This is a genomic window from Bacillus rugosus (genome assembly GCF_023238245.1).
Classification (GTDB): Bacteria; Bacillota; Bacilli; order Bacillales; family Bacillaceae; genus Bacillus; species Bacillus rugosus.
This window is the reverse complement of the sequence record NZ_CP096590.1, coordinates 811,888-985,000: the sequence shown is the minus strand read 5'-3', so window position 1 is coordinate 985,000 and position 173,113 is coordinate 811,888. Positions and strand designations below refer to the sequence as shown.

General features: G+C 45.9%; 160 protein-coding genes, 1 rRNA gene and 6 pseudogenes (2 of these 167 running past the window's edge). 54 read left to right on the top strand and 113 right to left on the bottom strand.

What is annotated here, in order from left to right:
- Together M0696_RS04890 and M0696_RS04885 are read right to left on the bottom strand one after the other, a co-directional pair.
- Positions 1-1,123 (bottom strand): 16S ribosomal RNA (locus tag M0696_RS04890); it reaches 427 nt to the left of the window's first position.
- Positions 1,124-1,415: 292 nt separating this feature from the next.
- Positions 1,416-2,300, bottom strand: a complete 885-nt coding sequence (locus M0696_RS04885; protein WP_222143838.1) for a nucleotidyltransferase-like protein — start codon at positions 2,298-2,300, stop codon at positions 1,416-1,418.
- A 207-nt stretch (positions 2,301-2,507) separates the two neighbouring features.
- On the opposite strand from M0696_RS04885, the gene M0696_RS04880 reads away from it, so the two are divergent.
- Positions 2,508-2,861: a YgzB family protein gene (locus M0696_RS04880; RefSeq protein WP_019713698.1), complete on the top strand. Its 354-nt coding sequence runs from the start codon at positions 2,508-2,510 to the stop codon at positions 2,859-2,861.
- A 34-nt stretch (positions 2,862-2,895) separates the two neighbouring features.
- Here the strand turns inward: M0696_RS04880 and perR are convergent, their stop codons facing one another.
- Both perR and bcp read right to left on the bottom strand, forming a co-directional pair.
- Positions 2,896-3,333, bottom strand: coding sequence for a peroxide-responsive transcriptional repressor PerR (gene perR, locus M0696_RS04875; RefSeq protein ID WP_003223285.1), 438 nt, complete (start codon positions 3,331-3,333; stop codon positions 2,896-2,898).
- Positions 3,334-3,465: 132 nt separating this feature from the next.
- Entirely contained in the window at positions 3,466-3,939 is a 474-nt protein-coding gene (gene bcp, locus M0696_RS04870; RefSeq protein WP_222143837.1) for a thioredoxin-dependent thiol peroxidase, read from the bottom strand.
- Positions 3,940-4,092: 153 nt separating this feature from the next.
- Here bcp and M0696_RS04865 point away from each other — a divergent pair, with 153 nt between their 5' ends.
- Positions 4,093-5,382 (top strand): glutamate-1-semialdehyde 2,1-aminomutase, encoded by a 1,290-nt coding sequence (locus M0696_RS04865; RefSeq protein ID WP_019713696.1) that lies wholly within the window; start codon positions 4,093-4,095, stop codon positions 5,380-5,382.
- Between the two features lie 218 nt (positions 5,383-5,600).
- Positions 5,601-6,662 (top strand): aromatic acid exporter family protein, encoded by a 1,062-nt coding sequence (locus M0696_RS04860; protein ID WP_014113117.1) that lies wholly within the window; start codon positions 5,601-5,603, stop codon positions 6,660-6,662.
- A 74-nt stretch (positions 6,663-6,736) separates the two neighbouring features.
- Here the strand turns inward: M0696_RS04860 and M0696_RS04855 are convergent, their stop codons facing one another.
- The 5 genes from M0696_RS04855 to fabL form a co-directional block, all read right to left on the bottom strand.
- The gene (locus M0696_RS04855; RefSeq protein WP_019713695.1) at positions 6,737-8,479 is read right to left on the bottom strand and encodes an ABC transporter ATP-binding protein; all 1,743 of its coding nucleotides are present in this window, start codon (positions 8,477-8,479) and stop codon (positions 6,737-6,739) included.
- Positions 8,480-8,562: 83 nt separating this feature from the next.
- Positions 8,563-9,093 (bottom strand): nucleoside tri-diphosphate phosphatase, encoded by a 531-nt coding sequence (gene ntdP / locus M0696_RS04850; protein ID WP_003239685.1) that lies wholly within the window; start codon positions 9,091-9,093, stop codon positions 8,563-8,565.
- Between the two features lie 143 nt (positions 9,094-9,236).
- Positions 9,237-9,497, bottom strand: coding sequence for a YgaB family protein (locus tag M0696_RS04845; protein ID WP_222143836.1), 261 nt, complete (start codon positions 9,495-9,497; stop codon positions 9,237-9,239).
- 172 nt (positions 9,498-9,669) lie between these two features.
- A complete protein-coding gene (sspE, locus tag M0696_RS04840; RefSeq protein ID WP_019713693.1) occupies positions 9,670-9,927 on the bottom strand; it encodes a gamma type acid-soluble spore protein SspE in 258 nt (85 codons plus the stop codon).
- 68 nt (positions 9,928-9,995) lie between these two features.
- The gene (fabL, locus tag M0696_RS04835; protein ID WP_019713692.1) at positions 9,996-10,748 is read right to left on the bottom strand and encodes an enoyl-[acyl-carrier-protein] reductase FabL; all 753 of its coding nucleotides are present in this window, start codon (positions 10,746-10,748) and stop codon (positions 9,996-9,998) included.
- 82 nt (positions 10,749-10,830) lie between these two features.
- Here fabL and M0696_RS04830 point away from each other — a divergent pair, with 82 nt between their 5' ends.
- Positions 10,831-11,055, top strand: a complete 225-nt coding sequence (locus M0696_RS04830; protein ID WP_222143835.1) for a hypothetical protein — start codon at positions 10,831-10,833, stop codon at positions 11,053-11,055.
- Positions 11,056-11,061: 6 nt separating this feature from the next.
- Here the strand turns inward: M0696_RS04830 and mutY are convergent, their stop codons facing one another.
- Positions 11,062-12,171, bottom strand: coding sequence for an A/G-specific adenine glycosylase (mutY, locus tag M0696_RS04825; RefSeq protein ID WP_019713691.1), 1,110 nt, complete (start codon positions 12,169-12,171; stop codon positions 11,062-11,064).
- Positions 12,172-12,387: 216 nt separating this feature from the next.
- Between mutY and M0696_RS04820 the strand changes: the two genes are divergently transcribed.
- Positions 12,388-13,371: a metal-dependent hydrolase gene (locus tag M0696_RS04820; RefSeq protein ID WP_019713690.1), complete on the top strand. Its 984-nt coding sequence runs from the start codon at positions 12,388-12,390 to the stop codon at positions 13,369-13,371.
- Here the strand turns inward: M0696_RS04820 and M0696_RS04815 are convergent.
- From M0696_RS04815 to M0696_RS04790, 6 genes are all read right to left on the bottom strand, one after another.
- Positions 13,368-15,950, bottom strand: coding sequence for a YfhO family protein (locus M0696_RS04815; RefSeq protein ID WP_222143834.1), 2,583 nt, complete (start codon positions 15,948-15,950; stop codon positions 13,368-13,370). The two genes, M0696_RS04820 and M0696_RS04815, sit on opposite strands and share 4 nt — an antisense overlap.
- A gap of 70 nt (positions 15,951-16,020) precedes the next feature.
- Positions 16,021-17,010 carry a glycosyltransferase family 2 protein gene (locus M0696_RS04810; protein WP_019713688.1) on the bottom strand — a complete coding sequence of 330 codons (990 nt, stop codon included), beginning with the start codon at positions 17,008-17,010 and terminating at the stop codon, positions 16,021-16,023.
- 229 nt (positions 17,011-17,239) lie between these two features.
- Positions 17,240-18,100 (bottom strand): alpha/beta fold hydrolase, encoded by an 861-nt coding sequence (locus M0696_RS04805; protein WP_222143833.1) that lies wholly within the window; start codon positions 18,098-18,100, stop codon positions 17,240-17,242.
- The gene (locus tag M0696_RS04800; RefSeq protein WP_222143832.1) at positions 18,087-18,419 is read right to left on the bottom strand and encodes an SdpI family protein; all 333 of its coding nucleotides are present in this window, start codon (positions 18,417-18,419) and stop codon (positions 18,087-18,089) included. The genes M0696_RS04805 and M0696_RS04800 overlap by 14 nt, the downstream gene beginning before the upstream one ends.
- An 81-nt stretch (positions 18,420-18,500) precedes the next feature.
- Entirely contained in the window at positions 18,501-19,022 is a 522-nt protein-coding gene (locus M0696_RS04795) for an SH3 domain-containing protein (protein ID WP_166853855.1), read from the bottom strand.
- A 142-nt stretch (positions 19,023-19,164) separates the two neighbouring features.
- Entirely contained in the window at positions 19,165-19,434 is a 270-nt protein-coding gene (locus M0696_RS04790; RefSeq protein WP_019713684.1) for a YfhJ family protein, read from the bottom strand.
- Positions 19,435-19,558: 124 nt separating this feature from the next.
- Here M0696_RS04790 and M0696_RS04785 point away from each other — a divergent pair, with 124 nt between their 5' ends.
- A complete protein-coding gene (locus M0696_RS04785) occupies positions 19,559-19,711 on the top strand; it encodes a small, acid-soluble spore protein K (protein WP_010333452.1) in 153 nt (50 codons plus the stop codon).
- A 34-nt stretch (positions 19,712-19,745) separates the two neighbouring features.
- On the opposite strand, the gene M0696_RS04780 is transcribed toward M0696_RS04785, so the two are convergent.
- The 3 genes from M0696_RS04780 to recX form a co-directional block, all read right to left on the bottom strand.
- Complete coding sequence (locus M0696_RS04780; RefSeq protein ID WP_019713683.1) at positions 19,746-20,939, bottom strand: MFS transporter; 1,194 nt, start codon at positions 20,937-20,939, stop codon at positions 19,746-19,748.
- Positions 20,940-21,076: 137 nt separating this feature from the next.
- Positions 21,077-21,397, bottom strand: a complete 321-nt coding sequence (locus M0696_RS04775; RefSeq protein ID WP_019713682.1) for a YfhH family protein — start codon at positions 21,395-21,397, stop codon at positions 21,077-21,079.
- A gap of 8 nt (positions 21,398-21,405) precedes the next feature.
- On the bottom strand, positions 21,406-22,197 hold the full coding sequence (gene recX / locus M0696_RS04770; RefSeq protein ID WP_019713681.1) for a recombination regulator RecX: 792 nt from the start codon (positions 22,195-22,197) through the stop codon (positions 21,406-21,408).
- An 88-nt stretch (positions 22,198-22,285) separates the two neighbouring features.
- Between recX and M0696_RS04765 the strand changes: the two genes are divergently transcribed.
- The 3 genes from M0696_RS04765 (at position 22,286) to M0696_RS04755 (ending at position 23,621) form a co-directional block, all read left to right on the top strand.
- Positions 22,286-23,197 carry a TIGR01777 family oxidoreductase gene (locus M0696_RS04765; protein WP_222143831.1) on the top strand — a complete coding sequence of 304 codons (912 nt, stop codon included), beginning with the start codon at positions 22,286-22,288 and terminating at the stop codon, positions 23,195-23,197.
- Between the two features lie 55 nt (positions 23,198-23,252).
- Positions 23,253-23,363: a YfhE family protein gene (locus M0696_RS04760; RefSeq protein WP_003223230.1), complete on the top strand. Its 111-nt coding sequence runs from the start codon at positions 23,253-23,255 to the stop codon at positions 23,361-23,363.
- A 66-nt stretch (positions 23,364-23,429) separates the two neighbouring features.
- Positions 23,430-23,621, top strand: coding sequence for a YfhD family protein (locus tag M0696_RS04755; RefSeq protein ID WP_148963659.1), 192 nt, complete (start codon positions 23,430-23,432; stop codon positions 23,619-23,621).
- A gap of 38 nt (positions 23,622-23,659) precedes the next feature.
- Here M0696_RS04755 and M0696_RS04750 read toward each other — a convergent pair whose 3' ends face one another.
- From M0696_RS04750 to M0696_RS04735, 4 genes are all read right to left on the bottom strand, one after another.
- Complete coding sequence (locus M0696_RS04750; protein WP_166853859.1) at positions 23,660-24,244, bottom strand: nitroreductase family protein; 585 nt, start codon at positions 24,242-24,244, stop codon at positions 23,660-23,662.
- A gap of 86 nt (positions 24,245-24,330) precedes the next feature.
- Complete coding sequence (locus M0696_RS04745; RefSeq protein ID WP_019713677.1) at positions 24,331-25,212, bottom strand: PhzF family phenazine biosynthesis isomerase; 882 nt, start codon at positions 25,210-25,212, stop codon at positions 24,331-24,333.
- Between the two features lie 114 nt (positions 25,213-25,326).
- Entirely contained in the window at positions 25,327-26,358 is a 1,032-nt protein-coding gene (locus tag M0696_RS04740) for a FecCD family ABC transporter permease (RefSeq protein WP_222143830.1), read from the bottom strand.
- The gene (locus M0696_RS04735) at positions 26,355-27,356 is read right to left on the bottom strand and encodes a FecCD family ABC transporter permease (RefSeq protein WP_222143829.1); all 1,002 of its coding nucleotides are present in this window, start codon (positions 27,354-27,356) and stop codon (positions 26,355-26,357) included. The genes M0696_RS04740 and M0696_RS04735 overlap by 4 nt, the downstream gene beginning before the upstream one ends.
- Positions 27,357-27,486: 130 nt before the next feature.
- Between M0696_RS04735 and M0696_RS04730 the strand changes: the two genes are divergently transcribed.
- Positions 27,487-28,464, top strand: a complete 978-nt coding sequence (locus M0696_RS04730) for an ABC transporter substrate-binding protein (RefSeq protein ID WP_248602559.1) — start codon at positions 27,487-27,489, stop codon at positions 28,462-28,464.
- A gap of 17 nt (positions 28,465-28,481) precedes the next feature.
- On the opposite strand, the gene mprF is transcribed toward M0696_RS04730, so the two are convergent.
- Positions 28,482-31,052 (bottom strand): bifunctional lysylphosphatidylglycerol flippase/synthetase MprF, encoded by a 2,571-nt coding sequence (gene mprF, locus M0696_RS04725; RefSeq protein WP_222143827.1) that lies wholly within the window; start codon positions 31,050-31,052, stop codon positions 28,482-28,484.
- A 173-nt stretch (positions 31,053-31,225) separates the two neighbouring features.
- Here mprF and M0696_RS04720 point away from each other — a divergent pair, with 173 nt between their 5' ends.
- A complete protein-coding gene (locus M0696_RS04720; RefSeq protein ID WP_019713672.1) occupies positions 31,226-31,708 on the top strand; it encodes a MarR family transcriptional regulator in 483 nt (160 codons plus the stop codon).
- 111 nt (positions 31,709-31,819) lie between these two features.
- Positions 31,820-33,376: an MFS transporter gene (locus tag M0696_RS04715; RefSeq protein WP_222143826.1), complete on the top strand. Its 1,557-nt coding sequence runs from the start codon at positions 31,820-31,822 to the stop codon at positions 33,374-33,376.
- On the opposite strand, the gene bstA is transcribed toward M0696_RS04715, so the two are convergent.
- From bstA to estB, 3 genes are all read right to left on the bottom strand, one after another.
- Positions 33,373-33,909 (bottom strand): bacillithiol transferase BstA, encoded by a 537-nt coding sequence (gene bstA, locus M0696_RS04710; RefSeq protein WP_019713670.1) that lies wholly within the window; start codon positions 33,907-33,909, stop codon positions 33,373-33,375. The genes M0696_RS04715 and bstA overlap by 4 nt on opposite strands.
- Before the next feature lie 164 nt (positions 33,910-34,073).
- Positions 34,074-35,162 carry an acyltransferase family protein gene (locus M0696_RS04705; RefSeq protein WP_222143825.1) on the bottom strand — a complete coding sequence of 363 codons (1,089 nt, stop codon included), beginning with the start codon at positions 35,160-35,162 and terminating at the stop codon, positions 34,074-34,076.
- Positions 35,163-35,382: 220 nt separating this feature from the next.
- On the bottom strand, positions 35,383-36,015 hold the full coding sequence (gene estB, locus M0696_RS04700; RefSeq protein WP_166853865.1) for an esterase EstB: 633 nt from the start codon (positions 36,013-36,015) through the stop codon (positions 35,383-35,385).
- Between the two features lie 290 nt (positions 36,016-36,305).
- On the opposite strand from estB, the gene padR reads away from it, so the two are divergent.
- Together padR and M0696_RS04690 are read left to right on the top strand one after the other, a co-directional pair.
- The gene (padR, locus tag M0696_RS04695) at positions 36,306-36,854 is read left to right on the top strand and encodes a transcriptional regulator PadR (protein ID WP_248602558.1); all 549 of its coding nucleotides are present in this window, start codon (positions 36,306-36,308) and stop codon (positions 36,852-36,854) included.
- A gap of 49 nt (positions 36,855-36,903) precedes the next feature.
- Positions 36,904-37,503, top strand: a complete 600-nt coding sequence (locus M0696_RS04690; protein ID WP_248602557.1) for a GNAT family N-acetyltransferase — start codon at positions 36,904-36,906, stop codon at positions 37,501-37,503.
- Positions 37,504-37,538: 35 nt separating this feature from the next.
- On the opposite strand, the gene lnrN is transcribed toward M0696_RS04690, so the two are convergent.
- The 16 genes and pseudogenes from lnrN to glvA form a co-directional block, all read right to left on the bottom strand.
- Positions 37,539-38,696, bottom strand: a complete 1,158-nt coding sequence (lnrN, locus tag M0696_RS04685; RefSeq protein WP_248602556.1) for a linearmycin resistance permease LnrN — start codon at positions 38,694-38,696, stop codon at positions 37,539-37,541.
- 14 nt (positions 38,697-38,710) lie between these two features.
- Entirely contained in the window at positions 38,711-39,901 is a 1,191-nt protein-coding gene (gene lnrM / locus M0696_RS04680) for a linearmycin resistance permease LnrM (protein ID WP_222143821.1), read from the bottom strand.
- A gap of 13 nt (positions 39,902-39,914) precedes the next feature.
- On the bottom strand, positions 39,915-40,850 hold the full coding sequence (lnrL, locus tag M0696_RS04675) for a linearmycin resistance ATP-binding protein LnrL (RefSeq protein WP_222143820.1): 936 nt from the start codon (positions 40,848-40,850) through the stop codon (positions 39,915-39,917).
- Between the two features lie 143 nt (positions 40,851-40,993).
- On the bottom strand, positions 40,994-41,656 hold the full coding sequence (gene lnrK, locus M0696_RS04670) for a two-component system response regulator LnrK (protein ID WP_019713661.1): 663 nt from the start codon (positions 41,654-41,656) through the stop codon (positions 40,994-40,996).
- A pseudogene (locus M0696_RS04665) lies at positions 41,653-42,854 on the bottom strand (sensor histidine kinase). The gene lnrK and the pseudogene M0696_RS04665 overlap by 4 nt, the downstream one beginning before the upstream one ends.
- Before the next feature lie 123 nt (positions 42,855-42,977).
- Positions 42,978-44,159: a Gfo/Idh/MocA family protein gene (locus M0696_RS04660; RefSeq protein ID WP_222143818.1), complete on the bottom strand. Its 1,182-nt coding sequence runs from the start codon at positions 44,157-44,159 to the stop codon at positions 42,978-42,980.
- Between the two features lie 9 nt (positions 44,160-44,168).
- Entirely contained in the window at positions 44,169-45,110 is a 942-nt protein-coding gene (locus M0696_RS04655) for a sugar phosphate isomerase/epimerase family protein (protein ID WP_010330885.1), read from the bottom strand.
- A 27-nt stretch (positions 45,111-45,137) separates the two neighbouring features.
- The gene (locus M0696_RS04650) at positions 45,138-46,595 is read right to left on the bottom strand and encodes a sugar porter family MFS transporter (RefSeq protein WP_248602555.1); all 1,458 of its coding nucleotides are present in this window, start codon (positions 46,593-46,595) and stop codon (positions 45,138-45,140) included.
- A 174-nt stretch (positions 46,596-46,769) separates the two neighbouring features.
- Positions 46,770-47,714 (bottom strand): AraC family transcriptional regulator, encoded by a 945-nt coding sequence (locus M0696_RS04645; protein WP_019713657.1) that lies wholly within the window; start codon positions 47,712-47,714, stop codon positions 46,770-46,772.
- Positions 47,715-47,807: 93 nt separating this feature from the next.
- Positions 47,808-48,665, bottom strand: coding sequence for a catechol 2,3-dioxygenase (catE, locus tag M0696_RS04640; RefSeq protein WP_222143817.1), 858 nt, complete (start codon positions 48,663-48,665; stop codon positions 47,808-47,810).
- Positions 48,666-48,682: 17 nt separating this feature from the next.
- On the bottom strand, positions 48,683-49,087 hold the full coding sequence (gene catD / locus M0696_RS04635; RefSeq protein ID WP_222143816.1) for a DoxX family oxidoreductase CatD: 405 nt from the start codon (positions 49,085-49,087) through the stop codon (positions 48,683-48,685).
- A gap of 153 nt (positions 49,088-49,240) precedes the next feature.
- Positions 49,241-51,055, bottom strand: a complete 1,815-nt coding sequence (locus tag M0696_RS04630) for an ABC transporter ATP-binding protein (RefSeq protein WP_248602554.1) — start codon at positions 51,053-51,055, stop codon at positions 49,241-49,243.
- Positions 51,049-52,770, bottom strand: a complete 1,722-nt coding sequence (locus M0696_RS04625) for an ABC transporter ATP-binding protein (RefSeq protein WP_222143814.1) — start codon at positions 52,768-52,770, stop codon at positions 51,049-51,051. The genes M0696_RS04630 and M0696_RS04625 overlap by 7 nt, the downstream gene beginning before the upstream one ends.
- 105 nt (positions 52,771-52,875) lie before the next feature.
- Complete coding sequence (gene malP, locus M0696_RS04620) at positions 52,876-54,459, bottom strand: PTS maltose transporter subunit IIBC (protein WP_222143813.1); 1,584 nt, start codon at positions 54,457-54,459, stop codon at positions 52,876-52,878.
- 14 nt (positions 54,460-54,473) lie between these two features.
- Positions 54,474-55,238, bottom strand: a complete 765-nt coding sequence (gene glvR, locus M0696_RS04615; protein WP_222143812.1) for a MurR/RpiR family transcriptional regulator GlvR — start codon at positions 55,236-55,238, stop codon at positions 54,474-54,476.
- A gap of 64 nt (positions 55,239-55,302) precedes the next feature.
- On the bottom strand, positions 55,303-56,652 hold the full coding sequence (gene glvA, locus M0696_RS04610) for a maltose-6'-phosphate glucosidase (protein WP_248602553.1): 1,350 nt from the start codon (positions 56,650-56,652) through the stop codon (positions 55,303-55,305).
- Between the two features lie 335 nt (positions 56,653-56,987).
- Here glvA and M0696_RS04605 point away from each other — a divergent pair, with 335 nt between their 5' ends.
- The 5 genes from M0696_RS04605 to M0696_RS04585 are packed head-to-tail and all read left to right on the top strand — an operon-like array spanning position 56,988 to position 60,270.
- Complete coding sequence (locus M0696_RS04605) at positions 56,988-57,302, top strand: WXG100 family type VII secretion target (RefSeq protein WP_019713649.1); 315 nt, start codon at positions 56,988-56,990, stop codon at positions 57,300-57,302.
- 5 nt (positions 57,303-57,307) lie between these two features.
- The gene (locus M0696_RS04600; protein WP_222143810.1) at positions 57,308-58,531 is read left to right on the top strand and encodes a hypothetical protein; all 1,224 of its coding nucleotides are present in this window, start codon (positions 57,308-57,310) and stop codon (positions 58,529-58,531) included.
- An 11-nt stretch (positions 58,532-58,542) separates the two neighbouring features.
- Positions 58,543-59,310, top strand: coding sequence for a hypothetical protein (locus tag M0696_RS04595; RefSeq protein ID WP_248602552.1), 768 nt, complete (start codon positions 58,543-58,545; stop codon positions 59,308-59,310).
- Between the two features lie 23 nt (positions 59,311-59,333).
- Complete coding sequence (locus M0696_RS04590; protein ID WP_282707827.1) at positions 59,334-59,891, top strand: YfjD family protein; 558 nt, start codon at positions 59,334-59,336, stop codon at positions 59,889-59,891.
- A 49-nt stretch (positions 59,892-59,940) separates the two neighbouring features.
- Complete coding sequence (locus M0696_RS04585) at positions 59,941-60,270, top strand: YnfA family protein (RefSeq protein WP_222143807.1); 330 nt, start codon at positions 59,941-59,943, stop codon at positions 60,268-60,270.
- 35 nt (positions 60,271-60,305) lie between these two features.
- Here M0696_RS04585 and M0696_RS04580 read toward each other — a convergent pair whose 3' ends face one another.
- The 13 genes from M0696_RS04580 to rlmD form a co-directional block, all read right to left on the bottom strand.
- Positions 60,306-60,485 (bottom strand): small acid-soluble spore protein H, encoded by a 180-nt coding sequence (locus M0696_RS04580; RefSeq protein WP_003239795.1) that lies wholly within the window; start codon positions 60,483-60,485, stop codon positions 60,306-60,308.
- Positions 60,486-60,537: 52 nt separating this feature from the next.
- Positions 60,538-62,355, bottom strand: coding sequence for an acetoin dehydrogenase operon transcriptional activator AcoR (gene acoR / locus M0696_RS04575; protein ID WP_222143806.1), 1,818 nt, complete (start codon positions 62,353-62,355; stop codon positions 60,538-60,540).
- 117 nt (positions 62,356-62,472) lie between these two features.
- Positions 62,473-63,849: an acetoin dehydrogenase complex dihydrolipoyl dehydrogenase gene (gene acoL, locus M0696_RS04570; protein WP_166853883.1), complete on the bottom strand. Its 1,377-nt coding sequence runs from the start codon at positions 63,847-63,849 to the stop codon at positions 62,473-62,475.
- A gap of 19 nt (positions 63,850-63,868) precedes the next feature.
- Complete coding sequence (locus M0696_RS04565; protein ID WP_166853884.1) at positions 63,869-65,065, bottom strand: dihydrolipoamide acetyltransferase family protein; 1,197 nt, start codon at positions 65,063-65,065, stop codon at positions 63,869-63,871.
- Positions 65,066-65,078: 13 nt separating this feature from the next.
- Positions 65,079-66,107 (bottom strand): acetoin:2,6-dichlorophenolindophenol oxidoreductase subunit beta, encoded by a 1,029-nt coding sequence (acoB, locus tag M0696_RS04560; protein ID WP_166853885.1) that lies wholly within the window; start codon positions 66,105-66,107, stop codon positions 65,079-65,081.
- Position 66,108: 1 nt separating this feature from the next.
- Positions 66,109-67,110, bottom strand: a complete 1,002-nt coding sequence (acoA, locus tag M0696_RS04555) for an acetoin:2,6-dichlorophenolindophenol oxidoreductase subunit alpha (protein WP_166853886.1) — start codon at positions 67,108-67,110, stop codon at positions 66,109-66,111.
- Positions 67,111-67,337: 227 nt separating this feature from the next.
- Complete coding sequence (locus M0696_RS04550) at positions 67,338-68,027, bottom strand: YfjL-like protein (RefSeq protein WP_248602551.1); 690 nt, start codon at positions 68,025-68,027, stop codon at positions 67,338-67,340.
- A gap of 30 nt (positions 68,028-68,057) precedes the next feature.
- Complete coding sequence (locus M0696_RS04545) at positions 68,058-68,510, bottom strand: DUF6884 domain-containing protein (RefSeq protein WP_222143804.1); 453 nt, start codon at positions 68,508-68,510, stop codon at positions 68,058-68,060.
- A gap of 146 nt (positions 68,511-68,656) precedes the next feature.
- Entirely contained in the window at positions 68,657-69,229 is a 573-nt protein-coding gene (locus M0696_RS04540) for a GNAT family N-acetyltransferase (RefSeq protein ID WP_222143803.1), read from the bottom strand.
- Positions 69,230-69,486: 257 nt separating this feature from the next.
- A complete protein-coding gene (locus M0696_RS04535) occupies positions 69,487-70,470 on the bottom strand; it encodes a tRNA dihydrouridine synthase (protein WP_222143848.1) in 984 nt (327 codons plus the stop codon).
- Between the two features lie 858 nt (positions 70,471-71,328).
- Entirely contained in the window at positions 71,329-72,300 is a 972-nt protein-coding gene (locus M0696_RS04530; RefSeq protein ID WP_248602550.1) for a bacteriophage abortive infection AbiH family protein, read from the bottom strand.
- A 258-nt stretch (positions 72,301-72,558) separates the two neighbouring features.
- Complete coding sequence (locus M0696_RS04525; RefSeq protein WP_222143802.1) at positions 72,559-73,728, bottom strand: hypothetical protein; 1,170 nt, start codon at positions 73,726-73,728, stop codon at positions 72,559-72,561.
- Between the two features lie 214 nt (positions 73,729-73,942).
- The gene (gene rlmD / locus M0696_RS04520; protein WP_248602549.1) at positions 73,943-75,343 is read right to left on the bottom strand and encodes a 23S rRNA (uracil(1939)-C(5))-methyltransferase RlmD; all 1,401 of its coding nucleotides are present in this window, start codon (positions 75,341-75,343) and stop codon (positions 73,943-73,945) included.
- Between the two features lie 188 nt (positions 75,344-75,531).
- Here rlmD and M0696_RS04515 point away from each other — a divergent pair, with 188 nt between their 5' ends.
- Positions 75,532-76,530: a hypothetical protein gene (locus M0696_RS04515; protein WP_222143800.1), complete on the top strand. Its 999-nt coding sequence runs from the start codon at positions 75,532-75,534 to the stop codon at positions 76,528-76,530.
- A 32-nt stretch (positions 76,531-76,562) separates the two neighbouring features.
- Here M0696_RS04515 and M0696_RS04510 read toward each other — a convergent pair whose 3' ends face one another.
- The gene (locus M0696_RS04510; protein WP_222143799.1) at positions 76,563-77,426 is read right to left on the bottom strand and encodes a DNA-3-methyladenine glycosylase family protein; all 864 of its coding nucleotides are present in this window, start codon (positions 77,424-77,426) and stop codon (positions 76,563-76,565) included.
- Positions 77,427-77,543: 117 nt separating this feature from the next.
- Here M0696_RS04510 and corA point away from each other — a divergent pair, with 117 nt between their 5' ends.
- Complete coding sequence (corA, locus tag M0696_RS04505) at positions 77,544-78,503, top strand: magnesium/cobalt transporter CorA (RefSeq protein WP_166853895.1); 960 nt, start codon at positions 77,544-77,546, stop codon at positions 78,501-78,503.
- A 100-nt stretch (positions 78,504-78,603) separates the two neighbouring features.
- A complete protein-coding gene (locus M0696_RS04500) occupies positions 78,604-79,464 on the top strand; it encodes an NAD(P)-dependent oxidoreductase (protein ID WP_222143798.1) in 861 nt (286 codons plus the stop codon).
- 37 nt (positions 79,465-79,501) lie between these two features.
- Here the strand turns inward: M0696_RS04500 and pdaA are convergent, their stop codons facing one another.
- Together pdaA and M0696_RS04490 are read right to left on the bottom strand one after the other, a co-directional pair.
- Positions 79,502-80,293: a delta-lactam-biosynthetic de-N-acetylase gene (gene pdaA / locus M0696_RS04495; protein ID WP_222143797.1), complete on the bottom strand. Its 792-nt coding sequence runs from the start codon at positions 80,291-80,293 to the stop codon at positions 79,502-79,504.
- Between the two features lie 100 nt (positions 80,294-80,393).
- Positions 80,394-80,579: an SE1561 family protein gene (locus M0696_RS04490; RefSeq protein WP_003223132.1), complete on the bottom strand. Its 186-nt coding sequence runs from the start codon at positions 80,577-80,579 to the stop codon at positions 80,394-80,396.
- Between the two features lie 145 nt (positions 80,580-80,724).
- Between M0696_RS04490 and yfkAB the strand changes: the two genes are divergently transcribed.
- Together yfkAB and mscC are read left to right on the top strand one after the other, a co-directional pair.
- Positions 80,725-81,846, top strand: coding sequence for a radical SAM/CxCxxxxC motif protein YfkAB (gene yfkAB, locus M0696_RS04485; protein WP_222143796.1), 1,122 nt, complete (start codon positions 80,725-80,727; stop codon positions 81,844-81,846).
- Positions 81,847-82,689, top strand: coding sequence for a mechanosensitive ion channel protein MscC (gene mscC, locus M0696_RS04480; RefSeq protein ID WP_166853899.1), 843 nt, complete (start codon positions 81,847-81,849; stop codon positions 82,687-82,689).
- Positions 82,690-82,727: 38 nt separating this feature from the next.
- Here the strand turns inward: mscC and M0696_RS04475 are convergent, their stop codons facing one another.
- Both M0696_RS04475 and cax read right to left on the bottom strand, forming a co-directional pair.
- Positions 82,728-83,522, bottom strand: coding sequence for a YfkD famly protein (locus M0696_RS04475; protein ID WP_166854708.1), 795 nt, complete (start codon positions 83,520-83,522; stop codon positions 82,728-82,730).
- A gap of 70 nt (positions 83,523-83,592) precedes the next feature.
- Positions 83,593-84,648 carry a calcium/proton exchanger gene (cax, locus tag M0696_RS04470; RefSeq protein WP_166853900.1) on the bottom strand — a complete coding sequence of 352 codons (1,056 nt, stop codon included), beginning with the start codon at positions 84,646-84,648 and terminating at the stop codon, positions 83,593-83,595.
- Between the two features lie 167 nt (positions 84,649-84,815).
- On the opposite strand from cax, the gene M0696_RS04465 reads away from it, so the two are divergent.
- Entirely contained in the window at positions 84,816-85,991 is a 1,176-nt protein-coding gene (locus M0696_RS04465; RefSeq protein WP_166853901.1) for an MFS transporter, read from the top strand.
- A 201-nt stretch (positions 85,992-86,192) separates the two neighbouring features.
- Here M0696_RS04465 and M0696_RS04460 read toward each other — a convergent pair whose 3' ends face one another.
- Genes M0696_RS04460 through yfkJ form a run of 3 tightly spaced genes read right to left on the bottom strand, consistent with a single transcriptional unit; the run spans position 86,193 to position 87,851 of the window.
- A complete protein-coding gene (locus M0696_RS04460) occupies positions 86,193-87,020 on the bottom strand; it encodes a YihY family inner membrane protein (protein ID WP_166853902.1) in 828 nt (275 codons plus the stop codon).
- A gap of 22 nt (positions 87,021-87,042) precedes the next feature.
- A complete protein-coding gene (locus M0696_RS04455) occupies positions 87,043-87,363 on the bottom strand; it encodes a hypothetical protein (protein ID WP_166853903.1) in 321 nt (106 codons plus the stop codon).
- Positions 87,364-87,380: 17 nt separating this feature from the next.
- Positions 87,381-87,851, bottom strand: coding sequence for a protein-tyrosine-phosphatase (gene yfkJ, locus M0696_RS04450; protein WP_166853904.1), 471 nt, complete (start codon positions 87,849-87,851; stop codon positions 87,381-87,383).
- 201 nt (positions 87,852-88,052) lie between these two features.
- Here yfkJ and M0696_RS04445 point away from each other — a divergent pair, with 201 nt between their 5' ends.
- A complete protein-coding gene (locus M0696_RS04445) occupies positions 88,053-88,268 on the top strand; it encodes a DUF1128 domain-containing protein (RefSeq protein ID WP_003223104.1) in 216 nt (71 codons plus the stop codon).
- Between the two features lie 211 nt (positions 88,269-88,479).
- Complete coding sequence (locus M0696_RS04440; RefSeq protein ID WP_222143795.1) at positions 88,480-89,679, top strand: MFS transporter; 1,200 nt, start codon at positions 88,480-88,482, stop codon at positions 89,677-89,679.
- Between the two features lie 37 nt (positions 89,680-89,716).
- Here the strand turns inward: M0696_RS04440 and yfkM are convergent, their stop codons facing one another.
- The gene (yfkM, locus tag M0696_RS04435; RefSeq protein WP_222143846.1) at positions 89,717-90,235 is read right to left on the bottom strand and encodes a general stress protein 18; all 519 of its coding nucleotides are present in this window, start codon (positions 90,233-90,235) and stop codon (positions 89,717-89,719) included.
- A gap of 243 nt (positions 90,236-90,478) precedes the next feature.
- Between yfkM and M0696_RS04430 the strand changes: the two genes are divergently transcribed.
- Positions 90,479-94,873: a multifunctional 2',3'-cyclic-nucleotide 2'-phosphodiesterase/3'-nucleotidase/5'-nucleotidase gene (locus tag M0696_RS04430; protein WP_222143794.1), complete on the top strand. Its 4,395-nt coding sequence runs from the start codon at positions 90,479-90,481 to the stop codon at positions 94,871-94,873.
- Positions 94,874-94,908: 35 nt separating this feature from the next.
- Here the strand turns inward: M0696_RS04430 and M0696_RS04425 are convergent, their stop codons facing one another.
- The 4 genes from M0696_RS04425 to treP all read right to left on the bottom strand — a co-directional run bounded on the left by M0696_RS04425 (position 94,909) and on the right by treP (position 99,623).
- Positions 94,909-95,574 carry an NAD(P)H-dependent oxidoreductase gene (locus M0696_RS04425; protein ID WP_222143793.1) on the bottom strand — a complete coding sequence of 222 codons (666 nt, stop codon included), beginning with the start codon at positions 95,572-95,574 and terminating at the stop codon, positions 94,909-94,911.
- A 139-nt stretch (positions 95,575-95,713) separates the two neighbouring features.
- On the bottom strand, positions 95,714-96,430 hold the full coding sequence (treR, locus tag M0696_RS04420) for a trehalose operon repressor (RefSeq protein ID WP_166853908.1): 717 nt from the start codon (positions 96,428-96,430) through the stop codon (positions 95,714-95,716).
- Between the two features lie 20 nt (positions 96,431-96,450).
- Entirely contained in the window at positions 96,451-98,139 is a 1,689-nt protein-coding gene (treC, locus tag M0696_RS04415) for an alpha,alpha-phosphotrehalase (protein WP_166853909.1), read from the bottom strand.
- A gap of 71 nt (positions 98,140-98,210) precedes the next feature.
- On the bottom strand, positions 98,211-99,623 hold the full coding sequence (gene treP, locus M0696_RS04410) for a PTS system trehalose-specific EIIBC component (protein WP_222143791.1): 1,413 nt from the start codon (positions 99,621-99,623) through the stop codon (positions 98,211-98,213).
- 194 nt (positions 99,624-99,817) lie between these two features.
- Between treP and M0696_RS04405 the strand changes: the two genes are divergently transcribed.
- The 4 genes from M0696_RS04405 to M0696_RS04390 are packed head-to-tail and all read left to right on the top strand — an operon-like array spanning position 99,818 to position 103,810.
- Positions 99,818-101,359, top strand: coding sequence for a spore germination protein (locus M0696_RS04405; RefSeq protein ID WP_222143790.1), 1,542 nt, complete (start codon positions 99,818-99,820; stop codon positions 101,357-101,359).
- A complete protein-coding gene (locus tag M0696_RS04400) occupies positions 101,340-102,494 on the top strand; it encodes a Ger(x)C family spore germination protein (protein ID WP_222143789.1) in 1,155 nt (384 codons plus the stop codon). Before M0696_RS04405 ends, M0696_RS04400 begins: the two co-directional genes overlap by 20 nt.
- A 15-nt stretch (positions 102,495-102,509) precedes the next feature.
- Positions 102,510-102,710, top strand: coding sequence for a hypothetical protein (locus tag M0696_RS04395; protein ID WP_248602548.1), 201 nt, complete (start codon positions 102,510-102,512; stop codon positions 102,708-102,710).
- Positions 102,711-102,733: 23 nt separating this feature from the next.
- Positions 102,734-103,810, top strand: coding sequence for an endospore germination permease (locus M0696_RS04390; protein WP_222143788.1), 1,077 nt, complete (start codon positions 102,734-102,736; stop codon positions 103,808-103,810).
- Here the strand turns inward: M0696_RS04390 and M0696_RS04385 are convergent.
- The 3 genes from M0696_RS04385 to M0696_RS04375 form a co-directional block, all read right to left on the bottom strand.
- Entirely contained in the window at positions 103,807-105,222 is a 1,416-nt protein-coding gene (locus M0696_RS04385) for an alanine/glycine:cation symporter family protein (RefSeq protein WP_222143787.1), read from the bottom strand. The genes M0696_RS04390 and M0696_RS04385 overlap by 4 nt on opposite strands.
- A 127-nt stretch (positions 105,223-105,349) precedes the next feature.
- A complete protein-coding gene (locus tag M0696_RS04380; RefSeq protein ID WP_248602547.1) occupies positions 105,350-105,742 on the bottom strand; it encodes a DnaJ family domain-containing protein in 393 nt (130 codons plus the stop codon).
- 4 nt (positions 105,743-105,746) lie between these two features.
- The gene (locus tag M0696_RS04375) at positions 105,747-105,896 is read right to left on the bottom strand and encodes a hypothetical protein (protein WP_166853917.1); all 150 of its coding nucleotides are present in this window, start codon (positions 105,894-105,896) and stop codon (positions 105,747-105,749) included.
- Between the two features lie 104 nt (positions 105,897-106,000).
- On the opposite strand from M0696_RS04375, the gene ltaS reads away from it, so the two are divergent.
- Complete coding sequence (gene ltaS / locus M0696_RS04370; RefSeq protein ID WP_166853918.1) at positions 106,001-107,950, top strand: lipoteichoic acid synthase; 1,950 nt, start codon at positions 106,001-106,003, stop codon at positions 107,948-107,950.
- 32 nt (positions 107,951-107,982) lie between these two features.
- Here the strand turns inward: ltaS and nagE are convergent, their stop codons facing one another.
- Positions 107,983-109,341 carry an N-acetylglucosamine-specific PTS transporter subunit IIBC gene (gene nagE, locus M0696_RS04365; protein ID WP_166853919.1) on the bottom strand — a complete coding sequence of 453 codons (1,359 nt, stop codon included), beginning with the start codon at positions 109,339-109,341 and terminating at the stop codon, positions 107,983-107,985.
- Between the two features lie 170 nt (positions 109,342-109,511).
- Here nagE and map point away from each other — a divergent pair, with 170 nt between their 5' ends.
- From map to M0696_RS04345, 4 genes are all read left to right on the top strand, one after another.
- On the top strand, positions 109,512-110,261 hold the full coding sequence (map, locus tag M0696_RS04360; RefSeq protein ID WP_248602546.1) for a type I methionyl aminopeptidase: 750 nt from the start codon (positions 109,512-109,514) through the stop codon (positions 110,259-110,261).
- Positions 110,262-110,341: 80 nt separating this feature from the next.
- Entirely contained in the window at positions 110,342-110,656 is a 315-nt protein-coding gene (locus tag M0696_RS04355; RefSeq protein WP_222143784.1) for a DUF3243 domain-containing protein, read from the top strand.
- Positions 110,657-110,765: 109 nt separating this feature from the next.
- Positions 110,766-110,921, top strand: coding sequence for a hypothetical protein (locus M0696_RS04350; RefSeq protein WP_003239883.1), 156 nt, complete (start codon positions 110,766-110,768; stop codon positions 110,919-110,921).
- Positions 110,922-111,093: 172 nt separating this feature from the next.
- The gene (locus tag M0696_RS04345; protein WP_003223059.1) at positions 111,094-111,225 is read left to right on the top strand and encodes a YflJ family protein; all 132 of its coding nucleotides are present in this window, start codon (positions 111,094-111,096) and stop codon (positions 111,223-111,225) included.
- 45 nt (positions 111,226-111,270) lie between these two features.
- Here M0696_RS04345 and M0696_RS04340 read toward each other — a convergent pair whose 3' ends face one another.
- Positions 111,271-111,936 (bottom strand): MOSC domain-containing protein, encoded by a 666-nt coding sequence (locus tag M0696_RS04340; protein WP_248602545.1) that lies wholly within the window; start codon positions 111,934-111,936, stop codon positions 111,271-111,273.
- Between the two features lie 66 nt (positions 111,937-112,002).
- On the opposite strand from M0696_RS04340, the gene M0696_RS04335 reads away from it, so the two are divergent.
- The gene (locus M0696_RS04335) at positions 112,003-112,278 is read left to right on the top strand and encodes an acylphosphatase (protein WP_019713605.1); all 276 of its coding nucleotides are present in this window, start codon (positions 112,003-112,005) and stop codon (positions 112,276-112,278) included.
- On the opposite strand, the gene nosA is transcribed toward M0696_RS04335, so the two are convergent.
- The 9 genes from nosA to M0696_RS04290 form a co-directional block, all read right to left on the bottom strand.
- Positions 112,269-113,360 carry a nitric oxide synthase gene (gene nosA, locus M0696_RS04330; RefSeq protein WP_248602544.1) on the bottom strand — a complete coding sequence of 364 codons (1,092 nt, stop codon included), beginning with the start codon at positions 113,358-113,360 and terminating at the stop codon, positions 112,269-112,271. The genes M0696_RS04335 and nosA overlap by 10 nt on opposite strands.
- A 119-nt stretch (positions 113,361-113,479) precedes the next feature.
- Positions 113,480-114,274, bottom strand: a complete 795-nt coding sequence (locus M0696_RS04325; RefSeq protein WP_019713603.1) for an MBL fold metallo-hydrolase — start codon at positions 114,272-114,274, stop codon at positions 113,480-113,482.
- A 54-nt stretch (positions 114,275-114,328) separates the two neighbouring features.
- Positions 114,329-115,630, bottom strand: a complete 1,302-nt coding sequence (citM, locus tag M0696_RS04320; RefSeq protein WP_248602543.1) for an Mg(2+)/citrate complex secondary transporter CitM — start codon at positions 115,628-115,630, stop codon at positions 114,329-114,331.
- Positions 115,631-115,819: 189 nt separating this feature from the next.
- The gene (locus tag M0696_RS04315; protein ID WP_248602542.1) at positions 115,820-116,779 is read right to left on the bottom strand and encodes a tripartite tricarboxylate transporter substrate binding protein; all 960 of its coding nucleotides are present in this window, start codon (positions 116,777-116,779) and stop codon (positions 115,820-115,822) included.
- 2 nt (positions 116,780-116,781) lie between these two features.
- On the bottom strand, positions 116,782-117,462 hold the full coding sequence (gene citT, locus M0696_RS04310) for a two-component response regulator CitT (protein WP_248602541.1): 681 nt from the start codon (positions 117,460-117,462) through the stop codon (positions 116,782-116,784).
- 13 nt (positions 117,463-117,475) lie between these two features.
- Positions 117,476-119,062 (bottom strand): two-component sensor histidine kinase CitS, encoded by a 1,587-nt coding sequence (gene yflR / locus M0696_RS04305; protein ID WP_248602540.1) that lies wholly within the window; start codon positions 119,060-119,062, stop codon positions 117,476-117,478.
- Between the two features lie 182 nt (positions 119,063-119,244).
- Positions 119,245-120,681 carry an anion permease gene (locus M0696_RS04300; protein WP_014113016.1) on the bottom strand — a complete coding sequence of 479 codons (1,437 nt, stop codon included), beginning with the start codon at positions 120,679-120,681 and terminating at the stop codon, positions 119,245-119,247.
- A 127-nt stretch (positions 120,682-120,808) separates the two neighbouring features.
- Complete coding sequence (locus M0696_RS04295; RefSeq protein ID WP_222143779.1) at positions 120,809-122,071, bottom strand: pectate lyase; 1,263 nt, start codon at positions 122,069-122,071, stop codon at positions 120,809-120,811.
- Between the two features lie 193 nt (positions 122,072-122,264).
- Entirely contained in the window at positions 122,265-122,612 is a 348-nt protein-coding gene (locus tag M0696_RS04290) for a YflT domain-containing protein (RefSeq protein WP_003223026.1), read from the bottom strand.
- Between the two features lie 242 nt (positions 122,613-122,854).
- Between M0696_RS04290 and M0696_RS04285 the strand changes: the two genes are divergently transcribed.
- From M0696_RS04285 to M0696_RS04260, 6 genes are all read left to right on the top strand, one after another.
- On the top strand, positions 122,855-123,223 hold the full coding sequence (locus M0696_RS04285; protein ID WP_166853931.1) for a YfmB family protein: 369 nt from the start codon (positions 122,855-122,857) through the stop codon (positions 123,221-123,223).
- 109 nt (positions 123,224-123,332) lie between these two features.
- Complete coding sequence (yfmC, locus tag M0696_RS04280; RefSeq protein ID WP_166853932.1) at positions 123,333-124,280, top strand: Fe(3+)-citrate ABC transporter substrate-binding protein YfmC; 948 nt, start codon at positions 123,333-123,335, stop codon at positions 124,278-124,280.
- Positions 124,281-124,352: 72 nt separating this feature from the next.
- Positions 124,353-125,354 (top strand): Fe(3+) dicitrate ABC transporter permease FecD, encoded by a 1,002-nt coding sequence (gene fecD / locus M0696_RS04275; RefSeq protein WP_003223017.1) that lies wholly within the window; start codon positions 124,353-124,355, stop codon positions 125,352-125,354.
- A complete protein-coding gene (gene yfmE / locus M0696_RS04270) occupies positions 125,351-126,352 on the top strand; it encodes a Fe(3+)-citrate ABC transporter permease YfmE (RefSeq protein WP_222143778.1) in 1,002 nt (333 codons plus the stop codon). The genes fecD and yfmE overlap by 4 nt, the downstream gene beginning before the upstream one ends.
- A 12-nt stretch (positions 126,353-126,364) precedes the next feature.
- Positions 126,365-127,165 carry a Fe(3+)-citrate ABC transporter ATP-binding protein YfmF gene (gene yfmF / locus M0696_RS04265; protein ID WP_166853934.1) on the top strand — a complete coding sequence of 267 codons (801 nt, stop codon included), beginning with the start codon at positions 126,365-126,367 and terminating at the stop codon, positions 127,163-127,165.
- A 360-nt stretch (positions 127,166-127,525) separates the two neighbouring features.
- A complete protein-coding gene (locus tag M0696_RS04260) occupies positions 127,526-128,545 on the top strand; it encodes an NADP-dependent oxidoreductase (protein WP_222143777.1) in 1,020 nt (339 codons plus the stop codon).
- A 53-nt stretch (positions 128,546-128,598) separates the two neighbouring features.
- Here the strand turns inward: M0696_RS04260 and M0696_RS04255 are convergent, their stop codons facing one another.
- Together M0696_RS04255 and M0696_RS04250 are read right to left on the bottom strand one after the other, a co-directional pair.
- Positions 128,599-129,045, bottom strand: a complete 447-nt coding sequence (locus tag M0696_RS04255) for a GNAT family N-acetyltransferase (RefSeq protein ID WP_166853936.1) — start codon at positions 129,043-129,045, stop codon at positions 128,599-128,601.
- Positions 129,046-129,113: 68 nt separating this feature from the next.
- Complete coding sequence (locus tag M0696_RS04250) at positions 129,114-130,244, bottom strand: DEAD/DEAH box helicase (RefSeq protein ID WP_166853937.1); 1,131 nt, start codon at positions 130,242-130,244, stop codon at positions 129,114-129,116.
- Between the two features lie 174 nt (positions 130,245-130,418).
- Between M0696_RS04250 and M0696_RS04245 the strand changes: the two genes are divergently transcribed.
- Positions 130,419-131,975, top strand: a complete 1,557-nt coding sequence (locus M0696_RS04245) for an ABC-F family ATP-binding cassette domain-containing protein (protein ID WP_222143776.1) — start codon at positions 130,419-130,421, stop codon at positions 131,973-131,975.
- A gap of 303 nt (positions 131,976-132,278) precedes the next feature.
- Here M0696_RS04245 and M0696_RS04240 read toward each other — a convergent pair whose 3' ends face one another.
- The 6 genes and pseudogenes from M0696_RS04240 to yfmT all read right to left on the bottom strand — a co-directional run bounded on the left by M0696_RS04240 (position 132,279) and on the right by yfmT (position 139,011).
- Positions 132,279-133,475 (bottom strand): MFS transporter, encoded by a 1,197-nt coding sequence (locus M0696_RS04240; RefSeq protein ID WP_248602539.1) that lies wholly within the window; start codon positions 133,473-133,475, stop codon positions 132,279-132,281.
- 64 nt (positions 133,476-133,539) lie between these two features.
- Positions 133,540-133,962 (bottom strand): MerR family transcriptional regulator, encoded by a 423-nt coding sequence (locus M0696_RS04235; protein WP_166853941.1) that lies wholly within the window; start codon positions 133,960-133,962, stop codon positions 133,540-133,542.
- Between the two features lie 123 nt (positions 133,963-134,085).
- Positions 134,086-134,532: a YfmQ family protein gene (locus M0696_RS04230; protein WP_166853942.1), complete on the bottom strand. Its 447-nt coding sequence runs from the start codon at positions 134,530-134,532 to the stop codon at positions 134,086-134,088.
- A 123-nt stretch (positions 134,533-134,655) separates the two neighbouring features.
- The gene (locus M0696_RS04225; RefSeq protein WP_166853943.1) at positions 134,656-136,545 is read right to left on the bottom strand and encodes an ABC-F family ATP-binding cassette domain-containing protein; all 1,890 of its coding nucleotides are present in this window, start codon (positions 136,543-136,545) and stop codon (positions 134,656-134,658) included.
- A 133-nt stretch (positions 136,546-136,678) separates the two neighbouring features.
- Positions 136,679-137,044, bottom strand: a pseudogene (locus M0696_RS21110) (methyl-accepting chemotaxis protein); the annotation flags it as partial.
- 509 nt (positions 137,045-137,553) lie between these two features.
- On the bottom strand, positions 137,554-139,011 hold the full coding sequence (yfmT, locus tag M0696_RS04215; RefSeq protein ID WP_041906763.1) for a benzaldehyde dehydrogenase: 1,458 nt from the start codon (positions 139,009-139,011) through the stop codon (positions 137,554-137,556).
- 246 nt (positions 139,012-139,257) lie between these two features.
- Here yfmT and bcaP point away from each other — a divergent pair, with 246 nt between their 5' ends.
- From bcaP to M0696_RS04200, 3 genes are all read left to right on the top strand, one after another.
- The gene (gene bcaP / locus M0696_RS04210; RefSeq protein ID WP_166853946.1) at positions 139,258-140,643 is read left to right on the top strand and encodes a branched-chain amino acid transporter BcaP; all 1,386 of its coding nucleotides are present in this window, start codon (positions 139,258-139,260) and stop codon (positions 140,641-140,643) included.
- A gap of 106 nt (positions 140,644-140,749) precedes the next feature.
- Positions 140,750-141,457 carry a YjjG family noncanonical pyrimidine nucleotidase gene (locus M0696_RS04205; protein ID WP_222143774.1) on the top strand — a complete coding sequence of 236 codons (708 nt, stop codon included), beginning with the start codon at positions 140,750-140,752 and terminating at the stop codon, positions 141,455-141,457.
- Positions 141,458-141,568: 111 nt separating this feature from the next.
- Complete coding sequence (locus M0696_RS04200) at positions 141,569-142,798, top strand: MFS transporter (protein ID WP_248602538.1); 1,230 nt, start codon at positions 141,569-141,571, stop codon at positions 142,796-142,798.
- Positions 142,799-142,825: 27 nt separating this feature from the next.
- Here M0696_RS04200 and M0696_RS04195 read toward each other — a convergent pair whose 3' ends face one another.
- From M0696_RS04195 to M0696_RS04165, 7 genes and pseudogenes are all read right to left on the bottom strand, one after another.
- Positions 142,826-143,761 carry a putative nucleotide-diphospho-sugar transferase gene (locus M0696_RS04195; RefSeq protein WP_166854710.1) on the bottom strand — a complete coding sequence of 312 codons (936 nt, stop codon included), beginning with the start codon at positions 143,759-143,761 and terminating at the stop codon, positions 142,826-142,828.
- Positions 143,762-143,775: 14 nt separating this feature from the next.
- Positions 143,776-144,939, bottom strand: a complete 1,164-nt coding sequence (locus M0696_RS04190; RefSeq protein WP_166853949.1) for a glycosyltransferase family 2 protein — start codon at positions 144,937-144,939, stop codon at positions 143,776-143,778.
- 28 nt (positions 144,940-144,967) lie between these two features.
- Positions 144,968-145,879, bottom strand: coding sequence for a putative nucleotide-diphospho-sugar transferase (locus M0696_RS04185; protein WP_166854711.1), 912 nt, complete (start codon positions 145,877-145,879; stop codon positions 144,968-144,970).
- Between the two features lie 23 nt (positions 145,880-145,902).
- Positions 145,903-146,871, bottom strand: coding sequence for a GDP-mannose 4,6-dehydratase (locus M0696_RS04180; protein ID WP_166853950.1), 969 nt, complete (start codon positions 146,869-146,871; stop codon positions 145,903-145,905).
- 6 nt (positions 146,872-146,877) lie between these two features.
- Positions 146,878-147,642, bottom strand: a complete 765-nt coding sequence (locus tag M0696_RS04175) for a glucose-1-phosphate cytidylyltransferase (protein WP_248602537.1) — start codon at positions 147,640-147,642, stop codon at positions 146,878-146,880.
- Between the two features lie 237 nt (positions 147,643-147,879).
- The gene (ltaS1, locus tag M0696_RS04170; protein WP_166853952.1) at positions 147,880-149,799 is read right to left on the bottom strand and encodes a lipoteichoic acid synthase LtaS1; all 1,920 of its coding nucleotides are present in this window, start codon (positions 149,797-149,799) and stop codon (positions 147,880-147,882) included.
- A 434-nt stretch (positions 149,800-150,233) separates the two neighbouring features.
- A pseudogene (locus tag M0696_RS04165) lies at positions 150,234-152,534 on the bottom strand (bifunctional cytochrome P450/NADPH--P450 reductase); the annotation flags it as partial.
- A 3-nt stretch (positions 152,535-152,537) separates the two neighbouring features.
- Here M0696_RS04165 and M0696_RS21105 point away from each other — a divergent pair.
- Positions 152,538-152,738, top strand: a pseudogene (locus M0696_RS21105) (hypothetical protein); the annotation flags it as partial.
- Between the two features lie 39 nt (positions 152,739-152,777).
- Here M0696_RS21105 and M0696_RS04160 read toward each other — a convergent pair.
- Positions 152,778-153,175 (bottom strand): annotated as a pseudogene (locus M0696_RS04160) (cytochrome P450); the annotation flags it as partial.
- 149 nt (positions 153,176-153,324) lie between these two features.
- On the opposite strand from M0696_RS04160, the gene M0696_RS04155 reads away from it, so the two are divergent.
- Entirely contained in the window at positions 153,325-154,395 is a 1,071-nt protein-coding gene (locus M0696_RS04155) for a DUF3900 domain-containing protein (protein WP_019257733.1), read from the top strand.
- 34 nt (positions 154,396-154,429) lie between these two features.
- On the opposite strand, the gene M0696_RS04150 is transcribed toward M0696_RS04155, so the two are convergent.
- Complete coding sequence (locus tag M0696_RS04150; RefSeq protein WP_222143769.1) at positions 154,430-155,539, bottom strand: FAD-dependent oxidoreductase; 1,110 nt, start codon at positions 155,537-155,539, stop codon at positions 154,430-154,432.
- Positions 155,540-155,698: 159 nt separating this feature from the next.
- Here M0696_RS04150 and yetL point away from each other — a divergent pair, with 159 nt between their 5' ends.
- Positions 155,699-156,202, top strand: a complete 504-nt coding sequence (yetL, locus tag M0696_RS04145; protein ID WP_222143844.1) for a transcriptional regulator YetL — start codon at positions 155,699-155,701, stop codon at positions 156,200-156,202.
- 23 nt (positions 156,203-156,225) lie between these two features.
- Here the strand turns inward: yetL and M0696_RS04140 are convergent.
- From M0696_RS04140 to M0696_RS04125, 4 genes and pseudogenes are all read right to left on the bottom strand, one after another.
- Positions 156,226-157,217, bottom strand: a pseudogene (locus tag M0696_RS04140) (DMT family transporter).
- Positions 157,217-157,861, bottom strand: coding sequence for a Bax inhibitor-1/YccA family protein (locus M0696_RS04135; protein WP_166853956.1), 645 nt, complete (start codon positions 157,859-157,861; stop codon positions 157,217-157,219). Before M0696_RS04135 ends, M0696_RS04140 begins: the two are co-directional and overlap by 1 nt.
- Before the next feature lie 107 nt (positions 157,862-157,968).
- Positions 157,969-158,136, bottom strand: a complete 168-nt coding sequence (locus M0696_RS04130; protein WP_222143767.1) for a YezD family protein — start codon at positions 158,134-158,136, stop codon at positions 157,969-157,971.
- Between the two features lie 154 nt (positions 158,137-158,290).
- Positions 158,291-159,163, bottom strand: coding sequence for an STAS domain-containing protein (locus tag M0696_RS04125; protein ID WP_222143766.1), 873 nt, complete (start codon positions 159,161-159,163; stop codon positions 158,291-158,293).
- 196 nt (positions 159,164-159,359) lie between these two features.
- Here M0696_RS04125 and M0696_RS04120 point away from each other — a divergent pair, with 196 nt between their 5' ends.
- From M0696_RS04120 to hmoA, 3 genes are all read left to right on the top strand, one after another.
- Positions 159,360-159,869: a hypothetical protein gene (locus M0696_RS04120; RefSeq protein WP_248602536.1), complete on the top strand. Its 510-nt coding sequence runs from the start codon at positions 159,360-159,362 to the stop codon at positions 159,867-159,869.
- Positions 159,870-159,963: 94 nt separating this feature from the next.
- Positions 159,964-160,326 carry a VOC family protein gene (locus tag M0696_RS04115; RefSeq protein ID WP_166853960.1) on the top strand — a complete coding sequence of 121 codons (363 nt, stop codon included), beginning with the start codon at positions 159,964-159,966 and terminating at the stop codon, positions 160,324-160,326.
- Positions 160,327-160,426: 100 nt separating this feature from the next.
- A complete protein-coding gene (hmoA, locus tag M0696_RS04110; RefSeq protein ID WP_003239990.1) occupies positions 160,427-160,750 on the top strand; it encodes a heme-degrading oxygenase HmoA in 324 nt (107 codons plus the stop codon).
- Positions 160,751-160,789: 39 nt separating this feature from the next.
- Here hmoA and M0696_RS04105 read toward each other — a convergent pair whose 3' ends face one another.
- The 9 genes from M0696_RS04105 to rhgX form a co-directional block, all read right to left on the bottom strand.
- Complete coding sequence (locus tag M0696_RS04105) at positions 160,790-161,485, bottom strand: DUF421 domain-containing protein (RefSeq protein WP_222143764.1); 696 nt, start codon at positions 161,483-161,485, stop codon at positions 160,790-160,792.
- A 113-nt stretch (positions 161,486-161,598) separates the two neighbouring features.
- Positions 161,599-162,939, bottom strand: coding sequence for a family 4 glycosyl hydrolase (lplD, locus tag M0696_RS04100; protein WP_222143763.1), 1,341 nt, complete (start codon positions 162,937-162,939; stop codon positions 161,599-161,601).
- Positions 162,940-162,947: 8 nt separating this feature from the next.
- Positions 162,948-163,835 (bottom strand): carbohydrate ABC transporter permease, encoded by an 888-nt coding sequence (locus tag M0696_RS04095; RefSeq protein WP_166853963.1) that lies wholly within the window; start codon positions 163,833-163,835, stop codon positions 162,948-162,950.
- Positions 163,836-163,848: 13 nt separating this feature from the next.
- Entirely contained in the window at positions 163,849-164,805 is a 957-nt protein-coding gene (locus tag M0696_RS04090; RefSeq protein ID WP_248602535.1) for an ABC transporter permease, read from the bottom strand.
- 54 nt (positions 164,806-164,859) lie between these two features.
- Complete coding sequence (locus M0696_RS04085; RefSeq protein WP_248602534.1) at positions 164,860-166,368, bottom strand: extracellular solute-binding protein; 1,509 nt, start codon at positions 166,366-166,368, stop codon at positions 164,860-164,862.
- Positions 166,369-166,489: 121 nt separating this feature from the next.
- The gene (locus M0696_RS04080) at positions 166,490-169,063 is read right to left on the bottom strand and encodes an exo-rhamnogalacturonan lyase family protein (RefSeq protein ID WP_222143761.1); all 2,574 of its coding nucleotides are present in this window, start codon (positions 169,061-169,063) and stop codon (positions 166,490-166,492) included.
- Positions 169,064-169,107: 44 nt separating this feature from the next.
- A complete protein-coding gene (locus tag M0696_RS04075) occupies positions 169,108-171,102 on the bottom strand; it encodes a beta-galactosidase (protein WP_222143760.1) in 1,995 nt (664 codons plus the stop codon).
- Between the two features lie 5 nt (positions 171,103-171,107).
- Positions 171,108-171,761 (bottom strand): rhamnogalacturonan acetylesterase, encoded by a 654-nt coding sequence (locus M0696_RS04070; protein ID WP_014112969.1) that lies wholly within the window; start codon positions 171,759-171,761, stop codon positions 171,108-171,110.
- A gap of 153 nt (positions 171,762-171,914) precedes the next feature.
- Positions 171,915-173,113 carry the 3' portion of a rhamnogalacturonan exolyase gene (gene rhgX / locus M0696_RS04065; RefSeq protein WP_248602533.1) on the bottom strand. It continues 640 nt past the right edge of the window, so only the last 1,199 of its 1,839 coding nucleotides appear in the window; its start codon lies beyond the right edge, outside the window — the gene reads right to left on this strand; its stop codon occupies positions 171,915-171,917.

The following is a 173,113-nucleotide window of genomic DNA, read 5'->3' as shown; positions in this document are numbered from 1 at the left end:
AGGGTTGCGCTCGTTGCGGGACTTAACCCAACATCTCACGACACGAGCTGACGACAACCATGCACCACCTGTCACTCTGCCCCCGAAGGGGACGTCCTATCTCTAGGATTGTCAGAGGATGTCAAGACCTGGTAAGGTTCTTCGCGTTGCTTCGAATTAAACCACATGCTCCACCGCTTGTGCGGGCCCCCGTCAATTCCTTTGAGTTTCAGTCTTGCGACCGTACTCCCCAGGCGGAGTGCTTAATGCGTTAGCTGCAGCACTAAGGGGCGGAAACCCCCTAACACTTAGCACTCATCGTTTACGGCGTGGACTACCAGGGTATCTAATCCTGTTCGCTCCCCACGCTTTCGCTCCTCAGCGTCAGTTACAGACCAGAGAGTCGCCTTCGCCACTGGTGTTCCTCCACATCTCTACGCATTTCACCGCTACACGTGGAATTCCACTCTCCTCTTCTGCACTCAAGTTCCCCAGTTTCCAATGACCCTCCCCGGTTGAGCCGGGGGCTTTCACATCAGACTTAAGAAACCGCCTGCGAGCCCTTTACGCCCAATAATTCCGGACAACGCTTGCCACCTACGTATTACCGCGGCTGCTGGCACGTAGTTAGCCGTGGCTTTCTGGTTAGGTACCGTCAAGGTACCGCCCTATTCGAACGGTACTTGTTCTTCCCTAACAACAGAGCTTTACGATCCGAAAACCTTCATCACTCACGCGGCGTTGCTCCGTCAGACTTTCGTCCATTGCGGAAGATTCCCTACTGCTGCCTCCCGTAGGAGTCTGGGCCGTGTCTCAGTCCCAGTGTGGCCGATCACCCTCTCAGGTCGGCTACGCATCGTTGCCTTGGTGAGCCATTACCTCACCAACTAGCTAATGCGCCGCGGGTCCATCTGTAAGTGGTAGCCGAAGCCACCTTTTATGTTTGAACCATGCGGTTCAAACAAGCATCCGGTATTAGCCCCGGTTTCCCGGAGTTATCCCAGTCTTACAGGCAGGTTACCCACGTGTTACTCACCCGTCCGCCGCTAACATCAGGGAGCAAGCTCCCATCTGTCCGCTCGACTTGCATGTATTAGGCACGCCGCCAGCGTTCGTCCTGAGCCAGGATCAAACTCTCCGATAAATGGATCACAGGTTAAGTTCACCGCATCCTGCGGCGACACCTGTGCGACCTGCATCGTGCAGGCCCTAGTTTGACTGACTACGCACATCGCTGTGCGATTTTATAAAAATGAATTAACAGGTACGTTTTGTCTTGTTTAGTTTTCAAAGATCATTCTCACTTCTCGTCGAAGCGACTTTATTAATATAACATTTCGACTTTCTTTTGTCAAATGTTTTTTTATTTTATTTCTCCGCCGCTGTGAGCTTGTTTTTTCAGAAGCGCATCAGCGACGTTTAATAATATAACATGGTCAAGAATCAGAGTCAACATCTTTTTTAAAAGAATATCCTCGGTGATAAACAGCCTGTCCTTTCGTTTCTATCTTGCAGACGTTGATAAGCCCCTTGTCCGTCAGGTAATCAAGCATAACGCCAAGATCTTGGGTAAAGTGCTTTAACTCAGGATGCTGAAGAAGCTCACCGAATTGCCATATGTCTTTTTCTTTCATCACTTCAAAAAGATGAGCCGAACCGATCTCAGCTTTGGAATGGATGAGAAAATCATTTGCTAAGAATAATAATTCGAGTCTTTTTTCCAAACTCTCTTGACTGTCAATCAACTCAGAATATAATTTGTACACTTGAGGCTCCATCTGACGCACTTGGCTCCATACCGTGGTTTCCGGGTGGAATCCTCTGTCGATTACTTCAATACGCGCTAAATGGTGCAACGCATGAACAACCGCGTTGTAGGCATCTAAAAATTGATTGGCTTCAAAAAAAGCTTTGCCTTCAACATACCTTCTGATTAATTTGCCGTATTCGAGTCCGATCTTCAGTTTGCGTTCGGCAAACGGAAATGTATTCAGCCTGTCAATCAGCTCGACAATGTATTCGTTACGATCAAATAAGACTCTGCCATTTACAATCCAATCTATGATTCTCCTATTTGTCCCGAGCAAAATCCATTCTTGAATCTGAGAATCTGTTACCACATGCAAAGAAGCTGTTTTTTGATCAAATTCATAATGCTTTATAAAAACAGGCTCTTCAGCCTCCTTTACAATCACCAGCAAAGCGGCATCAAAGTTGTCTGTTAAGGAAGATGTTTTGTTTCTTCTCTCAATCATAATGACAGCCAATGTGTTGGGGTGACTTGCTCTTTCTTGGTAAATTGGACGGAGAAGATTATCCATCACTATTCCTCCAATGCAATTGTTCAAAATTTTTTATTCTCTATTTGATTCAATTCTATGGTTAAAACGAAATTCCTTTTTTCTAAACACATTGAACTATTATAAACAATTTCACAGTAAGTCTCCATATGTAAATTCCAGTTCAACCGAAAACATGAAGAAAATCCCATCAGGTTTGTGCTATAGTTAAACCAGAGGGGGATGGACATGGCGAAATACTCCAGCAAAATTAATAAAATCAGAACATTCGCGTTAAGTTTGGTTTTCGTTGGATTTATCATTATGTACATCGGGATCTTTTTCAAAGAGTCAGTTTTGCTATCTAGTTTGTTTATGATACTCGGGCTTTTATCCATCGGTCTCAGCACGGTTGTTTACTTTTGGATCGGAATGCTTTCAACCAAAGCAGTTCGTGTCATATGTCCGGCCTGTGAAAAAGAGACAAAGGTTTTGGGAAGAGTCGATATGTGCATGCATTGCAGAGAGCCGCTGACTTTAGATAAGGGATTAGAAGGAAAAGAATTTGATGAGTCTTATAATAAAAAGAAAATGCACAAATAAAATAAGCTGACCGTTTCGTGCGGTCAGCTTATTTTTAATGGTTTTCTTTTTTCGAACACTCTTGGCAAACGCCGTAAATTTCTAAACGGTGGTGGCTAACTTTAAACCCCGTGACATGGGCAGCGAGCTGCTCCACTTCGTCAAGGCCCGGGTAGTGGAAGTCCACAATTTTACCGCAGTTTTCACAAATCGCGTGATAGTGATCGGATGTGACAAAATCAAATCTGCTGGAAGCATCACCGTATGTGAGCTCTTTTACCAAACCGGATTCCCGGAACACACGCAAATTGTTATATACCGTCGCTACGCTCATGTTAGGAAATTTCCCTTCCAGAGCTTTATATATATCGTCCGCTGTTGGATGAGCCATAGAGTTAACGAGATATTCCAGAATCGCATGACGTTGAGGAGTAATGCGAACTCCGGTTTCCTTCAACGTTTCTAAGGCTTCTTTTAGTTCATGTGCAGCCATCCGTCATGCACCTCTCTTCTAAAAAAAATTCTTACATTGTAATGTTTATAATTAGTGTAACTCTTTTTACGATAATTTGTCAATTGATATCAGGGTAAAAGCAAGCATGCCATTTGAAGCTGATAGACGAAATTACTTTTCCGACATATCTTTGAGGGTTTGAAGCGCTTCGGCTACGTGGTCCTTCACTTTTACCTTTCTCCATTCTTTAACGAGCCGGCCTTCTTTGTCAATTAAAAAAGTGGAGCGCTCAATTCCCATATATTCTTTCCCGAAGTTTTTCTTCAGCTTCCATACGTCAAACGCTTCCGCCAGCTTATGTTCGTCATCAACAAGAAGCAGAAAAGGAAGGTTATGCTTCTCTTTAAATTTTCCGTGTTTTTCTTGACTGTCCGGGCTAACGCCGATAATAACGGCATCCAGTTCAGCGAAGCTTTCGTGGCTGTCCCGAAAATCGCATGCTTCAGTTGTGCATCCCGGTGTCATGTCTTTTGGATAGAAGTAAAGCACGATATACTTCCCTTTATAATCCGATAATTTTACTGTCTCCCCATGATCGCCTTTTAACTCAATATCAGGTGCTTTTTGTCCGATTTCTATCGTCATTGCGTTACCTCCGGATGTTTTTTTATTAAGCGTATCCAATTCTTGTCCAGATTACAACCGTCGTCCCTTGCATCTTAAGCCCGAATCCATTGTTCTTGTTCGGAAGCATGCTACAATAGAAAGGACGCATGGAGATATAGGAGGTTTTTATTCTTGCATACAAAATCAATTGAACTTCACAATGAGGCATTAGAGCACATTGTCGGCGGTGTAAACAGCCCGTCTAGATCATATAAAGCAGTCGGCGGCGGTTCTCCCGTTGCAATGGAAAAAGCAAACGGCGCTTATTTTTGGGATGTGGACGGCAACAAATACATCGATTATTTAGCGGCGTACGGTCCGATCATTACCGGACATGCCCACCCGCATATTACAGAAGCGATTAAAAAAGCGGCAGAGAATGGTGTATTGTATGGAACACCGACAAAACATGAGGTTACATTTGCAAAGATGCTCAAAGAAGCCATTCCTGCTATGGACAAAGTAAGATTCGTCAATTCGGGAACAGAAGCTGTTATGACGACTATCCGCGTGGCACGCGCATATACAGGCCGGACAAAAATCATTAAATTTGCAGGCTGTTATCACGGACATTCGGATCTTGTGCTTGTCGCTGCCGGTTCCGGTCCATCTACTCTCGGCACACCAGACTCAGCCGGCGTACCAAAAAGCATCGCAAACGAAGTGATCACAGTTCCATTTAATGATATCGAAAGCTATAAAGCGGCCCTTGATAAATGGGGAAGTGAAATCGCGGCGGTTCTTGTTGAGCCGATTGTCGGCAACTTCGGAATTGTTGAGCCGAAAGAGGGCTTCTTAGAAAAAGTAAATGAACTGACACACAATGCGGGCGCTCTCGTTATTTACGATGAAGTCATTACGGCTTTCCGCTTTATGTATGGCGGCGCGCAAGATCTATTACAGGTGAAACCGGATTTAACAGCGCTCGGTAAAATTATCGGCGGCGGACTTCCAATTGGCGCCTATGGCGGTAAAAAAGAGATCATGGAGCAGGTAGCTCCGCTTGGGCCGGCTTATCAGGCTGGAACAATGGCGGGTAATCCCGCTTCCATCCTATCAGGCATCGCTTGTCTGGAAGTGCTCAAAGAGGAAGGCGTGTATGAAAAGCTTGATCACCTTGGCGCTATGCTGGAGGAAGGCATTTTACAGCATGCAGAAACACACGGCATCACGATTACTGTCAACCGGTTAAAAGGCGCACTCACGGTTTATTTCTCTGATGAGAAAGTCGAAAATTACGAGCAGGCTGAACGCAGTGACGGAGAAACATTCGCTAAGTTTTTCAAGCTGATGCTGGAACGCGGAATTAATTTAGCACCTTCTAAATATGAAGCCTGGTTTATTACAACAGCACATACAGAGCAGGATATTAAAGACACGCTTGCAGCGGTCGAGGATGCTTTTAGTCACCTTAAAAACTAGAATCAGACAACTTGGACAGGAGCATTGAGCTCCTGTTTTTTTATGGATTCAAACAGTGTGTAAGATTTTGGTCTTTTTCTAGAAAAATAGCTTGAATATTTGTGTTGATCCCTGTATATTACTTAATTGTTTAGCAAATAAACTTACCGGGAATTTTAAGGATTAGCCATTTGCTATGTCACACAATTTACTATAGAAAGGAATGCACGCACAAACTAATGAAACTTGGTGCCCGCATTTTCAAAACCGGGATTGCGATTACACTTGCCCTTTATTTGGCTTCGTGGATCGGGCTACCCGCGCCGATTTTTGCTGGGATTGCAGCGATATTTGCGATCCAGCCGTCGATTTACCGCTCTTTTCTCATTATTATTGACCAGGTTCAGGCAAATATCATCGGGGCTGTGATCGCCACAGTGTTCGGCCTTATTTTCGGACCCAGCCCGATTATGATCGGGTTAACAGCAGTTATTGTCATTACAATCATGCTGAAACTTAAAATTGAACATACAATTTCGATTGCTCTAGTAACAGTTATTGCGATTTTAGAATCCGCCGGTGACGACTTTTTAATGTTCGCGCTGATCAGAACAAGCACAGTTATCTTAGGGGTTCTTTCTTCCTTTATCGTCAACCTTGTGTTTTTGCCTCCTAAGTACGAAACAAAGCTGATTCATAATACTGTCGAAAACACCGAAGAAATTATGAAGTGGATCAGGCTGTCCATGCGGCAGTCAACAGAGCATTCGATTTTGAAAGAGGATATTGAAAAACTGAAAGAAAAAATGATCAAGCTTGATCAGACATATCTTCTATATAAAGAAGAAAGAAGCTACTTTAAGAAAACGACTTATGTAAAATCAAGAAAGCTTGTCTTGTTCAGACAGGCCATTATTACTGCAAATCGGGCGCTTGATACATTGAAGAAACTGCATCGTTTGGAAAACGAGATCTATCATATGCCGGAAGAGTTTCAGGAAACACTGACTGAAGAGCTTGATTACCTGCTTTACTGGCATGAACTGATTTTGATGAGGTTTGTGGGCAAAATCAAGCCACATGATGACGCGGATGAAGAAGGCATTCGATATAAGCAGCTGTTAACAAAGTCATTTTTAAAAAATCAGCAAAACACGGATGATGAGCTTATTGATTACAACATGCTAAATATTATGGCAAGTGCCGTAGAATATCGCGAGCAGCTTGAACATTTAGAAACACTCATCACAAGTTTTCAAACGTATCATCCGAAAGACTGCGAAATAGAAACAGAAGAGTAACCCGGTTGAACAGCCGGGTTTTTTATATACAAAAAAATCTTATATCCTTCGTTAAAAGGATATAAGATTGATGTTCAGCTTAAATTTTGAATGGTAAATAAGTGCTTGTATTGACTATCATAGTCCATGAGTTCATCATGGGTGCCGATTTCGATGATCGTGCCGTTTTCCATGACAACAATCTTATCCGCATGTGTGATCGTCGATAAACGGTGGGCGACAACAAAAGTTGTTCTGTCCTTCGCCAGTTTGTCCATCGCTTCTTGAATGTAATGCTCACTTTCCAGATCAAGAGCTGATGTCGCTTCATCTAAAATGAGGAGCGGCGGATTTTTCAAAAATACCCGCGCGATTGATATCCGCTGCTTTTGTCCGCCTGACAGCTTAACGCCTCTTTCTCCCACCCGGGTCTCATACCCTTCTGGAAAACTCATAATAAATTCATGAGCATTGGCAGCTTTGGCGGCTTCAATAATCTCTTCAAGCGTGGCCTCAGGTTTGCCGATTGCGATATTTTCCCGAATCGTTTCACTGAATAAAAAGGTATCCTGAAGCACCATGCCAACCTGGTTGCGAAGGCTTCTCGCCTCATAATCGCGAATATCCGTCCCGTCAATCAGCAGTCTGCCGCTTGTCACATCATAAAATCTCGGGATCAGGCTGACGAGTGTTGATTTACCTCCTCCACTCATGCCGACAAGGGCTACGGTTTCTCCTCTATTTATTTTTAAAGAGACATCATGGAGAATATTTTCTTTTTCCTTTTCATATTGAAACGATACGTTTTGAAATTCCACTTCTCCGCGGATCTGGTCAGCCTTAATGGCATTTGGTTTGTCAGTGAGTTCATATGGCTCGTCAATAAATTCAAACACCCTGTCCATTGATGCGATTGACTGTGTCAATGTTGTGGAGGAATTAATCAGCCTTCTCACAGGATTGTACATTCTGTCAATATATCCGACAAACGCGACCATTGTTCCGACTGTCAGCGGTCCATTAATGACAAAATAGCCGGCGCACGCAATGACGATAAGCGGCGCCAAATCTGTAATGGTATTGACGACCGCAAAGGTTTTGGCATTCCAATTCGTGTGGCTGATGGCTTTATCTAAGAAATGGCTGTTTTTCTCATTAAAATTATCCTGTTCATGATCTTCTATCGCAAAGCTTCTGATGACCGGCATGCCTTGAATGCGCTCGTGCAAATGTCCCTGCACTTGAGCGAGCGCCTGCGAACGCTCCCTTGTCAGCTTTCTTAATCGGCCGTAAAAATACTTCACTGATATGCCGTATAATGGGAATAAAATGATAGAGATCAGCGTTAATTTTATGTCCAGTGTCAGCATGATAGAGATCACAATCAAAATCGTCAGCATATCAAGCCAAATATTCATCAGGCCTGTGATGACAAAATCCTTTGTTTGTTCCACATCATTAATCACTCGGGAAATGACTTCCCCTGTTCTTGTATTCGCATAAAAACGAAGGCTCAGTTTCTGTATATGGTCAAACAGCTTGGCTCTTATATCGTACAGCACCTTGCTGGCTGTCCACTGGGCAAAATATTGCCTATAGTATTCAACAGGCGGCCGCAAAATTAAAAACAAGGCGAACATGATCGCCATAATGGTGAACAGTGACGTTGTTTTGTCACTAGCCGTGCCGCCTCCTTGAATAATGTCGTCAACGACGTACTTCAGAAGCAATGGGAGAGCAAGCGGAATGGAGAATTTTACGATCCCGATTAACACCGTAACGAAAATTTGCTTCTTATAAGGTTTGACGAATTGCATGTAGCGTTTCATAACCCCCACGTTGATTCCCCCTCTCTTATCATGATGTGTGTGAGCCCATGTGAAAAACCTGTTGTACCCCGCAACAGGTTTTTACGTAACTATTATTTTGTATAGCGCAAATACCGTTCATACCACATATCGACAAACTCGGGCGCAAACGGTCCCTGGCGCTGGTGAATCCAATGGAGCAGCGTGTTTAAGTAGTCTCTTAAAATACTGTCGATTTCTTTTGGATAATTCATGGATTTCCGATGATCATCATATTCGTCTTCATCGAGAATATTGTAGGTCATGTCAGGAAAAACCTTAACATCTAGGTCATAATCAATATATTTAATTGCTTCGCCATCATAGGCAAACGGAGAACTGATGTTGCAATAGTAATGGACCCCGTCTTCCCTCAGCATCCCGATGACATTAAACCATTGTCTTGCGTGAAAATAACAGATTGCGGGCTCTCTGGTTATCCATGTCCGGCCGTCTGATTCGGTTACCATCGTCCGGTCATTGGCTCCGATGACACACATTTCTGTACTTTTTAAGATTGTTGTCTCATTCCAAATTCTGTGAATCAGCCCGTTATGCTTATAGCTGTGAATTTGAATGGTTTCTCCTTCCTTGGGATAGCCCATATTTCTCCCCTACTTTCTATAAAGCCCTACAGTTAGTATGTCCAAATTTGCTTACCGACAACGTCTTTTACCTATTATAACGTTACAAATTGAAAAATGAAAATAAAAGAGCCATTCCGGCCGGGGAATGGCACATTCCTGCTCTACACAAAGGAAGACGGCTTTTCTGAGCTGCGATAAGAACGAATCACTTGCTCTGTCTGCTTTTGAAACATATCCTTTATATCGGCTAGATGTTTCCGTTTTACCGCAATTTCATCCTGAATGCCGCGCAGCCTTGCATCCCTTTCCAAATGCCGGAGTTCTGCTTCAATTTGTTTGCAGCGGTCGAGCTCTGATTGGAGATCGAGAAGCTTATCCATCGTTTTCATTTGTTCGCTTACCAGCTTTTCAAATTCTGTCATCGGTTCCTCCTTCAGCCTGGTGAAAGTATAAACGTTTCCTCCTTTTATCATTTCGATCCCGTTAAAGCAAACCCTTTGACTCATTCTGTAGACCTTTCACAAGTTTTGTCGTATACAAACAGAAAAAAAGCACTTCCATCCGAAGATGAAGTGCTTTTTTCTGTTTCAGTGATTAGCTGTTTTGTTGTTTGTTTTGTTCAGCAGATTGGTTTTGCTGTCTTACCTGCTGTACGTTAGTTTCACTAGCGAATTCAGTGCCGAATTGACCTTGTTGGCCAGCAGCTGATTGCTGGTTTTGTTTTCTGACTTGCTGAGCGTTTGTTTCGCTAGCAAATTCAGTGCCGAATTGACCTTGACCAGCAGCTGATTGTTGGTTTTGTTTTCTAACTTGTTGTGCGTTTGTTTTGCTGAATTGATTTGAGTTAGCCATTGTTATCACCTCCACGGTCATTAGAATGTGCAGGTGATCGTATAGCTATTCCTCTTTTTTAAAAATTTTTAAACGAGCAGTGAGCGTCCGCCGTCAACGATAATTGTCTGTCCGCGGATCATGTCAGCCTTGGAAGATACTAGAAATTCGACAGTATCAACCATGTCTTTAATTTCAACCATGCGTCCCGCCGGCGTGTTTTGACGCGCATCCTCAAGCAAATCCTCTCTGTTCGGGAAATGTTTGAGCGCATCTGTGTCAATCGCTCCGCCTGATACGGCATTGACGATAATTTGTTTTGGCGAAAGCTCAACCGCAAGATAACGGGTTAAAGCTTCTAACGCCGCTTTTGATACGCCAACTGTCGTGTAGTTTTCAAGGTAGCGGATCGAACCTAATGAACTGATGCTGACGATATGCCCGCCCCCGTTCTTTTCCATTAGCTTGGCCGCTTCCTGAGCACAGAAAAGCAATGCTTTCGCATTAATGTTCATCGTCCAGTCCCAGTGTGTTTCTTCTAGTTCCATGACAGGTCTCAGAACGCCTGAAGCGGCATTATTGACAAAAACATCAAGTCTGCCGAATGTTTCATCAATTTGCTGAAACATTTCTTTGATTTTTGCCGGCTGTCCTACGTTTGCTTTTACGACAAGCACTTTGACGCCAAGTTTTTCGATTTCTTCCGCGGTTTCCAAAGCGGCTTTTTTGCTGCGTGCATAGTTAATGACAATGTTATAGCCTTTCTCAGCAAGTCTGAATGCGGCCGCTTTTCCGACACCGCGGCTGCTTCCTGTTACGAGAGCGCATTTATTTTGTTCCATTTTTCCTCATCTCCTTGTAGCGTATAGTTCTTTTATTTCCACAAACAATAATGGCAAGAACTTAAAAGGGGGTCTTCTGTTTATGTATGTCGGACGTGATATGAGCGAATTGAACATGGTTTCCAAAGAAGATTGGAAAAACAGCGAACTCGCCTATTTTCATCATGCCTTTCAGCAAATTATGCCTTATTTGAACGAGGAAGGCCAATCAAAATACCGGGAATTAGCGCAAGAAATTGAAGCGCGCGGCGGAATGAAGCGCAATGAAGCGGACTACAGCCACGGCACGCGCGTCTCCTACGATTAACAATGTTTACGGAGCAGCCGGGGATGCGGCTGCTTCCTCTGCCATCTTCCAGATTTTTTGATGTGACACCGGGAACGCAAATTGTTCGAGTTCTTCCTTCGTTACTTTTTTCAGCTCTGAGGTATCCGACACTTGTTTTACTTTACCGAAAAACACAGAAATATTCCATACCAGGTGGGTGAAAACGTGCTCGACTACACCCTGCAGGTCACTGATATCAGCTTGTATCCCACATTCGTTTTCTAAAAATGCAGTGAGCTGTTCACGCTCGGTTTTGATCCCTTTTTGTGTTTCAAGATTAGGGAATTCCCACAGGTTGGCGAGCAAACCTTTTGACGGCCGTTTGTGTATATACACTTGGCCGTCTTCATCAGTCAGTACGATCGCGGCCATTGTTTTAATCCCGGGCTTTTTCTTTTTGCTTTTTACCGGAAGCTCCCGTTCAGTTCCTTCTTCAAATGCTGAGCAATGCTTCTGAACCGGGCATAGCAGGCATGAAGGTGACTTTGGCGTACAGATCAAGGCTCCGAGCTCCATCAGGCCTTGATTGAATTCCGATGGTTTTTCTTTAGAAATAAATGCACGGATTGCGTCTTCAAAGATCGTTCTTGTTTTTGGTTTGGCGATATCATCCCAAATGGAAAGAATTCTGGACATGACACGCATCACATTTCCGTCAACCGCGGGAATCGGCTTATTATAGGCGATGCTGAGCACCGCTCCCTTTGTATAAGGGCCGACGCCTTTTAAGCCGCCAAAATCTTTCTCGTCTGGAGGAACAATCCCCCCGTACTCCTGTTTCACTTCTTTTACTGCGCTTTGCAGATTTCTGACTCGCGAATAATAGCCGAGCCCTTCCCATGCTTTCAGCACTTTTTCTTCATCAGCATCAGCGAGCGCTTCCACTGTCGGGAATTGTTCCACAAACCGGAGAAAGTAGGGAATGACTGTCTCTACTCTCGTTTGCTGCAGCATCACTTCAGATACCCACACTTTATATGGATCTTGATCCTCTCTCCACGGCAGAACGCGCTGCTCTCGTTCGAACCATGAAATTAAATCATCGCGAAATCGCTGTATGTCTTTTTGTTTTAATTTGTCTTCAAGTACGTTCATATGTGTTTCTCCCCAGTCTTTCGCGCCCCGCTTTTCTTTAGACTGTTTTTTGTTGTACACTAAGGGCACAGTACGATAATATGTTACATTAAATAGAAGTAAAGAAAAAGCGGAAACATATGAGAATGATTGAATCAGGTTAGAAATTGGGTATATGAAAATGGGGAATATCTTACAAAAGTGAATGTGCAGGACGATCCTGCAAGGAGGTCACCTATGGATACGGGCACACATGTCGTGATGGGCATCGCACTTGGCGGTATTGCGACGCTTGATCCTGTTGTCGGATCAGATCCGGCAATGGCTCATGCTGTTATGATTGCAACGCTTGCGGGCTCTCAGGCTCCGGATATTGATACTGTGTTAAAGCTTAAAAATAATGCTGTTTATATAAGAAATCACAGAGGATTCACCCATTCAATTCCCGCCGTTTTGTTTTGGTCTGTAATTATTCCGGCGATTCTGTATTTGTTTTATCCGCAGGCCGATTTTCTGCACCTGTGGCTGTGGACGCTGCTGGCAGTCGTTCTGCATGTCTTTGTTGATATTTTCAATGCGTACGGAACACAAGCGATACGTCCGTTTTCGAAAAAATGGGTTGCGCTGGGCCTGATTAATACGTTTGATCCGTTTATTTTTATCAGCCATCTGGCGGCTATCGCGATTTGGTATGCGGGCGGCAGTCCCGGCATTACATTTCTCAGCTTATATATCATATTGGCAGGCTATTATTTGGTGCGTCTGATCATGCAGCTGAGAATTAAACGGAAGCTTCATGAGATGATTCATGACGATATCGAAAGCATTATTATTTCTCCGACGATGAAATTCAGGCAATGGCGGATCGCAGTGACAACAGCCCATGCTTTCTATGTAGGAAGAAGCATGGAAGGGCATGTAGTGATTCTGGATACGTTTAATCGGGTGCCTGTTCCTGAAACCGAAGTAATGCATGCGGCAAAGCAGGATGATAACATTGCGGCGTTTCTGTCATTTTCTCCGGTTTACCGATGGGAAGTCGATACGTTTAAAGATCACTACGAGGTGAGGTTTATTGACCTGCGTTATCGGAGCAAAGGCCATTATCCGTTTGTGGCCATCGTTCATATCGGTCACGACCTCACGATTCGCTCATCTTATACAGGATGGATATTCAGCGAAGAAAAACTTCAGAAAAAATTAAAGCTCGGCTCTATTTAGAACCGGGCTTTTTTTCGTCTTATATATAAAACAGCAAGCAGCAGACTGACGAGAGATATAAGAACCGATATTTTAAAATATGGCGGATAGTAGGTCAGCTCAATGTGATTGTCTCCCTTTTGCGCCTTAAAGCCTATGAAAGCATAATCCACTTTATCAATCGTCTGTGGTTTCCCGTTGATCTTCAGCTCCCAGCCTTTTTCATAGGGGATCGGGAGCATGATGTACTTGTCTTTTGACAGATGATATGCAAACGTCAGCTTGTTTTTATCCCATTTCAGATTGTTTGCTTTATCTGTTTTGTTTTGCAGCACAGCGCTCTTCAGTGTTTGGTAATTTTCTTCATAGAGCGCTATATTTTTAAGCTCATACGTTCCTTTCGGTAGCTTGATTGAAATATGGCCTGATTTAGGCACTCTGACCGTGATATCATCTACTCCGGTTTTATAAATCGATTGGTTCGATTTCCTTGTTGTGACATAATCATTGACTCTTAATGTAAATCCTTTGTCTTTTGCTTTGCTTTTTAAATAAAAGCTGACATAGTAGTCTCCTGGAGCGGATGACGTCTGTTTCGGGGTGATGATCAGTTCTCCTCCGTTTTCTCCAGTCACAGTAAGCAGTCCATTTTGATACTGTGCATATTTTGCAGTGATGTCCGACTTAGGAATGAGATTCGCCAGTTTTGGTGTCTGCTCCGTTTTCCCTGCTGGATCTGCTACTACAATTCCTTTCAGCATTGCCTGTTCTTTCGCAAGAGCGGGCAATTTGTCCAGCTCGCTTTCGCTGTATATGGCATCGGCTGTTTTGACGAAAGGAAGCATGTATTGATTTTCATATACCGCATAATGCTCTGATTCCAAATGCTTTTTGAAGCCGTACGGGACGCTGGCTTCGTTTGTTTTTTCCGTCATATAATATTTGCCGTAAAGCAGGCTGTATAAATTGGTCCTGTCTCCCAATGACGCATAACGGCTGACGCTTTCCCTGCCCATATCAATGCTTAAATCATTCCAATAGAAGGTCAGCAGATGCTTGTTTAAAATGCTGGAGTAGGCGCTGAATCCATTAAACCCGTAAATAATTGGCGTATTATTGCGGACCCCGTTCATCCAATCGACTCTCATGAGCGGATCATCGTCTTCCTTCTGTAAACGCCCGATGAGCTCAGATGATTCTTGCCCTTTGTATTCCTCACCCGTGAGATATTCTTTTGTCACACTGTCCAGTCCGCCGCCTTCTGAGAGTGCATATTTTTGATAGGTGTTGGCGACAAACAGCGAAGAAAGAATGATCACACCGTACACAGCCATCTTTGCCCTTTTTTTCGCAAAAGCTGCAGCAAACAAGGCTGCTATTGTCAGGAATAAGAGCAATAGAATGCTTTCATTCGCAGGCTTCCATATATCCAGTTCATACCTTTGGATATGATACCAGTAAAGAAGCAGGACAACAGCTATAGCCGGGAGCAGTTCTTTCCATTTCAATTCAGACAGCTGTGACAGGCCCGCCGCAGCTGCTCCTGCAATGGTAAACGCCAGAACATATTCAAACCGGTTTTGCGGGGCGGAAAAGCCGTTAAATACGCTTGCCGCACACGGACTGAAATGAAAAAGAATAAACAGCAGGCTCAATCCGGCAAAGAGACGAAACACGCGTTTTTTGTAAAAAGAAACAAGAAATAAAAACAGCAGAAAGGCGGCCGGCACAATGATGATCCGGCTCGAAAATAAGATATTATCATCGAAATTAAGCCACTCTATTTTTTGGCTGTACGGGGGGCGCAGGTTGTTTAAATAACCGTATACTACCGGCACAAAAGCCGCCGCACTGATGCCAAAAGAAATGAGGCCTGAGACCAAAAACAGTCTGCATTGAATCCATCTTTTCTCTTCATGCTTTTCCAGTCGGATCAGCCATCTGAACAGCACGTAGATCCCAATGAATATAAGGTTTATGTATGCAAAGTAAAAATTGTTGATTAACGTCAGCGAGCAGGCAATGATAAACCATGCCGGGCGCCGCTCTCTCATGATTTTTTCTGCCCCGAGCACAAGCAGCGGAAGCCAAATCATTGTATCGGTAAAGAATTCCCAATACGCTTCGTGGCGGAAATAAATGATTGAGGCACCGTATAATACGGCCCCCGTAAACGACGCCGCTCTGTGTTTGAGAAGATAGTGAAAAACAGAAGCGGCTGAAAAAATGATTAGGCTCAGTTTGAAAATACTGACAAAAACTGCTGACTCCGCCCAAAAAAGCGTATCCGCTTCTCCGATCAGCTGGACGGCCTGAAGAAGCAAGACAGCGGCGGATACCGCAAGAAAAAGAAAGGAAGCAGAAAAATAATAGCCGAGCTGACTGAACGTACCGCCGCCGAGTCCGAATGAATAATTGTAGAAAAAATTCCCGTGTGTATATTGGTCAAATAATAATTTTTTAAATACGATCATTTGCGCAAGCCCGTCACCCGGACCTGTCATATATCTGCCGTCCGCCCATTCTTTCACAAAAAAAGCGTGTGCCAGAACGGAAACCAGCAGACTGGCCGCATAGATCATGACATATTTTCTTTTCATATGAATTCTCCAGTCTTGCTTTTAAGATAGTAGACACGCAAAAAAAGCACTGCCAACGGCGCTTGGATATTCAGTGCATTTTTGTCAGACGCCGCATGCTTTTCAATTCGTTCGTTTCAGGCAGGTCTTTGTTTGGGATATTCGCTTCTTTAATCAAATAATGCGGGCGTTTTTTTGTTTCATAATAGATACGGCCGATATATTCGCCTATGACTCCGAGACTTAACAGCTGTACCCCGCCAAGAAATAACACTGCTGAGATAATTGTGAAATACCCGGGTACAGAAATGCCGTTAGTCAGAATGTTAACGAATGTGGCAATGATATAAATGATGGAAAGAAGTAAGATGAAAATGCCGGTATAAAAGCATATTCTCAGCGGCTTATGGTTAAATGAAACAACGCCGTCCATTCCGTAATTAAACAGACTGCTGAACGACCATTTGGATGTACCGTTTTTTCGTTCGACATTTTCATAAAACACAATTTTCTGATCGAAGCCGATCCAGCAAAACAGACCTTTGGAGAAGCGGTTGCCTTCACTCAGCTTCAAAAGAGCGTTCACAGCTTGGCGGCTTAACAGCCGAAAGTCTCCGACACCGTCACGCAAATCAACTTCCACCGCTTTATTGATGAACTTGTAATAAAGAGATGACAGGAGTGAGCGCACAGGGCTGTCCCCTTTTCTGTTCCTTTGGGCAATGACTTGATCATAGCCTTCTTCATAGCCTTTGATAAATTCCTTCAGCAAATAGGCCGGATGCTGCAGATCAGCGTCCATTACAATAACCGCCTCGCCTTGAACATGCTCAAAGCCCGCCAGAATTGCGGCTTCTTTTCCGAAGTTCCGGGAAAAAGATATGTATTTTACCCTGCTGCATACGGCTGCCAAGTCTTTGATCTGCTGAAGCGTGTCATCAACACTTCCGTCGTTTATGAAGAAAATTTCATAGTCATAATGAATGGTTTTGAATTCCTTTTTCAAAGATTCATGAATGAGTTTGACATTATACCCTTCATTGTAAGACGGGATAATAATCGAGATTAATCCTTGCTTCATTAAGGCACCTTCTTTTTTATTCTATTTAAGTATTGCCTTAGGGGGAGTTGTAGACAAATCTTCAGTAAGGCTATTCCTTTTTTTAAAGTCGTTTAAACCTGTTTTTTGTTACATTTTATGGTGACATTCATCATTTTTTTAATGTTATTTTGTCATGTTTAAAACAGACTATGAAAAAAACGCACAGAAAAAGTCTGCCATTATGACAGACGGACGAGAGAAATTCGACTTATTGTTTTTTAAGATATTCCAGAATAAGCTGATTGACGATAGCTGGTTTTTCGTGGTTAATCCAATGGGAAGCATCATCAACAAAAATGAGATGTCCATTCGGGCAATGCCTTTCCGTTTCTTTCGCAAGCTTTCTGCTCAAAAAGCGGTCCTCCATTCCCCAGATCATCCGGTAAGGTGCTGTTTCGTAAGCGGTTTTCTCTGAAAGGCTTCCTTTTCTGAGGGCTCTGTACCAGTTCAGCATAGCTGTCAGCGCACCGGGCTGTTTCCACGCTTCTTTGTACTTGCTGACATCCTCTGACGTAAAAAGCTCAGGACGGGTCGATAATCCAATCGCTTTGTCTAATGTTTCGTAATCATTTTCCTTTAGTGATGCCTCCGGTATGTCGGGCAGCTGGAAGAAGGCGATATACGAGCTTTTCAGCCATTGCGGCGGATAAATCGGCGTTACGGTTTTCATGATGTGTGGGTGCGGGATATTGATGGCAATTAACTTTTCTAGATATTCCGGGCGCGTGGAAGCCAGATGCCATGCGACAGCTCCTCCCCAGTCATGCCCGATGACAATTGTTTTTTCATCTGTGAATTGGGAAATAAGCCCGATGATATCATCTCTTAATGTATCAATCCGATATGAATCAATTCCGTCCGGTTTGTCACTGAGATTGTAGCCCCGCTGATCGGGAGCAATGACCCGGTAACCCGCATCGGCGAGCGGTTTGATTTGATTTTTCCAGCCGTACCAAAACTCTGGAAATCCATGGAGCAGGACAATTAACTGGCCGTCCTCCGGCCCTGCGGCCGCAACGTGGAGTGTGATTCCGTTTGTTTTGACAAACTGGCATTTAACTCCGTCCACTTATATCTCCTCCTTGACTGTACGTCATGTTTTTCAGCCTTTTCTCCGTTAGCATAAACGTAATGACACAGGCGGCAAGCAGCAGGATAAGCTGAAGAATGATCAAGTTTGATCTCAGCAGCAACCCCATTCCCGCAATCACCAAGCCTGACAGGAGCATCAATGATGCACTGTAACGGTTCGCTTCATCCCATAATCTTTGACCTGACATTGAGCGTCTCGTTCTGTATCCGTACACACTGTTGATGGATTTGGGAGGAAATAGTTTGATCAGTATACCCGCAATGATCATAAGCCCTCCACCGACTAAACCAGCCATATCATCATCTCCTTTCTCATTGTTACGTGCAGAAAGAAGAAATGTTTCATACATAGGCAAAAAGACAAGCCTCAGCCTGCCTTATTTATCGTATTGTAAGTCCTTTGTCTGAATATAGCCCTTAACTCCGCCATAATCAACGAACGCCCATGTGAAGTCAAATCCGCCGTTTTCACTGAATCCCCATCCGAGTAATGTCACCTCTGTTCCGGATGAGAGCTGTTTTGCTTTCCCGTTTTCTGGTGTCGGTGCATAGAAGGCTGTCTGTTTCACTGTTTTCGCTTGGCTTGCGGTTTTCATTAAGAAGTGTGTTGATATATATGCTTTTTTTCCTTTGAATTGAATTTGAGCCCAATCGGCATTTGCGAAACCATTGACTGTGACTTTTTGCTCTGATGATATAGTGCCGAGAATTTTACCTTTATGATTTGGCTCAGTCCGGACATTCAGCTTTCCTGCTTTTATGATGTAAGAATCGGATGATGGCATGCTGACAGATATGTCGTGAAGGGGCGCAGCTTTTGCTGCGGGAGCGGAATAAAGTGCTGTCATACTCAGTCCTGCGGCAGCTGTTAAAGCGAGCATTACTTGTTTCTTTTTCATATAAAGTTCCTCCTCGCATTTGACAAGATATAAGTGGTATTCCCTGATTGACCAGCGGGTGAAACACGTTTTGTTTATTTTTTTGCCTGTTAAGGTAATTTTAAGAAATGAAAAAACCTGCCGGATGATAGGGCAGGTTTTTTTAATGCAAAAGGCCTCTGCTTTGGTTTAAGTGATCATTTACGTCGTCACGGGAACTTTGGAAAAGGTGGAGCTGGCCGCCATAGTTTTCGATCCATTGTGTGACGATTTTCTCTGTCATTTTTTCACCCTGATAGGCGTGTCCGGCTTTTGCATAGGTTGCTTCGAAATCGCTCCATAACAATTCCACCCATGTTTTTGCCTGTATATAGCTAATCATATCGTTCTTTTCCAGAAGCAGATTTGTCAGTTTCTCAATATACGTATCCATATGTGCAGTCCCCTTTCTTCAGGAAAAAAATGACGCTTTAAAACGTGCTGTTCTCCATATACTAACCTTACGTCTTCATCTGGAAAGACGCAACTTTTTGATCTCGAACCTAGGGGGAAATGACATGGTCCGGAATAAAGAAAAAGGATTTCCTTACGAAAACGAAAATAAATTTCAGGGTGAACCGAGAGCAAAGGACGACTATGCTTCAAAGCGTCCTGACGGATCAATCAATCAACATCCTCAAGAAAAAATGAGAGCCTCCGGCAAACGGTAAAGAAGAACAGCTGCATGCGCTGCAGCTGTTTTTTTTACCCTTTATTGACTTGATACTCATAGACGCTTTTCTTTTCTGACAAATGTGCGAAGGTAGAAAGCACGAGTCCGCATGCGGTCATAAGCGCTCCGCCTGCGAACAGCCAGGAATAAGAGCCTGTACCGCTTAAAATCATTCCGCCGATCCACGCACCGAGCGCATTAGCTAGGTTAAACGCCGACACACTGACAGCAGCGGCAATGGTTGTGCCGCTCTCAGATGAGGAAATGACCTTCGTTTGCAGTAAAGGCGGCGTGCCGAATGCGCATGCTCCAAATAAAAACGTTGCAACAATGGCTGCAGCCGGGTAAATGGAGATGTAAGGAAAGACGGCCAGCACACCGATCAAACTGATCATCACGCCAATCATCGTCCGAGTCAGCAAAGGAAGTGGCACTTTTCCCGCAAAGAAATTCCCTGCAACGCCTCCCAAACCATACGCAAAGAGAGCGCCAGTAATGCCGACCGTGCCGAATCCGGCTGAATGTCTCAAAATCGGTTCGATAAAGGTGTAGGCGATAAAGACTCCGGAATAGCCTAAAATCGTAATAGCAAAGGAATATAACACTTGTTTGTGTTTAAATACTCCCCACTCATTCATGAGCATTGGGATGACTTTTGGTTTTCTGTTCGGCACAGCAGCCATGAGACCTAAGAATCCGATAACTCCAAGTGCCGTAATGATGGAAAAAACGACTCTCCAATTTAGGACATCTCCGAGAAAGGAGCCGAACGGAACACCGAGCATTAGAGCCACTGTCAGCCCGCCGTTCATAGACGCAGCCGCAGCCGCTCGTTTCTCTGGCGGAACCATTTCACTGGCAAATACCATGGCGATCGCGAAGAAAGCGCCGTGAATGGATGCAGATAAAATTCTAGAGACAGCTAATACCGCAAAATTCGGTGCCAGCGCGCTCATCAGGTTAGAAAGGATAAAAATCGCCATCAACCCAAGCAGCACAGGCTTTCTCGGAAGCTTGACGGAAATGATGGTGACGATTGGTCCAGTTAAACAGACGCTTGCCGCATAGGCCGTGACAAGAAGCCCCGCAGATGAAACTTGTATATGAAAGTCATTGGCAATCGACGTCAAAATACCCATCACTGCGTATTCTGTATATCCGATTGAGAATGTACAAATCATAAGAACAAATATAATAAATTTTACAGAGGGGTTTTTGATACTCAACGTCATCGCCTCCTTTGATTTTAAAAAACAACGAGTTTCATCTTAAAAGATTTTTGAAGTGAATTCAATGATTTTTTCTTTAAGATTTCGTGTAAATGTGCTGCACATAAAAAAGAGGCTGATATTCAGCCTCCCTGTTACACTTGCTTCTTTTGTTGCAATACTGAGATTGGCAGCGCTTCCTCTTGTTGTGGGGACGAGGTTCTGTATCCCCATGCGAAAACGCCATTTAAATAGCTGATGGTAAACTCGTCTTCAGAGTCTTCCACGCGATACGTTTCTCCCGGTGAGAAATCTTCCGGGTTGAGCAAATATGCTTTTGCCATCGTAATTTTCCGTTCGAACACTGCCAGTTCGTTTATGATTCCATGCTGTTCGGCTTTTCTTGCTTTTTCTGAAAGTGATGCGATTTCGGTATTGAGTTCGTGCTGTGTCATTTGACTGTATCGTTTCTCCATTTTTTCAGCTACTCCTCTTCCTGCAGAAATTGCTCGATTAAATCGAGTGAGAATCCTTTACGGAATAAAAATTGTTTGACCTTCATGGCGCTTTCATATGAGCCGTCATAGCGATATTTTCTAAACGCTTTTTCAGCGTGAAGGCGCAGCGCTTCTTTCTCTGTGTCTTCATCATTTTCATACTCAATCTGCTCAAGCGCCGCGCTGATGACATCAAATGAGAAGCCCTTGCGCTGAAGCTGCATCTGGGCGCGCTGTTTGAGTTCTTTCGTCGAAAGTTTTTTATCTTTTTTGAGAAGCTTTTCAACATGCTTGACCGCTTCTCTCGTCTGATCTTCAAAGGAAAAGGAACTCAGCGCCTCCTTAATTGTATCGTCATCGATCCCCTTCGCTCTCAGCTCTCTGAACAAAACGTCAGGGCCTTTTCCGTTCGTTTTTTTATGGGTGCTGACATAGGCCGCGGCAAATTCCTGGTCGTTTAAGTACTTATAGTCATTGAGCTTATGGATGACTTCTGCAATGACGGGCGCCGATGTTTCTTTTTTCTTTAAGTGGTCCTCTACCTCTTTCGTTGACCTCATTCGGTAGGATAAAAAATCAAGCGCACGGTTGAAGCCTTTTTTCACTTCGTCCCCGTATTGAATCTCAATGATGTCAAGGTCATCAAGCTCTTTTCCCTTTTCAAGCTCAAATTTCACGAGCACGTCCGCGTCCACACTGAAGGCGTATTTTTCATCCAAAAAGATATTGAAGCGTTCCGTATTCTTTTTTTGCGTTGATATTTTTGTAATAAATGGCATCTTAATCTCCCTTCTCAGGCTAGAAACGCGTTTTCACTTATTAAAATGAGGTAAAGTATATTTATTAGAACAATGAGGAGAGATAATCATGAATATAGCAATGACGGGCGGAACCGGTTTTCTCGGCCAGCATCTGACGGGCGTTCTTACCAGTCAGGGACACCATGTTTATATTTTATCAAGAAACGCAAGGGAAACTGAACAAAAAAATATCACATATGTCCAATGGCTGACGGAAGGAGCCGAGCCGGAGCAGGAACTTCCTCATATTGATGTCTGGGTAAACCTTGCGGGAAAATCGATTTTTGGCCGCTGGACAGAAAAAACGAAGCAGCACATTCTCTCCAGCCGTATCAATGCGACGCGTGAAGTGCAGCGGCTTATTCGTAAACAGAAGGAAAAACCCAATACGCTAATCCAGGCCAGTGCCGTGGGCATTTACGGCACAAGTCTTGAAAAAACTTTCACAGAGGATTCTGCAACGTCAGATGAGGATTTTCTCAGCCATACTGCACATGTGTGGGAAAAGGAAGGACAGAAAATTGAGGCATTAGGCATCCGGACGGTTTATGCGAGATTTGGCGTGATGCTTGGCGAAAAAGGAGCTCTGCCCCTCATGGTTCTTCCCTATAAGCTTCTGGCCGGCGGAACGATCGGAACGGGCAGACAATGGCTGTCATGGATTCATGTCGAGGACGCGGCCCAACTGATCCGATATGCGATCGAAAACACCGGCATCTCAGGGCCCATGAATGTCACCGCGCCCAACCCTGTGGTAATGAAGCAATTCGGAAAAACGATTGCACGGGTGAAGCGCCGCCCACACTGGCTCCCCGTTCCAGAATTCTTGTTATCAAAAGTATTGGGTGAAATGAGTCTTCTGATTATGAAAGGCCAGCGTGCTCTGCCTAAAAAAGCGATGACCTCTGGATTTCGTTTTACATATTCGGATCTTGAATTTGCACTCTCACAGCTGATAACGGAACGAAAGGCTGTATAAAAACGGAAGGAAGCGTCAACCTTAAGAATAACATGGTTGAAGGAGGTCCTTTTTTATGGAAAAGAAGAGGGAGAAGCATCAGCAAGGCGCCAACCTGAAGAAAATGCAGGAAGTTCTTTATTCAGGCGAATTTAAAAAAGCGGAAAAAGCTGCTAAGCGGAAGTAGGAATACATAACCCCTTATTGCCAGATACTATGTTTGTTTGATATCACTTTTTAGGGGGAATTTGATATGGGCAGAAATCATATCCACAAAAACCGTGATAAAAACAAACAAAAACTTCCTCAAGTTCCCGACGCATTAAAAAGGGAAACTGACGGCGTTTACGAAGAATATTCAAGCGAGCTTGCTGATGCGGATGACCGCGAAGCGCAAGAGCGTGCGAAAGCAGCAGATAACAGAGCGAAAAAGAAAACTCGTTAATGAAAAAACCCTTGTCTCCGTTTGAGACAGGGGGTTTTTTACATGTCGGTGAACCGTTCACGGATCGGCGTGCGTTTTTTCACTTCCGGTGCTTCGTCAGGATAGCCCGTTTGTATGATGGCGGCGAATCGTTCATTATCCTGTAAACCAAAGGCCTGATGGACTTCTTTGTCGTAAAGGATTTTTCCGCTTTTCCAAACCATGCCGATTCCTTTTTCCCAGGCAAGAAGCTGAAGATTTTGAATCAATGAGCTCGTTGCCGCAAAATCATCGTCTCGCGCTCTTTCGTTTTCATCTTCTTGAAATACAACGAGCAGAAATCCCGGAACGCGTCCGAGTGTGTTTTTGAAATTTTGAAGCTTTTCCTCTGTCAGATCCGGCTTGGATCTCTTAGAGAATGCTGCAAATGTGTTGATCAGGTTTGCTTTTCCTGTCTCACTGGAAACGTAAATAAATCTCCATGGCTCTGTCACTCTGTGATTTGGCGCATATTTTGCCGTTTCAAGCATGTCAAGAATGACTGCTGAAGGCACTGGATCTTGTTTAAATTTTCGAATCGATCTTCTGCTGCGTATGATGTCCCGCAGTGCTGAATGTTGATGTATCTGTTCGGTTTGAGGCATACCGTCTCACCTTCCTAAGCAATTGAAAATGATTATCATTCATAATGATAACGGAAAGTGCATCTTTTTGTAAACCATCATCCGTATTAGATTTTCAGAATACGGGTTTCTGAGTATACAGCCGTTCCAGTCATGTTTACTTTCACATGATCACCATCTTCGTTTATTTCAATTTCTACTTTACCGTCTTTTCCTATTTCCTGCCCTTGTTCAATGATAAATTCACGCTGCTCGGTATTGCCGTACTGTTTCATATAAGCCCCCATCACACCAGATGCTGTGCCCGTTACAGGGTCTTCTATCGTTCCCGAATATGGTGATGAAAAGTGGCGTCCATGCAGGTCGCTGTCGGGATGAATGGTTTCATAGGTAAACGGGTGGACAGAAGCCTTTGGCAGATCAACTAACACCTCTGGAAATTGTTTGTTATCAGGCACCATTTTTTTGGAGGCCTCTAATGATGCAAGCGGAATGATGGCTGTCCATATGCCAGTGCTGCCAAACACAATCGGAAGGTCTTCATGAAAATCTTCTTCCGTGATTCCCAATGCGCCCGCAAGTTTTTTTCGATCGCCTGTAAATGGTTTGAATTGCGGAGAAGCCTGTTCAAGCGTGATATGAATGCGGCCATCTTTTTCAGAAATCTTCACAGGCAGGATACCGGCTTTTGTCTGGATGCTGTATGTTTTACCGCTCTTCAGCATTCCTTTTTCACATAATGCGTAAAGAGAAGCGACTGTTGCATGACCGCACAAATTCATTTCGTGTCCAGGGGTAAAGTAACGGAGTTCAAGATCAGCCGACTCGCTTTTCCGGATAAAGGAGGTTTCTGAATATCCGGCACGCTCAGCTATGGCCTGCATCTCTTCTTCAGTATAATCGTCCCCCTTCAATACGACGCCTGCGGGGTTTCCTTTACCGGGACTGCTTGTGAATGCTTCATATTTTAATACCTCTATTTCTTTCACTTGTCTGCCGCCCTTTCTTTATCAATGTCTCTGTCAGTATAGCAAAAATAGTTATGAATTTTCAGTCATTATCAGAAAAACCCATTTTCCTTTTTTAGAAAATGGGAGTAACGATCAAGAGTTTCTCGTTTTATAAAGCAAATAAATAAAATAAGGGGCGCCGATAGCCGCTGTAAAAACGCCGGCTGGCACTTCCACCGGAGCAAATAAGGTTCTGCCGACGATGTCAGCTGTTAAGACGAGCAATGCTCCGATGAGTGCCGACGCCGGAAGCAGCGCGCCGTAAGACGAGCCGACGAGGCGTCTTGCAATGTGAGGAGCCATCAGCCCGACAAAACCGATTGTGCCTGCAACCGAAACTGCACAGCCCGTAAGAGCCGTACTCAAAAGCAGCAAGAAAAAACGATTTCGCTGCACGGCACTTCCGGCACCGGCCGCAATATCCTCGCCCAGCACCTGTATATTCATATTTTTCAGCGCGATAAAACAAATAAATAAGAGAATGACAGATAAAATTATAGCTATCTTTACATGCTGCCAATTTGACCCATAAACTGACCCGGTAATATACACATTGGCTTGCGATGCTCGGTAAATTGGCCCTTTGATCATCAGCAGGGTAGTCATCGCTTGCGCCGACATTGAAAATCCGATTCCGATAAGCACCAGCCGAAATGTGGAGGCACCATTTTTGTATGCCAGTAAATAGACGATGAGTCCAACAGCTGAGGCACCGATAAATGCGGCCGCCGGAAGCCATGACAGACTGATCGTAAGTGAACTGCTGCGATCCGAGAAGAACATCATCAAAAGCACGACTGCTACTGCCGCTCCTCCTGTTATTCCGATAATATCCGGTGATGCGAGAGGGTTTCTGACGAGCCCCTGCAATATCGCGCCTGCCGCCGCCAGGCAGACGCCGGCGCATAAAGCGGTCAAAATTCTTGGCATGCGGAACGACATAATCATCAATTCATCCAGCTTTGAACCTGCACCAAAGAATGTTTTTGCTACATCCCAGGGAGGAATAAATCTTTGTCCAAGACCGGCGCTTATCACTAGTACAGCCGCTGTTAATCCCAGTAAAACAAAAAAGACAATCCATGCTTTCTTTTCAGCCCCGGTAACGCCAAAACGAAGTTTCATAGTTTAGCCCCCCTCCTTGCGATGTACACAAATACAGGCATACCGATGATGGCTGTCATGACCCCAACAGGAACTTCCTGAGGCATAATGATATATCGCGCCCCGATATCCGCGGCAACAAGCAAAAACGCACCCAAAACAGCGGAAAACGGCAGAATCCAGCGATAATCATTGCCGACGATAAATCGGGCAAAATGCGGAATAATGATGCCAATAAATGAAATCGGCCCGGCAATGGCGACAGCAGATCCGGCAAGCAAGACAACACAAAGCGCCATCACAAATTTCAGGAGGCCTGTTTTTTGGCCGAGTCCTTTTGCCACATCTTCCCCCATGACGAGGAGATTGATTTTTTGGCCAAGGAACAAGCTGATCACAAGCGCTGCTGCCGCATATGGGAGCATTGTCATCAACAGATCCAGACTCCTGCCCTGCACAGAGCCGGTCAGCCAAAAAAGCACTTGAGCAAGCTCGAGTTCATTGACAGAAAGCAAGCCTTGTGTCAGAGAAGAAAACATGGCCGCCATGGCGGCTCCCGCCAGCGTCAGTTTAATTGGCGTCAGCCCTTCCCTTCCAAGCGAGCCTGCGGCATAGACGATCGCGGCGGTAAATGTAGCCCCGAGAAACGAGCTCCATACTAGTGCCTGAGGTGATTGAATATGCAGAAAAAACGAGCCGGCAACAATAAAAAAGCCGGCACCGGCGTTAATTCCGAAAATCCCCGGTGACGCAAGCGGATTTTTTGTGAGCGCCTGCATGAGAGCGCCCGCAGCTGCAAGCGAGGCGCCGACGACTGTCGCAACCAAAGCGCGCGGAAGCCTGACATCTTTGATGATGACATGCTCATTTGTTCCGTTGAAGGAAGTAAACGCCTGATAGACCTGTCTCCATGACGTCCCTGTATAGCCGTAGACGACGCTTGCGCAGACAGTCGCCAGTAAAATGAAAATCAGACATACTAACACAATCCATTTTGAAGATGCCTTTTTGCAGATCATGATCTAATTCTCCTAGTTATTTACTATGTAATGTTTGTTTTTGAGAATAATCCTCAATTAGGGATTGACACTCTTAACACTGCTTATTATGATCTAAATGATAATGAATTTCAATATTGGGAGGAAAAAGATGAAAAAGCATATCAGCATGCTATTCGTAATTTTAATGGCCGTTATGGTACTTTCTGCCTGTAATGGTTCAGAAAGTTCAAGCAACAGCGAGGGGTCAAGCAGCAAAACAAGAACGGTCAAACATGCAATGGGGACATCAGACAACATTCCCGCCAATCCAAAACGGATTGTTGTTTTAACAAATGAAGGAACAGAGGCGCTCTTAGCGCTTGGCATTAAGCCGGTCGGAGCCGTAAAGTCATGGAAGGGCGACCCGTGGTATGACTATCTGAAAGATGACATGAAAGGTGTTAAAAACGTCGGTCTTGAAACGGAACCGAATGTGGAAGCCATCGCAGAATTAAAGCCTGATTTGATTATTGGAAACAAAGTGCGCCAGGAAAAAATTTATGATCAGTTAAATGCGATTGCGCCGACCGTTTTCGCTGAATCTTTGGCTGGGAACTGGAAGGATAACCTGACTCTATACGCCAACGCGGTGAATAAGGCGGATAAAGGCAAGGAAGTCATTGCCGATTTTGATAAACGTGTTTCTGATTTGAAAGACAAGCTTGCCGATCAGACAAATAAAACAGTTTCTGTCGTACGCTTTTTATCCGGCGAGTCAAGAATTTATTATACCGATTCATTCTCTGGGATTATTTTAGACCAGCTTGGATTCAAACGCCCTGAAAAACAGGTGGAGCTGTTCAAGAAACAGAAGGACCAATTTACGTTCTCAACAGACAGTAAAGAGTCCATTCCTGATATGGATGCCGATGTGCTTTTTTATTTCACATATAAAGCCGATAATGCAAAAGAAAATGAAAAATGGGCCAATCAGTGGACAAGCAGTTCACTATGGAAAAACCTGAAGGCCGTGAAGTCCGGTAACGCCCATGAAGTCGACGACGTCGTATGGACAACCGCAGGCGGAATTAAAGCCGCGAACTATCTGCTTGATGATATTGAAACCTATTTCTTAAAAACGAAATAAAAAAAGACTCCGTCTGGTTAGACGGAGTCTTTTTTGCTTTTACCGATCAGCCGCGTGACGAGGAACATAGTGACGGAAAGAGATCTGTTTTTCCGGTACGCCAAGTATTTGCCGCGCCATTCCGGTTTGTATTTTTCTTTAAAGGCCCTGAGACCGCTAAAGCTGTACATGTATCTGACATTATTAAAAATGACAGCGGCAAATCTTTCTGACCAGAAGGATGTAAAGGCGGTGCCGACATTGGCCAAGGGCGCCATTCCCATGTTAAACGACGAGCAGCCTTCCTCCTTCGCCCATAAAAACATACGGATGAATAATGCGTCCATAATGCCGTTCGGGGCGTCGTCACGGTAGCGCATCAGATCGACTGATATCTCTCCTTCCTGATACATCGGCATGACATTTGCAAATGCAACGATCTCTCCTTCTGCATTTTTCATGTAGGCAATCGGCGCTTTCTGTAAATAGGAGGGATCAAAAAATCCGAGCGAGAATCCCTTCTCCTTTTTCGAGCCGAGCCATTCATCTGAGATTTGTTTCAGCTCCTCCAAAAACACATCAGAAAATGGGGGATCATCCACATGGAAGGTATATTCCTCCCGCTCAAATCGGTTATTGATTGCCCGAAGGCCGGCTTTTTTCTTCCCTGTCAGGGTAAATGTGTTTAAGTCCACATAGGCTTCCTCGCCCAGCTTAAAGAAGTTATAGCCAAAATCGTGATACAGCGCCATGTCCTCTCGCTCAATTTGATAGAACAGAACACTGAATCCCTTCTGATGCGCTTCGTTCAGAAATTCTTCCAGTACAAGCGGGAACGATTCTCTTTGGCCTGACGGATCTCCGAGCACGACCAGTCTTCTGGCGATTTTTCCGAACAAAAGAAGTGCATTGCCATCACTTGAAAAATAAAACCGCTTATCTCCAAGATAGCCGAGATGGCTCAGCGCGTTGCCGCCTTTTTCATTGAGAAACGCAGCAAGACGCTCAGGGTCTGCTTTCTCTCCGATTGGTTTCGTTCTATTATGATACACCACTGTAAATATTAAGAAGAACAGCGGCACAATGATGATCGCCATGATGGTTGCATGGGTAATGTGCGAGGTGCTGTGGACGAAATATTCGTGATGCATCACCTTTTTCATCCGGTCCCAAATGAAGCCCGCGATCAGATTGTAGTTAAAGAGTGCCACGGTAAACAGCGCCACAGCGAATATCAATTGTCCCAGCGTATAGGATGCCTGTTCTCGGACAAATTGTTTTTTTAACAGCACAAGCAATACGATAATCATCGGCAGTACGAATATCGCACTGATGTTAAGTCCTTTTAAAAAGCTGAACACAAAGCCGCCGACAAGCGCTGTAATGGCCATCGTATAGGAGCGTTTTGTCCGTTTATAAAGCTCGATCGGCAAAATCAGCAGAATGAGCGCTGAGCTTAAGGACAGGCCATTGAACAGCAAAAGAGCCGGGCGCGGAATGTGCGGTATGACGGTCAGCCTGTCAATCGGCAAGGATACTGAAGCCAGAACTATCAGGCCTGCAACGAACACAATAAGCGAAAGTGAGCCTTGCAAAATTTTCACTAATATCGCCCGCTGTACGACAAGCAGAACATTTGTCGTCTCAATTGCCGGTGCGATCCGCGGGTTCGTTTCGAGCCGCTTCATTGTATTTTCGGTCAGGTCGCCGGCAGCAAAGAACAGTCCCAAAACGAATGGGATAAATGAATAGACGAGCCTGTACAAAACAATAGAAGTAACAATGGCCTCCTGATGATAGCCAAGCTGCTCCATCCCGAGCAAAAACAAAAGGTCAAACGAGCCGAAGCCGCCCGGCACGAGGCTGATCATTCCTCCAATCGCCGCAATGACGAACACTCCGAACACAAACCTGATATCAGCATGAATGCCCATAGCGAACAAAGACAAATAGATGACAATTCCCGCCATAAGCCATTCGGCAACGGAAGCGCCGACATAAGCGAAAATCGGATTTCTCACCTTGTCCGCATTTTCTTCGTCCCCGGCTTTGCGTCCTTTCATTTTGGACACCGTCAAGGATAGCGGCAAAATCAGCGCGAAACCGATAACGACTGCCCACAGCCAAGGCTTTTCATTCATCACTTCATCCACTGGCAGCACTCGTGCGGCGACGAAAATGCTGAAAACAGATAACCCAAGCAGCATAGATGATGTAAGCCAGGCGATTCCTTTGACGAGCGCCTTATGGTCTTTCGTATGCTCTTTATAAAACATCATTCTTAACCCGACTCCGGCTAATCCGCCGAATCCCAGGACGTTATTAAATGAATTGGCGATCCAGGAAACCCTGAATACCTTTCCGTTTGCGATCGATAGGCGCAGTGAGTATTTCAGGACGTAATCATACAGTGACATGGCTGCAACAGCCAGCAAGCCGACCAATACAAGGATGAATAAGTCCGTTCGCTCAAGCCCGTTGATGACCATGAGCGTGCGTTTGAATGACAGATTTGTCAGTTCTTTTTTCGATTGATAAATAACAAATAATAAAACAGCAATAGGAAAAACGATTTTTAAAATTGATAAAGCATTCTTTTTAATCAGCAATGGTCTCTCCAATCATAATCTAGTTCGAACTTCTTCCCCCCCAATAATCTCCAACTCATTATACACTACCGTTATTTTTCGGACAAAGTCCCGCATACATTTCTGCTTACTTTCTTTCAGGAGTGGAAATCGAGTAATATGGTAAGAGGAGTGAATGATGAGGAAGTGATGACATGGAATACAATCTACATGATACAACGGTATTAAACGAAGACATTCTTTCATCTGAGGAACGGGAAATATGGGTGCTCTATATGAAAGTACTAACCTCTGCAGGTCTTGGTGATGTGTCCGAGTGGATGAAGCTGGATATGAGCATGCCGCAAATGAAAGTGATGATGCTGTTAAACAACCATGGAACACTGAAGGTCAGCGACATTGCAGAAAAAATGGGAGCTTCCCTGTCCAATACAACAGGACTGCTTGACCGCCTTGAGAAATCAGGGTTTGTCAAACGCTCACATTCTGAAGAGGACCGCCGTTCAGTGGTTGTTCAGTTGACGGAGAATGCAAAAAATATTTTTCGGGGGCTTTATGAAAAGGGCCATCTGAAATTGAAGCGTTCATTGGAGCTGCTGTCCCCTGAAGAAAAGCAGGCTGTCTCTGAAGGGCTGTCTATCCTTTCAAGAGCATTAGAGAAAGCGAAAAAGGAATAAATCTGTAAGTCTGTCATCCGCAAACCGCGGGGCAGGCTTTTTTTATTTGACATTTAGTTCATTTAAAATGAATAATATATTTAAAGTGAACCAAAAAGGAGGTTGATGAATATGCCTGATGTATTGACAGAGCAGAAAAGCCAAAAGTGGGCAATCAGCCTGTTTACGATTGGTGTGTTTATGGCTGCACTGGATAACGGAATTATTTCTGCTGCTTTAACAACGATAAACGAGTCGTTTGCCGTTTCTCCTTCCTGGGGATCATGGGGCATTACTCTTTATACGCTTGGTCTTAGCGTCAGTGTGCCGATTGTCGGAAAGCTTTCTGACCGCTACGGCAGAAAGAAACTTTTCCTCATTGAGGTTTGCCTGTTCGGACTTGGTTCCTTGCTTGTTGCTTTGAGCCAAAGCTTCCCGCTCTTTCTGGTCTCACGGCTGATTCAGGCGCTTGGGGGCGGCGGGATTTTCATTATCGGAAGCTCTCACATTCTCGCTACCCTTCCAAAGGAAAAACAGGGAAAAGCACTTGGGCTGCTTGGCGCAATGAACGGGATGGCCGCTGTGCTCGGGCCGAATATCGGAAGCTTTCTGCTTGATTGGACTGGTTCTTGGCATTGGCTGTTTTTGATTAATTTGCCGATTGCGGTGCTATTGGTTGTTTTCGGTGCATGTTTTATTGCGGAAACAAAAGCGCCTGAGGCTAAGCGCCTCGATACGGCAGGAATCTTCCTTCTGTCCCTGTCGATTTTAGCTGTGATGTACGGCATGACGAATCTTGACGGGGCAAATCTCTTAAACAGCTTGGGAAATCCGGCGGTTTATGGGTGTATTGTTTTTGGCATTCTCTGTTTTGCAGCGCTTATCTCGTTTGAAAAGAGGGTTGAAATGCGCGGGGGCGATCCGATTTTGGCGTATTCTCTGCTGCGGAACCAAATGTTTCAGCGCACGCTTATCATCGGTTTGTTATCCGGGGGACTTTTGGCGGCGGTCATTTTTATCCCGTCATATGTTGAGCAGTATTTGGGTGTCCCTGCTGCAAAAGCAGGCTATTGGATGACACCGCTTGCGTTAGCTTCCGGCATCGGCGCTTGGCTTGGCGGAGCGCTCACCGACAAGAAAGGACCGGTAAAAACCGTTGTTCTTTCGGGAATCATTTCATGTGCGGGATTTGCTTTATTTCCGCTCTGGGTGACGGACAAATGGGAGTTTGTGATCGCAAGTGTGGCAGCTGGGATCGGTTTTGGCTTTCTGTTAGGCGCGCCGCTGAACGTCCTTGTATCAGAAGCGGCTAAAACCAATAAGGGAACAGCGCTTGGCACTCTTTCATTAGTAAGGCAAATTGGACTGACATTGGCGCCTACTCTTTATGCAGGTTTTATCACAGCCGGGTTTGATCAAATAGGTGATGAGATTAGCAGCCGCTTATCGGACAGCGGACGTTCGGAACAGGCGATGCAGATGATTCCGGAGATCGACAGTTCTAATGTTTCTTCCTTACAAGAACAAATCGAACGCATTCCCGTACCTGAAGTGAAAACCGCGATAAGCGATGCCATTCATGCGAGTGTCGCCAGCGGCTATGATCATTTATATGCAGCGGCTGCTGTGATTTCACTGCTGGTGATTGCCGCTATCACTCTTCCGGCTTTCCGCCGGCAAAAGCGTTAAGACCACCCCATCCGTTTGGAAAGCTCCGTAATATGAGCGATATGGTGATGTGAGTGCCAGACGTACAGTCCGAGCGCGTTCTCTAGGGTCATGATCTCCTTTGTATCGGGATGGTAAAATCCGCGCTGAAATTGCTGATCCGTCAGAGTGCGGAGAAGAGCCGTCCATCGCCCGTGAAGCTCCTGCAAAAGCGCGAGTGAACCGCTCGGCTCTGCTGTTTTGGAGTCCTTTAGCTCCGACCACGCTTTTTCATTATACGGACGGATGGCCGGTGTCTCTTCCGTCAAGCTCAATTTAAAGCGGATATAGCTGTTCATATGGCTGTCAGCCAGATGGTGAACAACTTGCCGAACGGTCCATCCCCCGTCTCGGTACGGTGTGTCAAGCTGGCTGTCTGTCATGCCTTCAATCGCTTGCTTCAGTTTGGCCGGCACTTCTTCAAGCGCTTGAATCCATTCTTCTTTTTGCTCCTTCGATATGGATTCCCTCGGCGTGTATTCTCCTATTGGGTAGCTTTGATTTGCTGTTGTCATGAATGTACTCCCTTCTGTTCAATCTTCTCCTATATTTTACAAGAAAAAGTGCATGTTGTATAATTTAAAACCCGCTGAAGTTAAAGGAATGGAGGATTGCAATCATTATTTAAACTGAATAAACATAAAACAAGCGGCAGGAGAGAAGCTCCTGCCGCTTGTTTTCATCCTGCGTGATCACGCACTCCTACTGTTACTTTCTTCTGTTTTGGCTGATAGATTTTCCCCACAAATAGATAACCGTATTTGAATTGATTTAATGCCCAAGAGGTCAAGATTGGGCCGGCTGTGCACACGGCAAACAACAGGAGAACAGCCGGTACGGCGGGAATTCCGGGCATGTTTGTCAGTAACACGTAGCCTATGATCATAAAATAGGCATGGAGCAGATAAATCGAAAATGAATAGTTGCTGATAAACATCATGATCTTCGGCACATGCTTTATTTTAGAAAACAAGTGAAAGCACAGGAAAATCATGCTTGTCGAATACAACATGATATCAGGCCGTTTCGAGCTGATCATGCCGATTTCACCGACATAAGAAACAGTGACAACCAGCGCAGCAGAAGCTAGCGCGGCGCCGTATATCACCCAGCGGTATTGGTCAAGCAGCGCTAAAAAACGCTTGTACTCTTTTCCGCAATAGTAGGCTAGACAAAAGTAGAAAAGCCAGCCTGTGAACGGAACCCAGAAGAATGGAAACGACCCGCCCTCTTCTGAAGCAGGAGCTGGGCTGACTGCTGAGAAATAGCTTAAATAAGCTGCTGTCACCACAAATGAGATGGACAGCACCCATTTCGGCGAAGCTTTTTTCAAATACTCATGAAAGATCATATGCAGAATGTAAAATTGAAAGATGACGAGAATGAAGTATCCGATAAAGTTTCCTAACAATACGTTCGCCAGGTATTTTTGCACAATCGCGAGAAAGGTTACCTCTCCCCCCATCGCACTGGTCATCAGCAGTGCATCGATGGCCGCGATAAATAAAAAAGGAACGAAAATCACTTTTCCCCGCTTCCTTAAAAAACCGTCCGGCACCCCATCAGGATAAGAACGGGCCAGCAGAAATTCAGAGATGAAAATGAAAGCAGGCGTACTGAACATCAGGAGTGTGCGAAAAGAATCTACGGTGTGAGAAATGTTTGCGAGAGCCTCTGCCTGAAGCATCAGGACCATTGAAATGATATGGAGCAGGACGACACTTAAGCACGAAATGCAGCGGATCATAAAAATTTCTTTAATTTGCATAACAGCGCTCCTTTTATTTCAAATTTTTAGAAATCGATGGTTGTACCTTAACATGCCTGCCTTATTTGAAAAAGTGCCTGATGTCATAAATTGGGGTATGTATTATAGACTAAGGTTATCAAAATCCCTGACTTTTTGGTGTATCTTTCTAATACGAGATTGCTAAGAGAATCTCAAAAAACCTGCTGTAACGGAGACGGCAGGTTTTTTTATAGAGATATTAATTTGTATTGAGGCCTCCGCCATTCAGCCCTTCTTTGATATAGCCGTTCACTTGGCTATTAGAAAGCAAGCCAATATGGCCGATGCCATAAAGCTGGATGTTTCTCGCCCCTTGTAACCGAGACAAGCTATTGATTACAATTTGATCATTTAGGCTGTAAATAGATGTATAGAGGATCTTTTGATTAGGGTCTGTACCTGGGAGCGCAACAGATGACACTAAACCATTAGCCCCTCCAAGTGTTACGACATTTTGAATCTTATTGCCCCCGCCTAAATATTTAATATAGTACAGCGTGTTAGCGCCTCCCATACTATGAGCCACAATATCTACTTTTTTGGCTCCCGTTTCTTTTAAAACGCGATCAACATATGAAGCGAGCTGCGGGCCGTTATTTAGGTTGTTCCCTGTTTTATCATAAAAATCAATAGCATACAGTTTGTTGCTTTGCCAGCCTTGAGAAATTAAGTAGTTTTTAATAGCGAAAAAGTTGTATGAGGCACCGCTTATTCCATGAACAAGAACTACAGGATTATGTACTGATTCAGCTTTTGCGCTTGACGGCGGAGCAGTTAGAACAGATAGAATCAGCGATAAACAGATAGCGGATGCAAAAAGTATTTTTTTCACGTTCATTCCCCCTTAAAATGTTTGTACCATCAATTTCCTATTATACATAAAAAATCAATGTTGTTAATATTTTTTTCAGAAAATTAAATTTAAATAAATCATTCTTATATGATGGATGAAGATGAATCCGATATCTCCTGAATCATTCCATCCCTTTTATCTTAATTTCACAAGTAGACCGGTTGTGTTCCCTTTCTCCCTTTTCTATAATAAGGGGAATAGGCAGTTAGAATCACAGATGAGCACTGGCTCATCTTTTTTGCGAAACAGCCATAGACACGGAGGATAGCATGAGAGTATTAAAATACGCCATATTAGGGCTTTTGCGAAAAGGCGAATTGAGCGGATATGATATTACAAGTTATTTTAAAGAGGAGCTCGGCCAATTTTGGAGCGCCAAGCACAGCCAGATTTATCCTGAGCTCAAAAAGCTGACGGATGAAGGGTTTATCACGTTCCGGACAACAATTCAAGGCACAAAGCTGGAGAAAAAGATGTACACCCTGACAAACAGCGGAAAGCAGGAGCTGCATGACTGGCTGATCCGCCACCAGCCGATACCGGAGACGGTGAAGGATGAATTTATGCTGAAGGCTTATTTCATTTCATCTCTATCGCGGCAGGAGGCTTCTGATTTGTTCACAGACCAGCTGCTGAAACGCAAGGCCAAACTGTCAGATCTGCAAGGAAGCTATGAAAAGCTTATGGCTTCAGCGGAGCCGATGTCGTTTTCTTCACCGGATTTCGGCCACTACCTCGTGCTGACAAAAGCGCTGGAGCGGGAAAAAACTTACGTTTCTTGGCTGGAATCGATTTTAGCGATGATAGATGAGGATTAGCTGGAGCGGCCTTCAGGCTGCTCCGATACTTGAAGCGGGAGGACAAAGGATGAATGTGACATTCAATGAATTAACAGGGAAACAGGTCCAAGTTGTGCCGATGGACAAAAGCCATATCCAAGGTTTATACGAAGCTGCAAATGATGAAAACATCTGGACCCATTTACCGAAAACCATTACAACGCTGCATGATATGGAGGCTTTTGTAGAGGAAGCGCTGCAAACGAAAGAGTCCGGAGCAGAATGTCCATTCGTGATTATTCATCGTGAAACTGGCAAAATCGTCGGCACGACGCGATTTCTGTATATGTCATCCGCTTCAAGGAGCCTTGAGATCGGCTGGACGTGGTTTCACCCTTCAGTGTGGGGAACCTCGTTCAACACAGAATGCAAATATGTGCTGTTACAGTATTGCTTTGAACAGCTGAACACGATTCGGGTGCAGTTCAAAACAGATGAGCGGAATATCAGATCGCAAAAGGCGATTGAACGGCTTGGAGCAGTTAGAGAAGGCACATTGCGAAACCAAATGATCAGAAAAGACGGAACATTCCGCAATTCGGTATTTTACAGCATCATCGACAGTGACTGGCCGAGCGTGAAACAGCATTTGGAACAGAGACTAAAGCTTACAGAAAAAACAAAATGATTGCGAAAAAACATCTGCCCGGGGGCAGATGTTTTTTAGGCGCGGAGCGCTTTCAGTCCCGCTGTGAAAGTAATTGCCGCAAAAGCAAGCAAAATGCCGCAGACCCCGAGTATATCTGTGACGTGGGCACCGTTAGCCATTATCTCAGTGAGCCCGCTCATCGCCCACTTTTGCGGAAGAAATTCAGCGATGGATTGCATAAATTTCGGTTCAATGTCGATCGGCCAATACATTCCGCTTACCATACACGTTGCGATGACGAACAAGTTGCCAAACGCAAGCTGCTGTTCCGGCGTTCTGACATTGGCCGCAATCACCAATCCGATGCCGACAACGGTAAGCAGAAAAAGCGACACTAACACAATAACCGCAGCCGGGTTCCCCCAGTTGATGCCAAACAGCCAATGGGTTGCAAGAAGCAAGATGCCAAATTGAATCCAGCCAATGACGAAGAAGGACAGCACATACCCCGCACCAATTTCCGCCCGGCTGACAGAGGCTGTAAGCAATCTGGACCAAACGCCGTTTTTTCTTGCCTCTAAAATGGTTCCTGCCGCCCCCATCATTGTCAACATGACAAAGAGAATGGAAAAGCCTGCTGCTCTGGAAGCTATATCACTTGCACCCGCGGCTTCCTTTTTATCGCTGAGGGACTTTTGTTTTACTGTTGGTACTGCATCTTCATGGTCTTTGGCAATAACTGTTTTATAAGCCGCCTTCCAGTTCTCCCCCGCTGCCTGAGCAGCCGTTTTCGCCGCGGCAACCTGAATATTAAGCTTTGCCAATGCGCTTTCTGCATACTGTTTGGCCATCGGTGCTTCCGACAGCTCCGGACCGTGCCGGAAGATCAGCCCCGGATTTTTTCCTTTTTCGAGCTGTGCCTGAAACGAGCGGGATATGACGATGACCCCGGCAATTTTCTTTTGCTTCAGCTTTTCCGACGCTCTGCTTTCAGACATGCTATCGAATGTATACATATCATCGTGTGTCTTCAGCTGTCGAATATAATGCTGCGAGAGAATCGTGTCATCCTGATCAACGATGGCAAGATGCAGCTTATCATCATTGCTGCCAAGCATCCCCCCAAATACAAAAGTCAGCAAAAGCGGGGCAGCGAACATCATCAAATAGTTCTGCCGCTTCTTGAAAATGAGAGATAGCTCAATGCCGCAAATGGCTATGATTTTTTTCACCTCGGTGTACCTCCTTATCTTGTATGAAGCCGTCTGATGCCAAGCACGAGTGAACAAAGGCCAATCACCGCAAAAAGAAGCACAAGCTTTTGAAGGTCAGCCCAGCCTCCGCCTTCCATTAGTGAAAGAAAGCCATCAAGCGCCCATCGATTCGGCACCGCTTTTGATACAGACTGCAAGAAGTCCGGAAATTGGTACAGCGGCAGCATGGACCCGCCGAGAACCGCAAGCAATTGAATGCCGAAGCCGCCTATCGCATCGGCTGATTTCATATCGCTGATGCACGACGCAAGCAGCATGGAAATGCCGGATACAGCTGCAGCGTATGAAAGCCCGAGCACACTCACAAACAGCAGATTGCCGCCCCAGTTCACACCAAATATATTGATCGTGACGCTCAGAAAAATAAAAAATTGTATGATGGCAAATAGATAGGTTCCCAGCCATTTTCCGAAGAGAATGGCGTATTTTTGTACAGGCGTCATCAACATTCTGGCAAGCGTTTCCGTCTCCTTTTCCTGTAAAAATGATTTCGCCCCAACTGTCATATGAAACAGCATAAACATGCAAAGCATTGCCGCCGAATAGTATTGAAAACTGGTAACTGCCTTGCTGCCGACTGATCTTTCCGTCACTGTTGGTTTGTCACCCGTTTCCTCTTCAAGCGCCTTTACCAGCTTTTCTACAAAACGTGAAGGGTCAAGTTTTCCTTGCTTGACAGCTGCCGTTTTGCTGATGTAGTCCATTGAGGCTGACGCGGCTTCTTTTACCGCTTTATATTGGTCTATGAAAGATGCGGCGGCTGTTTCGATAATGGAACTTTTTAATGTTTGATCAGGATCAGCATAAATAAAGGCTGACGTTTTGCCGGCTTCCCAATGGTTCGGGATAACGATACCGACATCGATTTTCTTTTCATCGAGCAGGTTCTTCATCTCGTCCTCGCTGCTGGCTTGTGTGACCTTTATCGAGTTCATTTTTTTGAGCACATCTGTTTTAAACATGTTCGCTGCTTCTGACTGGTCTGATTGAACATAGCCGACTTTGATGTCGTCAATCTGGCTGCCTCCGTCAACAACCGATCCGAGCGCGGCCCCTAAAATACAGGTCAGGATCAGCGGCATTAAGATAAGCATCATAAACCCTTTTTTGTCCGTGATTCTGATTTTGACATCCTTCCATGCGATCCATATGCTTTTTTTCATAGCCGTCCCCCCCTTAATCCCGCAAAGTGCGGCCGGTCAGATTCAGAAACAGACGCTCCAGGTTTGGTTCCTGCACCTGAAGAGACAGCAGGTTGATGTGATGGGCAGTTGCTTCCGCAAGCAGACTGGTAACTACCTTCTCATGATGAGCCGCAGAAATGTCAATTTTGAGCTCTGACTCGTGTACTGTCACATCATTCACATGAGCCAGGGAACGAATTGCAAAAAGAAACGCTTCATCGATTCCGCTGACAGTGAGCTGAATGATCGTATCGCCTCCAAGGCGGCTGCATAAATCAGTTTTTGTGCCGATCGCAATCATTTCTCCTTGATCAATAATGCCAATCCGATCACATAAATACTCGACCTCTTCCATGTAATGACTCGTATAGATCACCGTCATACCCGTTTCATTGAGCTGTTTCACCGTTTCTAAAATATGATTTCTCGATTGGGGATCAATACCAACAGTCGGTTCATCCATGATCAGCAGCTCAGGTTTGTGCATTAAGGCAGCACCGATGTTGATTCTCCGTTTCATTCCGCCTGAGAATGTTTCAATTTTATCTTTGGCCCGCTCAGTCAGGCCGACATATTCAAGGACCTCTGCCGACCTTTTTTTGGCTTCGCCGTGCGTTAGTCCGTACATTTTCCCCCAAAACATAAGATTCTCATCAGCCGTCAGCGTCGGATATAAAGCAATTTCCTGCGGGACAACGCCGATTTTTTGTTTCGCTTTTACCGTTTCTTTTCCGATGACATAGCCGCCCACTGTGATGTTTCCGCTGTCATGCGGCACGAGGCCGGAAATCATCGAGATGGTTGTGGACTTCCCCGCACCGTTTGGTCCAAGCAGCCCGAACGACTCCCCCTTTTGCAGAGAAAAAGAAATGCCTTTCACGATTGTTTTTTTCCCATATGCCTTTTTGATGTTTTCTGCTTGCAGCACGTCGTTTCACTCCTTTTTTAATCCCATTGTCATTGTAGATAAAAGAAAGGCGTGCGGCATGTAGCGGCAGATAGATCATAAGGCATGAAAAAAAGGCCTGTAAAAGGCCTTTTCAAAGAGACGCATGTGCTGAACGTCATATGTCAAAAGACAGATACACCATATCTGACGGAATAGATGGCGGCTTGGGTTCTGTCCCTGACAGCCAGCTTGCTGATGATGTTTGACACGTGATTTTTTACTGTGCCTTCTGTAATGTACAGCTTTTCGGCAATTTCTTTGTTATTCAGCCCGTACCCCAGCTCGGCCAGAACTTCCATTTCACGCTCGGTCAGGTCGAGCAGCTCCTTAGGTTTTTCTATCTCGTTTATTCCTTTCAGCTGTTTTTCATGCTTCCACTCATTCAGCATTTGGGCAGTCAGTTCTGGAGGAAGCACCATTCCGCCAGATTGAACAGTCATCACCGCTTTAACAATTGTATCGGCTGACATGTCCTTCAGCAGGTACCCGCTCGCTCCTTCTTCAAGTGCTTCTGCAATCAGCTCTGAATCTTTGAATGTTGTCAGCATTAACACCTTTACGCCAGGTAAAGAGCTTGTAATCATTTTTGTCCCTTCAACTCCGTTGGACACCGGCATTCGGATATCCATTAACACGATATCCGGCTCAAGTTCTTTCGCCTTTTCGAAGGCTTCCTGTCCGTTTCGCGCCGTGGCGACCACATCAAGCTCTTCTCTGAGCTGAAGCAGCGATGCCAGCCCTTCTCTGACGATATCCTGATCGTCGGTAATGATGATCTTAATCATGATAAACTCTCCTTTTGCTGCGCGGGCCCAAAGCTCCATTTTTTATTTGCCAGTGAAAATTCAGCGATTACAGCAAACCCTTGGTCCCGTTCGCTCTCAAAGCGGATCATACCCCCATGCTCCGCTGCCCGCTTTTTCATATTCAAGAGGCCAAAGCCAAGTGCCGCCTCGGGATTTCCTTTTCCGTCATCCTTAATGACAAGGCTGATACTTTCCACTGTGCAGGCAAGCTGGATCGAACAGGCTGTAGCGCCGCCGTGCCGTTTGGCATTGGTCAATGCCTCCTGCACCGTTCTGACCAAGGTCGGATGAAGTGACAGCGGGATTATCGCCGGATCGCCGCTGACCGCAAATTCGGTTGTCACTCCTGCATTTTTGTAAAAGTCTTCTGTCAGCTGTTTCAATGAATCGATTAACGAAGGGTCGTTATCCGTTTGCAGGGTGCGTACTGATAAGCGGACATCATCGAGCGCTTCACGGGCAAGCGTTTCACATACCCCAACGGTCTCCTCCGCTTTTTGGCTGTCTCTTTTTTGCCATTCACGCAGAAGCTGCAGCTGCACGAGGAGCGCCGTCATTTTGTGTCCTACTGTATCATGGATTTCCCTTGCCATTCTGTTCCGCTCATGAATGGCAGTCAGCTTTTCAACCTGCTTCGCATATAAATGGAGTTCCTGGTGCGCAGCAGACAGCGCAAAGTGAGACTCTGTCAGTTCCTGAAACTGCTGTTTTGCCGTTTCCTGCGTATCCAACAGCTTGCGGATTAATTTGCCGACGACTCCGCAAAAGACAACGAATGTCTGCTGATACAATGATCCATAACATATTCATCGCCGAACATACGATATGTACGAATAAGCACAATCAGCCACATGATAAAACAAAAACAAAGCACAGACCATACTGTTTTTCGGTCAAACCCTTTCAAAAAAAAGGTAACAGCAACCGGGCTGAGCAATGTGATATATAAACCTGTACCCGGAAACATGAAACCGAACGAAAAGCCAACTGCAATATCAATCAAACAAAAAATAACGGCATATTTCCCTACTCTTAATAAGAGATGATTTGCTAAGAACACACCCGCACCGCCAGCGATGAACAAATACTCAAACCAACGGTCATCTTTTACAAGAAAAAAGTAAACCGAACAACTTACCATTAAGGTGAAAATCCTAGTAAATATAAGAGCCTTCACGCTCATCACTCCCGATACCCAATTCCTTTCTTATCATACCTGCCTCAGGTCATTTTTGACAGGAGTTTCTGGAAAATAAAAACCGCATATGAACTTTATGTCATATGCGGCATCTTCCACTTATTATTCAAATTCAACCCATACGGACCCTTGGTCTGCTGAACGTACACAATTCTCAATCCAGCGGATGCCCTCGATCCCTGCGTCAATGTCAGGATAAACCAAGTTGTTCAGTGTTTCTTGATCTTCGCGTTTTTTTGCGTCAATTGCAATGGCAAACTTAAGATAAATGTTGGCCCACGCGTCTGACAGCCCTTCGCTGTGTAAAGCGCCCAGACGTTCATCGGCGCTGCACACACCGTCTAAATACGGCATGCCGCGAACGAGTGTCTGAATAGGCTCTCCCTGCACTTCATACATCAGTTCGTTCGGTTTGCTGTCCCACCATTCGAGGCTTGCTTTTGAGCCGACAATTCTGATTCTGTGGCCATCCATACACCCTGCATTGATTGATGATGTCCACATCGTCCCGACCGCCCCGTTTTCATAATGCATCAGCACATGGGCATTGTCCTCAAGCGGCGCACGGCTGCCGACGAAGCTCTGGCGGTCACACAGCAGTTCTTTGATTTTCATCTGCGGCATAATGAGCTGCGACATATAATACGTATGGGTAGATAAATCGCCCAGCACAAAGCTTGGCCCGGCGATCGCAGGGTCGACACGCCATTTCTGTGCAGCGCTTATGTTCTCGCCCTCATCTGCTGCACAAAAACCGTGTGTGTACTGCAAGTCAACCACACGAATATCGCCGATCTTGCCCTGCTCAATCATCGCACGCATTTGAAGGAGCATTTGATTGCCGGAAAAACCGTATGTCACGCCGACAATTTTTCTTTTTTTCTCCGCGAGCGCTTTGATTTCATAGCCCTCTTCTGAAGTGAAGAACAGCGGTTTTTCACAGATGACATGAAGATCTGCTTCAAGTGCTGCCTTACAGATCTCATAATGAGTGCCGTTTGGAGTGGCAATCGATACAACCTCTATGCCATCGACTCTTTTCGCTTCCTCCGCAAACATGGTTTGATAGTCGGCATAACAGCGCTCCGCATCTACTCCGAGGTTCACCCCGAAGTCTTTTCCTCTTTCGGCATCGATATCAAAGGCCCCTGCGGTTAATTGAAAGGCAGTATTATCTCTCAACGCTCCAATACGATGTTTATATCCAACCTGGCTGAGCCGTCCGCCGCCTACCATTGCCCAGCGCAGCGGCTTTGAAATGATTCTTTCTCCATTTAGCATCATGAAAACCTCCTATTGGCTGATGGTTTGTTTTAAAGCTTCTACAGAAGTGCGGACGCCCGCTTCAGGCGACATCGTCAGGTCCTCCATTTCTAAGGAAACCTCACCGTCATACCCCATCATTTTGACGACTGAAAAAAATTCCTTCCACCACTGTAAATCCTGTCCGCAGCCGACTGCTACGTAATTCCATGCCCGGTTCGCAGGATCTGTCACTTCTTTTGTTTCTAAAAACCCATTTACCGCGGCTAAATGTCTTTCAATTCTGACATCTTTCCCATGAACATGGTGAATGGCTTCTCCGAGCTTCCTTGCTGCGATGATCGGGTCTGCACCCATCCATAATAAGTGGCTCGGATCAAGATTCAAACCGACCATCGGGCCGACCGCGTTTCTGAGCCGAAAGAGAGTCTCAGGATTATAGACTAATTGAGAGCTGAAATTTTCAAGCGCAATTTTTTCCACTCCGCAGGCTTCCGCTTTTTTGACAAGTTCCTTCCAATACGGAATCGCAACGTCTTCCCATTGATAGTTGAGAATATCTTTTAAAACGGGAGGCCAGCTCACTGTGTATGTGATCCAGTTCGGCACTTTGTCGTCCGGGCCGCCGGCTGGCAGGCCGCTCATCATGATCACTTTCTTGACACCTAATAATCCAGCCAGCTCCATCGTTTTGTCCGTTACTTCTCTGTGCGATTTGCCCAGTTCGCCTGGATCTAAAGGATTCCCCGAGCAGTTTAAAGCGCAAAGTGTCATATTCCGCTTTTCCAGCGCGGCTGAAAGTTCTTCTCTTTTCTTGCTGCTTTGCAGCAATTCGTCAAGATTCAAGTGAGGTGCCGGCGACCAGCCTCCAGTTGTCATTTCAAGCGTATCAATGCCAAGTTCCGCGGCAAAATCGAGCATTTCTTCAAAAGGCAAATGTCCTAAGCTGTCTGTTACATAAGATAGTTTCATTGATAGATTCCTCCTAGTATCTGCAAGTTACGAAAAGTGAGTCGTTTGATTCGGCATTTCCTGATCAGCTTGGCGGCCATACTGGCGGAATGAATGCTCAAGCTGTTCAAGTGACCGCCCTTTTGTCTCAGGCACATATTTTTTCACAAATAGAATCGCTAGAATATTCATTGCGACAAAGATAAAAAATGTTGCCGACATTCCAATATGATTGAGCAAAATGGGAAAAGTGAATCCAATGAGAAAGTTAGCTGTCCACAAGCAGAAGGTGCTGATCCCCATGCCAAGTCCCCGCACATGCATCGGAAATATTTCCGAGAGCATGAGCCACGTCACCGTAGAAATGGCAGCCTGCTGAAACGCAAGAAACAAAACGGTCAAACTCAGCACAACATATGGCAGGGCTGCTGTTCCTTCAAGAACAATGGATAAAATTCCGATCAGCAGAAGGGCTGTCATCGTGCCAATCTGTCCGATGATCAGCATGGGCCGGCGGCGGACCTTGCCGAGAAGCCAGATCCCAAAAATGACCGCGATGACTGAAATAACTCCGTTTGCAATATTGCCGATCAATGCAGCTTCTGTTTGAAAGCCGGCTTCTCTCAGAATTTCTGTCCCATAGTACATGATCGAATTGACACCGGTAATTTGCTGGACGATGGCGATTCCGATCCCAATCAATAGAATGCGCCTAATCCACGGCTCTTGAAAATCATGAAAGCCGGTTTTTTTTGATGTACCCTCAATCGCGATCGCATGTTTGATTTCTTTGATTTCCTGCTGTGCCCGGCTGTCTTCACGGATTTGCTTAAGCACCCGCAGGGCGTCCCCCATTCTGCCTTTAGCCGCCAGCCAGCGCGGGCTTTCAGGCACGATGAGCATTCCGAACCATAACGCAACAGCCGGAAGTGTCGCGATGACCAGCATATACCGCCATACATTTGCGCTCTCCCCCATTGTGTTCCCGATAATGGCGTTAAAGGTGTAAGCCAGCAGCTGGCCAATCACAATCATCAGTTCATTTTGTGTCACGATTCGCCCCCTGCGTTCTGCCGGCGAAATCTCTGCTAAAAAAGTTGGAACCGTTACAGAAGCGCAGCCAACCGCTAGTCCGAGAAGAAAACGAAAGGCAATCATGACGGACGCATTTGGAGAAAAGGTACAGCCAAGTGTGGCCGCACTGAATAGTAAAGCTAAATAAAGGATCGTTTTTCGGCGGCCGTGCTTATCGGACAGACGTCCTCCAAACATCGCTCCGAAGGCTGCCCCGAGAAGCAGGGAACTCGCAACCAGTCCTTCTGTAACAGGTGTAAGATTCAGTTGGCCTGCAGTTGCCATAAAAGGAAGTGCCCCATTTATGACGCCCGTATCATAACCGAACAAAAGCCCGCCGAATGTAGATACCAATGTAATCGTTCGTAAAAGCCCTTTATGAGCTAAACTTTCTTTTCCTTTTACAGCCTCTTTCTTTTCCTTTGCACTCATGGTTTTCTTCCCCTTCTTTCAAGAATGGCAGAGCACCCGACACCAAGCATAAGCCAATACATCCCTCCTTCAGCAACACCTATTCTTGTAACCGCTTTCTTAGAAGATTATAAGACACCGAGATTTCTCGCGTCTTTATCATATAGAGACATTGTTTTGTCATTTCAGGACATCTTATTCATGCGGCTTGGCCTGTTCGATTTTTTGAAAAGATTTATTGATTTGAAATGCGGTCATTTTTGAGTCCTTATAAAGGGAACGGAAAAGCCCTGGAGAGCTGCCGATTTTGGCGGAAAACACGCGTGTGAAATAATGCACCGTAAATCCGATTTCTTCCGCAATTTCTTTGATTGATAGATTCGTTGATTTCAGCAGCTCGGCAGCTTTATTTATCTTTTCATTTTGGACAAATTCAGAGTAGCTGACGCCCAGTTCTGCTGCAAATAAACGTGACAAGTGCCTCCCTGAGATATGAAAGTGACTGGCGACATCCGTCAGCTTTAAGGGCTGTGACAAATTGTCTTTAATGTGCAGTTTCACCTCTGTCAGCAATGCAGAGGATGTTTGAATGGGCTGCTTTTGTTTCGGCCGATGGGCAGACGGGAGAAAGGTTTGGATTAATGAAAGGATCAAAGCCTGCGACAATTGTGATAGGATCTCTTTGTCAAAAGCATTGACTGGCTTCGCTGCTTGCAACATTAATGTTTTCCAAAGCAGGCCCGGCGGTTCGCCATCTTTCATTTGAACTGTGGTAAGAGGGCTTTGTTTCACATCTTCCATCACTTTGATCCATTCAGCGCTTGACTGGTCCTCGCTCAGCTCGAAAGCGACATAAAAAAGGAACAGCCCTGTTTCACTTTTGATTTGGTGCAAATGCTCCGGCTTTGACAAAAAAAACGTCTGTTCACGAAGCGGATATGTACGATCCCCTTCAAGGTAATATCCTTCACCTCTTACGACGTAACAAATTTCATAAAAGGAATGCTTATGAAGCAGTGTGTTATAGTGGTTCGTCATCGCTCCCCAATAGTGGACGTAAAATGAAACATCCTTTTGCTCTAAGCGATGTACATATTGATTTAAAGCTATTTTGCCTGTCACAAGGTGATTGAGTTCCATGTAAACGCCTCCTTACAAGTTGGTTCTCTCATCATAACAAGGCGAACAAAAATAAAAAATCCCTCTGCCGTTTTTTCGGCAAAGGGATTACAGTCAAATCACAAATAGAATATGGACCCCGGAAACAGGATCTTTCACCCGGAAGCTGCTTTCCTTTTCTTCGATCGAATATCCGGCATGTTTGACTCGGTCTGCCACTCGATCCAGTTCCTCTTGATGAGGCAGGACAACCGTGTAATAGTCTAGTCCGCTGGCATTTGTCGGTTTTGGCGGCGCGTTTCTTTCCGCCCAAATGTTTAAGCCGATATGATGGTGGTATCCCCCGGCTGATACGAAGAGAGCGGACATTCCCGCATAGTTTCCGACAATGTCAAAGCCCAGCACATCTGTATAAAACGCTTTTGCTTCGTGCAAATCACTGACATGGAGGTGAATGTGTCCGATGATGGTACCGTTCGGAAGCGCTGTTTTCCGCTCATCTCCGGCTTCTTCCATAAGACCCTCAATGTCAACAGCGGTTGTCGTCATGACATAGTTTCCTTCTTGATCACGCTGCCACGTGCTGCGGGGGCGGTCAGCGTACATTTCAATTCCGTTTCCATCAGGATCAGACAGGTAGAGTGCTTCGCTCACAGCATGATCCCCATGTCCGATTGCAATGCCGTATTCAATCAGGCGGGCGAGCGCGATACCAAGTTCCTTCCTGTTCGGAAGAAGAATCGCAAAGTGATATAGGCCCGTTACAGACCGTTCAGGCAAGACGACGGCACTTGGATTTTCTTCAAGAGTAAGCAGTACACGTTTCCCGTCAGCCGTTAATTGAGCTTGGCGATCCGTCTTTTGTAAGACTTGAAAGCCGATAACGTTACAGTAGAACTGAAGAGAACGCTCCAGACTGCGGATTGTGAGTTTGACATAGCCAATATTTGTATCCTCATGAATGCTGGTCATGCTGTATGCCTCTTTTCTTATGCTGATACGTTTTCGCTCTTCTTTGCTTTAAATACAAGTGGGTCTAGCGCCAGGAAACGACTTCCAGAAAGAGCCAGGTGGATAGATGTCAAAAGCAGAAGGTAATCAAATTCTGCATTGCCCATGAATGGCGCTTTCAGCTTGACTGTAATGATGGCACCAATCAGCGTGAGGGTAAACAGAACACCGACAATACGTGTAGCCAATCCGAAGAAGACAAGCACTCCGCCAACGAGTTCAATCGCTGCAATGACATACGCCATAAAGCTTGGAAGGCCTATGCTGCCGAAAAATTGGATGGTGCCTTCCATCCCCTGAAACTTAGATAAACCGTGAACAAAAAAGATAATACCTGTAATAACTCTTAAAAGTAATGTGCCAATTTCAAATGATTTATTCATTTTATCCTCCTTGATAAATGTTATCACTTACTTAATGTAAGCTAGTATATATACATAACTTGTTTACGTCAAGTAATTTTGTTACATTTTACGAAAATGAAATAAAAGTACTATAAAACTGTAACAAAAAAGACCTTTGTGCAGGACAAAGGTCTATTTCTCAAATTGGCTTTGATATAAGTCACTGTAAAATCCTTTTTGCCGGATCAGCTCGTCATGGCTGCCTTTTTCAATCATTTCGCCGTCTTTTAGCACCACAATCTGGTCCGCTCTTTGAATGGTGTTCAGCCTGTGGGCAATGATAACGCTTGTTCTTCCTTCCATTAAACGGGCGAGCGCTTCTTGAATGTTGACTTCTGTTACGGTATCAATGTTGCTTGTTGCTTCATCCAAGATCAGGAGAACCGGATCGGCAAGCACCGCCCGCGCTATAGAAATCAATTGTTTCTGTCCTTGGCTGATGCCTGATCCGTTTTGCGTCAGCACGGTATCATACCCTTTTGGCAGCCTTTCAATAAAACTGTGGGCGTTCGCTGTTTTTGCCGCGGCTTCGACTTCCTGATCAGATGCATCGAGCCTGCCGTAGCGAATATTTTCTCTGATCGTTCCGTGAAACAAGAACGAATCCTGAAGAACAAAGCCCATGTTTTTCCGCAGGCTTGCTCTAGTAAGGGTTTTAATATCTGTACCGTCGATTAAAATCCTGCCCTCATTAGGTTCGTAAAAACGGGCGAGAAGATTTGTGACAGTTGTTTTCCCCGCTCCCGTCGGTCCGACAAACGCGATGGACTGTCCGGCAGGCACTGTAAACTGTAAATGCTTCAAGGTCTGCTGCCCTTCATCGTAACCGAAGGACACATCACGGAATTCAATACTGCCTGTTTGAATCGGCTGATGCACGGCGTTCTTTTCATCCTCGCGCTCTTCTTTTTCATCAAGTACGTCAAACACCCGTTCAGCACCGGCAATCGCGGACAGCATTGTATTAAACTGGTTGGCCAAATCATTTAAAGGGCGTGTAAATTGTCTTGAATACTCGGCAAAGACGACGATGGAGCCGATCGAGATCCAGCCTTTCAGCGCAAACAGACCGCCGAATGCCGCAATCATCGTAAAGCTTAAGTTATTCAAAGAGTTCATGACTTTCGGGATAAAACCGGAAATCGTCTGTGCCCAGAAGCCCGAAGTCTTGAGCGCAGCGTTTTTTTCGAGAAATTCGGCAGTAATCTGCTTCTCACGCGAATAGGCTTTGATGACCTTTGCGCCGGAAACAGATTCCTCAATATATCCGTTCAGTTCACCAAGGTTTTTCTGCTGTTCTTTAAACAGCTTTCCCGTCCGGTTGGTAATCCATCTCAGGCTTACTGCCATCACCGGAATGATGGTCAGGGTAATCACTGTAAGGAGCGGGCTCATGTACAGCATGACCGCAACCGTTCCGACAAAGGTGATGACGCTTGATAAAATTTGAATGACCGACGTGTTTAAGGTCGAGCTGACATTTTCGATGTCATTCGTCACCCGGCTCATCAGCTCGCCGTGCCGCTGTTTATCAAAAAACGGAATCGGCAGCTCATGCAGATGAGTGAACAACTCGCTTCTCATCCTGAAAACAGTGCCTTGGGAAATCGTAATCATCCAATAGTTTTGAAACCAGAGTGAAAGGGACTGAATTACATAAATGACAAGCAGAAGAAGCAAAACGGGAACCAGTCCGCTTACCGTTCGCCCGACAATGAAATGGTCGATGGCCTTTCCGATCACAAAGGGGCCAAGGAGCCCGAATATCGCGCTGATGACAACCATCAGCATGACAAGGATGAGCAGTCCTTTTCGTTCAGCCAAGTAAGACCAGATTCGCTTCAGTGTGCCTTTTGCATCCTTTGCTTTCGCCCGCTTTTTCACGCCTTCTTTTTTGTCGATTGGCAGTTTGGGATATTGGAAAGGCTTGCGGATGTCCTTTAGCATGACTCGCTCCCCTCCCTTCCGAATTGCGACTCGTAAATGCGCTTGTATAACTGAGATTCGGAGAGCAGCTCACTGTGCGTGCCTCTTTCAATCAGTTCGCCATCCTCAAGCAGCAAAATCTTATCAGCTCTCATCGCCGTGGTCATTTTTTGCGTAATGATCAAAGTTGTGCACTCATATGTGCTGATCGCCTCAAGCAGCTTCGCCTCCGTTTGCAGGTCAAGCGCGCTTGTGCTGTCATCTAAAAGAAGGATGGCCGGCTTTCGGATCAGCGCCCGCGCAATGGAAATCCGCTGTTTCTGGCCGCCGGACAGGTTGACGCCTCTTTGCCCCAAAACAGTGTCATATCCATTTGGGAGCTTTATAATCGTTTCATGAATTTGCGCATGTTTGGCCGCTTCCATTATTTCATCTAGTGAAGCATTTTCTTTGCCCCAAGCGATATTTTCTTTGATTGTGCCGGAAAACAGAAGCACTTCCTGCGGTACATATCCCATTTGCTTGCGAAGCCTCTCTGCCGGGAAATCGCAAATCGGCTTTTCATCTATGTAAATGCTGCCTGAATCCGGCTGATAAAGCCGCGGAATGAGCTGAAAAAGCGTGGACTTGCCCGATCCCGTCGCACCGAGAATCGCGATCGTTTCCCTCGGCTTTGCGGAAAATGAGACATTTCGCAGCGCCTCTCTGTCCATTTCAGGATAACGGAAGGATACATGCTGAAACTCAATCCGTCCCAACAAACGATCAGATATGAAGCCTTCCTCATGCTCATCACCTTCCGTCTCAAGCACCTCACCGATCCTATCACCTGAAGCCTTCGCCCGGGTGAAAATCATAATCAAAAACGGAAACATCGAAAGCGCGCCCGTAATTCGTGTTGCGTAGTTAATAATCGCAACAACATCACCGACTTGAGTGCTTCCGTTCCTGATACTGTAGGCCCCTGCCCACAAAATGAAAAGGATGCAGAGATTCATCAGCAGCATCAGCACAGGCATCGTGAATTCCACAAGCTGAAAGGCTGAAACGGTTTTTTCCATCAGCCTCGTGTTGGCTTTGATAAATCTTTTGACCTCGTGGCTGCCTCGAAGCAGCGCTTTGATCAGTTTAATCGCTGTTAAGTTTTCCTGCATGACAGTGTTCACCTGATCCAGCCTTTTCTGCACTGAGCGGAATAGCGCCCCGCCTTTCTTTAAGACCCATAGCAAAAACAAGATCAGGATCGGAATGGTTACAAGCAGAAAAAAGCCGAGCTTCATGTTAACGGTGAGTGACAGCACAATGCCGCCTACAATCATTAACGGAGCCCGCAGCATAAACCGCAAACTCATAAAAATCATGTTTTGAACCTGTGTGACATCGTTTGTCAGCCTTGTGATGTACGAAGAGGACGAAAACTGTCCAAATGTAGAATAGGAGAAGGACTGTATCTTTTGAAAAAGCCCTTTTCTCGTATCGTAAGAAAAGCTTTGGCTGACATGGGCGGCATAAAAGGAATTCAGCATTCCCGCCGCAAATGATAACACGGTCAGTCCGATCATGACCGCGCCCCATGTCCACACATGCCGGAGATCTTGCTTTAAAATCCCATCGTCGATGATTTTTGCGATCAATAAAGGCTGCATCAGTTCAACCGCAAGCTCCGTCAACATGAGAATCAGCGCAATCCCCACCAGCGATGAGTATGGTTTTAAAAACGATAAAGCCTTTTGCATGTAAAAGCCTCCAAACCCCTTTTTACTCAATTGTCTCTTTCTTTACTTTACTATGGCGGTCTTTTTGGCGGCAAACAAAAACCCTCCCGAAAAGGAGGGCTGGCTTTATTGATTCAATATTTTTTCCACACGCTCCCGCATCTGCGGAACGCTCAATCCGATAATTACCTGAAACGCCTTTCCGCTCCTGACGACACCGTGTGCGCCAAGCGCGCGGAATACGCTGTCGGGCTCAACCTTTGTTTCATCCTTGACGCTGACTCTGAGGCGGGTGGCGCAGTTTGTCACTTCAGTGATGTTGTCTTTTCCGCCCAGCGCTTCAATATACAGAAAAGCGGTGTCATCTGCCGTTTCAGCAGCAGAGGCCGTTTCATCCTTGTTTTTTCTTTCTCTGTATTCCTTTTTCGAATACAGCTTTGTTTCCTGCTGATCATCCTTTTCCCGTCCCGGTGTGGCGATATTGAATTTGAGGATTAAAAACCGGAAGACGAAAAAATAAATAGCTGTAAAAGAGAGCCCGATTAAAACTTGATACACATACGTCATACCGTGACTGCCAAAGAGCGGAATCCAGTTCAAGGTCACCGCTTCAATCAGCCCGCCTCCCATGTTTCCGACGACACCTGCCATATACATGACCGTCGACATTGTTGCTGCTAGCACGGCGTGAACCGCAAATAAGAAAGGAGATATGAATAAGAAAGTGAACTCAATCGGCTCTGTAATACCAGCGACAATCGCCGTCAGCGTGACAGGAATCAGCAGCCCTGCAACAAGTTTTTTCTTTTCCTTTTTGGCTGTGACATAAAACGCCAGTGCGATCCCCGGAATGCCGAAAATTTTCGAATTGCCGTGGAGCGCGAATCCGCCTTGCGGGAAGAGCTCCTTCAGCGGTTTGGCGCTTTGCGAATATTCGCCGAGATGCTGTGCCCAATACGTGACGATCCCCCCTTCTGCTACAGCAGGCCCATAAATAAACGGCGTGTAAATAAAGTGATGAAGACCGGTTGGAATCAAAATCCTTTCTAAAAACGTGTATATCCAAACGCCCACCGCCCCGGAAGCAACCAGGAAGCTTTGAAGCGAGCCGATTCCCGTCTGAACGATCGGCCAAATGTAAGACACAGCCAAGGCGATCGGAATCATAATGAAGAAGGAAATCATCACAATATACGTTGAGCCTTGAAAGATGCCGAGAAAATCGGGCAGTTTTTTATCAAAATAGCGGTTATGCAAAAAGACGACAATCGACGAAATAAAGATGGCTCCGATAATATTGGTATCAAGTGTTTTGATGCCAGCGATCATCGTTAACCCGCTCGTTCCGCCGACCTCTTGGTTCATGTCGACGCCGAATGTTCCTCCCCATACCGTCAAGATCGAGCTGACAAAGTAATTGAACGTCAAGTAAACCGTAAGCGCTTCCAAACAAGCTCGCGCCTGAGCTTTCTTCGCCAAGGCAACCGGGATGCCGATAGCAAATAAGAGCGGCATTTGATTAAATACGGTCCAGCCGCCCTGCTCAATGATATACCAGCACTGGTACCAAAACCCGTCGGGATCGGCAAGCGGGCCCATGAGGGTTTTATTTTTAAAGAGCGTGCTGACACCGACAATAATGCCGGCGAACGCGAATAATAGAACAGGCACAAACATCGCGCTTCCAAAGCGCTGAATTTTTTGCATCATACCAGAACCCCCTGCTACTTCATGTCATTTTTTTCTGCCTCTTTGTAATCAACATATGCGCGGAACAATGCTTCGCCAACGAGAAAAAATGGTGCAAAAGCGACAATTTCCGTTTTATCGCTTAATGTCACAGGTTTGCTTGTCGCATAAAGATTATGCGGAGTCAGCTGGGCGAGGACATTGTTTTTTAAATTCGTAATGGAAATAAAGGGAATACCCTTTGCAGAAAGCATTCTTGCCTGAGGAATCAGCTCCGGTGTTTCTCCGGAAAGAGAAATGATGATAAACAGATCGTTTACTTGAAAATCCTCGCGCATCAGATTAAATTCATTTGTGTCTTCAATCAAAATGAGATATCGATGGCGGGGAATAAACATTCTTTGCAGATCACGGGCGCATATCTTTTGCGCATTTCCTGATCCATACACGAAAATACGGTCAGCTTCATCAAGCAGCTGGCACATCTCCGTCATGTCCTTTGTCCTTAAGAACTTCAGATTTGATTCAATATCATCAAGCAGCTTTTGAAAACTCATACTCTCGCCTTCTTCCGGCTGATCTTCCCACTTTAAATAGACGCGAAATTCACTGTAGCCGCTGAAACCGAGCTTTTGGGCAAGCCGTAAAATCGAGGAACGCGATACGGTGCAGGCTTTGGCCAGCGCGTCGATTCCAAGGTGATAGCACGTGTGCTTGTGATTCAATATATATTTTAAAATATGAAAATCGTTATCATTTAATTTGCTGTAGTGCTGATTAATCAGTTCTTCGAGCTTCATATCAGATCCCCCCATTTTCTTTCTATTATATACAATAACAGATTCGAGAATGGGGGAATTTCAGTTATGAAATGCGAGTAGGGCTTTGATCAAGCTCTGGCCAATAGTCTTTATTGGCCTCTATTAAATCCTCAAGAATGAGCCTTGCTACACGCGCGTTCGGCACTGTTTTTGACAAGATCAGCGCCTGCCACAGCTTTTGGAACGATTTCTCCGCCCACGCTTCAACAGTCAGTTTCTCAACAGATACCTGCTGCTCCATCAGCCCTTTTTGGAATTGCGGAATGATGCCGACGGTGATCGGTTCAGGCCCATTAGAGCCGACAATACATGGCACCTCGACCATTGCAGTCGGGTCAAAGTTCGCAATCGCGCCGTTATTTTCAACGATCAACAGCATTCTCTCACCTGTGTTGTAGGCAATCGCCCGGGCAAGATCAACAATATATGATGCGTGATCATCGATTTTGATTTCGCTGTTTTCCGTGGACTGCTCGCGTGTGATCATGTCACATTGGCTGAAAATAAAGGCTTCGCGCCCTTCCATCACTTCGTTTGCCCGTGTATGATTCGGATTTGATTTTTTCACCATATCATCCGGGAACAAATAGTATTGCAAATACGTATTCGGCAGTGTATCAGGATCTGCGGCCTGCACGTCACGCGCCTTGGCGAACGTGTCATTCCAGCTCGCCTCCACAGCTTCAGCCTCCGTTTTCGGAATGTACCCGTATTGAGATACATGTTCCTTCAGCTTCGGCATTAAATCGTTGCCCTCTTGATCCTGAATCGATGTCCACCAGCCGAAATGGTTTAATCCGTAATAGCGGACTTTCATTTCTTTTCTCGAGGACAGGCCGAGAATTTGCGCCATCCGGTCTTCAATTCCAACCGGCATATCGCAGATGTTCAGGATTTTTGAATTCGGTCTAAGGCGTCGCGTTGCTTCGGCTACGATCGCCGCCGGATTGGAGTAATTGAGCATCCACGCATCAGGCGAGTATTTTTCCATGTAATCTAATATTTCAAGCACGCCGCCGATTGAACGCATGCCGTATGCGATACCACCCGGCCCGCACGTCTCCTGTCCGACAACTCCGTACTTCAGAGGAATTTGTTCATCCAGCGCACGCATCGCGTATTTCCCTACCCTAATGTGTGCCATGACAAAATCGACATCTGTAAAAGCTTCTTCTGGGTCAGTCGTCGCGGTAAATTCAACTTCCGGTGCTTTTTCTCTGATAAAAACGTCACAAGCACCTGCTATGCGATCCTGTCTTTCCTTATCATTATCATACAGCTTCAGCTTTCTGATCGGAAACTCCTCCAAATGGTCCAAGAGCATCAGAACGATCCCTGGAGTGAAAGTGCTGCCTCCGCCCGCTATTACGATTGAGAATGATTTTTTCTTCATATGACGACCTCCTTGATAACGTTTACAATTCCATTTATACCATGGAAGGGCCCGTCCCGTAACACGTTTTGCGCACTTAGGTCATTTGATCAATTTTAGTGTTTTTTCCCACAAGGCGGGAATTTTCCCACTTACCTTACGTCTGAAGGACTTGATTTTTTTACCTTTTTTGTAATCTTAAAGTCTCACCAACTGTGAAATTTGAGTGAATATACGCCCTTCCAGTTCTTATGAAAAGGTTCTTTTGTACGATTCGGATACATGTCGAATTATTTATAATCATTTATATAAAACATCCATTTGTGCGTGAATTTAGAAAAGGCAGGGGACAAAAGTTGGACTCATATAAAGTCATTGAGCTGGCAAACAAGTACAGTTCGGCCGCGGAACAGGTCAGAAGCTCCAAAATGCTGCTTGAATCCCGGTTATCTGCATTGGGGGATGCTTGGCAGGGAAAAGCAAGAGATTCGTTCGATCAGGATTTCGAGGAAACGAAAGCATCCTACGATCAATTCGAACAGGAGCTTCTTGAAACAAGCCAGGAACTGAAGGCAGCCGCCGTCAAAATAGAAGAACGAAAAGCTGAAATTGCCAGAATGGAAGAACTGGAGCGTAAAGCTAGAGAGGAAAGACATAAACTCGGGGGGTGAACGATGTGTCAGGAAACATTGCAGTTGATCCGGATAAGCTCGAACAGCTGGCAAATGATGTTGTCACTGAATTAACCGATATGGAAAACAAATATAAGGACCTGCATCTGGAGCTGGGGCAGATGATTTTGCAATGCGATCCCCGCTACAGCAGCTGTTTTTCCGGGGTCGGCGATGCGTGGAGTTCAGGAAAAGCGCTCGTCACCAAGCTGAGTGACAATGAGATTTTTATCAGAAAAACGAGCGATAAATTTGTTGAACAAGATGATATGTTACGAAAGCTCTATCATGCTTATGACAAATACGGAACGATGACAAGCTTAACCGCTCTTATGCTGACGCAGGGAAAATACTACGGATTAGGGCTTACGAAATTTGAGAAACAGCCCAGCGGCTTGCATACCGCCCGGCACTCAAAACTTCTATTGGATATTTCCAGAGCCGTTGACAGCTCACGTTATCAAAAAGCGGCCAGAGTGCTTTTGAATCCTAAATATTTGTTTAAAAAGACAAACCGGCCATTTTCTGATTTGGTACATAAAAAGTTTACAAAGTATTTCCCCCAGGACACGGTGGATTTTTCAAACAGCGTCAGAAGCTACACAAGAGGATTTCTTAATGAAGCCGGCGTACGCTCAACTTTGAAGGATGTCGGAAAAACGGGCTTGAAATTCGCAAAAGGAAATGCCATTACCGCCACACTGATCACCGGTGCAACCGAAACATTCGGTGCCGGCTTGAAAATTGCTGAAAATTACGAGAAATACCAAGACAAACCGGAAGTTCTCAAGCGTGAAAACGCCAAGGCTGTCGGGAATGCTGTGAATAACACGATTTTCATCGCAGGAGGGGCAACGGCAGGCGCTGTCGTCGGCGGCGCCCTTGGAAGTGTGTTAGGCCCTGTTGGTACAGTAATCGGAGGTACAATCGGATCAGCCGTAGGAGGCTTTGTTGGGGAAAAAATCGCAAAATTCACATCTGGCTTTGCTGAAAAAGCAGCTGTCAAGCTGAAAGAACCGATTCACGCTGTCGTTGATACTGCCAAGAAAGGATTGGAATCAGCCGGCAAAGTCGTCAAATCAGTAAATGACGGGATAGATACAGCAAATAAAACGATACATAAAGGGATAGACAGCGCGAAAAAAGGAATGGAAAAAGCAAAGAAAACAGCGGATTCGCTCATACACGGCGCAACCCATTTCCTCAAAGGGAAACTTTCATTTGGATAGGAGAATAAACAATGAAGCAGTTTACAATCAGCATTGAAGAACTCTTATTTTGTTTTTACAGCGAAGGGTTTTTTGAACAGGGAATGGCCTTGAAGCAGGCCTACTTTTCGGAAATAGAGGATGAACAGCTCGGCGCTCTGTTTGAAGCGGCGTGCCGCTCACTCCTAGCCAAGGATGCGGCGGAATATCGGAATCACCAATATCGGTTAAAGGACGAGAACTGTCCGTTTATCCACGTATTAAACGACGCGGATTATACAGTGAAACTGTCCAAATTTGATGAACAAGGCAAAGAACAGAATGTGTCCTGCCATGTTTCTAAGTTCGGCACTTACTCTCATGAACTGCTGTTTGATGAACAAGTGCACATCATTAAAAAAATGGACTCAAATGACGGATTACTTTCTAAAACATCCGATTTTTTAAATATAATAGATGCAGAGGATCACAAAGAATCAATGATGACTCTGACATCGCCCGAATTTGAATTGCTTCTGGAGGGTGCTTCAGACACTCCCTCACATCTGAAAGAGTTTCTACATAAGCATGAACACCAAGAGGATGTTACACGATTCGTAAATGATTTGGCTTTGCGAAAAGGGAAAATGGATACGCTGATGCGCCTTGTTTATGACAAAGACAACTCGCCGGAAGTGGCTGACATGGCTTTTGTCTTACCTGGCAGCCGTCATACTTGGCTGGTAACAGGTATCACCCAAAATGAATTTTCTATCGTGCCAGCAAATAAAGATGTGTTAAAAGGAATACTTTTTTGCTAAAGAGCGATAAAGGAGAATAGCAATTGAAAAAAGATGAAGTAATTAAGGTTAAAAGCAGACTGTTTTTTAGAATATGGCTGTTCCTCGCCACAGGGGGCGCCTTTATTGTGGGAGTCTGGCTGGTGTCTGAAGCTCTCACATTTGAATCTAAATATGCCCTGCTTTATTTGGGCGGCGGGTTACTGGCGATTGTTTATGGATTGATCACATTCTTTATGGCTTTTCCTGCGTTCACAAGCCGTGGAAATGTCATTTTCAGCATAAAGACCGGACCTAGTGGCGAGATCTTCTCGAGAAAGCGCAGCGTGCTGTTTTCTGAGGTAAAACGGATTTATATGGGACGTCATCAATACAGTTTGAAAGGGATCTTTTTTGAGGATATTATCATTGAGAAAACAGACGGCAAAATCGTTCGCATCCCGACCTGGAACATAATCGCGAATCCGCTTTTTTTCGAAGCGGTTGAACGCTATATCCTTCCCCATTTGAATGAAGAGGCTCAAAACAATTGGATCAGCCAATTTACAGAGGTTCAGCGAAAAGCGTATTTGAAGGAATTTGAGAATCATCCGAAGCTTTAACAGCACTCCTCCTTTATAATAAAAGTGAAATGCAAGTTGGGGAGTGCGCGTGATGCTAATTACCATTCTATTATTTCTCGCGGCGGGGCTTGCCGAAATTGGCGGCGGGTATTTGGTTTGGCTGTGGCTGAGAGAAGTAAAGCCAGTCGGCTATGGGATCGCCGGAGCGCTGATCCTGATTGTTTACGGCATTCTTCCGACGCTTCAGTCCTTCCCCTCCTTCGGCCGTGTATACGCCGCCTATGGCGGGGTATTCATCGTGCTTGCGGTTCTATGGGGATGGCTTGTCGACCGGAAAACGCCTGATCTGTATGACTGGATCGGTGCATTCATTTGTCTCATCGGCGTCTCTGTCATTTTATTTGCGCCGCGCGGATAACAAAATGGCCTGCTTATGAAGCGGGCCATTTTTGTTTAATCCTCTTTTAAGTTGGTCAGCTGTACTTCATGCTCCTGCTCAGGTTCATCAAGCGGATAAATTCTCGCTGTTCCGTTTTCTTCATTCACGTGCTGAATGTAAATAGGAACTCCATTATATGTTACTTTCTTCATGTCGGGAGATTCTACAATTTCTTTCGCCCTTTGACTATTCATTCTAACACCCTCCTTCATACATAACGTTTCCATTTCTTGAAAGAAGTATGCTTTATGATTCAGCGGACAGGTTGAATTTTTTCAGCCGTTTGTAGAAAGTGCTCCGGGGTATCCCGCTGATTTTGGCGGCTTGAGAGACGTTTCCTTTTGCGGATTCAAGCGCTTTGATGATGACATCTTTTTGGATTTGCTCACGAAGGGTCAGCGCGCCGGCAGCAGCCGGCTTTTTTTCTGCCGGACTGATCGGCAGGCCTGAAGCTTCCAATAAAGCGGTAAGTGGCTCATCCCTCAGCCGGCCGTCCGGAAATCTAATGGAAAGACGTTCAAACACATTGAACAGCTCGCGAATATTCCCCGGCCACCTCCATTGCTTCAGCACATCCAAAAAAGCAGTGGGAAGTTCGCCAGGCCAATGATTCTTCTGTTTGTAGTACTGAAAGAGGTCTGGAATATCCTCGGGGCGGTCGCGTAAAGGAGGAAGCTCGATCGGATAGACATGAAGGCGGTAAAACAAGTCCTCTCTGATTTTCCCGCTTTCGGCAAGCTCGCGTAAATCACAATGTGTGGCGGCAATGACTCTGATATCAACCGGAATTTCTTTCGTCCCGCCAACCGGTGTAATCTTACGTTCCTGAAGCACCCGTAAAAGCGCAACCTGCATCGAGTGGGAGATTTCTCCGATCTCATCTAAAAATAAGGTGCCTTGATTCGCTTTTTGAAAGGCGCCTTTGTAGCCGTTTCGTTTCGCTCCCGTAAAAGCGCCCTCCGCATAGCCGAACAGCTCGCTTTCAATCAAATCAGACGGGATCGCTCCGCAATTGACAGCAACAAACGGGCCGTGCCGCCGCTCGCTGTTCTCATGAAGTGCGCGGGCCGCGACTTCCTTCCCCGTACCAGTTTCGCCCGACAGACAGACCGTTGCATCCGCCGCTGCCGCTCGTTCAAGGCTCTTCAGCATAGCTTGCGATTGGCCGCTTTGCCCGATGACTCCATTGAATCGAAACGCCGTCTTTTTCTTTGATTCCGAGAGATAAAAACAAGTGCCGCCATCCCCGATGGAGACGGCTTTTTCGATTGAAAAGCCCCGTTCCTTCACCTCATATAGGTGCCGGCCCTGCCAATCTGGCATTGAGGTTCGAATCGGTATGCTCGCGCTGATGATATGCTGTTTGGTATTGCAGAGCACCATTGGCACACAGGATGCAGCCCTATCCCCAAAACGGCTGATCAGCTCCAGCTCTTTCTCACGGCTTTTAGCTGCCAGTTCCCGTTCCGCAGCATAGGCGATCGCCGTGGCAATACCGAGCATATGAGGATGCGCGCCTGCTGCCGGACACGATATGTCAATCACACCTGCAAGGCTGCCATCCTCATGGTGAATCGGGGCGGCTGAACAGTTCCAGTGATGGGAAGCGATGGAGTAATGTTCTGATCCTTGTATTGCAACTGGCTCACTGATGTGGAGCGCCGTGCCAATTGCATTTGTCCCGACAGCCGTTTCCGTCCAGCACGCGCCTTCGACAAAGTTGATGCGTTTGGCTTCATTGAGCGCACGAGGATGGCCGTCCAATGCCAGAACAACGCCGTCTGAATCAATTAACAGCGCCATCATTTCCATTTCTTTTATGGCAGGCAGCAGTTTTTCGAGGTAAGGCTGTGCGGTCGTCAAGAAGAATGAATGATTTTTTGACTGCTGATCCAGCTCGGTTTGCTGTAAAACCTTCGGGCCTTTTTCTAAATAAGGATTGACCTCAGCTTTTTTGCAGCGATGCCATGACTCGGCGATCCGTTTTCTTAATCGGCCTTCGTCAAGCACACCGTCTTTCACAAAACGTTTCCAGGTTTGCAAATCGTTTGGGATCGAATTCATTTCCTTGATCGCTCCTCCCTTACACGCTGTTTTCATCTATTGTAGGGGAAAAATAAAGCGCTTTCAACAACAAAAAAAGCAGACGCCTTGTATTCTCTGCGTCTGCTTTTTCCTATATTATGCATGTACTGCAAGCCCGATCGTGCTTAACAGCGCCTCGTGCAATGTTTCCGACAGTGTCGGATGGGCGGCGATAAAGTGCTCCGCCATATCAGCGGTCATCTCACCATTCATGATCGCAGCCGCCTGGCCGATGAGCTCGGTCACATCAGGACCAATCATTGAGACACCGACAATTTCGCCGAATTCCGGTTCAGCCACGATTTTGACCTTTCCTTCCGCTTGCTGTTTTATGAGTGCCTTGCCGTTTGCGGAAAAAGGAAATTCACCAATCTTTACATTCCCGTATACGCTTCTTGCTTGTTGTTCTGTCATTCCGATGCACGCAATTTCCGGAGATGTATAGATGCAACGGGGCACATGCTTCTCATTGATTTTGACATCCCTTCCGGAAGCATGAGAAGCAGCGATAATGCCCTCATGGAAAGCCGCATGCGCCAGCTGAATGCCTCCGATTGCGTCTCCGCACGCATAAATATGAGGCACGTTCGTCTGCATGTGCCCGTTTACCGGAATGCCTTTTGGAGAAAAATCAACTCCGGCCTGCTCCAGCTGTAATCCGTCAAGACGAGGTTTTCTGCCGATCGCCACGAGTACATAATCGGCCTTCGTTTTAAACTCCCGCTGCCCGCTTTTCCATATTGCCGTTTTGGCCGTTTGATCCACCCGCTCTAACTTGGATGAAGTATGCACTTCAACACCGTCTTCCTCGAGCTTCTCCTGAAAGAGACGGGCAATATCTTCATCTTCAGCCGGGATCAGCTGGCCTGCTGTTTCAATGATGGTCACCTTCGACCCCAGTCTGGCAAACAGCCCGGCATACTCACAGCCGATGACACCGCCGCCGACAATGACGAGTGAAGACGGGATTTCAGAAAGGGATAGAGCGTCCTTGCTGTCGATGATCCATTTGCTGTCAAACGGGGCGAATGGCAGCTCGATCGGCTCTGATCCGGATGCAATCAATACTTGGTCAGCCTCTCTGATTTCTTTTCCGTTCTCTCCTTCGATCAAGAGCTTTCTATCAGAAAGAAAGGAGGCCGCCCCCTTCACAACCTGTATTTGATTTTTCTTCATTAAGTATTGAACGCCTTGGACAAGCTGTCTGACAACCTGCTGCTTTCGGTTTTGCATTTTGCTCCAATCAACCGATATCGCACCTGCCGGAAGTTCGATTCCAAAGCGGTCGGCATGCTTGATTTTATCAAGAACGTTTGCGCTTTCTAACAAAGACTTCGTCGGGATGCAGCCTTCATTCAGGCAGGTTCCCCCAAGCTGGCCTTTGTCAATCAGCAGTACGTTTCTGCCCTGCTGCGCCGCGGAGACTGCAGCCGCATAGCCTGCGGGTCCGCCGCCGATAATGGCTAGTGTCATGTCGTTTCACCTGCTTTTCCTATAAGATTAGAGCTGCCGGTTCTTCCAAATATGTTTTAATCGCCTTCAGAAAGGCAGCGGCAGGAGCACCATCGCAGGCTCTGTGATCAAATGTCAGGCTGAGCGGAAGGATCGTGCTTCTGACAATTTCCTCCCCTTGATACAGCGGTGTGTCATAGCTTGCTCCGATGCCGAGAATACCTGTTTCCGGCGGATTTAATATCGGCGTAAAATGCTCCACTCCAAAAGCGCCAAGGTTTGTAATAGAGAAGGTTGAGCCTTGCAGTTCTTCGCTTCCTGCCCGTCCCTCGCGTGCTTTTTTGGCATATTCTGAGATGGATTGAGCCAGTTCAATCAGCGATTTCTTTTCAGCTTGGCGGATCACAGGCACAACTAATCCATTTTCCAAGGCTACAGCCATTCCGAGGTGCACATGAGGATGTGTAATGATGCGTTCATTTTGATAAAAGCTGTTCAGCGCAGGATGAGCTTGCAGAGCGAGAACGGCGGCTCTTGAGACAAAATGAGTCATCGTCAGCTTTGTGCCGTACCTCTCTTCTGCTGTTGGAGAAAGCTGTTTTTGAAGGGCTGCCAGCTTGGTGATATCAGCCTTCATCGTAATCGTCAGCTGCGCGCTGTTTGCCAGGCTTTCCTGCATTCTGGCCGCGATCACTTTTCTCATGCCTGTCACCGGCGTTTCTTGCGCCTTCTGCTCAGAAACCCGCTCTGCCCGGTCATTTTTCTGTTCAGCAAGCGCTTTTGTTACATCGTCTTTTACGATTCTCCCGCCTGGTCCTGTGCCTTTCAGCTGTTTCACGTCTAATCCCGCTTTTTCAGCTATTTTCCTGGCGACTGGAGATATTTTGATTCGTTCTTTTTTAGCGGCTGCGGGTTTGCTTTCTTGTTTTGCGGGCTGGACGGCTAGCGGCATGCTGTCTTCCGCAGCAGGCTCTTTCGCCTCTTCCTGCACCGATTCATTGGCGTCCCCGATGTAGCAGATCGCTGTGCCGGGCGGAACCTCTTCTCCTTCTTTTACTTTGATATCGATCAGCGTTCCTTTTTCAGGCGCCTCGATTTCCATTTCAATTTTCTCCGATTGAATGCTGGCAATGCTTTCTCCCTTTTCAACCGGGTCGCCTACTTTTTTATTCCATATCGATACTTCCCCTTGTTTCATGGCCATTCCCAATTTTGGCATCACTACTTTTACCGCCATTTGTGTCCCCCCTTTAATTCATTGCCGGCTCGCCAAGCAATTCAAGCGTGACGCTGACAATTTGATCTGGTGTCGGCAAATATTGATCTTCAAGCACTGGCGAAAACGGCACTGGTGTATGCGGCGCTGTAATCCGTTTAATCGGCGCATCAAGCAAATCAAAGCCCTTGTCAGCGACAATCGCAGCAATATCCGTGGCGATGCTGCATCGCGGATTGGCTTCATCGATGATGATCAGCCGGTTTGTTTTTTCCAACGATGTGAAAATCGCTTCCTCATCCAGAGGAGACAGACTGCGGGGATCGAGCACCTCAGCTTCGATGCCTTTTTCTGAAAGCTGGGCTGCCGCATCAAGCGCGGTATTGACCTGCTTGCCGACTGCAAACAGCGTGATATCGCCGCCTTCGCGTTTGATGTCCGCCTTTCCGAGCGGGATTGTATAATAATCTTCCGGCACATCGCCCTTCATGTTGTAGGACGTTTTGTCTTCAAAAAAGAACACTGGATCATTGTCTTCTATTGCTGCAAGGAGCAGGCCTTTGGCGTCATATGGATTGGACGGAACGACCGTCTTCAGTCCCGGGATGCTGGTGAAAAGGCCATACAGCGCCTGTGAATGCTGAGCAGCTGCCCGGAACCCTGCCCCGTATGTGGTGCGGACGGTAATCGGCACTTGCGCTTTTCCGCCGAACATATAGCGGAATTTCGCCCCTTGGTTGATCACCTGGTCAAAGCATGTGCCGATAAAATCATTAAACATCAGCTCGGCAATTGGTCTCAGCCCGGTTGATGCCGCAGCCATAGCTGCACCCATATAGCCCGCCTCAGAAATCGGTGTGTCCAGCACTCTGCTGCGCCCGAATTCCTGCACAAGCCCTTTTGTGACACCTAACACGCCTCCCCATGCTTCATCATCCTGCAAATGATCGACCGCTGCTCCCCCGGCGACATCCTCACCGATCAAAAGCACATTTTCGTCTCTTCTCATCGCAAGCTTCATCGCTTCATTGATCGCGTCTGACATGCTTATGACTCTCGCCATCTCACATTCCCCCTTTTTCATACGACACGTAGACGTCTGTCAGCAGCTCTGACTCTTTCGGATATGGACTGTCTTCGCTGAACGAGACGGCTTTTTCAATCGATTTGCTGACACGCTGTTCAATGTCTGACAGTTTATTGGCATCTGTTTCTTTTAAAAGGTAGTTTTTAAAGCCTTGAATGGCATCCTTTTCTTCAAGGTGCTCAGCCCTTTCATCCTTCGTTTTATAGGTTTGGGCATCCCCTTCGAAATGGCCGTAGTTTCTGTAAGTCATACATTCAATCAAAGACGGGCCCCCGCCATTTCTTGCTCTTTCAACTGCTTCCTCGGCGGCTTGGTAAACTGCTAAAATATCTTTTCCATCCACCGTGACCCCCGGCATGTTGTAAGCAGCTGCCCGGTCGGCGATTGAATCACAGGCTGATGCGTACTCAAAAGGGGTGGCTTCGCCATAGCCGTTGTTTTCAGCAACAAATACGACAGGAAGGTTCCATACTGCCGCTAAGTTCAGCCCTTCATGGAAGGTGCCTTGGTTATTTGCTCCGTCTCCGAAAAAGCAAACGCTTACATTTTTAGTCTGTTTATATTTAGCGGTGAGCGCTGATCCGCATGCAAGTGTAAATCCGCCCCCGACGATTCCATTTGCCCCCAGCATGCCTTTATCGAGATCCGCAATGTGCATAGAACCGCCCTTGCCTTTGCACAATCCGGTCGCTTTCCCGAAAATTTCCGCCATCATGCCGTCCAAATCACAGCCTTTGGCGATACAATGGCCATGTCCCCTGTGCGTGCTTGTAATGCTGTCACCATCATGTAAATGAGCGCACACACCTACAGCTACCGCTTCCTCACCGGCATACAAATGGACGAATCCGGGAAGCACTCCCTGTGCGAACAGTTCATGCACTTTGTCTTCAAAGCCCCTGATTTCCAGCATCTTTTGGTACATCCACAGCGCTTTCTCCTCAGTTAATGACAAGCCTTCTCGTTTTAACAATTCCATTTTGTGCGCCTCCTTCTATTTAAGGTTCATATTTATAAATGCAAGAAGTGTGCCAGTCTTTGGAGCCCGTAAAAATCAGTCTTTTCATTTTTACACTGGAGACAGTTTGAGACATGTGTCTCATTTTGTCTCGATCTGTTCCAGCTGTCTCGTTTTCTTGCATGCAAAAAAGACCGGGCACCCCGGTCTTTGACAATGATCGACGTATTTATTTCCTCGGAAATCTTTTAACTGCCTAATTCCTCTGCATCGTTTGGCTGAATGGCTGTTTTCGGAAGAAAATCAACTGAATATTTGACATAACCGAAACCGCCGTCCGCGTCCTTCTGCATACAATCTACCGTGCCATTTGCATATGTATATCCCTTTTCATTAAGCGTCTTTCTGACCGTTTCCGCCATCTTTGCGGCACCTGTTTTTGATAACCCGCTGGAATCTAACTGAATCGTCATGCTCATAGACGCTTTTTCAGCCAGCTGTTTGTTCCATTTTGTCTCTAAGGTGAACTGGCCGTTTTCGACGCTCAAAGCAGCGTCAGCTTTTATGATTTGCGGAACCGCCTTTTTCAGATCTGCTTCGATTTCTTTTGATGCTTCTAGATTTAGATGTTTTGCTACGGATTCGGTATACGCTTCTTCAATTCCATCGCACGTTACTTTAGGATGGAGGAATCCCTTCGTACACATTGGATAGCGATGGGATTGAGTGTTTGCTTGGAACACATATTCCGAGGTTTTAGCGTTATATACCCCATTTATGATCTTGATTTCTTTTTTGGGATAGGTTTGTGTCACATAAGATATAAGCTTTTGCTCTGCGGCATTTTTCGAAAATGGATCACCGAACCATACATGATAGATATATAATCCGCATCCGAATACCGCAATAGCAAGCAAGCCAACCACAAGTTTTTTCATGTTCACACTCTTTTCTTCACATGTACCGTGCTACAGTTCATGCTTTTCTTCAACAGCCCGGTTCAGTGCTTGAAGCATGTAGCCAATGCCTTTGCATGATGACAGAGGCCAGCTAATATGCTGATGCTCGCCAATGACGGCGTTTAGAACGCTTCGATATTTATTCCCGCCAAGCATGACAAGCTCTTCGATGTCGGAAAAGCCTTTTTCGCAAAATTGGCGGTGCAGCTCCTCTGCTGTCATGATCTCCGAATGCTCGGTTCCAAAAGCCACATCGTAATTTTCGGGAACGATATCATCTGGCCGAAGAAATCCGTGCTTCGCCGACAAAATCACCCATTCATCAAAAAATGCTTTTGCATACCTCTCGCACGCCTGATGAAACGGGCTGAGATAAGCGTCCTCCGCCCTTACCGGCCCTGTATTTGGATGGTTGTCCCATATTTTTTTCTTGCCGCAGGGGATGATGCATAGTCGTTTCATTTTTCTCTCCCCTTATTTCCGTTTCATATAATAGCCAAAATAGCAAGTGCCCTGTTTAGTTTCTCCTTGGCACTTCGCAGGTCAAAAACCCTAATAATGGAGGCTGTTTTCCAGATCGCGGTTAGTTTCTCACAATAGAGAATTAGTTAAAGTTCATATTTATCTTTTCCCAAACCAGATTTTAAATCTTCCTTGATCATTGAATACATATATAAATCTTCAAATTTACCACAAGTAAATTCATAATGTCTCAGCAAACCCTCTCTGCTAAAACCTTGTTTTTCTACTAGTTTTATCGATGGGAAATTAGAAGGTTCAATAAGAGCTTCAATTCTTTCCAGCTGCAAGTGGTTATATCCATATTTGACAACAGCCTCTAATGCTTCACTGACGATTCCTTTTCTCCAGTAATCTTTGCTTAATTCATACCCAACTTCAGCTCGATAATGTTTTGCAAGTCTATTAAGAAATCCACAGCTTCCTATTACTATGCCTGAATCTTTAAGTGTAATTCCCCATCTGATTCCTGTACCTTTTTCATATATGGATTTATACCACCTAATCTCTTTCCAAACATCTTTAGTTGTTTCAAAGGGTTCTAACCCCATCGGCTTAACAACATCTTGATCTGAAAGATATGTTAGCATATCTTTGGCATCTTCAAATTCTACTTCTCTTAACAATAATCTTTTTGTTTCAATTATAGGAAATTCTTTCATCAAATCCCCCCTTCATTGGATCCGTACCATCTCCTATTATTACCATGTATTTTATCTTATCTTTTTCGATAAAAAAAGATAGCAAGGAAAATTGTCCCTGCTATCTTGATTCTTACAATTGATAATCTCTCCACTTCAACAGCTTCCCGGCAGAATGTCTCCCTGAATATCGAATTTTTCCGTGATGAAAATCTGCAGGAATACTCCGGTTCAATACAGCCTTTCACACCAGTTTAACGTCCACAAATGGGATACTTCTACTGTTGCTCCACCCTATCAAGATACTTTCTCTCAAAGTCATCAAGCAATGCACGCACTTCATCTGTTGACTTTGTGTTCATGCATTGATTTCTTAATTCACTTGCCCCGCGGAATCCACGGAGATAAATCTTGAAAAAGCGAGGAAGAGGCTTATACGGACGGGCTTCTAATTCTGAATATTTATCATGAAGATCCAGATGCAGCCTTAAGAGATCAAGCAATTCCTTACTGCTATGCTCTTTCGGCTCCTTTTCAAAGGCAAATGGATTCGTAAAAATACCACGCCCAATCATAATCCCATCAACACCGTATTGTTCAGCAAGTTTCAGGCCAGTTTGGCGGTCAGGAATATCCCCATTGATCGTCAATAGTGTATCTGGCGCCACCTCATCACGAAGTTTCTTAATTTCCGGGATGAGTTCCCAATGCGCATCCACTTTGCTCATTTCCGCTCTTGTGCGCAGATGAATGGAAAGATTAGCAATGTCTTGTTTCAATACGTGTGTCAGCCAGTCGCGCCATTCGTCTACATCCGTGTAACCAAGCCTTGTCTTCACACTTACAGGCAATCCCCCTGCTTTTGCTGCTTGTATTAATTCTGCGGCAACTTCAGGACGACAAATAAGGCCGCTTCCCTTTCCATTGCCTGCTACATTAGGTACAGGACAGCCCATATTAATATCTAGACCCTTAAACCCTAATTCCGCCATACCAATACTCATTTGGCGGAAGTTTTCAGGCTTATCCCCCCATATGTGAGCTACCATTGGTTGTTCATCCTCCGTGAAAGTCAAACGGCCACGCACACTATCCTTTCCATCTGGATGACAGTAACTTTCTGAGTTTGTAAACTCCGTAAAGAATACATCTGGTCTGCCAGCTTCACTCACGACATGGCGAAATACAACATCCGTCACATCTTCCATTGGAGCTAGTACAAAAAAAGGCCGTGGTAATTCACGCCAGAAATTATCTGTCATAATCAAATTCAAATCCTTTCATAATCAATACCAAGCCAAACATGATTCCAAAATTAAAAAGCAGAATGTTCTTTTACACTTATAGCATGCTTAAGCACTTCTAATCAAACTATAGTAAATTTCGAACATTTAAACCTTTACTAATAACACGTTAAAAAGGGCAGTTTGGGTCATAGGGTTAAGTACATGATCTAGGCTTCTATTTATGTTCCCCAAAATTTCATATCAATAGCTGGAGGGGCTTATCACACTCTTGTTTCTGCCTCCCTACCTGAATAAAAGACATCAGGCCAACGCTGTGCATGAAAAAGACCCGGAAATCGGCAATGTTAATTCGCCCAAAATCCAGATCTGTTTAGAAATAGTTTATATTAATTAGACGATTTATGCGCAATTAAAATATACATCTCATCTCCTAAATCAGACACTCCACCCTGCATTCCACCGTTCCAGTTTAAATATAGTTTTCCTCCAGAAACCCATTTTCACACTTTTTTGCTTCAGTATTGGCCGTTTTTCACCTGCTTGTCCACCTGTTTTCATTTTGCAAATTTCCTCAAGTTCCCCATTTGCATCTTTCACTGTCAAAAGAAAGTTAGTCGTCAGGATGTAAGGCTCCATCGTTTCTTTTTTCAGTAAACTGACCAAAACGAAGACCATTATCTGTATGAAGGTGATAGGTACGCTTTGTTTTTAATCCATAAATAATAGTTCACTGCCTCAAGTTGTTTTTTATCACGTATAGGATGTACAACTTTCACTTTCGCATCTCCAATTATCCTTACTAAATCATTGTATCGGGAGAATTAAGCAGCCACAATAGCCTAGAAGCTAAGATAACCCTTCTAGGGTTATTAACTATTTTTCAATATGAAACGTCTCAAAATTTCCTTTAAAGCCGCAATCTCTTAAATAAGATGAATAATTCACTATATTTTCCTCATCAAAATCATTAAAATACCAAGTTATATTTTCAGTATTAATTCGGTCACAAATCTCTTTAAAGTACACAGCATCTACTTTATTAAATGAGAAACCATATGAATATATTTTACTTATGTTAGCTACCCTTAACTCTTCAAAAAAATCTATGCTTAACTCAATTGCTCTTTTTGTATCCTTTCTTAACTGTACGTCTATCTCACTTAAGCTGTCTTGAGATCCAACATGATCTTTCATATGATCATCAGTACGATCCTTCAAGTTTCCATGACCAAAGAAAATTTCTTCGTTTTGTAATCCATGAATATGACATATGCTATCCTCATCGACATTATAAAGCACTTCTAAAGTATCTGTATAATTAAAAGTTAAGAATAAGTCCTCTTCACCTATTATTTTTTCAAAGTCCTTCTTAGGTGGTACAGTATTTAATTTCAGTGAGTCTATCCATTCTGAAAAGTAGTTTTTTATTTTTGTGGTTGGTATAACTAACTGCGCAGCTAAGTCTTCATTTCTGTAAACCATTTTCCACATATCCTTGTCTCCATCTTTGTCAAGAATATCATCAAACGAGTCGAATACTAAACTATAATCTAATGCTCCCAATGAGGATTCTATGTCACTCCATTTTTCTTCGCTTTGTTCTGCTTCATTAATTAGAAAAAATAGCATGGATAATACTTCTTTATCATCATATTCCACACCTCCATCAGGCATTAGTATTTCATTAGGTACTATTGAATCATACATGTTTATTTCTGGATAATTTAAAAGCAAATAACTCCTGAAATCATCATATGAAGTTTCTAAATCATGATCTAAATCAAAACCATTTCCAATTATAAAAAGATTAGACAATTTATCATTCCTTTCTCCTCTAACTAACATACTTCTACCTTATATTACGTAATATTTATATAATAATAAATGAAGAACATTCAAAAATGCTAATGTAATAGAAAAGGAATGCTTATTTAACAGCATTCCTTTGTTTCCTCCGCTAGGTTTTGTAAAGTTGCTAAAGTAATAGCTAAGGAGGTAGAAGTTAAGCATTGATTTATTAACACTCAATTAAAACTCTCTCTGTAATTGCCCTTTTCAGATGACTAACAGTTTATTAAATAAGATCTAAAAATCCCAGTCTTATCAGTTTACTTCCCAATATTTAAATTTATACATACTCTTAAAGGAATCAGTATGAGATAAGGCAATTTTCTCTTCTTTTCTTTCATCATATGAGGACATACCAGTAATACCAAACACCTCAAATATTATATCCCTTTCTTTATCGACAATGTATCCATCTGGAATAAAACTTCCGTAACCTTCAATTGGCAAATAAGGCTTGTAAAATGTTAGATTATCATCACATAACCGATCATATATATTTTTTTCATGAGAACTTTCACAATATAAACCTCTATCAGATACTGGTATTAAGCAGTAGTTTTGTAGGGTCATACATCTATGGTACAAGTCTTTTTTATATACAAAACCTGCTACCACATATTCAGGGCTATGCGGTTCTATTTTTTTCTTGTGTTCATATTCTTCCTTTTCAACATAAAAACGATTAGTTCGCCCAAAAGCATCTTTACAATACAGAATATCTTTTTTTGTATTATCAAATAGGGTATCTTCTCCAAACGGTCTTTCGCGATTTACATACATGTAAACAAAATAGATATCTTTTTTTACTTTTACATTCCGTATGTTTACTTGTTTATAAAACATCTCGTTTAATGTTTTTCTTTTTCTCGATAACCTAATTCGAGACGTTATGCCATAAACATGCTTAGCTAACTCATATTTATCATTAGGAATTCTATGTTTTTTGCCTAACACCATACTTTCCCAAGCCATCATATTTATTCTTGTGGCTAAGCCAAAAACTGTTGATACATTTTTATTAGATCCTGTTCCTTCTTGATAAAAAACATTATTTCTAACATTATTGTTTCTCTCGTTATTATCTCCTGACTGAGAAAAATGTAATTCTTTAATTCTAACAATATGTAATCCTTCTTCTTCATCATAACTCCAGGCCTTTTCATATGGGCTTGAACCCACAAATTGAGGATGTCGGCAACAATCCTTGGAATGTTTAAATTGTCTGGTAGAATTATATAAATATGGAGATTTTGCATTGGAAACTTTAAGCACTATCTTATCAGAACACTCACACCTTAATTCTATTTCTCCCTTTTCACTCCTAGTTTTTAAGTTTAGCAGCAGAGACTCTTTTATAGGTGAATAAGGTAGTTTTGTTATGTTTCCTTTTGGTTTCCCAATTACAATAAATGATTTTTTATCCAAGTGATCCCTTCTTTCTATATTAAACAGACTACACTTCAATTATAGTTGACATTAATATAAAAGTTTCCAAAAATCTCATATTCCAGAACTACTTTAAAAGAAGAATGAGAAAAACGAAAAAAGACCGTCAGGACAAGGGCAAAACATGGAAAAGACCCGGAAATCGGAATTGTTTATTTACCGGAATCCAGGTCTGATTAGGAAATTGTTTATTTTAGTTAGACGATTTTAAAACAAGCTTGGCCACAGCTTCCACATGAGCCGTCTGCGGAAACATATCCACAGGCTGAATATATTCAACGCGATAGTCCTTCGACAGCGCCTGCAAATCCTTCGCAAGCGTGGATGGATTGCAGGAAACGTAGACAAAACGTTTCGGTTTAACTTTTTTGATCGTATCCAGGAACGTGTTGTCACAGCCGGTTCTTGGCGGGTCAACGATGACGACGTCCGGGCGGAAGCCTTCTTTTGTCCATTTCGGGAGCCAGTGCTCGGCTGTTCCTGTTACGTAGGTGGCATTTGTCATGCCGTGTTTTTTGGCGTTTTTCTTGGCATCATCAATTGATTCCTTGATGACGTCCATGCCACGGACCTCCTTCGCTCCGTCCGCTACCCACATGCCGATGGTGCCGACGCCGCAATACGCGTCAACGACTTTTTCTTTTCCGGTCAGCTGCGCCGCTTTTTTCACTTCGTTGTACAGCTTGACGGTTTGCTCTGGATTGAGCTGGAAGAAAGCGCGGGCGCTCAGTTCAAATGATACGTCGCCGAGCACCTCTTGGATCACTGTATGTCCGGCGAGCGGTTTTGATTTCTCACCGAAAATCACTGAGGTTTTCGCTCCGTTTACATTCTGGATAATGGATTTGACCTCTGGCAGGCGCTTCTGGATCGCTTTGACGATTTCTTCCTTGTGCGGAAGCGTTTCTTTTGCTGTCACAAGCACGACCTGCACCTCGCCTGTTTCAAAGCCGACTCTCGTCACAATAGTCCGAACGTCGCCTTTTCGTTTCCGTTCATTATAAACAGATACATTGAAGTCCTCCAAAATCCGGCGGACGATGCCTGTTGTTTTGTTAGTTGCCGGATGCTGAACGATGCAGTCTTTAATTGGCACGATGTCATGAGAATCAAGGCCGTATAAGCCGGCGATGATGCTGCCGCTTTGCGAGCGCCCGATCTGGAATTGGCTTTTGTTGCGGTAATTCCACGGGTTGTCCATGCCGATCGTTTCTTTGATTTTCATGTTTTCTACTTTAAACTTCGTATGGCGTTCAAGAGACTGAATGACAATGTCGCGTTTTTCCCGAAGCTGCTGGCTGTATGCAAGATGCTGAAGCTGACAGCCGCCGCACTGTTCGTATACAGGGCAAGGCGGTGCCACGCGGTGCTCCGACGCCTTGCGGATCTTCTTAACGCGGCCCTCCGAAAACTTAGGCTGAACCTTTGTAGCCTGCACGACAACCTCTTCACCGGGAAGCGCGCCGGGCACAAAGACGACTTTTTTCTTAAAGTAGCCGACACCTTCTCCGTTAATGCCGAGACGCTTAATCGTCAGCGGAAAGGTTTGTCCGACTTTCAGTTCGACGGGCGCCTGTTTCTTTTGTTGGTTCACGTTGTTCTCTCCGTTTCTATATGAAGCTTTCTGCGGATGGCAGAAAGTGAAATGTTTTTTTCACATCTTTCTAGTATAACACGCTTGCCTAGATTCCTTCATACTTTTCAAAAACATTTCCATTTTTACTCAATCATTTAGCAAGACAGCCGATACAAGTTATGACTATTACATAAAAGAGGGATAAAATGAAAAAATTTCTAACCGCTACCTGTGCATTAGGATTACTATTCAGCGCAGCAGGATGCGGAAACGACAGCACCGCGACTTCTGCAAAAACAGAAAAAACGGCAGAAGACGAAAGCAAAAATCTGGATTTGCTAAAAAAAGACTTTAACAGTATTACCAAAGAAGATTGGGATAAAATTCATATTTCCAAAAAGGATTTAAACGGCGCATTTGAAAAAATGACAGAAGCCAATTCCGATGGAGAAAAAGTGGTTAAAAAAGTGGAAATAAAAAACAATACGGTTGTTGTTACCTTCAACAACTCAGACGGAAAATCGATGGAAAACGGTCTCTTGGCTATTGTCTTTGATCAGTTTCTTCGCGCATTGTATAAGCATTCATCTTATTATGACAGCAGCGAACCAACCATTCGATTTGTTGATCTTGACAATCAGCTGATTCAGGAAAGCAATAAGCCGCTGGATACAGACAATGAAACAGATGATTCAAGCCAAGACAGCGGAAAAAAAATTCTTTCCAAGCCCGGTGAAACATCCACCGAGGACAATGGAGAAATAGTGACATTAGACAAAATTGCTGATGTCCAGAAACAAACAGCAATGAAGCCCTTAACGATTACTGTCGACCAAGTCAAATTGCTGTCGCGTACAAATATCACCCCTTACCAGCTGAAGCTCTTTAAAAGAATGACAGATCAAAAAGTTTCTGAACCGCTTCGATACATTCAAATCACCTATAAAGCCGAGAATACAGGAGACACACAAATTGATTGGCAGGGTATCGAGTCTGTAGAAACAGATGACGGACAAAAGCTGACAGTTGCTGATAATAATATCCTTAAAGACAATGATCATGCTTTCGCACCGCACACAGAAAACGAGGGTGTGATAGGAGCTGTGTACAGCGGAAAAGCGGAAGATCTTCACCAATTAAAAATTGCGTTTTCCCCTGTTAAAAATGCCGATACAGGCCAAAGCATTACAGTGAAGCTTGATTAATCTCAGGAGGCTGCCGAAAAGGCAGCCTTTCTTCATTCGATACTTCTCCACAAATACAGAGACGCATAGCTTAAATAAGGCTCCCACTCATTACTCATTGCCAGCATGACATCCTTTGCCGGCTTATCGTCCAGCTGAAAATGGCGTTTGAGCGCGTTCTGTAGGCCGATATCGGCAAGCGGGAATAAATTGGGACGACCAAGGCCGAACATGAGGACGTTTTGCACGGTCCACGGGCCGATGCCCCTGATTTTGATCAGCTTCTTCATAATGTCTTCATCCGTCATGTGTGGCAGCTCTGATAAGCTGAGTGTGCCTTCTGCGATCATCCTTGATGTATCAATGGCGTATTCCGCTTTTCTCATACTGAATTGCAGATCGCGCAGATCCTGATAATCGAGTTCGGCAATCGTTTCCGGCTTTGGATAGCACCATACGCCATCCTTCTGCTCGCCAAACGCATGAACAAACCGTTCTGTCAGCGTGTAAGCGAAGGAAAGATTGAGCTGTTGGTGGATAATGCATTTCATGATGCAGTTGTACACGCTGTAGTCCAGTACCAGCGGCGTGCCTGCGTGCTCTTCAAAAATGGCGGACAGACTTGTTTTTGAAAAATGATCGAGAACATGCTGCAAATCATTTTCCCATTGAAAAATCCGCTTTATTTCCTTCATCATCTCTTCCTGATCCGTTTCTCCGCTGACGAGAAACTCAGGCTCATCCGCATGGCCTAACGCCTGTACCTTCACAATGCACACGTCTCCCGCTTGGTTTCTGACCGGCACACGGATTTCCCGCGCTTCTTTATCTGCCGCATTGAGAGGATCTAAAGACAGTCTGTCCAACACGCGGTCAAAATGGTACGGAGGCGTGACAGATACTTTTTCCTTCCACATGCAATCCACCCTTTTCCCGTTTTTGTTCAGTATAACACGCCGCTTGAAATAGGCAGAGAACACCGTATACTTTTCTCATAAAGGCCGCATGATATAATGGCAGGTGGAGGGTTGTTTATGATCAACATTACGGCAATTACAACAGAGCATCAGCTGCTGAAAAATATACCGATCGAACGAGTGGAACAGCCTGATATTGCGTGGTACTGGGTTGATTTATACGGCCCGGAGGATACAGAAACGGCATTATTAAGAGATTTTTTTCATTTTCATCCGCTTGCTATTGAGGATTGCTTTCAGCATATGCAGCGGCCGAAGCTTGACCATTATGACGGGTATCGCTTTTACGTGATTCATGCGCTGAATAAGGAAACGCTCGAGACGGAGGAAGTCGATATTTTTCAAGGCGAAAGATTTGTCGTCACCTTTCATTTACACGAAACACCCGGTATCGCCAAAGTCCGAGAGCGTTTGTATACTTCACCAGAGATATTAAAAAAAGGACCCGGGCATATCTCTTATATGATTATGGATCAGCTTGTTGATGAATATTTTCCGCTCGTGTACAAAATTGAAGACCGGCTGAACGAAATTGAAGAAAGCCGGCCCCACAAAACGTACGGAACACTGATGAACGAGGTGTTTGATCTCAGGACAGACCTTTTGCATCTAAGACGGACCATTATCCCGATGCGTGATTTGCTCTATCGGATTTTAAGCCTTGACCATGTGAAAGAGCAGCGGGAAACGAAAGCCTACTTCAGCGACATATACGATCATTTGTTAAAATTGTCTGAGATTGTCGAATCCAATCGTGACATGACGTCCGACTTGCGCGACAGCTATGTGACATTGAATTCAAACCGGATGAACGCAATTATGATGACACTGACGATCGTATCGACCATTTTTATCCCGCTCACCTTTATTGCCGGCGTATATGGAATGAACTTCGACAACATGCCGGAGCTGCATTGGAAATACGGATATTTTGCTGTACTTGGCCTGATGGCCGCACTTGTGATCGGGATGCTGATATGGTTTTTACATAAAGGATGGTTCAAAATTTTCAAATGAGGACAGCGTGAAGCTGTTCTTTTTATATTGGCGAGCAGATTACCATGCATATAAAGTTCATTTTGTTTATAATGGAAAAAATGTTCAGGGAGTGATCTGATTGAAAATCGCTGTTATCGGACTCGGCAATATGGGACAGCCCATTGCCCGAAACGTGCTTCAGGCAGGCTATGAATTGACTGTTTATAATCGGACGAAACAAAAGACGGAGGAATTTATAACAGAAGGTGTACAGGCAGCTGACACGCCGCGACAGGCGGCAGAGTCCGCTGATATTGTCATAACGATGCTTTCAGATGACGATTCTGTCAGCGCAGTGACATTCGGAGAAGACGGACTGATTAAAGGATTAGCCAAGAACGGCATTCACATTTCGATGAGCACGATCAGTGTTGAGTTCTCAGAAAAGCTCGCAGCGGCTCATGCGGAGAAAGAACAATCCTTCCTCGCCGCTCCTGTGCTCGGAAGACCGGACGCCGCCGCCAAAGCCGCGCTCCGCATCATAACAGCCGGACCGGCGGAAGCGAAGCAAACCGCCAAGCCACTGCTCGACAGCCTAAGCCAGCAGGTATTTGATGTCGGCGAAGAAAGCAAGACTGCAAATGCGGCCAAAATCAGCATCAATTTCTTGCTCGTGTCTATGCTTGAGGCATTATCTGAATCATTCTTACTGATGGAAAAGTACGGCCTAGAACAAAAACAATTTTTAGAAATCGCCAGCGCGCTCTTTGGCTCTCCTGTCTATCAAAATTACGGAACCATCATGGCCGAGCAGAATTTTGAGCCAGCCGGTTTCAAAATGTCTTTAGGGCTGAAGGATACCAATCTGGCACTCGCCGCCGCAAAACAGGTCTCTGCAAACCTCCCTCTTGCCGAGCTGGCCAAGAGCCATTTTGAAGGCGGGATTGAAAAAGGCTTCGGAGATCTGGATTGGGCTGCACTGATTAAATGTATAAAATAATAAGAAAGCCTCTCCATTTAAGGAGAGGCTCTTCTCGTTACAAAGACGGCAGCTTCATTTCTTTCTCAAACATTAAATCATCAAGGCTTTTAAATGTGTAGCCTTGTTTTTTCAGGTCTGTGATCGCATCATCCAGTGCTTCGGCATTGTCCCTTGATACGGTGTGAAGCAGGTAAATGGCTCCTGGGTGCGCCTGCTTGATCATATGGTCGTAGGCATATTTCTTCCCCTTTTGGTTGTTGATTTTCCAATCAACAAAAGCAACCGACCAGAAAACGGTTTGATAACCTAAGCGTTTCGTTTCTTTCAGCACGTATTCACTGAACACGCCGCGCGGCGGGCGCAGATACAGATTGTCCTGTTTTCCTGTAATTTTATAGACCTCTTCGTTGACGGAATCAAGTTCGTCCTGAATTTGATCAGCCGTTTTTGTCGTTAAATCCGGATGGTGAAAGGAATGGTTACCGATAATATGGCCTTCATCTGACATTCGTTTAATCAGCTCAGACTGATCCTTTACGAAATGGCCTGTGACAAAAAATGTTCCTGTTACGCGATGTTTTTTTAAGACATCAAGCACTTTTGGCGTATAGCCATTTTCATAGCCGTTATCAAACGTTAAGTAAATCGTTTTTTCCTTTGTATTGCCTAGATAAAATGCGTCATATTTTTCAACTAAACTGTTCAGCTGCTTCCCGGCATCAGGCGGCTGATGATTGACACTTCGTTTAAAGCCCCAGTTAATCGGCTCATTCGGCACCGCTTCCGCCTGTGCTGCGCCCCCGGCAAGCAAGACGGCGGCACAGCATATTGAACACATCCATTTCATGGCCAGCGCTCCTTCTGCATTTTTTCTTATTTTACAGAAAGGCGCTTCGTTTTATACTGACGCTTTATGCCAAACAAAAAACCGCGGCGGGCGCGCGGTTTTATTCCCAGTCTTTTTTAAAGCGTTCATATTTGGCTTCCAGGTCATCAAGCATGCTGATGAGCCTATCTATATCTTCAACGTCGGTTGCTTCAGGGTCTAATGAATCGATGACGTTCATAAACATGTCAAGTCTGTTCTTTAAATAATCAATCTGCTGATCCTTATTGTTTACGGCGTTCCCCATTCTGTTCCTCCATTCATTTTTTATTATCGTAGCTCATTTTTTGCCGTTTTTCAATCACTGCGCTACTTGCGATCTTGACTAATCAGGTCTAAAATTAACTGTTGGCAGCGTTAGTATGCCCCATTTATAAAGGAGTTAGATAGTCATGACACAAAACACGAAGCTGCGTCCGATTACACCTGAGTTTGATCCTTGGGAAGCCTATATGGATGTTGACCAGTATGGAGACATGCAGCTGACAAACGTTGAATTCACAACGACGACACTGTGCAATATGAGATGCGAGCATTGCGCTGTAGGCTATACATTGCAGCCTAAAGACCCCAATGCTCTGCCAATAGATCTTCTGTTAAAACGGCTGGAAGAAATCCCGCGCCTGAGATCCATCAGCATTACAGGCGGAGAGCCAATGCTTTCGTTAAAATCAGTAAAGGAATATGTCGTTCCATTATTGAAATACGCCCACGAGCGGGGTGTGCGGACGCAGATCAATTCCAACCTGACCCTTGATATTGATCGATACGAATGGATCATTCCGTATCTTGATGTCCTGCATATTTCTCATAACTGGGGTACAGTGGAGGATTTTGCCGAGATCGGTTTTGCCATGATGGACAGAAAACCGACCTTCGAACAGCGCGCGCGCTATTTTGAAAAAATGATCGAAAACAGCCGCACGTTAGTCGATGCCGGTGTAATGGTATCTGCGGAAACGATGCTAAACAAACGCACACTTCCGCATATCGAGCATATTCACCGCCAAATCACAGAAGATATGAAATGTCAGCGTCACGAAGTCCATCCGATGTATCCGAGCGATTTCGCAAGCGCTCTTGAATCTCTCAGCCTGAAAGAGATGAGACAGGCCATTCACCGCTTGCTGGATATTCGTGATGAAAATACGTGGATGCTGTTCGGAACACTTCCGTTTTATGCCTGCAGTCAGAACGAAGACGATCAAAAGCTGCTTCGCCGGCTTCGCGCGGCGAAAAACGTCACGGTGAGAAATGATCCTGACGGCCGTTCCCGCCTGAATGTGAACATTTTCGACGGAAACATTATCGTGACCGATTTCGGCGATACACCGCCGCTTGGCAATATTCAGACGGACAGCCTCCCTTCCGCCTATGAAAAATGGAGAGACACCAAGCTTGCGAAAGAGCTGAATTGCCACTGTCCGAATGTCCGATGCCTCGGGCCGAATGTTCTCGTCAAAAACAGTTATTATCAAGATACAGATTTCTCAAAACGTCAAGCCAGGAGTTAGATGCGGATGGAAGAAACACTCACGGAGATTTTTCAGAATAAAATCGTCGATATTCTCCTCGTCGCCGTTATCCTTTGGATCGGTGTCTTTATCATCAACCGGCTGGTACAGCTATTTTTTAAACGGACTGACTTTATCGAAGAAAGAAAAGAAAAAACAATTGAAAGCCTTATCCGTTCTGTCACCCAGTATACAGCGACGATTGGTTTTATCTTTTACGTTATTTCTTTATTTGTCCATGATTTCGGCAAAATATTAGCTGGAGCTGGCGTAGCCGGTATCGTCATCGGTTTTGGCGCCCAATCGCTGATTAAGGATGTGCTGGCGGGTGTGTTCTTAATTTATGAACGCCAGCTGCACAAAGGCGATTATGTCACCGTCAACAATTTGTTTAACGGGACTGTGGAGGAAATCGGCCTTCGCTCGCTGCAAATCCGGGAATGGAGCGGGAAGCTGCTCACCATCAGCAACGGCGAGGTCAGACAGATAGAGAACTATAATATCGATTTTATGCGGATTACCGAATCCTTTCTCATCAGCTTTAAAGAAGATCCAGACCGCGTGTACAGTGTGTTAGGGGAAGCATGTGACATGCTGAATGAAGAGCTTCGGGATTCATTGAAGCTGGATGAATTCGGCAATCCGACAGAACCGTTTCAAATCCATGGGATCACCGCATTGAATAAAATCAATCGCGGCGTCGAATTTACGGTAAAAGGCATGGTGAAAGATGACGATTATTTCAGCGCCAGCCTTGCTGTAAGACGGGTTCTCGTTCGCCAGCTGTACCAAAACAATGTGCAAATGCTTGAGGAAGCGGTCAGAATCGAAAGAACGCAATAAATAAAAAAACTGATTCCAAGTTGGAATCAGTTTTTTGTTTATCTTGGCTGCGAGGAAAGCTGAAAGCTAAATGTGACGTGGTCTTGTACCGGAATCCAGGCTCCGATTCCCTGTGACGTGACATTTTTCACGACAAGTTTTCGTTTATTCCCTTTCAACACTAAGTACACTTCTCCGTAAGTCACTTTTCCTTTTTCATTCACAGCAGGTGCATATGCATTTAGATAACCTAGTTTTTTAGGAGCGACTTTATAAATTTGATCCCGCTTTGTACCCGCTCCAACGACTGTATCAAATGCAAGCGGAAGGTTCGTTTTTTTCATCGCCTTCAGCATCATCATGCTTTTGACATCTTCCGCATTTGGAACCTTAGCTGTTAGGCCGCCCTTTACTTTGTATTGCTGTTCTTGGGCATAATGCATTTCAGCCGTTTCTTTCCCGCCGCGGTTATCTGCGCGGTTTGTGTTGATTTTTTTATATTCCCAGTTCGCAACTGTTTCATTTGATTCATAGCCGAGCGCCCATTTTCCGAGAAATATTGTTGCCCGGTAGCCGACTGCAAGCGGTGTGCCGGATATGTTGGATTCATTCAGCATTTTGATAAGGTGCGGGTTTTCAATCTTCACCTCAGAATGATCGAGTAATTCCTTTGCCAGCTTGCTCGGCTGAAGCATCGGCTGATCCTGTGAAGCATTCGGATACGTGTTTTCCTTCGAGATGCTTGCAACAGAATTAGGAACCTTAAACTGCTTTTTCGCGTGGATGGGCTGAACGCCGAAAAAACTAAAGAATAACAACACAATAAGTGTGGAATGAAATAGCTTTTTCATTATATCACTCTTTCTATGGCATTTTCCCTTAGTCTTTTCATCCCGCTTTGTTGTTATCCATCATTTTTTCAGGTTATAGAAGGAAAAAGCCGATCGCCATAATGACATAGGCGGCGAGCAGTGTCGCTCCTTCAAACCAGTTGGAATCGCCGTCATTCGAAATGGCGATCATCAAGAGAACGGCTGATACCATCGCAACGAGCTCCGGCAGTGTAAACACTAGCGGCATGCTTACTGGGAAAAAGATGGAACAGATGACGAGAACCGGCGCGACAAACATAGCAATCTGCAGCGTCGAGCCGACTGCGATTTCAACCGCAATATCCATTTTATTTTTATAGGCCATAATGATGGCTGACGCGTGCTCCGCGGCATTACCGACAATCGCAACGATGATGACACCAATAAACAGCTCGCTCCAGCCGAACTGTTCAGCCACCGAGTGGAATGTGTGCACCAGGTTTTCCGATATGTATGCCACGGCAATCGTTGCCGCAAACAAGACAATCGTAGCAACCTTGCCTGACCATTCCGGCTCCTCTTCTTCCACATGCTGGGCGGCATTGTTCGGCTGATAAACACCGCGGTGTGTAACGAGTTTAAAGTACAGAGCAGCCACATACAACAGAATCAAAATGATGCTGATCCCGATGCTTAAATTAAGCTTGCTCACGTCACCCATACCAACGGAGAATACCTCCGGAATCACAAAAGCGACGATGATGGCAAAAATCAAAAGACCGGAATTATGGCGGGCATCATGGATATTAAATTCCTGCCGCTTAAATTTTAAACCGCCGACAAAAAACGATAGGCCCGCTACCAGCAGCAAGTTCCCCAGCACTGAACCGGTTAAAGAGGCAAGCACGATCCCGGTCAAGCCTTCCTTTAATGCAAAAATGGAAATGATCAGCTCAACCGCATTTCCGAAGGTGGCGTTCAACAACCCTCCGATCCGCGGCCCTGCGATGATGGACAGCGATTCTGTCGCCCTCCCCATATAGCTTGCAAGTGCGATAATCGTTACGCAATACACTGCAAAGAGAATGGCAGAAGGCCAATGCATGAAACTGCCGATCACAGAAAGCGGAATCCCAGCCGCTACTAAAATAAAAAAGATACGATTCATGGTGAAATGACTCCTTTTATATGACTTGTTTTATTTTTATTCTTCACAAAAATCATCATGATTACACGAGTTCAAATGTTTACCTGTGATAGAGGCTTTTTTCATGTTGCCTGCTTTTGGAAATCATTGTACGATCAACATAGATTCCACATAAGGAGAAAAACACGATGTCACGATTTCATTTCTTTATCCTTGTTTTGCTCGTTTCCATTTCCGGGTTTTCACAAGGCATGCTGCTGCCTGTCATCTCGATCATTTTTGAAACAAATGGGGAATCGGCCGCCATCAATGGCCTGCACGCGACCGGACTGTATATCGGCGTGCTTTTGGCCTCGCCATTTATGGAAGCGCCGCTCAGAAAGCTTGGATTCAAGCCGCTGATCGTCATTGGCGGGAGCATTGTGATTGTAAGCTTGTTCGGTTTTATTTGGCTTCAGTCGGTTTGGATCTGGTTCCTGCTTCGCTTGTTTATCGGAATTGGCGACCACATGCTTCACTTTTCTACGCAAACGTGGGTGACCTCCATGTCATCAAAACAAAATCGCGGAAGAAATTTGTCTATTTACGGGCTTTCCTTCGGCCTTGGCTTTGCCGCGGGCCCGTTCATGGTTCCGCTAGTCAAGCTGAGCCCGGCGCTGCCTTTTATTGTGTCCGGCTGCTTCAGTCTGTTTGCGTGGCTTTTTGTTTTCTTTCTACAAAATGCATACCCGGAAACCAGTCCTCACGAAACCAAATTAGACAATAGTTTCAAGCGGTTTTATCAAGCCATGCTGTTTGGATGGGTTGCCTTTATGCCTACATTTGGCTACGGCTTTCTGGAGACAGCACTAAACGGAAGCTTTCCGGTGTATGCGCTCCGTTTGGGGATATCTGTAGATGCAGTGGCACTGATTCTTCCCGCATTTGCGATTGGGAGCATAATCTTTCAGTTTCCGCTCGGCATCCTCAGCGATAAATACGGGCGGCGGAATGTGCTGCTTGTGATTTTGCTGACAGGGGCACTGTGCTTTTTCATCGCTGGTGTTTTCCCTTTGCCTTACGTCATCGGCTGCTGTTTTTTTATTGCGGGAATGGCAGTCGGATCAACCTTTACACTTGGCATCAGCTATATGACAGATCTGCTTCCGCCTCACCTGCTGCCGGCGGGTAACCTGCTTTGCGGCATTACATTCAGTCTCGGCAGCATCCTCGGCCCAATTGCCGGCGGCTGGTATATGCAGACATTTGAAAGCGCAAACTTGTTTTATTTCATTACCCTCACGCTAAGTGGTGTGTGGCTGGCCCTTGTGCTGGGCAAACCGAAAAGCTGGTCACCAGCCGAAACCTATTCTTCATCTTCCTAATCATCAAAAAGCCCCCTGACATGACGTCAGGAGGCTTTTGTGCTAATGGTAGCCGTTTTGTCCGTTGGCGCTTCCGCTTGTTTTATGGCTCGATTTGCTTTTCGAATTTTGTTTGTTATGGCTTCCGCCTTTTTTCGTATGCTTGGTCATCACGATAGCCCCCCGACTTCATTTTGAACCGAAGTTCATTTATAGAGTGCGCTAATTGTAGGGATTTTCATCAGGAAGCTTTTTACGTTTATGTAAAAGAGCGTTGATTTCTCCCCCAAGGATAATTAAAATGCCGCTCAAGTAAAACCAAATCATCAGGACGATGATTCCCCCGATGCTTCCATATGTGGCACTATAGTTGGCAAATGTGCTGACGTAAAACGAAAACAGAGTGCTGACAACGATCCAGCCGATGGTCGCAAACACCGCACCCGGCATGACAAACCGAAGGGACAGTTTTTTGTTCGGTGCAATCACATACAGGGCGGAAAAAACGATCAGCAGCACGACCGGGCTGACACCCCAGCGAATTGCGGCCCAAATCGATAGAAACAGATCCGACGCGCCGACAAAGTCGGAAGCGAGCCTTCCAATCTCCCGGCCGAATACCGGCAGTAGCAAGGCCACTAAAATCGTAAATACCATGGCAATTGTCAGAAAAATTGAGGTTAGACGAACAATGATAAAAGAGCGGTTTTCCTCCACTTCATACGCGTGGTTTAATGATCGGACGATGGCATTCATTCCATTAGACGCAGACCATAAAGCCGCGATAATCCCGAATGACAGCAAGCCGCCATTTCGATTATTTAAGGTTTGCTGGGTAATGGATTCAACGAGGGACATCGCGCTGTCTGGAGCATATTGTTTTACAACTCCCAGAACATCATTAGTAGAAATCGGAAGATACGCGGTGAGCGTCAGCATAAAAATCAAAAACGGAAACAACGACAATAGAAAGAAATACGCCAGTTCCGCTGATTTGCTTTGCCCTTCATGAAGGGTGTATCTGCTGAAAAGCTCTTTCAAAAAATTCATGTCGTCTCACCTCGCCTATTTATCATTTTTTTGAAAAATGCTCTTTCGTTTCTTGTACGAGCTCCATCACTTGCGGTGTAGCTTTCTTCAGCTCTTTCACCTGCTGATTCACAAAACCGACTTCATCTGACAGCGTTTGGGCCAGCTTCTTGGCCTCATCCATTTTTGTGATGACGGTGTTTTTCAACAGCTCCGGATTGCTTTTGTACAGTGAAAGTTTATGCTTGCATGTCAGCCATCTCATGCCGCATGCCTGTCTTGTCGGCTTATGGAGCAGTGATAACGCCGCACCTGCCGCAGCTCCGAGAAATATCCCTTTCAACATTAAACGTTCGTTGTTCATGCAAATTCTCCTTTCACTCACAATTGTTTTTCTTTTTGAATGGATGCAAGCAGATGCTCACAGCCCGATTTGATTAATTGGCAGACCTCTTCAAAGTTCCCTGTGTAGTAAGGATCGGGAACGTCAGCCAGATCTGAATCTTCAACATAGTCCAACAGCCTTTTGATATGCGACGTGTTCTTAAAGCCCGCCATGCTTCTGAGGCTCCCGATATTTTCTGCATCCATCGCAATGATGTAATCAAAATCGGCCAGATCCTGTTCGCTGACTTGCCGCGCCAGCATGCCCTCAAAGCTGATTCCTTCTCTCTGCAATATCTCCCGCGTTCCTTCATGGGGCGGATTGCCGATGTGCCAGCCGCCGATACCGGCTGAGTCCGTCTTGATTTTCCCCTCTAATCCTTTTTTGGCTGCCAAGTCCCGAAAAATCGCTTCTGCCATCGGAGACCGGCAAATGTTTCCTAAACAAACAAATAACACGCTGATCATATTGTGTAACCTCCCTATTCTTTGCCCATATTTCTTTAAAAAGAAACCTTCATGAATATCTTAGTAGGATGTTCATTTCCTTTTCAACTGATGTCTCCACTTTTTTGAAATCAACAGCAGCTATTAGAATAGGGTTTTTTTCTGATCGAATTCTGTTAAAATAAACATACCGAATATCGCGTAAAGAAAGGATGGAACCATTTGTCCAGCCCAAATACAGAAACATTAACTCAAATGATTGAAGAGATTTCCCAAAAACTGAACATGCTGAACGTCGGCGTGATTAAAGCGGAGGATTTCAGTGATGAAAAGATCGAAGACCTCACATACCTTCACAGCATGGTGATGAAAAAACAATCATTCAGCCCTAGTGAAATGCAGGCGATTGCTCAAGAACTAGCCTCACTTCGTAAATAAATGAGACTGGCCGAAAACTCGGCGAGTCTTTTTTATCATTGTCCCAAAACCAAATTTCCTTAAAACAGGCGTCATTCACTTTATTTTTACAATCGGAAGATACAGGCTGCCAAACATGATACTGTGGCAGGGCGCCCTCGCTTTACGCTATTTGACCGGTAAAGAATGCCTGTGATGACAAAGTTCGAATAAGATTTGAAGGAGTACAAGCATGCAAACGACACCTATCAAAACAGCATCCGGAATGTATATCAACTACTTCTTTCTGGGGATGGTCAACATCATTCTCGCGTCCAATATGTCCTCATTAACGGAACAATGGAATACGGACCCAACCGGCATCAGTTATGTCATTGCCGCTATCGGCTTCGGCAAGCTGCTGACATACGGCATTTCTGGCGTTTTATCAGATAAAATCGGCAGAAAGCCGCTTGTGGTCGCCTCTGCTGGAATTATGGCCGTCTTTTTAGTCGGTATTCCTTTATCACCGAGCTATGAACTGGCGTTTGTGTTTGCCTTATTAGCCGGAGTCGCAAATTCAGCGATGGATGCTGGAACATATCCGGCACTAACCGAGCTCTTCCCGGCTGCTTCCGGCTCGGCGAATGTTCTGGTCAAAGCCTTTATGTCTGTCGGGGCCGCACTTTTGCCGCTTTTCATCACTTTTTTAGCAGACAACAGCCTGTTTTACGGTTTTGCTTTTTATCTGCCGGCAGCAGTCTATGCGCTGAATATCGTTTATCTATCAACGCTTTCGTTTCCTAAGAGACAGAAACCAACTAACAGCGGCCAACAAGAGTCTCCCGCTTTCTTGTCTGAACCCGTTTTTCAGAAAGAAGGCACCGCATTGATCATTATCGGTTTTACATCCACGGCATTATTTACGGTTTCTCAAATCTGGCTTCCGAGCTACGCGCAAAATGCAGCCGGTTTAGCTGAAGCAGCATCCGTGCAATTGCTGAGCTATTACAGCATAGGATCTCTGACATCCGTTTTACTATTAGCCGTTTTGCTGAACAGATGGGTAAAGCCCGTTATGATTACGCTCTTATATCCTGTTATTACTTTATGTACGCTTGCAGTCATGCTGACGGTTCATGTGCCGGTTGTGCTCGGCATCACCGCCTTTTTCTTAGGCTTTTCAACCGCGGGTGTGTTTCAAATTACCATTACATTAATGACAGAGCTTTTCTGGAAGCGAAAAGGAACCGTTACCGGAATTGTAGCCACCGCTTCAAGCATCGCGTCGATTGTGCTGCCGATTGCCACCGGGCTTATCGCAAAAGCGGGAGGCATCGCCCATATCTTTATGTTTGACTTCTGCATTGCCGTCATCGGCACAGCTGCAGCCGCCTTCTTGTATTACAGGTACAAGAAACTGACGGGTGCTCCGGCAGATGCTAGGCTGTAATCAACAAAAAACGGACGCTCCTAGGCGTCCGTTTTTCTTATTTCTCAAGCAATGCCAACGATTCACGATTAAACGCCGGAATATCATCCGGTGTGCGGCTTGTGACTAATTGATCCTGGCAAACGACCACTTCCTGGTCCACAACGTCGGCACCCGCGTTTTCCATATCTACGCGAATCGATGTATAGCCTGTCGCTTTTCGGCCATCGAGTGTTTTCGCATTAATTAAGAGCTGCGGGCCGTGGCAAATCGCGAATACCGGTTTCTTGTCAGTCATAAACGCTTTGGTAAACTGGACGAAACGGTCGTCAGCGCGAAGCTGGTCTGGTGAAAATCCTCCGGGAATCAAAAGCGCATCGAAGTCTGAAGGGTTGACGTCGTCAATGGACGCGTCAACTGTCACTTCCGCGTTCCCCTGCTTGCCTTTTACTGTTTTTCCTTTTTCATTTTCGATGACGGTCAGTTCATGCCCCGCTTCTTTAAATGCTTTCGCAGGTTCAGTGTACTCGCTGTCCTCAAAATAATCTGTTAAAACAACTGCAATTTTTTTCCCCATCATTCATAACCTCCCGCTTAATATGACTACATAAAACACTCTACCCCAGCCACACTAAAGTAAACATTCCGCAGATCTGAACAAACGATAAGCAAAAATACCCAGCATATGTCGTTTGATGCTATTACATAATACTCATTTTTCTCCCTTTTACAATAATCATAAAGAAACACCTACAAATAGTTACAAAATATTCTTACAATAGTAGCTGTAACACAAATTTCGTTGAAAGGTGGAGAACTGGTGAGAATACAGAAAAGACGAACACACGTCGGTAACATTCTCCGTATTCTTTTGCCCCCAATTATGATATTTAGCCTAATCCTCCCAACACCACCCATTCATGCAGAAGAAAGCGCGGCTCCTCAGGTACAACTGAGTATTTTGGCCACGACTGATATTCATGCCAACATGATGGATTACGATTACTACAGCGACAAAGAGACAACGGATTTCGGGCTGGCAAGAACAGCACAGCTGATCCAAAAGCACCGCGAGCAAAACCCAAACACCCTGCTCGTTGATAACGGCGACTTGATTCAAGGGAATCCGCTGGGCGAATACGCGGTGAAATATGAAAAAGACGACATTATCTCCGGCGCGAAAACCCATCCCATCATCAGCGTCATGAATGCGCTGAAATACGATGCCGGCACACTGGGGAACCATGAATTCAACTATGGGCTCGACTTTCTAGACGGCACGATCAAAGGAGCCGATTTCCCGATTGTAAATGCCAACGTCAAAACAACAAGCGGTGAAAACCGTTATACGCCGTATGTCATAAAAGAAAAAACCGTCACTGACGAAAACGGCAATGAGCAGAAAGTGAAGATTGGCTACATAGGCTTTGTCCCGCCGCAAATCATGACGTGGGACAAAAAGAATCTTGAGGGGCGGGTTCAGGTGCAGGATATCGTAGAATCCGCCAATGAAACGATCCCGAAAATGAAGGCGGAAGGCGCAGATGTCATCATTGCCCTCGCCCACTCCGGCATTGAAAAGCAGGCGCAATCGTCAGGAGCAGAAAACGCCGTGTTTGATCTTGCCACCAAAACGAAAGGCATTGACGCGATTATCTCGGGCCATCAGCACGGACTGTTTCCTTCCGCTGAGTATGCAGGTGTTTCTCAATTCGATGTTGAAAAAGGAATGATTAACGGCATTCCTGTCGTCATGCCGAGCAGCTGGGGCAAATACTTAGGCGTGATTGACCTTAAACTCGAAAAAACGGACGGATCTTGGAAGGTGGCAGATTCCAAAGGCAGTATTGAATCCATTGCCGGCACTGTCACATCCCGAAACGAAACCGTTACAAACACCATTCAGCAAACACACCAAAATACATTGGAATATGTCCGAAAACCAGTCGGCAAAACAGAAGCCGATATTAATAGCTTCTTTGCACAGGTCAAGGATGACCCTTCCATTCAGATCGTGACTGACGCGCAAAAATGGTACGCCGAAAAGGAAATGAAGGATACCGAGTACAAGGACCTCCCAATTTTGTCCGCTGGAGCGCCGTTTAAAGCAGGCGGCAGAAACGGAGCCAATTACTATACAAACATTCCGGCCGGAGATCTTGCCATAAAAAATGTCGGTGACTTGTATCTATACGACAATTCCGTTCAGATCGTCAAACTGACTGGAAGCGAGGTTAAGGACTGGCTTGAGATGTCAGCAGGCCAATTCAATGAGATTGATCCATCAAAAGGCGGCGATCAAGCCTTGCTGAATGACAATTTCCGCTCCTATAATTTTGATGTGATTGACGGTGTCACATATCAGGTAGATGTGACAAAACCGGCGAAATACGATGAGAGCGGAAAAGTGATCAACGCGAATTCATCCCGGATCATCAACCTTTCCTATGAAGGCAAACCAATCAGCCCGAACCAGGAATTTCTCGTCGTCACCAATAATTATCGTGCGTCCGGAGGCGGCGGTTTTCCACACCTGACGAGCGATAAGATTGTCCACGGCTCCGCGGTTGAAAACAGACAGGTGCTGATGGATTACATTATTGAACAAAAAACAGTCAATCCAAAAGCAGACAACAACTGGTCAATCGCGCCTGTTTCCGGCACGAATTTAACGTTTGAATCCTCGCTTTTGGCTAAGCCATTTGCCGATAAAGCAGACGATGTTGCTTATGTAGGCGAGTCGGCGAATGAAGGCTATGGAATGTACAAGCTGCAATTTGACGATGATTCAAACCCTGAGCCTCCTAAAGACGGACTGTGGGATTTGACTGTCATGCACACCAATGATACGCATGCCCACCTTGATGACGCAGCAAGACGAATGACGAAAATCAACGAAGTACGAAACGAAACAGACCACAATATTCTCCTTGATGCGGGAGATGTATTTTCCGGCGACCTGTATTTCACAAAATGGAACGGTTTAGCCGATTTGAAATTGATGAACATGATGGGCTATGACGCCATGACCTTCGGAAACCACGAGTTTGATAAAGGGCCGACAGTGCTTTCTGATTTTCTCAGCGGAAACAGCACAACCGTCGACCCGGCGAACCGCTATCACTTTGAAGCACCTGAATTTCCGTTCGTCAGCGCTAACGTAGATGTGTCAAATGAGCCTAAGCTGGCACCATATGTCAAAAAGCCGCAAACCTTTACGGCAGGTGAAAAGAAAGAGCCCGGCATCCACCCTTACATTCTGTTAGATGTTGACGGTGAGAAAGTCGCCGTATTCGGACTGACAACCGAAGATACTGCCACCACATCAAGCCCGGGCAAAAGCATCGTATTTCATGATGCTTTTGAAACAGCTCAAAACACTGTCAAAACGATTCAGGAAGAAGAAAAAGTAAACAAAATTATCGCTTTAACCCATATCGGGCATAACCGCGATCTTGAGCTGGCCAAAAAAGTAAAAGGCATTGACTTGATCATCGGCGGACACACCCATACCCTCGTTGACAAAATGGAGATCGTGAACAACGACGAAGAGCCGACGATTGTAGCGCAGGCAAAAGAATACGGCCAATACTTGGGACGTGTCGATGTCGTATTTGATGAAAACGGCGTTGTGCAAACAGACAAATCAAATCTGAACGTGCTGCCAATTGATGAACATACAGAAGAAAACGCAGAAGCAAAAAAAGAGCTTGATCAGTTCAAAAATGAATTAGAGGACGTTAAAAATGAAAAAGTCGGCTACACGGATGTGGCGCTTGACGGCCAGCGTGAGCATGTGCGAACGAAGGAAACGAACCTCGGAAACTTCATCGCGGACGGCATGCTTGCAAAAGCGAAAGAAGCAGCCGGCGCCAGAATCGCGATCACAAATGGCGGAGGCATCAGAGCCGGAATTGACAAAGGCGATATCACACTCGGCGAGGTGCTGAACGTGATGCCTTTCGGCAACACACTTTATGTGGCAGATTTGACCGGAAAACAAATTAAAGAAGCTCTTGAACAAGGTTTAAGCAATGTGGAAAACGGAGGCGGCGCCTTCCCTCAGGTGGCCGGAATCCAGTATACGTTTACATTAAACAAGGAACCTGGACACCGTGTTCTTGAAGTCAAATTGGAATCGCGTGACGGAAAAACAGTTAATCTTGATCCTGACAATACCTACCGCGTGGCAACGAATAATTTTGTCGGCGCCGGAGGAGACGGATACTCTGTCTTTACGGAGGCATCCCATGGTGAAGACCTTGGCTACGTTGATTACGAGATTTTCACCGAACAGCTGAAAAAACTAGGAAACAAGGTGTCTCCTAAAATCGAAGGACGCATCAAGGAAATATTCCTGCCGACAAAGCAGAAGGACGGCAGTTGGACACTCGATGAAGACAAATTTGCGATTTATGCTAAAAATGCCAACACCCCGTTTGTCTATTATGAAACATCCGAAGGATCTCAAGAGAAACCTATCAATCTTAAAGTAAATAAAGATCAGGTCAAACTTTTGAAAGAAAGAGAGTCAGATCCTTCATTGACGGTCTTCAACTACTGGTACAGCATGAAACTGCCAATGGCGAACCTCAAAACCGCAGACACTGCAATTGGAATCAAATCTACCGGTGAATTGGACGTGTCCATTGGAGATGTATATGACTTTACAGTAAAACAAAAAGGAAAAGAAATAAAATCATTTAAGGAGCCCGTTCAGCTTTCGCTTCGCATGTTTGATATTGAAGAAGCTCATAACCCTGCCATTTACCACGTCGACCGGAAAAAGAAAGCTTTCACAAAGACAGAAAACGGATCAGTTGACGATGATATCGTGACAGGATATACAAACCACTTCAGCGAATACACGATCCTAAATTCCGGTGAAAACAACAAACCGCCGGCATTTCCGTCCGATCAGCCGACAGGCGGTGATGACGGCAGCAATGGCGGAGGCTCCGACAAACCAGGCGGAAAACAGCCGACTGACGGAAACGGAGGAGGAAATGATACACCTCCTGGCACCGAACCGACAAACGGCTCTGGAGGAAACGGATCAGGTGGATCAGGAACGGACAGCCCTACCGGCGGCTTGCTTCCGGACACAGCTACATCCATGTACTCGATCCTCTTGGCCGGTTTTCTGATCAGCGCGCTCGGAACGGCATTGTACTTACATCAGAGAAGAAAACAGAATAAAGCGAATCAGGCATAAAAAAAAGCTGCTCGTTAAGCGAGCAGCTTTCTTTTTTAGACCCACTTCACAACATCTTCAACAGCAGATCTTGTTTTCGGACGAGGGTCTCGTACACGGTAGCCGAATGCCACCATCACAGAAATGTCGAAGCTTCCGTTTTCCAGAAGGCCTTCTTCTTCAAGAATGCGATGAATGTGATCATACTGGAAGCCTTCGATAGGGCAGGAATCAACGCCGATTTGCGCAGCGGCAGTCATCATGTTGCCAAGCGCAATATAGGTTTGTTTTGATGCCCAGTCAAACAATGTTCTGTCACTTTCAAGCAAATGCAAATCGTTTTTCTGGAATTCTTCTGTTTTGCTTAAATAGCCTTCGTATACGTCTTGAGGCATTTGTTTTACTTCTTTTAAATGACGTTTGATGTAGTCCGCATCGTATTTGATATCCTTCGCAGTACGTGCAAGAATCAGAACGAAATGGCTTGCTGTCGGAAGCTGATTTTGCGCGCCCCAAGTATATTCGCGAAGCTTCTCGCGAAACTCCGGATTTTGGACGACGACAAACTTCCAAGGCTCAAGGCCGAGTGAGCTCGGAGACAGTCTTCCTGTTTCTAAAATAAATTCAAAATCACTGTCTGATACTTTTTTATTTGGGTCAAATTCCTTTGTCGCATGTCTGAAATGGTATGCATCTAGAATTTGTTTCTTTACATCTGCCATATTTTACACCTCTCCTTATGGTTACTCTCATCTCTATTGTAGCCATTATGATAAAAAGTAAAAGTACGCACATTTTTGTTGGATAGTATCAATTTTGATACCAAACAAAAAAAGCGCCCTGCCGCAGGCAGGCGCCTTCTCATTTTCCCCGCCGCGCAAAATCAACAAACCGGAATTTGTCGAGACGGTGTCTGCTTTCCGTATATTGAAACAGACTCGTATCTTCTAAAAAGACGTAGTTTCTCACCACGACCATATGGTCATAGCCGCGTAAATCGAGCAACTCCCTGTCCTCATCCGTACATGGCTCGGCAACAATTTCTTTTTGGGCATAACTGATCGAAAGACCCAGCTCTCCTTCAATATATTCATATATGGAGTTTTCACAAATTTCTTTCGTCAGGTGAGGCACATGCTTTCTGAAAAAGTAATCCTTGTCCAAAATCACATGTTCTCCGTCAATTTTTCTAGACCTGATGACTTCCCAGATGTCGTCATCCGGTTTAGCACGGAGCTGTTTTTGGATCAGCTCTGACGGAGGCTCCAGCCCGAATTTGTGTACAGTTGTTTTCGTTTCCTTGCCAAGCGTTTGCGCGAGCTCCTTGAAGCTGACAAGACCCGAGACGGGAAACTGCATTTTTTCACGGTTGAGAACAACAGAGCCCTTCCCTCTGATTTTCTGAATATAGCCGTTTTGCGCAAGCATGTGAAGCGCCTTTCGGACCGTTTCTCTTGATGTATCATACTGTGCGGCCAACTCATGTTCAGACGGAAGAATCCCCTCCGCTTTCCATCGGCCGCCTTCAATTTGCTGTGCAATGTCTTTATAGATTGTGATGAATTTATTCACCTTCATTATGGACCACCCAGCTTAGTTTAACACGGTTTCGTTAAACGATAAACAATGGACTCATACGGACGAAGCGTCATGTTCTGCAGCCCTTCCCTCACATTATCGTTCGTCAACAGCACCTCTGCCTTCCACTCGTCAGGCGCTAAAGAGTCCGGCAGAGTAAAGGCTGCCTCCGTCCCGTAAAAATTATTGATGACGAGCAGCTTTTCATTGTTGCCGTGTCTGAGATACGCAAAAACGTTCGGATCATCCTTTGCGATTAACTCATACGTCCCCTCTGTCACAATGTCATACCTTTTTCGAATCTGAATCAATTTTTGATAATGGTAAAACACCGAGTTCTGATCCTTCAACGCCGCTTCGGCATTGATTTCCTTATAGTTGCCGGAAACCGGTATCCATGGCGTACCCGTTGTAAAACCGCCATTCTCCGTATCATCCCACTGAACAGGCGTTCTAGAGTTGTCGCGGGATTTCGCCTGTAAAATTGCTGTGATCTCTTGGTCGGGCATTCCTTTTTCCTTAAAGGCTTGATACATGTTCAGTGATTCGACATCCCGATAGGAGCTGATGTCTGCAAACTTCGGATTCGTCATTCCCAGCTCCTCGCCCTGATAAATATAAGGCGTGCCCTGCATCATATGAATGGCGGTAGCGAGCATTTTCGCCGATTTCACCCTGTACGCGCCGTCATCCCCATACCTAGATACAACGCGCGGCTGATCGTGATTGCACCAAAACAGAGCGTTCCATCCCCCTCCAGCGTGCATCCCCGTCTGCCACTCGGATAAGATCTCTTTCAGCTTCAAAAAGTCAAAAGGTGCCAAGGCCCACTTTTCCCCGTTTGGATAGTCAACCTTGAGATGATGGAAGCTGAATGTCATATCAAGTTCTTTATTGTCAGGATTCGTATACCGGATACAATGGTCTACGGTCGTTGAAGACATCTCACCGACCGTCATACTGTTGTAATGTGAAAACACCTTTTCGTTCATTTCATGCAGAAATTCATGCACCCGCGGTCCGTCAGTATAAAAGGAACGGCCATCGCCTCCGTCTTCCGCATCCGGAAAGCGCTGTTCTTTAGAAATCAGGTTGATGACATCCAGCCTGAAGCCGTCTATTCCCTTTTCAAACCAAAAATGCATCATGTCATAGACATGCTTTCTGACCTCTTCATTTTCCCAATTCAAATCAGCCTGCGTCACATCAAACAGATGCAAATAATATTGGCCCGACGCTTCGTCAAGCTCCCATGCCGAGCCGCCGAATTTCGATTCCCAGTTTGTCGGAACAGAACCGTTTTCTTGCGGGTTTTTCCATATATAAAAATCACGGTACGGGCTGTCTTTTGACGAAATCGCCTCTTGAAACCATTTGTGCTCTGTTGATGTATGATTGACGACAAGATCCATGACGACTTTCAGGCCCCTTTTATGGGCTTCGGACAGTAACCGCTCAAAATCCTCCATCGTCCCATATTCAGGATAAATCGAGTAATAATCGCGAATATCGTACCCATTATCATGCTGCGGAGAATCATAAATCGGTGTCAGCCATAGCACATCCACCTGAAGTGTTTTTAAGTAATCAAGCTTTTCAATAATGCCGTTCAGATCGCCGACACCGTTTCCCGTCGTATCGTTAAAGCTTTTCGGATAAATTTGATAGACCACAGCTTTTTTCCACCATGGTGTTTGTTCTGTTTTCATCTGTCTCCACCACCGTTTTATAGAATAAAAACGGGAAAAGGGAACGTTGAAACACGTCCCGCTCCCATTCGTTATTTATGTTTAAATCTTGCATACGCGTATGTTCCGGCAAACGGCACGATCAATACAATGGCCATCCCGATTGCAAACGCGCCCCAGTACTGGCTCATGATTGAGAAAATCCCCGGCACCCCGCCGACACCGACGGAGCTTGCCAGCACACCTTGAGAAGAAATATACATTCCGGCCAGCCCGGAGCTGACCATCGCAATGATAAACGGGAATCTGTATCGCAGATTCACCCCAAAGATGGCAGGTTCTGTAATGCCGAGATAAGCAGAAATCCCTGATGTGAGAGAAAGGCCTTTTTGTTTCTCATCCTTCACGATAAACATCATGGCCAGCGCTGCCGAACCTTGTGCGATATTAGAAAGCGCCAGCATCGGCCATAAAAATGTGCCGCCGAGCTTTGACCCGATGAGCTGCAGGTCGACTGCAAGGAACGTGTGATGCATGCCGGTAATGACTAGCGCTGAGTAGAAACCGCCATATAACAAACCGCCCAGTGCGGCAAAAGAGCCGAACACCGAGATAAGCCCTGAAGTCAGCACGTTTCCGATCGCAAATGTAACCGGACCGATAATGATAAAAGAGGCAAAACCTGTTACGAGAAGCGTAATCGGTGCGACAACGAGCAGCTGTATACCCTCAGGTGTTCGTTTTGTTAAAAACACCTCAACCTTCGCCAGCATATAGGAAGCAAGTAAAATCGGGAGCACCTGCCCCTGATAGCCGACTTTCTGCACCTCAAGGCCGAACAAATTCCATACCGGAATTTTCCCGCTTTGTTCTGCAGCGCCATATCCCCACGCATTAAGCAAATCAGGATGCACGAGCATAACGCCAAGCACAATGCCAAGAAGCGGATTTCCGCCGAACCGTTTGACCGCAGACCAGCCGATTAACGCAGGCAGAAACGTAAAGGCCGTGCCTGCAATCAGATTAATCATATTTGCGAAATCAGCCCACTGCGGATAGACCTGCACAATCGATTTTGTGCTGAAGAAAATGCCTTGCGCCGTTAAAATGTTATTGATTCCCATCAAGAGACCCGCCGTGACAATCGCAGGCAATATCGGAATAAAAATATCTGCAAGCGTTTTCACAGCACGCTGCAAAGGATTCATATTTTTTTCTGAAGCCTTCTTCACTTCATCCTTTGTTGACTCGCCAATCCCCGTTTCCTTGACCAGCTCAGCGTACACTTTATTGACCGTTCCTTGGCCAATCACAACCTGAAACTGCCCGTTTGTCGAGAACGACCCCTTTACAATGTCAATTTGATCAAGCACCTCATGGTCAACCTTGCTTTCATCTATTAATGCAAAACGCAAACGTGTAACACAATGAGTTGCCGCTGCAATATTTTCAGCACCGCCGACTGCCTCGACAATCTGCCGCGCCGATTTGTTCAGTTCCCCCATGCCAACCCCTCCGTATCCGTCTTTATAACTTGTATATACAACTTATGATTATATTGTATTCCTGTATATACATGTAGTCAACATTTTTTTATAGCGCTTTCATCCTAGACCAGGAATATCTAAAACAGACAAGGTTACTCTAAAAGTCACAAGCACTTATTGTATAAGATATTGAAAAAGCAGGGTGAGCCTCTATGAATAAACGCGATAAAACGCTTCAGCTCATCAAAGAGCTTGAAGACAATCAGGACAGACCGATCTCTCCCAATTTAAAGGAAAACCTCGATACTCTGACCTTATTAACAGAAGACTGCTCAGACATCGTATTTAGACAATTTGACTTTGGTAACGGGCTGTGCGGATTTATTGTTTATATCGAAGGAATTGTAAAATCGGAACATATTCAAGATCACGCCCTCCGTCCTTTCTTGAGTCATCTGACGGATCAGTTAGATGAACATGAAGAGGCGCTGCAAAACACATTATCGATTTCAAGCGTAGCGTCAGAAACAAGTGTAAGCAAAGTGGCTGCATCCATCATTGAGGGGAACGCGGTTTTATTTGCCGAGGGGCATTCAAAATGCCTGATCTTAAAAATAAAAGGCGGCCAAAGAAGAAGCATTGAAGAACCGATAACAGAATCGACCATCAGAGGGTCTAGGGAGGGCTTCACTGAAAGCCTCAGGGTCAATACCGCTCTAGTGCGTTTTCGCATCAAAACGCTTCAACTTAAAATGATCTCTTTTAAAATCGGCACGAAAACCAAAACTGACATTGTCTTGGCCTATATTGACGGGATTGCCGATCCAAAGGTCATTGACAAAGTGAAAAAAAGAATCAAAAAGATCAAGATTGATGCCGTCCTAGAAAGCGGATATATTGAGGAATTTATCGAAGACGACACGTACTCGCCCTTCCCCCAGCTGCAATACACGGAAAGGCCCGATACCGTCGCCGCCCAGCTTCTCGAAGGCCGATTTGCCATTTTCACAGATAATACGCCGTTCGTCTTAACAGGCCCGATTACGTTTTGGCAGCTGATGCAGGCCAGTGAAGATTACTATGAGCGCTATTTGATATCTAACTTACTCCGCTGGCTGCGCTATATGTTTTTATTCATTGCTCTTTATTTGCCGGCTATTTATGTTGCCGTGATTACATACCATCAGGATTTAATGCCGACAAACTTAATGTTCAGCGTGGCATCTGCCCGTGAACCGATTCCTTTCCCAGCTATCGTAGAAGCATTAATTATGGAAATTTCCTTTGAGGCCCTTCGTGAAGCAGGCGTTCGGCTGCCCAAAACGATTGGCCAGACAGTCAGTATTCTCGGCGCTCTTGTCATCGGAACGGCCGCCGTTGAAGCGGGAATTGTGTCAGCCCCCATGGTGATCATCGTATCGTTAACAGGGATCGCGTCATTTACAATTCCACGGTTTAATTTAGCCATTTCCATCAGGATGCTTCGTTTCCCTTTTATGATTTTGGCAAGCATTTTCGGGATATTCGGCATTATGCTCGGCACGATTATTTTAGTGCTTCATTTGTGCAAGCTGCAATCTTTCGGCATTCCTTATTTATCCGGGATTTCTCCATTTAAACGTGATGAAGTAAAAGATATTTTTGTCCGGGCGCCTTGGTGGGCGATGACCAGAAGACCGAGCACGTATTCGCGCGGCAATGGACAGAAGGGAGCGAAAAGAGAGGACCCTCAAGATGAAGAAAACAATATATAAGGCTGTTGCACCGCTTCTCGTTTGCATGCTTCTAGCGGGGTGCTGGGACCGGACAGAAATCAATGACATCGCATTTGTCGTCAGCTCTGCAATTGATAAGAAAAAGGATCAGTATCGAGTAGCCATGCAGATTCCCTTGGTTGGCCAATTAGGCGGACAGACAGGAGGAGGAGGCGGAACTACCGGTTCAAAAACATGGTATGTTGATTCAGCTTCCGGCACTACGATCAAGGAAGCGAACAACAAGCTGCAAACCTCCTTATCCCGAACGATCAATACGTCCCACAGACGTACGGTTGTTATTGGAGAGGATATGGCGAGAGAAGGCGTCGCCCCAGTATTTGATATTTTAACGCGAAATCCGCAGAACAGATTAACGGCGCTTTTTTTAGTCAGCCAGGGTGAGGCGCGGGATATTTTAAACACCGATGTTCAGCTTGAACAGTTTCCGGCGGAAATGATTCGAGAGCTGGCCATTTTGGCGACGAACCGCCCCGTGTTTTTAAGCAGGTTCATGTCTGACTTAGTAGAAAAAGGCAATGATCCGTATGCGCCGGTCATCTCCTCCTCTAAAACAAAGCCTGGAGGGAAAGGGAAATCCAATTTAAAAATTGACGGGCTTGCGATCTTTAAAAAGGACAAATTAGTGGATATTTTGAAAAAGGAACACATGACAGCTGCCCTGATTTTACTGAATCAGGCCCGTCAGCCAGAATTCATTTTAGTCCTGCCGAATCAAATGGGGAAAGCGACCATTCAGCTTCAAAAGCCGAATGCATCCTTTCATGCGGCTGAAAAAAACGGAAAGCTGTCGATGACAGTCGAGATCAGAGCCAAAGGAATTATTATGGAAAACCAATCCACTTATGAAACGAGAGAAAATGACCAATTTTACATCATACAAAAAGCATTAAACAGGGCTGTAAAGGAAGAGATGATCAGCACCGTACATCGGCTTCAAAAGCTAAAGGCGGACCCGGCCGGCTTTCAAGACCGAACGATAAGAAGCATGGGCATCACAAACAATCTGCTAAGAAAGGATTGGGATGAGGTCTACAAGGACATGGAGATTCACGTCAACCCGATTGTGACGATTGAGCAAGGCGGAGTTTTGTATAAAACGATCAGCCATTAATGGAGGTGCGCCGGCATGATCAGCTATATTGTACAGGCATTGATTGTGTGCATTGCCATTTACGCATATGAATGGAAGAATTTTCATTCCGCTAACACCGTAACAAAATGGGCTTTCAGCCTGCTGATTGCAGGAAGTATTTTTCTGTGGATTTATATGAGAGTGAACCCCCTGCTTCCGCGGCTGGGACACCTGTTTAAATATATTCCGTTTTGAACATGACAGAAAGGATGTGCTTTATGGATAAGACCTCTGCATACCAAGGATTATTTTTCGGAGCGCTGTATACGTTAGCGGTCGGACTGAAGCATGCTCCGATCCTCATGATCCAATCGGCAAAACAAAACGCCTGGCACAGCTACATCCTCGGCGTTATCCTCGTGATTCCGGCACTCTGGCTAATGAACAGGCTGATGAAAAAGCATCAGGAAAAAAATATCTATGAACTGCTGAGTGATTCCTCGCCAATCGCCGGCCGGTTTATTATTTTGCTGTTCACATTGTATTTCCTGTTAATTAACGCTCATGACATACGTTTCTTTGTCAATCTAATTAACATTCTATTTCTCCCGAGAACACCGATGGCCGTTCTTGGCGGTGTTATTATCTTTGTGGCGATCTGTATTGCCAGAGAGGGCAAGGAAACGTTGACCAGAATGGCGCAAATTTTTTTATTTCCATTCGGCACCCTGGTCTTGTTCCTTCCATTTACGCTGGCCACACAAATTGAGCTGCAAAATGTAACACCGATCTTTGAAGGGCCGATTCAATACCTTCAATCAGGTTTTTATGCGTTCGGGACAATGGGGGAATTGATCATCCTGCCGCTTCTCTTCTCAAGCCGGAGCGTTCCGCTGAAACACACCATTATCGCGATACTGCTGGGAGCTTTATTGCTAGCCGTGATGTTATTTTCCTCAATTTCTGTCTTTGGCCCCAACCTGACATCTACTTTCTTTGATCCGGCCTATATGGTGATCAGGCAGATCCGCATTACGGATTTTCTGGATCGTTCAGACCTGATCATCGCGGCCTTATGGATTCCGGTCATTATGGTGAAGATATCCGGTTCGCTTTATATTGTGGTCTATGGGCTTTCCTTCTTGCACTCAAAAGTCTACCTGAAAGCCATGTATACACCAACCGGCTTGTTTTCTCTCGTATGCAGCTTTTGGTTCTTCTTAAATACAAATCAGCTGATCGACTTTAACAGAATCAAACCGATCATAAATGTGGTGATTTCCCTTTTGCTGCCTTTATTCATCTATTTGATCATCAAAAGCAAAGCAATGTTCGGCGCCAAAGCAAAACACTAAGAGTTTTTGGCTTCTTTTGTCTGATAAACAGGGTTCTGTTTCGTTTTCCCTGTATCTTTCAGGTAATACTGTTCAGATGTAAAAAATTCGGTATACAGCGCTTTTACCTTTCTGCTCAATAACAGCAGCGCAATCACATTCGGAACAACAATAAAAACTAATGCTAAGTCCAAAATGCCCCAGATGGCTTTTGCTCCGCCTGCGGCACCTATGATAATAGCCGCTAAATAAACGAATTTGATTACATGTCCTGCCAGCCGCCCGAACAGAAATTCAGCTTGCTTTACACCGTAAAAAATGACAACCATAATGGTCGATACAACAAAGAAAACGAGAGAAACAGAGACGAAGTACCCTCCGCCAGAACCGAAGTAGTGCTGAAATGCAGCCGTTGTCAATGCTGCCGGGTCATTTGAGGCATTTTTCCCTGTCCAGACACCGGATGAAAGGACGATAAAAGCCGTGGTGGTGCAGATGATCAACGTATCAATGACAATGCCGATCACAGACCAGAATCCTTGCCTTACAGGGTGATCAGTCTTTGCCGCCGCATGTGCAATCGGGGCTGTTCCCATTCCGGCTTCATTAGAATACAGTCCGCGGGCAAATCCCCAGCGAACGGTTTCAGCCAGGGCAGCACCAGCGAATCCGCCAACTGCTGAAGAAGAGGTAAACGCATTCGAAAAGATAAGAGAGAAAAACGCCGGCACTGATGAAAGATTCATCAGAACAGTGAGGAGCCCGGCTCCCACGTATGCCCCTGCCATAAGAGGCACGACAAACTCTGTTACTTTTCCAATCCGCTTTACTCCCCCTATTACCACTAACCCGATCAAAAACGCAATGCCTATTCCCGCATATATTTTATTGAAAGAAAACGTTTCGGCAAGAGAGACTGAAACCGAATTCCCCTGAACCATAATGCTCGGAATCAGCTCCACGATCAGCGCAACCGAGAAAAATACGCCGAGCCATTTCATGCGCAGGCCTTTGGTTATGTAATACATCGGTCCCCCGACAAATTCCCCCTGCTCATTTTTTTCTCTGTAATGAACAGCAAGCACACTTTCAGAAAACTTAATCGCCATGGCAAATAAGGCAATAAGCCACATCCAAAAAACAGCTCCGGGTCCGCCAAACATAATAGCGGCAGGCACCCCGACAATATTCGCCGCACCGATCGTGGAGCTGAGGGCTGACGTCAAAGCCTGAAGCGGAGTGACTGTGCCCTCTCCCTTCGGCTTTTTTCCTACGCTGCCGATCGTCTGTTTCAAAATGTATAAAGGATAACGAAATTGAAAACATTTCAGCAAAATGGTGAAGTACAATCCCGTCCCCGTCAGCAAGATGATTAGCGGCGGCCCCCACAGCCAATCTGATATGCGCTCTATCCATTCCAATAGTCGTTCCATCCTATCACCCTTTTTTCGTTTATGAGTCATTTCCCCACAGACGGATAAACATAAACCTTTTAGACTGAGACCACTGGAACATAAAGAGGATGGCTTGTGTCAATCGCCATCCTTCAGACAGGACAAATCAGCTGGAAGAAGGTCTGTTTCGTCCAAGCCGGTCATATACTTTATTCTTATAAAAAGCGGACGCCGGCTTTGAAAACATGCCTTTTTTGTCGACAAGCTTATCAAGCAACATCTGCTTTTCGGTTTTTTTTCTGATTAATAGCTCACGTTCTTTTTTGTCATAGCATTTTGAGATTAAATGGTCGATGGTCATGAGCTCTTTTTTGAGCGCGCCCTCATCCTCTGCCATTCCTGCGTTTTTTAACACACGGTAGCTCATGCGAAGCGATTCCGGTAAGTGTGCCGCGTCATCCTTTGGCAGCGGCTTTCCCATTCCCGGCAGGTTTTCAAATTCTCCGTCTTTGATGGCACGTTTAATTTTATCTTCAGACACAATATGGGAAAAATCCATCAGTTCACCTCTTTTCATTTATTTCCTTATATTTTATCATACATCTCCCGCAGTACCATTTTATTCCTTTATTTCTAGAAAGAAACCTTTTTTTACATTTAGCAATTTGCAAGCGAAACGTTGATTCGACGGCGTTTTTCGCCACTTTTTCCACCCGACGATTTACACTTTTCTAATCTGCTGATTCGTGTTATATTGGATACGTTCGTTTTTTCTATCGTTTCGCTCGAACTGTGATCGGAAAAAAGGAGTGTAACAATGAAAACATTTATAAAAGAAAGAGGACTGGCCTTCTTCTTAATCGCGGTCGTCCTGTTATGGATCAAAACGTATGTCGGTTATGTCCTGAACTTCAACTTAGGAATAGACAACACGATACAAAAAATATTGCTTTTTGTGAATCCTCTCAGCTCAAGCTTGTTCTTTCTTGGCTTTGGACTCTTGTTCAAGAAAAAATTACAGCAGACAGCCATTATAGTGATTCATTTTTTAATGTCTTTTTTACTGTACGCAAACATTGTGTACTACAGATTTTTCAATGATTTTATTACAATTCCGGTCATTATGCAGGCTAAAACAAACGGCGGCCAACTCGGTGACAGCGCATTTTCGCTGATGAGACCGACTGACGTCTTTTACTTTATCGATACGATCATTCTGATTATCTTGGCGATCAAAGTGAACAAGCCTGCTGAAACGTCGAGCAAAAAATCGTTCCGAATCGTTCTAGCGTCTTCGATTCTTGTGTTCTTAATCAACTTGGCAGTTGCGGAATCAGACCGACCTGAATTGCTGACAAGATCATTCGACCGAAACTATCTTGTGAAATACTTGGGAACGTACAATTTTACGATTTATGACGCTGTGCAGAATATCAAATCCAACAGCCAGCGCGCGCTTGCCGATTCCAGCGACGTGACGGAAGTGGAAAACTACATGAAAGCCAATTACGACGTGCCGAATAACGTGTATTTTGGCAAGGCAGAAGGAAAAAACGTCATTTACGTTTCACTTGAATCTCTGCAGTCATTTATCATTGACTATAAAATTGACGGCAAAGAAGTCACACCTTTCTTAAATAAACTGGCACATGATAACGAAACGTTCTACTTTGATAACTTTTTCCACCAAACGGGACAAGGTAAAACATCTGATGCAGAATTTATGATGGAAAACTCTCTGTACCCGCTGGCTCAAGGTTCAGTTTTTGTAAACAAAGCGCAAAACACGCTTCAATCCGTTCCGGCGATTTTAAAGTCTAAGGATTACACATCTGCTGCATTCCACGGAAACACGCAGACGTTCTGGAACCGTAACGAAATGTACAAAGCGGAAGGCATCGATAAGTTCTTCGATTCTGCTTACTATGACATGAACGAAGAAAACACGAAAAACTACGGGATGAAAGACAAACCGTTCTTTAAAGAATCAATGCCGCTGTTAGAAAGCCTGCCGCAGCCGTTTTATACGAAGTTCATTACCCTATCTAACCACTTCCCATTCGGAATGGATGAGGGGGATACAGACTTCCCGGCTGGAGACTTTGGTGACTCTGTCGTCGACAACTACTTCCAGTCAGCCCATTACCTTGATCAGTCCATTGAACAATTCTTCAATGATCTGAAAAAAGACGGGTTATATGATAAATCGGTTATCGTGATGTACGGAGATCACTACGGCATCTCTGAAAACCACAATAAAGCAATGGCCAAAGTTCTTGGCAAAGATGAAATTACTGATTATGACAACGCCCAGCTTCAACGGGTGCCGCTCTTTATCCACGCTGCCGGCGTGAAGGGCGAGAAAGTTCATAAATATGCCGGAGACGTCGATGTGGCTCCTACCATTCTGCATTTGCTCGGAGTGGATACGAAAGACTATCTGATGTCCGGTTCTGATATTTTATCTAAAGAACACCGTGAAGTGATTCCGTTCCGTAACGGAGACTTTATTTCACCGAAGTACACGAAAGTATCCGGCAAGTATTACGATACGAAAACCGGAAAAGAGCTTGATGAATCCGAAATCGACAAGTCAGAAGACTCACTCGTCAAGAAGGAACTTGAAATGTCCGATAAAATCATAAACGGAGACCTGCTGAGGTTCTATGAGCCGAAAGGTTTTACAAAGGTGAATCCTTCCGATTATGATTACACAAAACATGACGAAGATTCTTCCGAAACGTCAACGGATGATGAAGATCAATAAGAAAAAGCGGAGAGGATGCCCTCTCCGCTTTTTTATTTCACCGCAGCTCTCAATTCCTCTGCCGCAAATTCTACATTCGGCCCGATGATCACTTGAACCGATTGCCCTCCTGATTTGACGACCCCTTTTGCGCCTGCTTTCTTTAGCAGCGCTTCATTCACTAAAGCGGTATCCTTCACAGTCAGCCGCAGTCTTGTGGCGCAATGATCAATGGTTTGAAGGTTTTCTTTTCCGCCGAGCCCCTTCAGCATGATGTTTTCATTGACATCCTGAACGGTGTTTTCATCAAGCACTTCATCCACATCGTCATCTTCCCGTCCCGGCGTTTTTAAGTTCAATGCCTTAATCAGTATATAAAACACGATAAAATAGACTGCCGCATAGCATATACCTACCAGAAGCAGCAGCAGCGGTTTTTCTGCAATTCCATAGCTCAGCACATAATCGATGGCTCCGGCTGAGAAAGAGAAGCCTGAGCGGATGCCGAGCCAGTTGACGATAAATAAAGACAGCCCGGTTAAGACCGCGTGAACAGCGTATAATAACGGAGATAAAAACATAAATGCAAACTCAATCGGCTCCGTAATCCCTGTGATAAACGCAGTCAAGGCAAACCCGATCATCATTCCCGCCGTTGCTTTCCGTTTTGACGGCTTTGCAGTCACAACCATAGCCAGACACGCCGCCGGAAGACCGAACATCATGATTGGGAAGAAGCCGGTCATATATGTGCCCGCTGTCGGATCTTTCGCGAAAAAGCGCGCCAGATCTCCTGTCACTCCGTTATATTCTCCGAATTGGAACCAGAAAATATTGTTCAGCACGTGGTGAAGGCCAAGCGGAATTAACAGCCTGTTGAACAGGCCAAATATGCCAGCCCCGATGCCGCCGAGCCCAAGCATCCATTCTCCAAACTCGTTAATGCCCGATTGAATCGGCGGCCAGACGACTCCAAATATGCCGGCTAAAATAATCGTAATAATAGCTGTTACAATCGGCACAAGCCGCCTGCCGCTGAAGAAGCCAAGATATTCAGGCAGCTTTGTATCCTTGAAGCGGTTATAGGTATAACCGGCTATTAAACCAGCAATGATTCCCCCAAATACCGCCATGTTGTTTGTTTTATCAATTGTCTTTGTCGCCGCGTCGAGCATCAGATACGATATCGCCCCTGATAAACCCGCGGCTCCATTGCTGTCCTTTGAAATGCCAATGGCAATTCCGATCGCGAAAATAAGCGGCAGATGATCAAAAACCGCCGTCCCCGCTTGATAGATAAACGGGATATTAAATACATCCTCTCTGCCAAGCGCAAGGATAATTCCAACTGCAGGCAGAACCGCAATCGGGAGCATAAATGACTTCCCGAGTTTTTGTAAAAATGAAAGCATACCCATCCCCCTCATACCCTTTTTTTTCAAATATACCATATAAGATATCTAGTGATCTATACCAATTTTCCCGGAGTATTTCTTTTTTCCCAGGTCCGTGTGTTTCCTATTTTTAAGACAGTTGTGGTAAGCTTAAACTAGATTATTTAAAAAGAAAGCGGGAATGACAGATGATTGTAACAAACGATCAAGAATTAGAAGGCATGAAACAAATCGGAAGAATCGTCGCGCTGGCGCGTGAAGAAATGAAACGGAAAGCAGAGCCCGGCATGAGCACAAAAGACCTTGACCTGATCGGAAAAGCGGTGCTTGATGAGCATGGCGCCGTGTCAGCTCCTGAGAAAGAATACGACTTTCCGGGCGTGACATGCATCAGCGTAAATGATGAAGTGGCTCACGGCATACCAAGCACTTCTAAAATTTTAAAAGCGGGAGATCTTGTGAACATTGACATCTCCGCTGAATTTGGCGGCTTCTATTCCGACACAGGCATCTCATTTGTGCTTGGTGAAGGAGAAGAGCGCCTTCATAAGCTTTGCCAATGCGCGGAAGACGCTTTTCAAAAAGGACTGCAGCAGGCAAAAGCAGGCAAGCGCCAAAACCAAATCGGAAGAGCCGTTTATCATGAAGCACGCTCTCAAGGCTTTACCGTCATTAAAACCCTGACCGGCCACGGAATCGGCAGAAGCCTGCATGAAGCGCCGAACCACATCATGAACTATTATGATCCGTTTGATAACGCGCTTTTCAAAAACGGGACAGTCATCGCGCTTGAACCGTTTATTTCAACGAAAGCCGAAACAATTGTTGAAGCTGGAGACGGCTGGACGTTCAAGACACCGGATAAAAGCATGGTTGCCCAAGTTGAACACACCATCGTCATCACAAAGGATGAACCGATTATCCTGACAAAACTGTAAAACACATTCCGGGCTGCCGGATGGTTTAACCTCCTCCAATTGCAGGTAAAACATCACTATTCGCAGGAGGAGGTATTGCAATGAACAGAGATCAAGAAAAAATCCAAATTGAAAACGAATTGAATGCGATGCATGGCACAACAAAAGAAGAAATTTTAAAAGACTTTGAGGAATTTAAAGAATACCTAAGCAAACAAGTGAACCGAGGCAAAAAGCTGGGATTGGATGACGGCAAGCTTGTGAAAAGCGCCGCGATCCTGGGAGACTACCTCGCGAAGCATGAAGAGCCTCACAACAGTGAAGAAATGCTCCTGCAAGAGCTTTGGAGCGTTGCGGACGAAGATGAGAAAAAACATTTGGCACAGCTGCTGGTCAAATTGGTTGATAAGCAATAAAAACACGAGCCGGGCGCATATGCTGCCCGGCTTTCTTGATATTGTCACAGCCCGGCTCTTTCAGATATGCTACACTACTATTATGTCTGCGAAAGGAGCCTTTACCTGCATGTGGTTTATTATTTTCGGCATCATTTTTTTCATTGAAGGCATTATTATGACCGTTTACGGCGTGAAGAAGAAAAACGGGATGCTCACATATATCGGCATTGTTTTCAGCATTATGACATTCGGCGTTGTCATGATGAAACTAACCGGCCATTAAATCATATTCAGCTTTTACTCGGCATATACATACAGAAGTACATTCGCATAACTAGTGCGAAAGGCTCAGTTTTTCCCGCATCTCTTTTCAGCATCATTCCATGGATGTTACAATGCCAATCGTTTGGTAAAATCCTCTCCATTGGGAGAGATAGGGAAAGGAGTTTTCTGACATGCATTACGGCAGTAAAGGCTGGTATGTGGCAGAATTAAAAAAGCAGGGGATCACGCACCATGAAGGAAGAAAGCTTCAAAGCTATAAGACCTATTTTCTTGCCAACCTGCTTGAAACAAAGAAAAAATGATCATAGAATGATAAAGCCGCGCACGTTGATATGCGCGGCTTTTTTCTATTCAGCCGGCTGCAGCCTGTCCCTTATTTTCATAAAGGACGCTCTCCAGCTTTCCGACAGTGCGTCTTCACTTAAAACCCGTTCAATGGCGGCGAGATTTTTTGCATCATGGTATTTGATACGGTTTGCGAATTGAACTGATATGTCTTTCTCGCCTCTGGACAGCAACTCCAGTTTAGCGCCGGGAGATACCCTGCCCTCTTCCAGCACGCGAAAATAAAATCCGGTATAGCCGGTTTGCTGAACCTTTAGCACCATTTCCTTTACACCAAGCTTTTTCGCCAGCTTTACACACGGCTGGCGCGGCTGGCTGACCTGAACAACAGCTTCATCAAGCTTGAACACATCACCGATGCAAACGTTCTCCTCGGTTAGGCCCGCGACCGTCAGATTTTCACCAAATGCGGCGCTTGGCAGCGTTCTTGAAAGAACCTCTTCCCAAAACGGATAGTGCTCGGCCGGGTAGACACAGACAGCCTTGTCAGGTCCTCCGTGATTGACGAGATCGGCCTGTCCGTCACCTTCAAAATTCTCCCGATGCAGCATTACAGCGGAATCAGCGGGCTGCTTCGTAATGCCCGTTTCGATTTTTTTGCCGTCATACTCAAGCGTCTGCGGCTTTCCGAGATTAAGAGAAAGAACTTTATAGTGCAGTGACTTCATACGAACACATCCCCTTTACAGGTTGTAAAATGATTGATTATCATAAAAAGAAAAGGTGGTTTTTACATGCTTCAATACCGAATCGTTGCAGACGGCCGGGTTCAAGGTGTGGGCTTTCGCTATTTTGTTCAAATGGAAGCCGATAAGCGAAAACTGGCTGGGTGGGTCAAAAACCGTGATGACGGCCGTGTCGAGATTTTGGCAGAAGGCCCGGAAAACGACTTACAATCATTTCTTGAGGCTGTAAAGAAAGGCAGCCCTTTCTCAAATGTTACCGACGTCTCTGTCACAGAATCCCGCAGCCTTGAAGGCCATCACCGATTTTCCGTTGTTTACTCGTAAGGCTTATCCTGATAAAAGTAATTCGGCTTAACGATTGAGTTGTCATAGGAACGGTGGAAGATATGAGTGGCAGCGGGTGAAATCGGCGGGATCAGCCACGTCCAGTCCCCCGTCAGCTTTCTGCCCGCTTCTTCCTCCTGTTCTTCAAACCGTTTAAACTGGCTTGCGGCCGTATGATGGTCAACGATACTGACACCTTGCTTTTTATACGAGTGCAGTACAGCTTTATTCAATTCAACAAGCGCTTGATCCTTCCATAAATCCGTATTGTAATCAGTAGAAATACCGATAACGGACGCCACTTTTTTGAGCTTGTCGTACCGCTTTTCATCTGCCAGATTTCTCGCTCCGATCTCCGTGCCCATATACCAGCCGTTAAATGGCGCGGCATTATAATGGATACCCCCGACCTCAAGCTTCATATCGGAAATAATTGGCACACCGTACCATTTCAGCTCTAAATCAGAAAACGCTTCAATTTCAGGATGTGTGATTGGAACCTCGATCACAAGTGAACGCGGCAGCTCATACCAGACCGGCTGTTCTTCACCTCTCATGCGAAAAATGAGCGGCAGCAAATCAAAGTCCGTTCGCTCTCCGCGCCAGCCAAGCTGCTCGCAGGCTGCCGTCAGGCAACGGGAAGCCGGGTCACCGATTTTTCCCCCGTCAGATTCATATCCAGCGTATCGAATCAGCTGATGATTCCATATTTCGACTTGCTTTTCACCCTTCTCTTCCGGAGGGAAAATCGTAATGCTCGGCCTGATTCTCCCGTTATTGGTGGCGGTTTCAATGTGATGAAAGAGGGCGTCCCGCACATCCTCCTTCGTCCGGACGTCACGTCTGTCGATGACATTCAGCGAATTCCAAAACAATCTGCCGATGCAGCGGTTGCTGTTTCTCCATGCCATTTTCGCACCATGCTCGATTTCTTCCTTTGTATGTACATAGCTTCCGGTCTGGTCAATTTCACTTTTAATGCTATCCAGACGGTCTTTCACTTCCTCCTCCTTCCCCAATTCCTGATAGCATGCGGCAATAAACACTTTCGCTTCGTTCCATAGTATTTCTTTTTCTTCCAACAAACTCTCCCCTTCAAATCGCATTCATGCTTTTCATTGTATCGTTTTTAAGCCGGAAGACAAATGATTTTTCTGTATCCTCTTAGAAAACAATTAAAAAACACCCGCATGTCCGGGTGTCAAAGAGACGATAAACGATTTGCCAATTCAATTAAGTCACTGCGAAAGTTTTTGCCGGTCATCGGTATGCCATGCCCCGTCAGCAGTGCTTCCGGTTCAAGACCGGCAAGCTTCTGAATGGATTCCGCAGCAGTCCCTGTGTCAGGCGTGAAATAAGCCGGCGGTCCATGAAGCTCCTGTTTTTGAATCAAGACGTCTGCCATTTTCTCCTGTTCCACTGTAATAACAGCATCACCTGCCACAAGCACACGCCCGTCCTCACGGAATAACGAAATATGGCCGGGGGTGTGTCCTGGAGTCGCAATCCACATCCACTCGTCAAGAAACGGCACAGAGCCGTCTTCCGGCAGTGCCTGCACATGTGAGGAAATATCGATGGAGTGCCGCGGAAACAGCGGCGATAGTTTGGCGACCAGCCCGCTCTTACTGTCAGGACGAGCCGGAGGATAATCCTCTTTCCCCGTTACATAAGGCATTTCCCGAGAATGCACATAAACAGGAACATCCCAGTCCTCAAGGATTTCTTCTATCGCACCAATATGATCAAAGTGCCCGTGTGTAAGGATAATTGCCTTCAGCTGAAAATCATCGCCGAATCTTTGTTTGGCTTCATTTATAATCATGCCGGCTGATTGAGGCATGCCGGCATCAATTAAAACAAATGAGCGAGGTTCAGACGGGAGCTGAATAAAATAGACATTCGCAATTTGCACGGTTAGGCCGTGCACCCCTATTGCCGCTTCGAACCCCGTTCCGCTTCTGACTGAAGTCATTGGCATATAAGGATCACTCATGATGACACCTCCGGTATGTTGTTGCCGTTAGTGTGCGTCATTACGTCTGAATTATCATACGGAAATAGAAATGGTACCGATCAATAAAGCGATAGCCGTCATCACGATTACTGCGAGAACAGCCCATTTCATGGCGAATTTTTGATGGTCGTCAATAGATACTCCGACAAGTCCGACAAGCAAATGAGTGGATGGCACAAGCGGACTCAGCATATGAATCGGCTGGCCGATAATAGAGGCTCTGGCAATTTCCACTTTATCCACACCGTATGCGACAGCCGTTTCTGATAAAATCGGCAGCACCCCGTAGAAATACGCGTCATTCGGCATCAGGAATGTGAAAATGCCGCTTGTTAAGGCCACTATCGCCGGGATCAATCCGCCCATTTGTTCAGGAATCATAGACACAAGCGAAATCGCCATTTCATCAACCATTTTGGTGCCTGTCAAAATTCCCGTAAAAACCCCCGCAGCAAAAATCATGGAGCCAATAGCCAGTACGTTGCTAGAGTGCGCCGCGATGCGCTGTCTTTGATGCTCAAGGTTTGGATAATTCACAATCAGTGCAATACAGAACGCAATGACAAACAATACAGTTAAACTAACTTTACCCGATACTAAACATCCTATCAAAGAAAGCGTTAACAATAGATTGAACCACCAAAGCTTCGGCCGCTTCCACTCATCTTCAACTGCAGCCGCCGGTTCATTGGCATTGGCCGGCTGCTTCAGTTCAATCACGCCAAGGCGCTTTCGTTCCGCTTTGCCAAGCACATACGCAACCGCCACCATACAAAGCATCCCACTTGCGATGACAGGAATCATCGGTCCTGTAAGCTCAGCCGGATCAACCCCCAGCGCGCTCGCCGCCCGCGGCGTTGCGCCACCCCATGGAATCGTGTTCATGATTCCCATGCCGACTCCCGCGATTCCCGCTAAAATAATTGGCCGGATGCCAAGCAGCAAATAGAGCGGAAGCATTGCGCTTGTCGTAATCATATAAGTAGTCGAGCCATCCCCGTCCAAGGCTACGAGCATCGTGAGAACCGCTGTCCCGACAACAATTTTTAAAGGGTCTCCTTTGACCATGCTTAAAATTTTGCCAACCATCGGATCAAACAGCCCTGTATCAATCATAATTCCAAAATATAAGATCGCAAACATAATCATGACCGCAGTCGGCGCGACTTGCTGAATCCCTGAAATCATCATGTCCCCAACTTCAGTAAATCCAAATCCGGCGATAAGTGCAAACACAATCGGCGTCAAAACTAAAGCGGTTAAAACAGAAAGCCGTTTTGTCATGATCAATGCCATAAATACGAGCATCATGAGAAAGCCTAAAATTGCTAACACATCCATTCCCCCTTAAATGAATCCGCTTACATTTTCTCTCTTACTCCCCTTCTTGCCTTTTTGCCATCGTATGGGAAAACCAATCGCAAGTAAATAATTTGGTTTTTTTGTATTTTTAATTTTTTAAAACCGTTTTGTTCTTTTTGATCATTTCACAGTGCATCAAAAAGATCCCGTAATGCCGGGATCTTAATTCCCTGTCATAATGCTTTGATAAAACGCGGATTGCTGATCAAGAAACCGTTTCGTTTCCCTGCTGTTCAAATAAAAGCTTTCCCAGTCCTGTTCATTTATTTTCCGCTTCCACTCTCGCGAGGAGGTGACCTTCTTTAGCGCTTGATCCCAGAAAGAAATCTCTTCCTCTGACATGTTTTTCGGACCCAAAACCCCTCTCCAATGTGAAAAAACAAACGGGATCCCCTGCTCCTTCCACGTTGGTACATCAGGAAAACCATCAAGTCTTTTATCAGACGTTACAGCAGCTAGCGTGATGTCGCCGAGCCGCTCATATGGTTTTGCTTCAGAGAGTGTCATTGAAGCCGCTTCTATCTCATGTCTGATCAGCGCCTGAATAAGCTGTTCACTGCTGTCATACTTCAAAAATTGAATGTCAAAAGAGTCAATGCCGTACATATCTGCCGCTCTGACGAACGAGAGCTGATCATCATTGCCAAGGCCCGGGGCAAAGCCGATTTTCACCTTGCCGGGATGCATCTTAATTTCATTCAGCAAATCCTTGCCGCTTGTTAACGCCGATCCTTTTGGCAATGCAACCGTCTGCCATTCCTTGGAGAGAATGGCAAGCGGAGTAAAATCGCCAATTTTTAATTTGCTTTGCCCAAGAAGATCATTGCTCAGTATTAAACTGGACGTCATGCTGATGGTGCGTTTGCTGCTTTCGTTGACATATTTCCAGCCTTTATCTCCCCCGCCGCCAGGTTTATAGACGATATGAACTTCATCCTTCACGATCTGCTTCTGCCTCAAAACCGCTTGGATCGCCTGTGCTGTAACGTCCCATCCGCCAGAAGGTTCAGCAGGAACGACAATTTCAATTGGCCCGCCAGGCAGGCGCGGCGCAGCCGCCTGCCTGATGTCCCCCTGCATAAAGATCAATAAAGCAATCAATAGAATCATACATTTCTTCATCTCTATTCCGCCGCCAAATAATATTTTCTCTCCGGCCTGCCGATAATCCCGTATTCAAGCTCGGCTCTTGCTTCATCCTTTGCCACAAGGTACTCGGCATAGCGGCGGGCAGTCGTTCGTGACGCCCCCATTTTTTCTCCTAGCTCTTCAGCTGTCAATCCTTCTGACGCAGTTCGGAGCGCTTCCTTAATTTTTCGCAGTGTAATCGAATTAATGCCTGTCGGCAAATCTCCTGCCGGCAAAGGTGTCTTCACACTGGTCCCGAAAATATGATCAATCATGGATTGGCTGACCTCTGGCTGAGACAAAAGCAGCTTTCTGTTTTCTTTATACTGAAGCAGCACCTGTCTGAACTTGTCAGCCGTTACAGGTTTGATCAAATAGTGGGCAATCCCTGCCCTGAGCGCTTCCTGCAAGTGACGGGTTTCTGTTGCCGCTGTGATGATCATAATATCCACTTCAGGAAATCGGCTTCGTATCTCCGGAATCAACGTGGTCCCAAGCTCGTCCGGCATATAAATATCCAGCAAAAGCAGATCAGCCCTATGTTCCTCCAATAGCGCCATTGTCTCTTTGGCATTGGCCGCCTTGCCAATCATCTTGAATCCATCAAGCTGTTCAATCAATCTCTCATGGATTTGCGCAACCCGAAAATCATCCTCCGCAATCGCGATGTGAATCAAATGAATTCCCCCTTTATTTCTCCTTCGGTATAAACACAGTGAATACCGCTCCGCCAGCTTTTGAGTTTGCCAATTCAATCCAGCCGCCCAGTTCACGCACTGAGTCTTTCACATTGGCCAGACCGTAGCCTCTCTTCCTCCCCTTTGAAGAATAACCTCTTTCAAACACAGCTTCCGTCTTATCGGGCGGCACACCGGGCCCTGTGTCCGAAACTTCAATGATAATGTCACGCCCCATATCCGTGATGAAAAACAATACCTCCCTCACACTTTGATCCGCTACAGCTTCGAAAGCGTTATCAATTAAGTTGCCGATAATTGTGATGAGGTGAGATAAGCCAATATGTGCAGGAAGAGGCGCGAGCGAGCTGTTCTCATCAATAACCAGCTTGACCTTCTTTTCCGATGCTTTGCTTATTTTTCCTAACAAAATCGCCTGCACCTGCTGTGAATGGATGTTTTGGAATAAAATATCATGCTGTTCATTTTGTATCGCATATTCCTCTTTAATCAGATCAATGGCTTCATCATACTCACCAAGCTCAAGCAGCCCTAAGATCGCGTAAAGCTTATTGGAAAATTCATGGGTCTGCGCCCTGAGATCCTCTGAATATTTGCGAACCTCTGTCAGTTTATCAATTAGCTTTTTCAGCTCTGTTTTCTCCCGGAAGCTCACGACAATCCCATACGCCTGCCCGCCTTGAGTCATCACTTTCGTATTGATAATAAAAACTTGATCGTTGACGTTCACCTCTTGGTTAGGCAACATTTCTCCTCGCTCAAGCACACCCTTCAGCCCTGCTCCCGGCATAACGTCATCAATAGAGAGATTGATCACAGGCTCGGGAAGCTTTAGCATCTCGGCAGCCGATACATTCATCATGGTGACGACGCCTTCACGATTGGTGGCAATGATTCCTTCTCGAATTGCGAAAAGCATTGCATTCCTTTCCCGATAAAGAGACGCGATCTCGTGCGGCTCTAGGCCAAGCGTATCCTTCCTGATGCTTTTCGCCAGTGCGGCGGCACCGGCAAATCCGAGCAGCAGCACAAGCACAGCGATCACACTCAAGTTTCGCAAATGCTTTTTGATGCTTTGCTCTGTCTCGGTTTTCAGAAAATCAACAGATACGCTGCCGATTACTTGGCTGTATCCCTTCTGCTCTTTAATAATCGGCGCACTCCCCCTGATGACTCTTGATCCATCCGCTTTTGTTTCAGAAACATGCGAGCCGCCAAATAAAATTTCCCTGCTACGCTCAAGTTTCTTTTGGCTGCTTTTACCTGAGGCGCTCCGAATGTCTCCTTTTTCGTCCAACACATAAATGGCATACGCGCCAGTCTGTTCTTTCATTTGTTCAATGACCTCTTGCGCCTCATCCGCATGTCCGCCTTTTCTCTCAATGAGCTCTTTAGCCGGCGGCATATAGGATATGGTTCTCGCCGTCTGAACCGCCAGTTGTTCAGCCTGTCTCCGTTGTTCCTGCGTATGCTGAACGGCTAACGTAATGGTCAGCACACCAATGACAAAAACCAGCAGAGCCGCAATCAGCCCCATTATTTTTGTTTGCAGGGAAAAATGGAACCGCTTTTTCACCAAGCACCAGCCATCCTTTCTACCTAGATCATACCATTTTTCATAGGGAATTTTCTCATTTTTCAAAAATCCATTTTCTTTTGAAGGGTGAACAATAGGAGGAAATATGTTTTGCAGTTTGGCTGAATGAAGTTAAGGGACTTGCTTTAAAATAAAAAAGGCAGACCGCGTCTGCCTTTTTCTTTCTACCATATTCCTAGTACTTTCCACCATAATCCACCGATCACAAGCCATACGACAATATGGACGATCGACAGGATAAATCCGATGGACCACCATTTGCTTTGCGGAACGTAGCCTGCTCCGAAGAAGACTGGAGCCGCTCCAGCACCGTAGTGAGTCGTTGACCCAAACAGGTTGCTGAAGAACGCGAGGCTCAGTGCTGCTAAAAGCGGCGGTGCGCCCGCTGCCACGATCACCGCCAAAAATGCTGAATACATCGCGCTGATGTGAGCTGTCGCGCTCGCAAAGAAGTAGTGTGAATAGAAATACACAACGATTAAGATTAAGAATGCCACAATCCAAGAGAATCCTGATACGGAAGATTTCATGGCATTACTGAACCAAGACACCATGCCTAACTCATTCAGGAAGTTGGCCAGCATGACAAGCGCCGCAAACCAAGTGAGCGTATCCCAAGCGCCCTGTTCTTTTTTGATATCATCCCAAGTCAGTACCTGTGATAATAATAGAACGGCCAAACCGATTAATGCGGTTGTGGTTGCGTCGATGTTGAAGCTGCCGCCAAAAATCCACAGCACAAGCACCAAAAGAAACACAATAACCATGGAAAGCTCTGACTTTTTGAATGGTCCCATTTCTTTCAGTTTTTCTGTTGCGATTTTCGCCGCATCCGGTGTTTCTTTGATTTCCGGCGGATACAGCTTGTAAATCACAAGCGGAGTAATGATTAAGCTGACAAGTCCCGGTACAATCGCGGCAATTGCCCAGCTTGTCCATGTTAAGTCCACCCCTGCGACATCATGGGCCAGCTTGGCAATCAGCGGGTTCGCTGCCATCGCCGTTAAGAACATAGCAGATGTGATCAGATTTCCCTGAAAACCGGTTTTTAGTAAGAATGCGCCGATTTTTCTCTCTGTTCCATTTGCCGGGCTTGATCCGAATGTTTCGGATAATGATCTGATGATAGGAAATATAATGCCTCCTGCACGCGCCGTATTACTTGGAATGGCAGGTGAAAGTATTAAATCACTGAACAGCAGTGAATAAGAAAGTCCAAGGGTTTTTTTCCCGAATTTCTGAACGAATACATACGAAATTCTCGCACCGAGCCCGGTTTTGATAAATCCCCGGGAAATAAAGAATGCGATTACGATAAGCCAGATGGTCTTATTCCCGAATCCGCTTAATGTATCCTCAATTGATAGTGTTCCAGTTAGTGCAGTAACCGCCAATGCAAAAATTGCAATTGCACCCATTGGCAAGGGCTTGGAGATAAAGCCGATAATTGTCGCGACAAAGATCGCAAACAAATGCCAAGCTTTAGGTTCAAGTCCGGACGGAGCGGGAATAAACCAAATGATTAGTCCCACAGCGACAGTAATCAGCAATGGAACAAGCTTTACTGCTGACTGTTTTCCTGCGTCTTTTTCTGAAGCCATAAATAGGTCTCCTCCTATATACTTGTTTTCCGATCCCCTTTCCCATTCTACTCCTTAACTAAGTTAATAAACATTTTAATTAATTAAAAAACACAAAGGTGAGCAGACCTTTGTGTTTTTTCATTTCTTAATTCAGTTTACCCGCACCCGCTTGAGATATAACATTCGATTTTACATTCGCGGAAGCATCGATTGTGCCATGAAGAGACGGTGTCCAACCGACAGAAGAGCTCAGCCCGTTTGCAGCCGATGCGCTGATCTGCGTGCCATTCAGCAATGTGCCTGAGTCATATAAAGCAGTCCCCCCGCTGAAAACACTGATCGTTTTAGCAGCTGACAGTCCAGGCACGTCAATGACATTGTTTTGAGCGTAGATTTTAGATGATTTTCCGATCCCCCACACATAGCTGAAGGCATAATCTGAGGAGCTTGTGCTGCCTTCATAATAGTTGTTGTAAACGTGCACCTGCCCGAAGCGGACTCTCGGTGCGCGCTGGACGATATTTTTATAGCGGTTATGATGCAGCGTAATTTTTAATTTGCCGTCATCAGATGTTTTGCTGTCGCTTGATCCGAAAATAGAGCTTTTATCATGATCGTGATAATAGTTGTAAGACATCGTGATATAGTTAGCGCCGTTAGAGGCATCGGTTTGGCCGTCATGGTGCTGATATTTTCTGCCGAAATACTTTGGCGATGTGCTGTCCGGACGTGAGCCGTCATTAAATGTACAGTGATCGATCCATATGTGCGTACCGCCGTTTATCGTGATGTTGTCGTATTGTGAGTTCCAGTTTCCTGAGCTTCCGTCAGTCGGATCCCATTGCGGGAAATAATCATAAGCGTCTTGGAATTCAATGTTGCGGATGATGACATTATCACTCTTAATCTGGAAGTTTCCGCCCACGACCTTGGCATTTGTCCCTGAACCGACGATCGTCGTGTTTGCAGGAATATCCACCATGACCCGTGCTTTTTGATTTTTCTGAGAGCGTGCTCTCGCCTCTTCTAGTGTCCCCGAAGGCTCTTTTTTGCCCCATGTGCTAGGATCATAGGCTTTCAAATATTTGTCCAAATCGTATTCTGGATCTTTATAGTCATTTAGGCCAAGCGGCTTTAGATTGCCATCGACGTTCATGTCAATCGTCCCCTTGATATAAATGATTTTTGGCGTTGTGTTAGTGTCCTTGCCTAATGCCGAGACAAGCTGGTTTCTGTTGCTGACGGTATACACGTTCGAAGACGATGCTTTTGATCCGCCTGTTGTACCGGTCGAGTACGCGCCCCAGCCATCATTTGATCCTAATGTCTGATGGCCTAAATCAGCCGCGTTCGCGCCAGCTGGAGTCAAACCTAAAAGCAGAGCCGTGGCTAACATCACTTTTTTCATTCACTATGAACCCCCATTTTCTATTTTGTGAGATTATATTCCAATTTCTCACAAAGATATGATAGCAAATTGAGAGACATCCAGAACCGAAAATGTTCCGCTATCGGATTGCGGCATTCTGCAAAACATACACCGCAAAGACCGCAAAAAAACCCAAAAAGCCAAATTTGGCCTTTTGGGTTATATCCCTGCATTATGCCCAGGATTTCACTTTTTCATTATCGGTCACAAAGAGAAGCACTTTCCCTTCATCTAAGCGTTTTTCGAATTGAGCGGCTTCATCCTCAGAAAAACCGATTTCATGAATTTTATTGCGGAGCTCGTCTCCTTTTTTATTAAACACATTTCCTACAGCATGCTTGATACCCGTTTCTTTGGCTCCGATCGTGTTGGCGTTCGTGTTGTCTGCCAGCCGTTCCGTTCTGTCATCGTCGTGAGCTAAGACGTATACATCTTCTTTCGCAACACCCATTTGCTGTAATTCTTCTACATCCTTCATGAGCTGTTCGTCGTTTGTATACTCTTTTACAACTGGTTTCATTCCGACATTCCTCCTTCATGATTACTATATTTCTTTCATACCCGGTCACACATAGATGAAACAGATTCCAGAACATTGAAGAGAAAAACAGGAAGAATGGTAGTAGCCATTTATTTTCCGTCCATGGTAAAGTGATAGAAACGACAATATTTTCAGAAAAGTTCAAATTCGAAGAGAAACCGCTGCACGGAGCAAACGATCATGAATTGCTGTCTTTATCCGTACGAGCAGGAGGTATGTCAATGCAATACTTTTCACCAGAACAGCAATACAATGCATGGGTTGTGAGTGATTTAGTCAAACAGATTTTCCATCAGCGATCCGGCTGTTCACCCGGAATTCACGAGCTTTCGGCCTTTGCTGAGGAACATTTTCATATCGATATCGACTTTGTTTTCTCGATTATTATGAATATCGGCGACATTGAATTCGCACTCGCAGAAGAAATAGAAAAGAAATTGTCCAGCTATCTCGGCGCTCTCCTTCCATATGTCAACGCTGAAATGCTCGAAACCTCTAAAGCAAATGCCAATGCGTTTTTATCCCGCAGACATGGCAATGCTGTATACCATTTATTTGTGTCTGATGATGCTTTCATGAAAAAGCAGTAAAACTGCAGCTTTCTTTACTAAAAAAATATTGACATGATGAGCCATGCTATTATAGTGTTTACATATGATAATGATTCTCATTACTAAATCTAAAAAAAGGAAGAATGACATGCGCACCTATTCTAACAAGTTGATTGCCATCATGAGTGTTTTATTAATCGCCTGCTTCATTGTATCCGGCTGTTCATCCAGCCAGAATAACAGCGGAAGCAGCGAAAGCAAGTCAAAGGATTCTAGAGTGATCCAGCACGAAGAAGGAAAAACGACAGTAAGCGGAACACCTAAACGGGTGGTTGTCCTTGAGCTTTCATTCTTGGATGCTGTATACAATCTCGGCATTACGCCGGTGGGCATCGCCGATGACAACAAAAAAGATATGATTAAAAAGCTTGTCGGCAGCTCAATTGATTATACATCTGTAGGCACACGCAGCGAACCAAATCTTGAGGTCATCAGTTCCTTGAAGCCTGATTTAATTATCGCTGACGCTGAGCGCCATAAAAACATTTATAAACAGCTGAAACAAATCGCCCCGACGATTGAATTAAAAAGCCGGGAAGCGACATATGACGAAACGATCGACAGCTTTACAACCATTGCTAAAGCATTAAATAAAGAAGACGAAGGAAAAGAAAAGCTTGCCGAGCACAAAAAAGTCATCAACGATCTAAAAGCGGAGCTTCCGAAAGATGAAAACCGCAATATCGTTCTCGGGGTTGCAAGAGCAGATTCCTTCCAGCTTCATACGTCATCATCATATGACGGAGAAATCTTTAAAATGCTCGGCTTTACACACGCTGTGAAGTCAAATGAAGCCTATCAAGAGGTCAGCCTCGAGCAATTGAGCAAAATCGATCCGGATATTTTGTTCATCTCAGCCAACGAAGGCAAGACAATTGTAGACGAGTGGAAAAAGAACCCGCTCTGGAAAAATCTCAAAGCGGTGAAAAACGGACAAGTCTATGATGCGGACCGTGACACTTGGACAAGATTCAGAGGCATCAAGTCTAGTGAAACAAGCGCCAAGGACGTGCTAAAAAAAGTGTATAATAAGTAGGACAAATGAGAAGCGAGGGGAAATCCTTGCTTCTTCGTTTTTGCAACCAGACGCAGTAAGGAAGTGAGACTGTTGTATCATTCAGCCAAACGGCGCTCATCATCAAGACTGATGATGTTCATCATCGCACTGATCATTTTGATATTCGGGCTTGGGCTGAATCTTTCAGTAGGAGCCTCAGACATCGGAATCATAGATTCATTGAAATATCTTTTTGTATGGGATGGTTCAAAGGAACAGCTCATCATCTCCACTCTCCGCCTTCCCCGCACATTAATCGGCGTATTCGTCGGAGCCAGCCTAGCCGTTGCAGGGGCGCTGATGCAGGCCATGACCAGAAACCCTCTGGCTTCACCTCAAATTTTCGGTGTGAATGCGGGTGCTTCGCTTTTTGTCGTTGCTTCTCTCGTCATTTTGCCGGCATCGCCCTATTCTTCCGTTGTATTCGCTTTTGCGGGTGCGGCTGCAGGCGGCGCGATTGTGTACATGATTGCCTCATCCGGCGGAATGACACCTGTCAAACTGGCATTGTCGGGAATGGCGGTGCATCTGTTCCTCTCCTCCATGACACAGGCCATCATTATTTTAAATGAGTCGGGAGAAGATGTTCTGTACTGGATGACAGGCGCGATTGACGGAAGCAATTGGCAGGACGTCATGACCATCGCTCCGTTTTCTGTCATCGGCATCGGGCTTGCCCTCGTGTTTTCCGGTTCTGTTTCTGTACTTGGTCTCGGAGACGAAACAGCAAAAGGGCTTGGGCAAAATATGAACGGCATCCGGATTCTGATCAGTTTTATCATTTTAATTCTTTCCGGCGCTTCCGTAGCTGTCGCCGGGCCGATCGGCTTTGTAGGACTGCTCGTTCCGCATATTGTCCGCAAGCTGATCGGAGAACATTATCAATACGTGCTTCCGTTTTCGGCGCTGTTCGGTGCCATTTTGCTGGTGTACGCAGATGTTCTGGCCAGATGGATTGCATTTCCTTATGAATCACCGGTCGGCATAGTCACCGCGATTATCGGAACACCATTTTTCTTATATTTGGCAAGGAAAGGGCGAAATCTGAAATGAAGAACACAACCAGAAAACAAAAACGCCCCTTACTGGCGATACTCATACTGGCCGTGATTCTGATCATTCTGTCCGTCATCAGCATCGGCTTCGGTGCATTATACATTTCACCGGGTGCAGTGGTGACGAACTTGCTGGGACTGGATCACTCCTTTGAATTCATCATCCAGCAATACCGCCTTCCACGGATTATATTAGCGATTTTGGCCGGTGCCGGGCTTGCCGCGGCCGGTGCGATTTTGCAGGGTGTCATCCGCAACCCGCTCGCTTCCCCGGACGTTATCGGCATTTCAAAAGGGTCCGGACTTGCGGCGATGGCTGTCATTCTGATCTTCCCTGAATCGCCGGTATACGTGCTTCCGTTCTCTGCATTTGCCGGAGCAGCCATTATTGCTGTACTATTATTAATGATAGCCCGAAAAAAAAGCATTCAGCCCTCTTCATTGGCTTTATCAGGCATCGCCTTAGGCGCGGTCTGCCATGCCGGGATGCAATATATGATGGTCAAGTTTCCGGGCGACGTGAATGCTGCACTCATTTGGCTGACAGGCAGCCTATGGGGAAGAAACTGGGAAGAAGTTAAGCTGCTTGCGCCATGGCTTTTGGTTCTTTTGCCGATCGTCTGCATTCTCATACCAAAGCTGGATCTTATGTCACTCGGTGATGAGCTTGCGCAGGGTCTCGGCGAAAACGCAAACCGGCTGAGATTCATCCTGATTTTCACCGCGGTTGCACTGGCGGGAAGCTGTGTAGCCGTCGTCGGCTCAATCGGTTTTATCGGCTTGCTTGCTCCGCATATTGCCAGACGGCTTACCGGAGAAAAAGCTAAATATTTACTGCCTGCATCGGCATTGATTGGTGCTATTATATTATTAATTGCAGATACGTTAGGGCGCGGCATCATGCCTCCGGTTGAAATACCGGCCGGAATATTGACAGCCGTGATCGGCGCGCCTTATTTCTTATATTTATTGAAATTCGAAGCGAGGAAACAGTAGGGAGAGGATACCATGGGAAAACTGGCTGCAGACCAGCTCACTCTTTCATATGACAGCACAGTGATTATTGACGGAGTCGACTTAAAGATAGAAGAAGGAAAAATCACTGCGCTCATCGGCGCCAATGGCTGCGGGAAATCAACAATCCTCAAATCGCTCGCCAGGCTGATGGCTCCAAAAAGCGGTACGGTCCTATTGGAAGGAAAAGATATACATCGCCAGCCATCAAAAGAAGTCGCAAAAAAACTGGCCATTCTTCCTCAATCTCCTCAGGCTCCTGAAGGATTGACGGTAGAGGAATTATGCTATTTCGGCAGACATCCTCACAAAAAGCTGTTATCCAAGCATACTCAAGAGGACCACGACATGGTAAAGTGGGCGCTGGAAGCAACGGGCATGGTTGAGCTGAAAGAACGGACACTGGATGCCCTATCCGGCGGCCAAAGACAACGAGCATGGATTTCCATGGCGCTTGCGCAAGGCACTGATTTGCTTTTGCTTGATGAACCAACCACGTATTTAGACATTTCACACCAAATTGAAGTGCTTGAGCTGCTGAAAAAGCTAAACCGCGATCATGGCCGCACCGTAGTCATGGTGCTCCATGATTTAAACCAGGCCGCTCAATATGCGGACTATCTAATCAGTGTGCTGGACGGAAAAATATACAATGCCGGAACACCGGAAGATGTGTTTACCCAGCCATTTTTCCGTGAAGTCTTCGGCTTGGAATGCTGCATCATGAGAAGCCCGATCGACCAGAAGCCCATGTGCCTGCCGACGGGACTGTGCCCGAAATTACGGGCGAAATGAAAAGGAGAGGAGCTCCTCTCCTTCCAGACTGTTGAACAAAAGCTCAAAACGATAACCGTTTTGAGCTTTTGTCATCCTTTCAGCATGATCGAAAATCCTTGAAGTCTAGGAAGAACGAGCATTGGAGCAGACTTCCGCAGGATGCGGTGACAGGGGTATTTGAGCAGGACGCTCAGTTTTTAGCCGCTGATCATTTCTCAAGTAAGCACCGACGCACAGTTCTGACAACGATTGCGAGGGTTTGTCAACATGCTGAAAAGGAGAGGAACCCCCTCTCCTTTTTTGTATGCCGACTTACCTTTTGTATTTCATCACTAGTCCGTGTTACATTGGTGTCAATCAAGTAGTAGGAGGATGAATATGACAAAAACTCAACAGCAGATTCAATTAGCCAGACGTCCGCAAGGGGCTCCCGTTCATGAAGACTTCCGCTTTGAAACGATCCCTGTCCCTGAACCCCAGCAGGGTGAAGTGCTTATCAAAACGCTTTATGTATCGGTTGACCCTTATATGCGCGGCCGTATGCAGGATACAAAGTCATATGTTGAACCGTTCGCCTTGGATGAAGCGCTCTCTGGCGGGGTTATTGCTGAAGTCGTGTCAAACGGTGATCATCTAAAAAAGGGCGATATCGTCATCGGAAACCTCAGCTGGCAGGAATTTTCCGCTGTAAGCGAGTCTGCCTTGCGAAAAATTGATACAAGCCTCGCTCCCGCTTCGGCCTATCTCGGCATTTTGGGAATGACCGGTTTGACAGCATATTTCGGATTGCTGGACATCGGGCGTCCGAAAGAGGGTGAAACCGTGGTCGTCTCTGGAGCTGCGGGAGCCGTCGGTTCAGCTGTCGGGCAGATTGCCAAAATCAAAGGCGCGCGAGTCGTGGGCATCGCAGGCTCCGATGAGAAAATCGCGTTTTTAAAACAGGAGCTTCAGTTTGACGAAGCCATCAATTACAAAACAGCAGATGATATCCAAAAAGCGCTTGAAGACGCTTGTCCTGACGGTGTCGATGTGTATTTTGACAATGTCGGCGGGCCGATTTCAGATGCGGTCATGAACCTGCTCAATGAATTTGCCCGCATTCCGGTGTGCGGCGCCATTTCTTCCTACAACGCGGAAAGTGAAGCAGATGACATGGGCCCTCGCGTCCAATCGAAGCTGATCAAAACAAAGTCGCTGATGCAAGGGTTTATCGTAGGCGACTACTCTGATCGTTTTTCTGAGGGAGCAAAACAGCTGGCCGAATGGCTGAAGGACGGAAAGCTCCATTACGAGGAAACCATTAAAGAAGGCTTCGAAAACATTCCTGACGCGTTTCTCGGCTTATTTAAAGGCGAAAATAAAGGAAAACAGCTGATCAAAGTCAGTGATCCGAGCTGACATGATAATGAAAACACGGAGGGATTTTTGCCCTCCGTGTTTTTTGTGTATGCTCAGGTGCGAAGAATCAAAGTGAGAAAGCCATCTTCATCAGGTTCCGGGTCCTCCATAGTAAATCCAGCTCCTTGAAAGCAAGCCAAACTGATTTGATTGTCTTCCTCAATGCATGCAGCCCACTCTCTCACCCTAATAAAATCAGGATCATTCAGCAGTTTTTTTAATATCTGTTTTCCGTATCCTTGAAGCCGGTACATAGGATTGACGATCATTCCAATATACGCCCGCTCCTCCACGAACTCCATAACGGCCATCCCTGCCGGCAGCTGCCCGTCATATGCCATGATGACAGTATCGTCTTCATCTTTATTCACTCGTGCATACCACACATCTAATGGCAGCATCCCATCCATTCTTCGCATGGTATCCTCATTTTCAAACCATTGTTCAAGAATTTTCAGCTCAGGCTCCTTCAATCTTTCAAACCTGTCTATTGAAGCCATCTCCTCACCCCGCACGAATCTTTTTCTACTATTTTACAGCAAAAAAGAAGGGCTTACCGCCCTCCTTTTTATTTCGTCTTCAATTTTCCGCCTGTATAAACAGCTTCACTCAGCTCTACGCCCAGCTTCTTCGCCATTTTTTTCAGCTTTGATTCTTCCAGTTTCGTCACGAGGCTCAGCACGTTGCCTTCTTTTCCGGCACGGCCTGTTCGGCCTGATCTGTGAATATAGCCGTCTTCGTCAGGAATATCAGCATGGATCACGTATGGCAGATTTTCAATATCCAAGCCGCGTGCAGCAATGTCAGTCGCCAATAAGAGCGGGAATTCTCCGTCTTCGAATGCGGCAATGATTTTCGCCCGCTCCATTTTTTTCGCTTCACTGTGCAGAACGCCGAGATCGACATGGTGATACGCTAGCTTTTCCGCATACACACTCAGGTTGCCGATGTCTCTCACAAATACAAGCGCCTGCATGCCTTGGAGTCTTGACAGCTTTTGCAGCAGCTTCACTTTGTCGCGCTGGTCGCAAATCAGATATTGATGCTTCACTTTCCCAGCTTCCGTCTTGCTTCGCTGCACCTTCAACACCTCAGGCTCTTGCGCCAATTCGCGGAGCACGTCCTCTGTTTCCTTTTTGAGGGTGGCAGAAAAACATAGAAGCTGCCGGTCTCTTAATGTCGTTTTAATGATTTGCTTCATCGTTTCGCGATGCTCCGGCAGGATAAGCTGATCCGCTTCATCAAGCACGATCGTTTTCACTTCATGCATCTTTAATTTCTTCGCTTTAATCAGTTCAAATACCCTGCCCGGCGTGCCGACAATGATATGCGGATGTTTCTTCAGCTTTTCGACCTGCTTCTTCACATTTGCCCCGCCGATTAAGGAAGCCGCGCGCAGCTCTGATCCCGCTTTCCAATCCTGAATCACCTGAAAGATCTGCATCACCAGCTCACGCGAAGGCGCTAAGATCACTGTCTGCGGATGCTTCTGATCTGGTTTGATCCGTTCCAAAACCGGCAGTGCGTATGCAAGTGTTTTGCCCGTGCCTGTCGGAGATTCCGCGATGACATCCTTTCCGTCCATGATTAGCTGTGCTGTTTGCTCCTGAACAGGGGTTGGCTTTTGAAAGCCGGAAGTATTCCAATTCTCTTGTATAAATGATTGTGCATTATGTAAAAATGGCCAAGTTTGCGTCATTTTTGTTCTCCTCAATTCCTGAAATCTATTCCATAGTATCTCAAAACCTCGCCCGGAACGCAATTTTTCTTTTTCTTTCCTATACCTTTCAACATTCCGCTTCCTCCTTTATAATCAAAAGGGTGAATATTACACGCCGATTGTGCGTGTTTGATAAACGATAGAGGTGTAAACATGAGTATTTTATCTGTAAAGGATTTAAGCCACGGCTTCGGTGACCGGGCCATTTTTAATAACGTCTCCTTCCGCCTGTTAAAAGGCGAGCACGTCGGGCTGATCGGCGCAAACGGTGAAGGAAAATCAACCTTCATGAATATTATTACCGGAAAGCTTGAACCTGATGAGGGAAAAGTCGAATGGTCAAAAAATGTCCGTGTCGGCTACCTAGATCAGCATACCGTGCTGGAAAAAGGAAAATCCATCCGTGACGTCCTGAAAGACGCATTCCATTATTTATTTGCGATGGAAGAAGAAATGAACGAGATTTACAACAAAATGGGCGAAGCTGATCCCGACGAGCTCGAAAAGCTGCTTGAAGAAGTCGGTGTGATTCAAGACGCGCTGACGAACAATGACTTTTATATCATTGATTCCAAAGTGGAAGAAATTGCCCGCGGCCTCGGCTTGAGCGATATCGGATTAGAGCGTGATGTCACTGATTTGAGCGGCGGACAGCGCACCAAGGTTCTTCTCGCCAAGCTGCTTCTTGAAAAGCCGGAAATTCTGCTTCTCGATGAGCCGACCAACTATCTTGATGAACAACATATCGAATGGCTGAAACGTTATCTGCAGGAATACGAGAACGCGTTCATCTTGATTTCCCATGACATTCCGTTCTTAAACAGCGTCATCAACCTGATTTATCACGTTGAAAATCAAGAACTGACACGCTATGTCGGTGACTACCATCAGTTTATGGAAGTCTACGAGGTGAAGAAGCAGCAGCTTGAAGCGGCCTACAAAAAGCAGCAGCAGGAAGTCGCGGAGCTGAAGGATTTCGTTGCCCGCAACAAAGCGCGTGTCAGCACGAGAAACATGGCGATGTCCCGCCAAAAGAAACTCGATAAGATGGATATGATCGAGCTTGCGGCAGAAAAGCCAAAGCCGGAATTCCACTTTAAGCCGGCGAGAACGTCAGGCAAGCTGATTTTTGAAACGAAGGATCTGGTGATCGGTTACGATTCCCCGCTGTCACGTCCGCTGAACCTCCGCATGGAGCGCGGCCAAAAAATCGCCCTTTACGGCGCTAACGGGATCGGAAAAACGACATTGCTGAAAAGCCTGCTTGGTGAAATCCAGCCGCTTGAAGGCTCGGTTGAACGCGGCGAGCATCTCTATACCGGCTATTTTGAGCAAGAGGTCAAGGAAACAAACAACAATACTTGTATTGAAGAGGTGTGGAGTGAATTCCCTTCTTATACGCAGTATGAAATCCGGGCCGCTCTGGCAAAATGCGGACTGACGACAAAGCATATCGAAAGCCGCGTCTCCGTATTAAGCGGAGGCGAAAAAGCGAAAGTCAGATTGTGCAAGCTGATCAATTCAGAAACAAACCTGCTGGTGCTCGATGAGCCGACAAACCACTTGGATGTCGACGCGAAGGAAGAGCTCAAGCGCGCCCTCAAAGAATATAAGGGCTCCATTCTGCTCATTTCTCACGAACCAGACTTTTATATGGATATCGCGACAGAAACGTGGAACTGCGAGTCTTGGACGACGAAAGTGCTTTAAATCGAAGAAAACCCGCCTGCTGAAGGGCGGGTTTTTTAGTGCCACTTTTTCTGAATGATTATTATGATGCCATTATAACTGATAATAAATACTGACAATAAAGGGTATAACATCATCATCTGCAAAAAAGAATTCAATGTGAATGGGCTTCAGTATACTATTCGATCAGCTCGTGCACAGAAGCTGCTGCATTAAGCTGTAGATAGATGGAGAAACGGAAGAAAGACGAGGATTTTATTGATATATCTGGTTTTGCACAACGACTAAAAAAAGACACTGCTTCACGAGCAGTGTCTTTCGTTATTAATGTCCCGCCTTAATTCCAGCAAGATGTTTACGTCCCATGAGAAGGACAAGCATGCCGACAAGAACGACGATTCCACCTACCGTATACGGTGTGCTTGCTGTGAAGTGCTCTGACAGCATTCCCGCAATCCACGGAGCGATCGCGCCGCCGATGAAACGGACTGAGCTGTAGGCTGAAGACGCAATTGAACGTTCAACCGGCGCAGCCCCCATCACAGCTGTTGTCATAATCGTGTTGACCATACCAAGGACAGCACCAGCGACAACGATACAAGTAATAATCAATGTCTGATGGTCTGTCCAAATTCCCATGATGATGAGAATGACCGCAAAGGCGATAAAGAGCACGACCAGCGAACGCACTGTGCCCAGCGCTTTGTGCACGAGCGGCGCCGTAAAGACTGACGTAACAGCCAACAGAAGGCCCCAGCCAAAGAAGACATATCCGAGACCGTGTTCATCTAAATTCAGTACGAACGGAGAATAAGCAAGCAAAATAAAAAATCCAAAGTTGTATAAGAACGCAGATACCGCCATCGTCAGCAAGCCTTTATATTTGAGTGCCTTCATGGCATCAAACACACCGACGCGTTTCGCCGGTTTCGGCAATTTTGGCAGCATCAAAGAAATCGCGATTAACGCAATAAACATCAGGACAGATACCCCGAAAAACGGTGCGCGCCATGAAATACTTCCAAGCTCTCCGCCTGCAAGCGGTCCAACAGAAATCCCGAGACCGAGCGCAGCTTCATACAAAATAATCGCTTGGGCGCTGCCCCCGACTGACACGCCGACGATGACCGCAAGCGCAGTTGAAATAAACAAAGCATTACCTAATCCCCAGCCGCCGCGATAGCCGACTAGCTGAGCAATTGAGCTTGAGCTGCCCCCAAGCCCCGCAAACACAATAATAAAAATAAGTCCGAGAATTAATGTCCATTTCGCGCCAATGCGGCTGGAAATGGCGCCTGAGAAAAACATCATAAATCCGGTTACAAGCAAATAACTTGTAAACAAGAGTGATACTTCACTAGGTGAAGCATGTAATTGTGCTGCAATTGCCGGAAGAATTGGATCGACCAGCCCGATTCCCATAAAGGAAATCACACAGGCAAACGCGACAGCCCATACAGCTTTCGGCTGACTGAGCAAGCCCGTTTTCTGATTCTGATTCACTTGTTTTGTCTTATCCATTTGACCTGACCTCCATCTTTATTCCATTAAAAGAAACGCTACAAAATAGCGTTTGAGAAATTTTTCATTCGATTGATTGAATGGCACGTTCTGCTTTATTTTTCATGCCTTGCAGGCGTTCTTTAAAGCTTTGGAATGTGCGGATTTTCTTATCAATCAAATCCAGCTGGTGATTCAGGGTTTCCTGAATTTCCTCCAGTTTTTCTTTCCGTTCCTTAGGATCCAGTGACAACAAATACCCCTCTTTGTTTAACTCTAGCTGGCGGCTGGTTTCCATGAAATGCTGAAGTTCCTGAAGGGAAAAACCGAGCACTTCTTTTGTGCTGATGACTTTCTCAAGCTCCTCCATATCATCCTCTGAATAAAGCCTCACGCCGCCGTCTGTCCGTTTCGGCGCCGGAATCAAGCCGATTTCTTCATAAAACCGGATGGTCCGCTTTGTCAGCCCGCTTCTTTTGGCTACTTGATCTATCTTCATCCATTCCAAGGTAAATCCCCCTTCGCCGTTTCTGTTCCCATTATACACCTTTTAAACCTTAACGTAAACGTTAAGGTTTAAAAAACAATAAAAAAGACGAGTGCATCAATCACCCGTCGTTCACTGTCCTGTTTAAGCCAAACTTCCAGTTACTGATAGAGGCTGCTTTTGAAGGCTATCAGAAAGCAATTGATACGCAATGACTTTCTTCTTGTACTGTTTCACGACGTCGATATGGTCGTCGTAGCGGTACACAAACAGCTTCACATCTTTTTTGCCTTTTTTCGTATCTATCACCAGCGGCGTGCCGCCGTTTTCTGGATGTAAATAACGCTCTTCATCACCCGGGTAAATATAATATTTCTCCAGGAAGACAGCATCGTTAAATTGGTCTATCACTTTCCGCTTCTCTTCACCTTCGAGACGTTTTCCATTTAGAGAGAGAACAGCATTTTCGTCACTTAGCTTGGCATGCACCTCGAATTTGCTGAGCAGCCATTCCATGACGCCTGTTGGAAGACAGGTTAATACGATTTTCACCAGACTCATGAGGATTAACATCACGATGGTCCATGTCATACTTCATCATCTCCGTTAGTTTTCCATGTGTCTTTGACACACAATTCCATCCTATCATAAGCTGGCCGGTTCGTTTTTGTACATTATGTGAAAAAAGCACGGCCTGCTGCGGGCCGCGCTTTTTTAGCTTTCCAGCTCTTCTATCATGAGAGACAATTCTGTCCAACGGTCCATAGCAGCCTCAAGCTCTTCCGCTGTTTTCGCCTGCTTGGCCATCAGCTCTTGGATTTTTCCGAAATCGCTGCCTGCTGCGGCGATGTCAGCTTCAAGCTGTTCATGCTGTTCTTCCAACTGGGCAATTTTGTCTTCAATCCCATCCCATTCAATCTGGTCCTTGTAGGAAAGCTTTTTCCGTTTTTTCTTCAGCTCCGCTTCGGCCGGTTTTGCTTCAGCAGCCGGCTTTTCAGCTATTTTCTTCGCTTTTGTCTCCTCCATATAGTCGCTGTAGGAGCCTTGGAAGCGGGAAATGACGCCATTTCCTTCAAACACAATCAAACGGTCGACGACACGGTCAAGGAAGTAGCGGTCATGGGATACGGTGATGACGACGCCAGGGAACTGGTCGATATAATCCTCCAGTACGCTTAATGTTTCAGTATCCAAATCGTTCGTCGGCTCATCGAGAAACAGGACATTCGGCTCCTGCATGAGAACCTGAAGCAAGTATAAACGGCGTTTTTCTCCTCCGGACAGCTTGCGGATATACGTCTGCTGCATCGAACGCGGGAAGAGGAAACGCTCCAGCATTTGTTCAGCTGTAATGATATCGCCATCCGCTGTTTTTACGACCTCCGCCGTTTCTTTTATATAGTCAATGACCTTTAACTCGCCATTCATTTCACTATGATCCTGGGTATAGTAGCCGATTCTGACGGTCTGGCCGATCGCAATATGGCCGCCGTCTGGAGTATGACGGCCGGCAAGGGCGTTTAACAGCGTTGTTTTTCCGATGCCGTTTGGCCCGATGATCCCAATCCGTTCACCCGGTATGACCAGCTCATTAAAGCGATCGACGAGCATGCGGCCGTCATAAGCGATCATCACATTTTCCGCTTCAATGACCTGTTTACCAAGACGGTGGGAGCCAATCGCAAAGTCGAGTGAGCCAGATGACTGAGGGCCTTTCTGCTCCTTAAGCGCCTCCACTCGGTCAATTCTCGCCTTTTGTTTTGTGGAGCGCGCTTTCGCTCCCCGTCTCAGCCAAGCCAGTTCGCGGCGCAGCAGGTTTTGCCGCTTCGTTTCCTTTTGCTCAGCCTGCGCTTCCCGTTCCGCGCGTTTTTCTAAAAACACTTCATAGTTGCCTTTGTACGTGTAGAGACTGCCTCGTTCGAGCTCATAAATGCGGTTGGTGACACGGTTTAAGAAATACCTGTCGTGTGTCACCAGCATGACGGAGCCGGGATATTGACTTAAATATCCTTCAAGCCACTCAATCGTTTCATTATCCAAATGGTTCGTCGGCTCGTCTAAAATGAGCAGATCAGCGGGCTGAATTAAGTTTTTGGCAATCGCCACCCGTTTTTTCTGACCGCCTGAGAGCTCGTTGACTGGCTTTGTGACGTCGTTAACGCCCAGCTTAGACAATACGGTTTTCGCCAAGGTGTTTGCATCCCATGCGTTGTTCGCATCCATTTTCGCCTGCGCAGCCAGCAGGTGCTTTTGGCGCTGTTCATTTTCAGGATCTTCCCCCAGTTCATACAGCGCTTTTTCATATTCACGCAAGGTTTTCATCACAGCAGATTCACCGGAATAGATATGCTCCAGCACAGTTTGCCCCGCAGGCAGCTCTGGGTCTTGATGAAGAAATTCAACGTGCACGCTGCCTGATTTCGTGATGTCTCCCTCTTCGATAGATTCCAAGCCGGCGATCACTTTCAGCAGCGTGGATTTTCCTGTTCCGTTCGGCCCGATTAATCCGATTCTCTCATTCTCTTCAATATGAAAGGAGATATGGTCAAATAATGTTTTATCTCCGTATGTTTTATACAGATTTTCCGCTTTTAATATACTCATGATTCCTATCAATCCTCACGTAAGTTCATGTGTACATTTTAAATCAGCCGCTGGAATAAAACTAGTAAAACGTCAGACAAATTTCATGGAAATGCAGGATAGAAAAAAGACCGGGGACATCTGTCCCGGTCTCTTATTCTTCCTCAAGCGCTTTTTCTGCCATTTTTGCGAGATGCTGCGCACTTCCTGAAATCTCCTGCATCGTGGCGGAAATTTGCTCAACGGCAGCGGCTTGTCCGTCTGTATGCTGATTAATCGACTCAATTGATTCCTCCAGCCCTTTCAGCAGGCTGTGAATTTTTTTCGTGATCTGGTCAATCTGGCCGACATTTTCTTTCGAATGCGTCGCTAGCTTTCTGATCTCATCTGCGACGACAGAGAAGCCTTTTCCTGACTCCCCTGCTCTGGCCGCTTCGATTGCGGCGTTTAAGCCGAGCAGGTTGCTTTGGTCAGAGATGCCTTTCACGGTTACTGAAATATCGGCGATTTCACCGGCGCTTTCGCTTACCTTTTTCGCCTGAGAGGAAATGCCTGACATTTGAGTTGAAAACCCATTGATTGAATCCGAAATATCGGAAATGGCTGCAGCCGTTTGTTCAACGACAGCTGATAAGCTTTCTGCTACATCATGCAGCTTTGAGGACTCCTCAAGGCTCGTTCCGAGGCCGACGCCCCCTATCACTCTTCCATTCTCGTCGTGGAGCGGGATGGCACGTGCAATCAATGGGAAGCCGAACAACTCTTTCGGAACCATGCTCGTCTTCTTCTGATTGGTGCGGATGGCATCTGTGATAATATCCCCTTCCTGCAGCGGATCGCCGGCTTTTACGTTTAGAGAAAAGGTTTTGGCTGGTATATTCACAAGTAATTTTTCCGTATCGTAAATGCCGATTGTAATATCATCTTGGACCAGGCTGTTTAAATAAGGGGCTACTTTGACAAACGCGTCCAGAAGGTCTGCCGTTTCTTTTTCCGTTTTTATGCTCAATTCCATTCACTCCTTTTTTATTAATAAGGGAAGCTGCGTTTTTCGTGCTGGACCGAGATCCATTTCAGCGTCGTAAATTCTTCAAGGCTCCACTCACCGTTCAAACGGCCGAGACCTGATTGCTTTTCACCGCCGAAGGCCACATTTGGTTCATCATTGATTGTCGTGTCATTGACATGTATCATGCCTGTTTCAATGCGCTTCGCAAAAGCCACGCCGCGCTCAAGATTTGAGGTATGTACGGCTCCGCTCAAGCCAAACGGCGTTTCGTTTGCGATATCCACCGCTTCGTCTTCTGAATCAAACTTCATAAAGGAGACGACAGGTCCGAACAACTCTTCCTTGGCAATGCTCATGAACGGTTTCACGTCTTTTAAGATCGTCGGTTCCACGATCGTCCCGTTAAACCCGCCAAGCTTCACTGGAACAGCGCCTTCTTCAATCGCTTTCTCAACAGACTTCATCAGCCCGTCCGTCTGTCTGCTGTTGATTAAAGGCCCGATAATTGTATCAGGGTCCATCGGGTCGCCGACCTTCAGCGATTCCACTTTTGCCTGATACATTTCAAGGAACTTATCATAAATTGATGAGTGAACAAGTACGCGGTTGGCTGACATGCAAATCTGTCCTTGGTGTGTAAATCGGCTGAACACCGCCGCATTAACCGCATATTCTATATCTGCATCCTCAAGCACGATGAAGGCGCTGTTGCCGCCGAGTTCAAGAAGCGGCTTTTTAAAATGCTTCATCGCAAGCTGGCCGATGTAGCTGCCGACTTTTGTCGAGCCTGTAAATGAGATGATCCGCGGTACCGGGTGTTCGACAAAGCTGTCTCCGATTTCTGCAATGTCTGTGACAACCACGTTCAGCAGCCCCTCTGGAATTCCCGCGTTCTCAAAAATTTTGGCAATCAGCGTGCCGCCGCAAATCGGCGTTTCTTCATGCGGCTTTAACACGACGCCATTGCCTGCTCCGAGCGCGGGCGCCACTGATTTCATAGATAAAAAGAATGGAAAGTTAAATGGACTGATAACACCGACAACGCCTGCCGGCACACGATATAATCTATTTTCCTTGCCGTCTATTGTTGACGGAAGAATTTTTCCTTCCATGCGGACAGGGAACGTTGCCGCTTCTTTCATGATGTTTTTGACAAGCCCGATTTCAAAAGCTGCTTTGAGCCTTGTTCCGCCAAGCTCTTCCATAATCAAATAAATGATGGCTTCTTCGTTCTCTTCGATATACGTGACGGCTTTTTCTAAAATGGTTCTTTTCTCAAACGGATTGACCGCATCCCATTTTTTCTTCGCCAGCGCTGCTGCCCGGTACGCTTCATCTACATCGTCAGCAGTCGCTTTTTGGAAGGTTGTGAATGTTTTTTGAGTATAAGGATTTTTGTTTTCCAATACATTTGGGCTGCTGCCCTCCTGCCATTTCCCGCCGATAAACTGTTTATTCAATTCTTCATATTGAAACATGGTCAGCATCTCCTTTTTAACCGCAAATCAAAATTGGGCGAATCTATTTTTTCTATCGGTTCACACTGCATAAAATTGAATATGTTATTAGTAAAAATTACTATCCTATCTTACGCCAACGCTGTTTCGCTTCTATCATTTAAAGCAGAAAAATATATGATTGACTGCGCCAAATTTCGACAATATAATACAACAAGAACTGTATATAATGATTAGAATATTTTGAATTTTCCGGGAGGAACTTTGATGAGTTCATTATTCAGAAAAAAACCGCTTGAAACATTGAGTGCGCAGAGCAAGTCAAAAAGCCTTGCCCGTACATTAAGCGCATTTGATTTAACCTTGCTTGGTATCGGTTGTGTGATCGGTACAGGGATTTTTGTCATTACAGGAACAGTGGCAGCGACCGGTGCAGGTCCCGCCCTCATCATCTCGTTTATTTTAGCAGGCCTCGCCTGTGCGCTCGCTGCCTTCTGCTATGCTGAGTTTTCGTCTTCGATTCCGATTTCGGGAAGCGTGTACTCATACTCCTATGTGACACTCGGAGAGCTGCTCGCCTTTTTGATCGGGTGGGATCTCATGCTTGAATATGTCATTGCACTGTCGGCGGTTGCCACCGGCTGGTCTTCATACTTTCAATCACTGCTTGCCGGCTTCAATCTTCATATTCCAGCCGCATTGACAGGAGCGCCGGGAAGCACGCCGGGCGCCATATTTAATCTTCCGGCTGCAGTGATCATTCTCATCATCACTGCGATTGTCAGCAGAGGCGTTAAGGAAAGCACACGTTTTAACAACGTCATCGTATTGATGAAAATCGGCATCATTTTATTGTTCATTATTGTCGGCATCGGCTATGTCAAACCGGATAACTGGTCTCCTTTTATGCCGTTCGGCATGAAAGGCATCATTGTCAGCGCGGCAACTGTGTTCTTCGCGTATCTAGGGTTTGACGCGGTTTCTAACGCTTCAGAAGAAGTGAAAAATCCGCAAAAAAACATGCCCGTCGGCATTATTTCAGCCCTTGCCGTCTGTACTGTTTTGTACATCACGGTATCGCTTGTTTTGACAGGCATGATGCCTTATACGAAATTGAATGTCGGAGATCCGGTGTCCTTTGCGCTTAAATTCGTCGGCCAGGACGCTGTTGCCGGAATTATTTCTGTCGGTGCGATTATCGGGATTACGACGGTTATGCTCGCTTTGCTGTACGCTCAGGTCCGTTTGACATTTGCCATGAGCAGGGACGGCCTTCTGCCTGGATTGTTCGCAAAGGTTCATCCGTCATTTAAAACCCCGTTCCGCAATACATGGCTGACTGGTATCGTTGCGGCGGGAATCGCCGGGTTGATTAACCTCGGAACGCTGGCCCATCTGGTGAACATGGGAACGCTGGCGGCGTTTACGGTTATTTCAATTGCTATTATCGTGTTAAGAAAGAAATACCCGGAAATCAAAGCGTCCTTCAGAGTGCCGTTCGTTCCGGTTGTGCCGATTATCAGTGCAGGCATCTGCCTATGGTTCATGTACAGTCTTCCCGGCGTCACATGGCTTTCATTTGTGATCTGGATCGCTGTCGGAACGCTGGTTTATTTCCTGTATTCTAGAAAACACAGCTTATTAAACAAATAATCTCTTTTCAGCCGGCGGTACAGACGTTCCAACCTCTCATCGCCGGCTTTTTCCCTTTTTTTATGTGCTATACTTTGAAGAACATATGAGAAAGGGAGACAAACTGATGAAACAATACCGCACGTTATTATTTGATGTAGATGACACCATCCTTGATTTTAAAGCGGCAGAAGCATTAGCACTGCGTTTGCTGTTTGAAGATCAGAACATTCCTTTAACAGATGAAATGAAGACGCAGTATCAAACAATCAATCAAGGTTTGTGGAGAGCCTTTGAAGAAGGAAACATCACACGGGATGAAGTCGTGAACACCCGTTTTTCCGCTTTGTTCAAGGAATTTGATTATGAGGCAGATGGTGCCTTGCTTGAACAAAAATACCGCAGCTTTCTTGAAGAAGGGCATCAGCTTATTGATGGCGCCTTCGATCTCATCTCAAGTCTGCAGCATCAGTTTGATTTGTATATCGTGACAAACGGCGTGTCTAGGACACAGTACAAGCGCCTCCGTGATTCAGGATTATTTCCGTTCTTCAAGGATATTTTCGTTTCTGAAGATACAGGCTTTCAAAAACCGATGAAGGAATACTACGATTACGTGTTTGAACGGATTCCCCAGTTTTCAGCGGAGCACACATTACTCATCGGCGATTCACTCACTGCCGATATCAAGGGCGGACAGCTCGCCGGACTTGATACTTGCTGGGTTAACCCTGACACGAAGCCGAATGAGTCCGAGATTATGCCAACTTATGAGATTCGCAAGCTTGAAGAGCTGTATCACATTTTGAATATCGAACATACCGTCAGCTGCTAATCATGCTGGCGGCTTTTCTTTTAGAAGAGCCTTTTTTCCTCTTGATAAATTCTTCACCTTATGAATAATATGGTGGTATGCTTTGGTTATATATGTAAGGAGGAGACTCAATTGGCTATCGCCGCCCCGCTAAAAGAAAAAACAGTTCAAAAACCCGGCACCACGGTGTATCCGATTTTGATTATCATCGGAATCTGCCACATGCTCAACGATTCGCTGCAAGCCGTGATTCCGGCCATGTTCCCTATTTTGGAACGCTCCATGAGCCTGACGTTTACACAGCTCGGCATCATCGCTTTCACATTAAACATGGTGTCATCTGTGATGCAGCCTGTCGTCGGCTGGTATACCGATAAACGGCCGCGGCCGTACGCCCTGCCAATCGGTCTGACCGCCAGCATGCTCGGCATTTTGGGCCTTGCATTTGCCCCTTCATTCATAACGATCTTATGCTGTGTGTTTTTCATCGGATTAGGCTCGGCCATTTTCCATCCAGAAGGCTCTCGTGTGGCGTATATGGCCGCCGGCACAAAACGCGGGCTCGCCCAGTCGATCTATCAGGTGGGCGGAAACTCAGGCCAGGCGATGGCGCCGCTGATCACCGCGCTGATCCTTGTGCCGCTCGGACAATTCGGCGCCGTTTGGTTCACGCTTGTCGCCGCGCTCGCTGTTATGTTTCTGCTGTATATTGCGAAATGGTACGCCGCACGTCTCGGAAGCCTTGCCCAGAAGTCAGGCAAACAAAAGAAAACGGCTGAAAACACGGCCATTACCAAGTCTGTTGTATCTGCTCTTATTATTATTATTTTTCTCATTTTTGCACGTTCTTGGTATACGAGTGCGATCGGCAATTTTTACACGTTTTACGCGATGGATACATATCACGTTAGCATTCAGCAGGCACAAAGCTATATCTTTGTCTTTTTGCTGTTTGGTGCTGTCGGCACGTTTCTCGGCGGCCCGCTGGCAGACCGTATCGGAAAACGCTTCGTAATCCTCGGTTCGCTGCTCTGCTCGGCGCCGCTGGCGATTTTGCTTCCATTTGCCGGCCCGGTGCTCGCCTATGGCGTGCTTGCGTTGATCGGTTTGGTTCTGATGTCGAGCTTTTCCGTAACGGTTGTCTATGCCCAGGAGCTTGTTCCTGGAAAAATCGGCACAATGTCCGGTTTGACCGTCGGGCTCGCCTTCGGGATGGGCGCGATCGGCGCTGTCGCGCTGGGCGCTCTCATTGACGCCGCGGGGCTGACCCCGACAATGATTGCCATTGCCTTTCTCCCTATCCTCGGTATTCTGGCCTACCTATTGCCGAGCGATCAGAAGCTGAGAGAATGGCATAGCTGAAAAACCCCTGCCATCGGCAGGGGTTTTTTAATCCAGCTGTATAAAATGAGTGTCAGGCACTGCGTGCTTCGGGATAAAGCCGTCAGCAAAGTCTGGGAACGCTGACTGAATTTCGTCAATCCATCTTTTCAGGTTTAGCACATACGGCATATAAATCATTTCAACTGTCGCTTCGTCTTCAATGCGGTAATACCAGCAAAGATTAAACTCTTTTTCCGTCACCAGTGTAAACCCGGAGAAATGATAGAAAATCAGCGGCGTTTCATCTACATACACACGGCCATCCTTGTGCCCGACCTTATAGTTTTCGATATTCCAAAGCGCTGTATTGGCTCCGATTGATTTGACTACATGCACACCTTTATACTGCGCCGGCCATTTCTCCACATAACGTTGATCGCCGTACGTCTTTCGTTCCGTATCCATTTCTACCGTACAAAGTGCAATGCAGTCCTGTCTCCACTGCCACACCGCTTCATATGCTTCCTTCGTATTTCCGGCACCGACAAAACCTGTGTTAAAGCGGCCGGTCCGTTCATAGTAGGGCATGAACCGCGGCGAGTTGCGGTGATCGGTCAAATACAGGGAAGCCGTTGGGTTTTCCGCAAAAATTCGTGCCGGATCAGAAAAGAAAAACAGGTCTGTATCCAGATGAGCAAAGTATTCTGCATCATTCCACTTGCTCATGACATGAAACAAAAAGGCCGGCTTCAATGTCCAACAATATTCATGAAACGTTCGATTGCTTTTCGCTTGCAGCAGCTCCGGGTCTTCCATTTCATGCAGCTGCACAAAGGTCACATGCTTCCATGGCACGTGTTGAAGCAATTCATACGCTTTCTGATCGACACACAACACATACAAATGAAAATCATCGCAATGCTCATGCAGAGAATGAATCATGGGCATCAGCTTAAAGATATGCGTTCTTGACACTATCGTTGAAAAATGAAATGTTCTCACCATACCACATCCAATTATCTAAGATCCACTTGCAGCAAATCGTTGACAAGCGCATACAGTGCATTGGCAAAATCGTTCACGCCAAGCTTTTTCTTCGCTTTTGGCAGAAGCTTGCGGACAGTTTGTAAATCAAAGTTTTTCGCCGTCACCCTTGGGGCTTTCTTTTGCCAATCCGGGTCAATGTTGCGCTCTTTAACAACATGGAGCAGCTCAAGAAACAGATTCAACAGCATGTCATATTTCTGAGATTCCAAAAGCTTATGAATATCAGCCATGATGCCGTTCGTCATGTCAGGAGGGAACGGCCCGTTAAAAGCGAGATGAACGTCTAAGGAGCGGATGTTGTTGTATTTATCGCACATATAAGCAATGTTTGCTCGAATATCGTCTACAGACTTACAATTGCTCGGGTGCTCCTGATGAACACTGACAATGTCGCGATGCAGCCTGAACGTCAGTCCGGCCTGATGAAGCCTGATCCCAAGGTCATAATCCTCGAACCCGTACCGAACAATGCCTTCATCAAATAAGCCGAGGTCAACCACATGCTTGCGTTTAACAGAGGAATTATTCGTGATAAAAAAGCGCCACGGCATATGATAGCCTTTCAGGTCATCGCCGTACTCATCTAAAATCTGCTTGAGCACGTCAATAAAATCGGTATCGAGGTCAAAGCTTTTATCCAGAAAGCTTCCGTTTTTGATGTCCGCTTCCTTCAGCAGCTTTTGTTTGTCTTTTTTCGGCATTTCGTCTACGCGCTTTGCGAGCTGTTCCTTATGTTCCTCTTCAAAGCGTTCATAATAAAAACTGTAGATCCGTTTCCAAAACAACCCGCATACGACGAGATTCTCTTCGTTCTCATGGGCTTTAATATGCTTTGCCACAAGGTCCTTTGCCGCAAGCATATCGCTGTCGTGAAATATTAGGATATCTCCTCTGGCATTGCGAAGCGCCTGATTTCGTCCGTACGCAATGCCCCTGTTTTCTTTAATCCGTGTAAAGATCAGCGGAAAATCCGCTTGAAACGACTCAAGCATCGAGAGCGTCCCGTCCTCAGAGCCATTGTCCGCTACAATGACTTCAAATTCTTCATCGCACTCCTGCTGATTTAATGACAGAAGGCTGTTATACAGGCGCTCCTTTGAATTATATGCAGGAATAATAACGCTTGCTTTCACTTCATTTTCACTTCCTGTATTTAATCATTTATTTGTTGTCATCTTTTGAAGCAAAACCGTTAAATTCAGGGTCCAACGTTTTGATGTGCTGAATGATATGCGGCAGCGTCTCTTGGTACAGTTCATGCATAAACGGCAGGTCTGTGCGGGTTGTTTCATGAATCTGTTTGATTTGATTGATGCTGACGATCCGGTATCCGCTGAAATGGTAAAAAATCAGCGGGCTGCCATCCTCTAGCACAATCCGGCCATCCTCCCAGGAAAACGTATGCTGTCCGTAGTTCCAGTGGCCGATGTTTACACCGGGTGTCGTAATGTCACACACATTCGGAAACAGCTGAGACATATAATCCAAATAGCCCTGATCACCGAATTTCCCTTCACCCGGGGCATTTTTGCATTCCTCAAGACAACGTTCCTTCCACCACTCCAAGCAGTCAGTGCCGGCATCATCATGCTTGAAACTGATAAAGCCTGAGTTATATCTGCCTAAAAGACGCTGCAGCATGTCAATCTGCTCTTTCTCAAAAGATGGGATTACGATATCACCCCGTGAAAGGAGCACCGAGCAGTCTGGCTGGTTTTCAAAAATCGGCGACGGATCAGTGTAGAAAAAGAGATCCCCGTCAATATACGTCACACGCTCCAGCTCGGGATTGCTGTTCAGCACAGCTTGCAGAAAGATCGGCTTCATCGTCCAGCAGTACTCGCTTTGATCTCTCGTTTCTTTCAGCTTCAAAAGCATTTCATTTTCGAGCGCGGCCACCGGCACAAGATTCAGCTGCTTCATCTTCAGTTTCTGTAAGACGCGGTGCGTATCTTCATCCATGCATAGCGTAAAAATGGGACTGTCTTGGTCAACTTGCTCTAAAGACTTAAATAAGGCGACTGCCTGATATAATCTCCCTTTTGATAAAACGGTGCAATACGCGCTGGTCACAGTCATGTTCACCTCGTTTCACATTACTTTTTGAAGAATTCCGTATACCACTCAATCGTTTTTTCAAGTCCTTCATCAATGGTGTAGGCTGGTGTCCAATTCAGCAGCTTCCTTGCTTTTTCCGCGGATAAATATTGATGTTTGATTTCATTGCTTCCCTGGTTCAGCACTTTCGGCTTCAGAGCACTGTTCATTTTCTTCAAGATTTTTTCTACCAGTTCAAGTACAGTCAGTTGGATCTCATTGCTGAAGTTAAAGGCCTCTCCGGCAAGATTGTTTTCCTCCATTTTTTCTGCCAGAAGCAAATAAGCCTGAACGGCATCTTCAATATAGAAGTAGTCGCGGACAAAGGTCCCGTCGCTGCGGATTTCAGGCGCTTTCCCGTTCAGCACAAGCTGAATCGTCTGCGGAATGATGCGGTTGAAGTTCAAATCCCCGCCGCCGTAAAGGTTCCCGCAGCGCGTGATGCAGACCGGGAGCCCGTACGTGTGAAAATACGTGTGGCTGATCAGATCTGCACAGCTTTTCGAGACGTCGTACGGATGCTTGCCTTGCAGCGGCATATTTTCATCGTACGGAAGGTTTTCTTGATCGCCGTATGCTTTATCACTAGAAGCGACAATCACCCGCTTTATTAACGGATGCTTTCGGCAGGCTTCGAGAATATTCCATGTGCCGAGGATATTCGCTTCAAAGGTAGAAATCGGATTGCGGTTCGCCACGCCGACAATCGCTTGAGCGGCGAGGTGAAAGACTGTGTCAATTTCATACTCGCCAAGCGCGCGTTCAATCACAGGCAAGTCTTCAAGAGAGCCCCGCACGATGTTCATTTTCTTTATATGTTCTCCTTGATAAAGGTTAGATTGAGGCACATGATCCCTGACAAGCCCCGTAACGTTTGCACCCTGTTCGATCAGCTCTTTCACCAAATAGCTTCCTAAAAGACCTGTACACCCCGTGACAAATACGTTTTTGTTTTTCCAGAAACTCAAATCAGTTCACCATACCTTCCATACTTGTTGTCCTTGATCCCACATTTTGTTGACTTCTAAGAGATTTTTATACGTATCGATGGCCGTCCAAAATCCATAATGGCGGTACACGGCAAGCTCCCCGTCTTTGGCAAGGTTCTTCAGCGGTTCATCTTCGAACATCATGTTCCCGTCCTTCGGCAAATATTCGAAAATCTTGGGACTGAGAACAAAGAATCCGCCGTTGATAATTCCGTCACTCGATGTCTTCTCAGAAAATGTTTTCGCCATGCCGTCCTCAACCGTCAAGGTGCCGAACTGCGAGACTTTGTCAATGCCGGTGACAGTCGCGGCAGTCCCTTTTGTCTGATGATAGCTGATGAGATGGAAAAGATTGATATTGGCCAGCCCGTCTCCATAGGTGAGCAGAAACGTTTCATCGCCGATATAGTCTTTTGCCTGCATGATTCTTCCGGCTGTCAGTGTGTCTTCCCCTGTCTCCAAAAACGTAATTTTCCACGTTTCAGGCTGCCCCAGCATCTGCACCTCTCCCGTAGAGCAGTCGAGTGTCAGGCTGTTGTGCTTCCATTCATAGTCGAGAAAGTATTCTTTGATTTTTTCTCCTTTATAGCCCAAAAGCAGAATAAACTCGTTTACTCCGTAGTACTGATAGATTTTCATAATATGCCATAGAATCGGTTTGCCGCCTATCGTGGCGAGCGGTTTAGGAATGTCATTCGTGACTTCACTCATTCTCGTTCCTTTTCCGCCGCAGAGAATGACCGCTTTCATCTCTACCCCTCATCTCTATGAATATTGAGTTCGAAACCTGGTACATCTTTACAATCTATCAAGGCGTTTCCCCGATAATTTGTCCACTTCAATACCGGTTTCAAAATCTACTGTAATGATATGAGAGAAAGCCGGCCTTGGTGACCAAATGGAATCTATTTTTTCAAGTTGGTTATGTAACCAAAAAAAAAGAGCCTTGAGCGAAGGCAATGCGCCCGCTCAAGGCTCTTTCTCGTCTTATTTGATTTCTTTTTCCTTGCCGTAATGATAGTCAGACGGATCAACGGCTGTGAAATCGCTGAGTTTGTGGAATCTCAGCAAGTCTTTGTACAGGACACTGTCTGACAGACTCAGCTGCTGGTTCACTCTTGTTTTCAGATTCTTCGTTTCTTCATTCGCTTTCAGTTTTTCACCAGTCTTCGTATCGTAAATGACATTGTCGACAGATGTGTACTTCGGCGTCACGAAGTCTCCGTTTCTGAACGCCACTGTATCGTCGTGGTCTTTAGAGAATAAATCAGTACCAAAGTTGATATATTTCTGAGAATCAATTCCTTGTAAGTGCAGAAGTGTCGGCATGACGTCAATTTCGCCGCCATACGTATGGTTCACTCCGCCTTTAATGCCAGGAACGCGGATCATCAGCGGCACACGCTGGTTTTGCGCGTTTTGATAATCTGTGATCTCTTTTCCAAGAATTTCTTTCATCGCACGGTTATGATTTTCAGAAATACCGTTATGGTCACCGTAAATGACGATGACTGAGTCGTCATACAGACCGGCTTCCTTCAGCTCCTTGAAGAATTGCTCAAGCGCCTCGTCAAGGTAACGGGCTGTCTGGAAGTAATTGTCAACTGTTTTGTCACCGGTTGTCGCTTTTTTAATGGACGCATCTTCTTCATCCAGGTTAAATGGATAATGGTTTGTCAAAGTAATCAAATGAGCGTAAAACGGCTGTTTAAGAGATTCAAGTTTTGGAATCGATTCAGTAAAGAACGGCTTATCCTTGAGTCCCATATTCACGATGTTTTCATCTGACATATCATAACTGCTTGCGTCGAAGAACTTGTCATATCCGATATGTTTGTAAATCTGGTCACGGTTCCAGAACGATTTGTAGTCACCATGCAGGACGGCGCTTGTGTAGCCTTCCTTCTGATCCAAAATCGCCGGAAGCGACTGGTATGTGTTTTCGCCTTTCGTCACAAACGCGGAGCCTTCAGGAAGGCCGAAGATGGAGTTATCCATTGTCAGCTCGGCATCAGATGTTTTTCCCTGGCCTGTCTGATGGAAAAAGTTATCAAAATACGTCACATCTTCCCCACCGTGTGCAAGTTTATTCAAGAACGGCGTCACCTCTTCACCGTTCAGCTTGTAGTCAATCAGGAATGACTGGAAGCTTTCCAGATGAATCTTAATAATGTTTTTGCCTTTGGCAGAGCCGAAGTATTCAGCATTCGGTTTCGCATAATGAGACGTCGTATAATTCTCAACGCTTGTTAAATCGTCGCTGCTCGCGTAGGCTCTTTGCGTTTCTGTTTGAGCCGTCTGAACACCGTCATAAATGGTGTAATTGTAAAGACCTAAATATTTCACGATATAATTGCGGTCAAACGTTCTTGTCAACAGCTGCGGACGGTCTTTTTCCGCATAGTGCAGGTTAATGAAAAACAGTGCGACCCCGGAAAGAATCACTAAAGATGCAAAGCGTTTTTTCATTTTGTATTCTTTTAATTCAGGTCTCCAGATCAGTACCGCAATCAAAATCATGATATCTAAGAAATAGAAAATATCATGAGCGGCCATGATACTGAAAATCCCGTCTCCCATGTTTCCGACGTTGCCGGACTGTTTAATGTTCGGGAACGTCAAGAAATCGTCAAAGAAACGATAGAATAAAATATTTGCGTATAACACAAATGTCATTACGAAATCGATAATCAGCATGATAATGGCTGATTTACGCCCTTTCGCAAGCAAAGCCAGTCCTAAAAAGAAGACGGCGCTTGAGAACGGGTTAAATACCAGGAGGATCTCCTGGGTTGTGCCTTTTACCCCAAGATTGAACTCAGTCTTGTAGGATAAATACGTTTTTGCCCAAAACAGTATAACAGCCAGCACAAAAAAGCTAAGTTTGTAAGAAAAAAGTTTCTTCATGGCAACCTCTACTTTCTTAAACACTTTAAGTCTTCATTCATATTTACCTGCTCTTTATCCTGCCTTCCAATTCCTTCTTTGCAAACACAATCAAGGCCTCACACCATAAATAAATACACCGCGGCAAGCCGGAATATTTATGCTTCGCACCATACCAATTTTAGTACAGCCATTTCGACCAAACACTGGACGAAAGAAGCCTTCATTTCGTTTCACATTTTTTCTCGGAAATAAAAAAAGGGTTTCTTTTGTCATGTGTGCCTTTGAAAAAAGAAATAGATACCGAATATAAGAATAACATAAACTAGCAAAAACGAAAAATAGGTTTTGCAGAAAGCCCGCCCTTCCGGCGGACTGTGGCTATTGTATGCACTCATGTTTAACACGATCACAATTTTCGAAAGGGCAAAAAAAAGACTGGATGTCTCCAGTCTTTACAGCCCCGACCAAACATCTTTTGCATATATACCGGTATCCTGCAGATGTTTCAGCCAGTTTTGTGCCTCTTGTTCACCGGTGCCATGGACAGACTGATACGCTTTTTGCAGTGCTGCCTCCACATCTGGGGCCATTTTGGTGCCGTCGCCACATACATAGAGCCTGCCTCCGCGATCAAGAATCGAAATTAATGTTTCTGCATGGCCAGACATGAGATGCTGGACATACGTTTTCGGCATGCCTTCTTTTCGGGAAAAGGCTGTGTGGACAGTGACGATTCCGTCTTTTTCAAACTGCTCAAGCTCATCACGGTAAATAAAATCACGATCATTCCTGCAGCCGAAATAGAGATGTGCTTCACCGAGGGCTTTTCCCTCCCGCTTTAAAGCTGCGCGTGCTTGGAGGAAACCGCGGAATGGCGCTACCCCTGTGCCCGGTCCGACCATAATGATTGGGGTTTCCTGGTCTTCCGGAAGCTGAAACCGGGATTCCGGTGTGCGGACAAACATCACGACGTCATCCCCCGTCTTGCGTTCAGCTAAGTAATTTGAAGCCACACCTCTGTATTCGCCAAGGCCGCTCCAAGCAGGGCCTCGCACAACACCGACTGTAATGGATGCTTGCTCAGGATTCACCCTTGGAGAGCTTGAAATCGAGTAATATCTCGGTTTTAACGGCCGTAAAAGCTCTAAAAATCGTTCAAACGGCATGTCGCACGCTTCATATTTTTCAAGCAAATCGAGCATTGAAATCCGCTTTTTCAATATTTGTTCCTGGTAGACACCCTCTGCCGTCAGATCTTCTAATTCGCGTTTATGCGGCGGGCAGACTGTAAATGCCGCCAGCTCACGTATTTGCGCCCTTGTGGCGGCTTCTTGCACCTCGACGCTGTAGCTGAGAAGATCATGCAGGCTGACAGGACGCCCTAATGGCAGATGCCCCGCACTGCGCCCGCTTGCCGACAATGTCACTTGGTCGGTTCCCTTCAGGCCGAATCTGTGAAGAATCCGGCTGACATTGGTTTGGCTGTTCCTCGGCAATACGCCAAGGTGATCGCCCTCCCGATATTCAACATCCGGCGGCAATGTGATTTCGATATGGCGGGTGCTGCGATCACTGTCTGCGGACTGGAGTTCACGATTTTCGGCAATGGATGCGTGAGAGGCTTCGTACGATCTAGCCAGCGGAGACTCGCCTAACCCTCTGACAAACTGAAGGCTCAGTGTGCTTCGTTCCTTATCGGCGTTTTCATTAAGCTCAAGTCCGAATGCTTTGATGGCGTCTGTCCACATGCTTTTTTTCCACTCGTCAAGCTGCCCTTCAAAATCACCGCTAACATCCCCCTCTCCGCGCGCAGAAAACCGAGTCGCGCCTTTCTCCGCAAGCTGCTCATCAATGAATCTCGGCACGTACTGGTACGTGCTCGCCCAGTTGTGGTCACCGCAGCCAAATACCGCGTAATGGACGCCTTCAAGCTCACCCGGTTTGATTTCTTGAAGCCACTGCACGAACTGTCCGGCATTGCTTGGCGGTTTCCCGTTATAAGACGAGGTCACAATGACAACCGCTCCCTCTTTCGGCAGCTTTCCAATCCGGTCGTTCAGAGGTGCCACTTCAGTCCTTACGCCATGAAGACTGGCTGTATCGGCAAGCTCGCGGGCTACGCCTTCTGCGGTGCCGGTATCAGATCCATACAGCACGAGAAGCGGGCGGTTGTTAAGACCGATAACCGATGCGCCCTTTGTTTCCGTTTTCTCTTTTTGCTCATCAGGCGCCGCTTTTTCAGCTGCCGGAACGTCCGCATGATTGGCTTCCTGATTTCGTGTTTGAACCCTGATACGAAAATCGCCCGGCTTGAGTGTTAAGGTTTGTTTGATATCAAGCTCATAATTCTCATGATCAATTAACGTGAAATATTTTAAAACCATGCCCAGCACAAGTGAAGCTTCATGAAGGGCAAACTGCATGCCGATACAGGCCCGCTGTCCATTTCCGAACGGTTTGTACGCATGATGAGGCACTTGGTCCTGATGTTCAAACCGTTCTGGACGGAATTCTTCAGCGTCCTCTCCCCAAGCGTCTTGATCACGGTGAAGCTGCGGAATCAGCACAGAAATTCTATCTTTGGTTGTAATCGGATACTTTCCGCCAATGACTGTGTCTTCTTTTGGATAAAGGCTGAAAGCCGGAGCCGTCGGCCATAAGCGCAGTGATTCATTTAAAATCATCCGTATGTATTTCAGCTCGAGCACTTGTTTATAGGTCGGCGCTGCACCCGTCAGCACCCGGTCGACCTCTAGAAATGGGCCAGGCTCAATCCTAATGAAGCAGTCGATGTCCCAGGGGATATGACCCGGCTGACGCTCGACACAATTGGGCTGTGCGGGTTTGACTATCGCTTTAACAGCTACTACAGAGAAACGCCCCACCCGTTTATCAACAGCATGGTGCGGGCGCTGGATGAAGCGATGCACCAGATGCAGCGTCTTGATTTTCAAGATAACCCTGTTTCCGGATCTTCCACATTCAGCATGCGGGCAAGCAAATCCTGAATAAGCTGAACAGCGATATCGACCATTTTCTCATGATAATCCTTCATGGCCCGCTGGCTGAACGTCGGCATCAGAATGTTGTGCGCTTTTCTCCAATTAGGTTCATGCGTCCAGCTTGTAAACAATCCGTCACCGGAAAACGCACGAACCTTCTCCAAGGCGCCTTCAATGCTTTTGTCGAATCGCTCTTCATCACACACTTCTTTCACCAATTCGTGGCCGGACACCACAATCGTCGTGCCCGCAGGTGTATGGATTTGAAAAATCGGGCCCTGCTCTTCCGCCAATTTGATCAGCGACAGTGTTGGTTTGTCTTTATCAATTAAAGGCAGATTACCGAGCGGCCCAAACGTCTTCGGCTGAGGAATCGGGCTTGTTTCCTTCATCGAACCATTCCTTTCCGTATGAAATACCTTCTATCTGACTACATTTCCCTTTCATGGTCATGATTATTCCGTTCTCCCAATTGACGCATGATCGCTGTTTTTTCTATACTTGAGAAGCTGTACAATACGCGAATAAGGTGAGTTCATATATGGATTTTGAAATTCGGTTTTTATCCTTTTATGTCATACAGGTGGAAGGAAAAGATGAGCAGGCGAACAAGCAGTTCAAACACTTCCAGACCCTTGATACGGGTGAATTTGAAGAAAGCGAGCTGAAGGACTTTCTCGACGGTGAGCTGAAAAAAATCGTCAAACGCAAAGCCGACCGCCATCCGCAGTCCGAGCAGGTGCCGACGAAAATCGGCCATTTTATCGTCGAGCCCGGCCACGAGCTTGATTCCAACCCGAACTACAACATGTTCAACCGGGCGCGCCTGGCGGAAACAAAAGAAGACTTTAACGAGCTGAGCGAGCAGTTCGTCCGCACGTATCTTGACACGAGTGCGGTCCGCGGCGGCGTGTTCCTCGTCGCTTCAGCCGTGCCGAGAAAATACTTCGACGAGTCATTTGTCTTCATTATGAAATGTGATTTCGAGCCAAAGGTCGCCCGCATTTCAGACGCGTCTTCTCTTATTAAAAAAGTCGAAATGGCGATTACTACAAAAAACATGAAAAGCATCCAATACCCGTTCATGCCGGAGGAAGGGATGGTCGAGGAAGGCGAGCTGAAAATCCACCAAGCCTCGCACGCCCGCTATTTCGAGGACTTTTTGAAATTCGTCGAGTACGGAGAATCAATGCCGGAAATCATGAAAAACCAGGTCATGAACATGGTGCAGGAGCACGTCTACGAGACATTTGAAGACAACAGCGAAGAGCTCAAGCAGTTCGAGCACGACATCGAAATATGGGAAGCAAGCGAAAAACGGGAAATCCAAGAACGCCTCGACACCCATCAAGTCATCGAAGCCTCCGCCCAAATCATTGAGCACACGCCCGAGGCCCAGCTGAAAATGAAAGTCGGAGAAACCGAGATTAAGGGATTGCTAGCGGATTTTGGCGATTCGATTCATCTCGCAAAAGTGAACGGGCGCTATGTCGCGCTGATTGAAGCCGAGACAATTTCGTTTGAGAAGGGCAGTTCTCCGGTGGAGTTTTATAAGCCTGAGGGGCTGCATGAGGTGATTGAGCGGATACGCCACAAAACAGAGCAAGAATAAAAAGTCCAGAAATCACTTTCTGGACTTTTCCTATTTAGTACCCTTCCCTCAACACCGCATAGCACTCCCTAATCAGTTCTTCCGCTCCCGGCTCTCCTCTCAGCCCGCGGCGGACGATTTCTGAAGATAGGTTCTGGACTTTGAGCGCTCGCGGGGCTCTTCTTTCGTAATACGCATGAAATGCGGTTTCGATGTCGTCGTGGTTTTTGAGTTCTTCGGCGAGGACGATGGCATCCTCGATGGCCATTGCCGCTCCTTGTGCCAAGGTCGGCGCTCCGGCATGGGCGGCATCTCCTCCGATGACGACGCGGCCTTTGTACCATGGCTCCTGCACTGCGACCTGTTCCAGTTTGTTAAACATGACAGGATGCTCTTTTGACATATGCTTTGTGACAAAATCCAGCCCCGGAAAGCTGGAAAGAATCTCTTTTACTCTATCAAACCGGGTATCTTCTTTATCCCAGTAATCGCTCGTGCAAGGCTGGAGAACGAAGACATAGCCGGCGTGTTCCGCCAACGGCACGACGCCAATTTGTGTGTCTCCGCTTCTATACATCAATGTCGCGTCCTCAAATGTAAAATCAGGAAGCTCGATATAAAAGCGCCACGCCCCCATGCCGAGGTGCTCTTTTTCTGTTCCCTTATGCAGCATCTTATCGCGAACAGCGGAGTGAATGCCGTCAAAGCCTGCCAGAATGTCAGCCTTCATCTTTTCTCCGTCTTCACATACGGCAGTAACCGAATCAGCCGTTTCTTCATAGGTGACCACCTTTTTCCCCCACTTGATATGTACACCCGCCGCCTCGGCATGCTTAATAAGAATGTCATTTAGCGTCTTTCGCAGGATATTATTTCGTCCTGGAAGTGTATCGTCTAAAAAGGATTCACTGACTTGAGACAGCAAATCCCCCTGTGCATCAAACGTTTTAAACCATTCTGTTTGAAAGCCGTGCTTACAGCAATCTTCGAATACGCCCAGTTCTTTCAACACCGCCAGTGCGTTTTGCGGCTGAAGAATCCCCGCACCTGTTTTTCGGTTTTCTGAAGCCGCTTCACATAAGGTGACGGAAAACCCTGCTTTACTAAAGGAAATGGCCGCTGATAATCCGCCGATTCCGCCTCCCGCTATCAAAATATGTTTCATATCAATAACCACCTTTTCAGTTCTCTATGTGGTTAGGCACCTAACTATATTACCTTACTATGTCCGGTGAAAAGCTGTCAATCATCTCCAAGCCAAGTTGCGTTATGGTTTTCCCTCCTTTATAATCATGTCACAACGAACGTACAGGAGCTTATTATGATGGAATTAAAACATTTACCGAAATATAAGCATATAACAGAGCACGCCGAGACGTATGCCAATATTGATGCCGGCTCTCTTGAATTGTTTTTATCTCTTTTTGATATCTCAAAAAAAATGAATCATGTGATGGAGCATTATTTCGCAGGCCGTGGGCTGTCAGAGGGAAAATTCAAAATCCTGATGCTGCTCTTTGATGCCAAGGACCACACGTTAAGTCCGACAGAGCTTGCAAAGCAGTCAAACGTCACGAAAGCAACGATTACAGGACTGCTGGACGGGCTGGCGAGGGACGGTTTTGTCAGCCGCAGGCATCACACAGAGGATAAACGAAAAATCAGCATTGAACTGACAAAGGAGGGCAAAGAACGGCTGGAGCAATTTCTGCCCGGCCATTTCAGCAAAATCTCCGCGGTGATGGAAAACTACAGCGATGAGGAAAAAGACATGTTCGTGAAGATACTTGGTGATCTTTTTGAAAAGCTAAGCGTGTTTAAAGACTAAAAAACCCGTCCGGCCAGGACAGGCTACAGCGTCTTTTCTTTTGAAGCCGGATACGTATCCGGCTGTTTTTTCTTTATGACCGTAACAAATATGCCGCTGATGACACATGCAATTCCGATCAAATGCACAAGCTCAAACGGCTCCTTCAATATCACACCTGACAAAATAACAGCAGAGACCGGAAGAACAGATGTGAAAATGCCCGACACTCCCGCCGGCACCTTCGTCACCCCGCTATACCATAGGTAAAACGCCAAAACGGTCACAAAAAGCGCGTAATACAGCACATACGACCAATCCAAAACAGTCGGCACGCTGAAATCAAATGAAGAGGCCTCAAACAAAGCAAACGGGAGAAAAAACAGGAAGCTGAAGCATGATACGAAGGTCGAAATCGCCAGTGCCGAAATATGCGGAGATAGCAGCTTAGCCATCAATGTAAACAACGCTTCGCCAATGACTGCAGCAATGATCAGCATGTTCCCGAATAAGGCGTGCGGCGTCCCGTCTTGGCTCCCCGCACCAAACAGATTAATCGCCATTACGCCGCAAACCGCCAGCAAAATGCCGATCAGCGTCTTTTTCTCAATTTTTTCTCTAAGCAGGAAAAAGGATAAAATCCCGATCACCATCGGGGTTGTGCTTGTCAAAATGCCGCTTTCCGTTCCTGTTGTATATTGAACCCCATACAGCAGGCAAATACTGAACAAAAACACACCTGTGAATGATTGCACCAGTAATACGAACACATCTTTTTTCGTCAAAGCCGGAAACCCTTTTTCAATGCAAAACAGCAGTGTCAGCAATACGATAGAAGCCAGCAAAAAACGCAGTCCCGAGGATAGAAAGACAGGAATACGCTCGACCATGAGTTTTCCTACGACGACAGAGCTGCCGACGATTGCCATGGCCGTTCCCAGGGAAATATATGCGCTTAATTGATTTTTCATCACAACATCACCTGCCTTTTTATGTATGACGAAAAGCGCCTATCCAATGACAGGCGCTCTCTGATTAATCATCACTGCTCAAAATGCCAAAGAAGCGAAGCAGGTTGATGAACAAGTTGATAAAGTCAAGGTACAGCGATAATGCCATAACCGGAATTAAGTCTTCCGTAATATGGCGGTGTTTGATTTGGTTCAGATCATACAAAATGTAAAGGGAAAAGACGATGGTTCCGATAACGGAATACGCCATCATTGCCGCTGAGTTTAACGGGCTGAAAATATTGAAAATGCCAACCGCCACCAGCGCGAGAACCGCTACCAGCAGAAATGACCACAGGAAGGATAAATCCTTCTTCATTTTTGCGCCGATTGTGCCCAGAACGGCAAAAATGACAAATGTAGAGCCAAAGGCTTCAAGCACGACATAGGCGCCGGCGATGGAAGCGTAGTGGCTGACGATCGGAAATAAGGTAATGCCTGAAACAAACGCGAATGTATATACAAACGCATATCCGACCGCTTTTCTTCTGCGCATCCAGAAGGCCAGAATAATCATCCCTACTTCAAGAATAGAAAGCGGGAGCATCAAAGCGATAGGAACAAATTGGCCGATAAAAAGACCGACAGTTGCGATTAACAGTGTGAAAACAAAGACTGTCAAAATGCGCTGCATGATCGATTGCTTACTCTCGTGAACCGTAGCTTGCATGTCAAAAATCCTCCTAAAAAATGATCTTAAAGGTTTATTATATAAAAATTGGATGAAATATGTATATGTTTTAAGGAGAATTTAATGAAAACAAACCCTTTACGCTCTTACTTCGTTTCTCTCCTTTTCAAAGAAAATCGGTGCTTTTCTATTTTCTCTATTTGGGTCACCTGAGAATCATGAACCGTAATCTGAACGGTGCCGAAATCGAGCGTTTCCAGCGAGCTGATTATTTTTTCAATGACTTCCGGATCAATGGTTGATTTTGAAACCAAAAGACCTTCCCCCCTGTTGAGTACGTTTTAATTCACAGTATTCTTATAAGAATTATAATATTATGTTTTTTTTGATAAATCAATGGTGATTTCTGTTCAAATCAAAAAGGCATATGATCACCCGGTGACGGACAATCATATGCCTGGAAACTTCCTATTTGTTTGCTTCCAATTCCTCAACAATACAGCGGACGCCCATATTTTCTAATGCCTGCTTCAGCGTGCCGTACGTTTCATAATCACTGAAATCAAGCCCCAATTGAATCGATGTCTGGGCCACGTCTGGGCGAATCCCTGAAAATACAGCTTTGACGCCTAGCAAGAAGAGCGTTTTTGACAGGTTGTACAGTTGCTGCGCGACCATGGTATCCACAATTGGAACACCCGAGAGATCAACAACAAGGCTTGTGATTTTTCTCTCGATACAGCGGACCGGCACTGTTTCTAAAATGACCTGTGCCCGTTTCGTATCAATGGAGCCGATTAGCGGCAATATCCCGATGCCATCCGCAATGGAAATCACCGGGCAGCCCAGCTCAGAAATCAGCTCCTGCTGAGACGTGAGCCTCATCAGCATAAATTTTTGGTACTGCTCGGAAAATTCAATAATCAGCTTATCGAACGATTGATTCACAATGCGGTTCCATCGGTCGGCATCCTCATTTGTGACGATATCCTGATTCTCTTTTATAAACGCCACGACTGCATCCCAGAATGAGATTCTCGAGTTTGATATGGCTTCTACGACCTCATGCACCTGAACATCTTGCTCTACCCTGTTTTTCGCAACAGTTTGCGCCCATTTTGTCATATTTTCTTGAAACTCGGTTTGATCCTCTAGAAACGCACTTGCGATTGTTATATTGGTAAACGTATGCTGCTCGGTTAAGAGCTGTTTCGTTTCCGCACTTAAATTATCGGCCGAATAAAGCTCGCCTTTCAGCTGACATCGCAAACTGAACCATTTCTCGGTAATCCCCGCAGTATTGTCTATGATATATTGATATAATAATTGATCGATATTCACGGTCTGTCTCCTTTTTCATAATAGAAGCTCTTTCATTATAAAATGATACATCGGAATTGTGAATGGGACTAGGAAAAAATCAAATGATTCTGCTCCCTGAACGCATTCCAGTTTCAACCGTAGGCGAATGCACCAATAAACGTCCGCATGCATAGACTGCAAGTGTACAGTTTACATTGAGAAAGGACGTTATCACATGTATTATGTTGATCCTTATATGTTTGCCGGGCATTTTTATGATCCTTGGCCTGCTTTTGAATATGAATACCGTTATCCAGATGGTTACCCATGGTCTGGCATTGGCGGCGGTGCTACTCCTGGCATCGGCGGCGGCGCTGTTCCTGGCTTCGGCGGTGGCGCTGTTCCTGGCTTCGGCGGCGGTTCCGGCCCGGGCATCGGCGGTGGCGCTGTTCCTGGCTTCGGCGGCGGTGCGCCGCAGGGACCCCCGCCTTCACAAAAGCCGGCGAAACCGAAAAAGCCGCAGAGCCCTCAGGGAGTCGCTTATTTAGTTGAACCTGTTGCCATTCAGCCTTGCCTCTTTCGGTTTACCTATGTTTGGTTAACCAACGGCAGCTCTTTTTGGTTCTATCCGATCATTCTTGGCAGAAGATCAGTCGGCGGCTTTTACTGGGATTCTTCACGGCGCCGCTGGATTTATTTCGCCTTAGACACAAATCTGATAGATGTTGTGAGCTGCTCATATTAATCGAAAATCAGTCGGTTTTTCCGGCTGATTTTTTATGTTACTTCGGCCGTGAATAGGTTATAGTATCATTATCTTTCAAATTGGAGGTTTCCCTATGATCAAACAAATTGGCACTGTTGCTGTATATGTTGAAGACCAGCAGAAAGCGAAGCAATTTTGGGCGGAGAAGGTTGGCTTTGATATTGCGGCGGACCACCCGATGGGACCTGACGCAAGCTGGCTGGAGGTTGCGCCAAAAGGAGCCCAGACTCGTTTAGTCATTTACCCAAAAGCCATGATGAAAGGCTCTGAACAAATGAAAGCTTCCATCGTATTTGAATGTGAAGACATCTTTGGTACATACGAGAAAATGAAAGCAAACGGTATAGAATTTCTTGGTGAGCCCAATCAAATGGAGTGGGGCACCTTCGCTCAATTTAAGGACGAAGACGGCAATGTATTTTTATTAAAAGAATAACGATGCGACGGCGGCTTTATACCGCCGTGCACTTTCTTTGACATTGAGAATGAATTTCATTTACAATTATTCATATATGAGAATGATTGGAGAGAGACAGATGTTTGTTCAGTTGAGAAAAATGACGGTAAAAGAAGGCCATGCAGACAAAGTCATCGAACGTTTCAGCGCTGAAGGAATCATTGAAAAACAAGAAGGTTTAATCGATGTGACAGTGCTTGAGAAAAATGTCCGCCGCGGTGATGAGGAAGTCGTTGTCATGATTCGCTGGGAATCCGAGGATCACTGGAAGCAATGGGAAAAAAGCGATGCACATATCGCCGGCCATAAAGCGAACAAAGGCAAACCAAAGCCTGACTATCTGATCAGCACTGAAGTGAGCATGTATCATGTAAGAGCTGTTAAACAAGGGACTCATGAATAACGAAAAGAGCTTGCAACAGCTGCAAGCTCTTTTTTACGGTCACGATGAACTGTTTTCTTCATATGGGATGACATAAAGAGGCTGGTTGGCATGCCATTCCGCATATAAGACGTCCTCAACCTTTTCAACTCCGCGCTTTTGCAGTGATTGCTTCAGCCATTGTTCATCCACACCCGCTTCCACCAGGTTATCAAACACAATCTCCCCATCAAGAATTAACGTAATCGGCAAAGATACATCCTTTGTCGAAAGATTCATGTCTTTTCTGGTCGGCTTATCGAAATCGGCTTTCGGTAGCACACTGATCATCCCGTTTGTTTCCAGAATCGCATATTCCACTTCCTGAATCGAAAAGCAGCCTTTTTGCCTCAGGAGGCTTTGCAGCTGATTAATATCGAGTTTGTTTTTCTTCAGCATCTTGTATTTCAGCTTTCCTTTATGAATCACTATATTCGGTTCGCCTTCTAGAAACTTTCTGGTCCCTTTTAGTTTTTGTGTAATCAATTCAATCAAAAAAATAAGCAATCCCCATAGGAGCGAAGCAAAAATAATTTCTTTAATCTTGATTTCATGATCATAGACGGCATTTCCAACCAATTCCCCTAAAATTAAAGCAGAAATAAAGTCAAACGGGGTGAGTTGAGAAAATTGGGTTTTCCCAAGAAACTTCAAAATGACAAATAAAATACCGAGACCGCAAACTAATTCTATTGCTACATTCAAATAATCTCCCACGTTGATAGCACCTACTTCTTAAGAGCTACTACCATTATGGTCAACTGCATTATTTCTAAACCGGAACTGCAGATTTCGATAAAAAAGGCAGCCCGTCCGCTGGCTGCCGTTTTTCACATCGTTTGGTGCTTTGCCAGCATGTCATCGAAAAGCTGCTCTGCATCACTGCGATCAATTGTGACAAGCGGATCATTGAGGAAGGCTTGAAACGCGAGGCCGCGATCCTTTGTTAAACCGGCTTCCGCCACTGCCTCCTGATTGGATACGTGCCTAGCCGCAATCATTTCCACACCCTTTGGCAGCGCTCCGGAACAAATCGGCTGAACACGGTTGCGTGTGATAAGTGCGTTTGTTTCAACAATCGTTTGCAAAGGAAGATTGGAAACTTGGCCTTGATTCGGCACATTTACATTCGTGACGAGTTCACCCAATCCAAGAAGAGCCGCTATGATGTTCACGCCTTCTTCTCCTGAGGCTTTCCCGGCAACGCCCCGTTTTTGCACGATTAATCGTTCTGTTTCTTTTCGCTTCTCATCTCTGTCCTGTTTTCTGAATGATACAGATGTAAGATGAAATTTCCATACCTCAGGCTGTTTGAGATATGGGCCGGGAAGAAACTCTGCCAGATGCCTGTCACCCGCAGCCGGGATGGCACCATACATTTCAAATAAATCAAACGCAACACGGTGTGCCGAACGAAAGACGCTGTCTCTCCAGCTTTCCCCCTCCAGCTCATACCCTGATTCTCCATAATGCGCGCTTAATTCATGGAATACAGGCAGCAGGTCCATATGGCGGTAAGAGGCTTCCGTGATCCATGTGAAATGGTTAATGCCGAGCACATTGACGCGGATATCTTCGCGCCGCAGCACCTCTATTCCCAGCCTTTCTGTGACCATTTCCGCCAGCAGCTTTTGCGTGCCGAATACCTCATGGCAGCAGCCAATGGCTTTGATGCCCGGAAACACTTTATACAGCACTCTTGTACAGACAGACATCGGATTTGTATAATTTATGACCCATGATTCAGGTGCATAGTCTCTTATGGCCCGGGCAATTTCCGCAAACATCGGAACAGCCCGCAAGCCTCTGCTGATCCCGCCCGGCCCGACTGTATCACCGACAGACTGATAAATGCCGCAGCGCTCAGGCAAGTGGACTTCAATTTCCATATCGTCCAGTGAACCCGGCAAAATGGAAATAATGACGATATCCGCGCCCGATAACGCCTTTTTCAAAGTAGAAACCGCTTCGTACCTCCACCTGCCGTCTCCGCTGTGATTGCCGATCACTTCATTTTTCTGAGCAGCTTCAAAATCAAGATCATAGAGCGCCACTGTGCCTGACATCCGTTCATCAATCGACAGATCACTCATCAGGCTTCTGGCCCAGCCTTGAGACCCCCCGCCGATATAGGCAATTTTAATTTGATCCAATGTACTGATATGAAACACTCCCTTTCTCAGCCTTTCACTGAACCGATCAGCATTCCTTTTGCAAAGTGTTTTTGCAAGAATGGATAGACAGCCAAAATAGGCAGCGTCGCAATGACAATGACGGCGAGTTTTATTCCCTGCTCCGGCGGAACGGTATTTTGCATCGTATCGCCATTGGTCGCCGTTAAATCCGATAAGATTGTGACTTGCCGGAGCACCATTTGCAGCGGCCATTTTGCACTGTCATTGATATATAAGAGAGCGTGGAAGAAATCATTCCAAATCCCGACCGCATAAAACAGCGCAAACGTCGCAATAACCGGCTTTGACAGCGGCAGGGCGATCCGCCAGAAAACGCCGATTTCAGAACAGCCGTCAATTTTGGCCGATTCCTCCAGCTCGCGCGGCAGCTGCTGAAAGAAGTTTTTGATAATAATAAGATTGAACGGATTAATCGCCATTGGCAGAATCAATGCCCAATACGTATCCAAAAGGCCGAGTGATTTCACGACAAGGTACGTCGGGATCATGCCGCCGGAAAACAGCATGGAGAAAATCACCAGGTTCAACAGCAGATTCCGCCCCCTCACATGCCGCTTCGCAAGCGGATACGCCATCGTGAAGGTGAAAAACAGCTGGACAGCCGTCCCGACCACAGTGATGAAGATCGATACGCCCATGCTTCGAATGAACGTCGGTGTCGAAAACACGTACTTGTAAGCATCGAGTGTAAAGGTTTTCGGAAAAATAAAGAAGCTGCGCTGGGCGAGTTCCGCTTCTGTCGCAAAGGAACCGGCGATAATGTACAAAAACGGCAAAATGGTAATCGCGCCGACACCGCCGAGAAACAGAATGTTGCAGACATCAAACACCCGTCCGGCTTTTGTGTTGTGCATCGTGTGAATTTCAGCCATACCTCTCCCTCCTCTAAAACAATCCTTCCTGATCAAACTTTTTCGCAATGTAATTGGCGCCGAAAATCAAGATAATCCCGACAACCGATTTAAACAAACCGACCGCTGTGCTGTAGCTGTACGCGCCTTGGGTAATCCCCATCATGTATACATACGTGTCAAAAATGTCAGCCACGCTGCGGTTGAGCGAGTTCGTCATCAAATACACCTGTTCAAAGCCGAGATTCAAAAAGCTGCCGATTCTTAAAATCAACAAAACGATAATGGTGCTTCTGATTGCCGGCAGCGTAATATGCCACATTCTCCTGAACCGGCCCGCTCCGTCCATAATGGCGGCTTCATACTGCTCCTGATCAACCGTCGCCAGCGCAGCCAGAAATAAAATCGTTCCCCAGCCTGTCTCCTTCCAGATGCTTTGCATCACAATCATCGGCCGGAACCAGTCCGCGTCCGATAAGAAAGAAATCTGCTCACCTGTCAGGTTCATAATCAATTTGTTGATCACACCTGTATCGACAGTAAAGAAAACAAAGGTGACGCTGACCACGATTGTCCATGAAACAAAATGGGGCACGTAAATAAAGGTTTGGATGCATCTTTTATACACGGCCTTTCTCACCTCATTCAAAAGCAAGGCCAAAATGAGAGGCGCTGGAAAGGCAAATAAAAGGTCCAGGCTCGCCAGCATGAGGGTGTTGCGCAGCAGCCGGAAAAAATCCGGGTTCATAAAAAAGTCTTTGAAATAATCAAAGCCGACCCATTCGCTTTTCCAGAAGCCGAGATATGGCGAATAGTCTTTAAAAGCGATCAGCACGCCCCACATCGGCAAGTATTTGAAAATCAAAAAATAAAGCAGACCGGGAATAAGAAGAAGATAAAGCCATTTGTCCCGTTTGAGTGCAGCCATCCAGCTGATGCCTTTTCCAGCAGTGAGAACAGGTGAATCTCCCTTCTTCGGCACTGTTTCCATATCTGTTCTCCTTTCGTGGTACCGGTGCGCCCGCCGAACGGCAGGCACATCGGTTTATTTTGACGATTGATACAATTTGTTCAAGTCCTTCATCAGGTCATTGCCGCCGCTTTTTTTCCAAAGCTCCACCGCATCCTCGAACCCTTTTTCATCAATTTCTCCAATGATAAATTGTGTTCTCGCGTCGAGAATAATGTTGTCAAGCTGGGCTCCTTTTTGGGTATAGACATCTGATACAAGCGACTCAGCCGGGTTAAAGACAGCTATTTTTTCTCCTTCAGTTATGATGTCTTTACGATGCTGAAAGAGCTTTGTTTTCTGGTCTTCGATGTAATATTCGCTTTTCGGAATCGACATGCTGAACTGCGCCAAGCCTTCATGCTCATACAGGAGAGACTTGTTGTTTTTTTCAAGCGAGGTGAATACGCCGTTCTTGAGCTCGTAATTGCGGCCCTCCACTCCGTTGTTCGTGAGAATCTGCGCTTCCTTATCATTCATCTTATCGAGGAAGGACAGCACCTCTTTCAGCTCTTTTTCGGTTTTGACGCTTGATTTTGGTATCGCGATCATGCCTGAATAACCGGATGTCGGGAAGGTGCGCTTGCCATTCGGCCCCTCAAGCGAGCCGACGATATCAATCACATCCTTGTTCGACTCATCCGCCTCCTCCATCGCGCTTTGGATTTGAGACGCTCTGGAGCCGGTATCAACGATGATCCCCGCTTTTCCTTTCACAACCGGATCATTCCACTTCGCTGAATCCATGACCGCAAAGTCCTTATTGATCAAGCCCTCATCATAAAGCTTTTTAAAAAACTTGAGCGCATCCATGTATTCCTTCGTTGTAAAATCAGGAATCAGCTTTCCGTTTTCAACGCCGTAGCGGTTCGGAGCGCCGAACCAGATTTGCAGAACATCCCACGGGCTTCCGTTGCCAAGCCCCATCCATTTCGGCACGACCATGCCGTACGTATCATCCTTGCCGTTTCCGTCAGGATCTTTTTCCTTAAAGGCTTTCAGCACTTCATAGAAATCATCAATCGTTTCCGGCATATCCAGACCGACGTTTTTAAGCCAGTCGGTTCTGATGATCATACACGCTCTGATCAGGTCCCTCGTTCTGTAGATTCCGTACACCTCGCCGTTCACCGAGCTGTTCTTCAAAATCTTTTCATCTGCCTGGCTTAAATTCTTGTAGTCTTTTAAATAAGGAGACAGCTCCCAAAATGCCCCTGCTTTGACAGACTTGATAAAGCCGGCTGATTTATCTTTAATCACAATCGCATGAGGCATCTCTCCGGAAGCCATGACGATGTTGAATTTGTCGTTGTAGGATGAATCAGGCACCCATGTGACCTTAATCTCTTTGCCTGTGTATTTTTCGAGCGCTTTTAATGAAGGGCTCTTTTCACTCGGGCTTTCCGGCGATAAGAGCGGCGCCATAATTTTAATCGTGTCTTTCGAACCGCCTGCTGAACTGGATGTTTCCGAATGGCTGCATCCGGCGATCATCATGGCAGCGAGCGGCAAGGCCAGCCATTTTTTTCGCATTCTATTTTTCATGATGCGTAAGTCCCCCTTTTTTCAATTTGCATTTCCCCTTTGCCCCTCCTAATATAAAGCGCTTACATAAATTCTTGCAATCTTCATTTTTTGCACCATTTCTCCTATGAAATTCCGTCTGTTATCCTTTTTTGCCGGATGTATCTTTTTTTGCTGGAAGGGAATCTCCAATCAGTTCCAGCGCTGCTATGACGTTCAAACACCATTGAGAGACGGTGTTCGTTGTCACCCACGGGAGCTCCTCCAGCTGCGTCCATGTCTCAATGCGCTCTGGTTTGATCGGTAGCGGCGTATGGCTCAGCTTATCGTCGAGCAAAAGATTCCACGCTTTGGCGGCGAGCTTCTGATCTTGTTTGTTTCTTGCGGCGTAGGCAGTCATGGCAGCGGCAAACATCGGCCAGTGAAAATGCCTGTCATGAAGCGCGCCCCCGCTTTTTTTCCGTTTTTCATCATCACTGAGTGTGTAAAATTCGCCGAATTCACTCAGCATTTCCTCCCATTCCCGGTCATCAAGAAGCTCAGCCAGCTCCATCCACACTTGCGGCGCGCCGAAGGCAATGATCATATGATATCCGCCCGCTATGCCGTCTCCCATGTGATGAAGCATCGAGGTCGCCGGATCATATTCAAATGTCGGGCCGGATAATAAACGGAGCGGGAGCCGCTTCAGACAGCTGATGCCCGTTTCGATTTTTTTGAGATATTCGGGATTTTCGGTCCGCTCCCATTCCGCCAGCCAGTTCGAGCAAAACGCCGCCCAATCCGGTCCCGTTCTGGCGTGGGTCGGGTACTTCCCTTTCTCGTAAAAAGCGCGCATCGGATCGGTTTTGACGAGGGCGTAATCGGCGTCCTTTACTTCTGTCAAAAGATCTCCCGTCCGCTCATCTCCCGTCAGATAATAATAAAATTTATAAAGCCCGGCCATGCTGATCCTCGCTTCCTTGCAGCCGCATCCCCAGTGAACAACATTATGCCGCGAGCCAAGTCCTGCGTATTCCCCGAGGTGAAAGCTGTCCGTTTCGCTAGTGTGGCGGGTCATGGCTTCTGCCATGCGGAAAATATCCTCTCTGCCTGAGCGGAAAAACGCCTGCCACAGCCATAAGGTCGGAACGAGCTCATTATTTTGCCAAGCATACCCGCCGAGATCATACCGCCACATATGCCGGATCGGGTCATACGTATGCATGACATCGCCATAATCCCAAAACCCGTACCATCTGCGCTGCTCGACTTCCTTTTTGTAAAATAGAAATGCGGCGTCGAGCTGTTCTTCCAGCTCTTTTTTGAACGGATGGGATGTGTCAATGACACTCCAAACTCCCAGCGCCCTTGATTCGTAATAGATCTCCGGCTCACATACAAGCAGCGGCGGCGCCTGCCATTTGTCAGCGAGTGCATGAAGAACATCATCAGACGGCGTGTGTGAAAAACAAGACAGGCTGATTTCATTTGTGTTGGCAATGCCGGTCGGGTCAGCGCGCATTTCATCAAAGCCTTCATACGCGCTGGCTACATGGGTGTTTCCTGTATAATGCCGCAGATCCATTGCCTCTCCGTCCGGGGGCCAAAACCAGACGGTCATTTTTGGATGACTGCCGGCAAGGCCTGTGATTTCCAGTGCTGACGGATATTTCTCAAAAAAATACCGCAGGCCAAGTGCCATTCCGCCATTCTCGCCGCCCGCATAACAAAGCCCCTTCGCCCGGCTGCCATGCAGCATGCCAACCCACGCATAATCTTTTCCGGTCCGTTTTGACAGGCTGTAATGATCGCTGGAATCCTGCACGAGCTTGACATCGTTCCAAACCGCGTTCTGTATACCGTGAGCAAACCATTCCTTGTGCTCTTCACTTTGAGACAGCATTTCGCCATTGATTTGTTTTTGATAAAGCGGATACCTTTCATTAAATTTACGCGTGCCAAACAGCTGGGCTGGTTCTTTGTACATCCCTTTCTCTCCCGCAAAACGGAAATGGCGGTTGTATGGCTCCCCTTTCAAAAAAAGGTCGAACACTATGCCAAGCCCCTTAATGAATTCTTGTTTACCGTTCCTGTCAATCAGCTGCGTATGTACGATGCCGACTTCTGACAGCCCGGCATAGAACGTCAATCGGACCATAAACGGCAGCCATTCTTCATTTGTTTTTTTGAGGATATGCACGCCCTCTATTTTGATTACTGTTTTGACAGGTCCTTGCATCTCAAGCGCCGCACGTTTGATGAGGCTGACAGACGTTTCACGAAAAAGAACCGTTTCCGCCGCCGTCTCTTTTCTCGTTTCTCTTATGGCAACGAGCCTCCCGCCTGCGGCGATCGGCTTTCCGTTAATCTGCAATGATTGAATAAGATCGGAGCCTGTTTTATGGATGGTACAGACGAGCGTTCCTGTATCCACTTGGATGTCATGCTTTGACTCTTTGATGCTGAGCGTTTCACCTGGCTTCAGGGCTTCTCCTTTTTGCACTGCAAAGCTTTGATGGTCCTGTCCGCTGAACACTGCCGCGTGCTTCGTCCACTTGATGCTCCCGTCCGGCCAATAGGCCGACGGTTCGCTTTGCACAAATTGGCTTTCCGCGTTTTCATTCACAAGCGCCAGACGGTCACCCTTTTTCAATTCTCCTTTTTTCCATGGCACGCCCCACGTCACACCGCTTGTCACCTTTGGCTGTTCTGATAACCATTTCATCTTTTTCATCAGTTCTCTCCCTCCATAGAAAAAAGCTGATTCGATGCAAAGAATCAGCTGTGATTGTCAAACTGAATCACACGGTATTCATGCGGTCCGACCGCCAGCCTCCCCGCTTTTTCCGAACGGTTCGTCAACAAATCCGTTCCCGCTTCCGGCAATGTTACGCTTCCGCCTTTTCCATCCATATTCACGATGACCCACACAAGGCCGTTATCGCCTTTGCGAGGGGCAACGATCGTGCCGGGTGTCACATCCGACCGAACGGAAATGGCTGCTTCAGCGACATAATGCCTGACGAGCGCTTCCAGCATCGCATCCCCTTTTTTCCCGGATGGAAGCGAGCCGAGCATGACGATTTTTCCCTTGCCGTGCTTCCGTTCTGTCAGAAAAGCATGGCCTGCTGCCGGTCCTGACTCAACCGTGCCTAGGGTGTTTCCGTTCTCTGTATCAAACACCGCGCTCCACAGCCCCAGTGGCGCCGTGATGCCAAACGCTTTCCCTGTATTCGCATCCTCGTTCATTGGAAAGATAAACAGCGTTTTGATCCCGGCTGTTTTCTCAAGTTCGCCAAGCCCGCAATCGGTATGAATTGTATGCTCGCTTGAGCGTCCCCCTGTCAGCGGTCCAACAATCCAAATGCCTCCAGCTTCAGCGAATGCCGAAGCTTTTTGGATAAAATCCGAAGACAGATACGGCACAAATGGCGTAAACAGCAAGCGGTAGCCGTCCAGTGGAACGCCTTCCGGAATGAGGTCACGGTGTATCCCCGTGTTAAGAATACACTCATAAAAATGGGTCACAAGCGTACGGTGCTGGAGTCCCCGGTGAGGCTCCGTTTTGATAAATGCTTTTGCTCTGTCGGAGTACGTCATCGCTGCCTCGGCTTGAACGGGCACAGTCGATAAAATCACCTGTTCGATGTCCTTTCTTGCCCGCTCGACTGCCAGCACGTTCTGATAGCCCACGGTCGGCTCGCCCCAGGCACTGAGAACCGAACCGTGTGAAATCTCGCTGCCCGAACGCTGCTGGCGCCACAGCCAATAGCAAAAACCCTCGCTTCCTAAGGCGTAGGAAGATACGGCTTCGGCCTGTAAATACCCATCGGCATGCGGAAACGCGGAGCTTTCGAGCGAGGCGGCATACGACGGACTCGTTTCCAAAATCCAAAACGGGCGCCCTTGCTTCAAGTTCCTCCACAAATCACAGTTCAATACAAAAGCAGAAGCGTTTTCCTGCGAAGCGTACGTATCATAGGAGGCAAAATCGAGATTCCGAAACATCCGCTCATTGTCCACGCTGAACATGACAGAGCCGTTATGCGTGATCGGCGCATCCGAATAGCAGCGGATGATTTTGGCCTGTTCATCCGCAAATGAAGCGATCATCTCCATCGAAAACAGCTGATACATTGTGCTTAGAGAGGCGTGATGCAGAAACGGGGCTGGCCCCGGCTGCGGCACTTGCTCAAACGTCTGGTAGGTTTCGCTCCACACATTGGTTCCCCATGCCTCGTTTAACCGCTCAATCACGCCATAGCGGTTTCTGAGCCAGTCATGCCATAAGTGCAAGCACGTCTCACACATGCATTCTGCAACATGGCATTTAAACTCATTGTCGAGCTGCCAGCCGATCAGTCCCGGGAGCTGGCCAAGCTCCTTGGCGATGCTTGTGGTGATGATGGCGGCTTTTTTTCGGAAATACGGGTTGTTCGTACAAGCATGCTGACGGGAGCCATGCCCCATGACCTCTCTTTTTTCGTTTACATGCATACGCTCCGGCCGGCCGTGCGACAGCCAAATCGGCGGAGTAGGCGTCGGCGTGCACATGATCGTTTCGATGCCGTTATCATACAGCCGGGTGATGATCTCTTTGAAAAAACTGACGTCAATTTTTCCTTCTTCCGGTTCCATGACGGACCAGGCAAATTCGCCGATCCGCACAACATTCACGCCAACTTCACGCATGATGTCAATGTCCTGCTGAATCGTCTCTTCATCCCATAGTTCTGGATAATAGCAAGCACCGTGATACAGTTTTCTCCTCACATTTTTCACCCTTCTTTGATGATCGATTCTGTCAATGGCAGGCCGAGCTCCTTTATGCCTTTTGCCACAAGTTTCGCCATTTCATTTGCGCCTTTTTTTGTAAAGTGCGTGTAATCGTTCATTCCTTCTGACACCATAAAATAGGTGTACACTTTTTCCTCGCCCTTCTCGGTAAAGAAAGCAAGGCTTTTCTCCATCAGATCAATGAGCTGGACATTCTCCTCAGCAGCCGTCTGCTTCATGGCAATGCAATAATCAGGAAAGTCGTTCAAAAACACGCCGTTTTCATAATGAAAGCGGGCTACAGGGGTAATGAGAAGCGGATGGGCACCTTTTTCCCGCGCGCCTGCGATATATTGCTTTAAATATTGTTTATAGGTGGTATAGGGCTCGGTGTAGCGCTCCGGCTTATTTTTCGATGCGTCATTATGGCCCATCTGCACAAACAGCCAGTCACCCGGCTCAATCACATCAAGAATCGCCTGAAGCCTGCCCTCTTCCACAAATGTTTTCGAGCTTCTTCCCCCGATTGCTCTGTTGATCACTTGGATATGCTCCGGCAGATGCGAGCCGAGAAACTGCCCCCAGCCCCCTTGATTTGTGCTGTCTCCATACGTTTGAACAGTCGAATCGCCTGCAAGATAAATGTGATTTGCCATTTCTCATTCCCCCTCGTTTTTTCGTTTCATATGGCATCAATCATGGACAGCTCTTTCCTTGAAAAACCGGTGAGTTCAGCGCCTGAACATTGGTCGTCCTGGCTTTGATAAGTCATCTTGTCGTACTGTTCAGCCTTTGCTTCGTAGTTCCTCCTATAGCGGCGCCTCCGCTTTGCTGCCCGCTATGTACAGGGCGGGCTTCGGCGGTTTTTTCATTCCCGTTCCAAGATAAAAACCCGTGTGCGGCGGCTGGTTGTAGGCGGTGTTCTGCCAAGCGATGCCGAGCCTGTAAACCGGATCATGCATCAGCGTGTAAAAACGATGGCGGGTGAGATGTGTCGTTGTATAGATGCGGAGCTCGCTGCTGTCTTCCGTTCTCCATATCACTTCTTCCCGCCAGTCTCCGAACAGGTTGGCTTGAAGAACAGGATTTCCCTTTGTGCCGTTGTTAGACAGCACGCCGTCCGGCTGAAAAATCGTCTTCAGACAGCGGTTTTCAGCATCCCATTTTTCAATCTTCGGCCTGCCGATTGTTCCGTTCCAGTCATGATCGAGCAGCTCCCTGACCAAGTCGCCGTCCCACCAGATGGCAAAATTGGCTGAGGCGGGCGCTTTGTCACTGATTTTTTCTCCTTTGCTCGTAAAAAGGCCGTATGACATTCCGTCATTGCCCGGCGGATCGATTCCCCAGACAAGCGATCCTTTGTAGTTTGGGTCGATATGAGCCGCCATGCCCCTGCCAACGTCAGTTCCCGCATGAACACCCCACAAAATCTCGCCGGTTCCGGCATCACGCAGCGACAGTCCATACGGCTTAGAGGCATCCTCATGCACCTGAAACACTTCAAGCCCTTTTCGGGACGGATCCAGATCTCCTACATGCATCGCGTCTCCGTGCCCGAGCCCCGTTGTGTATAAGCCTATGCCGTCATGATCGACCGCCATGGCGCCGTAAATGATTTCATCCTTCCCGTCTCCGTCAACATCCGCCACACTCAAGCTGTGGTTGCCCTGCCCTGCATACGCTTCATGGCCCGGCTGATTGGAATCAAATATCCAGCGCTTCTTGAGCCTTCCGTTTCTGAAATCGTATGCCACAAGTACCGCTCTCGTATAGTAGCCGCGTGCCATCACAAGGCTCGGCCGCTCCCCATCCAAATAAGCGATCCCAGCGAGAAAACGGTCCATGCGGTTTCCGTAGCCATCTCCCCAATCCTCCAGCTTGCCGCGGGGCGGTTCATATTCCACAGTCGTGAGCGCTTCACCGGTCTCTCCTTTAAACACAGTCAAATATTCCGGACCAGACAGGATTCTGCCCTGTTCGTTCCTAAAATCAGCATGCTCATCGCCAA

Excerpts from the sequence above, each read along its gene's own strand:
- hmoA (WP_003239990.1), top strand. The coding sequence starts at position 160,427 with ATGTTTGTTCAGTTGAGAAAAATGACGGTAAAAGAAGGCCATGCAGAC.
- M0696_RS04225 (WP_166853943.1), bottom strand. The coding sequence starts at position 136,545 with ATGAGTATATTAAAAGCGGAAAATCTGTATAAAACATACGGAGATAAA.
- M0696_RS04740 (WP_222143830.1), bottom strand. The coding sequence starts at position 26,358 with ATGAAACTTCGTTTTGGCGTTACCGGGGCTGAAAAGAAAGCATGGATT.
- M0696_RS04735 (WP_222143829.1), bottom strand. The coding sequence starts at position 27,356 with ATGATCTGCAAAAAGGCATCTTCAAAATGGATTGTGTTAGTATGTCTG.
- M0696_RS04205 (WP_222143774.1), top strand. The coding sequence starts at position 140,750 with ATGAAACAATACCGCACGTTATTATTTGATGTAGATGACACCATCCTT.
- corA (WP_166853895.1), top strand. The coding sequence starts at position 77,544 with ATGATCAACATTACGGCAATTACAACAGAGCATCAGCTGCTGAAAAAT.
- M0696_RS04155 (WP_019257733.1), top strand. The coding sequence starts at position 153,325 with ATGGATTTTGAAATTCGGTTTTTATCCTTTTATGTCATACAGGTGGAA.
- perR (WP_003223285.1), bottom strand. The coding sequence starts at position 3,333 with ATGGCTGCACATGAACTAAAAGAAGCCTTAGAAACGTTGAAGGAAACC.
- acoR (WP_222143806.1), bottom strand. The coding sequence starts at position 62,355 with ATGAATTCGATCCCAAACGATTTGCAAACCTGGAAACGTTTTGTGAAA.
- M0696_RS04405 (WP_222143790.1), top strand. The coding sequence starts at position 99,818 with ATGAATAAACGCGATAAAACGCTTCAGCTCATCAAAGAGCTTGAAGAC.
- M0696_RS04380 (WP_248602547.1), bottom strand. The coding sequence starts at position 105,742 with ATGGATTTTTCCCATATTGTGTCTGAAGATAAAATTAAACGTGCCATC.
- M0696_RS04230 (WP_166853942.1), bottom strand. The coding sequence starts at position 134,532 with ATGACATGGACCATCGTGATGTTAATCCTCATGAGTCTGGTGAAAATC.
- M0696_RS04455 (WP_166853903.1), bottom strand. The coding sequence starts at position 87,363 with ATGAACAACGAACGTTTAATGTTGAAAGGGATATTTCTCGGAGCTGCG.
- M0696_RS04285 (WP_166853931.1), top strand. The coding sequence starts at position 122,855 with ATGCAATACTTTTCACCAGAACAGCAATACAATGCATGGGTTGTGAGT.
- M0696_RS04660 (WP_222143818.1), bottom strand. The coding sequence starts at position 44,159 with ATGATGCTAAATGGAGAAAGAATCATTTCAAAGCCGCTGCGCTGGGCA.
- ltaS (WP_166853918.1), top strand. The coding sequence starts at position 106,001 with ATGAAAACATTTATAAAAGAAAGAGGACTGGCCTTCTTCTTAATCGCG.
- catE (WP_222143817.1), bottom strand. The coding sequence starts at position 48,665 with ATGACCAGCATTCATGAGGATACAAATATTGGCTATGTCAAACTCACA.
- M0696_RS04720 (WP_019713672.1), top strand. The coding sequence starts at position 31,226 with ATGGAATACAATCTACATGATACAACGGTATTAAACGAAGACATTCTT.
- mutY (WP_019713691.1), bottom strand. The coding sequence starts at position 12,171 with ATGAACGTACTTGAAGACAAATTAAAACAAAAAGACATACAGCGATTT.
- M0696_RS04625 (WP_222143814.1), bottom strand. The coding sequence starts at position 52,770 with ATGCAAAAGGCTTTATCGTTTTTAAAACCATACTCATCGCTGGTGGGG.
- M0696_RS04535 (WP_222143848.1), bottom strand. The coding sequence starts at position 70,470 with ATGACAGATAATTTCTGGCGTGAATTACCACGGCCTTTTTTTGTACTA.
- M0696_RS04090 (WP_248602535.1), bottom strand. The coding sequence starts at position 164,805 with ATGGAAACAGTGCCGAAGAAGGGAGATTCACCTGTTCTCACTGCTGGA.
- M0696_RS04515 (WP_222143800.1), top strand. The coding sequence starts at position 75,532 with ATGAAAAAATTTCTAACCGCTACCTGTGCATTAGGATTACTATTCAGC.
- M0696_RS04085 (WP_248602534.1), bottom strand. The coding sequence starts at position 166,368 with ATGAAAAATAGAATGCGAAAAAAATGGCTGGCCTTGCCGCTCGCTGCC.
- treP (WP_222143791.1), bottom strand. The coding sequence starts at position 99,623 with ATGGGGGAACTGAACAAATCGGCGCGGCAGATTGTCGAGGCAGTCGGC.
- malP (WP_222143813.1), bottom strand. The coding sequence starts at position 54,459 with ATGATGCAAAAAATTCAGCGCTTTGGAAGCGCGATGTTTGTGCCTGTT.
- M0696_RS04255 (WP_166853936.1), bottom strand. The coding sequence starts at position 129,045 with ATGGCTTCAATAGACAGGTTTGAAAGATTGAAGGAGCCTGAGCTGAAA.
- M0696_RS04750 (WP_166853859.1), bottom strand. The coding sequence starts at position 24,244 with ATGCCTCAAACCGAACAGATACATCAACATTCAGCACTGCGGGACATC.
- yfmE (WP_222143778.1), top strand. The coding sequence starts at position 125,351 with ATGAAGAACACAACCAGAAAACAAAAACGCCCCTTACTGGCGATACTC.
- M0696_RS04810 (WP_019713688.1), bottom strand. The coding sequence starts at position 17,010 with ATGAAGCAAGGATTAATCTCGATTATTATCCCGTCTTACAATGAAGGG.
- M0696_RS04630 (WP_248602554.1), bottom strand. The coding sequence starts at position 51,055 with ATGCTAAAGGACATCCGCAAGCCTTTCCAATATCCCAAACTGCCAATC.
- M0696_RS04385 (WP_222143787.1), bottom strand. The coding sequence starts at position 105,222 with ATGGAACGACTATTGGAATGGATAGAGCGCATATCAGATTGGCTGTGG.
- M0696_RS04345 (WP_003223059.1), top strand. The coding sequence starts at position 111,094 with ATGCATTACGGCAGTAAAGGCTGGTATGTGGCAGAATTAAAAAAGCAG.
- M0696_RS04580 (WP_003239795.1), bottom strand. The coding sequence starts at position 60,485 with ATGAATAGTCAAAGGGCGAAAGAAATTGTAGAATCTCCCGACATGAAG.
- M0696_RS04350 (WP_003239883.1), top strand. The coding sequence starts at position 110,766 with ATGTGGTTTATTATTTTCGGCATCATTTTTTTCATTGAAGGCATTATT.
- bstA (WP_019713670.1), bottom strand. The coding sequence starts at position 33,909 with ATGACAACAGCAAATCAAAGCTACCCAATAGGAGAATACACGCCGAGG.
- yfmT (WP_041906763.1), bottom strand. The coding sequence starts at position 139,011 with ATGTTTCAATATGAAGAATTGAATAAACAGTTTATCGGCGGGAAATGG.
- lnrM (WP_222143821.1), bottom strand. The coding sequence starts at position 39,901 with ATGAAAAAAAGCATATGGATCGCATGGAAGGATGTCAAAATCAGAATC.
- yfkAB (WP_222143796.1), top strand. The coding sequence starts at position 80,725 with ATGACACAAAACACGAAGCTGCGTCCGATTACACCTGAGTTTGATCCT.
- M0696_RS04655 (WP_010330885.1), bottom strand. The coding sequence starts at position 45,110 with ATGAAACTATCTTATGTAACAGACAGCTTAGGACATTTGCCTTTTGAA.
- M0696_RS04815 (WP_222143834.1), bottom strand. The coding sequence starts at position 15,950 with ATGAAAAGAAAATATGTCATGATCTATGCGGCCAGTCTGCTGGTTTCC.
- M0696_RS04765 (WP_222143831.1), top strand. The coding sequence starts at position 22,286 with ATGAATATAGCAATGACGGGCGGAACCGGTTTTCTCGGCCAGCATCTG.
- M0696_RS04175 (WP_248602537.1), bottom strand. The coding sequence starts at position 147,642 with ATGAAAGCGGTCATTCTCTGCGGCGGAAAAGGAACGAGAATGAGTGAA.
- cax (WP_166853900.1), bottom strand. The coding sequence starts at position 84,648 with ATGAATCGTATCTTTTTTATTTTAGTAGCGGCTGGGATTCCGCTTTCT.
- M0696_RS04565 (WP_166853884.1), bottom strand. The coding sequence starts at position 65,065 with ATGGCGGTAAAAGTAGTGATGCCAAAATTGGGAATGGCCATGAAACAA.
- M0696_RS04325 (WP_019713603.1), bottom strand. The coding sequence starts at position 114,274 with ATGAGTGATCCTTATATGCCAATGACTTCAGTCAGAAGCGGAACGGGG.
- M0696_RS04335 (WP_019713605.1), top strand. The coding sequence starts at position 112,003 with ATGCTTCAATACCGAATCGTTGCAGACGGCCGGGTTCAAGGTGTGGGC.
- M0696_RS04775 (WP_019713682.1), bottom strand. The coding sequence starts at position 21,397 with ATGGAGAAACGATACAGTCAAATGACACAGCACGAACTCAATACCGAA.
- M0696_RS04440 (WP_222143795.1), top strand. The coding sequence starts at position 88,480 with ATGCAAACGACACCTATCAAAACAGCATCCGGAATGTATATCAACTAC.
- M0696_RS04340 (WP_248602545.1), bottom strand. The coding sequence starts at position 111,936 with ATGAAGTCACTGCACTATAAAGTTCTTTCTCTTAATCTCGGAAAGCCG.
- treR (WP_166853908.1), bottom strand. The coding sequence starts at position 96,430 with ATGAAGGTGAATAAATTCATCACAATCTATAAAGACATTGCACAGCAA.
- fabL (WP_019713692.1), bottom strand. The coding sequence starts at position 10,748 with ATGGAACAAAATAAATGCGCTCTCGTAACAGGAAGCAGCCGCGGTGTC.
- M0696_RS04300 (WP_014113016.1), bottom strand. The coding sequence starts at position 120,681 with ATGGCTTCAGAAAAAGACGCAGGAAAACAGTCAGCAGTAAAGCTTGTT.
- M0696_RS04790 (WP_019713684.1), bottom strand. The coding sequence starts at position 19,434 with ATGGATACGTATATTGAGAAACTGACAAATCTGCTTCTGGAAAAGAAC.
- M0696_RS04425 (WP_222143793.1), bottom strand. The coding sequence starts at position 95,574 with ATGGCAGATGTAAAGAAACAAATTCTAGATGCATACCATTTCAGACAT.
- acoB (WP_166853885.1), bottom strand. The coding sequence starts at position 66,107 with ATGGCGAGAGTCATAAGCATGTCAGACGCGATCAATGAAGCGATGAAG.
- M0696_RS04245 (WP_222143776.1), top strand. The coding sequence starts at position 130,419 with ATGAGTATTTTATCTGTAAAGGATTTAAGCCACGGCTTCGGTGACCGG.
- M0696_RS04650 (WP_248602555.1), bottom strand. The coding sequence starts at position 46,595 with ATGAGTGCAAAGGAAAAGAAAGAGGCTGTAAAAGGAAAAGAAAGTTTA.
- recX (WP_019713681.1), bottom strand. The coding sequence starts at position 22,197 with ATGCCATTTATTACAAAAATATCAACGCAAAAAAAGAATACGGAACGC.
- M0696_RS04390 (WP_222143788.1), top strand. The coding sequence starts at position 102,734 with ATGGATAAGACCTCTGCATACCAAGGATTATTTTTCGGAGCGCTGTAT.
- M0696_RS04530 (WP_248602550.1), bottom strand. The coding sequence starts at position 72,300 with ATGTTAGTTAGAGGAGAAAGGAATGATAAATTGTCTAATCTTTTTATA.
- M0696_RS04510 (WP_222143799.1), bottom strand. The coding sequence starts at position 77,426 with ATGTGGAAGGAAAAAGTATCTGTCACGCCTCCGTACCATTTTGACCGC.
- M0696_RS04400 (WP_222143789.1), top strand. The coding sequence starts at position 101,340 with ATGAAGAAAACAATATATAAGGCTGTTGCACCGCTTCTCGTTTGCATG.
- yfkM (WP_222143846.1), bottom strand. The coding sequence starts at position 90,235 with ATGGGGAAAAAAATTGCAGTTGTTTTAACAGATTATTTTGAGGACAGC.
- yetL (WP_222143844.1), top strand. The coding sequence starts at position 155,699 with ATGGAATTAAAACATTTACCGAAATATAAGCATATAACAGAGCACGCC.
- yfmF (WP_166853934.1), top strand. The coding sequence starts at position 126,365 with ATGGGAAAACTGGCTGCAGACCAGCTCACTCTTTCATATGACAGCACA.
- M0696_RS04250 (WP_166853937.1), bottom strand. The coding sequence starts at position 130,244 with ATGACGCAAACTTGGCCATTTTTACATAATGCACAATCATTTATACAA.
- M0696_RS04080 (WP_222143761.1), bottom strand. The coding sequence starts at position 169,063 with ATGAAAAAGATGAAATGGTTATCAGAACAGCCAAAGGTGACAAGCGGT.
- ntdP (WP_003239685.1), bottom strand. The coding sequence starts at position 9,093 with ATGGGCTATCCCAAGGAAGGAGAAACCATTCAAATTCACAGCTATAAG.
- mscC (WP_166853899.1), top strand. The coding sequence starts at position 81,847 with ATGCGGATGGAAGAAACACTCACGGAGATTTTTCAGAATAAAATCGTC.
- M0696_RS04755 (WP_148963659.1), top strand. The coding sequence starts at position 23,430 with ATGGGCAGAAATCATATCCACAAAAACCGTGATAAAAACAAACAAAAA.
- yfkJ (WP_166853904.1), bottom strand. The coding sequence starts at position 87,851 with ATGATCAGCGTGTTATTTGTTTGTTTAGGAAACATTTGCCGGTCTCCG.
- M0696_RS04800 (WP_222143832.1), bottom strand. The coding sequence starts at position 18,419 with ATGGCTGGTTTAGTCGGTGGAGGGCTTATGATCATTGCGGGTATACTG.
- M0696_RS04795 (WP_166853855.1), bottom strand. The coding sequence starts at position 19,022 with ATGAAAAAGAAACAAGTAATGCTCGCTTTAACAGCTGCCGCAGGACTG.
- M0696_RS04240 (WP_248602539.1), bottom strand. The coding sequence starts at position 133,475 with ATGGATAAGACAAAACAAGTGAATCAGAATCAGAAAACGGGCTTGCTC.
- map (WP_248602546.1), top strand. The coding sequence starts at position 109,512 with ATGATTGTAACAAACGATCAAGAATTAGAAGGCATGAAACAAATCGGA.
- M0696_RS04545 (WP_222143804.1), bottom strand. The coding sequence starts at position 68,510 with ATGAAACGACTATGCATCATCCCCTGCGGCAAGAAAAAAATATGGGAC.
- acoL (WP_166853883.1), bottom strand. The coding sequence starts at position 63,849 with ATGACACTAGCCATTATCGGCGGCGGACCCGCAGGCTATGCGGCTGCA.
- yfmC (WP_166853932.1), top strand. The coding sequence starts at position 123,333 with ATGCGCACCTATTCTAACAAGTTGATTGCCATCATGAGTGTTTTATTA.
- M0696_RS04730 (WP_248602559.1), top strand. The coding sequence starts at position 27,487 with ATGAAAAAGCATATCAGCATGCTATTCGTAATTTTAATGGCCGTTATG.
- M0696_RS04860 (WP_014113117.1), top strand. The coding sequence starts at position 5,601 with ATGAAACTTGGTGCCCGCATTTTCAAAACCGGGATTGCGATTACACTT.
- M0696_RS04645 (WP_019713657.1), bottom strand. The coding sequence starts at position 47,714 with ATGGAACTCAATCACCTTGTGACAGGCAAAATAGCTTTAAATCAATAT.
- M0696_RS04355 (WP_222143784.1), top strand. The coding sequence starts at position 110,342 with ATGAACAGAGATCAAGAAAAAATCCAAATTGAAAACGAATTGAATGCG.
- M0696_RS04295 (WP_222143779.1), bottom strand. The coding sequence starts at position 122,071 with ATGAAAAAAGTGATGTTAGCCACGGCTCTGCTTTTAGGTTTGACTCCA.
- M0696_RS04490 (WP_003223132.1), bottom strand. The coding sequence starts at position 80,579 with ATGGGGAACGCCGTAAACAATAAGGATCAGCAGATTGATTATTTAAAG.
- M0696_RS04715 (WP_222143826.1), top strand. The coding sequence starts at position 31,820 with ATGCCTGATGTATTGACAGAGCAGAAAAGCCAAAAGTGGGCAATCAGC.
- M0696_RS04070 (WP_014112969.1), bottom strand. The coding sequence starts at position 171,761 with ATGGCAAATCACATTTATCTTGCAGGCGATTCGACTGTTCAAACGTAT.
- M0696_RS04595 (WP_248602552.1), top strand. The coding sequence starts at position 58,543 with ATGAAGCAGTTTACAATCAGCATTGAAGAACTCTTATTTTGTTTTTAC.
- glvA (WP_248602553.1), bottom strand. The coding sequence starts at position 56,652 with ATGAAGAAAAAATCATTCTCAATCGTAATAGCGGGCGGAGGCAGCACT.
- lnrK (WP_019713661.1), bottom strand. The coding sequence starts at position 41,656 with ATGATTAAGATCATCATTACCGACGATCAGGATATCGTCAGAGAAGGG.
- M0696_RS04135 (WP_166853956.1), bottom strand. The coding sequence starts at position 157,861 with ATGCAAGCTACGGTTCACGAGAGTAAGCAATCGATCATGCAGCGCATT.
- M0696_RS04315 (WP_248602542.1), bottom strand. The coding sequence starts at position 116,779 with ATGAAGAAATGTATGATTCTATTGATTGCTTTATTGATCTTTATGCAG.
- pdaA (WP_222143797.1), bottom strand. The coding sequence starts at position 80,293 with ATGAAATGGATGTGTTCAATATGCTGTGCCGCCGTCTTGCTTGCCGGG.
- M0696_RS04290 (WP_003223026.1), bottom strand. The coding sequence starts at position 122,612 with ATGAAACCAGTTGTAAAAGAGTATACAAACGACGAACAGCTCATGAAG.
- M0696_RS04540 (WP_222143803.1), bottom strand. The coding sequence starts at position 69,229 with ATGAAAGAATTTCCTATAATTGAAACAAAAAGATTATTGTTAAGAGAA.
- M0696_RS04885 (WP_222143838.1), bottom strand. The coding sequence starts at position 2,300 with ATGGATAATCTTCTCCGTCCAATTTACCAAGAAAGAGCAAGTCACCCC.
- M0696_RS04550 (WP_248602551.1), bottom strand. The coding sequence starts at position 68,027 with ATGAAAAAACTTGTGGTTGGCTTGCTTGCTATTGCGGTATTCGGATGC.
- padR (WP_248602558.1), top strand. The coding sequence starts at position 36,306 with ATGAGAGTATTAAAATACGCCATATTAGGGCTTTTGCGAAAAGGCGAA.
- M0696_RS04120 (WP_248602536.1), top strand. The coding sequence starts at position 159,360 with ATGTATTATGTTGATCCTTATATGTTTGCCGGGCATTTTTATGATCCT.
- treC (WP_166853909.1), bottom strand. The coding sequence starts at position 98,139 with ATGAAAACAGAACAAACACCATGGTGGAAAAAAGCTGTGGTCTATCAA.
- nagE (WP_166853919.1), bottom strand. The coding sequence starts at position 109,341 with ATGCTTTCATTTTTACAAAAACTCGGGAAGTCATTTATGCTCCCGATT.
- bcaP (WP_166853946.1), top strand. The coding sequence starts at position 139,258 with ATGAGTTCATTATTCAGAAAAAAACCGCTTGAAACATTGAGTGCGCAG.
- M0696_RS04260 (WP_222143777.1), top strand. The coding sequence starts at position 127,526 with ATGACAAAAACTCAACAGCAGATTCAATTAGCCAGACGTCCGCAAGGG.
- ltaS1 (WP_166853952.1), bottom strand. The coding sequence starts at position 149,799 with ATGAAGAAACTTTTTTCTTACAAACTTAGCTTTTTTGTGCTGGCTGTT.
- M0696_RS04395 (WP_248602548.1), top strand. The coding sequence starts at position 102,510 with ATGATCAGCTATATTGTACAGGCATTGATTGTGTGCATTGCCATTTAC.
- M0696_RS04095 (WP_166853963.1), bottom strand. The coding sequence starts at position 163,835 with ATGGCTGAAATTCACACGATGCACAACACAAAAGCCGGACGGGTGTTT.
- bcp (WP_222143837.1), bottom strand. The coding sequence starts at position 3,939 with ATGACGATAGAAATCGGACAAAAAGCACCTGATATTGAGTTAAAAGGC.
- M0696_RS04690 (WP_248602557.1), top strand. The coding sequence starts at position 36,904 with ATGAATGTGACATTCAATGAATTAACAGGGAAACAGGTCCAAGTTGTG.
- M0696_RS04465 (WP_166853901.1), top strand. The coding sequence starts at position 84,816 with ATGTCACGATTTCATTTCTTTATCCTTGTTTTGCTCGTTTCCATTTCC.
- M0696_RS04760 (WP_003223230.1), top strand. The coding sequence starts at position 23,253 with ATGGAAAAGAAGAGGGAGAAGCATCAGCAAGGCGCCAACCTGAAGAAA.
- glvR (WP_222143812.1), bottom strand. The coding sequence starts at position 55,238 with ATGAAGCTCGAAGAACTGATTAATCAGCACTACAGCAAATTAAATGAT.
- M0696_RS04785 (WP_010333452.1), top strand. The coding sequence starts at position 19,559 with ATGGTCCGGAATAAAGAAAAAGGATTTCCTTACGAAAACGAAAATAAA.
- M0696_RS04830 (WP_222143835.1), top strand. The coding sequence starts at position 10,831 with ATGTATGTCGGACGTGATATGAGCGAATTGAACATGGTTTCCAAAGAA.
- M0696_RS04845 (WP_222143836.1), bottom strand. The coding sequence starts at position 9,497 with ATGACAGAATTTGAAAAGCTGGTAAGCGAACAAATGAAAACGATGGAT.
- catD (WP_222143816.1), bottom strand. The coding sequence starts at position 49,087 with ATGAATAAATCATTTGAAATTGGCACATTACTTTTAAGAGTTATTACA.
- M0696_RS04460 (WP_166853902.1), bottom strand. The coding sequence starts at position 87,020 with ATGAATTTTTTGAAAGAGCTTTTCAGCAGATACACCCTTCATGAAGGG.
- M0696_RS04115 (WP_166853960.1), top strand. The coding sequence starts at position 159,964 with ATGATCAAACAAATTGGCACTGTTGCTGTATATGTTGAAGACCAGCAG.
- M0696_RS04820 (WP_019713690.1), top strand. The coding sequence starts at position 12,388 with ATGGATACGGGCACACATGTCGTGATGGGCATCGCACTTGGCGGTATT.
- sspE (WP_019713693.1), bottom strand. The coding sequence starts at position 9,927 with ATGGCTAACTCAAATCAATTCAGCAAAACAAACGCACAACAAGTTAGA.
- M0696_RS04880 (WP_019713698.1), top strand. The coding sequence starts at position 2,508 with ATGGCGAAATACTCCAGCAAAATTAATAAAATCAGAACATTCGCGTTA.
- M0696_RS04150 (WP_222143769.1), bottom strand. The coding sequence starts at position 155,539 with ATGAAACATATTTTGATAGCGGGAGGCGGAATCGGCGGATTATCAGCG.
- M0696_RS04705 (WP_222143825.1), bottom strand. The coding sequence starts at position 35,162 with ATGCAAATTAAAGAAATTTTTATGATCCGCTGCATTTCGTGCTTAAGT.
- acoA (WP_166853886.1), bottom strand. The coding sequence starts at position 67,110 with ATGGAATTGTTAAAACGAGAAGGCTTGTCATTAACTGAGGAGAAAGCG.